Origin of the sequence: Microbispora sp. H11081 (assembly GCF_012999535.1) — a bacterium.
Taxonomy (GTDB): domain Bacteria; phylum Actinomycetota; class Actinomycetes; order Streptosporangiales; family Streptosporangiaceae; genus Microbispora.
In genome coordinates this window covers 146,439-370,065 of record NZ_JABBWV010000003.1, presented here as the reverse complement: position 1 = coordinate 370,065, position 223,627 = coordinate 146,439, and the positions used below count along the sequence as shown (strand labels likewise).

General features: G+C 71.7%; 216 protein-coding genes, 6 tRNA genes, 3 pseudogenes and 1 riboswitch (1 of these 226 running past the window's edge). Of the genes and pseudogenes, 109 read left to right on the top strand and 116 right to left on the bottom strand.

The genetic code is table 11. The annotated features are described in order from the left end of the window. The 3 genes from HHX31_RS11295 to HHX31_RS11285 all read left to right on the top strand — a co-directional run. On the top strand, window positions 1–88 hold the 3' portion of the coding sequence (locus HHX31_RS11295) for a response regulator transcription factor (protein ID WP_311931736.1). 575 nt of this gene lie to the left of the window's left edge; 88 of the gene's 663 nt are visible here — the last part of the coding sequence; the start codon falls outside the window, past its left edge; its stop codon occupies window positions 86–88. A 19-nt stretch (window positions 89–107) separates the two neighbouring features. Then, a complete protein-coding gene (dapD, locus tag HHX31_RS11290) occupies window positions 108–1,076 on the top strand; it encodes a 2,3,4,5-tetrahydropyridine-2,6-dicarboxylate N-succinyltransferase (RefSeq protein ID WP_169947908.1) in 969 nt (322 codons plus the stop codon). A gap of 92 nt (window positions 1,077–1,168) precedes the next feature. After that, window positions 1,169–1,345 (top strand): hypothetical protein, encoded by a 177-nt coding sequence (locus HHX31_RS11285; RefSeq protein WP_169947336.1) that lies wholly within the window; start codon window positions 1,169–1,171, stop codon window positions 1,343–1,345. A gap of 78 nt (window positions 1,346–1,423) precedes the next feature. Here the strand turns inward: HHX31_RS11285 and HHX31_RS11280 are convergent, their stop codons facing one another. Beyond that, window positions 1,424–2,650: a glycoside hydrolase family 6 protein gene (locus HHX31_RS11280; protein WP_396710868.1), complete on the bottom strand. Its 1,227-nt coding sequence runs from the start codon at window positions 2,648–2,650 to the stop codon at window positions 1,424–1,426. A 7-nt stretch (window positions 2,651–2,657) separates the two neighbouring features. On the opposite strand from HHX31_RS11280, the pseudogene HHX31_RS35925 reads away from it, so the two are divergent. Then, window positions 2,658–2,834: pseudogene (locus HHX31_RS35925) on the top strand (hypothetical protein); the annotation flags it as partial. Between the two features lie 65 nt (window positions 2,835–2,899). On the opposite strand, the pseudogene HHX31_RS35920 reads toward HHX31_RS35925, so the two are convergent. After that, window positions 2,900–3,316, bottom strand: a pseudogene (locus HHX31_RS35920) (cellulose binding domain-containing protein); the annotation flags it as partial. Window positions 3,317–3,614: 298 nt separating this feature from the next. On the opposite strand from HHX31_RS35920, the gene HHX31_RS11275 reads away from it, so the two are divergent. Both HHX31_RS11275 and HHX31_RS11270 read left to right on the top strand, forming a co-directional pair. Beyond that, on the top strand, window positions 3,615–4,592 hold the full coding sequence (locus tag HHX31_RS11275; protein ID WP_169947904.1) for a malate dehydrogenase: 978 nt from the start codon (window positions 3,615–3,617) through the stop codon (window positions 4,590–4,592). Window positions 4,593–4,688: 96 nt separating this feature from the next. Further along, on the top strand, window positions 4,689–6,065 hold the full coding sequence (locus HHX31_RS11270) for an NAD(P)/FAD-dependent oxidoreductase (RefSeq protein WP_169948327.1): 1,377 nt from the start codon (window positions 4,689–4,691) through the stop codon (window positions 6,063–6,065). 72 nt (window positions 6,066–6,137) lie between these two features. Here the strand turns inward: HHX31_RS11270 and HHX31_RS35915 are convergent. Further along, window positions 6,138–6,530, bottom strand: a pseudogene (locus HHX31_RS35915) (DUF998 domain-containing protein); the annotation flags it as partial. Between HHX31_RS35915 and HHX31_RS34225 the strand changes: the two are divergent. Further along, window positions 6,463–6,687 carry a hypothetical protein gene (locus HHX31_RS34225; RefSeq protein WP_249345864.1) on the top strand — a complete coding sequence of 75 codons (225 nt, stop codon included), beginning with the start codon at window positions 6,463–6,465 and terminating at the stop codon, window positions 6,685–6,687. The pseudogene HHX31_RS35915 and the gene HHX31_RS34225 overlap by 68 nt on opposite strands. Window positions 6,688–6,695: 8 nt before the next feature. On the opposite strand, the gene HHX31_RS11260 is transcribed toward HHX31_RS34225, so the two are convergent. The 4 genes from HHX31_RS11260 to HHX31_RS11245 form a co-directional block, all read right to left on the bottom strand. Then, window positions 6,696–8,378, bottom strand: coding sequence for an alpha-amylase family protein (locus tag HHX31_RS11260; RefSeq protein ID WP_169947902.1), 1,683 nt, complete (start codon window positions 8,376–8,378; stop codon window positions 6,696–6,698). Window positions 8,379–8,470: 92 nt separating this feature from the next. Next, window positions 8,471–8,674, bottom strand: a complete 204-nt coding sequence (locus HHX31_RS11255) for a cold-shock protein (RefSeq protein ID WP_079315906.1) — start codon at window positions 8,672–8,674, stop codon at window positions 8,471–8,473. A 212-nt stretch (window positions 8,675–8,886) separates the two neighbouring features. Beyond that, window positions 8,887–9,810 carry a phosphotransferase enzyme family protein gene (locus HHX31_RS11250; protein WP_169947898.1) on the bottom strand — a complete coding sequence of 308 codons (924 nt, stop codon included), beginning with the start codon at window positions 9,808–9,810 and terminating at the stop codon, window positions 8,887–8,889. 8 nt (window positions 9,811–9,818) lie between these two features. Continuing rightward, window positions 9,819–11,297 carry an XRE family transcriptional regulator gene (locus HHX31_RS11245; RefSeq protein WP_169947896.1) on the bottom strand — a complete coding sequence of 493 codons (1,479 nt, stop codon included), beginning with the start codon at window positions 11,295–11,297 and terminating at the stop codon, window positions 9,819–9,821. Window positions 11,298–11,538: 241 nt separating this feature from the next. Between HHX31_RS11245 and HHX31_RS11240 the strand changes: the two genes are divergently transcribed. Continuing rightward, complete coding sequence (locus tag HHX31_RS11240; RefSeq protein ID WP_169947894.1) at window positions 11,539–11,826, top strand: hypothetical protein; 288 nt, start codon at window positions 11,539–11,541, stop codon at window positions 11,824–11,826. 22 nt (window positions 11,827–11,848) lie between these two features. On the opposite strand, the gene HHX31_RS11235 is transcribed toward HHX31_RS11240, so the two are convergent. Further along, a complete protein-coding gene (locus HHX31_RS11235) occupies window positions 11,849–12,598 on the bottom strand; it encodes a DUF427 domain-containing protein (RefSeq protein ID WP_169947892.1) in 750 nt (249 codons plus the stop codon). 126 nt (window positions 12,599–12,724) lie between these two features. Here HHX31_RS11235 and cysS point away from each other — a divergent pair, with 126 nt between their 5' ends. After that, the gene (gene cysS / locus HHX31_RS11230; protein ID WP_169947890.1) at window positions 12,725–14,080 is read left to right on the top strand and encodes a cysteine--tRNA ligase; all 1,356 of its coding nucleotides are present in this window, start codon (window positions 12,725–12,727) and stop codon (window positions 14,078–14,080) included. Window positions 14,081–14,360: 280 nt separating this feature from the next. On the opposite strand, the gene HHX31_RS11225 is transcribed toward cysS, so the two are convergent. Next, entirely contained in the window at window positions 14,361–15,494 is a 1,134-nt protein-coding gene (locus tag HHX31_RS11225; RefSeq protein WP_169947888.1) for a glycosyltransferase family 4 protein, read from the bottom strand. Between the two features lie 162 nt (window positions 15,495–15,656). Here HHX31_RS11225 and HHX31_RS11220 point away from each other — a divergent pair, with 162 nt between their 5' ends. The 5 genes from HHX31_RS11220 (at window position 15,657) to HHX31_RS11200 (ending at window position 22,816) form a co-directional block, all read left to right on the top strand. Continuing rightward, on the top strand, window positions 15,657–16,454 hold the full coding sequence (locus HHX31_RS11220) for a PIG-L deacetylase family protein (RefSeq protein WP_169947886.1): 798 nt from the start codon (window positions 15,657–15,659) through the stop codon (window positions 16,452–16,454). Window positions 16,455–16,543: 89 nt separating this feature from the next. Beyond that, a complete protein-coding gene (locus HHX31_RS11215; protein ID WP_169947884.1) occupies window positions 16,544–17,623 on the top strand; it encodes a YbhN family protein in 1,080 nt (359 codons plus the stop codon). 190 nt (window positions 17,624–17,813) lie between these two features. Beyond that, window positions 17,814–21,161: an AfsR/SARP family transcriptional regulator gene (locus tag HHX31_RS11210; RefSeq protein ID WP_169947882.1), complete on the top strand. Its 3,348-nt coding sequence runs from the start codon at window positions 17,814–17,816 to the stop codon at window positions 21,159–21,161. A gap of 172 nt (window positions 21,162–21,333) precedes the next feature. Continuing rightward, complete coding sequence (locus HHX31_RS11205; RefSeq protein WP_169947880.1) at window positions 21,334–21,867, top strand: VTT domain-containing protein; 534 nt, start codon at window positions 21,334–21,336, stop codon at window positions 21,865–21,867. Continuing rightward, window positions 21,860–22,816: a D-alanyl-D-alanine carboxypeptidase family protein gene (locus HHX31_RS11200; RefSeq protein ID WP_169947878.1), complete on the top strand. Its 957-nt coding sequence runs from the start codon at window positions 21,860–21,862 to the stop codon at window positions 22,814–22,816. Before HHX31_RS11205 ends, HHX31_RS11200 begins: the two co-directional genes overlap by 8 nt. Here HHX31_RS11200 and HHX31_RS11195 read toward each other — a convergent pair. Then, window positions 22,803–23,612, bottom strand: a complete 810-nt coding sequence (locus tag HHX31_RS11195) for an RNA methyltransferase (RefSeq protein ID WP_169947876.1) — start codon at window positions 23,610–23,612, stop codon at window positions 22,803–22,805. The two genes, HHX31_RS11200 and HHX31_RS11195, sit on opposite strands and share 14 nt — an antisense overlap. Window positions 23,613–23,741: 129 nt before the next feature. Between HHX31_RS11195 and HHX31_RS11190 the strand changes: the two genes are divergently transcribed. The 3 genes from HHX31_RS11190 (at window position 23,742) to HHX31_RS11180 (ending at window position 28,126) form a co-directional block, all read left to right on the top strand. Then, the gene (locus HHX31_RS11190) at window positions 23,742–25,493 is read left to right on the top strand and encodes a substrate-binding and VWA domain-containing protein (protein WP_311931734.1); all 1,752 of its coding nucleotides are present in this window, start codon (window positions 23,742–23,744) and stop codon (window positions 25,491–25,493) included. 133 nt (window positions 25,494–25,626) lie between these two features. After that, complete coding sequence (locus HHX31_RS11185) at window positions 25,627–27,360, top strand: sigma factor-like helix-turn-helix DNA-binding protein (protein WP_169947872.1); 1,734 nt, start codon at window positions 25,627–25,629, stop codon at window positions 27,358–27,360. A 226-nt stretch (window positions 27,361–27,586) separates the two neighbouring features. Further along, window positions 27,587–28,126 (top strand): hypothetical protein, encoded by a 540-nt coding sequence (locus HHX31_RS11180; protein ID WP_169947870.1) that lies wholly within the window; start codon window positions 27,587–27,589, stop codon window positions 28,124–28,126. Here the strand turns inward: HHX31_RS11180 and HHX31_RS11175 are convergent. Continuing rightward, complete coding sequence (locus HHX31_RS11175; protein WP_169947868.1) at window positions 28,104–29,489, bottom strand: PLP-dependent aminotransferase family protein; 1,386 nt, start codon at window positions 29,487–29,489, stop codon at window positions 28,104–28,106. The genes HHX31_RS11180 and HHX31_RS11175 overlap by 23 nt on opposite strands. Before the next feature lie 68 nt (window positions 29,490–29,557). Here HHX31_RS11175 and HHX31_RS11170 point away from each other — a divergent pair, with 68 nt between their 5' ends. The 11 genes from HHX31_RS11170 (at window position 29,558) to HHX31_RS11120 (ending at window position 41,421) form a co-directional block, all read left to right on the top strand. Next, window positions 29,558–30,193: a pyridoxamine 5'-phosphate oxidase family protein gene (locus HHX31_RS11170; protein WP_169947866.1), complete on the top strand. Its 636-nt coding sequence runs from the start codon at window positions 29,558–29,560 to the stop codon at window positions 30,191–30,193. A gap of 70 nt (window positions 30,194–30,263) precedes the next feature. Then, window positions 30,264–32,513 carry a serine/threonine-protein kinase gene (locus tag HHX31_RS11165; protein ID WP_169947864.1) on the top strand — a complete coding sequence of 750 codons (2,250 nt, stop codon included), beginning with the start codon at window positions 30,264–30,266 and terminating at the stop codon, window positions 32,511–32,513. A 123-nt stretch (window positions 32,514–32,636) separates the two neighbouring features. Further along, window positions 32,637–34,160: a serine/threonine-protein kinase gene (locus tag HHX31_RS11160; protein ID WP_169947862.1), complete on the top strand. Its 1,524-nt coding sequence runs from the start codon at window positions 32,637–32,639 to the stop codon at window positions 34,158–34,160. A gap of 97 nt (window positions 34,161–34,257) precedes the next feature. Next, on the top strand, window positions 34,258–35,616 hold the full coding sequence (locus HHX31_RS11155; protein ID WP_169947860.1) for a hypothetical protein: 1,359 nt from the start codon (window positions 34,258–34,260) through the stop codon (window positions 35,614–35,616). Between the two features lie 19 nt (window positions 35,617–35,635). Further along, window positions 35,636–36,694: a DUF2510 domain-containing protein gene (locus tag HHX31_RS11150; RefSeq protein ID WP_169947858.1), complete on the top strand. Its 1,059-nt coding sequence runs from the start codon at window positions 35,636–35,638 to the stop codon at window positions 36,692–36,694. Between the two features lie 33 nt (window positions 36,695–36,727). Beyond that, entirely contained in the window at window positions 36,728–37,324 is a 597-nt protein-coding gene (gene orn / locus HHX31_RS11145; protein WP_169947856.1) for an oligoribonuclease, read from the top strand. Window positions 37,325–37,411: 87 nt separating this feature from the next. Continuing rightward, a tRNA-His gene (locus tag HHX31_RS11140) sits at window positions 37,412–37,487 on the top strand. A 116-nt stretch (window positions 37,488–37,603) separates the two neighbouring features. Then, window positions 37,604–38,128, top strand: a complete 525-nt coding sequence (locus HHX31_RS11135) for a PadR family transcriptional regulator (protein WP_169947854.1) — start codon at window positions 37,604–37,606, stop codon at window positions 38,126–38,128. Then, window positions 38,125–38,805, top strand: a complete 681-nt coding sequence (locus tag HHX31_RS11130; protein ID WP_169947852.1) for an ABC transporter ATP-binding protein — start codon at window positions 38,125–38,127, stop codon at window positions 38,803–38,805. The genes HHX31_RS11135 and HHX31_RS11130 overlap by 4 nt, the downstream gene beginning before the upstream one ends. Continuing rightward, window positions 38,802–41,033 (top strand): FtsX-like permease family protein, encoded by a 2,232-nt coding sequence (locus HHX31_RS11125; protein WP_169947850.1) that lies wholly within the window; start codon window positions 38,802–38,804, stop codon window positions 41,031–41,033. Before HHX31_RS11130 ends, HHX31_RS11125 begins: the two co-directional genes overlap by 4 nt. A gap of 148 nt (window positions 41,034–41,181) precedes the next feature. Then, a complete protein-coding gene (locus HHX31_RS11120) occupies window positions 41,182–41,421 on the top strand; it encodes a response regulator transcription factor (RefSeq protein ID WP_169947848.1) in 240 nt (79 codons plus the stop codon). Here HHX31_RS11120 and lat read toward each other — a convergent pair. Then, window positions 41,410–42,699, bottom strand: coding sequence for an L-lysine 6-transaminase (gene lat, locus HHX31_RS11115; protein ID WP_169947846.1), 1,290 nt, complete (start codon window positions 42,697–42,699; stop codon window positions 41,410–41,412). The genes HHX31_RS11120 and lat overlap by 12 nt on opposite strands. Window positions 42,700–42,921: 222 nt before the next feature. Here lat and HHX31_RS11110 point away from each other — a divergent pair, with 222 nt between their 5' ends. Beyond that, complete coding sequence (locus tag HHX31_RS11110; protein WP_169947845.1) at window positions 42,922–44,277, top strand: transaminase; 1,356 nt, start codon at window positions 42,922–42,924, stop codon at window positions 44,275–44,277. 32 nt (window positions 44,278–44,309) lie between these two features. On the opposite strand, the gene HHX31_RS11105 is transcribed toward HHX31_RS11110, so the two are convergent. Then, entirely contained in the window at window positions 44,310–45,965 is a 1,656-nt protein-coding gene (locus HHX31_RS11105; protein WP_169947843.1) for a penicillin-binding transpeptidase domain-containing protein, read from the bottom strand. A gap of 32 nt (window positions 45,966–45,997) precedes the next feature. Here HHX31_RS11105 and HHX31_RS11100 point away from each other — a divergent pair, with 32 nt between their 5' ends. Further along, complete coding sequence (locus tag HHX31_RS11100; protein ID WP_311931733.1) at window positions 45,998–46,840, top strand: fused MFS/spermidine synthase; 843 nt, start codon at window positions 45,998–46,000, stop codon at window positions 46,838–46,840. Between the two features lie 96 nt (window positions 46,841–46,936). Here HHX31_RS11100 and HHX31_RS11095 read toward each other — a convergent pair whose 3' ends face one another. Beyond that, window positions 46,937–49,405: a DUF222 domain-containing protein gene (locus HHX31_RS11095; RefSeq protein WP_249345863.1), complete on the bottom strand. Its 2,469-nt coding sequence runs from the start codon at window positions 49,403–49,405 to the stop codon at window positions 46,937–46,939. Between the two features lie 475 nt (window positions 49,406–49,880). Between HHX31_RS11095 and HHX31_RS11090 the strand changes: the two genes are divergently transcribed. Continuing rightward, window positions 49,881–50,303 (top strand): nitroreductase family deazaflavin-dependent oxidoreductase, encoded by a 423-nt coding sequence (locus HHX31_RS11090; protein WP_169947839.1) that lies wholly within the window; start codon window positions 49,881–49,883, stop codon window positions 50,301–50,303. Between the two features lie 245 nt (window positions 50,304–50,548). Here HHX31_RS11090 and HHX31_RS11085 read toward each other — a convergent pair whose 3' ends face one another. Then, on the bottom strand, window positions 50,549–50,824 hold the full coding sequence (locus HHX31_RS11085) for a 4a-hydroxytetrahydrobiopterin dehydratase (RefSeq protein ID WP_169947837.1): 276 nt from the start codon (window positions 50,822–50,824) through the stop codon (window positions 50,549–50,551). A 46-nt stretch (window positions 50,825–50,870) separates the two neighbouring features. Here HHX31_RS11085 and HHX31_RS11080 point away from each other — a divergent pair, with 46 nt between their 5' ends. Continuing rightward, window positions 50,871–51,512, top strand: a complete 642-nt coding sequence (locus HHX31_RS11080) for a class II aldolase/adducin family protein (RefSeq protein WP_311931732.1) — start codon at window positions 50,871–50,873, stop codon at window positions 51,510–51,512. A 26-nt stretch (window positions 51,513–51,538) separates the two neighbouring features. Here HHX31_RS11080 and HHX31_RS11075 read toward each other — a convergent pair whose 3' ends face one another. Continuing rightward, window positions 51,539–53,113 carry a DUF885 domain-containing protein gene (locus tag HHX31_RS11075; RefSeq protein WP_169947835.1) on the bottom strand — a complete coding sequence of 525 codons (1,575 nt, stop codon included), beginning with the start codon at window positions 53,111–53,113 and terminating at the stop codon, window positions 51,539–51,541. Between the two features lie 56 nt (window positions 53,114–53,169). Here HHX31_RS11075 and HHX31_RS11070 point away from each other — a divergent pair, with 56 nt between their 5' ends. Then, window positions 53,170–54,396 (top strand): DUF4032 domain-containing protein, encoded by a 1,227-nt coding sequence (locus HHX31_RS11070; protein ID WP_169947834.1) that lies wholly within the window; start codon window positions 53,170–53,172, stop codon window positions 54,394–54,396. On the opposite strand, the gene HHX31_RS11065 is transcribed toward HHX31_RS11070, so the two are convergent. Further along, window positions 54,371–54,928, bottom strand: coding sequence for a DUF523 domain-containing protein (locus tag HHX31_RS11065; RefSeq protein ID WP_169947832.1), 558 nt, complete (start codon window positions 54,926–54,928; stop codon window positions 54,371–54,373). The genes HHX31_RS11070 and HHX31_RS11065 overlap by 26 nt on opposite strands. 238 nt (window positions 54,929–55,166) lie before the next feature. Between HHX31_RS11065 and HHX31_RS11060 the strand changes: the two genes are divergently transcribed. The 4 genes from HHX31_RS11060 to HHX31_RS11045 are packed head-to-tail and all read left to right on the top strand — an operon-like array spanning window position 55,167 to window position 57,246. Then, the gene (locus HHX31_RS11060; RefSeq protein ID WP_169947830.1) at window positions 55,167–55,538 is read left to right on the top strand and encodes a roadblock/LC7 domain-containing protein; all 372 of its coding nucleotides are present in this window, start codon (window positions 55,167–55,169) and stop codon (window positions 55,536–55,538) included. A 14-nt stretch (window positions 55,539–55,552) separates the two neighbouring features. Then, entirely contained in the window at window positions 55,553–56,416 is an 864-nt protein-coding gene (locus tag HHX31_RS11055) for a helix-turn-helix domain-containing protein (RefSeq protein ID WP_169947829.1), read from the top strand. A gap of 38 nt (window positions 56,417–56,454) precedes the next feature. Further along, a complete protein-coding gene (locus tag HHX31_RS11050; protein ID WP_169947827.1) occupies window positions 56,455–56,835 on the top strand; it encodes a roadblock/LC7 domain-containing protein in 381 nt (126 codons plus the stop codon). Between the two features lie 39 nt (window positions 56,836–56,874). Beyond that, complete coding sequence (locus HHX31_RS11045) at window positions 56,875–57,246, top strand: hypothetical protein (RefSeq protein ID WP_169947825.1); 372 nt, start codon at window positions 56,875–56,877, stop codon at window positions 57,244–57,246. Between the two features lie 10 nt (window positions 57,247–57,256). Here HHX31_RS11045 and HHX31_RS11040 read toward each other — a convergent pair whose 3' ends face one another. Beyond that, window positions 57,257–58,093, bottom strand: coding sequence for an alpha/beta fold hydrolase (locus tag HHX31_RS11040; RefSeq protein WP_169947823.1), 837 nt, complete (start codon window positions 58,091–58,093; stop codon window positions 57,257–57,259). Between the two features lie 79 nt (window positions 58,094–58,172). Between HHX31_RS11040 and HHX31_RS11035 the strand changes: the two genes are divergently transcribed. Continuing rightward, a complete protein-coding gene (locus HHX31_RS11035) occupies window positions 58,173–59,591 on the top strand; it encodes an MFS transporter (protein ID WP_211589559.1) in 1,419 nt (472 codons plus the stop codon). 108 nt (window positions 59,592–59,699) lie between these two features. Continuing rightward, window positions 59,700–60,260, top strand: coding sequence for a Dps family protein (locus HHX31_RS11030; RefSeq protein WP_169948321.1), 561 nt, complete (start codon window positions 59,700–59,702; stop codon window positions 60,258–60,260). A gap of 49 nt (window positions 60,261–60,309) precedes the next feature. On the opposite strand, the gene HHX31_RS11025 is transcribed toward HHX31_RS11030, so the two are convergent. Together HHX31_RS11025 and HHX31_RS11020 are read right to left on the bottom strand one after the other, a co-directional pair. Next, window positions 60,310–62,292 (bottom strand): phosphocholine-specific phospholipase C, encoded by a 1,983-nt coding sequence (locus HHX31_RS11025; protein ID WP_169947820.1) that lies wholly within the window; start codon window positions 62,290–62,292, stop codon window positions 60,310–60,312. A 58-nt stretch (window positions 62,293–62,350) separates the two neighbouring features. Further along, window positions 62,351–63,514 (bottom strand): hypothetical protein, encoded by a 1,164-nt coding sequence (locus HHX31_RS11020; protein WP_169947818.1) that lies wholly within the window; start codon window positions 63,512–63,514, stop codon window positions 62,351–62,353. Window positions 63,515–63,561: 47 nt separating this feature from the next. On the opposite strand from HHX31_RS11020, the gene HHX31_RS11015 reads away from it, so the two are divergent. Together HHX31_RS11015 and HHX31_RS11010 are read left to right on the top strand one after the other, a co-directional pair. Then, complete coding sequence (locus tag HHX31_RS11015; RefSeq protein ID WP_311931731.1) at window positions 63,562–64,644, top strand: winged helix DNA-binding domain-containing protein; 1,083 nt, start codon at window positions 63,562–63,564, stop codon at window positions 64,642–64,644. 10 nt (window positions 64,645–64,654) lie between these two features. Then, complete coding sequence (locus HHX31_RS11010) at window positions 64,655–65,095, top strand: SRPBCC family protein (RefSeq protein WP_169947817.1); 441 nt, start codon at window positions 64,655–64,657, stop codon at window positions 65,093–65,095. 8 nt (window positions 65,096–65,103) lie between these two features. Here the strand turns inward: HHX31_RS11010 and HHX31_RS11005 are convergent, their stop codons facing one another. After that, on the bottom strand, window positions 65,104–65,748 hold the full coding sequence (locus HHX31_RS11005; protein WP_169947815.1) for a TenA family protein: 645 nt from the start codon (window positions 65,746–65,748) through the stop codon (window positions 65,104–65,106). Between the two features lie 277 nt (window positions 65,749–66,025). Between HHX31_RS11005 and HHX31_RS11000 the strand changes: the two genes are divergently transcribed. Continuing rightward, window positions 66,026–67,882, top strand: a complete 1,857-nt coding sequence (locus HHX31_RS11000) for a DUF4157 domain-containing protein (protein WP_169947813.1) — start codon at window positions 66,026–66,028, stop codon at window positions 67,880–67,882. A gap of 11 nt (window positions 67,883–67,893) precedes the next feature. On the opposite strand, the gene HHX31_RS10995 is transcribed toward HHX31_RS11000, so the two are convergent. Together HHX31_RS10995 and adh are read right to left on the bottom strand one after the other, a co-directional pair. Next, a complete protein-coding gene (locus tag HHX31_RS10995) occupies window positions 67,894–68,274 on the bottom strand; it encodes a DUF779 domain-containing protein (protein ID WP_169947811.1) in 381 nt (126 codons plus the stop codon). Continuing rightward, the gene (gene adh / locus HHX31_RS10990) at window positions 68,274–69,797 is read right to left on the bottom strand and encodes an aldehyde dehydrogenase (protein WP_169947810.1); all 1,524 of its coding nucleotides are present in this window, start codon (window positions 69,795–69,797) and stop codon (window positions 68,274–68,276) included. Before adh ends, HHX31_RS10995 begins: the two co-directional genes overlap by 1 nt. 177 nt (window positions 69,798–69,974) lie before the next feature. Between adh and HHX31_RS10985 the strand changes: the two genes are divergently transcribed. Then, window positions 69,975–71,159, top strand: a complete 1,185-nt coding sequence (locus HHX31_RS10985; protein ID WP_311931730.1) for a geranylgeranyl reductase family protein — start codon at window positions 69,975–69,977, stop codon at window positions 71,157–71,159. 6 nt (window positions 71,160–71,165) lie between these two features. Here HHX31_RS10985 and HHX31_RS10980 read toward each other — a convergent pair whose 3' ends face one another. The 4 genes from HHX31_RS10980 to HHX31_RS10965 form a co-directional block, all read right to left on the bottom strand. Further along, the gene (locus HHX31_RS10980) at window positions 71,166–72,428 is read right to left on the bottom strand and encodes a helix-turn-helix domain-containing protein (RefSeq protein WP_169947808.1); all 1,263 of its coding nucleotides are present in this window, start codon (window positions 72,426–72,428) and stop codon (window positions 71,166–71,168) included. Between the two features lie 77 nt (window positions 72,429–72,505). Next, window positions 72,506–73,780, bottom strand: a complete 1,275-nt coding sequence (locus HHX31_RS10975) for a glycosyltransferase (RefSeq protein WP_169947806.1) — start codon at window positions 73,778–73,780, stop codon at window positions 72,506–72,508. Window positions 73,781–73,785: 5 nt separating this feature from the next. Further along, entirely contained in the window at window positions 73,786–75,849 is a 2,064-nt protein-coding gene (locus tag HHX31_RS10970; RefSeq protein WP_169947805.1) for an HAD-IIIC family phosphatase, read from the bottom strand. A gap of 24 nt (window positions 75,850–75,873) precedes the next feature. Further along, window positions 75,874–76,800 carry a TauD/TfdA family dioxygenase gene (locus tag HHX31_RS10965; protein ID WP_169947803.1) on the bottom strand — a complete coding sequence of 309 codons (927 nt, stop codon included), beginning with the start codon at window positions 76,798–76,800 and terminating at the stop codon, window positions 75,874–75,876. Between the two features lie 624 nt (window positions 76,801–77,424). Here HHX31_RS10965 and HHX31_RS10960 point away from each other — a divergent pair. Continuing rightward, on the top strand, window positions 77,425–82,830 hold the full coding sequence (locus tag HHX31_RS10960) for a non-ribosomal peptide synthetase/MFS transporter (protein WP_169947801.1): 5,406 nt from the start codon (window positions 77,425–77,427) through the stop codon (window positions 82,828–82,830). Between the two features lie 63 nt (window positions 82,831–82,893). Next, window positions 82,894–83,199 (top strand): hypothetical protein, encoded by a 306-nt coding sequence (locus tag HHX31_RS10955; protein WP_169947799.1) that lies wholly within the window; start codon window positions 82,894–82,896, stop codon window positions 83,197–83,199. Between the two features lie 4 nt (window positions 83,200–83,203). Here HHX31_RS10955 and HHX31_RS10950 read toward each other — a convergent pair whose 3' ends face one another. From HHX31_RS10950 to HHX31_RS10935, 4 genes are all read right to left on the bottom strand, one after another. Beyond that, entirely contained in the window at window positions 83,204–83,479 is a 276-nt protein-coding gene (locus HHX31_RS10950; protein ID WP_169947798.1) for an iron-sulfur cluster assembly accessory protein, read from the bottom strand. A gap of 67 nt (window positions 83,480–83,546) precedes the next feature. Then, on the bottom strand, window positions 83,547–84,287 hold the full coding sequence (locus HHX31_RS10945; RefSeq protein ID WP_169947796.1) for a class I SAM-dependent methyltransferase: 741 nt from the start codon (window positions 84,285–84,287) through the stop codon (window positions 83,547–83,549). Between the two features lie 33 nt (window positions 84,288–84,320). Next, window positions 84,321–85,292, bottom strand: a complete 972-nt coding sequence (locus HHX31_RS10940) for a DUF2332 domain-containing protein (RefSeq protein WP_169947794.1) — start codon at window positions 85,290–85,292, stop codon at window positions 84,321–84,323. Between the two features lie 79 nt (window positions 85,293–85,371). After that, entirely contained in the window at window positions 85,372–86,250 is an 879-nt protein-coding gene (locus HHX31_RS10935; RefSeq protein ID WP_169947792.1) for a sigma-70 family RNA polymerase sigma factor, read from the bottom strand. Between the two features lie 83 nt (window positions 86,251–86,333). Here HHX31_RS10935 and HHX31_RS10930 point away from each other — a divergent pair, with 83 nt between their 5' ends. Further along, window positions 86,334–86,783: a carboxymuconolactone decarboxylase family protein gene (locus HHX31_RS10930; protein ID WP_169947790.1), complete on the top strand. Its 450-nt coding sequence runs from the start codon at window positions 86,334–86,336 to the stop codon at window positions 86,781–86,783. Window positions 86,784–86,825: 42 nt separating this feature from the next. Here HHX31_RS10930 and HHX31_RS10925 read toward each other — a convergent pair whose 3' ends face one another. Continuing rightward, on the bottom strand, window positions 86,826–87,356 hold the full coding sequence (locus HHX31_RS10925; protein ID WP_169947788.1) for a GNAT family N-acetyltransferase: 531 nt from the start codon (window positions 87,354–87,356) through the stop codon (window positions 86,826–86,828). Between the two features lie 102 nt (window positions 87,357–87,458). On the opposite strand from HHX31_RS10925, the gene HHX31_RS10920 reads away from it, so the two are divergent. From HHX31_RS10920 to HHX31_RS10905, 4 genes are all read left to right on the top strand, one after another. After that, the gene (locus HHX31_RS10920; RefSeq protein WP_211589558.1) at window positions 87,459–88,871 is read left to right on the top strand and encodes a hypothetical protein; all 1,413 of its coding nucleotides are present in this window, start codon (window positions 87,459–87,461) and stop codon (window positions 88,869–88,871) included. Window positions 88,872–88,915: 44 nt separating this feature from the next. Further along, window positions 88,916–88,984, top strand: a tRNA-OTHER gene (locus HHX31_RS10915). An 18-nt stretch (window positions 88,985–89,002) separates the two neighbouring features. After that, window positions 89,003–89,074: transfer RNA gene (locus tag HHX31_RS10910), tRNA-Pro, on the top strand. Between the two features lie 144 nt (window positions 89,075–89,218). Then, window positions 89,219–91,144 carry a Xaa-Pro dipeptidyl-peptidase gene (locus HHX31_RS10905; RefSeq protein WP_311931729.1) on the top strand — a complete coding sequence of 642 codons (1,926 nt, stop codon included), beginning with the start codon at window positions 89,219–89,221 and terminating at the stop codon, window positions 91,142–91,144. A gap of 102 nt (window positions 91,145–91,246) precedes the next feature. Here the strand turns inward: HHX31_RS10905 and HHX31_RS10900 are convergent, their stop codons facing one another. From HHX31_RS10900 to HHX31_RS10890, 3 genes are all read right to left on the bottom strand, one after another. Then, window positions 91,247–91,555, bottom strand: coding sequence for a helix-turn-helix domain-containing protein (locus HHX31_RS10900; protein WP_169947786.1), 309 nt, complete (start codon window positions 91,553–91,555; stop codon window positions 91,247–91,249). After that, complete coding sequence (locus tag HHX31_RS10895; RefSeq protein WP_169947784.1) at window positions 91,555–91,920, bottom strand: type II toxin-antitoxin system RelE/ParE family toxin; 366 nt, start codon at window positions 91,918–91,920, stop codon at window positions 91,555–91,557. The genes HHX31_RS10900 and HHX31_RS10895 overlap by 1 nt, the downstream gene beginning before the upstream one ends. A gap of 107 nt (window positions 91,921–92,027) precedes the next feature. Then, window positions 92,028–92,948 (bottom strand): oxidoreductase, encoded by a 921-nt coding sequence (locus HHX31_RS10890; RefSeq protein ID WP_169947782.1) that lies wholly within the window; start codon window positions 92,946–92,948, stop codon window positions 92,028–92,030. A gap of 101 nt (window positions 92,949–93,049) precedes the next feature. On the opposite strand from HHX31_RS10890, the gene HHX31_RS10885 reads away from it, so the two are divergent. Continuing rightward, the gene (locus tag HHX31_RS10885) at window positions 93,050–93,931 is read left to right on the top strand and encodes a helix-turn-helix transcriptional regulator (RefSeq protein WP_169947780.1); all 882 of its coding nucleotides are present in this window, start codon (window positions 93,050–93,052) and stop codon (window positions 93,929–93,931) included. 15 nt (window positions 93,932–93,946) lie between these two features. Here HHX31_RS10885 and HHX31_RS10880 read toward each other — a convergent pair. Beyond that, window positions 93,947–94,023 (bottom strand) — tRNA-Lys (locus HHX31_RS10880). 86 nt (window positions 94,024–94,109) lie between these two features. On the opposite strand from HHX31_RS10880, the gene HHX31_RS10875 reads away from it, so the two are divergent. After that, the gene (locus HHX31_RS10875) at window positions 94,110–94,958 is read left to right on the top strand and encodes a MoxR family ATPase (RefSeq protein ID WP_169947778.1); all 849 of its coding nucleotides are present in this window, start codon (window positions 94,110–94,112) and stop codon (window positions 94,956–94,958) included. After that, window positions 94,955–96,313, top strand: coding sequence for a VWA domain-containing protein (locus HHX31_RS10870; RefSeq protein ID WP_169947776.1), 1,359 nt, complete (start codon window positions 94,955–94,957; stop codon window positions 96,311–96,313). Before HHX31_RS10875 ends, HHX31_RS10870 begins: the two co-directional genes overlap by 4 nt. Before the next feature lie 53 nt (window positions 96,314–96,366). Here the strand turns inward: HHX31_RS10870 and HHX31_RS34220 are convergent, their stop codons facing one another. Then, complete coding sequence (locus HHX31_RS34220) at window positions 96,367–97,134, bottom strand: NERD domain-containing protein (protein ID WP_169947774.1); 768 nt, start codon at window positions 97,132–97,134, stop codon at window positions 96,367–96,369. 151 nt (window positions 97,135–97,285) lie between these two features. Between HHX31_RS34220 and HHX31_RS10860 the strand changes: the two genes are divergently transcribed. Next, the gene (locus tag HHX31_RS10860) at window positions 97,286–97,891 is read left to right on the top strand and encodes a TetR/AcrR family transcriptional regulator (protein ID WP_211589557.1); all 606 of its coding nucleotides are present in this window, start codon (window positions 97,286–97,288) and stop codon (window positions 97,889–97,891) included. On the opposite strand, the gene HHX31_RS10855 is transcribed toward HHX31_RS10860, so the two are convergent. From HHX31_RS10855 to HHX31_RS10840, 4 genes are read right to left on the bottom strand one after another with little or no spacing between them, the layout of a single operon-like run. Further along, entirely contained in the window at window positions 97,892–99,085 is a 1,194-nt protein-coding gene (locus HHX31_RS10855; protein ID WP_169947770.1) for an acyl-CoA dehydrogenase family protein, read from the bottom strand. Further along, window positions 99,082–100,254 carry an acyl-CoA dehydrogenase family protein gene (locus HHX31_RS10850; RefSeq protein WP_169947768.1) on the bottom strand — a complete coding sequence of 391 codons (1,173 nt, stop codon included), beginning with the start codon at window positions 100,252–100,254 and terminating at the stop codon, window positions 99,082–99,084. Before HHX31_RS10850 ends, HHX31_RS10855 begins: the two co-directional genes overlap by 4 nt. A 6-nt stretch (window positions 100,255–100,260) precedes the next feature. Beyond that, the gene (locus tag HHX31_RS10845) at window positions 100,261–101,466 is read right to left on the bottom strand and encodes an acyl-CoA dehydrogenase family protein (RefSeq protein ID WP_169947766.1); all 1,206 of its coding nucleotides are present in this window, start codon (window positions 101,464–101,466) and stop codon (window positions 100,261–100,263) included. Continuing rightward, window positions 101,467–102,417 carry a phosphotransferase family protein gene (locus HHX31_RS10840; RefSeq protein ID WP_169947765.1) on the bottom strand — a complete coding sequence of 317 codons (951 nt, stop codon included), beginning with the start codon at window positions 102,415–102,417 and terminating at the stop codon, window positions 101,467–101,469. A gap of 116 nt (window positions 102,418–102,533) precedes the next feature. On the opposite strand from HHX31_RS10840, the gene HHX31_RS10835 reads away from it, so the two are divergent. Continuing rightward, the gene (locus HHX31_RS10835) at window positions 102,534–103,112 is read left to right on the top strand and encodes a GNAT family N-acetyltransferase (protein WP_169947763.1); all 579 of its coding nucleotides are present in this window, start codon (window positions 102,534–102,536) and stop codon (window positions 103,110–103,112) included. Between the two features lies 1 nt (window position 103,113). Here HHX31_RS10835 and HHX31_RS10830 read toward each other — a convergent pair whose 3' ends face one another. Continuing rightward, on the bottom strand, window positions 103,114–103,701 hold the full coding sequence (locus HHX31_RS10830) for a TetR family transcriptional regulator C-terminal domain-containing protein (protein ID WP_311931728.1): 588 nt from the start codon (window positions 103,699–103,701) through the stop codon (window positions 103,114–103,116). 68 nt (window positions 103,702–103,769) lie between these two features. On the opposite strand from HHX31_RS10830, the gene HHX31_RS10825 reads away from it, so the two are divergent. Then, on the top strand, window positions 103,770–104,909 hold the full coding sequence (locus HHX31_RS10825; protein ID WP_169947761.1) for an FAD-dependent monooxygenase: 1,140 nt from the start codon (window positions 103,770–103,772) through the stop codon (window positions 104,907–104,909). Window positions 104,910–104,919: 10 nt separating this feature from the next. Here HHX31_RS10825 and HHX31_RS10820 read toward each other — a convergent pair whose 3' ends face one another. Both HHX31_RS10820 and HHX31_RS10815 read right to left on the bottom strand, forming a co-directional pair. Next, window positions 104,920–105,807 (bottom strand): DMT family transporter, encoded by an 888-nt coding sequence (locus HHX31_RS10820; RefSeq protein ID WP_169947759.1) that lies wholly within the window; start codon window positions 105,805–105,807, stop codon window positions 104,920–104,922. A 386-nt stretch (window positions 105,808–106,193) separates the two neighbouring features. Next, window positions 106,194–106,550: a VOC family protein gene (locus tag HHX31_RS10815; protein WP_169947757.1), complete on the bottom strand. Its 357-nt coding sequence runs from the start codon at window positions 106,548–106,550 to the stop codon at window positions 106,194–106,196. A 128-nt stretch (window positions 106,551–106,678) separates the two neighbouring features. Here HHX31_RS10815 and secA2 point away from each other — a divergent pair, with 128 nt between their 5' ends. Beyond that, window positions 106,679–108,949 (top strand): accessory Sec system translocase SecA2, encoded by a 2,271-nt coding sequence (gene secA2 / locus HHX31_RS10810; RefSeq protein WP_169947755.1) that lies wholly within the window; start codon window positions 106,679–106,681, stop codon window positions 108,947–108,949. A gap of 5 nt (window positions 108,950–108,954) precedes the next feature. On the opposite strand, the gene HHX31_RS35600 is transcribed toward secA2, so the two are convergent. From HHX31_RS35600 to HHX31_RS10780, 6 genes are all read right to left on the bottom strand, one after another. Then, window positions 108,955–110,322 (bottom strand): hypothetical protein, encoded by a 1,368-nt coding sequence (locus HHX31_RS35600; protein WP_311931727.1) that lies wholly within the window; start codon window positions 110,320–110,322, stop codon window positions 108,955–108,957. A 283-nt stretch (window positions 110,323–110,605) separates the two neighbouring features. After that, window positions 110,606–111,928 carry a lanthionine synthetase LanC family protein gene (locus HHX31_RS10800; RefSeq protein ID WP_169947753.1) on the bottom strand — a complete coding sequence of 441 codons (1,323 nt, stop codon included), beginning with the start codon at window positions 111,926–111,928 and terminating at the stop codon, window positions 110,606–110,608. 81 nt (window positions 111,929–112,009) lie between these two features. After that, window positions 112,010–113,743: a SulP family inorganic anion transporter gene (locus HHX31_RS10795; protein ID WP_169947751.1), complete on the bottom strand. Its 1,734-nt coding sequence runs from the start codon at window positions 113,741–113,743 to the stop codon at window positions 112,010–112,012. Continuing rightward, window positions 113,740–114,075 carry a helix-turn-helix transcriptional regulator gene (locus HHX31_RS10790; RefSeq protein WP_169947749.1) on the bottom strand — a complete coding sequence of 112 codons (336 nt, stop codon included), beginning with the start codon at window positions 114,073–114,075 and terminating at the stop codon, window positions 113,740–113,742. Before HHX31_RS10790 ends, HHX31_RS10795 begins: the two co-directional genes overlap by 4 nt. A 5-nt stretch (window positions 114,076–114,080) precedes the next feature. Further along, the gene (locus tag HHX31_RS10785; protein ID WP_169947747.1) at window positions 114,081–114,251 is read right to left on the bottom strand and encodes a hypothetical protein; all 171 of its coding nucleotides are present in this window, start codon (window positions 114,249–114,251) and stop codon (window positions 114,081–114,083) included. An 89-nt stretch (window positions 114,252–114,340) separates the two neighbouring features. Then, window positions 114,341–114,748 (bottom strand): VOC family protein, encoded by a 408-nt coding sequence (locus tag HHX31_RS10780; protein WP_169947744.1) that lies wholly within the window; start codon window positions 114,746–114,748, stop codon window positions 114,341–114,343. Between the two features lie 286 nt (window positions 114,749–115,034). Between HHX31_RS10780 and HHX31_RS10775 the strand changes: the two genes are divergently transcribed. Together HHX31_RS10775 and HHX31_RS10770 are read left to right on the top strand one after the other, a co-directional pair. Beyond that, entirely contained in the window at window positions 115,035–115,460 is a 426-nt protein-coding gene (locus HHX31_RS10775; protein ID WP_169947742.1) for a pyridoxamine 5'-phosphate oxidase family protein, read from the top strand. Window positions 115,461–115,467: 7 nt separating this feature from the next. Next, window positions 115,468–116,472, top strand: a complete 1,005-nt coding sequence (locus HHX31_RS10770) for a zinc-binding alcohol dehydrogenase family protein (RefSeq protein ID WP_169947740.1) — start codon at window positions 115,468–115,470, stop codon at window positions 116,470–116,472. Window positions 116,473–116,484: 12 nt separating this feature from the next. Here HHX31_RS10770 and HHX31_RS10765 read toward each other — a convergent pair whose 3' ends face one another. Then, window positions 116,485–117,189, bottom strand: coding sequence for a CBS domain-containing protein (locus HHX31_RS10765; RefSeq protein WP_169947738.1), 705 nt, complete (start codon window positions 117,187–117,189; stop codon window positions 116,485–116,487). 129 nt (window positions 117,190–117,318) lie between these two features. Between HHX31_RS10765 and HHX31_RS35595 the strand changes: the two genes are divergently transcribed. Genes HHX31_RS35595 through HHX31_RS10750 form a run of 3 tightly spaced genes read left to right on the top strand, consistent with a single transcriptional unit; the run spans window position 117,319 to window position 121,302 of the window. Continuing rightward, window positions 117,319–118,977: an FAD-dependent oxidoreductase gene (locus HHX31_RS35595; RefSeq protein ID WP_169947736.1), complete on the top strand. Its 1,659-nt coding sequence runs from the start codon at window positions 117,319–117,321 to the stop codon at window positions 118,975–118,977. Then, window positions 118,974–120,401: an ATP-binding protein gene (locus HHX31_RS10755; protein WP_169947734.1), complete on the top strand. Its 1,428-nt coding sequence runs from the start codon at window positions 118,974–118,976 to the stop codon at window positions 120,399–120,401. The genes HHX31_RS35595 and HHX31_RS10755 overlap by 4 nt, the downstream gene beginning before the upstream one ends. A 37-nt stretch (window positions 120,402–120,438) precedes the next feature. Continuing rightward, entirely contained in the window at window positions 120,439–121,302 is an 864-nt protein-coding gene (locus HHX31_RS10750) for an NAD(+)/NADH kinase (RefSeq protein ID WP_169947732.1), read from the top strand. 18 nt (window positions 121,303–121,320) lie between these two features. Here HHX31_RS10750 and HHX31_RS10745 read toward each other — a convergent pair whose 3' ends face one another. Next, the gene (locus HHX31_RS10745; RefSeq protein WP_169947730.1) at window positions 121,321–121,740 is read right to left on the bottom strand and encodes a MerR family transcriptional regulator; all 420 of its coding nucleotides are present in this window, start codon (window positions 121,738–121,740) and stop codon (window positions 121,321–121,323) included. Between the two features lie 54 nt (window positions 121,741–121,794). On the opposite strand from HHX31_RS10745, the gene HHX31_RS10740 reads away from it, so the two are divergent. Then, on the top strand, window positions 121,795–122,745 hold the full coding sequence (locus tag HHX31_RS10740; RefSeq protein ID WP_169947728.1) for an SDR family NAD(P)-dependent oxidoreductase: 951 nt from the start codon (window positions 121,795–121,797) through the stop codon (window positions 122,743–122,745). Between the two features lie 73 nt (window positions 122,746–122,818). Here HHX31_RS10740 and mgrA read toward each other — a convergent pair whose 3' ends face one another. Both mgrA and HHX31_RS10730 read right to left on the bottom strand, forming a co-directional pair. Beyond that, window positions 122,819–123,814: an L-glyceraldehyde 3-phosphate reductase gene (mgrA, locus tag HHX31_RS10735; protein WP_169947726.1), complete on the bottom strand. Its 996-nt coding sequence runs from the start codon at window positions 123,812–123,814 to the stop codon at window positions 122,819–122,821. A 131-nt stretch (window positions 123,815–123,945) separates the two neighbouring features. Then, window positions 123,946–124,575: an alpha-ketoglutarate-dependent dioxygenase AlkB gene (locus HHX31_RS10730; RefSeq protein ID WP_169947724.1), complete on the bottom strand. Its 630-nt coding sequence runs from the start codon at window positions 124,573–124,575 to the stop codon at window positions 123,946–123,948. 122 nt (window positions 124,576–124,697) lie between these two features. Between HHX31_RS10730 and HHX31_RS10725 the strand changes: the two genes are divergently transcribed. From HHX31_RS10725 to HHX31_RS10715, 3 genes are all read left to right on the top strand, one after another. After that, complete coding sequence (locus HHX31_RS10725; protein WP_169947722.1) at window positions 124,698–125,204, top strand: hypothetical protein; 507 nt, start codon at window positions 124,698–124,700, stop codon at window positions 125,202–125,204. A gap of 358 nt (window positions 125,205–125,562) precedes the next feature. Continuing rightward, window positions 125,563–126,351 carry a type I restriction enzyme HsdR N-terminal domain-containing protein gene (locus HHX31_RS10720; protein ID WP_169947720.1) on the top strand — a complete coding sequence of 263 codons (789 nt, stop codon included), beginning with the start codon at window positions 125,563–125,565 and terminating at the stop codon, window positions 126,349–126,351. 19 nt (window positions 126,352–126,370) lie between these two features. Beyond that, on the top strand, window positions 126,371–126,574 hold the full coding sequence (locus HHX31_RS10715; protein WP_169947718.1) for a hypothetical protein: 204 nt from the start codon (window positions 126,371–126,373) through the stop codon (window positions 126,572–126,574). A gap of 18 nt (window positions 126,575–126,592) precedes the next feature. On the opposite strand, the gene HHX31_RS10710 is transcribed toward HHX31_RS10715, so the two are convergent. Next, window positions 126,593–126,829, bottom strand: a complete 237-nt coding sequence (locus tag HHX31_RS10710) for a hypothetical protein (protein ID WP_249345862.1) — start codon at window positions 126,827–126,829, stop codon at window positions 126,593–126,595. Window positions 126,830–127,001: 172 nt separating this feature from the next. Between HHX31_RS10710 and HHX31_RS10705 the strand changes: the two genes are divergently transcribed. Then, window positions 127,002–128,342, top strand: coding sequence for a helix-turn-helix transcriptional regulator (locus HHX31_RS10705; protein ID WP_169947716.1), 1,341 nt, complete (start codon window positions 127,002–127,004; stop codon window positions 128,340–128,342). On the opposite strand, the gene HHX31_RS10700 is transcribed toward HHX31_RS10705, so the two are convergent. Both HHX31_RS10700 and HHX31_RS10695 read right to left on the bottom strand, forming a co-directional pair. Next, window positions 128,332–129,024 carry a hypothetical protein gene (locus tag HHX31_RS10700; protein ID WP_169947714.1) on the bottom strand — a complete coding sequence of 231 codons (693 nt, stop codon included), beginning with the start codon at window positions 129,022–129,024 and terminating at the stop codon, window positions 128,332–128,334. The two genes, HHX31_RS10705 and HHX31_RS10700, sit on opposite strands and share 11 nt — an antisense overlap. 89 nt (window positions 129,025–129,113) lie before the next feature. Then, entirely contained in the window at window positions 129,114–129,767 is a 654-nt protein-coding gene (locus tag HHX31_RS10695) for an HAD family hydrolase (protein WP_169947712.1), read from the bottom strand. A 152-nt stretch (window positions 129,768–129,919) separates the two neighbouring features. Between HHX31_RS10695 and HHX31_RS10690 the strand changes: the two genes are divergently transcribed. Continuing rightward, window positions 129,920–130,711, top strand: coding sequence for a class II aldolase/adducin family protein (locus tag HHX31_RS10690; RefSeq protein ID WP_169947710.1), 792 nt, complete (start codon window positions 129,920–129,922; stop codon window positions 130,709–130,711). Between the two features lie 41 nt (window positions 130,712–130,752). Here the strand turns inward: HHX31_RS10690 and HHX31_RS10685 are convergent, their stop codons facing one another. Next, window positions 130,753–132,105 (bottom strand): DUF2786 domain-containing protein, encoded by a 1,353-nt coding sequence (locus tag HHX31_RS10685; protein ID WP_169947708.1) that lies wholly within the window; start codon window positions 132,103–132,105, stop codon window positions 130,753–130,755. A gap of 345 nt (window positions 132,106–132,450) precedes the next feature. On the opposite strand from HHX31_RS10685, the gene HHX31_RS10680 reads away from it, so the two are divergent. Further along, entirely contained in the window at window positions 132,451–132,651 is a 201-nt protein-coding gene (locus HHX31_RS10680; protein ID WP_169947706.1) for a hypothetical protein, read from the top strand. A 433-nt stretch (window positions 132,652–133,084) separates the two neighbouring features. Here the strand turns inward: HHX31_RS10680 and HHX31_RS10675 are convergent. Further along, window positions 133,085–133,161 (bottom strand) — tRNA-Lys (locus HHX31_RS10675). Between the two features lie 161 nt (window positions 133,162–133,322). On the opposite strand from HHX31_RS10675, the gene HHX31_RS10670 reads away from it, so the two are divergent. Further along, window positions 133,323–133,685: a PRC-barrel domain-containing protein gene (locus HHX31_RS10670; RefSeq protein ID WP_169947704.1), complete on the top strand. Its 363-nt coding sequence runs from the start codon at window positions 133,323–133,325 to the stop codon at window positions 133,683–133,685. A 77-nt stretch (window positions 133,686–133,762) separates the two neighbouring features. Here HHX31_RS10670 and HHX31_RS10665 read toward each other — a convergent pair whose 3' ends face one another. Then, window positions 133,763–134,359, bottom strand: coding sequence for a nucleotidyltransferase family protein (locus HHX31_RS10665; RefSeq protein WP_169947702.1), 597 nt, complete (start codon window positions 134,357–134,359; stop codon window positions 133,763–133,765). A gap of 55 nt (window positions 134,360–134,414) precedes the next feature. On the opposite strand from HHX31_RS10665, the gene HHX31_RS10660 reads away from it, so the two are divergent. Then, on the top strand, window positions 134,415–134,915 hold the full coding sequence (locus HHX31_RS10660) for a DUF1360 domain-containing protein (RefSeq protein ID WP_169947700.1): 501 nt from the start codon (window positions 134,415–134,417) through the stop codon (window positions 134,913–134,915). Window positions 134,916–135,000: 85 nt separating this feature from the next. Beyond that, the gene (locus HHX31_RS10655; protein WP_169947698.1) at window positions 135,001–135,504 is read left to right on the top strand and encodes a DUF6328 family protein; all 504 of its coding nucleotides are present in this window, start codon (window positions 135,001–135,003) and stop codon (window positions 135,502–135,504) included. A gap of 49 nt (window positions 135,505–135,553) precedes the next feature. Here the strand turns inward: HHX31_RS10655 and HHX31_RS10650 are convergent, their stop codons facing one another. Continuing rightward, window positions 135,554–136,516 carry a TIGR03557 family F420-dependent LLM class oxidoreductase gene (locus tag HHX31_RS10650; protein ID WP_169947696.1) on the bottom strand — a complete coding sequence of 321 codons (963 nt, stop codon included), beginning with the start codon at window positions 136,514–136,516 and terminating at the stop codon, window positions 135,554–135,556. 120 nt (window positions 136,517–136,636) lie between these two features. Between HHX31_RS10650 and HHX31_RS10645 the strand changes: the two genes are divergently transcribed. Then, on the top strand, window positions 136,637–136,786 hold the full coding sequence (locus tag HHX31_RS10645) for a GPGG-motif small membrane protein (RefSeq protein ID WP_169947694.1): 150 nt from the start codon (window positions 136,637–136,639) through the stop codon (window positions 136,784–136,786). 193 nt (window positions 136,787–136,979) lie between these two features. Here HHX31_RS10645 and HHX31_RS10640 read toward each other — a convergent pair whose 3' ends face one another. Together HHX31_RS10640 and HHX31_RS10635 are read right to left on the bottom strand one after the other, a co-directional pair. After that, window positions 136,980–137,708 carry a metallophosphoesterase gene (locus tag HHX31_RS10640; protein WP_311931726.1) on the bottom strand — a complete coding sequence of 243 codons (729 nt, stop codon included), beginning with the start codon at window positions 137,706–137,708 and terminating at the stop codon, window positions 136,980–136,982. Beyond that, on the bottom strand, window positions 137,705–137,950 hold the full coding sequence (locus HHX31_RS10635; RefSeq protein WP_169947692.1) for a BON domain-containing protein: 246 nt from the start codon (window positions 137,948–137,950) through the stop codon (window positions 137,705–137,707). Before HHX31_RS10635 ends, HHX31_RS10640 begins: the two co-directional genes overlap by 4 nt. A gap of 560 nt (window positions 137,951–138,510) precedes the next feature. Between HHX31_RS10635 and HHX31_RS10630 the strand changes: the two genes are divergently transcribed. After that, window positions 138,511–139,719 carry a glycosyltransferase gene (locus HHX31_RS10630; protein WP_169947690.1) on the top strand — a complete coding sequence of 403 codons (1,209 nt, stop codon included), beginning with the start codon at window positions 138,511–138,513 and terminating at the stop codon, window positions 139,717–139,719. A 25-nt stretch (window positions 139,720–139,744) separates the two neighbouring features. After that, complete coding sequence (locus tag HHX31_RS10625; protein ID WP_169947688.1) at window positions 139,745–140,668, top strand: glycosyltransferase family 9 protein; 924 nt, start codon at window positions 139,745–139,747, stop codon at window positions 140,666–140,668. Here HHX31_RS10625 and HHX31_RS10620 read toward each other — a convergent pair. After that, window positions 140,628–141,740: a DNA topoisomerase IB gene (locus tag HHX31_RS10620; RefSeq protein WP_169947687.1), complete on the bottom strand. Its 1,113-nt coding sequence runs from the start codon at window positions 141,738–141,740 to the stop codon at window positions 140,628–140,630. The genes HHX31_RS10625 and HHX31_RS10620 overlap by 41 nt on opposite strands. Continuing rightward, on the bottom strand, window positions 141,737–142,786 hold the full coding sequence (locus HHX31_RS10615; protein ID WP_169947684.1) for a glycosyltransferase family 9 protein: 1,050 nt from the start codon (window positions 142,784–142,786) through the stop codon (window positions 141,737–141,739). Before HHX31_RS10615 ends, HHX31_RS10620 begins: the two co-directional genes overlap by 4 nt. Window positions 142,787–142,972: 186 nt before the next feature. On the opposite strand from HHX31_RS10615, the gene rfaE2 reads away from it, so the two are divergent. The 4 genes from rfaE2 (at window position 142,973) to HHX31_RS10595 (ending at window position 147,580) form a co-directional block, all read left to right on the top strand. Beyond that, entirely contained in the window at window positions 142,973–144,418 is a 1,446-nt protein-coding gene (rfaE2, locus tag HHX31_RS10610; RefSeq protein ID WP_169947682.1) for a D-glycero-beta-D-manno-heptose 1-phosphate adenylyltransferase, read from the top strand. 10 nt (window positions 144,419–144,428) lie between these two features. After that, entirely contained in the window at window positions 144,429–144,677 is a 249-nt protein-coding gene (locus HHX31_RS10605; protein ID WP_169947680.1) for a hypothetical protein, read from the top strand. Window positions 144,678–144,687: 10 nt separating this feature from the next. Beyond that, window positions 144,688–145,680: an SDR family oxidoreductase gene (locus tag HHX31_RS10600; RefSeq protein ID WP_169948308.1), complete on the top strand. Its 993-nt coding sequence runs from the start codon at window positions 144,688–144,690 to the stop codon at window positions 145,678–145,680. 73 nt (window positions 145,681–145,753) lie between these two features. Further along, window positions 145,754–147,580: a transketolase gene (locus HHX31_RS10595; protein WP_169947678.1), complete on the top strand. Its 1,827-nt coding sequence runs from the start codon at window positions 145,754–145,756 to the stop codon at window positions 147,578–147,580. Window positions 147,581–147,709: 129 nt separating this feature from the next. Here HHX31_RS10595 and HHX31_RS10590 read toward each other — a convergent pair whose 3' ends face one another. Together HHX31_RS10590 and HHX31_RS10585 are read right to left on the bottom strand one after the other, a co-directional pair. Continuing rightward, the gene (locus HHX31_RS10590; RefSeq protein ID WP_169947676.1) at window positions 147,710–148,102 is read right to left on the bottom strand and encodes a ChaB family protein; all 393 of its coding nucleotides are present in this window, start codon (window positions 148,100–148,102) and stop codon (window positions 147,710–147,712) included. A 62-nt stretch (window positions 148,103–148,164) separates the two neighbouring features. Beyond that, a complete protein-coding gene (locus HHX31_RS10585; protein ID WP_169947674.1) occupies window positions 148,165–148,428 on the bottom strand; it encodes a DUF6458 family protein in 264 nt (87 codons plus the stop codon). An 85-nt stretch (window positions 148,429–148,513) separates the two neighbouring features. Here HHX31_RS10585 and HHX31_RS10580 point away from each other — a divergent pair, with 85 nt between their 5' ends. Next, window positions 148,514–149,035, top strand: a complete 522-nt coding sequence (locus tag HHX31_RS10580) for a shikimate kinase (RefSeq protein ID WP_211589553.1) — start codon at window positions 148,514–148,516, stop codon at window positions 149,033–149,035. 14 nt (window positions 149,036–149,049) lie between these two features. Here HHX31_RS10580 and HHX31_RS10575 read toward each other — a convergent pair whose 3' ends face one another. Further along, complete coding sequence (locus HHX31_RS10575; protein ID WP_169947672.1) at window positions 149,050–149,520, bottom strand: ATP-binding protein; 471 nt, start codon at window positions 149,518–149,520, stop codon at window positions 149,050–149,052. A gap of 514 nt (window positions 149,521–150,034) precedes the next feature. Further along, the gene (locus HHX31_RS10570; protein WP_169947670.1) at window positions 150,035–150,271 is read right to left on the bottom strand and encodes a hypothetical protein; all 237 of its coding nucleotides are present in this window, start codon (window positions 150,269–150,271) and stop codon (window positions 150,035–150,037) included. 358 nt (window positions 150,272–150,629) lie between these two features. Between HHX31_RS10570 and HHX31_RS10565 the strand changes: the two genes are divergently transcribed. Further along, window positions 150,630–151,805, top strand: a complete 1,176-nt coding sequence (locus HHX31_RS10565) for a cytochrome P450 (RefSeq protein WP_169947668.1) — start codon at window positions 150,630–150,632, stop codon at window positions 151,803–151,805. 18 nt (window positions 151,806–151,823) lie between these two features. Here HHX31_RS10565 and nhaA read toward each other — a convergent pair whose 3' ends face one another. Beyond that, entirely contained in the window at window positions 151,824–153,224 is a 1,401-nt protein-coding gene (gene nhaA / locus HHX31_RS10560; RefSeq protein ID WP_169947666.1) for a Na+/H+ antiporter NhaA, read from the bottom strand. Window positions 153,225–153,420: 196 nt separating this feature from the next. On the opposite strand from nhaA, the gene HHX31_RS10555 reads away from it, so the two are divergent. Next, window positions 153,421–153,909 (top strand): GNAT family N-acetyltransferase, encoded by a 489-nt coding sequence (locus HHX31_RS10555; protein WP_169947664.1) that lies wholly within the window; start codon window positions 153,421–153,423, stop codon window positions 153,907–153,909. 44 nt (window positions 153,910–153,953) lie between these two features. Here HHX31_RS10555 and HHX31_RS10550 read toward each other — a convergent pair. The 6 genes from HHX31_RS10550 to HHX31_RS10525 all read right to left on the bottom strand — a co-directional run bounded on the left by HHX31_RS10550 (window position 153,954) and on the right by HHX31_RS10525 (window position 158,257). Next, window positions 153,954–154,027 (bottom strand) — tRNA-Lys (locus HHX31_RS10550). A 66-nt stretch (window positions 154,028–154,093) separates the two neighbouring features. After that, the gene (locus tag HHX31_RS10545; protein WP_169947662.1) at window positions 154,094–154,693 is read right to left on the bottom strand and encodes a hypothetical protein; all 600 of its coding nucleotides are present in this window, start codon (window positions 154,691–154,693) and stop codon (window positions 154,094–154,096) included. Window positions 154,694–155,764: 1,071 nt separating this feature from the next. Further along, entirely contained in the window at window positions 155,765–156,151 is a 387-nt protein-coding gene (locus HHX31_RS10540) for an OsmC family protein (protein WP_169947660.1), read from the bottom strand. A gap of 4 nt (window positions 156,152–156,155) precedes the next feature. Next, window positions 156,156–157,220 (bottom strand): HAMP domain-containing sensor histidine kinase, encoded by a 1,065-nt coding sequence (locus tag HHX31_RS10535; RefSeq protein ID WP_169947658.1) that lies wholly within the window; start codon window positions 157,218–157,220, stop codon window positions 156,156–156,158. Further along, window positions 157,217–157,921 (bottom strand): response regulator transcription factor, encoded by a 705-nt coding sequence (locus tag HHX31_RS10530; protein WP_169947656.1) that lies wholly within the window; start codon window positions 157,919–157,921, stop codon window positions 157,217–157,219. Before HHX31_RS10530 ends, HHX31_RS10535 begins: the two co-directional genes overlap by 4 nt. 60 nt (window positions 157,922–157,981) lie before the next feature. Continuing rightward, window positions 157,982–158,257, bottom strand: a complete 276-nt coding sequence (locus HHX31_RS10525; RefSeq protein ID WP_169947654.1) for a hypothetical protein — start codon at window positions 158,255–158,257, stop codon at window positions 157,982–157,984. 173 nt (window positions 158,258–158,430) lie between these two features. On the opposite strand from HHX31_RS10525, the gene HHX31_RS10520 reads away from it, so the two are divergent. The 4 genes from HHX31_RS10520 to HHX31_RS10505 all read left to right on the top strand — a co-directional run bounded on the left by HHX31_RS10520 (window position 158,431) and on the right by HHX31_RS10505 (window position 160,956). Further along, on the top strand, window positions 158,431–158,802 hold the full coding sequence (locus HHX31_RS10520) for a phage holin family protein (protein ID WP_169947652.1): 372 nt from the start codon (window positions 158,431–158,433) through the stop codon (window positions 158,800–158,802). Window positions 158,803–158,904: 102 nt separating this feature from the next. After that, a complete protein-coding gene (locus HHX31_RS10515) occupies window positions 158,905–159,819 on the top strand; it encodes an amidohydrolase family protein (RefSeq protein WP_169947650.1) in 915 nt (304 codons plus the stop codon). Beyond that, window positions 159,816–160,352 (top strand): cysteine dioxygenase family protein, encoded by a 537-nt coding sequence (locus HHX31_RS10510; protein ID WP_169947648.1) that lies wholly within the window; start codon window positions 159,816–159,818, stop codon window positions 160,350–160,352. Before HHX31_RS10515 ends, HHX31_RS10510 begins: the two co-directional genes overlap by 4 nt. 49 nt (window positions 160,353–160,401) lie before the next feature. After that, a complete protein-coding gene (locus HHX31_RS10505) occupies window positions 160,402–160,956 on the top strand; it encodes a Uma2 family endonuclease (protein ID WP_169947646.1) in 555 nt (184 codons plus the stop codon). Here HHX31_RS10505 and HHX31_RS10500 read toward each other — a convergent pair whose 3' ends face one another. Then, the gene (locus HHX31_RS10500; protein WP_311931724.1) at window positions 160,957–162,240 is read right to left on the bottom strand and encodes an MFS transporter; all 1,284 of its coding nucleotides are present in this window, start codon (window positions 162,238–162,240) and stop codon (window positions 160,957–160,959) included. An 85-nt stretch (window positions 162,241–162,325) separates the two neighbouring features. Here HHX31_RS10500 and HHX31_RS10495 point away from each other — a divergent pair, with 85 nt between their 5' ends. Both HHX31_RS10495 and HHX31_RS10490 read left to right on the top strand, forming a co-directional pair. Continuing rightward, window positions 162,326–163,102: an IclR family transcriptional regulator gene (locus HHX31_RS10495; protein WP_169947643.1), complete on the top strand. Its 777-nt coding sequence runs from the start codon at window positions 162,326–162,328 to the stop codon at window positions 163,100–163,102. 81 nt (window positions 163,103–163,183) lie between these two features. Continuing rightward, window positions 163,184–164,230 (top strand): LacI family DNA-binding transcriptional regulator, encoded by a 1,047-nt coding sequence (locus HHX31_RS10490; RefSeq protein WP_311931723.1) that lies wholly within the window; start codon window positions 163,184–163,186, stop codon window positions 164,228–164,230. Between the two features lie 20 nt (window positions 164,231–164,250). Here HHX31_RS10490 and HHX31_RS10485 read toward each other — a convergent pair whose 3' ends face one another. Next, window positions 164,251–165,537 carry an ABC transporter substrate-binding protein gene (locus HHX31_RS10485; RefSeq protein WP_169947639.1) on the bottom strand — a complete coding sequence of 429 codons (1,287 nt, stop codon included), beginning with the start codon at window positions 165,535–165,537 and terminating at the stop codon, window positions 164,251–164,253. A gap of 228 nt (window positions 165,538–165,765) precedes the next feature. Between HHX31_RS10485 and HHX31_RS10480 the strand changes: the two genes are divergently transcribed. After that, complete coding sequence (locus tag HHX31_RS10480; protein WP_169947637.1) at window positions 165,766–167,670, top strand: ABC transporter ATP-binding protein; 1,905 nt, start codon at window positions 165,766–165,768, stop codon at window positions 167,668–167,670. 146 nt (window positions 167,671–167,816) lie between these two features. On the opposite strand, the gene HHX31_RS10475 is transcribed toward HHX31_RS10480, so the two are convergent. After that, complete coding sequence (locus tag HHX31_RS10475) at window positions 167,817–168,209, bottom strand: MerR family transcriptional regulator (RefSeq protein WP_311931722.1); 393 nt, start codon at window positions 168,207–168,209, stop codon at window positions 167,817–167,819. A 141-nt stretch (window positions 168,210–168,350) separates the two neighbouring features. Here HHX31_RS10475 and HHX31_RS10470 point away from each other — a divergent pair, with 141 nt between their 5' ends. Then, on the top strand, window positions 168,351–169,262 hold the full coding sequence (locus tag HHX31_RS10470) for an aldo/keto reductase (RefSeq protein ID WP_169947633.1): 912 nt from the start codon (window positions 168,351–168,353) through the stop codon (window positions 169,260–169,262). A 343-nt stretch (window positions 169,263–169,605) separates the two neighbouring features. On the opposite strand, the gene HHX31_RS10465 is transcribed toward HHX31_RS10470, so the two are convergent. Beyond that, entirely contained in the window at window positions 169,606–170,196 is a 591-nt protein-coding gene (locus HHX31_RS10465; protein WP_169947631.1) for a TetR/AcrR family transcriptional regulator, read from the bottom strand. Window positions 170,197–170,317: 121 nt separating this feature from the next. On the opposite strand from HHX31_RS10465, the gene wrbA reads away from it, so the two are divergent. Continuing rightward, complete coding sequence (gene wrbA, locus HHX31_RS10460) at window positions 170,318–170,926, top strand: NAD(P)H:quinone oxidoreductase (protein ID WP_169947629.1); 609 nt, start codon at window positions 170,318–170,320, stop codon at window positions 170,924–170,926. A 146-nt stretch (window positions 170,927–171,072) separates the two neighbouring features. On the opposite strand, the gene HHX31_RS10455 is transcribed toward wrbA, so the two are convergent. Next, the gene (locus HHX31_RS10455) at window positions 171,073–171,717 is read right to left on the bottom strand and encodes a TetR family transcriptional regulator (protein WP_169947627.1); all 645 of its coding nucleotides are present in this window, start codon (window positions 171,715–171,717) and stop codon (window positions 171,073–171,075) included. Between the two features lie 76 nt (window positions 171,718–171,793). On the opposite strand from HHX31_RS10455, the gene HHX31_RS10450 reads away from it, so the two are divergent. Further along, the gene (locus tag HHX31_RS10450; RefSeq protein WP_169948304.1) at window positions 171,794–173,074 is read left to right on the top strand and encodes a GH1 family beta-glucosidase; all 1,281 of its coding nucleotides are present in this window, start codon (window positions 171,794–171,796) and stop codon (window positions 173,072–173,074) included. Here the strand turns inward: HHX31_RS10450 and HHX31_RS10445 are convergent. Then, window positions 173,056–173,952 carry a hypothetical protein gene (locus HHX31_RS10445; RefSeq protein ID WP_169947625.1) on the bottom strand — a complete coding sequence of 299 codons (897 nt, stop codon included), beginning with the start codon at window positions 173,950–173,952 and terminating at the stop codon, window positions 173,056–173,058. The genes HHX31_RS10450 and HHX31_RS10445 overlap by 19 nt on opposite strands. 243 nt (window positions 173,953–174,195) lie before the next feature. On the opposite strand from HHX31_RS10445, the gene HHX31_RS10440 reads away from it, so the two are divergent. Continuing rightward, on the top strand, window positions 174,196–175,632 hold the full coding sequence (locus HHX31_RS10440) for an aldehyde dehydrogenase (RefSeq protein ID WP_169947623.1): 1,437 nt from the start codon (window positions 174,196–174,198) through the stop codon (window positions 175,630–175,632). 175 nt (window positions 175,633–175,807) lie between these two features. Here HHX31_RS10440 and HHX31_RS10435 read toward each other — a convergent pair whose 3' ends face one another. Further along, entirely contained in the window at window positions 175,808–176,563 is a 756-nt protein-coding gene (locus HHX31_RS10435) for an alpha/beta hydrolase (RefSeq protein ID WP_249345861.1), read from the bottom strand. A 323-nt stretch (window positions 176,564–176,886) separates the two neighbouring features. Between HHX31_RS10435 and typA the strand changes: the two genes are divergently transcribed. Beyond that, window positions 176,887–178,740 (top strand): translational GTPase TypA, encoded by a 1,854-nt coding sequence (typA, locus tag HHX31_RS10430; protein ID WP_169947621.1) that lies wholly within the window; start codon window positions 176,887–176,889, stop codon window positions 178,738–178,740. Between the two features lie 82 nt (window positions 178,741–178,822). Here typA and HHX31_RS10425 read toward each other — a convergent pair whose 3' ends face one another. Continuing rightward, window positions 178,823–179,299: a ricin-type beta-trefoil lectin domain protein gene (locus HHX31_RS10425; RefSeq protein ID WP_169947619.1), complete on the bottom strand. Its 477-nt coding sequence runs from the start codon at window positions 179,297–179,299 to the stop codon at window positions 178,823–178,825. A gap of 264 nt (window positions 179,300–179,563) precedes the next feature. Here HHX31_RS10425 and HHX31_RS10420 point away from each other — a divergent pair, with 264 nt between their 5' ends. Then, on the top strand, window positions 179,564–180,214 hold the full coding sequence (locus HHX31_RS10420; protein WP_169947617.1) for a superoxide dismutase family protein: 651 nt from the start codon (window positions 179,564–179,566) through the stop codon (window positions 180,212–180,214). Window positions 180,215–180,332: 118 nt separating this feature from the next. Here the strand turns inward: HHX31_RS10420 and HHX31_RS10415 are convergent, their stop codons facing one another. The 3 genes from HHX31_RS10415 to HHX31_RS10405 all read right to left on the bottom strand — a co-directional run bounded on the left by HHX31_RS10415 (window position 180,333) and on the right by HHX31_RS10405 (window position 182,245). Beyond that, complete coding sequence (locus HHX31_RS10415; protein ID WP_169947615.1) at window positions 180,333–181,148, bottom strand: polysaccharide deacetylase family protein; 816 nt, start codon at window positions 181,146–181,148, stop codon at window positions 180,333–180,335. Between the two features lie 37 nt (window positions 181,149–181,185). Beyond that, window positions 181,186–181,491 carry a hypothetical protein gene (locus HHX31_RS10410; RefSeq protein WP_169947613.1) on the bottom strand — a complete coding sequence of 102 codons (306 nt, stop codon included), beginning with the start codon at window positions 181,489–181,491 and terminating at the stop codon, window positions 181,186–181,188. Between the two features lie 121 nt (window positions 181,492–181,612). Further along, window positions 181,613–182,245 carry a helix-turn-helix domain-containing protein gene (locus tag HHX31_RS10405; protein WP_169947611.1) on the bottom strand — a complete coding sequence of 211 codons (633 nt, stop codon included), beginning with the start codon at window positions 182,243–182,245 and terminating at the stop codon, window positions 181,613–181,615. A 44-nt stretch (window positions 182,246–182,289) separates the two neighbouring features. Between HHX31_RS10405 and HHX31_RS10400 the strand changes: the two genes are divergently transcribed. Then, window positions 182,290–183,147: a DMT family transporter gene (locus HHX31_RS10400; RefSeq protein WP_211589551.1), complete on the top strand. Its 858-nt coding sequence runs from the start codon at window positions 182,290–182,292 to the stop codon at window positions 183,145–183,147. 21 nt (window positions 183,148–183,168) lie between these two features. On the opposite strand, the gene HHX31_RS10395 is transcribed toward HHX31_RS10400, so the two are convergent. Beyond that, complete coding sequence (locus tag HHX31_RS10395; protein ID WP_169947609.1) at window positions 183,169–183,762, bottom strand: sigma-70 family RNA polymerase sigma factor; 594 nt, start codon at window positions 183,760–183,762, stop codon at window positions 183,169–183,171. 335 nt (window positions 183,763–184,097) lie between these two features. Here HHX31_RS10395 and HHX31_RS10390 point away from each other — a divergent pair, with 335 nt between their 5' ends. Continuing rightward, complete coding sequence (locus tag HHX31_RS10390) at window positions 184,098–185,141, top strand: PLP-dependent cysteine synthase family protein (protein WP_249345860.1); 1,044 nt, start codon at window positions 184,098–184,100, stop codon at window positions 185,139–185,141. A gap of 391 nt (window positions 185,142–185,532) precedes the next feature. Here HHX31_RS10390 and ftsY read toward each other — a convergent pair whose 3' ends face one another. The 12 genes from ftsY to HHX31_RS10330 all read right to left on the bottom strand — a co-directional run bounded on the left by ftsY (window position 185,533) and on the right by HHX31_RS10330 (window position 199,363). Further along, complete coding sequence (gene ftsY / locus HHX31_RS10385) at window positions 185,533–186,714, bottom strand: signal recognition particle-docking protein FtsY (protein ID WP_169947605.1); 1,182 nt, start codon at window positions 186,712–186,714, stop codon at window positions 185,533–185,535. Window positions 186,715–186,827: 113 nt separating this feature from the next. Then, complete coding sequence (locus HHX31_RS10380; protein ID WP_169947603.1) at window positions 186,828–190,541, bottom strand: AAA family ATPase; 3,714 nt, start codon at window positions 190,539–190,541, stop codon at window positions 186,828–186,830. Between the two features lie 213 nt (window positions 190,542–190,754). Beyond that, complete coding sequence (locus tag HHX31_RS10375; protein ID WP_076436969.1) at window positions 190,755–190,949, bottom strand: hypothetical protein; 195 nt, start codon at window positions 190,947–190,949, stop codon at window positions 190,755–190,757. 188 nt (window positions 190,950–191,137) lie between these two features. After that, window positions 191,138–191,407 (bottom strand): acylphosphatase, encoded by a 270-nt coding sequence (locus HHX31_RS10370; RefSeq protein WP_169947601.1) that lies wholly within the window; start codon window positions 191,405–191,407, stop codon window positions 191,138–191,140. 76 nt (window positions 191,408–191,483) lie between these two features. Then, a complete protein-coding gene (mutM, locus tag HHX31_RS10365) occupies window positions 191,484–192,356 on the bottom strand; it encodes a bifunctional DNA-formamidopyrimidine glycosylase/DNA-(apurinic or apyrimidinic site) lyase (RefSeq protein WP_169947599.1) in 873 nt (290 codons plus the stop codon). Between the two features lie 16 nt (window positions 192,357–192,372). Next, window positions 192,373–193,122 carry a ribonuclease III gene (gene rnc, locus HHX31_RS10360; RefSeq protein WP_169947597.1) on the bottom strand — a complete coding sequence of 250 codons (750 nt, stop codon included), beginning with the start codon at window positions 193,120–193,122 and terminating at the stop codon, window positions 192,373–192,375. A 245-nt stretch (window positions 193,123–193,367) separates the two neighbouring features. Further along, window positions 193,368–193,547 carry a 50S ribosomal protein L32 gene (rpmF, locus tag HHX31_RS10355; RefSeq protein WP_030506036.1) on the bottom strand — a complete coding sequence of 60 codons (180 nt, stop codon included), beginning with the start codon at window positions 193,545–193,547 and terminating at the stop codon, window positions 193,368–193,370. A gap of 1 nt (window position 193,548) precedes the next feature. Then, window positions 193,549–194,103, bottom strand: coding sequence for a DUF177 domain-containing protein (locus tag HHX31_RS10350; RefSeq protein ID WP_169947595.1), 555 nt, complete (start codon window positions 194,101–194,103; stop codon window positions 193,549–193,551). Between the two features lie 70 nt (window positions 194,104–194,173). Continuing rightward, complete coding sequence (gene coaD / locus HHX31_RS10345) at window positions 194,174–194,650, bottom strand: pantetheine-phosphate adenylyltransferase (RefSeq protein ID WP_139580059.1); 477 nt, start codon at window positions 194,648–194,650, stop codon at window positions 194,174–194,176. Window positions 194,651–194,666: 16 nt separating this feature from the next. After that, window positions 194,667–195,236 carry a 16S rRNA (guanine(966)-N(2))-methyltransferase RsmD gene (rsmD, locus tag HHX31_RS10340; RefSeq protein WP_169947593.1) on the bottom strand — a complete coding sequence of 190 codons (570 nt, stop codon included), beginning with the start codon at window positions 195,234–195,236 and terminating at the stop codon, window positions 194,667–194,669. Between the two features lie 353 nt (window positions 195,237–195,589). Next, window positions 195,590–197,752, bottom strand: coding sequence for an ATP-dependent DNA helicase RecG (recG, locus tag HHX31_RS10335; protein WP_169947591.1), 2,163 nt, complete (start codon window positions 197,750–197,752; stop codon window positions 195,590–195,592). A 36-nt stretch (window positions 197,753–197,788) separates the two neighbouring features. Then, the gene (locus HHX31_RS10330; RefSeq protein WP_169947589.1) at window positions 197,789–199,363 is read right to left on the bottom strand and encodes a DAK2 domain-containing protein; all 1,575 of its coding nucleotides are present in this window, start codon (window positions 199,361–199,363) and stop codon (window positions 197,789–197,791) included. Between the two features lie 206 nt (window positions 199,364–199,569). Here HHX31_RS10330 and rpmB point away from each other — a divergent pair, with 206 nt between their 5' ends. Continuing rightward, a complete protein-coding gene (gene rpmB, locus HHX31_RS10325) occupies window positions 199,570–199,755 on the top strand; it encodes a 50S ribosomal protein L28 (protein WP_079312702.1) in 186 nt (61 codons plus the stop codon). A 132-nt stretch (window positions 199,756–199,887) separates the two neighbouring features. Here the strand turns inward: rpmB and thiD are convergent, their stop codons facing one another. From thiD to HHX31_RS10310, 3 genes are all read right to left on the bottom strand, one after another. Next, window positions 199,888–200,685, bottom strand: a complete 798-nt coding sequence (gene thiD, locus HHX31_RS10320) for a bifunctional hydroxymethylpyrimidine kinase/phosphomethylpyrimidine kinase (RefSeq protein WP_169947587.1) — start codon at window positions 200,683–200,685, stop codon at window positions 199,888–199,890. A gap of 147 nt (window positions 200,686–200,832) precedes the next feature. Continuing rightward, entirely contained in the window at window positions 200,833–201,720 is an 888-nt protein-coding gene (locus HHX31_RS10315) for a hypothetical protein (protein ID WP_169947585.1), read from the bottom strand. A gap of 563 nt (window positions 201,721–202,283) precedes the next feature. After that, window positions 202,284–203,234: a thiamine-phosphate kinase gene (locus tag HHX31_RS10310; protein WP_169948299.1), complete on the bottom strand. Its 951-nt coding sequence runs from the start codon at window positions 203,232–203,234 to the stop codon at window positions 202,284–202,286. Between the two features lie 65 nt (window positions 203,235–203,299). On the opposite strand from HHX31_RS10310, the gene HHX31_RS10305 reads away from it, so the two are divergent. Both HHX31_RS10305 and HHX31_RS10300 read left to right on the top strand, forming a co-directional pair. Next, window positions 203,300–203,533 (top strand): Lrp/AsnC family transcriptional regulator, encoded by a 234-nt coding sequence (locus HHX31_RS10305; protein ID WP_169947584.1) that lies wholly within the window; start codon window positions 203,300–203,302, stop codon window positions 203,531–203,533. A 44-nt stretch (window positions 203,534–203,577) separates the two neighbouring features. Further along, complete coding sequence (locus HHX31_RS10300) at window positions 203,578–204,033, top strand: DUF3515 family protein (protein WP_169947582.1); 456 nt, start codon at window positions 203,578–203,580, stop codon at window positions 204,031–204,033. Here the strand turns inward: HHX31_RS10300 and HHX31_RS10295 are convergent, their stop codons facing one another. From HHX31_RS10295 to HHX31_RS10285, 3 genes are all read right to left on the bottom strand, one after another. Next, on the bottom strand, window positions 204,034–205,149 hold the full coding sequence (locus tag HHX31_RS10295; protein WP_169947580.1) for a D-alanine--D-alanine ligase family protein: 1,116 nt from the start codon (window positions 205,147–205,149) through the stop codon (window positions 204,034–204,036). Between the two features lie 73 nt (window positions 205,150–205,222). After that, window positions 205,223–206,230: an NAD(P)H-dependent glycerol-3-phosphate dehydrogenase gene (locus HHX31_RS10290; protein WP_169947578.1), complete on the bottom strand. Its 1,008-nt coding sequence runs from the start codon at window positions 206,228–206,230 to the stop codon at window positions 205,223–205,225. Window positions 206,231–206,283: 53 nt separating this feature from the next. After that, on the bottom strand, window positions 206,284–207,069 hold the full coding sequence (locus HHX31_RS10285) for a lysophospholipid acyltransferase family protein (protein WP_311931721.1): 786 nt from the start codon (window positions 207,067–207,069) through the stop codon (window positions 206,284–206,286). 77 nt (window positions 207,070–207,146) lie between these two features. Between HHX31_RS10285 and cofC the strand changes: the two genes are divergently transcribed. After that, on the top strand, window positions 207,147–207,788 hold the full coding sequence (gene cofC, locus HHX31_RS10280) for a 2-phospho-L-lactate guanylyltransferase (RefSeq protein ID WP_169947576.1): 642 nt from the start codon (window positions 207,147–207,149) through the stop codon (window positions 207,786–207,788). A 22-nt stretch (window positions 207,789–207,810) separates the two neighbouring features. Here cofC and HHX31_RS10275 read toward each other — a convergent pair whose 3' ends face one another. Beyond that, window positions 207,811–209,274: an MFS transporter gene (locus HHX31_RS10275; RefSeq protein ID WP_169947574.1), complete on the bottom strand. Its 1,464-nt coding sequence runs from the start codon at window positions 209,272–209,274 to the stop codon at window positions 207,811–207,813. Between the two features lie 196 nt (window positions 209,275–209,470). Here HHX31_RS10275 and HHX31_RS10270 point away from each other — a divergent pair, with 196 nt between their 5' ends. The 4 genes from HHX31_RS10270 to HHX31_RS10255 all read left to right on the top strand — a co-directional run bounded on the left by HHX31_RS10270 (window position 209,471) and on the right by HHX31_RS10255 (window position 211,119). Then, window positions 209,471–210,220, top strand: coding sequence for a TetR/AcrR family transcriptional regulator (locus tag HHX31_RS10270; protein WP_169947572.1), 750 nt, complete (start codon window positions 209,471–209,473; stop codon window positions 210,218–210,220). Window positions 210,221–210,229: 9 nt separating this feature from the next. Then, entirely contained in the window at window positions 210,230–210,430 is a 201-nt protein-coding gene (locus HHX31_RS10265; protein ID WP_169947570.1) for a hypothetical protein, read from the top strand. A 73-nt stretch (window positions 210,431–210,503) separates the two neighbouring features. Continuing rightward, window positions 210,504–210,672, top strand: a riboswitch (M-box (ykoK) riboswitch). Between the two features lie 70 nt (window positions 210,673–210,742). After that, entirely contained in the window at window positions 210,743–210,892 is a 150-nt protein-coding gene (locus HHX31_RS10260; protein WP_169947568.1) for a hypothetical protein, read from the top strand. Window positions 210,893–210,936: 44 nt separating this feature from the next. Further along, a complete protein-coding gene (locus HHX31_RS10255) occupies window positions 210,937–211,119 on the top strand; it encodes a hypothetical protein (RefSeq protein WP_169947566.1) in 183 nt (60 codons plus the stop codon). Between the two features lie 10 nt (window positions 211,120–211,129). Here the strand turns inward: HHX31_RS10255 and HHX31_RS10250 are convergent, their stop codons facing one another. The 7 genes from HHX31_RS10250 to leuC all read right to left on the bottom strand — a co-directional run bounded on the left by HHX31_RS10250 (window position 211,130) and on the right by leuC (window position 217,734). After that, window positions 211,130–212,344 (bottom strand): RNA polymerase sigma factor, encoded by a 1,215-nt coding sequence (locus tag HHX31_RS10250; protein WP_169947564.1) that lies wholly within the window; start codon window positions 212,342–212,344, stop codon window positions 211,130–211,132. Then, window positions 212,341–212,712 carry a YciI family protein gene (locus HHX31_RS10245; protein ID WP_169947562.1) on the bottom strand — a complete coding sequence of 124 codons (372 nt, stop codon included), beginning with the start codon at window positions 212,710–212,712 and terminating at the stop codon, window positions 212,341–212,343. Before HHX31_RS10245 ends, HHX31_RS10250 begins: the two co-directional genes overlap by 4 nt. A 142-nt stretch (window positions 212,713–212,854) precedes the next feature. Then, the gene (locus HHX31_RS10240; protein ID WP_311931720.1) at window positions 212,855–214,915 is read right to left on the bottom strand and encodes a SpoIIE family protein phosphatase; all 2,061 of its coding nucleotides are present in this window, start codon (window positions 214,913–214,915) and stop codon (window positions 212,855–212,857) included. A 228-nt stretch (window positions 214,916–215,143) separates the two neighbouring features. Then, window positions 215,144–215,440 (bottom strand): HU family DNA-binding protein, encoded by a 297-nt coding sequence (locus HHX31_RS10235; protein WP_169947558.1) that lies wholly within the window; start codon window positions 215,438–215,440, stop codon window positions 215,144–215,146. Between the two features lie 53 nt (window positions 215,441–215,493). Next, window positions 215,494–215,754, bottom strand: coding sequence for a hypothetical protein (locus HHX31_RS10230; protein ID WP_169947556.1), 261 nt, complete (start codon window positions 215,752–215,754; stop codon window positions 215,494–215,496). Then, a complete protein-coding gene (gene leuD / locus HHX31_RS10225) occupies window positions 215,733–216,320 on the bottom strand; it encodes a 3-isopropylmalate dehydratase small subunit (protein WP_169947554.1) in 588 nt (195 codons plus the stop codon). Before leuD ends, HHX31_RS10230 begins: the two co-directional genes overlap by 22 nt. A 28-nt stretch (window positions 216,321–216,348) precedes the next feature. Then, window positions 216,349–217,734: a 3-isopropylmalate dehydratase large subunit gene (gene leuC / locus HHX31_RS10220; RefSeq protein WP_169947552.1), complete on the bottom strand. Its 1,386-nt coding sequence runs from the start codon at window positions 217,732–217,734 to the stop codon at window positions 216,349–216,351. Window positions 217,735–217,872: 138 nt separating this feature from the next. Between leuC and HHX31_RS10215 the strand changes: the two genes are divergently transcribed. The 4 genes from HHX31_RS10215 (at window position 217,873) to HHX31_RS10200 (ending at window position 221,994) form a co-directional block, all read left to right on the top strand. Next, entirely contained in the window at window positions 217,873–218,589 is a 717-nt protein-coding gene (locus HHX31_RS10215; protein ID WP_079312748.1) for an IclR family transcriptional regulator, read from the top strand. Window positions 218,590–218,626: 37 nt separating this feature from the next. After that, window positions 218,627–220,330: a hypothetical protein gene (locus HHX31_RS10210; RefSeq protein WP_169947550.1), complete on the top strand. Its 1,704-nt coding sequence runs from the start codon at window positions 218,627–218,629 to the stop codon at window positions 220,328–220,330. An 88-nt stretch (window positions 220,331–220,418) separates the two neighbouring features. Beyond that, window positions 220,419–221,138 (top strand): MgtC/SapB family protein, encoded by a 720-nt coding sequence (locus HHX31_RS10205; RefSeq protein ID WP_249345859.1) that lies wholly within the window; start codon window positions 220,419–220,421, stop codon window positions 221,136–221,138. Window positions 221,139–221,244: 106 nt separating this feature from the next. Beyond that, window positions 221,245–221,994 (top strand): AAA family ATPase, encoded by a 750-nt coding sequence (locus HHX31_RS10200; protein WP_169947549.1) that lies wholly within the window; start codon window positions 221,245–221,247, stop codon window positions 221,992–221,994. Window positions 221,995–221,997: 3 nt separating this feature from the next. Here HHX31_RS10200 and HHX31_RS10195 read toward each other — a convergent pair whose 3' ends face one another. Both HHX31_RS10195 and HHX31_RS10190 read right to left on the bottom strand, forming a co-directional pair. After that, window positions 221,998–222,957: an NAD-dependent epimerase/dehydratase family protein gene (locus HHX31_RS10195; RefSeq protein WP_169947547.1), complete on the bottom strand. Its 960-nt coding sequence runs from the start codon at window positions 222,955–222,957 to the stop codon at window positions 221,998–222,000. After that, complete coding sequence (locus HHX31_RS10190) at window positions 222,954–223,391, bottom strand: MerR family transcriptional regulator (protein WP_169947545.1); 438 nt, start codon at window positions 223,389–223,391, stop codon at window positions 222,954–222,956. Before HHX31_RS10190 ends, HHX31_RS10195 begins: the two co-directional genes overlap by 4 nt. Window positions 223,392–223,627 lie beyond the last annotated feature (236 nt).

Below are 223,627 nucleotides of genomic sequence, written 5' to 3'. Positions count from 1 at the left end.
GGCCAAGCTGGGCCTGCGCGACCGCGCCCAGGCCGTCAGGTACGCCTACGAGTCGGGCCTCGTCCGGCCAGGGGAACCCTCATCGTGAGCCGGTAGCGTAGGTGCACATGACAGCTATCGACTCCACCACTTCGGGTGCGTACGGCATCGGCCTCGCCACGATCGCCGCGGACGGCACCGTGCTGGACACCTGGTTCCCCTTCCCGGCGCTGGGCGAGCCCCCGGCCGTGGGCACCGAGCCGATCGCGGGCGAGGACCTCGGCGACGGCATGGCGGACCTGGTCGGCCCCGATGCCGCCCGGGGCGTCGAGGTCGTGGCCGTGCGCACCGGCATCGCCGACCTGTCGGCCCCGCCGGCAGACGCGCACGACGTGTACCTGCGGCTGCACCTGCTGTCCCACCGCCTGGTCCGGCCGCGCTCGATCAACCTCGACGGGATCTTCGGGCTGCTGGCCAACGTCGTGTGGACCAACCACGGCCCGTGCAAGGTGGAGGGCTTCGAGGAGGTGCGGCTGCGCCTGCGCGCCCGGGGCCCGGTGACCGTCTACGGCGTGGACAAGTTCCCCCGCATGGTCGACTACGTGCTGCCCCCCGGGGTGCGGGTCGCCGACGCCGACCGCGTACGGCTCGGCGCCCACCTGGCGAGCGGCACCACCGTCATGCACGAGGGCTTCGTGAACTACAACGCCGGCACGCTCGGCACCTCCATGGTGGAGGGCCGCATCTCCGCCGGAGTGGTCGTCGGCGACGGGTCCGACGTGGGCGGCGGCGCCTCGATCATGGGCACGCTGTCCGGCGGCGGCAAGGAGGTCATCTCGATCGGCGAGCGGTGCCTGCTCGGGGCCAACTCCGGCGTCGGGATCTCGCTGGGCGACGACTGCGTCGTGGAGGCCGGGCTGTACGTCACGGCGGGCACCAAGGTCACGCTTCCGGACGGAGCGGTCGTGAAGGCCAGGGAGCTGTCGGGCAAGTCGGGTGTGCTGCTGCGCCGCAACTCGACGACCGGCGCGGTCGAGGCGGTCTCCCGCGACAGCCGGGGAGTCGAGCTGAACGCGGCGCTGCACGCCAACGACTAGACCTCGACCAGACCCTGAGACGACCCTGACTCTGCCCTGAACTTGGCCTTCTGCCCTGTGAGCGGGGGGAGTGCGGCCCGTACGGTGAAGGCATGGGACGCATTCTCCTCATCGCCGCAGCCGTCATCGTCGGGTTCTTCCTTCTCGGTTCCGTCATCGGGCTCATCTTCGGGGCGCTGAAATGGGTACTGATCATCGGCGCGATCGCGCTGATCGTGTCGGTCGTGCTCAAGCTCACCAGGAGCAGCGGGTCCAGTCACTACACCTGACCGGGCCCGCGACCGTACGGGAAAAAGGGAGGGCCCCGCCGCGGATGCGGCGGGGCCCTCTGTCACTCGCGCCTCGTGTTACGAGAGGGGCGGGTAGGCGTTCTGCATGAGCTGCTGGAACTGGGCCGAGAACCAGTGGCCCGAGACCGGGGCGCCGGAGAGGGCACCGGACATGTTGTTGCCGTTCAGCGAGTTACCGGTGTAGGTCGGGTCACACATCCGGTCGAAGCCCTTGCCCTCGTCGTTCGGGATCTGAGAGCTGGAGCCGTCGGACTCACCCGGAGGCTTGATCCAGACGTAGGCGTCGAGACCGGCGGCGGGGGCCGCCGTCGGACGCTCGCCGAGGCCCGCGCCGGACTGGTTGCACCAGTTGCCGGCGTGGATGCGGCGGTCGATGCGGGACTGGTTGACGAAGGTGTCCACGTTGGTGGACGTGCTCGCCGCGGTCGGCCTGGCCGAGCCGCCCCAGCCGTTGCGGGAGGTGTCGATCAGCATGCCCAGCGTGTTCGGGAAGCCCTTCGCCACCAGGGCGTTGCGCAGGCCGACCGCGAAGGACTGCTCGTCCACGTACCAGTTCCAGTCGACCCACTTGGACTGGCGCACGGACTGACCGTTCACCATGGTGTTGATGGTGAAGTGCGGCTCGATCGTCGCGGAGAAGTTGGCGGTGTTCACGATGAAACCGTCAATGCTGTTCACGCCCGCGGTGGTGCCGGTCGCCATCTGGTGGAAGAGGTTCACCATCGGGCTGAAGTTGTTGTCCCAGCCGAGCCAGGCGTGGTGCGCCGCGTCCACGTAGGTGTAGACGTTCCGGATCGCGTGCAGCTTGTTAAGCGCGTACTGCACACCCTGGACGTAGGCGCCCGAGGACTGGGCCTCCTGGCACGCCGCGAACGCGTTCACGTTGGTGATCAGGTTCGGCAGCGAGTCGGGCTCGATGATCGTCACGATGCGGAGGTTGGAGTACTTCGGGTCCGCCATGATGCCGGCGATGACGTCGATGAACTCGGCCTTGTACCGCGCGAGACCGTTCTGGGCGATCTTCAGCTCACCGTTGGAGGCGAGCGCCGAGCAGTCGCGGTTCGGCAGGTCGTAGACGACGACCTGGATCGTGAGGGGCGCGCTGCCGTTGGCCGCGTCCTGCCTGACCGCCTCGTCCAGGTGGTCACGCAGGCCCATGGCGTTGTTGCCGGCCGAGCCTGAGCTGATCGCCGCGATGCGGTCCAGCCAGACCGCCGTGGACAGGTTGGCGACGCGCGAGCCGCCCGGCTCGTTCGACGCGCTCCGCGACCAGTCCGGGTTCACGTAACCCGTGGCGCCGACGTACGGGTTGTCCACGTGCACGCCGGGCGAGGGGGTCACCGAGGGGGACGGGGACGGCGAAGGCGAGGCCGACGGAGAAGCGGACGGGGACGCCGAGGGGGACGCCGACGGGGAGGCCGACGGGGAGGCCGAGGGCGAGGCCGACGGAGAAGCGGACGGCGAGGCCGAGGGGGACGCCGACGGCGACGGCGAGGGCGACGGCGACTGCGTGGCGCCGTTGCAGGTCACGCCGTTGATCTTGAAGCTGGTCGGCGTGGGGTTGCTGCCGCTCCAGGTCCCGTTGAAGCCGATGCTCGTCGAGGAACCGCTGGGCATGGACTTGTTCCAGTCCATGGCGGTCACGGTCACGTTGCTGCCCGACTGGCTCCAGTTGCCCGACCAGCCCTGGCTGACGTGCTGGCCGCTGTTCGGGAAGCTGAAGGTGAGCGTCCATCCGTTGAGCGCGTCGCCCAGGTTCTGGATGGTCAGGTTGACGGACATGCCGCCCTGCCACTCACTGGCGCTGTAGTTGACGTTGCAGGCGACGGCGGCACTCGCCGATGTGGCGGTGGCGACGGCCGCCGTGGAACCGAGCGCGAGCACGGCCGCCGCGACCAGGCCGCGGCGCACCGTGGAGCTCACGGCTCCCGGTCGGGGGGTGGATCTCATTGGGAAGGTCCTCCTGGCGTGTTTACTGCGCTTGGGAGCGCTCCCACGAACCATAGGCACCACCTCCTGTGCCGTACAGAGACCCCGTCAAGGGCCGATGGTCCCCAGGCTCGCGACCCCATGCGCACTTCGCGTCCGAGCAGGGGTTCCACCACGGTGTTACGTCCGAAGTCACTTGCGTGTTTCGTGAAAGTTTCACCATTTCGCAGGTGAAACGCGTGGCCAGAGGGCCGGTGCGAGGGGAGCAGGCCCGACGGGTAACATCCGGTAGTCACACATATCGCGAATGGGGAACGTCATGACCGTCAAAGTGACCGTCACCGGCGCGGCCGGCCAGATCGGTTACGCGCTGCTCTTCCGCGTCGCATCGGGCCAGCTCCTCGGGGCTGACACTCCGGTGAAGCTCAGCCTTCTGGAGATCCCGCAGGCCCTGAAGGCGGCCGAGGGCACCGCGATGGAGCTCGACGACTGCGCGTTCCCGCTGCTGCGCGGCATCGAGATCTCCGACGACCCGGCCAAGGCCTTCGACGGCGCCAACGTCGCGCTGCTTGTCGGCGCCCGTCCCCGTACGAAGGGCATGGAGCGCGGCGACCTCCTGGAGGCCAACGGCGGCATCTTCGGCCCGCAGGGCAAGGCCATCAACGACCACGCCGCCGACGACGTACGCGTGCTCGTGGTGGGCAACCCCGCCAACACCAACGCGCTCATCGCGCAGTCCGCGGCTCCCGACGTGCCGGCCGAGCGGTTCACCGCGATGACCCGGCTCGACCACAACCGCGCGCTCTCGCAGCTCGCGGCCAAGCTGAACGTGCCGGTCAGCGAGATCAAGAAGATGACGATCTGGGGCAACCACTCCGCCACCCAGTACCCGGACCTCTTCCACGCCGAGGTCGGCGGCAAGATCGCGGCCGAGCAGGTCGAGCAGGAGTGGCTGCGCGACACCTTCATCCCGACCGTCGCCAAGCGCGGCGCCGCCATCATCGAGGCGCGCGGCGCGTCCTCCGCGGCGTCCGCCGCCAACGCGGCGATCGACCACGTGTACGACTGGGTGAACGGCACGCCCGAGGGCGACTGGACCTCGGCCGCCATCCCGTCCGACGGCTCGTACGGAGTGCCGGAGGGCGTCATCTCCTCCTTCCCCGTGGTGTCGAGGAACGGCCGCTGGGAGATCGTCCAGGGCCTGGAGATCGACGCGTTCTCGCGCGAGCGGATCGACGCCTCGGTCGGCGAACTGGTCGAGGAGCGGGACGCCGTGCGGGCGCTCGGCCTGATCTGACACCTGTGACGCGAGGGGCGGGCCGTTCATCGGCCCGCCCCTCGCGTTTTCCCCTCTTTCCCGTGCGCCCCGGCTTCATCTGGGCAGTTGAAGCCCATGGACGGGATGTACGACGTGGTGGTTCTCGGGCTGGGGCCCGGCGGAGAGTGCGTCGCGGGCCGGCTGGCGGAGGCCGGCCTCAGCGTGGCGGGTGTGGAGGCCCGCCTGATCGGTGGCGAATGCGCCTACTGGGGCTGCGTCCCCTCGAAGATGATGGTGCGGGCCGCGGGGCTGCTGGCCGAGGCGCGGCGGGTGGCGGGAATGGCCGGCTCGGTGCGGGTGTCCCCGCGGTGGGACACGGTGATCGACCGGATCGCCGGAGAGGCCACGGACGGCTGGAGCGACGACGCCAGGGCCGAGCACTTCGAGAGCGCCGGCGTCCACCTCGTCCGCGGCCTCGGCCGGATCACCGGGCCGCGTGAGGTGGCCGTGGCCGGCCGGGTGCTGCGGGCCCGGCGCGGGATCGTCCTCGCCACCGGGACCAGCCCCGCCCTCCCCGCGCTCGACGGCCTGGCGGGCACCCCGTACTGGACGAGCAGGAACGCCGTCACGACCCGGCAGGCGCCCGAGTCGCTGATCGTGCTGGGCGGCGGGGCCGTCGGCTGCGAACTCGCCCAGGTGTTCGCCCGGTTCGGCACGCGGGTGTCGGTCGTGGAGGCAGCCGACCGCCTGCTGCCGCGCGAGGAGCCCGAGGCGGGCCGGCTGCTGGCCCGGGTGTTCGCCGGCGAGGGCCTCGTGACCTACACGGGCGTCGCGGCGGCGCGGGTGCGGCACGACGGCGACGGCTTCACCCTTACGCTGGAGGACGGCAGGGCCCTGCGCGCCGCGCGCCTGCTGGTCGCCACCGGCCGCGGCACCGACCTGGCCGCGATCGGCGCGGGGCACGCCGGCCTCGACGAGAGCGCCGGGTTCGTCGCCGTGGACGACCGGATGCGCGCCGCCGACGGCGTGTGGGCGGTGGGCGACGTGACCGGCCGGGGAGCCTACACGCACGTGGCCGTCTACCAGGGCAGGGTCGCGGCCCGCGACATCCTCGGCGAGGGTGGTCCCGCCGCCGATTACCGGGCGGTGCCCAGGGTCACCTTCACCGACCCTGAGGTGGGCTCGGTCGGCCTCACCGAGCCGGAGGCCAGGGACTCCGGGCTCGACGTGCGGGTGGGCTTCGCCCAGGTCGCCGAGTCGGCGCGCGGCTGGATCCACGGGGCGGGGCACGAGGGCTTCGTCAAGCTGGTGGAGGACGCGCGGCGCGGCGTGCTGGTCGGCGCCACGAGTGCCGGGCCCGCCGGCGGGGAGGTGCTCGGCGCGCTGCTGATGGCGGTGCGGAACGAGATCCCCACCACGAGTCTGCGGCACACGATGTACGCCTATCCGACCTTCCACCGCGCCGTCGAGGACGCCCTCGACACGCTCGACGGCCCTGCGCCTGGCCGGTGAGCGCGCGGCCATCGCCGCCATCGCCACCATCGCCGCCACCTCGGAGACGACGGTCAGGCGCTGGGTGAGCCCGGCGGGCACCGTGCCGGGGTCGAGGTGCAGCGTCCGGAAGGCGTACGGCAGCACCACGAGGAGCAGTGAGCCGAGCGCGACGGCGCACAGCACGCCCACCAGGCGCGAGCGGGTGGCCCGGGCGACGAGCAGCCCGGCGATCGGCAGGCCGATGAAGGCGGCGAACGCGGCGTAGCGGTGGACGCCGCCGGAGAACGAGAGCGACATCCCCGGCCGGTCGGTCGGGAACCCGGCCACCAGCAGCAGGCCTGCGCTCCACACCCCCACCAGCAGCGGGGCACGCCGGTCCAGCCGCGCCAGCCCCAGGGCGAGGACGGCCGAGCCCGTGGCGATCGCCGTCAGCGAGACCGGCAGCAGCCAGCCGTGCGGCGCGAACGCGTACTCGCTGATCATCGCCGTGAGCGGGTCGAGCCCGGCCACCAGGTGTAACGCGAGCATCGCGGCGGCGCCGGTCGCCACCAGCAGGTATCCCAAGACCATCCCCATGGCACTTCACTGTGGCCGCGGGGAGGGCGGCGGCCCATCGGAGATCCACCCGAGCCGCCCCTGAGGAAACCCCTAGGAGACGTCGGCGGAATCCGCGGGGGCCGTCTCGGGGGTGGAGGCGCGGAACCAGCGGCAGCCGTACCGGCCGACGGGGAAGCGGGCCTTACCGTCGTCGGAGACCTCGACCGTGCCGTCCACCAGCAGGTCGGTCAGCACCATGGACGAGTCGAGCCCGGCCAGCGTGATCTCCACCTCCGTCTCCGCCGCACCGAGGTTGTGCACGGCCACGACCGTCTCGCCGTCGCAGTCGGCCCGGTGGGCGAGCACGGCCGGCGCGCCGGTGTCGAGCACGGTGTACTCGCCCCACGCGAACTCCGGGCAGTCGCGGTAGTGCCTGATCAGCCGGGTGATCCAGGCCAGCAGCGACTCGGGGTCGCGCTCCTGCGCGCTGACGTTGACCTTCTCGGGACCGTAGTCCCCGGTGGGCATGGGAATGCGCACCTTCGAGGGGTCGGCGTCGCTGAAGCCGCCGTTGCGGTGGGGGGTCCACTGCATCGGCGTGCGGACGGACTGGCGGCCCTCCAGTTCCAGGTTCTCCCCCATGCCGATCTCCTCGCCGTAGAAGAGCACCGGCGTGCCCGGCAGGGAGAACAGCAGGCTGTAGGCCATCTTGATCCGCTCCATGTCGCCGCCCAGCATCGTGGGCAGGCGCCGCCGCAGGCCGCGGCCGTACAGCTGCATGTCCTTGTCCGGGCCGAAGGCGGCGAAGACCTCCTCACGCTCGGATTCGCTCAGCTTGTCGAGCGTGAGCTCGTCGTGGTTGCGCAGGAACGTCGCCCACTGCGAGTCCTTGGGCGGGGACGGCCGCTCCCGCAGGGCGGCGGCCAGCGGGCCCGCGTCCTGGCGGGCCAGCGACAGGTACGTCCGCTGCATGGTGATGAAGTCGAAGCACATGGTGATCTCGTCGCCGAGATCGTCGCCGAAGTACCGCACCAGTTCGTCGTACGGCAGGTTCACCTCGCCGAGGAGGATGGCGCTGCCGTCACGGCGGCTGAGGAAGGCCCGCAGGCAGGCGAAGAACTCGTGCGGATCGGGCAGGTCGTCGCCGCCCGAGATCTGCTCGACGAGGAACGGCACGGCGTCCACCCGGAAGCCCGACAGGCCCAGCTCCATCCAGAATCCGAGGATGCGGGAGATCTCGTCCCGCACCTCCGGGTTGGTGGTGTTCAGGTCGGGCTGGAACCGGTAGAACCGGTGGTAGTAGTACTGCCCGGTCTTCTCGTCGTACTCCCACAGGCTGTTCTCCTTGTCGGGGAACACCACGCCCTCGGGATCGTCGGGCTCCGGCTTGTCCGACCAGATGTACCAGTCCCGGTAGCGGGAGTCCCGGCTGGAGCGCGAGTCCTTGAACCAGGGATGCTCGTCGGAGGTGTGGTTGACCACGAGGTCGGCGATGACCCTGATGCCCCTGTCCGAGGCCACGCGCATGAACTCGACGAACTCGCCGAGCGTGCCAAGGCGCGGATCGACGCTGTAGAAGTCGGTGATGTCGTACCCGTCGTCCTTGTCCGGCGTCGGGAAGAACGGCATGAGCCAGATACACGTCACGCCCATCCGGTCGAGGTGGTCGATGCGCTGGATCGCCCCCCTGAAGTCGCCGATCCCGTCGCCGTTGCCGTCGGCGAAGGTCTCGATGTCGAGGCAGTACACGACCGCGTTCTTCCACCACAGGTCGGAGGTCATGCTGAGTCTCATGACCCTTCCCGCTGCCCGGTAAAAACTGGGCAAAACATCCGGCCCGCGCCGCCGGAGCGGCGCGGGCCGGTGTCGTCACCGACGGTCACGTCCTACAGCGGCGTGACCTGTTCGGCCTGCGGTCCCTTGTTGCCCTGAACGGTCACGTAGCTGACCCGCTGGTTCTGGTCCAGTGTCCGGTAACCGTTCGAATTGATCGCCGAATAATGAACGAACACGTCAGCGGTGCCGTCGTCCGGAGCGATGAAACCGAAGCCCTTTTCGGCGTTGAACCACTTGACAGTGCCTTCAGACAACTGCTTCTCCTTCTTGGAAGCCACACCATGTTCCCAGGTCGAGAGCATGAGGCTGCGTAGCGGAATCGTTACGCGACCGCGTGAGACGCTGATTATGCGCGCACGTCCGCTGCCGGGACGACCCCGGGTGCGCTTTTTACAAACCATGTTTTCAGGAATTGTCTACTGCGACACTCGCAGCCTGTACGGACAGTACCCGCGATTACCCCGGGCTATGCCGGTGCGGCCATGTACCAGCGCGCGTGCCCGTCACCCCGCGTGAGCGAGTCGAGCCGCCTGGGCAACTCCTGCCGGGAGAACGGGTCGCCGGAGGCGTTGCGGATGTGGATGCCCACGGCGTACATGTCCCGCACCTCCATGAGGGTGGTGTAGCCGGGCCACAGCCGCAGATCCAGGCCGTACGCGCGGGCGAACTCGTCCACGTCGGCCGTCGAGAGGCCGAAGCGGCGCTGACCGTGGTAGGTGTGCACCAGGTCCCACTCGCGCGGGCCGACGGCCACGCCGTCCCAGTCGCACAGCACCACGTGCCCGTCCTGGCACCGCAGCAGGTTGTCGATCCAGGCGTCGCCGTGCAGCAGCACCGGTGCGCCGGTGTCGAGGTCGCGCCAGCGCCCGGTGAGCTCCTCGATGCGGTCACTCAGCCACGACCGCTGGCCGGAGGTGAGCACCTCGGCCCGGTGCTCCACCGCGTGCCGCACCTCCGCCAGCGGGTCGGTGAGCGTCCGCAGCGCCACCGGCGGCACCGGCTCCCGGTGCAGGCTGCGCAGCACCCGGCCGAGCTGCCGGGTCGTCGGGCGGCCGCGGGAGGGGACGTACCGCCAGAAGGTGACCGCCCTGCCGGCGTGCACGATCGGCTGGTCGGCGATCTCGTCGGCCGGCCGCACGGTGGGGAAGCCACGGTCGGCGAGCCAGCGGGCGACCGCCACGACCGCCGGCAGGCGGGTCAGCGCGTCCGGCGCGGTCGCGATCCTGACCACCAGCTCCGCGCCGCACGCGTTCGCGCGGAGCTTGAAGACCGCGTTGCTGCGCAGCCGCAGGAGCTGCGCGCCGCGCGCGTCCACCCCGATCGTCGCGCAGACGTCGCGCAGGACCCTGAACGCCTCCTCGGCCAGCGGCGCCGGCTCCATGGTTCTCATCGCGGTTTTCACGCGTTCTCGGCGGCGGATGAGTCGGTCGCGGGGAACAGCCCGCTGAGGGCGAGCGTGGGCACCGACTCCGCCAGCACCCGCCGCAGACGCCGTACGGAGGGCAACGCGGGGTCGGCGTCGGCCAGCAGGGCTCTGGCCCGGGTGACGACGATCGAGGTGCGGTGCTCGGCGGGGACCTGCCGGAGAGCGTCCGAGGCGATCCTGCAGGCCTCCTCGTGGTCGCCGTTCCTGGCCAGGTGGCTCGCCTGGTCGAGCAGGATCAGCGCCGGGTCGATGGTCTGGAAGCCGGGAGGGAACCCGTCGATGGCCTGCACCTGCTGGGCGTCCCCCAGCTCGATCAGCGTGCCTGTGCGGTAGAACTTCATCCGCTTCTCGGTGAAGACGAAGGCCAGGTCGTCCTGGCTCATGCCGCGCATCCTGGCGAAGATCTGCTCCGCCTCCGCGAGCGCGGTCCTGGCGGCCTTGCCGTCCCCCATCCTGGCGAGCGCGCGGGCCTCGGCCGCCGCCGCGAGCGCCGCGGGCGAGCTGGGCGCCGAGCCGGCCAGCATCCGCGCCTCGCGGGCCAGCCGCACGGTCTCGTTCAGGTCCCCGTAGTAGTAGAGGAGCATGGTCTGCTGGGCGCGCACCAGCGCCCGCAGCCGCAGGTCGCCGACGTCGTCGGAGGCGGCCCGCGCCGTGCCGTACCACGCGTGGGCCTGCCGGGTGTCGCCCAGCTTCATCAGCGCGTCGGCGGCGAGCAGCGTGAGCATCGTGGTCGCGGTGAGCAGGCGGCGCTGCGCCGACGACGGCTGGCGGGCGGCGCTCAGCCGGCGCACATCGGAGATCTCCAGCATGACCCGGCAGAGCATCGGCGTCGGCGGGGTCGTCATGTACTCCCTGCGGTAGCGCAGCACCTGCTCGTCGAGCCGGTCGAGCTGGTCCTCGCTCACCGTGCCGGTGGCCAGCGTGCGGTCGAGGTCGTGACGCAGTCCTTCGACCTCGGCGAAGAACCGGCCGTTGGGCGTGCCCATGAGCATCGCCTGGTGGAACAGCGCCCTGCGCTCCGCGTCGTCGGGCACCTGGTCCTCGGTCCTGGCCTGCTCGCCGGCCTGGCCGGGCCCGACCACCACGATCTTCTGGCCGCCCGCGTCCTCGCAGTAGTCGGCGGCCAGGCCGAGCCGTACGGCGTTGGCCCGGTAGAGCCTGGCCAGCAGGTCGATGGTCTGCGGGCGCGGGCGCGCCCGGTTGTTCTCCCAGGCGTTCAGCAGGTCGATGCTCGCCCTCGGATGGCCGAGATCCTGCTGCTCGCACAGGTGCTCCAGCTCCTCGATCGCCTGCCGTGCCGACCACCCCCGGCCGAGCCGGTGGGCCTTCAGCAGGCTGACGCCGCAGCAGCCGTGGATCGCCTGGACGGTCTGCCAGAGCGTCCACTGCCGTGCCTGTGCCTGTTCGCGCCAGCGACGCGCGCAAGCGGGTGAGTGCTCTCCGCGGGCCATGTGCGTGCCCTCCACTGGTGAAGCGGTCCCCGTTTACGGTTGTTTCCCCACGGTAAACGCGCAGGCACACAACCTCCCGCGACTGTTATGGCTTCGTGTTCGGGAACCCGCAGGTGTTCCACGGAATGCGGGCGACTTCCCTGGTTATTGCACGGTTTCGGCGAATCCGCACGATTGCCGCTAGGTCGTGGCGGGTTCACCCTGTCCGGTGTTAGGTCCTGACGTTCCCCGGAGGTTCACGATGACGACGGTAGACCGCAGCGAGGCGATGGACCACCTGGAGCGGCTCGCGGCGCAGCTCGAGGCCCATTCCTTCCAGGTGCGCCTGACGGCGCCGGCAGGCCTCTATCCGCGTCTGCGTGTCATCAACCCCATGGAGCCCGCGATGGCGGAGGACGTGCTGGCGTCCAACGCGAGCGACGGCGAGTGGTGGTACTGGCTGTCGTGGGCGGGCCGGATCGGGCATGCCTCCGATGTTGTCACCGCCGCGGAACGCATCGCCAGCGTCCTCCACGTGATCCGCCGCTGACACCGCGCCCTCCGGCCGCGGCCTACGGTCTCCGGCGGTCCTGGAGGACGCCGTCGACGTACACGTCCACCTTCTCGTCGTAGAAGGCGACCAGTCCGGCGATCTTCTGGGACTCCGGGAGCGGCGTGGGATAGGACCAGACCAGGTCCGCGCCCGACTCGCCCTCGCCGACCGACCAGTACACCGCGCGGCCCTTGTACGGGCAGTGGGTCACCGTCGGCGACGGGCGCAGCAGGTCGAGCCGCACATCGGTCTTGGGCAGGTAGTAGCGCGGCGGCAGGCCGGTCTCGAACAGGATGCGCGGCGCGCGCGAGTCCGCGACGGTGACGCCGTCCACCTCCACCCGGATGTGGCGCGAACTGGCCAGGACGTCCACCCGGGTGTAGGGGTCGCGGGCGTGGACGAAGACCTCCTCGTCCTCCTCGAACCAGTTGTCCATCGCGTCCCAGTCGAAGCGGACGTGACCTCTGATCTCCTCCAGCGGGGCGTCGTCCCCGTACACGTCGTCCCCATACACAAGGGCCGCCCCCGGCCGGCCGGCCACGTCGTGCACCACCGCGTCCCCCCTGCTGGGCGAGTGCCGCGTCTCCCCCGTGTTCCTCAACTCCGCCACGCGGACGTCGTCCGCCGGGAAGTAATACGTCGGGTAGTAGGGGCCCTCCCAGACCAGCAGGGCCCGCGTGGTGTCGGCCACCACGCGGCCCTCCACGAGGACGCGCACGCGCTTGGCCGTCGTCTCCACCCGGACGCGGCCCCGTTTCGTCGGCTCCATGTCTGCGCCAACCAAGGGGCCGATCGTCCTTATTCCCCGTCCTCACAATCGCCATTTCCGGGTGTGCGGACCCGGGTCCACGCGCGCTATCGACAGCGAGCGAACAGGTCGCTTACCCTCGGCTAGGTGGGTCTTCGCCTTTACGATACGCATGGCCGCGCCGTCCGCGATTTCGTCCCCCGAATTCCCGGAATGGTGTCGATTTATCTCTGCGGTCCCACCGTCGTCGTGCCGCCCCATCTGGGACAGCTCAGATCGCAGGTGAATTTCGACATTCTGCATCGCTGGTTGAAAAGCAGCGGATATGAGGTCCTGTTATGCAGGAACGTCACCGACATCGAGGACAAGATAATTCGCAGGTCCGTCGCGGAAGGAGTCCCCTGGTGGCGGATCACCGATCCCGTCCACCGCGCCTTCGTCCGTACGTACACGCTCCTGGGCTGCCTTCCGCCCAGCGTGGAGCCACGGGCGACGGGACACATCCCCGAGATGATCGAGATGGTCGAGCAACTCGTGGCGGCCGGGCACGCCTACGAGTCCGACGGGGACGTGTATTTCTCGGTCGGCTCCTACCCGAACTACGGGTCCCTTTCCCGGCAGCAGGCCGGGCATCTGCGGGCGGCCGAGGAAAACGAGCGGGGAAAACGCGACCCGCGCGATTTCGCGCTGTGGAAGAGCGCGAAACCCGGTGAGCCGGTGTGGCACTCACCCTGGGGCGAGGGGCGCCCAGGGTGGCATCTGGAGTGTTCCGCGATGGCCCGCAGATACCTCGGCGCGGAATTCGACATCCACGGCGGCGGAGTAAATCTCATATTTCCGCACCATGAAAACGAGATGGCCCAGTCGCGGGCCGCCGGGGATCCGTTCGCGCGCTTCTGGCTGCACAACGGGCCTGTCACCCACCGGGGCGAGAAGATACGCAAGCACCCGCGCAACCCACTGGCCGTCCCCGCCCTGCTCGACCGTGTGCGGCCGGTCGAACTCCGCTATTACCTGACGGCGGCCCATTACCGGTCGCCGATGGAATTCAGCCCGGACGCCCTGGACGAGGCGGCGGCGGCCTACCGGCGCGTCGAGAGGTTCGTGCTGCGGGTGGGATCCGACGCCGCCGCGCCTCTGCTCCCGCAGTTCAGCGAGGCGATGGACCACGACCTCAACGTGCCGCAGGCCCTGGCGGCCGTCCACGGCGAGGTGGCCGAGGGCAACACCGCACTGGCGTCAGGAGATCGCGAACTGGCCGCCGCGAAATGTCGGTCGGTCCGGGCCATGCTGAATGTCCTCGGCCTCGATCCGCTCAGCGATACCTGGCATGTGGAAAAGCACCTGCAGGAGGTCGCGGGAGCCGTACTCCGGGTGGTCCGTGATCTCGCCTCCGCCAGCGCCCGGCAGGGAGATCACGAACGCGCGCGGATCATGGAGCAGCACATTGAGACGGCGCTCGCCAAACGCCGCCAAATCGAGCACCCCGCGCTTATCAGATAGATCTTGGTCTGCCCCGCCGGGCGCCACACCGGCCGGCGACGCCTGACACGCGGGTGAGCGAAGAGCGCATGTTACAAGAACAAGAACTGACGTCCGGAGGATAATTCTGGCCAATTCGTGGGAATCATGACGGCACCAGCTGACGGACACCGCCGAAAGGAGGGCCCCGATGAAGAAGGTGCAGATCGTGCCGCGACCGCGGCCGCCGAGAACTCCCGCTCCGGTCGACCTGCGCACCCCCTCGGGAAGGGTCCTCCCCTACTAGGACGGTGGGCCCGGGTCAGTTCCTGGCCAGCTCGTAGCAGCGGGCGAAGCCCTCCAGCACGGCGGGCCAGGAGCACCGGACCGGCTCGGTCTCCCGGTTGTGCTCGGCGATCGACCGGCGCAGCCCGGGATCCCTGGCCAGCCGCGCGACCGAGGCGACGAGGTCGTCGAACGAGCGGCCCAGCAGACCCTCCTTGCCCGGCCTGACGAAGTCGGCCACGCCGCTCTGGGCCCGTGCCACCACCGGCACACCGGCCGCGCGGGCCTCCAGCGCGGCCAGGCCGAACGACTCGCGCGGAGCCGGGGCCACGAACACGTCGGCCTCGGCCAGCAGGTCCTTGATCTGCTCGCGGCTGTACCTGCCCGGCAGCGACACCCAGCTCATCCCGTGCGCCCGCAGGTAGCGCTCCATGCGGCCCCTGGCCGGGCCGTCGCCCACGATCGTCGCGCGCATCGCGATGGCCGGCGGCACCCGGTCGCGCGCCGTCTCCAGCAGCTTGAGCAGGCGCAACGGCTGCTTGCGCGGCGCCAGCCGCCCCACCGCCACCACATGCACCGTCCCGTCCGCCTCGCCGTCCGCAGTGCCGTCCCCAGTGCCGTCCCCCGTGGCCCGTACGGCGCCGGGGCCTGGGCGCCACGAGGTCACGTCGAGGCCGTTGGAGACGACCTGCACCGGCACGCGCGGCCCGGCCACCGCGCGGATCGGGCGGGCGGCCGCCTCGCTCACGGCGGTGAGGACCAGGCCCCAGCGCCGCCATCCGAAGGCCGCCTGCAGCGCCCGGTACACGCCCCGCGTGACCGGATCCCACATGCTGTGCACCGTCGCGACCACCGGAAGCCTGGCCAGGACCGCCGCGCGCACCCCCATCCACGCGAACGGCGAGACCGCCCCCGTGTGGACGTGCACCACGTCGAACCGCCCGCTCGTCATCAGCCGCAGCAGGTGGGCCGTGCCCCTGGGGTGGACGGGCAGGTCGAACGGGAGGCTCGCGACCACGCGGTGCACGCCGGGCAGCCGCTCCCCCGGCGTCGCCGTCGCCACCTCGACCGTGTGGCCCGCCTCACGCTGGGCCCTGACGAGGTCGGCGACCTGCACCTCGATTCCCCCGAGCCGCGGCAGATAACAGTCGCTGACGTGAAGAATCCTCACCGGGTCAGCCTGGCAGAGCGCGCCACGCCCATCAAACCGCTCGTGGGGAGGGCGGCGCGGTTCGGGACCGGCCACGTGGGATCATGTCGGGAACCGGCCGCCACGGCAGCCGCGGCGGCGCAGACGAGTGGAGCACGCGATGACGACGTTCCGTGGGGCGCGATGAGGACAGCGGTGTTCTTCCATGCCCATCCCGACGACGAGGCGCTGCTGACCGCCGGGACCATGGCCATGCTGGCGAACGAGGGCCACCGCGTGGTGCTCGTCGTCGCCACGGCCGGCGAGCGCGGCCTCGCCGAGCTCCCCCACGGCGAGGAACTGGGCAGGGCCCGGATGGAGGAACTGCACCGCTCCGCCGCGGCCCTGGGCTGCGCCCGGGTCGTGCAGCTCGGCTACGGCGACTCCGGCCTGGCCATCGACGGCGGCGTGGCCGACGACCGGCCGGACAACGCGTTCATCGACGCCGACATCGAGGAGGCCGCCCAGCGGCTGGCCGCGGTGCTCAAGGAGGAGACGGCCGACCTCCTCACCATCTACGACCCGGCGGGCGGCTACGGCCACCCCGACCACGTGCAGGTCTACCGGGTGGGCGGCAGGGCCGCCGAGATCGCGGGGACGCCGATCGTGCTGGAGGCGACGGTCGACCGCGACCTGCTGCTCAAGGGCGTACGGCTCGCCTCCCGGTTCTATCCGGCCATCGACGTGCGGAGCTTCGAACGGGCCTACTCCCCCAGGGACGCGATCACCCACCGGGTCAACGTGCGCGCGTACGCCAGGGCCAAGCGGGCGGCGATGGCGGCCCACGCCACCCAGGCCACCGGCGGCGACGGCGACCGCACGCTGGGCGCGATGCTGCGGATCCCCGGCTTCGCCTACCGCTACATCTTCGGCACGGAGTGGTACGTACGCCGCGGGCTGCCCCGCGGCACCCGCCTGCGCCACCCGTTCGACAACCCCTGAGGGCGGGGATCCTCCGGCAGGAGGAGCCGAACCGCCCGGGCGGCCCGGCAGACTGGGATGGACCGACACCGGACTGGGGGCGTACGCGGGTGAACAGGAAGTGGCTGCGGATCGTGCTGTCCGCGGCGTCGCTCGGGCTGGCCGCGACACTGGTGATCTACCTGCCGCAGATCGTGCACGCCCTGACCGGCGCCACCGTGAGCTGGGGGGAGATCGGCAGGCAGTTCGGCGGCCTCGGATGGCACACGATCGCGCTGATGACCGCCCTGTGGCTGGCGAGCCTGTGGGCGTACACGTTCGTGATGACCTCCGCGCTGCCCGGCCTCACGCACACGCAGGCCCTCACGCTCAACGCGGCCGGGAGCGCGGTCAGCAACCTGCTGCCCTTCGGCGGCGCGGCGGGCGTGGCCCTGACGTTCGGCATGACCCGCGGCTGGGGCTTCGCCAACCGGCCGATCGTCGTCTACACGCTGGTCACCGGCATCTGGAACTCGCTGTTCCGCTTCATCCTGCCCGCCGTCGGGATCCTGTGCCTGCTGATCGCCGGCAAGGCCACCAACCCCACGGTCGCCAACGCGGGCTGGGCCGGCGCGGTGTCGATACTCGCCCTGGTGGCCGTGGTGGCCGCCGCACTCTACTGGGACCGCGCCGCCGCCGTGCTCGGCCGCGCGCTGGACGGGCTCGTACGGCTCGCGCCCCGGCGGTTCCGCCCGGCGGAGCACGCCGCGTCGGCGGCGATCGAACGGCTGCGCGGGGACACGGCCGACATCATCCACACCCGGTGGGCGGGCCTGTCGCTGGGGATGGCCGGCTTCCTCGTCCTCCAGTGCCTGATCATGGCCGCCTGCCTGGTGGCCACCGGCTCCTACCCGGGACCGGCGGAGACGGTCGCCGTCTTCGCGCTGAGCCGCGTCCTCACCACCGCCCTCGTCACGCCCAGCGGGGCGGGGATCATGGAGGGCGGCGTCGCCACGCTGCTGATCGGGGCGTTCGGCCAGCCCGCCGACGGGGCCACCGCCGCGGCCGTGCTTTTCGGCTTCTGGACCTACACGATCGAGATCCCGTGGGGCGGGCTCGCGCTCGGCGGATGGGCGCTGCTGCGCAGGAGGGACGGCCGCGCCGCGGGCGCCGGTCCCGCCCCCTCCCCGAGCCGCACGCGCGTCCCCTGACTGTCTGCGGGACCCCCTCGTGATCTCCTAAACTCACGGAGGAAAGGTGAGGGTGTCCGGGTCGGCGGAAGCCTTGTGCCCGCTTCGCGGACGCGCATACGGTGGCGCCTGACATGCGACGGCAACCCGAGACACGACGGCAATCCGCGGCGGCCTGCGGGCACCGCGCACGACAGCGGAGGAGCGCCCGATGAGCCCGGTGACGTTCCGGGTCCTCGGGCCGGTGGGGGCGCACGACACCGACGAGCTCGACCTCGGCGGGCTGCGGCAGCGCGCGGTGCTGGCCCGCCTGCTCGTGGCGCGTGGTCAGGTCGTGCCGGTGGACACCCTGCTGTTCGACCTGTGGGACGACGACGCCGGCAAGGGCGCCCAGTCGGGGTTGCAGGTCTACATCTCACGGTTGCGCCGGGTGCTCGAGCCGAACCGCCCGCGTGGCGGGCCCAACCGGCTGCTCGTGACGGTCGCGTCGGGATACGCCCTGCGCGCCGCCCCGGAACAGGTGGACGCGCTGAGCTTCGAGGCCATGGTCCGCCTGGCCGGGGAGCGGCTGGACGAGAGCCCGCAGGCCGCCAGGGCCCGGCTCGACGCGGCGCTCGCGCTGTGGCACGGCACGCCCTACTCGGACTTCGCCGACCAGCCCTGGGCGGAGGCGGAGGTGGCGCGGCTCAGCGAGCTGCGCCTGGTCGCCAGGGAGCGGCATGCCGACGCCGGGCTGCGGATGGGCCTGCACGCCGAGACCGTGCCCGATCTCGAGGCGCTGACCACGGAGCACGCCCTGCGCGAGGAGGGCTGGCGGCTGCTCGCGCTCGGCCTGTACCGGTGCGGGCGGCAGGGGGACGCGCTCGCCGCGCTGCGCCGGGCCCGCACGATCCTGTCCGACGAGCTGGGCATCGACCCCGGTCCCGCGCTGCGCAAGCTGGAGTCGGACATCCTCGCCCAGGCCCCCGGGCTCGAGCTCGTGCTCCCCGCACCCCGGCGGCCCCCCGAGATCAGCGCGACCTGGCCCCCGAGGCCGGTCGCGACCGGCGACGCGCCCCCGCTGGAGCCCGAGCCGTTCGTCGGCCGCGACGCGGAACTGGCCGCGCTCGCCGCCGCCGTGCCGCGCGCCCAGGCGGGCCGCTTCACCGTCGCCGTGATCAGCGGCGACCCGGGCGCGGGCAAGACGACGCTGGTGCGGCGGCTGTTCGAACGGCTGGAGCGCGAGGGCTGGATCGGGGCGACCGGCGGCTGCCCCGACAGCACGGCGACCCCGCCCGGCTGGGCCTGGGTCGAGGTGCTGCGCGCGCTCGTGGCCCGCAGGGGCGCGGGCGAGTACGCCGCGCTGCTCGCGCCGCTGCTCGACGACACCGCCCCCGACAGCGCCGACGACGAGGCGTCGGGCGGCTTCCGGCTGCACCGGGCCGTCGGCGGCTACCTTTCGGCCGTGGCGCGCGAGGCCCCCCTGCTGATCCTCCTCGAGGACCTGCACTGGGCCGACGACCAGACGCTCGCGCTGCTGCGCGCGCTGCCCAGCCTGCTCGCGGCCAGCCGCGTGCTGGTCGTGGTGACCTGCAGGGACGGCGAGCTGAACGACCAGCAGCAGGACGTGCTCGCCGCACTGGCCAGGCTCCACCCCGTACGCGTCGGGCTCGGCGGCCTCGACGACGCCGCGGTGGCGGAGCTCGTCCGGGCGACCTGCGTGCACGAGGTCGACGACGAGGTCGTCAGCACGATCGTCGAGCGGGCCGGGGGCAACCCGTTCTTCGTCAAGGAGACGGCCCGGCTGTTCGAGGCCGAGGCCGACATCTCCGAGGTGCCCTCCGGCGTGCGCGACGTGCTGCGGCGGCGGATCGCCCGGCTGCCAGAGCGTGCCCAGCAGGTGCTGCTGCAGGCCGCCGTGATCGGCCGCGACGTGGACGTCGACGTGCTGGTCGACGTGTCAGGCGACGAGGACGCCGTGGTCGACGCCGTCGAGGCGGCGCTGCTGGCCGGGCTGGTGACCGAGCCGGGGCCCGGCCTGCTCAGATTCGACCACGATCTGGTGAGGGACACCCTCTACTCCGACGCCTCACGGTTGCGCCGCTCGCGCCTGCACGGGGCGGTCGCCTCGGTGATCGAGCAGCGCAGCCCGAACGACGTGGCCGCGCTCGCCCACCACTACGACGCGGCCGGCACGGTGGAGACCGCGGCGAAAGCCGTGCGCTACACCGGGCTCGCGGCCGAGCAGGCCGAGCGCAGGTTCGCCCACCGGGAGGCCGCGACGCTCTGGCAGCAGGCCATCGCCGCCTTCGACCGCGCCCAGGCGGGCCGTGCCCACGCGGGGCGTGGGCCGGTGCGCGAGCGGCTGGAGCTGCAGCTCAGGCTCATCAGGGCGCTGGCACTGTGCGGGGACATGACCGCGGCCCGCGCCCACCGGGGGGAGGCGATGTCGGTCGCGCTGCCGCTCGGCGACCTGGAGCTGACCGCCCGGGTCGCGGCGGCGCTCGCGGTGCCGCACAAGGGCATCGCCCGCGACTTCACGCGTACGGCCTGGGAGATCGTCGACGTCACGGAGAAGGCGCTGGTCGAGCTGCCGGAGGGCGAGCAGTCCCTGCGGGCCAGCCTGCTGGCCACGCTGGCCCTGGAGCTGGAGGGGTCGGCCACCGAACGCGGCTACCAGGCGTCGCTGGAGGCCGAGGAACTGGCGAGGGCGAGCGGCGACCCCGCCCTGCTGGCGATGGCGCTGAGCGGCCGGCTGCGGCAGTCGTACACGCTGACGCAGGTCGACGAGCGCGAGATCATCGGCCGTGAGCTGCTGCGGGTCGGGACGGAGTCGGGCCAGATCGCCGTGCAGACGCTGGCGCACCTCGTGCTGCTGGAGTGCGCGGCGGCCCGGGGCGACTTCACCGAGGCCGACGAGCATCTCGCCCAGGCGGAAGGGCTCGGCCGCCGCTACGACCTGCCCGCCCCCGCCGCCGTCGGCGCGTGGTACGCCGGGCAGCGGCTGATGATCACCGGTGACTACGCGGCGGCCGAGCGCGCCTACCGGAACGCCGCCCGGCTGACCGCGCGGGCCGGCATGCTCGAAGGCCGCCAGGACCTGCCGTTGATCGCCACGTTCTGCCTCCACCTGGTGGACGGCCGGGCCGCCGAGATGGCCGAGCCGCTGGGCGAGGCGCACCAGCGCGGCGCCAAGTGGACCCTCGACGCCTACGCCGTGGCGCTCGCCTCGGCCGGCCACGTCAGGGACGCCCGGGTGGTGGCCGCGAGCAGGGAACCGGTCCGCACCGACTTCCTCTACGAACTCGCCCTCATCTGGCGGGCACTCGCCGGGATGCTGCTGGACGACGCTGACCGCATGCGGGAGGCGTACGAGAAGCTGGCGCCGTTCCGCGACCGGATCGCCGGGGCCGGCACCGGTGTGGTCGCCCTGTGGCCGGTGGCAAGGACGCTCGGCGACCTCGCCGTACGGCTCGGCCTGCCGGCCCGCGACCACTACGAGAAGGCGCTGGCGGTGGCCGAGCGGGTGGGCGTCCCCCGCTGGGTCGCCGACGCCCGCGAGGCCCTCGCGGGCGTGTGAACGGAGGCAGAGTTCGCGAAGGCCCCTGTCGCGTCGCGAACCCATCACCTCGTCTCCTCTTATGTACGGGTGACGGATTGCCCACTGGTTGACATCGGCTTGCAAACGGCGCACTCCGGGGCGTTAAGGTGAGGCTTGCCTGCTCGATGGCGACGACCGGCGGTGAGAGCGCGTGCGGATCCCAGACCCGGCGGCGGCCTCCGTGTTCGGCCTGCCCCTGTGGCTGGTCGTCACGGTCGGCGCCGTCGCCCTCTTCGGCGCGTTCCAGGTGTACTACTGGGTCGGCCGCAGGCTCGGCGAGGCGCTCTACCGTTCGCGGGTAGGGCGCAGGATCGGCCGTGAGCGGATCGAGCGCGTGGAGAACGTGGTGCGCCGGTGGGGCGCGCTCGCCGTGTACGGCTGCTTCTGGGTGCCGGGCCTCCGGCACACGCTGCCGTGGGTGGCCGGGGCGCTGCGGGTGGACTACCGCTGGTATCTGGTGGCCAGCGCGCTCGGCTGCCTGACCTGGGTGCCGGTCACGTCGTTCGGCCTCTACTCGCTCCTGTGGGCCTGGCTGTCGCTGGCGGCCCGGTCCCCCGCGCTGGCCGCCGCCGCCCTCGTCGCCGTGGTGGCCGCCGCCCTGCTCGTACGGCGCCGCCGCGGGAGGCGCGCGGCCGCGGGCGAGCCCGCCGCGCCCGAAGCCGTGCGATCATGGCGGGATGCGTAACGGGGTACTCATCGCGCTGGTCGCCGCCCTCGTCACGGCAGGGACCGCCGCCGCGCCCGCGCGGGCCGAGACGGCCGGCGCTGCGACCACCGCGACGGCCAGCGCTGCGACCACCGCGACGACCAGCGCGACGACCACCGCCTCCGGCCGGGGGCCGTCCGTCACGGCACGGGAGGCCTTCCTGGTGGACACCACGACGGGAACGGTCCAATTCGCCAAGCGCGAGACGCGCCGGGTCCCGATCGCGAGCCTGACCAAGGTCATGACCGCCTACGTGGTCAGGCGGCAGGCCCGGCTGGACGACGTGGTGACCATCACCGACGCCGATGTGAGGCACGCGGTGTCCGGCGGGGCCACCACGGCGGGGCTGCGGCCGGGCGAGCGGCTCACGGTGCGCGACCTGATCTACGGGCTCATGCTCCCCTCGGGGGCGGACGCCGCCCACGCCCTCGCCCGGCGGTACGGCCCGGGGACGACCAGGTTCGTCGCCAGGATGAACGACGCGGCCCGCCGCCTCGGCCTGCGCGACACCCGCTACGCCAACGCGGACGGCCTGCCGTCGAAGGGCTACTCCACCGCCCGCGACCAGGCGGCTCTGACGCTGGCCGCGCTGCGCGACCCCGTGATCGCGGCCGTCGCGAGGACGCCCACCCGGGTCGTCGGGAAGACGGCCCTCCACCGCAGGCACGTGTGGCGCAACACCAACGACCTGCTGGCCGACGGCGCGGTGGGGCTGAAGACCGGGTTCACCAACCAGGCCGGATACTGCCTGTCGTTCGCCGCCGTCGTGGACGGGCGCACGTACGTGGGGGTCGTGCTCGGCGAGCGCGGTGACAAGGCCAGGTTCGCCACGGCGCGCAGGCTGCTCGACTGGGCCGCCGAGGAAGCCGCCGAGGAAGCGGCGGAGGAAGCCGGCGGGGAACCGGTCGAGGGGGTCACACTCCCCTGAGCAGGCCGTGGCAGGCGATGGCCGCGGCGGCCACCACGTTCAGCGAGTCGACGCCGAGGTCCATCGCCCGCGCGCTCATGGGAATGCAGACGGGCTCGTCGGCCTCGTGCAGCCAGTGGGACGACAGGCCGTCGCCCTCCGAGCCGAGCATCAGCGCGACCCGGCCGGACAGCGGGGCCTTGTCCAGCGGCACGGCCGACTGGTCGGGCGTCAGCGCCAGCAGGCGGAACCCGGCCGTCCTGAGCTCCGCCAGGCCGCCGTGCCATTCGGTCATCCGGGCGTACGGGATCGCGAACACCGCTCCCATCGACACCTTGACGGCCCTGCGGTAGAGGGGGTCGGCGCAGCGCGGCGAGAGCACGATCGCGCCGACGCCGAGCGCCGCCGCGCAGCGGAAGATCGCCCCGACGTTGCCGTGGTCGACCAGGTCCTCCAGGACGAGGATCCGCGGCCCCGCGTTCGCGAGCAGTTCGCCCACCGGCGGAAGCGGGGTGCGCTCCATCGCGGCGAGCGCGCCCCTGTGGACCTGGAAGCCGGTGACCCCCTCCATCACCTCGTCGGAGACGAGGTAGACGGTGGCCTCCCCGACGACGTCGGCGAGCACGTCGAGCCACCTGGCCGTGGTGAGCACCGAGCGCACCGGATGGCCCGCGCCGATCGCCCGCCTGATGACCTTCTCGCCTTCGGCGACGAACAGCCCATGCTCGCTCTCGACGCGCTTGCGCAGATCGACGTCGCGCAGCCGCACGTAGTCCGCCAGGCGCGGATCGGCGGCGTCCTCGACCGGGATGACCACGAGCCAAGGGTACGCGGCCTGCGCGGGACCCTCCCACACCCTCCCGTGCACATAAGGCGCATACTGCGGCTTTTGCCAGTATCGTGCCGTAAACCTGTTTACGGCCAGTTGACACCCGGAGATGGCACCGTGGGACGGCACCGCACAGACGAACTCGACAGCGGCTCAGACCCCCGGTACGAGCCCCCGCCACGGCGGCGTGCGAGCCGGGGGACGGTGTTCGTCCCGCTGGCCGGCGCGGTCGCCCTCGCCGTCCTCCTCGGCGTCGCGGCGTACGTGGTCGTGAACAAGGGACCCGGCTGCGCGGGCGAGACCGTCAAGCTGTCCGTCGTCGCCTCCCCCGACATCCACCCGGCCGTCCAGAAGATCGCCACCAGGTTCGCCAAGTCGGGCAGGGCCGTCGACGGCAAGTGCGTCGCCGTAACCGTCAAGTCCGCCCAGCCCGCCGACGTCGCCAACGCCATGGCGGGCACCGGGCCCACCAGCGGCAAGCTGGACCCCGACCTGTGGATCCCCGACTCCAGCCTGTGGCTGAGCGGCGTCAAGGACGCGCCCAAGCCCGCGGGCAGCGCCGCCAGCACTCCCGTCGTGCTGGCCGCGTCCAAGGCCGGCGCGGACAAGCTCCAGTCGGCCTTCAGCCCGAGCTGGACCGGCCTGATGAGCGCGGCGAACGCCGCCAACCCCGACGGCCTCGCGCGGAAGGTGCGCGTCCTCGCGCTCGACCCCACCCAGAACGCCGCCGGGCTCGGCGCGCTGCTCGCCGGGGCGGCCGTGCTCAAGCAGGCGGGCGGTGGCGAGGAGACGCTCGTCGGCGTGCTGCGCCGGATGTCGGAGTCCACCGTGTCGACCACCGACAGCATGTTCGCCACGCTGACCAAGGCCGCCGCCCGGATCCCGGTGGGCGTGACGTCCGAGCAGTCCGTCTGGTCGTACAACACGACGACGACCCCCTCGAACCCGGCGGTCGCCCTGTATCCCGCCGAGGGCACGATCAGCCTCGACTACCCAATGATCATCACGGCGAAGGACGCCACGACGCGCAAGGCCGCCCAGGCGCTGGCGACCGAGGTGACCTCGCCCCGCGGCAGGAAGACGATCCAGGACTACGGCTTCCGCACGCCCGACGGCGTGGGCGGGGGGCTGCTGAAGGCCGACAACGGCGTCAGCGCCAAGAAGCCGGCGGTGATCCCGCCGCCGGACGCCGCGACCGTCACCCGCCTGTCCCAGGCCTGGCACCAGATCAAGCTGGGCACGAAAATGCTCGCCCTGATCGACGTCTCCGGCACCATGGCGCTGCCCGCCGACAAGACCGGCATCACCCGGATGCGCGCGATCACCGACATCAGCATCGAGGGCCTGAAGCTGTTCCCCGACAAGGCCGAGATCGGCATCTGGGCCTTCTCCGACAACATGAACGGCGAGGGCGTCGACTGGAAGCCCCTCGTGCACATCGGGCCGCTGGCCCAGCAGATCAACGGGGTGACCCGCCGGGAGGTGATCGCCCAGGCGCTGCGGAAGGCGCAGGCGATCCCCACGGGCAACACCGGCCTGAACGACACCCTGTGGGCCGCGTACCAGAAGATGACCAAGGAGTACGAACCCGACAAGGTCCATACGATCCTGCTGTTCACCGACGGGGTCGGCAACGACGACCCGAACGGCGGCATCTCCAACGCCGAGATCCTGCGGAAGCTGAAGGACGCATACGACCCGAAGCGGCCCGTGAGCCTCCTGATCATCTCGTACAACACCCAGAAGGACGAGGACAGGACGCAGATGACCTCCATCGCCAAGGCGACCGGCGGCGCGGCCTACTTCCCGCAGACGGTGCTGGAGATTCGCAACATCTTCCTCAAGGGCATCGCCCGCAGACTGCAGTAGCAGGAGCATCCGTTTTCGCAGGTCATGCCCGTTGGGCATGGCCTCGCGACCCGTAAACGAGCCCGGCCGGGACGGCGTCCCACACGTGTGGGGACCGGCGAGACCAGGTTCCGTCGTACGGGAGGAATGTTCGTTGCCCGAATGGCCCGGCGTCGGGCGAGCCGACGACCACCGACTGCTGGAGGCGCTGCGGCGCGGGGGCGGAGACGCCCAGACCCCGGCCGCGCTGTACGACGCGTACGCCGACCGGCTGAGCGACTACGCGTACACGCTGCTCGGCGACCTCGACGCCGCCGCGCGGGCGGTGCACGACGCGCTCGTCGCCGCGTCCTGCTCCGCCGACCGGTTGAAGGAGCCGGCCCGGCTGCGGGCCTGGCTGTACGCGCTGACCCGGTTCCACAGCACCGCGAGGCGCGGGACCGCGGCCAAGGGCGACGGCCCGGTCGTCACCGTGGAGGAGTCCGCGGATCCCCCGCTCGCCGCGCTGGTGCGGGAGGCACTGGGAGAACTCGGCGACAGCGAGCGTGAGGCGCTCGAACTCGCCCTGCGGCACGGCCTGTCACCGGCCGAGATCGGTTCGGTCCTCGGGCTCGCCTCCCGGCAGGTGACATCCCGGCTCACCCGGGCCCGCGAGCACCTGGAGAACGCCGCCGCGGCCCTCGTGCTGGCCAGGTCCGGCCGGGCCCACTGCCCCCGGCTGTCCGCGATCGTCGACCACGGCGTCGGCGCAAGCTGGCAGGACGGCCCCCTCGCCGCTCCCCTGCGCAAACGCCTGAGCAAACACATCGCGACCTGCGAGATCTGCCGCGAGGGCCGGGGCAGGCACGTGTCGGCAGGGCGGCTGCTCGACATGATCCCCGTCGCCTATCCTCCGCTCTCGCTGCGCCGCCGGGTGGTGGAGTCCGCGCTCCGCGCCGACCCCCGCGCCGACCCCCGCGACGGTGCGACCGCGCTGCTCGACCGGCGCGGCTTCCCCGCGCCCGCGCCCGGACCCACGCCGTCACAGGCGGAGGCACGGGCCGAGACACACACGGGGGCACACACGGGGCCGCACACAGGGCCACACACAGGGCCACACACAGGGCCACACACGGGGACACGGGCCAGGGGACGGCGCGGGCGGCCCCGCTCCCGCCCGCTGCGGGCCGCCCCCGTCATGCTCGCCGCCGTCTGCGTGTTCGGCACGGCGGGCGGGCTCGCGCTGGTCTCCGGGCAGGGGCCCGCCGAGCGTCTCGAGGCGACACGCGTGCCCCCGGCGTCCGCCCCCGCCGAACCCGCTCCCGACGATCCCGCCACCGAGGATCCGGTCGACGAGGACCTGGTGCTCGGCCCGGAGGAGAGCGACCCGCCCGCGGACGAGACACCGGCCCCACAAGACGATCCCCCCCAATCGGCCGCGACCGCCCCACCGCACCCCACCGCACCCTCGGGGCGGTCGCGGCCGACCCCCCCTCGTACGCAGCGCGCCCCCAGGCCGGCCCTGACGGCGCTGTGCCCGGGAGACCTGGGCGAGGCCACGGCCTCGTCGATCACCCTGGCCGCGCGCGGCGCCGTGATCGAGTGGACGGCCACCGCCTCGGGCGGGATCTCGGTCTCCCCGAGACAGGGCAGGCTGCGCGCGGGGGCGAGCGGCCGGGTCACGCTCGCCGTCGCCGATCCGGGGACTCCGGGCACGGGTGTGGTGACATTCCAGTCCTCGGCGGGCCGGCCCTCCTGCCGGGTCAGCTGGACCGGCCAGGAGGGCAACGGCGGGGCCGACCCGCTGCCCGACCCGACCTCACGCCCCACGGCCTCCGCCGAGCCACCGGGCAGATCCGACGGCACCCCGCCACCGGAGGCCGACGCCGTGGCGAGCCCCACTCCCTGACCGCGTCCGTTTGGCCGCATCCGTTTGGCCGCATCCGTCACAACGCCATCACTTGTTACACCATCGAGGGAAATTTGGCGCCCGCCAGTAACAATCCTGAGTAGCGAGGTGTCAGCCGAAGTTTGAAAGGGGAAAAACGACGCGACCGAGGATTTGAGGGGGCACTGTGGCCCAAGCATGGCTGCCCGGCGCAAGCCGACTTCCCTCCCCCGGGGACTCCGGAACGATGCTCGGAGGAGCCCCGAGGACCGTCTGGTTCATCTGGCCCGCGGATCCCCACGGGGTCTCGGCCAGGTCCGTCGCCCAGCGACTGCTCCAGCTCCACCGGCCATCCCACCTGGTGTGGAACCCGGTGACCGGGGAGATCGTCCAGTCGCTGCCACCCACCAGGGCGGCCGGCGGTCTCGCCGCCGACCGCGGCAGGAACGGACGGGTCTGCGTGCAGATCCAAGTCATCGGCTCGGCGAGGGAACCGTTCACCGATACCAAGCTCGACGGCCTGGACGACATCCTGGCCTGGCTCGACTCCTGGGAGGTGCCGCGCCGCTGGCCGGCCGGGCCTCCGCTGCCCTACCCGCACTCCATGGCCGCCGAGCGCAGTAAACGGCTGTGGGCGCGGGGCGGGCACTTCGGCCACTCCCAGGTGCCAGGCAGTCGGGAGGGCGACCCCGGGTCGATCGACATCGCCCGCATCATCGGCGAGGAGGCGCTCAACCTGGAGGTCCCGCTGCCCGGCAGCGCGTTCAGGCTGCTCCAGGAGGTATGAGCTCCCGGATCACCGCGCACCCGCGCCGCACGTCGGCGCGGGAGGCCGAGCCGTAACCCAGCACGAGACCGTGCACCCGAGGCGGCCCGTGGTGGTGGGCCTCGGTCGTGTCCAGGAGCACTCCGCGTTCCCCGGCCTCCCGCACGAGGCCGGGGGCCACGCCGGCGGGCAGGGCGACCATGACGTGGAGCCCGGCCGTGTCGCCCCGCACGTACGGCCCGAGCGCCTCGACGATGGCCGCCCTCCTCCGGGCGTACTCCAGCCGCATCCTGCGCAGGTGCCGGTCGAGGTCGCCGCCTTCCAGCAGGGTCGCCACGGCCCGCTGGACCGGTCCCGACGTGCGGTCGGCGAGCCGGCCCCGGCGTTCCGCGACGGCGTCGAGCAGGACGGCGGGGGCGACCAGCCAGCCGAGCCCGACGTCGGGTCCGAGCGACTTCGACAGCGTGCCGAGCAGCACCACCCGGCCGGGGTCGAGCCCGTAGAGCGCGGGCAGCGGCGCGACGTCGTAGCGGAACTCGGCGTCGTAGTCGTCCTCGACGATGATCGCGCCGGTCCTGCGCGCCCAGGCGAGCAGCTTCTCCCTGCGCGGGATCGGCAGCCTGCCGCCCACCGGGAACTGGTGCGCGGGAGTGGTGTAGAGCACGCGCAGGTCGTCGGGGAGCGCCTCGACGATCACGCCCTGCTCGTCCACCGGGCATGGCACGACCTCGGCGCCCCGGGAGGCGAAGATCCGCGGGGCCGCCCGCCAGCCGGGTTCCTCCACCCCGGCCCTGGTCCCCGGGCCGAGCAGCGTGGCCGCGATCAGGTCCAGGCCGTTGCCGGTGCCCCTGGTGACCATCACGTTGCCCGCGCCCACCGGCACGGCCCTGGCCCTGCGCAGGTGTTCGGCCAGCAGTTCGCGCAGCTCCGGGTGACCGTAGGGGTCGGGGAACGCGTTCAGTGGGAGCTGGCCGGCCGAGCGCCACGCCCGCCGCCAGGCCGCCTTGTCGTACCCGAACACCCATGGCCGCCCCGGCCGGAGATCCACCATCCCCGGGGGCGCCTCCTCCCGGTGGACCGCACGGCGCGCCCGGACGTCCCGCCCCTCGGCCTTCTCGTACGGCAGCGCCTCGTCGGCCACGTACGTGCCGGAGCCGTGCCGCCCGTCCAGCCACCCCTCGGCGTACAACTGCTGGTACGCGTCGGTGACGACGGTCCTGCTGACGCCGAGCAGGGTGGCGAGCCCCCGGGTGGACGGCAGCCGCTCCCCCGCCCTGAGCCCGCCGGTGCGCATGGCCTCCCGCAGCTGGACGGCCACCTGGACGGCGAGCGGCACCCCTGACTCGCGATCCAGCGTCAGGGGCACATCGATGGTCGGGCGCAAAGTGGTCTCTCCATATGGGTGTCGAGTGGACGTGTTCCACCGGTCCACTTCCGCCTACCGTATCGGACATGCTCTCCACAACCGCCCGTACGACCCTTAACCGCTCCAAAGATCGGGCACGCACCGACCGCGCCGAGCTGTACGCGATCCTGGACACCGGCCTGATCTGCCATCTCGGCGTGCTGGCGGGCGGCGCCCCGATGGTCGTCCCCACCGGCTACGGACGGATCGGCGACACGCTCTATCTCCACGGGTCCACCGGCGCGACCTCGCTGCGCGCCGCGCTCGGCACCCCGGTCTGCGTGACCGTCACCCACCTCGACGGGATCGTGCTGGCGCGCTCCGCCTTCCACCATTCGGTGAACTACCGCTCCGCCATGGTCTACGGCCTCGCCCGGCTGGTGGACGACCCAGAGGAACAGCTCGCGGGACTGCGGGCCATCACCGAGCAACTCGCCCCCGGCCAGTGGGACGCCGTACGGCCGCCGGGCCGCAAGGAGACGGCCGCCACCGCCGTCGTCGCCCTGTCGCTTGAGGAGGCGTCGGTCAAGGTGCGGCAGGGGCCGCCGATCGACGACGAGGAGGACTACGACCTGCCGGTCTGGGCGGGCGTGCTGCCGCTCACCGTCGCGTGGGGCGCCCCCGAGCCCGACCCGCGCCTCACCCCGGGCATCCCCGTCCCCGCGCACATTCTCGACCGATAGGCCGCATTTGTAAGCGCGTTGCAAGGGGCCTCGACGACACTGTGGCCGACCGATCGATCTGGGAGGCCCCATGAGTTCCGCCGAGCACTGGAATGTGCCCGGTTACAGGGTGACGCGCGAGCTGGGCGCGGGTGGCGGCGGCCGCGTCGTCCTCGCCGTCCACGAGCAGTCCGGCGCCACGGTCGCGATCAAGTACCTGTCGGAGGACCTGCGCCGTGACGGGGGGTTCGTCGCCCGTTTCCGGCAGGAGGCCCGCCTGCTCGTCGAGCTGGACGACCCGCACGTAGTGCGGCTCTACGAGTACCTGGAGACCGGGCGGGGCGCCGCGATCGTCATGGAACTGGTCGAGGGTCCCACCCTGCGGGCGCTGCTGCGCGAGCAGGGCCCGACCGGTCCCGAGGCCGCGCTCGCCGTCCTCAAGGGCTCCCTTCTCGGCCTGGCCGCCGCACACGCGACCGGCGTCGTCCACCGCGACTACAAGCCGGAGAACGTGCTGGTCGCCGCCGACGGGACGAGCAAGCTCGCCGACTTCGGCATCGCCGTGCGGGCCGGCGGATCCCCCGCCCCCGCCGGCACCCCGCCGTACATGGCCCCGGAGCAGTGGGCGGGCGCGACCGCCTCACCGGCGTCCGACGTGTACGCCGCCACAGCGGTCTTCTTCGAGTGCCTGACCGGGCACCGGCCATACCGGGCGACCGAGCACGTCGTGCTGCGCCACATGCACATGACCGCGCCCGTGCCCCTCGACGAGATCCCCGGGCCGCTGCGGCGACTGGTCGCGCGCGGCATGGCGAAGGACCCCGCGCTGCGGCCGTCAGGCGCCGCCGCGTTCGTCGCCGAACTGGAGGAGGCCGCCGCGGCGGCGTACGGCCCGGCGTGGGAGGAGCGGGGCCGCCGCAGGCTGGCCGCGCTCGCCGCCGCTCTGGCCGCGGCGTTCCCGCTGGACCGGGTGCGTCCCGCCGAGACCGGCTCCTCGCTGTTCACCACGGTGCTGCGGTCGGTGCGGAGCAAGGGCGTCCTGCTCACCGCCGGGGCCGTGCTCCTGGTGGTCGCGGCCGGCGGCGTCGGCGCGTACGCCCTCGGCTCGTCCGGAACCCGCACCGTCGCGTCGCAGGAAACGGCGTCGCAGGGAACAGCGTCACAGGCCGCCCCCGAGGAAAGCCCAGAGAGCCCAGAGGAGAGCCCGGACGAGACCCCCTCGGAATCCCCCTCGGCGGCGCCGTCGGAGGAGGCGGTCACGGAGACGCCCAGTCCCACGACCAGCGCCCCGGCGTCCTCGCCCATGCCCTCTCCTCTGCAGTCTCCTCTGCCCTCTCCCCTGCCATCTCCCAAGGTCTCCCCCAAGGTCTCGCCGAAGCCGTCTCCGTCTCCGTCGCCCTCTCCCCCGCCCTCTCCCCCGCCGCTCAAGGTCTCGGACCTGGGCGTGGGCGGGCTGTCGTACAAGGCCGGGGCCGGCAAGGACGACGCGACCGGCACCGGAACGGTCACCGTCAAGACCAGCGGGCCGGGCAAGGTGACGCTGACCGTGCGCTTCACCGTGAACGGCGCGGTGACCGCCACGCGCACGCTCACCCTCAGCGGCGCGACCTCCTACACCCGCACCGTCTCCGGCGATCTCGGCCGCGCCTGCTCGGGCACCTGGGGCATGAGCGTCGCCACCGGCCCGGCCGCGCCGGGCGGCGCCCAGGCCGCCACGGCGAAGGCCCCGGCCTGCCCGACCTCCGTCACCTCGGTGAAGGCCGGCACACCGGCCGTGTCCTCGACCGGGGTCGCGACGGCCACGGTGACCGTGACCACCGACGGCACCGGCCCTGTCGATCTCACCGGCAAGTTCTCCGCGCCCTCGGCGGGCGGCGGCACGACGACGGTCCGCCTGTCCGGAGCGAGGACCTACACGCGGACGCTGTCGTACACCTTCTCTCGCCGCCCCTGCGGTGAGAGCGTCACGTTCGGCGCCTCGACCGACCCCGCGGCCCCGAGCGGCACGGCGTCGAGTTCGGTCAAGGTGACCTGCCCCGCCTCGGTCAGCCAGGTGCGTGTGCAGAGCCTGTCCATCAGCGGAACGACGGCCACGGCCACCGTCGCCGTCACCACGGGCAACACCTCCGCGGTGCGGCTCGACCTCGCCTGGATGACGGGCGGCTCCAGGGCCGCGACCACGTCCTACAGCCTGTCGGGCAAGACCGCTTACACCGTCACGGCCATGTACACCTACGCCCAATGGCCCTGCGACTCCTACGCGGTCACCGCGTCGACGTCACCGGCTGCGGCGGGCGGCGCTGCCACACTCACCCGGAGTACGGGCCCGTGCATCAGATGACGCGAACGCCCCTGACAATGCCGTCTGACTAAATCGTGACTTTTCATCGTAATCGCGGGGCCGTCACTAAGCTACGGTCTCGTCATTCGGCGGGGGCCCCAGGCGATGAGGAGACACACCGTGATGCACGGCCAGACAGGCGCCTGGCGCGTCCCCGGCTACACGGAGATCCGTGAGCTCGGCACGGGGGGCGCCGGGCGCGTGGTCCTCGCGCGGCACGATGCGGACGACCTCCCGGTGGCGATCAAGTACCTGTCCGACGAGATGATGGCGGACCTCCACTTCGTCGCCAGGTTCCGGCACGAGGCCCGGCTGCTGGCCGCGATGGACCCCCACCCGCACTCCGTGCGCTTCTACGAGTACGTGGAGACCGCGCGCGGCGCGGCCATCGTCATGGAACTCGTCGACGGCGTCTCGCTGCGCGCCATGCTCCGCTCGGAGGGCCCGACCGGCCCCGAGGCCGCGCTCACCGTGCTCAAGGGCTCGCTGCTCGCCCTGGCCGCCGCCCACTCCATCGGCATCGTCCACCGGGACTACAAGCCCGAGAACGTCATGGTCGAGGCCGACGGCATCAGCAAGCTCGTCGACTTCGGCATCGCGGCGCAGGCGGGCGAAGGGGTCAAGGCGGCGGGGACGCCGCCGTACATGGCCCCGGAGCAGTGGGCGGGCGGGAAGGCAGGACCGGCGACCGACGTCTACGCCGCCACTGTTGTCTTCTTCGAGTGCCTCACCGGCGGCCGGCCCTTCCGCGCGCAGAACATGGCCGCGCTGGCCCGCCAGCACCAGGCGACCCCGCCTCCGGTCGAGGAGGTGCCGCCCCCGCTGCGCGACCTCGTGGAGGTCGGCATGGCCAAGCGGCCCGAGGACCGGTTCGCGTCGGCCGAGGAGTTCCTGCGGGCACTCGAGACCGTCGCCGCCGGCGCGTACGGCCCCGCCTGGGAGGAGCGTGGACGGCGGCGGCTCGCCGCGCTCGCCGGGCTGCTCGTGCCGTTCTTCCCGTTGAAGGAGGCAGCCCCGGAGACCGGCACCGCGCTGGCCGAGACGAAGCTCGGCGGCCTGCTGGCCCAGACCCGCATGAAGATCGGCCTGACCCTGGCGGGCATGGTCGTGATCGCCGGTGGGACCGTGGCGCTGGTGCAGACCGTGAGCGGCACCACCCTGCAGGCGGGGACGACGATCGAGACGCCCAGTTCGCCCGCGGTCGACCCCTCGTCCATCGACGTCGAGGCCGAGCCGGAGACGCCCCCGGCGGACGAACCCTCCGACGAGCCCACCGAGAAACCGGACAAGCCCTCCCCGAGCCAGGCGGCGACCGGCAAGCCCAGTCAGGGCGCGGCGCAGCCGCCGGTCGCGCAGCCCACGGCGACCCGGAGGCCGACCTCCAGGGCCACCCCCTCGCCGAAGCCGAAGCCGAATCCCACGCCGACCAAGAAGCCCACGCAGAAGCCGAAGCCCTCGCCCGACCCCGAGCCCTCCGAAGATCCCACGGTCACGGTGGACCCGCCGAAGAACACCACCCCGACCAGGCGGGCCGACCCCACCCCGACGAGCAAGCCGCCCACCCAGCCGACGACCCAGCCCAGCAGCCAGCCCTCCCCGACGCAGGGCGGCACCGACCCGTCTCCGGAGGCAGAGCCACCGCGGTGATGAAGGCTGGTGACGACCGGCCTCGTTCCCGCCACACTGTCCAGGGACGCGTGCGCGGACGACGCGGAGACGCGGATGACACCGAAGGCGGCGGTAGATGCGTGAAGGCGTGACTGTCGCGGGACACCGGCTCACCGGCCGCACCCGGAGCAGCGAGGTCGGCACCTGGGCGGACGCCGTCTCCCCCGACGGGCGGCGGTCCGGCGTGCTGCGATTCGATCCCCGGGCCGTCGCCACGGCCCAGGCGCGTGAACGGCTCGTGGCGGCCGTCGGCGCCGACGTGCGTCTCCAGCGGGGCGGGCCGATCGGCCTGCTGACCGTGATCGACCTCGTGGCCGCGCGCGACGAGGTCTGGCTCATCACGACCAGGGCGGCTCCCTCCGTCGCCGACCTGATGGCCGCCGGCCTGCTGGACGCGGGCGGCGCGGCGACCGTGCTCCTGGAGACCGCGCAGGCGCTGCTCGCCGTACACGCCGCGGGGCTGGCCCATGGCGCGCTGCACCCCGGGACGGTCGTCATCGGGGAGGACGGCTCGGTGCTGCTGGCCGAACGCGGCCTGCTGCGGGCGATCAGGGACGAGCACGCGAGCGCGGAGCAGGACGTCGCGGCCTGGGCCTCGCTCGCCGGCACACTGGCCGCCACCTGCGCCAGGGACCGTGCCGCGGCGGTGCTCGGATGGGCGTCCACCGCCGCTCCCGCCCACGGACTGGCCGCCGTCCGCGACGCCCTGCTCGCCGAGCGTGAGGCGTTCCCCGGCCTGGGCAGGGAAGGACTGGCCCGCGCCGCGGACGGCCTCCACGCGCCCGCGTCTCCCCCGACCCCCTCGTCTCCGCCGACCCCCGTGGTCCCCGTCGCCGCCGGCTCTCCGCAGGGAGAGGCCGTGACCCTGCTCGACCTGCCCGGCTCCGTGGACGACCCCGGCGACGTGATGATGCGATTCGGGCCGGGAGTTCCCACCGAGACCACGGCGGCGCAGATCTGGCGGTCGGGGCAGACCTCCGCCGCCGTCACCGCCACGCATTCCGGTGCGACCCCTCCCCGTCGGCGCCGCAAGCGTACGACGGCCTGGGCGGGCACCCTCCTGCTGGCGATCCTGATCGCCGTGGTGATCCTTTGGCTGCGCCAGTCGTCCACCCCGCCGCTCGCGGTCAGCGAAGTCGACGTCAAGGCGCCCAAGAAGACGGTGCGCTGCGACGGCAGAGCCGACTTCACCGGCGTCGTCACGACCAACGGCGGGGCCGGGACGATCCGCTACCTCTGGATCCGCAGCGACAACCCCGAACCGCTGGAGCAGGAGCAGCGGATCTCCTCGGGAGACACGTCGGTGAACCTTCCCCTGCACTGGAAGGTGACCGGGTCGGGATCCTTCAAGGGCACGGCCACACTGCGGGTCCTGTCCCCCACGACGACCGGGGACCCGATCCAGGACAAGGCAAGTTTCACCTACAAATGCTGATTTCATTAGTGTGGCGGACATGACGACGACCCCCGCCGGCTGGTATCCGGACCCGTACGGCTCCCCCCTCCTTCGATGGTGGGACGGCACCCAGTGGACCGACGCCACCCACGCGCCCGAGCAGGCGGCCGGGGCGCCGCCGCAGCCGCAGTTCCAGACAGCCCAGTCTCAGACGGCCCAGTCCCAGACAGCAGAGTTCCAGACGCCGCAGTTCCAGTCGCCACAGTTCCAAGCCGGCCAGTTCCAGAGCGGCCAGTTCCAGGGCGGGCAGTTCCAGCCGGGGCCGCTTCCCGGGGCGGACTTCGGCGCTCCGCGGCGTCAGGCGCCGGTCTGGCCGTGGATCGTGGGCGGCGTCACCGCGGTGGTCGTGCTCGCGCTCGTCATCGGCGGCGCGGTCGTCCTCCTGCGCGACCGCGCGGGCTCGGGTATCGCCCGGCCCGAGGTCACCGCGACGGCGCCGCAGCTCGACCAGACCGTGCCGCCCCGGCCGGTGCCGGAGTCCGCGCCGCCGCTGCCCCAGCTCCCCCAGCCGTCCGATGGCCGCATCCAGGATTCCGTGACCGGCCTGTCGTACGCGTACCCGGGCGACCAGTGGCAGGTGCCGGAGTCGAAGAACGTCAACGACCCGTCCGACCCGAGGATGCCGCTGTGGACGAGCGGCTGCCACATGACGTCCCAGGCGAACTACGACGGCAGGGGCGGCGACTGGGTGGGCAGCGTCTACACCGCCGAGGTGCCGCAGATCTTCCCCTACAGCGGCCCGGAGAGCTTCGGGGAGCTGTCCCAGACGTTGCTGCTCGCCTACGACCCGCTCTTCTACGGCATCGAGCACGAGCGCAAGATCCTGCGCAGCGAGGCCACGACCGTGAGCGGCAAGCAGGGCTGGGTGATCGAGTTCGAGATGGACTTCACCAAAGTCGCCGAGGCCGGCGGCCTGAAGTGGAAGAAGGAGAAGGGCGCGATCGTCCTCGTGGACCGCGGCCTGAACGCCCGTCCCGCGATGCTGTACGTCTCGGTGCCCGACAACCTGGACCAGACGATCATCAAGCGCGTGACGGACTCGCTCGAATCTCGGTGACGTCCCATCAGGCACGAGCATTACTCTTGAGCCATGACTGACCCGCTGGTCTGGATCGACTGTGAGATGACCGGGCTCGACCTCGGCCAGGACGCGCTGATCGAGGTGGCCTGCGTGGTCACCGACAGCGAGCTGAACCAGCTCGACGAGGGCGTGGACGTCGTCATCAAGCCCCCCGCGGAGACGCTGGAGCAGATGTCCGAGGTCGTGCGGGAGATGCACACGTCCTCGGGTCTGTTGCGGGCCCTCTCGTCGGGGGTGACCCTGGCGGAGGCCGAGGCCGTCGTGCTCGAATACATCCGCTCCCACGTGCCGGAGGCCAAGAAGGCGCCGCTGTGCGGCAACTCCATCGCCACCGACCGCGCCTTCATCGCCCGGGACATGCCGCTGGTGGACGCGTTCCTGCACTACCGGATGGTCGACGTGTCGTCGATCAAGGAACTGGCCCGCCGCTGGTACCCCCGGGTCTACTTCGCCTCCCCCGAGAAGCAGGGCGGCCACCGCGCGCTGGCCGACATCACCGAGAGCATCAGGGAGCTGCGCTACTACCGGGCCGCGGTCTTCGTGCCGCAGCCCGGCCCCGACTCCGCCACCGCGCGGGAGGTCGCGGAGGCCGTCTCCGGCCCCTGACCGCCCGCCCGGACGCGGCGGTATTGGGGCGCGAAGCACTCCGAGATGCCGCTACACTTTCTTCGTACGCCTCGAACGGCGGACATGGTGGGTGTAGCTCAGCTGGCAGAGCGCCAGGTTGTGGTCCTGGATGTCGTGGGTTCAAGTCCCATCACTCACCCCAGACGGCGAACGGCCGGTCCCTACGGACCGGCCGTTCGTTTTGCATGCCCGTCTTCAGGGCCCATTTTTTCAGCCAGTATCCCTCAGGTGTATACCTTCAGCGTATAGTCTCGGATCATGACCGTTCCCCTCGCGTTGCTCGGCCTGCTGGAGCGGGAGCCGAGCCACGGATACGACCTGAAACGCGACTACGACGCCTTCTTCGGCCGGGGCAAGCCGCTGCCCTTCGGGCAGGTGTACTCCACGCTCGGCCGCCTGGCCAGGGATGGCAAGGTCACGGGGCAGAGCGAGCCGGGCGACGGCCCGGAGCGCAAGCGCTACGCCATCACCCCCCTGGGCCGGCAGGAGGTCGCCGCCTGGCTCACCGAGCCGGTCGCGGCCGAGCCGTACCTGCAGACGGTGCTGTTCACCAAGGTCGTGCTGGCGCTGATGCTGGGCCGTGACGCGGCCGGCTACCTGGACGGGCAGCGCGCCACGCACATGCGGCGCATGCGGGAGCTGGCCGAGGTCAAGCGCGGCGGCTCCCTGACCGACGCCCTGCTGGCCGACCACGCCATGTTCCACCTGGAGGCGGACCTGCGGTGGATCGACGTCACCCAGGCCCGGCTGGGAGCGCTGGCCGAGACGGTGCGTGCGTCATGATCCTTGAAGCACGGGAGGTCAGCCGCTCCTACGGCAGCACGCCCGCGTTGCGGGAGGCGAACCTGTCGGTGACCGCGGGCGAGGTGCTGGCCGTGATGGGGCCCAGCGGCTCGGGCAAGTCGACGCTGCTGCACTGCCTGGCCGGCATCTTCACCCCCGACAGCGGCGAGGTCTGGTTCGACGGCAGCCGCCTGGACACCCTGGACGACGCTCGCCGCAGTGAACTGCGGCGCACCGCCTTCGGCTTCGTGTTCCAGTTCGGCCAGCTCGTGCCGGAGCTGACCGCCGCCGACAACGTGATGCTGCCGCTGCTGCTGGGCCGTACCAGGAGAAAGCACGCCGAGCGGCGGGCGGCCGAATGGCTGGAACGGCTGGAGCTGGGTGATCTGGGCGGCCGGCGCACCGGGGAGCTGTCCGGCGGGCAGGCGCAGCGCGTGGCGATCGCCAGGGCGCTGGTCACCCGGCCTCGGGTGGTCTTCGCCGACGAGCCGACGGGCTCTCTCGACTCGCTCACCGGCGAGCACGTGATGGACCTGCTGGTGGGCCTGGCCCGCGAGGAGGGCGCCACCGTGATCGTCGTGACGCACGACGCCCGGGTGGCCGCCTGCGCCGACCGGGAGGTCATGGTGCGTGACGGCCGGGTCTGCGATCCGTACGTCACCGGGACCGTCCGATGATCCGGCTGGGCCTGCGGCTGTCGCTGAGCAGCGGCAGGGAGGCGGCGGCCAGGCTGGCGCTGATCGTCGCCGGGGTGGCGGCCGGTGTCGCGGTGCTGCTGGCCACGCTGTCGCTGTTCAACGCCTTCCAGGCCACGGGTGACCGTCCCTGCTGGGAGTGCGTGAACGGCTCGGCGCCCAGCGGCCGGGCCCTCGACTCGACGGCCGGCGGCGCTCTGTGGAACTACCGCGAGGACTTCTACGGCGGCCGGACGATCAAGAGGCTCGACGCCGCCGCGCTGGGCCCGACGGCGCCGGTCGTCCCCGGCCTGTCCCGCATGCCCGGCCCTGGGCAGTACTACGCCTCGCCCGCGCTGGCCGCCCTGCTCGACTCGGCGCCGCGTGCGGAACTGGCCGCCCGCTTCCCCGGCACGCGCGCCGGTCTGATCGGCGACGCGGCGTTGTCCGGGCCCGACGAGCTGGTCATCGTGGTGGGACGGACACTGGACCAGGTCGCCGCCATGCCCGGCGCCAGGCAGATCGACGTGATCCCCGCGGAGCCCGCGGCCGACGACGACGCGGACGTCTACCGGTTCGGCTTCGCCGTCGCCGCCGTCGGGCTGATCGTCCCGCTGCTGGTGCTGGTGGGCACCGCCACCCGGCTGGCCGCGGCCCGCCGCGAGACCCGCTTCGCCGCGATCCGCCTGGTCGGCGCCACCACCCGGCAGATCAACGTGCTCGCGGCGGTGGACGCCGCGCTGGGCGCGCTGGCCGGCGCGCTGGCCGGTCTCGCGGTCTTCCAGCTCGTACGGCCTGCCGTGGCCGGCGTGCGGGTCACCGGCGCCCGGTTCTTCCCTGAGCTGGTCACCCCGCATCTGTGGCAGTACGCGGCCGTGCTCGGCGGCGTGCCGGTCGCGGCGGCCTGCGCGGCCCTGTGGTCGCTGCGGCGGGTGCGGATCTCGCCGCTCGGCGTGGCGAGGAGGACCACCGCGTCCCCGCCGAGAGCGTGGCGGGTGATCCCGCTGCTGGCGGGGCTGGGGCTGTTCGCGGGCCCGGTCTACCGGAACGGCAAGCCCGACGAGTCGCTCGCCGTCGTCGCGCTCGCGCTGATCATGATCGGGCTGATGCTGGCCGGACCCTGGCTGACCATGGTCGCCGCGCGCCTGACCGCCCGGCTGACGCGGGGCGGGGCGACGCTGCTGGCCGCGCGACGCCTGGCGGCCGACCCGAAGACCGCCTTCAGGTCGGTGAGCGGGCTGGTGCTGGCGGTGTTCATCGGGACGACGATCGCGGCCCTCGTGCCGGCGGTGGTCGCCGGTCAGCAGAAGGTGGCCGGCGGCACGCTCAACGACGTCCTGGGCGCCACGTTCGCCCGGCCGGGCGTCTCCGGCCTGTCCCCGCGGGCCGGAACGGAGTTGCTCGCCCGGCTGCACACCTATCCGGGCGTGCGGACACTTCCGATCTACGCGCGGGCGGACATGGAAGACGTCCCCCCGCGGCCGGACGGCCCGCCACCCGCGCCGTACGTCGTCGAGTGCGCCGGGCTGGCCCTCTTCCCCGTGCTGGGCCGCTGTCCCGCGGACATCGGCGGCAGGGGCGCCCACGCCGTGGCGGGCAACTTCGCCCGCATCGTCGGCGCCGACAACCCCCTCACCGTCGACAGGCTCCTGCCGCTGGCGGGCCCGGCCAGCCCGCCTGTCGCCTCCACCGACGGGCTCGACCTGGCGGCCGTCATGATCAGCACACGTGATCCCGCGGCGCTGGAGCGGCTGCGCACCCTACTGGCCGGCTACACCGCCGAAGCGCCGATGACCTTCGCCGAGGTCGCCCGGGTCAGGGCGGACCTGTACGTCCGGGCGGAGAACATCGCACTGGCCGTGATCGGGCTCACCCTGGTCGCCGGCGCCTGCGGCCTGGTGGTGGCGGCCGGCGGCGGGCTGGTGGAGCGCAGGCAGCCGTTCATCCTGCTGCGGCTGGCGGGCACGCCCACGCGCACCCTGGCCGCGGTGGTGCTGCTGGAGTCGGCGCTGCCGCTCCTCCTGGCCGCCGCGCTCGCGGCCGTCGCCGGTTTCGGCGTGGCCGAGCCGCTCCTCGACGCCCTCGCGATGAAGAGCGCCGCGTCCGCGCTGCCGGGACCCGTCTACTTCGCCTCCCTGGGCGGCGGTCTGGCCGCCTCCCTCCTGGTGATCCTCACGACGCTGCCGCTGCTGCGGCGCATGACCGCGCCCGACAACGCGCGGTTCGAATAGGCGTCCTGAGACCGTCACGGCGTGTGGAGGCGTTGACGCGGGCAAGTAAACACGCTTTGCCCCAAAGGTGGATATTACGGGTTATGCTCTCGCTCACAACCGCCGTGCGGGGGCCTCGGCGATCTCTGACGTCTTCGACGGAGGCCGGATGAGAATCGACGACCGCACCACGCCGGGACACGACCTGGGGCTGAGCAAACGGGAGACCGAGGTCATGGAGCTGATCGCGACAGGTCACTCCAATGGCGAGATCGCCCAGCGGCTGTTCCTCAGCGAGAAGACCGTGAAGAACCACGTGAACCGCATCTACGCCAAGCTCGGGGTGGAGTCGCGGGTCAGGGCGATCTGCCGCTGGCGCGGCGAGTCCGAGCCCTCGTCAAAGGACTGACCTGCCGGACCCTTCGAGAGCCGCGCGGAGTCCGGCGAGCCCGTACTCGAGCTCGTCGGGCTGGACGGACAGCGCCGGGCGCAGCCGCACCGACCGTTCGCCGCAGCGCAGCACCAGGATCGCGTGCTCCTCCCTGAGCCTGGAGACCAGCCCGGCGGGGTCGGGGACGTCGAAGGCGCACATCAGCCCACGTCCGCGGGCGTTGGCGACCAGGCCGTCGGCCTCCAGCCCACGCAGCGCGCCCAGCAGTTTCTCGCCGAGGATGGCCGCCCTGGGGATCAGGCCGTCCCGTTCGATGATTTCCAGGATGCGGCGGGAGCGGACCATGTCGACCAGGCCGCCGCCCCAGGTGGAGTTGATCCTGCCGCTCACCCGGAACACGTTGTCGGGCACGAGATCCACTCTGCGGCCCGCCATGAGGCCACCGACCTGGACCTTCTTCGCGAAGACCACGATGTCCGGAGCCAGCCCCAACTGCTGGTACGCCCAGGGGGTGCCGGTCAGGCCGACGCCGGTCTGCACCTCGTCCACGACGAACAGGGCCTCGTGCTCGTGGCAGAGCGCCTGCATCGCCTGGAGGAACTCGGGGCGCATGTGGTTGTCGCCGCCCTCACCCTGGATCGGCTCCGCGATGAAGCAGGCGATGTCGTGGCGGAACCGCTCGAACGCGTCCCTGGCCTGCGCCAGCGCGCGCTCCTCGGCCCGTTCCACGTCCCCGAAGTGGATGGCGGGGACGTCGACGCGCGGCCAGCAGAACCGGGGGAATCTGTCGGTCTTGACCGGGTCCGTGTTGGTGAGCGAGAGCGTGTAGCCGCCGCGGCCGTGGAAGGCCCGGGTGAGGTGGAGGACGCGGGTGCCGAGGCCGGGATGGCGGCCGTGGGCCTCGTTCCAGCGGCTCTTCCAGTCGAAGGCGCACTTGAGCGCGTTCTCCACGGCCGCCGACCCGCCCTCGACGAAGAACAGGTGCGGCAGTTCGGGATCGCCGAGCACGCGCCGGAACGTCTCCACGAACTCGGCGAGGTGGACGGTGTACATGTCGGAGTTCGCCGGCTTGTTGGCGGCGACCCGGCCGAGCAGCGCCACGAAGTCCGGGTCGTCGGTGAACGGGTTCACCCCCAGCGGCGACGACGCGAAGAACGTGTAGAAGTCCAGATACCTCCGGTCATCACGGGCGTCGACCACCCAGGAGCCGGCGCTCCGGTCCAGGTCGAGCACCAGGCGGTAACCGTCGACGAGCAGGTGCCGCGCGAGGACGTCGTGTACGGCGGTGGGGTCCATTTCACCTCCGTGTCATGCTGGGATACGAGATTATTCCCCCATTCAGGGCTATCTATGTGAACAGTTTTCTCTTAGATAGCACCCACGGAGGACATCTTTCATCCCGCCCACCAGGTGACGAAACTTGGGGTCTTTGTGTACTTTTGCGTGCAGATCCTGCGGTCTAACGCCGAATGAGCGATCTATAAGCGATCTTTGAGTGATCCTTTTAAGGCAGGGAAGATGATCGACCGTACTCGCCTGGCCCGGCTCCTCGACCGCGAGCGCGGCACGTTCCGGGCCCGCAACCCGCGCTCGGCCGCCGCGTACGAGCAGGCGAGAGGCCACCTGTTCGGCGGCGTCCCGATGACATGGATGAACAAGACCGCGGCGGGCTTCCCCCTGTACCTGGCCGAGGCCCGCGGCGCCCGCGTCACCGACCTGGACGGCCACGAGTACGTCGACCTCTGCCTCGGCGACACCGGCGCGATGGCGGGGCACTCGCCCCGGGCCACGGTCGAGGCGGTGGCCGACCGGTTCGGCCGGCGCGGCGGCGCGACGGTCATGATGCCGACCGAGGACGCCGCCTGGGTCGGCGCCGAGCTGGCCCGGCGCTTCGGCCTGCCCTACTGGAGCTTCTCGCTGACGGCCACCGACGCCAACCGGTGGGCGATCCGGCTGGCCAGGGCGATCACCGGCAGGCCCAAGATCCTCGTGAACAGCTACTGCTACCACGGCAGCGTCGACGAGGTCCTGATCGTGGTCGGCCCTGACGGGCGGCAGGAGTCCCGCGAGGGCAACGTCGGCGCGCCGGTCGACCCCACCGTCACCTCACGCGTCGTCGAGTTCAACGACCTGTCCTCGCTGGAGCGCGAACTGGCGTACGGCGACGTCGCGGCGGTCCTCATGGAGCCGGCCCTCACCAACATCGGCATCGTGCTGCCCGAGCCCGGCTACCTGGAGGGCGTACGGGAGCTGACCCGGCGGCACGGCAGCCTGCTGATCAACGACGAGACGCACACCTTCTCGGCGGGACCGGGCGGCTGCACGAAGGCCTGGGACCTGCACCCCGACATCGTCACGATCGGCAAGGCGATCGGCGGCGGCATCCCGAGCGGCGGGTACGGCCTGTCCGCCGAGGTCGCGGCGCGCATCGAGGCGATGGAAGGGCTCGACCTGGTCGACATGGGCGGCGTCGGCGGCACCCTGGCGGGCAACGCCCTCTCGGTCGCCGCGATGCGCGCGACGCTGGAGCACGTGCTCACCGACGACGCGTTCGCCGCCATGACCGAGCTGGCGACGCGCTTCACCAAGGGCGTCCAGGAGGTGATCGACGCCCACGGCCTGCCGTGGTCGGTCACCCAGCTCGGAGCGCGCGCCGAGTATCGCTTCACCAGCCCGGCCCCACGCAACGGCGGCGAGTCGAACGCCGCGGGCGACCCCGACCTGGACGACTACCTGCACGTCTATCTCGCCAACCGGGGCGTGCTGCTCACGCCGTTCCACAACATGGCGCTGATGTCCCCCGCCACCACCGAGGCCGACGTGGACCTCCACCACGAGGTGTTCGCCGCGGCAGTGGCCGACCTGGTCGCCTGAGCCCTGGCCCGTGAACTGGGCTGTGAACTGATCTACAGGGCCTTCAGGAAGCGGGCGGCGATGGGCACGGCGGCACTACGGCCGGTGCCGCCGTGCTCCACGAACACGGCGAAGGCGAGATCACCCCGATAGCCGATGAACCAGGCGTGGTCCTGCCCGCCCTGTCCGTCCTCGGCGGTGCCGGTCTTGCCCGCGACGCCCTGGGGCAGCTCCGAGCCGGCGGCGGTCCCGTCCACCGTGACCGCGCTCATCAGCGAACGCAGCCCTTCCGCCACGTTCGAAGGCAACGGCACGTTCTGCGGCAGCTCCCCCTGCTGCTCCTCGTCCGCCAGCGGGCGGGCCGGCCGCCACTCGCCGCTCTCCACGGCGGCGGCGACCAGCGCCATGCAGAGCGGGGTCGCCTCGACCGTGCCCTGGCCGAAGGAGTCCTCGGCGAGCGCGTCCGGGTTCTCCGGCCGCAGGAGGCTGCCGCACGTGCTCATGCCGCCGCTCTCCCCCGACACTGTGAAGCCGAACGCCTTGGCCTGCTCGACCAGCGTGTCACCGCTCAGCCGCTCGATCGTCAGCCGGGCGAACGTGGTGTTGCACGACAGGGCGAACGCCTGCCGCAGCGTGAGCGTCCCGTGGTTCTCGTTGCGATAGTTGTGGATCGCCCGGTTCATGGGGATCTGGTAGACCGCTGGGCAGTCCACCGTGCTGTCCGAGGACAGCCCGTTGTTCAGCAGCGCCGCCGCCGTGATCGTCTTGAACGTCGAGCCGGGGGGGTACTTGCGCTCGAACGCCCCCCGGCCGCCCAAGCGGTCGGCGACGGCCAGGACCTCACCGGTCGACGACCGTACGGCCACGATGGCGCCGCGCTGCACGCCGTCCAGCGCCTGGGCCGCCGCGGCCTGCACCGTGTAGTCGATCGTCGTCCGTACGCCGACCGGCCGCTTGTCCGGCTTGTAGGAGAGCACGGTCTTCGCCGGCAGGCCCGGATTCTCGACCGCCAGCGCCCACCCCACGGCCACGCCTCCCGTGGGCGCGACTCCCTGGCTCATCAGGTGCTCGATGTACGCCTCGGCGCCCGAGTTCTGCGGGAACTCCCGCCCTCCCCTGGTCACCGGCCGCAGCGGCCCCACCTGCGGCTCGGCCCTGACGAGACTGCCACCCGGCTGGATCTCCGGATGCAGGACGGCGGGGGTCCAGAGCACCTTCCAGGTGAGGTCGCGTACGGCCAGATGCAGGCTGGAGTCGAAGCGCCAGGTGCCGACGTCCTGCTCGTCACGCTCCTGCGTGAACGGGATCTCGGCGGTCTCGTCCCCGGTGCGGACCATGTCGCCGACCGTGATCCGCAGCGAGCGGGACAGCGCGACGTCCTCGAACGCGCGATGCTGGTCGGCGAAGTCGTCGGGAGGCTCGTCGACCAGCTCGCGCATGGCGCTGTAGTCGCCCTTGACCCACGCCTGGAAGTAGGCAGCCGCCGTCTCGCCCGGAGAGCCTTCCGGGGAGCCCTCGGGGGACGGCTCGGGAGACGAGTCGGGGCGAAGCTGGAGCGTCTGCGGGCCAGCGGGCGCGAGCGTCCCGCGCGGCGCGGCGACGAAGTCCGAGGATGGCCCCTGACTGCCGGACACAATGAGTCCGACAACGCCGAAGACGAAGATGGCCGCGGCGACCATGACGAGGGCGAGCAGGGCCCTGTTCCGCATACGGTTCTCATATCACGCGAAAGGAGTCATAGGTGGCAAGGAGCAGAGAACCGTTGCCAGGCCGCTATCCGGTGACCTTCGGCGAGGTGGAGCTCCTGCGCGACCTCGACCGGCCGGACGGGTGGATGCTGATCAGGGACGGCGTCCCCCAGTCGTACGTGGACCTGACCGATCCCACCTATCTGGATTTCTCCTACACCCAGCTCATGGCGAGCGTGATCGACTGCCTGCCCGAAGGCCCGCTCGACGCCGTACACATCGGCGGCGGGGCCTGCACGATCCCCCGTTATGTCTCCGCGCGGCGGCCCGGCTCCCGGCACATCGTGGTGGAGCTGGACGCCGCACTGGTCCAGCTCGTCCGCGACCAGCTCAGCCTCAAGTCGGTGCCCCGGCTGAAAGTCCGGGTGATGGACGGCCGCGCGGCCACGAAGGACCTCGCGGACGACTCGGCCGACCTGTTCGTGCTCGACGCCTTCACGGGCGCGACGATGCCCGTCGAGCTGGCGACCGTCGAGTACATGGCGGAGATCGCGCGCGTGGTGCGCCCCTCCGGCACGGCCCTGATCAACGTGGCGGACGGTAAGGGCCTGCCCTTCGTCAAGCGCGTCGCCTCCACCGTGAGCCGGGTCTTCCCCCACGTCGCGCTGCTGGCCGAGCCCGGCATCCTGCGCGGGCGCAGGTTCGGTAACGTCATTCTGGCTGCCTCTCCCGGCGACCTGCCGGTCGAGGGACTCACCAGGAAGGCGGCCGGCGGCCTCACACAGGCCCGCTGCGTGGCCGACGAGGACCTCACCCGGCTGGTCGCGGGGGCCGCTCCCATCCGCGACGGCGACTCCGTCCTCGCACCCGTCCCGCCGCCCGGCCTGTTCGAGTAGCTCATCCCTCCACGGGCGAGCCGGCCTCCGCGGCGTAGCGGGCGCTGGTGTAGCAGACGACCTGATCGGCTACCGCTGCCCTGGTCATGGTGGGCGTCATTCCCGCGCCCGTCTGGTGCGGCCGTGGTAGGTGAAGGCCCAGCGGTCTTTGCCGATCTTGTGGCGGGTGTAGCGGTGGGGGTGCTGGTAGCGGTCGCGGTTGTGGAACTGGCAGGCCGGGCCGAGGAGTTTGAGGTCGGTGAGGCCGCCGGTGCTCCAGTTGTCGGCGTGGTCGATCTGGCACAGGGTGGCCGGGAGCGGGCAGCCGTCGATCCAGCAGGTGGCGTATCGGGTGAAGATCGCGCGCCGCTGGGCGGGGGTGGCGAGGCGGACTTTGCGGCCCATGTCGAGGACCTGGCCGTCGGCGTTCATGACGATGCGCATGAGGGTGGAGGTGCGGGCCAGCCGGTGCACGCTGGTGACGGGCAGCACCTGCCCGGTGGCCAGCAACAACCCCGGCACCATCCCCAACGCCGCACCCAACGCCGCACCCAGGCCTGCCCCCGGTGGCGCTTCCCATGACGCTCCCGATGCTGCTCCCGGTGTCTGTTCGCCGCGCGGTGCCTGACCGCTGCCCTGCTCACCGCTGCTCTGCTGACTGCTGCTGTGCGCATGCGGGACCTCCCCCGCAGGCCGAGACCCGGCGTGAGTGTGATGGGCATGGCTATCCCCCGGAGGATCGGGCGAGCGCCACTCACCCCACCGCGACTCCCACGATCTCCGCTCCTGCCTACGCCTCGCGCTCTCCTGCGGCTCCTCCTGGATCGGCCAACCCGGCTGCGGCGAGCGCGGCGAGTCCTGCTGTGGCTTGATCTGCTCCCGCTTGCTCTCCTCCCGCTCGGTGCGCTCCTGGTCGCTCTGCTGTGGTTCCTGCCGCGACTCGCTCCGCTGCCCGGTTCTCGCCTGCGCGCGGCCGGTCACATCATCGCCGGGCTGCCCGTCACGGTGACCGGCCGCGCCGCCACCCGCGCCGCCGCTGGCACCGCCGATCGTGCTGGCACCTGTGGTGTCGGCGATGGGCGTGTCGTACTCGGCGGGAGCGCTGGTGTGCTCGCCGCTCCGGCCGACCGGCGCGACCCCGGCGTCCCCGGCGTCCCCGGCGTCCTCGGCGTCTTCGGTGTCGTCCATGTCGTTGGCATCAGCGGCGTGCCGGTCGCTCTCATCCGCACCGGCATCCTGCGCGCCGTCGCCGCTGCCGTCGCTGTCCTGGTTGTCCAGGGTGGCTTCGGGGATCCCGGCATGCACCGGGCCTTCGGGGGTCCCCGGCGCCGGATCGGCGGCCTCCGGGTCAGTGCCTGTCGCCGGGTCGGCCGCATGCTCGGTGGCAGCCTCGCCCCCGGTGGCGGGCTCGGCGTCGGTACCCGACGCGGCCTCGAGGTCAGTGGTGGCCGCGGGGTCGGGGGCAGCTTCCGGCTCAGGGTCGGTGGGGAGGGACTCGGCGTTGACCAGCACGAGAAGCTCGGTGGTGATCTGCTGCTCCAGCAGAGCGATGAACGCGTCCGCCTGACGCTCCGCCAGCGACCGGTCATCGCCCTCCGCCCGTGGCCGGGCGTAGGCGTCCAGCAGCGCCCGCAACCGGGCCGCCGCCTCACGCGGCAGGTAGAACTCTCCTTCCAGGCCGCCGCCCTTGCCCGGGCGCACCCGCAGGGACCGCCGCGCGTAGTCGGCACGCTCGTCGCGGTCTTCGCCGTCGGGGTCCAGCACCGCCCGCAGGTAACGCCCCGCCTTGGCCACCTCCGCCGCGCCCGCCCGCCCCGCCAGCTCCAGCAGGATCGGCTCGGCCAGCCCTGCCTGCTCATCCGAGAGTCCGGCAACGGCGGCGCAGATCGCCTCCACCACCCCCGCCGCCAGCCGTCCGGCGGCGAACATCTCCCGCACGGTGGATAGCCGCGCCAACTCAATCCCCAGGGCGAGAAGGCGGCCCGCACCCCCGACCGTCATCCCCCCAGCCGTCCGCAACCAACTCCGGGTCGAGGCGTGCCCATGCTGTCTGGCCTGCCCCGCCCGATGCACCCGCCCCACCCGCTCAGCCAGCGCGCACGTGATCCGATCCCGGGCGAACAGCAGATCCTCAGCCTCGGCCAGACAGATCTCCACCGCCTCCGGGACTGGAGCCAACGCCAGCGCCTGCGCCGACTCCCGCAACGACCCCACCAGCACCCACGACGACCGAACCCGCCGATCACCCCCACCACCGGCACCCGCCGCAGCAGAACCAGCAGGACCCGTCTCAGGACCACCGGCACCGGCATCAGAATCACCGGCGTCCGCACCGGCAGGACCGGCAGGACCGGCACCGTCCGGTGCGGCAGGACCGGCGGCCCCACCGGCAGAAGCGCCGCCATCAGGAGCCTCGCTGGCGGTGGCCTCGTAGGCAGTGGCACTGGCGTTGTGCACAGGCTTGTCGCGGGCGAGCGAACCGTCCGTGGACCACAAAGGAGAATCAGCGATCAGCCGATCCCACCAGCCGTCATCTTCGCCATTCGAACGGTGGAGGCGCTCAGGATCGAGATCGGACAGATCCATCGCACCTCCCAACGTGATTCGAACTCTTGTATGAATTCTTCCACGTCAGTGCCCCATCGACACCCCTGAGCAGGCGATTTGTTGGAGCGACAGGTGGGCGAAACGAGCAGGTGGTCGAAGTGCTGGAAGGTCTCGGACTTGGAGCCTGGCGTGACCGCCGCATCGGCTTCCAGCGCGGCAGGCGCAGCGCCTCCGGCGTCTCGAGGTTGTCGTACAGAGCCCGCTGGACGCGCTCCAGACGCCGTCGACCGGGACGGCTCGGCGATTCCGCCAGTCGGCCCATTCGGCCACCCGCCGCGGAAAGCCGGCGCAGCTCCTCGTAACGCCGATCCACGCCCGCGCGAGCGGTCCGTCTGGTTAGCCAGTGCGACAGCACGCACGCGCGCCTGCTCCGACCGTGGTCCGTTGGCTATGTTGATCTCTGAACAGTTCCACTGCCGGGCAGGAAACATCGAGGTTCAGGAGCCAGCGTCCCATGTCCGATTGGAATATCAAGATCATTGAAGAGTTCCGGGCGAACGGCGGCAAGGTCGGCGGGGCGTTCGAGGGAACGCCGCTGATCCTGCTGACGACCACGGGCGCCAAGTCAGGCGCCGCCCGTACGAACCCCGTCGCGTGCTTGCGGGACGGGGACAGGTTCCTCGTCTTCGCCTCATACGCGGGCGCGCCGCGCAATCCCGACTGGTACCACAATCTGCTCGCCAACCCCACGGTGACCGTCGAGGCCGGCGACGGAACGACGATCGAGACGTTCACCGCCACGGCCGTGCCGCTGACCGGGGAGGAGCGCGACCGCATGTACGCCCGCCAGGCCGAGCTGGTCCCGATCTTCGCGGAGTATCAGAAGAAGACCTCCCGCGTCATTCCCGTCGTGGCCCTGCATCCGACGACATCATGAGCGCTCCGGCACGCTGGGAGCGCCTGGCGGACGGTGCATCTGACAGACGGAGCATCTGACAGACACTGCCCGTCGCGCCCCTGGATCCAGGTGGACGCGTCGCAAGGCGGAGGAGGCCACCGCCCAGAGCCGTGGGCGACGACACCGACGCGGCGAGGCACCGCCTGGATCCACGCGCGGCAGGGCCAGGAACCGGCAGGGCCAGGTAGCGGCAGGGCCAGGTAGCGGGAGGCCGTGGAAAGGACCTACCGCGACTGCGGGGATCCGGCCTCGTGGTCGGCCACGATCGCGTCGATGCGGGCGGCGAGCTTGTAGTCGAGGTCGGTCAGGCCGCCGGCGTCGTGGGTGGTCAGCGCCAGATGCAGGGTCCGCCATCGGATGTCGATGTCAGGATGGTGGTTCAGCGCCTCGGCCTGCTCGGCGATGTCGTTCACGATCGCGATGGCCGTACGGAAGTCTCGGGCGACCACGGTCCTGCGGATCGTGTCCCCCTCGCGGCGCCACTCGTAAGCCTCGTACATAACGCCAGGACATCACGAAACGCGGCCGATTGTGTAGATTCGCGGCGTGGACGAGCAGGTGGATGAACAGGTTGACGGGCTTCGGCGTGAGCTCTGCGAGTACGGCCGGCGGGCGGCGGCCCTCGGCCTGGTCATCGGCACCTCGGGCAACCTGAGCGCCCGGGCCGCGGACCTGGTCGTCGTCACGCCCTCCGGTGTGGCGCTCGACCAGCTGCGCCCGGAGGACTGCCCGGTGCTCGACCTCGAGGGCCGGGTCGTGGACGGCGAGCGCAAGCCGTCCTCGGAGACGCCGATGCATCTCGCGCTGTACCAGGCGACCGGGGCCCGTGCGGTGGTGCACACCCACTCGGTGTTCGCGACCGTGGTCGCCTCGACCATGACCGAACTGCCGCCCGTCCACTACAACGCCCTGCTGCTCGGAGGCGCCGTCCGGGTCGCCGCGTACGCGACGTACGGCACGCCCGAACTGGCGGACAACGTGATCGCCGCGATCAGGGACCGGCAGGCCGCGCTGATGGCGAGCCATGGCGCGGTGACGATCGGCGGCGGCCTAGAGCAGGCGTTCGAGGCGACGCGCCTGCTGGAGTGGCTGTGCGAGGTCTACGTCCGCGCCCTCGGCGTGGGCCGGCCCTCGGTGCTCACCGAGGACCAGCTCACCGCCGTCATAGAGCGCGCGCTCGCCGGTTGACCCAGCACGGCTTGATCCAGCACGACCTAACCCAGCACGACCTTCCTGGCGAGGCCCAGCGGAAGCCCGCCCGAGCCCGCGATCGTGTCGTGGAAGCTCCGCAGGTCGCCCGTGTAGTCGGCCCTGATCCGCTCGATCTCCAGGGCGCCCGTGAGGTACGAGGGCGCCTGCGTGGGCCAGGCGCAGTAGCGGCTGACCTCGCCGGCGGCCGTGCCGGGCGACAGCGACGCCTTGGTGGTGAGGAACTCCTCCGCCTGCTCGATCGACATGTCGTCGCAGTGCAGCGCCGTGTCGACCACGATCCTGGCGGCCCGCCAGATCCGGCAGTCCAGGTGGGCGAGCTCGGTCTCCGGAGTGTCGAAGTAGCCCTGCTCGTGCATGAGCTTCTCGACGTAGAGCCCCCAGCCCTCCACGAAGTAGGGCGTACGGAAGATCTTGCGGGCGCGGTGCGGGTTGCCGGCCATCCAGGACAGGTGCCAGTGGTGGCCGGGGTAGGCCTCGTGCACGCTGATCGACGGCATCTGGGCGCGCGAGTTGGTGCGCAGCCGCTGCCGCACCTGCTCCTCGGTGAAGCCGTCCGGGGTGTACGGCACGAAGAACACGCCGTCGCGCGAGGACGACAGCGGCGGCGGGGCGAGGTAGCTGGCCACGGCGATGATGGGCCGCTGGAACTCAGGCGACGGCTCGACCCGGCATTCCTCCCCCTCGGGGAAGGTCACCAGCCCGCGCTCGCGGACGAACTCGCGCGCCCGCAGCGTCTCTGCCTCGTACTCGGCGCGCATGGCCTCCAGGATCGGCGGGTGGTCGTCCATGAGCGACTCCATGGCCGCCCGCCAGCCGCCGGAGCCGAGGCGTGCGGCGACCTCGGTCATCCGCGTGTCCAGCTCGGCCCAGGCCTGACGGCCCTTCTCGTGCAGCTCCGCCGCGCCGTAGCCGAGCATCTCCTGCTCGCGCAGCAGCGCGGAGTAGAGCTCCTCGCCCATCCGCCAGGTGCCGCGGGCCTCGAAGCCCTCCAGGAAGCGGACCAGCCCGTCGAACGCGTCGGCGGCCGGCTCGGCGGCCGCGGCGAGCCGTGCCCGCAGGTCCGGGTCGCCGACCAGCGCGGGCAGCGTCCCGGTCAGGAAACCGCGGCCCGTACGGGCCTGGTCGAGGCCGCGCTTGACCAGCAGGTCGGCGGCGAGATCGGGGTCGAGGTTGGCCTGGCAGGCGGCGAGCACGGCGGGCACCTCGGCCAGCCGCGCGATAGCGGCGTCGACCAGCTCGGCCTCCGGCTTGAGGCGCTGCTGGAACGGCGTGAACATCGACGCGAAGATCACCCCGAGGTAGGCGGCGGGCTCGCGCCGCCACTCCGGCCAGCGGGCCAGCGCGATCTGTCCCCGGAGATGGGCGGCGACCAGATCCCTGTCGATCTCGTCCTCCGGGCTCTCGGGCGCCGCCTCCGAGAGCTTGCGCAACCACTCCTCGGCCGCCCGCTCCCGCGCGATGAAGGCGGCCGCGCTGAGATCGCCCAGCGTGCGGTCGTATCCGTCGGCCCCGAGGAGGGCCGCCCTGACCGGGTTCTCGGCCAGGTACCAGTCGATGAACTCGTCCACCAGCGTCATAGCGCCCGACTCTATCCGCGACACTTGTGTGGAAGCCCCCAGAAAAGGAGCGATTGGTGCCCCTGCAGATCACCGGCGCCCCCAGCGACCCCGACCTGATCCGCCTGCCCTGGGACGTCCCCCTGGAGGAGTGGCCCGTCCATCATCTGGTGACGCTGCCCCGCGGCATCTCCCGGCACGTGGTGCGCTTCGCCCGGCTCAGCGGCCGGGTGTACGCGATCAAGGAGATCAGCACCCGGTACGCCAAGCGGGAGTATCAGCTTCTGTGGGACCTGGCGCGGCACGACGCGCCCGCCGTCGAGCCGGTCGCCGTCGTCACCGGTCGGACCGCGCCGGACGGCTCCGAGCTGGACTCCGCCCTGATCACGCGGCACCTGCAGTTCTCGCTGCCGTACCGCGCGGTGCTGTCGGGCTCGGTGCGGCCCGACACGCTGATCCGCCTGCTCGACGCGCTCGCGGTCCTGCTCGTACGGCTCCACCTGACCGGCTTCTATTGGGGCGACTGCTCGCTGTCCAACACGCTGTTCCGACGGGACGCCGGGGCCTTCGCCGCCTATCTGGTGGACGCGGAGACCGGCGAGCTCCACCCGGCGATCAGCGAGGGGCAGCGGGCCCACGACATCGACGTGGCGCACGTCAACATCTACGGGGAGATGCTCGACCTGGAGGCGGGCGGGCTGCTCCACTCGAGCATCGACCCGCTGGCCTTCGCCGAGCAGCTCGTCGAGCGCTACCACCGGCTGTGGCACGAGCTGACCGAGGACGAGATCATCGAGGAGGTCGACTGGCACCGCGTGGACCAGCGCGTGCGGCGGCTCAACTCCCTCGGCTTCGACGTCGCGGAGATGATGGTGCGCCGCAAGGCAGGCACCTCCCGGCTGATCGTCCGGCCCAAGGTCGTGGACGCCGGGCACCACCAGCGCCGCCTGCTGCGCCTGACCGGCCTCGACGTGGAGGAGAACCAGGCGAGGCGGCTGCTCAACGACCTCGACTCGTTCCGGGTGTCCACGGGCCTGCGGCACGAGGACGAGGCGATCGTGGCCCACCGCTGGCTGGCCGAGGTGTTCCAGCCGGTGGTGCACGCGACCCCGGTCGACCTGCGGCGCAAGCTGGAGCCCGCCCAGCTCTTCCACGAGGTGCTCGACCACCGCTGGTACATGTCCGAGGCCGCGGGCAAGGACGTCGGGCTGGAGGCGGCGGTGCGGTCCTACGTGGAGAACGTCCTGGTGCACAAGCCCGACGAGAAGGCCGTCATCGTCACCTCGGATCCCCTGTCTCCGTAAAAGCCGTCTCCGTAGAAGCCGTCTCCGTAGAAGCCGTCTCCGTGACCAGATCCGCGAGGTAGGCCGCGGCCTCCGGGATCCGGTCCTCGCCGAAGACGCGCACGCCGTTCAGCTCCAGCAGCGCGGTCGTCACGCCCTGCCCCGGGGTGGTCCTCCCCCGGTGGCCGCCGTCGTAGATCCGCAGCGAGCCGCACGACGGGCTGCCCTCCTTGAGGATCGCGACCCGTACGCCGAGGGACCTGGCGGCGGCGAGGGCCTGCCGCGCTCCGGACAGGAACGCGGCGGTCACGTCGCCGCCCTCCGGCGTCAGGATCCTGGCCTCTCCGGCGAGGACGGCCGCCCCGCCCGCGCCGCCCTCGATCTCGGCGGGCGGCCGGGGGACGGGCAGCCCGCCCTCGACCTCCGGGCAGAACGGCACCAGCCGCCCCTCGGCGCGCCAGCGGGCCAGCACGTCGTCATCGCTGGTCTTCGCCCCGCCGTCGTACCGCACCCTGCGGCCGAGCAGGCAGGCGCTGACCAGAACACGTTCCACGCCTCCATTGTGACCGCAGTGCCGAGGTGAAGGAGCCCGTGGACGTGCCCTGGGCGTGCCCGTGGACTCCCCGACAACATGAAGAGATTTCACGAAAATCGGGATTTCCATTCCGAGAGGAAAGATTCTTATTCTTCCGTACTAATCCGTATATCCGAGCCCCGCTCGAATCGGGAGGGCCGTTCACCTGCTCCTCTAGTGTGGGCCGCGCTGCACCGGCGAGGCGAGGAGTTACGGGTTGATCGGGATAGAGGACTGTCTCTCCGAGGCCATGTCGATCCCGGGCGCGCTCGGCGCCATTCTCGTGGACCACACCAGTGGCATGGCCGTCGCGGGAAAGGGAATCGCCGATCCCGGACGGGCGGCCGCGGGACTCAGCGAGGCGTACCGCGCCACGCTCGACGGGATCGCGATGGCCTCCCAGGAGACGGGCTTCCGGATCGAGGACGTGATCGTCACCACGGGCTCGGCGTACCACCTGGTGCGGCCCATGGAGATGATGTTCGACGGCCCGCTGCTGCTGTGCGTGCGGCTGGACGTGGAACGCTCGAACCTCGCGCTGGCCCGGCGGCGGCTGCGCACGATCACCGACGAGCTGGTCGCCTCCTGATGGGAGCCTGACCCGTGGCGGCCCCGACTCTCGACGCCGTGCTCACCGGCCTCGCCAAGGACGAGGCCACCGGCTCACTGCGGGTGGGCAAGGAAGGCACGGTCTACTACGACCACGGCCGGGTGTCGTACGTGGAGTGCGCCACCACCCCCGGCGTGGAGGACCTGCTCGGCGCGTCTGGCCGGATCAGCGCGAACGGGGTCCGGCGCGCGCGGCAGCAGGCCGGTCCCGGCGGCGACGGCGGGGCGCTGCTCGTGGAAAAAGGGGTGCTCAGCCGTGGTGAGCTGGAGTTCTGCGCGCTGTCCGCCACGCTCGACGCGGCCTTCTTCCTGCTGACGCCCAAGACGGTGAGGACCAGGTTCAAGGACGGCGACGCCCACTGGCTCGGCGTCCACTGGTTCTTCGACGTGCCGGGGCTGCTGCGCGAGTGCGCCAGGCGGCGGGCCAGGCTGGAGCGGGCCTGGCCGTCGGCCGAGCTGGACGCGTGCCCTGTGACGCCCCTGCGGCGGATCCCGGGCTCGCACGCGCTGCTCAGCCGGTTGCAGTGGGAGCTGCTGCTCGCCGCGGACTCGACCGCCACGCCGGTCGAGCTGGCCCGCCGTCTCGGGCGTCCGGCCTACTCCACGCTGCTGGCCGTACGGGAGCTCGCGGCGGCCGGACTGGTGGAGAAGGCCGGCCACGCGGCGCTGCCCAAGCGCACGCCCAAGCCGCCCCCTGCCTCGCCCCCGGCCCCACTGGCCGCCCCGGTCCCGCTGGCCGCCCCGGTCCCGTCCCCGGGAGGGCCCGGGCGCTCCGCCTCGGGACTGCCATGGGTCAACGGCGACGCGACCGACGTGAACCTGCTGCTCAGACTGCGTGACGCGCTGGAGGCGCTGTAGTGATCGGGTGGCTCAAGCGGGCCGGAAAGGGTGTCTCGGTGGATCTGCGCCACGACATACACAAGGAACTGGTCGTCCTGCGCGAACGGGCGCCCGAGATCACCGGAGCGCTCACCTGCACGGTCGACGGCATGCTCGTGACCACGGACATGGCCACAAACCTGGCCGCGGGCACCGAGCAGACCGCGGCGCTCACGTCGGCGCTGCTGTCGCTCAGCCGGAAGATGACCGATCTCGCCGGCATCGGGCGGCTGGAGGAGACGCTCGTCTCCGGCGCCCGGGGGCACACCGCGTGCTACGCCGCGGGCCCCACGCTCGTCCTCACCGTTCTCGCGGGCCAGGGAGCCAATCTCGGCCTGCTCCGGATCGAGGGACGCAGGGCGGCGAACAAGATCGCCGCCATCGTCGAACGCGGATGACAACCCAGAAGGATGACAACTCAGAACAGGAGTAGGGACATGGCGAACATGGACGTCTCTCTGAAGGAGATGCTCACCATCGACGGCGCGATCGGCGCGGCGGTGGCCGACTACGGGAGCGGGATGGCGCTGGGCACGCTCGGCGGGTCCAAGGACCTCGACCTCCAGGTGGCCGCCGCGGCCAACACCGAGGTGGTCAAGGCCAAGCTCCGCGCGATGGACGCGCTCAAGCTCAGCGACGGGATCGAGGACATCCTGATCACGCTGGGCTCGCAGTATCACATCATCCGTCCGCTGACCGGCCGCGGCGGCAAGGGCCTGTTCCTCTACCTCGCCCTCGACCGCAACAGGGCCAACCTCGCGATGGCGCGGCACCAGCTCCGCGCGATCGAGGACAAGCTCGAGATCTGAGTCCCGCCCGTCAGCCCCGCCCGGTCAACTCGGTGATCGCCTCCGCGATGACCGGCCAGAGCGGGCGGGGCAGGTCGTGGCCCATCCCCGGGAACGTCAGCAGCTTCGCGCCGGGGATGGCGTCCGCAGTCGCGGTCCCGCCTTCGAGGGTGATCAGCGGGTCGTCCTCACCATGGATCACCAGCGCGGGCACCGAGAGCCCGCGCAGCCCCTCCGTACGGTCGCCGGATTTCCGGATCGCGGTGAACTGCCGGTTGGTGCCCGCGGGGTCGAACGCCCGGTCGTATGCCTCCCCCGCCACCCGCATGACGCGCTCGACGTCCATCTCGTAGCCGGGAGAGCCGATGACCCGCGCGGTCTCGACGGCACGGGCGACCGCCTCGTCGCGGTCGTTCGGGACGGGCGCCACCAGCGCGTTCATGGCCGCCTCCGTCGCGCGTCCCACGCGCGGCCCGGGCGTGGACATGATCGATGTCAGCGTGCGCACCCGGGCGGGGTGGCGGATGGCGAGGGTTTGGGCGATCATGCCGCCCATCGACGCGCCGACCACGTGGGCGCTCTCCCAGCCCAGCACGTCCATGAGGCCGGCCGTGTCGTCCGCCATGTCGTCCAGCGTGTACGACGGGGCGGGCGCGAGGCCGTCCGCGGGGGTGAAGTGGGTGGACAGGCCCGCGTCCCGGTTGTCGAACCGGACGACCGTGTGGCCGGCCTCCACCAGCAGTTCGATCAGCTCCTCCGGCCAGCTGATCATCTGTGCCCCGAGCCCCATGACGAGGACGACCGGGCGCCCTCCCGGCTCACCGAACACCTCGTAGCAGATTTCGATACCGTTCGCCGTCGCACGCATGGGAGCAGAGTAATTCGGTTTGCCCCCTCGCAAGCCTCTCCTGACCGGATATGTACGGTTGTGTGATGTGGTGCCGCAAATGACTCGCCGACGGCGGATCCTCGTCCTGCTCATCTGCTGCATGAGCCTGCTGATCGTGTCGCTGGACAACACGATCGTCAACGTCGCCCTGCCGTCGCTCGGGCACGACCTGCGCGCACCGGTCTCCGGTTTGCAGTGGACGGTGGACGCCTACACGCTGACGCTCGCGAGCCTGCTGATGCTGTCGGGGTCGACGGCCGACCGGGTGGGCCGGCGCCGCACGTTCCAGACCGGCCTGGTCGTCTTCACGTCCGCGTCGCTGCTGTGCAGCCTCGCCCCCAGCCTGGGCTGGCTGGTGGTCGCCCGGATCGTCCAGGCCGTGGGCGGCTCCATGCTCAACCCGGTCGCCATGTCGATCATCACGAACACCTTCACCGACCGCAGGGAGCGGGCGCAGGCCATCGGCGTGTGGGCCGGCGTGATCGGGGTCAGCATGGCGCTGGGACCCGTCGTCGGCGGCCTGCTCACCGACGTGGTGGGCTGGCGCTCCATCTTCTGGATCAACGTGCCCATCGGCCTGCTCGCGCTGTTCCTCACCTGGCGGTACGTCCCCGAGTCGAAGGCTCCGTCGGCCCGGCGGATCGACCCCGTCGGGCAGGTGCTGGTCATCGTCATGCTCGGTACGCTCACGTACGGGATCATCGAGGGTCCCGGCGCGGGCGCCGCCGTGAGCGCGACCTGCTTCGGCGTCGCGGCGGCGGCCCTCGCCGCCCTGGTCGTCGCGGAACTGCGCAGGCCGGAACCGCTGATCGACATGCGCTTCTTCCGCAGCGCGCCGTTCTCCGGCGCGGCCGTCATGGGGGTCGCCGGGTTCGCCGGCCTGGGGGCGTTCCTGTTCCTCAACACGCTCTACCTGCAGAGCCATCGCGGGCTGTCCGCCCTGACCGCCGGGCTGTGCACGCTGCCGGTCGCGGTGACCACGACCATCGTGGGGCCCCTGTCGGGGCGGCTCGTCGGCGCCCGCGGCCCCCGGGTGCCGCTCGTCGCCGCGGGTGTGTGCCTGACGGCCGCCGGGGCGCTGCTGTCCCAGGTGACGCTCAGCACGCCGCTCCCCCTGCTGCTCGGGATCTACCTGGTCTTCGGCCTGGGGTTCGGCCTGCTCAACCCCCCGATCACCAACACCGCCGTCTCCGGGATGCCGGTCGCGCAGGCGGGGGTGGCCGCGGCGGTCGCCTCGACCAGCAGGCAGGTCGGCCAGTCCCTCGGCGTGGCCATCGCCGGGTCGGTGGTCTCCTCCGCCGGCGCGAACAGCGCCTTCGTCCCCGCCGCGCACGCGGCCTTCCGCGTCAACGCCCTGTACGGAGTGATCGTGTTCTCGGTCGCCCTCGCGACGACCGGCCATTGGGCCAGGCGTACGGCGGAGCGCACCGCCGCCCGGCTGTCGGAGCGTCCGCGGGTCGGCTTGTCGCAGGGATAAATGCTCACACAAAGGTGTTTAAGGGTCATATCCGGCGAAAGACTACATATCGGACATAAAACCGACCGAGTGAGGAGAGACACCTTGAGCGTCAACCCTTCCTCCAGGATGCGCGAGAGCAGCCAGCCCTGGCTCCACCAGAGGGGCACCGAGATACAGGCCTTCGGCACGGTGCGCGACTTCCCGGTCGGGCTGCCGAGGGAGACCCGCGAATACTCCTGTCAGCGGCTCAACCAGATCCTGGCCGACACGCAGATCCTCTACAGCCTGTACAAGAAGCACCACTGGCTGATGCGCGGGCCGACCTTCTACCAGCTGCACCTGCTTCTCGACAAGCACGCGGGCGAGCAACTGCCGATCATCGACACCATCGCGGAGCGCATCCAGACGCTCGGCGGCGTCGCGGTCGGCGATCCGCGCCAGGTGGCGGAGATGACCGTGATCCCACGGCCGCCGGACGGGGTGGAGGAGGTGCCCGCCATGCTCTCCCGGCTCCTGGAGGCGCACGAGATGATCCTGGTCGCGGCGCACGACGCCGCCTCACGGGCGGCCGACATGGGCGACGACGGCACAAACGACCTGCTCGTCTCCGAGGTCATCCGCACGGGTGAGCTGCAGGCGTGGTTCCTCGCCGAACACCTCGTGGACACGCCGATCGTCCGCGCCTGACAGTGACCATGTGAATAGACCATCTGAATGAGGACCTCCCGCCCGGGCGTCACCCCGTGACGCTCGGGCGGCCGTTCTCGATGTGTCCCATCAGCCGCCGGGCGAACCCGTCGTGCCCTGTCACGCCGACCGTGAGGTCGTACCACCCGGTCGGCGCGGGCCACTCGACGCGCGCGACGTCCCCCGGCGCGATCGGCACCGTGCGCGCCGCTCCGCCGTACGCCCCCGGGGCGAACGCCGCCTCCACGGGGGACGCGGTCAGGTTCTGCACCACGACCGTCACGGCGCGGGCGGCGGCGTCGATCGCGCCGGTCACCTCGACCGGATCGGTCGCCCCGCCGCGGAACTCCCTGCGGAACCCGTTCGGCCCCACGACCAGCAGGTCGTACGCCGGGCAGGGGAAGTAGACCACCTCCTCCGCCGTGCCGAGCACGTCGAAGTGCATGGGCTTGGCCAGCTCGCCCAGGTGGCCGTACAGGATGAAGTGGGCGGAGGCCGTGCCCGAGTTGCGCATCGTGATCTCCACGGACCGCCCGCGCACGACGGCCTCGGCGTCCGGCTGGTACGGCAGGGCGCGGGCGGGCTTGACCCCCGGCTCCTGGACCGGCATCCGCTGCTCGTCGGGGGTCCGGGGATACCACCGGTCCCCCGCCGGAGCCGGGCGCGGCGCGGCGACGGCCTCCACGGGAGCCGCGGCCACCGGCGTGGCGAAGCCGAAGGCCGAGGTGAGGTCGCCCGCGACCCGCCGCCGCCACTCCCCGATGGGCGCCGTGATCCCGAACCTGCGCTCCAGGAACCGCACGGTCGAGGTGTGGTCGAAGGTCTCGGAGCAGACGTACCCGCCCACGGTCCACGGCGACACGACGATCATGGGAACGCGGATGCCGAGGCCCATCGGCCGCCCGCCGACGAACTCCTCCGGGGTGCCGTCGGGCGGGACCGGCGGCGGCACGTGGTCGAAGAAGCCGTCGTTCTCGTCATAGGTCACGAACAGGGCGGTCCGCGCCCAGACCTCGGGATGCGATCCCAGCGCGTCCAGCAGCCGGTGGAGGACCCGGCCGCCCTCCACGGCCGACGACCCCTCGGGGTGCTCGGAGTCGGCCAGGGACGGCACGACGTACGACACCTCGGGCAGGCGTCCGGCGGCCACGTCGGCGGCGAACCAGTCTCCGAGGCCGCCCGCCGGGGCGCGGCGCAGCGCCCTGTCGTAGAGGTCGCGGTCGGCGGGCTCCAGGGCGGCCACCCGCTCGGCCAGTTCGGCGAGCAACGGCGCCGGGTCCTCCGCCGCCCGGACCTTCTCGTAGAAGGAGCGCATGCTCCCCAGCCCGATCCGGTCCATCACGGCCACGAACGGCCGGAAGAACTCGAGGTTGTTGCACTCGTAGTTGTCCCACTCCTGGTAGACCTGCCAGGTGTGCCCGGCCCGCGTCAGCAGTTCCGGCACGGTGACCCAGTCGTAGCCCGGATGCCCCTCCGCCCCCTCGGACGCGACGTTGTCCAGCGCGCGCTGCCGGGTGCCCGGCTCATACCCGGTGTAACCGGTCATGTGGTAGTTGCGGTTGGGCGTGGTCGAGGTCAGCAGCGAGCAGTGGTAGGCGTCGCAGATCGTGAACGTGTCCGCCAGTTCGTAGTGGAACGGCAGGTCGGCCCGGTCGTAGTAGGCCATGGAGCCGGGCCCCTTGTTGGGCGCCCAGGCGTCGTTCCAGCCCATGGCCCAGGCGTTCTGGGTGCCGAGCCAGGTGTGGTCGTGCGTGTCGAGCAGCATCGGGTCCGCCCCCGCCCGCTCGGCCGCCTCCCGTACGGAGAAGGGCAGCACGCCGTCCTGCTCGAAGATCGGCCGCCAGGCCCGGGTGGACACCGCGTTGCGGTCCCCGAACCCCCGCACCCCACGCATCCGGCCGAAGTAGTGGTCGAACGAGCGGTTCTCCAGCATCACGAAGACGACGTGCTCGACGTCGGCCAGGCTCCCCGGCGGAACCGGACGGGACAGCGCCCGGAGCAGGGAAGACGGCAGTGAGGATCCGGCCGGCATGGGCGTCCCTTCGACAGGTTTTCCGGCGAAACGCCCACAACTTAACAGCGGCGGGTCATCACACGAGTAAGCGCCCGCGCGTGCCGGCGGGTGGCGGCAGATGGACGCGGGCCAGTTCGCGCAGCGCGCGGGCGGCCCCAGCGGCGCGGGCCAGGGCGAGGGACCGCCGGGCGAGGTCGGCCGCCCTTTCCCGCTCGTGCGCCTCCGCGTACGCGTGCGCCTGGCGGGCCAGCACGTACGCCGCGAGGTAGGCGGGCGCGGCCGGCGCGGGCTCCCCCTCCAGCAGTTCGATCGCGCCGCCCGGCCTGCCGAGATCGACCAGGCAGCCCGCGCACAGCTCCGCCCGCGTCTCGCCCGGCTCCCCCAGGCACTCCTCGAGAGGCTCCTCCAGGCACTCCTCCAGGCAGCGGTGGCACAGCTCCGCCTCACCCGTCCGCGCGTGCGCGCGTGCCTCCTGCCGCCGGGACAGCGTCGCCACCTCGGCCGGGAGACCCGTACGCGCACGGGCGGCCACGGCCGCCTCGACGATCTCGCCCGGCTCGGCGGCGTCGATCAGCTCCGCCCGCTGGACCAGCGCCAGGACCTCGGTGAGGATGTCGCCGGTCTCGCGCGCCTCGCGGATCGCGCGGTCCGACCAGGCCCGCGCGCCGGGCGCGTCGCCCGCCTCGTGCTCCATGCGGCTGATCAGCTCCGCCTCCCGCGTCGCGAGCGTCTGCAGCGCCCGCCGTACGGGCGGCGCGGCGTCCCCGCGGAACGACTCGACGCCCGCGAAGACCGGCCCCAGCGCGGCGGCGAGATCGGCGGGCCTGCCGTCCGGCGCGGCGCAGGCGCCGGTCAGCGTCTCGAAGTAGCGGACCGTGCCGGTGTCGGCGCGGGACGGCCGCTCGACGGCCCGCCCGACGCGTTCCTCCTCCTCTTCGGGGAAGAGCCCGGGCACCAGCGGAATGCCGGTTACGTGATGCCAGAGGGTCGTGCCCGCGGACGCGCCGACGAACAGGCCCGCCTCGTCCACGCCGAACACCCGGCACAGCAGCTCCGCGTGGCGGGCGTCGGGCCGCCGCTCCCCCTCCTCCCAGGCGCGGACCGCGTCCGCGGGCGGCCGGGCTTCGGGCTCCCCTGCGGCTTCGGTCAGCCGTCGTCCCAGATCGCGGCGGCTCCACAGCCGCCCGCGGCGCAGCGCGCGCAGCCGTGCGGACCACAGCGGGACGTCAATAGTGATCATCAGCGGCACCCCCCGGTTCTGTCGGTGCCGGGCGTTAGGTTTGCGGCGTGCTGACCCGCCGCGAGCTCAATCGCGCCCTGCTCGACCGCCAGATGCTGCTGCGCCGCCACGACGGCAAGGCCCTCGCCGCGATCGAGCACCTGGTGGGCATGCAGTCGCAGGCTCCACTCTCAGCCTACGTCGGCCTGTGGAACCGCCTGCTGGGCTTCCGGCACGAGGACCTGGCCGATCTGCTCACCGGCCGCGCCGCCGTGCGGATCGCGTTGATGCGCGGCACCATCCACCTCGTCAGCGCCGAGGACTGCCTGGCCCTGCGCCCGGTCGTCCAGCCCCTCCACGACCGGTTGCTGCGCACCGCGTACGGCGGGCGGCTCGACGGGGTGGACCTCGGCGAGGTGGCGAGCGCCGCCCGCGCCCTGATGGCGGAGCGGCCGCGGAGCTTCGCCGAGCTGGACGAGCTGCTCGGCGAGCGGTGGCCGGGCCGCCCCGCGCTCGCCCAGGCCGTCCGCGCGGTCGTGCCGCTGGTGCAGGTCCCGCCGCGCGGGGTGTGGGGCGCGTCGGGCCAGGCCCGGCACGTCTCCGCCGAGTCGTGGCTGGGCCGCCCGCTCGGGGACGGCTCGGCCGCCGGCGACATGGTGCTGCGTTACCTGCGCGCCTTCGGGCCCGCGTCAGTGAAGGACATGCGGACCTGGTCGGGCCTGACCGGGCTGCGCTCCGTGGTCAAAGGGCTCGACCTGGTCACGTACCGGGACGAGAACGGTGTGGAGCTCTTCGACCTGCCCGGGGCGCCGCTGCCCGGCGCCGACACCGAGGCGCCGGTGCGGTTCCTGGGGGAGTTCGACAATCTGCTGCTCTCGCACGCCGACCGGACGCGGGTGATGGCCGAGGAGCACCGCTCGCGGGTCTTCACGGTCAACGGGATCATCCGCGCGACCATCCTGGTCGACGGCTTCGTCGCCGGACTGTGGCGGATGAAGCGAGGGCGTGCCGGGGAGACCGCGGTCCTGGAGATCGAGCCGTTCGGGCCGCTGGGCGCCGCCGCCCGCGACGCGCTGACCGCCGAGGGTGAGCGCCTGCTGGAGTTCATGGCGGGCGACGCCCCCGCGCGCGACATCGTCTTCCTGGGGTAGAACCCACGGAGTGGAGACCCTCTCGGTGGCGGTGGACGCGCAGGCGAGCCCGGATCGGGTGTTCGCCGTGCTGACCGACTGGCCCAGGCACCACGAGTGGATGGTGCTGACCCGGGCGTGGGTAGTCGCCGGAGACGGCCGCAGCAGGGGCAGCCGGCTCGCGGCGGCCACCGGGATCGGCCCGCTGTCGTTCGTGGACACGATGGACGTCATCGGGTGGCGGCCCCCGCACGAGGTGGAGGTCCGCCACACGGGCCGGATCGTGCGCGGCGTCGGACGGTTCCATGTGCTGCCCCGTCCCGGCGGCGGAAGCAGGATCGTCTGGGAGGAGGAGCTCGACGTGCCCTTCGGCCTGGTGGGGCGGCTCGCCTGGCGGGTCGCCGGGCCGGTGAGCGCGGTCTTCCTGCGCCTGTCCCTACGCCGCCTCGCCGCGCTCGCCCTGCGTCCCTGACGATCTCCCTAACCGAGCGCCATGTCGAAGAACCGGCGCTCCAGGGCCGTCGCCCGGCGGAAGACGTCGAGCACCCGGGCCCGCCCGTCCTCGCCGAGGCCGGGACCGAGCCGGTCGAGTTCGCCGCGCAGGAAGCCCACCCACGCCTCGAACTCCGGCCCGCTGTGCAACTCGACCCACTCCCGGTGGACGAAGTCCTCGGGCGGTTCCGTGGTCCTGGAGGCCCAGCCCAGATAGGTCCACTCCGCCACGCACAGCACCGCCACGATCAGCGGGTAGTCCTGCCCGCGGCGCACCTCGTCCATCAGAGCCCGGAACTCGGTCGTCACCGGCTCCAGGGCGGCCGGGTTCCGATCACCTCCGAGCGTGGCGAGCGCGCGGTGGAAGTAGCCCCGCTCGGTGTCGGCGACCGTCAGCCCGAGGAAGCGGCCCACGGCGACCCGCGACTCGAAGCCGTCGGCCGTGGCGACCGCCGCGCCGAGCAACGCCGTGAAGGAGTCCACGAACTGGAAGTCCTGCTCCAGGTAGTGGCGCATGTCGGCGGTGCCGCGGCCGATCGCCTCGGCGAAGGGGTGGGTGACCACCGCCGTCCAGTCCGGTTCGCTCTCCGAGCGCAGCCACTCGCTGAACGGCGTACTCGTTTCCTCGCTCATCCGGCAACCCTTCCCCGACGTCCCGGCGTGGACGGTCACGATGATCTCAAATGCCTCCGGCCGCCTGCACCTGCCCCCCAGGGCTTACCGGCACAGCCTTAAATCCATTCTTCCGAGGAAAACGGGACGGTTTGCGTGGAAAAGTGCGTCGAAAATATGACGATTACACGAAATCCACCAACTGGCCCGGAACTGCGGGTTCGTAACGGCGGGCTAGGTGGCCGCGATGCTCGGTAGGCCGCCCGGAACACCACCGTCCCCACATTCTGGAGCACGTATGCCCGCTACCCGCGATTCGTCCCGACCGCTTTCCCGCGCCGTTCTGGAAGAGGGAATACGCGCCGCCCACGGCCGTGGCAGGCTTGTGCCCGGCTGGCTGCGACGCCTGTTCTCGGCGTACTTCGAGGTCGACTTCTCGGCGGCCCGCTACCACGCCGGTCCCCTCGCCGACCTGCTCGCGGTCGCGACGGGGGCGCGGGCCTTCACCGCCGGGGGCGAGATGTTCTTCCGGTCCGGCGCCTTCGACCCCACCACTCCCGGCGGGCTCAGGCTGCTGTGCCACGAGGCGACGCACGTCGCCCAGCAGACCGCCGGCGTACGCGCCCACCGGACGGCGCGCGGGCTCGTCATCGGCCGCCCCGACGACCCGGACGAGGCGATGGCGGACATCTGCGCGGCGGAACTGCTGGCCCTCGTCAGGGGTGAGCGGCCCGGCCTCGGCACCGGCCGCGCGCTCCTGGCGCGGCGGGCCGGCGGGCGGCTACGCGGCGGCGGCGTCCTCGCCCTGCAGCGGGCGATCGGGCTGGAGATCGAGGTGCCCATCCCCATCGACAAGCTCACCCCCGCCGAGGTGGCGCAGATCAAGGCCGAGGTCGCCAAGGAGTACGTCGCGGGGATGGCGAAGAAGCAGGGGCACCGCATCACCGCGGTCGGCATGCGGGACACGAACGGCACGGTCACCTACGGCACCATCCGCAATCCCGCGAACGGCTTCCGGGTCGACGCCGACCACGACGACCGCGTGCTTCCACCGGAGCCGCTGGGGAAGGGGTGGCCGATCCGCCAGGGCAGCAGAGACTCGATCATCGAGATCGTCATGGACCCCCCGGCGGTCGGCCAGGCCCAGCTCACCACCGCCATGACCAACATCAGCGGCTTCGTCAGCACCATCGACGTGCAGACCAACGGGCTCACCACCCGCTGGGCCGGCGCGTTCCCCGCGCTCGGCGGCGCGATGCCCCTCCCGGTCAACGTGGGGCCCTTCGACTACACCGACACCGGCGCCTACCCGGCGATCCGCCTGCCGGAGCACAACCTCCAGGGCAGCGTCCAGGTCAACATCGGCATCGACCTGCGCGAATACCACAGCCTGCTGAAGTGGTACGCCGGTTCGCGGTACGCCGCCCCGTCCCGGGTGACGAACCCGGCCGAGCAGAGCATCTACCGCGACATCAGGACCCACATCCACGAGGCAGTCGACATCGGGCGAACCCTGGCGGGTCAGGCGTACAGCGCCGCCACCACGGCGCAACGCCAGCAGGCCGGCAACTTCCGCGGGCTGCGCGGCTGGCTCACCCACCTGGCGCTCTACCTGCGCCGGGGCACGCTGACGCTGGGGCAGATCGGAGGCTCCGCCAAGAACATCGCGCCCGTTCTGGTCAAGAGCCCGAACAGCGTCCTCACCACCTACGGGATGACCGCCGCCGAGCAGGCGTACTTCACGGCCAACCAGGCCGCCCTGATGAACTCGCTCCTCACCGCCACGGGAAGAGCCGCCGACATCGGCACGCCACTCGCGGCGCTCGACGTCTTCGCGGCGGCCCCCGGCGACACCGACGCCGCCACGTTGTCGGACATGACGGCCGGCCCCGCCGGGGTCGCCCTCACGGGCAAGCCTCTCCCCAACCCCACCGGAGTCGGCGGCAGGCGCATGGGCAACGCCGTCGTCCAGGTGCTGCCCGCCGTCCCGGCCGGCAACGTGGGCGGCGGCGCGAACACGCGCGGCGGGCTGGTCGCCGAGTTCCGTACCCTGCCGGGCTTCTACGACGGCCCCGCCGAGTGGCAGACGCTCGCGCAGGCGTTCTTCGACGCGGCGGAGACCCGCAACTCCCGCGACGGGATCTCCCCCGGCTGACCACGGCCGCGTCACGCGTCGAGGACGGCGCGTTCCTCGTCGGTGAGCAGGCGGGAGCGGATGAGGAAGCGCACGCCCTCGGGCGCCTCCAGGGAGAAGCCGCTCCCCCTGCCGGGGACGACGTCCACGGTGAGATGGGTGTGCCGCCAGCGCTCGAACTGGCTCGCCGACATCCAGAACGTCACCGGCTCGTCCAGGCCGTCCACGGTCAGCGAGGCGAGCAGCACGTCCGACGAGCCGGTGCGGAACTCGCCCTCCGGGTAGCACATCGGGGCGCTGCCGTCGCAGCAGCCGCCGGACTGGTGGAACATCAGCGGGCCGTGGTCCGCCCGCAGCCGCCGGATCAGGTCGGCGGCCGCGGGGGTGAGGTCCACGCGGGACGGCTCGGGCATCAGAAGAAGCCGAGCTTCGAGGCCGAGTAGCTGACCAGCAGGTTCTTGGTCTGCTGGTAGTGGTCGAGCATCATCTTGTGCGTCTCCCTGCCGATGCCCGACTGCTTGTAGCCGCCGAACGCGGCGTGGGCGGGATAGGCGTGGTAGCAGTTCGTCCAGACCCGCCCGGCCTGGATGGCGCGGCCCGCCCGGTACGCCTTGTTGACGTCCCTGGTCCACACGCCCGCCCCCAGGCCGTACAACGTGTCGTTCGCGATCTTGATGGCCTCGTCGAAGTCGGTGAACGAGGTCACGGAGACGACCGGCCCGAAGATCTCCTCCTGGAACACCCGCATGTGGTTGGCCCCCTCGAAGATCGTCGGCTCGACGTAGTAGCCGCCGGACAGCTCCCCGCCGAGATCCGCGCGGTGCCCGCCGGTGAGCACCTTGGCGCCCTCCTGCCTGCCGATGTCGAGGTACGACAGGATCTTCTCCAACTGGTCGTTGGAGGCCTGGGCGCCGACCATCGTGGCCTGGTCCAGCGGATGGCCGCGGACGATCTTCTCCGTGCGCTCGACCGCGGCGTCCAGGAACCGCCGGTAGTGGCCCTGCTGGATGAGCGCCCGGGAGGGGCAGGTGCACACCTCCCCCTGGTTGAGCGCGAACATCGTGAAGCCCTCAAGCGCCTTGTCGAAGAACTCGTCGTCGGCGGAGGACACGTCGTCGAAGAAGACGTTGGGGCTCTTGCCGCCCAGTTCCAGCGTGACCGGCTTGATGTTCTCGCTGGCGTACTGCATGATCAGCCGCCCGGTGGTGGTCTCCCCGGTGAAGGCCACCTTCGCGACCCGCGCGCTGGAGGCCAGCGGCTTGCCCGCCTCGACCCCGAACCCGTTGACGATGTTGAGGACGCCCGGCGGGAGGAGATCGGCCACCAGGCTCATCCAGTAGTGGATCGACGCCGGGGTCTGCTCGGCCGGCTTCAGGACCACGGCGTTGCCCGCGGCCAGCGCCGGCGCGAGCTTCCACGCGGCCATCAGTATCGGGAAGTTCCACGGGATGATCTGGGCGACGACGCCGAGCGGCTCCTGGAAGTGGTAGGCGACGGTGTCCGCGTCGATCTCCGACAGGCTGCCCTCCTGGGCCCTGATCGCCCCCGCGAAGTAACGGAAGTGGTCGATCGCCAGCGGGATGTCGGCCGCCAGCGTCTCCCTGATCGGCTTGCCGTTCTCCCACGTCTCCGCGACCGCGAGCCGCTCCAGGTTCTGCTCCATGCGGTCGGCGATCCGGTTGAGCACGTTCGCCCGCTCGGCCGCGGACGTACGGCCCCAGGCGGGTGCGGCGCCGTGGGCGGCGTCCAGGGCGCGCTCGACGTCCTCGGCGGTGCCACGCGCGATCTCCGTGAACGCCTGGCCGGTGACCGGGGTCGGGTTCTCGAAGTACCGCCCCCGCTGCGGCGGGACGTACTCGCCGCCGATCCAGTGGTCGTAACGCTGCTCGTACGCCATGAGGGCGTCCGGCTGTCCCGGCGCGGTGTAACGGGTCATGATGGGGACCTCCCGGACAGGGTGTGGGTCTGTCGCCCCGGACGTTAGTTGCGGGCACGTTGCCGAGACGTTGCGTCCGTGTTCCACGCGCAGTGTTCCGCCACTCCGGGGCCCACTACCGCCCCCTTCCCCGTGTGCGGCCCCGGACTCCGGCGCGGCGGTGGCAGGCTGGACGGTGTGGAGCGTGTGTACGGCGTGGACGGTGTGGACGGCGTCTGGGATCTGGTGGTGGTCGGCGCGGGGCCGGCGGGATCGGCCGCCGCGCTGCGGGCCAGGCAACTCGATCCCGGCTGCCGGGTGCTGCTGGTCGACCAGGCGGCCTTCCCGCGTGACAAGGCCTGCGGCGACGGCATCGCGGCGCACGCGCGGCAGGAACTCGCCCTGCTCGGGCTGCCCGATCTGCTCGACGACCACCGGCCGACGCCGCGGCTGGCGGTGACGGCCCCCGGCGGTGCCCGCGTCTCCGCCGCCGTCGCGCGGCCCAACCACGTCGTCCCCCGCCGGGTCTTCGACGCCCGCCTGGTCGAGGCGGCGCGGGCACGCGGTGTGGAGGTGCGCCGCCACCGGGTGCGCACGCTGACCGCTCACGGCGGGCACATCCGGCTCGACGGCGCGATCTCCGCCCGCGTCGTCGTCGCCGCCGACGGCGCCAACTCGGCCGTACGGCGGCTGATCGGCCTCCCGCCGAGCCCCGACCGGCACACCGCCATCGCGGTGCGCGGGTACGCCGACGTGCCGCCCGACGACGACGTGCAGGTCATCGTCATGCAGCGCGAAGCGTGGCCGGCCTACGCCTGGTCGTTTCCCGTGGGCGACGGCACGGCCAACATCGGCTACGGCCTGCTGCTGCCCCGCCTGCGCGAGGCCGGGCTGCCGGGCCGCGAAGTGCTGCACGGGCGGCTGGCGCGGCTGCTTCCCGCGCTGCTGGAGCACCCGCCCGGGGAGGTGCGCGACCTGCGCGCCCACCACCTGCCGCTGTCGACCGGGCGACCGGTGCCGGGGGCGGGCCGTGTGCTTCTCGCGGGCGACGCGGCGAGCCTGATCAACCCGCTGACCGGCGAGGGCATCTACTACGCGCTGCTGTCGGGGCGGCTGGCCGCCGAGGCCGCGCTCGGTTCGCCGGGCGACCCGCTCCGCGCCTACCGGCGCGGGCTGCGCCGGGCGCTCGGGCGGCACCTGCGCACCACCGACGCGCTCGCCCTGGCCGCCCGCTCCCACGGCTTCATCGACGCGGCCATCGCCGTCGCGGCCCGCCGCACCGAGGTGTTCGACCTGCTCGTGGACGTCGGGCTCGGCGCGGGCACCGTGCCGCCCCGCCTGGCGGCGGCGGTCGCCCTGCGCTGGCTGCGCGACATCACCTGAGCGACGTCACCCGAACGGCAGCCCGTACTCCGCGTCGAGATCGCGTACGCGCCGGGCGGCCCGCGCCCTCGCCGGGGAATCGGAGGGCAGCGCGGCCAGCAGCGCCTGCCACGCGAAGAGATCGTCCCTCCCCCACGGCGCGCGCGTCCACCGTTCGAGCAGCGCGGGGTCGCGCCGGGTCACCAGCAGTTCGCGTACGCCGTCGTCCAGCAGGCGGCGCTGCCAGACCACGCCGGGCGCGTCCGAGCCGGGCAGCAGCGGCCCCCGGTAGGCGCGCAGCGCGGCCTCCGCGTCCGCGGCGGCCAGGTGCCCGGCGAGCTCCTGGAAGTCCGCCCGCACCGGCACCCGCAACCGGTAAGGACGGGAGTCGAGCAGCGGCCCGAGCCGGTGGCGCAGCCGGGACAGCTCCGCGCGCAGCGTGACGGGGTTCAGCGCGCGGCCGCCGTACAGCTCCGCGCTGAGCTGGTCGCTGCTCAGCCCTTCGGGATGGCAGGCCAGCAGGACGACGATCTCGCTGTGCCGCGGGCCGAGCCTGATGCGGCGTGGGCCCTCGGCGAGGACGGCGTCGTCCCGGCCGAGCGCCGCGAGCGTCACCGCCCGCGCGAGATCCGGCGCGGGGAGGGTGGCCAGATGCGCCTCCGCCGCACGGGCCGCCGCCTGCACGAGGGCGAGGCTGTACGGGCTCGTCAGGTTGTCGCCACCGGTGACGTCGACCGCGCCGAGCAGCCGGCCGGTGTGCGGGTCGTGGATCGGCGCGGCGGCGCAGGTCCACGGCTGCGCGGACACGGCGAAGTGCTCGGCCGCGAAGATCTGCACCGGATGACGGACCGTGAGCGCGACGCCGGGGGCGTTGGTGCCGGCGTGGGCCTCGTCCCAGCGGGCTCCGGCGACGAAGTTCATCCGTTCGGCCCGCGCCCGCGCCCCGCGATGGCCCTCTACCCACAGCAGCCGCCCGGCCGCGTCGCACACCGCGAGCAGGTGCCGCCCGTCGTCGGCGATGCCGCCCAGCAGGTCGCGGAACAGCGGCAGCACCCGGGCCAGCGGGTGCGCGTCGCGGTAGTCCTCCAGTTCGGCGTCGGTGAGTTCGAGCGGCGCCAGCGCGTCCGGGCTCACCGCACGGGCCGAGCGCCGCCACGACTCCGCCACCACGGCGCGTACGGGCCCGTCGACCGCGCCTGCCGACAGGAAGCGTTCGTGGGCCCGGCGCAGCTCACCGGCGCGCTCGGCCGCGTCGGCCCCGGATTCAAGAGCGAGCCAAGGATTGGTCACGGCGCCCTCACTCTCCGCGTCTCAGGCGCCATCGTCGCCCAGCCCGGGGCCGCCGGGCAACACCCGTGCGGCCCGCGCTAGCCGCTCCGCCGGGCTCGGGCCATGAGCGCCAGCCGTTCCCGCTGCTCCGGCGTGAGCCGCGCCAGCCGCTCCCGCGGGTCCGGCCGCTTCATGATCGCGTCAGTGCCGAGCAGCGCCTCGGCGTGATCCGCCGCGATGCGCACGCCGTCCTGAGACGCGGCGTCCGCCGCCAGCGGCGCGATCCGCTCCCGGTATCCGTCGTCGTCCAGCGCCCGCGCGAGCAGCCGGGCCGTGCGCTCCTCGCTCCACCGGGACACCGGAAGCCATTCCGCGACGCCCGCGCGGTCGAGCCGCTCGGCGTTGTCCGGCCGGTCCACGCCGTGCGCGAGCAGCACCTGCGGGACGGACGACGACAGCGCCCGGGCGAGGGTGCCGATCCCGCCGTGATGGACGACGGCGGCGACCCGGGGCATGAACGAGGCGAACGGCGCCGAGCGCATCCACTCGACCCCGGCGGGCAGCGACTCCGGCTGGAACGCCGGGTGCCGGTTCACCAGCAGGGCCTTCCGCCCGATCCGCCGGCATGCCTGCGCCGCGACGTCGTAGAACCGGTCGTGCAGCACCTGGCCGCTGCCGCCGGTGATCAGCACGGGCGGCTCGGCCCAGTCGGGGACCGGCCCCTCCGCCGTGTCGCCGAGCACGAACCCGCAGCGTACGACGTCCCGCGGCGCCGGCTGGCCCGCGGCGTCGAACCATTCCGGCCACAGCGCGAGCTGTGTCCTGGCGGTCGTCAGGTACGCCTCCCAGTCGCGGACCGGACGCAGGCCGAACGACTGGAAGACCTCGTCGTACCCCTCGCCGAGCACGCGCCTGAAGAGGTTCGCGAGCACCGGCAGCGAGACGTACTGGTGCGGCGTGACGGACACCAGCGCGACCGGGACCCCGCGGAGCTCGGCGGCCATCAGCGCGGCGATGCCCGAGGTGTGCCGGGCGACCACCACGGTGTCGCCCGGCCGGTAGTGCGCCTCGATCATGCGGACCTCGTCGGCGAGCAGCTCGAACAGGCCGTTGCGCCGGTAGAGCGCGAGCACGCCCTCCGGTTCCTTCAGCGGGTCGAGCATGTAACGCCGGGCGTCGTCCAGGTGCCGGTCGTAGCCCTCCGCCGTGTCGATGGGCAGGTGCCGCAGTCCCGCGGCGGCGATCCGGTCGGCGAACCACGAGTGCGTGATGACGGTGACGTCGTGGCCGCGATCGGCCAGCTCCCGCCCGATCCGTACGAACGGGAGCACGTCGCCGTTGGTGCCGTGGGTGATCAGCAGCATCGTCGCCATGCGGGTCAGCCGTTCTCCGCGTCGAGCAGGGCGTCGATCTCCTCGTCCGACAGGCCCGCGAGCTCGTCGAGCAGCCCGGCCAGCTCCTCGTCGCCGGCGTCGGCGAGCTGCCGCTCCTCGATCACCTTGGCGACCTCGGCCACGGTGAACGAGGTGGTGTAGAGCGTGTCGAAGGGCAGTTCGACGCCGAACTCGGCGCGGACCCTCGCCATGAACTGCACCAGCCGCAGCGAGTGGCCGCCCAGCTCGAAGAAACCGTCGTCCACCGAGGCGGGGGCCGTGTCGAGCAGCTCGGCCCACAACCGCATGACGGTCGCCTCGACGGGGCTCGCCCCGGCCACCTCGGCCACGGGGCGGGCCGCCCGCATGGCGTCCAGGATCGCGTCGGCGCCGGTCAGCCGGGTCGCGATCCGTTCGACGGCCGCCCAGCCGGCGGGAACGGCCGGCCCGGCGGTGCGTACGGGCCCCGCTGCCCTCTCCTCAGCAGGGCCCGGCTTGTGGACGACGGCCGCGGCGTCGCCGGCGTCGAGCACGTGCCAGGCCATCTCGCCACCGTCCGGCTCCACCGTCACCGGCAGGGCGGCGAGGAAGTCCCTGGCCGGCCGGTTGCGCTCGGTCGCCCGGTGGGCCAGGGCCACCCGGGCCAGCCCGCGCTCCCGCGCGAGCGCCCCCAGGTGCGCGAGCATGCGGTGCTCCACCCCGCGCCCGAGCGCCCGGCAGCTCAGCAGGAACGCGCAGGCGCGCAGCGTGTCGCCCTCCGTCCGGACGTCGGTGAGGCCGACGACGCCGTAGTCGCCGAAGCGGTCCCGCACCTCCACGACGAACCTCTCGTCGCCGTCGAGCCGGCGCGTCCCCGAGAGGTTGAACTGGTTGGTCCGCTCGGCGAGCTGGACCGCCCGGTCCTCGTGCTCGGGACCGGCCGGGGTGATCGCCACCCGCAGGTCGAGCGTGGCGAAGAAGTCGTCGAGGGACATCTCGTCCCTGGCCTGCTCGCGGCGCCGTTCCTCCTGGTAGCGCCGGCCGCGTTCGCGGTCGGCCGTGGTCACCGACGTCACGTCCAGCGGCCAGCAGTGCCGCAGGAAGGCCGCGGCCCCGGAGGCGTCGGCCGGGAGCTGGAGCGTCAGCACCTCCGGGCAGCCCGCCCGGACCTCGGCGCACTCGACCGGGCTGTCGTCGAGGAACAGGAAGGAGTCGAGCCCGAGACGGAGCTCGGCGGCGAGCGAGCGCAGCGCGTCCGGCTTGGCCTCCCACCCGACGCGCATCGCGGTGACGTCGCCCAGGCCGACCGGCAGCTCCGGATGCCTGGCGAACACCTCGCGGACGTCCCTCTCCTCGTTCTTGCTGCACAGGCACAGCAGCCTGCCCGCGGCGACCTGACGGGCCAGCTCCCGCCAGATCTCCATCCGCTCGGGGCCGATGACCACGCCGTCGGGGCCGTCCTCGCCGACCACGCCGTCCCAGAGGGTGCCGTCGCAGTCCGCGACGACGACCTTGGGACGCGGGGTGGTCACGGCGTGCAGGCGGCGGCTGACCGCGGCGGCCAGGGCGGCGAAGTAGCGGTCGGTGTAGGGCACGTTGCCGGTCCGGTCGGCGAAGGCGTCGTGGACGGCCTCCGGCTCCGGCTCGTACGGCTCGGCGGAGGTGAGCACGGAGACGGCCCTGTCGTCCTCGAACGCCCGGGTCAGCCCGGCCGCGAGGCGCGCGTGGGCCTCGGGCGAGCCGTGCGCAGGCGAGGGAGGGCAGACGACGAGCACGTGGGGCGCGCCGGAGGCGCGCACCGAGGCCCGCAGCGCTGCGGCGAGGTCGACGACCACGGCGTCCAGCTCGTCCTGCCCGTCCTGCGCGTCCCCGTCCAGGTCCCCGTCCAGGTCCTCGGCGCGGACGAGGACGACCACGGCGCCGGCCCTGCCGAGCACGCTGCCCGGGTCGAGGAGCGACGGGAAGACCTGGTCGTACGGAGCGAAGGCGACATCGCCCTCGACGTCCAGCTCGGCGAGCCAGAACCGCAGGGCGTCCCCGAGCGGCTCGGCCGTGAAGGTCGCGGCGACCCCCAGCCCGATCTTGTCCACTACGTTTCCCTCCCGAGAGCGTGATCAGTCGGACATGGCGACGAGGATGCGGCGCGAGCCGGTGAACGGCCTGCGGCCGTGCCCGACCAGCACGTTGTCGATCAGCAGCAGGTCGCCCTCCCGCCAGTCGACGTCCACCGCGTTGTCCAGGCCGCGGTCGCGGGCCTGGATGACGTAGTCGCCGGGGATGGGGGCGCCGTCGGGGAACGTGACCGACTGCGGCAGCTCCTCCGGCGGCATCAGCTCGGCGAGCATGGCGGCGGTCTCATCGCCCAGCGAGGCGGGATGCCACTGGTCGGCCTGGTTGAACCACACCTCGGCGCCGGTCACCGGGTGCCGGGTGGTGGCGGGCCTGACCTGCGCGACCCGGACGCCGCCGTCGGGACGCCACTGCCAGTCCGCCCCGATGCCGTCGAGGAACTCGGCCACCTGGTCGCGGTCCTCGGTCTCGAACGTCTCCTGCCAGCTCTTGCCGAGGCCGCGGCCGGCGTGCAGGTTCTGGGTGTAGCGCACCCCCTTGGCGAACGCCTCCCTGACCTCGTCGTCGAGCGACTCCAGCCAGCGCACGCCGTCCACGACGGGAGTCGCCCCGCCGCTCGCCGCCGCCTTCTCGCAGTAGAACAGCAGCCGGGAGGGCCAGGCCGCGGAGTACGACAACTCGTTGTGCATCGAGATCGTGTACTCGGGCGGGTACTCGGTCGAGGTGTAGACGTTGCCGCCCACCTTGGTGCGGGGCGAGTTGCCGTGGACGTACGCCAGCCGGTTGGGCAGCAGCATGTCCATGACGGCGTCGAGGGTGTCAGGAGTGACGCCGAACCCCCGGAAGACGAGCGCCTTCTCCCGGACCAGCAGGTCGCCGACGTTCGTCTCGCGCAGCCGTTCCACCAGTCCCTCCGGCGTGGGGGCGGTGCCGTCGGGGGTTATTTCCAGGGGCTTCCAGAAGTCGTCCATGCGTCCTCCTTCTGCACGGGATCCGGCCGCGGCCGAGCGCGGGGGAAATCGAATTAACAGGGCAGGCGGGCCCTCGAATGGACGGCTCCTCCTGCGGCAAAAAGATTCCGGCGGCCAACATAGAACAGGGCCGGGTTACTTGCAAGAAACATGTTTCATTCGGTTTGCCTGACTAACAGAGTCAACTCGTCCGACACGCTCTCGTGTGCATCGGCAATGCCGCCGGGAACGCGTGTTCGGCCGCCCACAATCAATTACGGAAGGTCGGTTTCCCCTTACACTCCGCGCTTGTCCGCAGGTCGAACACAGGCTTGCGTGACCAGACTCACATACCGTATCGTGAAATAATCACTTTCGTGGGAGCGCTCCCACGCGTCTCGACCCGAAACGCGCCGAGATCGCGGGCGAGGCCTCGCGAATCGACGATAAAGCGTTTTCGAGTTCAACCACTTTTCTGCGTGGTCAGCTGATCCTGCGCATTTCCGCGCGCAGAGAGGAGAACGCTCGGTGACGATATCGCCGACGACTGACAACGAGCTTCTAATAGCGTCCCTTCCCCCACGCAGACAGGAGGCGCTGCGCCGGCTGCTCGCCGCCAGAGCCGCCAGGGCCGCCGCCGCGAGCGTGATCGCCCCCCGTGGAGAGGGACCCGCCCCCTGCTCCTACGAGCAGACCCAGATGTGGCTCGGCGCCCGCTTCGCGGAGGGCGCCCCGGCGCCGAACGCCACCATCGGCCTGCGGCTGACCGGCCCGCTCGACATCCGCGCCCTCACCGTCGCCCTGGACAGCCTCGTCGAACGCCACGAGATCCTGCGCACGGTCTACGAGGGCGACGGGCACGAGCCCCGGCAGATCGTCCTCGACCCGGGACCCGCGCCGCTCGACGTCGTCGACCTGCGGGACCTGCCGGAGGCCGACCGGGAGGGCCGCGCCAGGGAGATCACGGCCAGGGCCGCCGTCGAACGCTTCGACCTGGAGACCGGACCGGTCCACCGCACGACGCTCGTCCGGCTGGCCGACGAGGACCACGTGCTGATGTTCGTCTGCCACCACATCGCGTGCGACGGGTGGTCGGTCGGCATCATCGTGGACGAGCTGACCGCCGTCTACGCGGCCGTCCACGAGGGCCGCCCCGCCGGGGTCGCCCCGCCCCCGCTGCAGTACGCCGACTACGCGGCCTGGTCGCGGCGTGAGCTGAGCGGCGAACAGCGCGAGCGGCGCCTGGCCTACTGGCGCGACCGGCTGGACGGCGCGAGCGCGGTGGAGCTTCCCATCGCGCGGGAGGGCCAGACCGTCGCCGAGGGCAACCGCAGCGACTGTCACCTGTTCACGCTGCCGGAGGAGGTCCTTCGGGCGCTGCGGGAGGCCGGCGGCCCCGGAACCACCCCGTTCGTGGCCCTGCTCACGGTCTTCTCGATGCTGCTGGCGCGCTACACGGGACAGCACGACCTGACGATCGCCACGGTGGACGGCGGCCGGCGCCGGGTGGAGCTGGAGCCGGTGCTTGGCTGCTTCGTCAACGCCCTGCCGCTGCGCGCCGACCTGGCGGGCGACCCGTCGTTCCGGCAGGCCGCCGCGGGAGTGCGGCGCGGGCTCGGCGAGGCGCTCGCCAACCACCTGCCGTTCTCCGAGCTGGCCGGAGGGCTCAGCGACCGGGACGCCCGCAACTTCTCGCCGTCGCCGGTCGGCTTCTCGCTGCGCGTCTTCCGCGACCAGCGGGGGCGCTGGCCCGAGCTGGAGGCGTCGGTCTGGGAGCACGAGGTCGACGACTTCACCTACGACCTCGCCCTGCTCGTGCACCTGAACGGCGCCGGCGACCCCGAGCTCTACCTGACCTACCAGAAGGACCGCTTCGACGCGGACTCCATCACCCGGATGGCCGGGCACTACCGGGCGCTGGCCGAGCGGATCGCCGCCGCGCCGGACACCCCGCTGGCCGCGCTCGACCTGCTCACCGACGCCGAGCGCGACCTGATCCTCGGGACGTGGAACGATTCGGCCCGGCCGTACCCCGACGTGGCCCTGCCCGAGCTGCTTGAGCGGCACGCGGATTCCGACGCGGTCGCCGTCTCGTTCGAGGGCCGCACGACCACCTACGCCGAGCTGCACGCCCGCGCCAACCAGGTCGCCCACCTGCTGCGCGAGCGCGGGATCGGCCCCGAGGACACGGTGGGCGTGCTGCTCGACCGGAGCCCGGAGCTGATCGCCTGCCTGCTGGGCGTGTGGAAGGCGGGCGCGGCCTACCTGCCGATGGACCCCAAGTTTCCCGCGCAGCGCGTCTCGGACATGCTGTCGATCGCCGCGACCCCGCTGGTCCTGACCTCAGCGGGTTACGCGCACCTGTTCGACGGCGTCGACGCGCTGGACGGGGTCGTGGACGGGGTCGTGGACGTGGACGGCGGCGTGCTCGACGACCGGCCGCGCGAGCCGGTGGGCGTGCCGTACGACATCGACCGGCTGGCCTATGTGATCTTCACGTCGGGGTCCACGGGCAAGCCAAAGGGCGTGCAGGTCACCCACCGCGGCCTGGTGAACCACGTGTGGTGGGCCGTGAAGGACCTGGCGTCCCAGGGAGACGGCGGCGCGCCGCTGTTCGGCTCGGTGGCGTTCGACCTCGTGGTGCCCAACCTGTGGGCGCCGCTCGTCACCGGCCAGCGGGTCACCGTGCTGCCGCAGGACTTCGACATGGGCGAGTTGGGCGCGCTGCTGATCGCGGGCGGGCCGTACAGCTTCATCAAGTGCACCCCCGGCCACCTGGAGGTGCTCGGTCACCAGATCGACGCCGGACAGGCCGCCGCGCTCGCGGGGACGATCGTCGTGGCGGGCGAGGCGCTGCCCGGCTCGATGGCCAACCGGTGGCTGGAGATGCTGGGCCCCGGCCGGCTGGTCAACGAGTACGGCCCCACCGAGGCGTCGGTCGGCACCTGTATCTACCCCGTGCGGGACGCCCAGCTCGTGGAGGTCGTCCCGATCGGCCGTCCGTTGCCCAACATGCGCATGTACGTCCTGGACGCCGCCCGCAAGCTCCAGCCGGTCGGTGTGCCGGGCGAGCTGTACGTCGGCGGTGTGGGCGTCACCCGCGGCTACATGAACAGGCCCGACCTCACCGAGGAGCGGTTCCTGCCGGATCCTTTCGATCCCGGGGGCCGGATGTACCGCACCGGCGACCGGGTGGCCTGGACCCGCGACGGCGACGTGGCCTTCCTCGGCCGGTTCGACGACCAGGTGAAGATCCGCGGCTACCGCATCGAGCTGGACGAGGTCAGGGCGGCCGTACTCGACCACCCCGGCGTACGGGACGCGGTCGTCACCGTGCACGCGTTCACGCCCGAGGACAAGCGGCTCGTCGCCTACTACGTGCCCACGGCGGCCGAACCGGCCGATCTGGCGGAGCACTGCGCGGAGCGGCTGCCCGACTACATGGTCCCATCGGTGTTCGTGCCGCTGGAGACCATCCCGCTCAACGCCAACGGCAAGGTGGACCGCAAGGCGCTGCCCGACCCGGTCGTCCGGGTGGGCGACGACCTGGCCGAGCCGGAGACGGAGACCGAGATCGCGGTGGCCGAGGTCTGGCGTGAGGTCCTCGGCATCGACGCCATCTCGATCGACAGCGACTTCAACGCGCTCGGCGGCCACTCGCTGCTGCTCATCCGCATGGTCGCCAAGCTCCGGCAGGTGCTGCCCGCCGACGGCTACCAGGTGACCGTCCTCGACGCGATCGCCAACCGCACGGTGCGGGAGCTGGCCACGCTGATCGACGCCGCGAGCTCGGGGCAGGACGGCGCCGCCGACGACGGCCCACGCGGCCTGCTCGTCGAGCTCACCCGTCCGGTCAAGTCCCCCGTGCTGTCGCTCGTCTGCATCCCGTACGGCGGGGCGAGCGCCATGGTCTACCAGCCGCTGGCCGACGCGCTGCCGGACGGCCACACGCTGTTCTCCGTCGCCCTGCCCGGCCACGAACTGGGCGTCGAGGAGAGCACGATCCCGTTCCACGAGGCCGCCCAGCGGGTCTGCGACGAGGTTCTCGAACGGGTGCGCGGCCCTGTCGCGTTGTACGGCCACTGCGTCGGCAGCGCGCTGACCGCCGAGATCGCGCGGCGGCTGGAGGCGGCCGGGCGGCGCGTCGAGGCCGTCTACACGGGCGGCAGCTTCCCGTTCGCCACGCCGAGCAAGGGCCTCAACGGCCTGCTCGGCCGGATCTTCCGCAGCAAGGCGCTGGACAACGCCAACGCGCACGCCAACTGGCTCCGCGCGATGGGCGCCGACCTCCAGGACCTCGATCCCGAGCAGGTCGACCACATCATCCGCACCATGCGGGTGGACGCGCGGGCCGGCGAGGACTACTTCAGCGAGCTCGTGGAGCAGCAGAGCCCGCGGCTGCGCGCCCCGGTGATCTCGATCGTCGGCGACCGTGACGCCCTGACCGACTTCTACCAGGAGCGCTACCGCGACTGGCACTGCGTCTCCGAGACGACCGCGCTGGTCGTCATGGCCGAGGCCGGCCACTATTTCCTCCGCTACCGCACGGAGGAGCTGGCCGCGATCGTCACGACCTCCCACACCCTCGTGGACCGTCCGGAGGAGTGGCACGTCCCGGAACCCGGCGACACGGCCACCTGGTGGCGGCAGGCCGTGTCCGCCGACCGGCGCGCCGACGTGGCCGGCCCCCAGCCCAGCCTCGGGCGCTTCTTCACGGTCGCGACCGGCCAGATCGTCTCCATGATCGGCGCCGTGATGACCGAGTTCGCCGTGCCGATCTGGGCGTACCTGCAGAGCGGTTCGCTGGTGCAGTTCGGCCTGTTCGCCATCGTCGCCCTGGTGCCCGGGCTCGTGCTCGCGCCGCTGATCGGCGCGCTCGTCGACCGGTACGACCGCAAACGGGCGATGCTCGCCGCCGACGGCATGTCCCTGGCCGTGCAGGCCGCGCTGCTCGCACTGATGGTGGGCGACGTGCTGTCCATGCCCCTGCTGTACGGCCTGCTGGTGCTGCTGTCGATATCGGTGACCCTGCAACGGGTGGCCTGGCAGTCGGCGGGACCACAGCTCGCGCCCAAGCACTATCTGCACCACGTCGGCGGTGTCGTCCAGCTCGGCAACGCCGTGGCCCAGCTCATGGTCCCGCTGTTCTCCGTCGCCGTGCTGGCGCTGATCGGCATCGAGGGCATCCTGACCGCCAACGTGGTCTTCTACGCGATCGCGTTCGGCGTGACCCTGCTGGTCCGCTTCCCCGCCACGATGGCCTGGCGGCGCCGCGAGACGGTCTCCGCGGAGATCCGCAACGGCTTCCGCTACCTGCTGCGGCGGCGGGGCCTGCGGGCCATGGCCTTCACGATGTTCATCGTGAACTTCTTCCTGTTCACCGGGTTCATCATGATCCCGCCGCTGGTGCTGTCGGTCGGCGAGCTGGCCGACACCGGCCGGGTGGCGCTGCTCGCCGGGATCGGGGCGGTCTGCGGCGGCCTGATCATCGCCCTGTGGGGCGGCCCGCGCCACCGCCGGATGTTCGGCATGCTGTCGGCCGCCGGCGTGCTCGGCGTCTTCTGCGCAATCGCCGGCATGCGTCCGTCGCTCGTCCTGATCGCGGTCGGCGCCTTCGGCATGTCGCTGATGATGACGATCAGCGACGGCATCTGGCTGACGATCATCCATTCGAAGGTGCCCCAGCGCTACCACGCCCGGGTCATCTCGATCAACCGGATGCTGGCGCTGTCGACCCAGCCGGTCGGGCTGGCCGTACAGGCCTGGCTGGTGGGGCTGGTCCTCGAACCGCTGATGCGGCCCGGCGGCGCGCTGGCGGACACGGTCGGAAAGGTCATCGGCACGGGGGAAGGCCGCGGCATCGGCCTGCTGTACATCGTGTGCGGCCTGGCCATCGCGCTGACGATCACGCTGGCCCTGCGGCACCCGGCCCTGGCGAGGTTCGACCAGGAGACCCCGGACGCCGAGCCGGACGACCTGGTCGGCCTGGAGGCGCTGCGCAGCCGCCAGGAGGCGAGCGTTCCGGCCCAGCGCGTCCCGTCCGAGCTGTGACCCAGCTGTGACCTAGCTGTGACCAGGTGAATGGCACGCGGGCCGCCGGGTACGGCGGCCCGTATGGACGAGAAGAAGATGAACCCGAAGCAGCTGGCCGAGGAGCTGGCGACCAACGCGCAGGACGACCCGCGGTTCAAGAACCGCACGCCCGGCATCCGCGCCACCCGGCAGGGATCGGTGGAGCAGGCGGACCTCGACGCCGCGGGCATCGTCGGCGGCAAGGGAGTCTCGGGCGGCGGGGCGTCCGGAGGAGGAACGGCCGGGCAGCCGCCCACCGGACGGCTCGACGACGACCAGCTCGCCGACACGGTGGCGGGCACCGGCCTCCCGCCCGACGACGAAGAGGAGGACGAAGGCGACCAGTGATCGCCTAGGTGAGGCGGAAGGTCGGACGGCCGCCGGGACCGGCCTCGGCGTCCAGGGTCTTGCCGCCGACGGCCTGCGCGACCTCCGGCTCGACGAAGACGCGCACGTCCGCTCTCTCGATCACCTCGTCGCCCGTGAAGGGCGCGCTGACCAGCGACAACTCCAGCGAGGCGGGCTCGCCCGGCTTGGCCGCGATGCGCAGGCCCGCCTCCTCGGGGAGATACTCCCCCACCATCAGATCCCGGATCGCCCGAACGGCGTGGTCGGTGACTGTCAGCACGACACGGCCTCCTCGATGGCCCTCCCAGGATGTCCTTACCCCTCCCGCGCACGGATGCCACGCCCTCTCACAGGTCGGCGACGAGCAGCCGGTATCCGGCGTCAAACTCCTCCAGCCCGAGCAGGTCGCGGTGGCGCTCGTGCCAGCGGCCCGACTCCAGGTCGGCGGCGAGCCGGTCCAGGGCCGGCCACACGACCCCCTGGTCGAGCTGGGTCAGCACCGACATGCCCGACCTGACCAGGGGATCGAGGTAGCCCTCCGGCCTGCGCCAGTAGGCGGCGCCGAACCCGTCCGTGCAGTCGTGCGGAATGGGCACGGCCTCGACCCGCGCGCCGCCGAGCAGCCAGGCGAGATCGGCGATCGAGGCGGCGCGGGCGTCGTCCAGCGCCGCGCCCTCGGGCAGGTACTCCCTGAGGAACCAGTAGTCACGGCTGATCTCCTGATCCCAGGTGAGGATCACCACGCGGCGCCGCGCGATCCTGCGCATCTCGGCGATCCCGGCCGCGAGGTCCGCCCAGTGGTGCACGGTCAGGAGGGCCATGGCGGCGTCGGCCACGCCGCTCGCGAGGGGCAGGGCCTCGGCCCTGGCCCGGACGACGGGGGCCGACCCCGGCGGCCGCTGGGCGATCATCACCGTGCTGGGCTCGACCGCGAGGAGGGTCGCCCGGGGTTCGTACGACCCCGTGCCCGCCCCCACGTTGACGACCGTCGCGGCGTCCCCGAGCGCGGCGGTGATCCGGGCCGCGAGCCTCGGGTCGGGTCTGCGTACGGCGGCGTAGGTCATGCCGATCTCGTCGTAAACCGTCATGATCCCGAGTATCCGCCAGCCCGGCGGGCCTCCTCAGGCGAGCCAGTCGAGCCACTCGCCGTGCGGCCCCGCCATCGCGAGAGGCTCCCCGTCGAGCGCGGGCAGGAACGCCAGCCGTCCGTCCGGCAGGCCGGACGTCAGCTTCGCGGCCAACTCGGGCAGCCGGGGCGAGCCCTCGTTGGAGATCCATCGCACCGGCAGGCCCCCTGCCCGCAGACCCCGTACGAGGGCCACGAAGCGGTCCCGCGCCTCGGCGTCCAGGTAGGGCATGACCGCACTGTGGAAGACGACGACCGTCGCCCCGGCGGGCGCGGCGGCGACGAGACCGGGCAGGGCCGCCATGGCGTCCCCGCGCACCAGGCGCGGCGGGTCCCGCCTCGCCATCCGCACCGCCCCGCGCAGCCGCGCCACCCGGTCCTCCTGCCCCGGCCAGACCAGGCACTCCAGCCAGCGCACCGCCTCGTCGTCGCGTACGTCGACGGGGTCGAGATCCAGCCCGGCCCGCCACACCACCTCGGGCAGGCGCTCGGGCACCGGCACCCTGCCGTTCGTCCGGCAGGTGAGCAGCACCGGGCTTTCCGCCGGCCCGATCTCGGGGCCGTCGTCGTACCGGTAGCGGTAGCGGTCGGGGTAGAGGCACAGCCCCGCCGACGCGCCCACCTCCACCAGGGCCAGCGGCTGCGGCAGCGCCGCCAGCACCGGCAGCAGGCTCGCGCACCTGCCCACCTCGTTGGTCTGCGTCCTCCGGGCGAGCACCGTCTCCCGCACCTCACCCCAGTGGCGTACGGTCCACTCTCGGAAGGCGCCGAACTCGTCGTACGGCCCGCCGAGGTGGCGCACCGCCGCGAGCAGCAGGTTCGGCTGCCGCTTCGGCCCCGGCAGGCCGTCGATCAGTTCGATCAGCCCGCTGTCGGCGGCGATCCCGAGGGCGAGCGCCTCGTAGACCGGGCTGTGCCCCCTGACCTCGCGCTCCGCGAAGTACCTGTACCACTCCGCCGTCTCCATGCCCGCCTCCCCAGGAACGCCTCAGAGCTCCATCGAATCAGGCCGCACCACGCGCAGTCCTCCGGCACCTGATGGCGTCTCACTCCGGATCCGGCATGTCCAGCGACGCGAGCCTGGCAGGGTCGGTCACGACCGTGATGCCGGTGATCCGGCCATCGGCGACGGTGAACGAGACGACCGAGAGCGGAGAGCCGTCCTCCCGCCAGGACACGATTCCGGGAAGGCCGTCGACGAGCACCATGCGCCTGCGCGCGGCTCCGCCGCCGGACAGTCGCGCGCCGGCGGCGACCGCGGTGGCGCCGAGGGTGACGACCACACCATCGGGAGTCTCCGCGGTGAGCCTCACCTCGGGGTCGAGCACGCGCAGCAACCCCTCGAAGTCGCCATGGCGAGCAGCCGCCAGGAACGCTCGGACCACCTCGCGCTGCTCCTGTCCCACGGCGGTCTGCCGCTCGGTCGCCCGCACTTTCCCGCGGGCGCGGCTGGCGAGCATCTTGGCGGCGGCGGTGGACTTGCCGAGGATCTGGCCGATCTCGTCGAACGGCACCGCGAACAGATCGTGCAGCACGAAAGCCAGCCGCTCGTCCGGCCTGAGCGACTCGAGGACGACGAGAAGCGCGAGCCCGACCGAGTCGGCGAGCGTCACGTCGTCCTCCGGCGCGGGGCCGTCGTCGCCCTTCACCAGGAGTTCGGGCAGCCAGGTGTCGTAGGACGCCTCGGCGCGCGTCTGACGCGATCGCAGGACGTCGAGGCTGATGCGGCCGACCACCGTGGTCAGCCAGCCGGCGAGGTTGTGGATCGTCGCCGTGTGTTGCCGGGAGAGCCGCAGCCATGCCTCCTGGACCACGTCCTCGGCGTCGGCGTGCGATCCGAGCATCCGGTAGGCGACGGCGTGCAGCCGGTCGCGCTCGGCCTCGAACGCGTCGGCCACCCGGTCCGCGGGGCTGTTGTGGGACATGTCGTTACCTTCCTCGGCTCTGCTCCGTCATGTGTGATGACGGGCCCGGACGGTCACAGGTAACCGATGAAGGAGCAGCAACGATGGAAGCACGCATGAAGAGCACGGTGAGCCCCGACGTCTTCACCGCGATCCAGCACCTGAACAAGGCGATCCAGGCCGGTGGCGTCGACCCGCTCGTGCTCGAACTGGTCCACCTGCGCGCCAGCCAGATCAACGGCTGCGCCCCGTGCGTGTTCGCCGGCGTCGCGTCGGCGAAGAAGCACGGAGAGACCGACGAGCGGCTGCACAACGTGGTCGCGTGGCGCGAGACGCCGTTCTTCACCGACAGGGAGCGGGCGGCGCTCGCGCTGGCCGAGGCCGCCACCCGGATCCAGGACGGCGCCCCGGGCGTCACCGACGAGATCTGGGACGCCGCCGCCGCCCACTTCGACGACAAGCAGCTTTCCGCCATCATCCTGAACGTCGCGCTGACCGGCTTCTTCAACCGCATCAACCACACCATCCGGGAGCAGGCCGGCAAGACCTGGTAAGCGGGGACGGGCGTACGCCGAGGGCCCGGCCTTGGGCCCCGGCTACCCGGCCGTGGAGTGAAGGCCGGCGACGCGGACCGGCCGTTCCCAGGCCCACAGGCGTTCGCCGTCCTCGACGTGGCCGGTGGGCAGCAGGCCGATCCGGCCGGCCACCGTCATGGATGCCTGATGATCGGGATGGATGTGGGCCTCGATGCGGGTGACTCCCCTGCCGCGGAGCCATCCGGCCAGCGCGCCTGCGGCCCGCGTCGCGTACCCCCGGCCCTGCCAGGCGGTCCCCACGACCCACGCCACCTCGGCCCGCCGCCCCTCGTCCACCACGGTCGCCTGGACGTAGCCGACCGCCCTGCCGTCGCCGGTGCGGCGGACGATCCAGTTGAGCCATTCCTGCCGCCCGTCCGGGGAGCGGCGGGCTTCGAACGCGGCATACCTGGCACGGAGTTCCGGCAGGGTGGGCGCGGCTCCGCCGATGAAGGCGTACAGCTCCTCCCCCGCCAGCACCTCCGCCATCTCGTCCGCGTCCTGCGCGGTCAGCGGCCGGAGTGTGAGCCGCGCCGCCGAGATCGTCTCCATACGCCGCAGTCTCCTCCGTCCCGGCCCGTGCCCCCAACGCCTTTTCGGGGCTGCCGGATAACCGATCGATTCCGGGCAGGCAGGGCGGACATCATGGCGGGCATGACGCACCGCGAGGGTTCCGAGCGCTCCCCCCGGAAGGCGCTGGCCGAGCTGCACGGCTCGCTGGACCGCCGCTACCGACCGGAGGACGTCGCCGAGCTGGTCCTCCAGGCGCTCTCGGAACGGCTGACGGGCCGCGAGCGCAACGTGATCGCCCGTGCCGCGCGGCACTCCTCGCGCGGCTCCGCGTGGTTCACCTCCATGTCGGACGACTACGCGCGCCCCGTCGGCGGAGCGCGCCAGGTGGCGGTGGCCGCCCGCCTGTTCGACGGACCGGCGGAGGTGGACCCCGACGACCCCGAGTCCCTGCGGGCGTACGCGGGCGCGGCCGGGCGCTCGATCGGATGGACGCCCGACCGGAGCGACTTCCTGGCCGACCGGCTCAACCGCGAGGCACGGGAGGCCGCCGGGATGGACCTGTCGAAGCGGCAGTACAACCGCCGGTTCCGGATGCTGCGCCGCATCGCCGAGAAGGCGGGCACACTCGAAATCGAGCAGGACAAGCGACGGCTGCTGCTGATCGGTGCCACCGGCTTCGCCGCGGATATCCCGCTCGACAGGTTCCTCAAGGACCCGGACGCCGCCTGCTTCGTGGCGTACTACACCGCGCGCCGCAAGTTGCGCCGCGAGTTCAGCCTTTTCGGCCGGGACAACCCCTTCGACGAGATCGCGCAGGTGCTGCTCCGCCGGTGCGGAGACGACACGGACTGGTGGATGATCGCGCAGGCCCGGCCCACGCCCGACGTGCTGGACCGTCTCACCGACGAGGAGCGGGGACGGCTGCTCGGTCAGTGGTCCGCGGTCATGCGGCACAGCGGCGGGCTCCTGGGCCGGCGCTGGCGGTCGACCACGGATCGGGCGACGATGGTCGTCCGGCCCGGTGACGACTCCAGCACCTGGAACGCTCTGGCAGGGGCCTACAACGCCGCCCGCGCCGGGTGGCTCGCGTGCCTCGCTTCGCTGGATGCCCTGGAGTTGCTCGACGCGTCCTGCCCCGGGAAGGCCATGCGGCTGATGGCCGCGGATCTCGCGGCCTGGCATCGCTCGACCGGCGGCGACGTCGATCCCGGCACCCGTGTCTGGGCCGCGCTGCCGCCACCCTGGGAGGTGCTGGACGGCACGGCGCACTCCACCCGTGCGGATGTCGAGGCGGCCTGCCGTACGGCAGGGCTCGACCCGGAGAAGTCGGGCTGGACGGCGCCCGCGCCCAAGCGCCGTGTCGCGGTGTTCCGGCCCACCCCCGAACTGGTGCACGGGGTCGCTGTCGCCGATCCTGTGTGGGCGGCCCTGCTGCGCCGCGCCGGGGTGTTCAGCGGCAGGCCCGTCAGGCCCGCCCTGGCGCCGGACGCCCTGCACGGACTCCAGGCCGGCGTCGTGACCGGTGACCTGCCCCCGGCCCTGGACGCGGATTAATCCGTGGCGCGGCCGGGGAACGGTCGAGCAGACTGGCCCCCGGCCCCGCCGTAGTTCAGCGGTAGAACGCCCGGCTCTCCGGGTGGACGCCGGTTCGAGCCCGGCCGGCGGTGCCCATGCGATGGAGCGGCCTCGCCGTAGCTCAGTGGTAGAGCGCCCGGCTCGGGCCCGGGTGGTCGCCGGTTCGAGCCCGGCCGGCGAGGACCTCCTAACCTTCTTGACCCCCAGAGGTCACTCTTGTCACACAAAAGGACCAAGGTCATGTCGATCACATAAAGGGATCTTGTCGACATCTAGGCACGCATGGAGATTTACGGAGACTTCCGCACCACTTCTGGAGGATCTCCGTGCTCGTACGAGCAACCCTCGCCGCCATCGCCTTGACCGCGATCGGCGTCGTACCGGCCCATGCGGCCGACGGCCCCGCCATCACCATCGACCAGGGCCGCAGCCAGCCGGTCTTCTCCTACGCCGACGCCATTCGCGAGCACGTCTACGTCGAGTCGAGTGTCGACAGCGACTCCGACGGCCGCCTCGACCGGGTCAGGGTCGACATCATCAGGCCCAGGGAGTCGGGACCGGGGCTCAAGGTGCCTTCGATCATCGACGAGAGCCCCTACTACGACAACTCCGGGCGCGGCAACGAGTCCGAGCGCAAGACGTACGACGCGGCGGGCGAGCCCCTCAAGTTCCCGCTGTACTACGACAACTACTTCGTGCCGCGCGGGTACGCCGTCCTCAACGTCGACATGGTCGGCACCACGAAGTCCGACGGCTGCCCCGACGTGGGCGGCAAGGCCGACGTGCTGGGCGGCAAGGCGGTCATCGACTGGCTGAACGGCCGCGCCCCCGCCTACCGCGAAGACGGCTCCCCTGCGGTCGCCGACTGGAGCACCGGCAAGGCCGGCATGATCGGCAAGTCGTACGACGGCACGCTGGCCAACGGGGTCGCGGCGACCGGGGTCGAGGGCCTGGAGACGATCGTCCCGATCTCCGCCATCAGCTCCTGGTACAAGTACCAGCGCTCCAACGGCGTGATCTACAACTACAACTACATGTCGTACCTGTCCCGGGTCATCGACACCGACCCGGCCGCCAAGTGCGCGGCGAAGCGGGCACAGCTGGACGTCGACGCCGACGACACCACGGGGAACTACAACGGCTTCTGGGCCGAGCGCGACTACATCGCCGGGTCGCTCGGCGACACCTCGAAGGTGCGCGCCAGCGTCTTCGTCGTGCACACGGTCAACGACCTGAACGTCAAGCCCGACAACTTCTCGGAGTGGTGGCAGGGGCTCGCCGACCGGAACGTGCCGCGCAAGATCTGGGTCGGCCAGTACCAGCACGTGGACCCCTTCGACTTCGAGGGGCGCCGTGACCTGTGGGTCGACACGCTGCACCGCTGGTTCGACCGCTGGCTGCTCGGCGTGGACAACGGGATCATGCGGGAGCCGCGCGCCGACGTGCAGGTCGGCCCGGCCCAGTGGGTCACCCAGAGCGACTGGCCCACGCCGGCCGCCTCGACCCACTTCTTCCGCCCGTCCGCCGACGGTTCGCTGAACCTCAAGCCCGGCAAGAACGGCGAGACCGCGAGCTTCACCGACATCCGTCAGTCGGAGGACGCGATGGTCGCCGACGTCGGCACGGCCAAGCCGGGACGCATCGCCTTCACCACCGGTGAGCTGCCGCGCGACCTGCGCATGTCGGGCACGCCCGAGGTGGACCTGCGAGTGTCACTCGACAAGCCGACCTCGAACCTGACCGCGCTTCTCGTCGACTTCGGCGAGGACACCCGGGTCGACTGGCGCCGTGGGCAGGGCATCACCACCCTCACCGAGGAAGACTGCCACGGCGACAGCACCGCCGCCGACGACGGCTGCTACCGGAAGGTCGTCACCAACCTGGCGACGCGTCCGCTGGAGATCGTGGCCCGCGGCTGGGTCGACGCGCAGAACCACGCCTCGCTCTCCGAGTCGTCGCCGCTGACCCCCGGCACGTACGCGCAGATCAAGTGGAAGACGCTGCCGCAGGAGTACGTCTTCAAGAAGGGCCACAGGATCGGGCTGGTGATCGCCGGCACCGACTCGAACTACAGCGGCGAGCGGGCCACCGGCACGACCGTCACCGTCGACCTGCACAAGAGCCGGGTGGAGATCCCGCTCGTGCTCGGCGTCGGCCACGCGCTGAACGGCGGCGACATTCCCAAGGACAAGGGCGCCTGGCACGGCCCCCAGCAGATCGACCTGCCGGTGCCGGACAACAAGCTCTACTGATCCTCTGACCGTACTGTGACGCCAGCGCCGGGACCCTCGTCCCGGCGCCGGCTCCGCTTGCGCGACGACCTCGGCAGGGAGGTCGCGACCACACTGCCGAGACTAGGCGGCGTGCGCCTCGAACCACAGGGACCCCACGTCATGGCCGGGGGTCAGGCGGACGTCGGCGTCGAGAGCGGCGGCCAGAAGCCTGAGCAGCGGCACCGTGGGTGCCGTACCGCCCTCCTCGATGCACTCGATGTCGTCCTCGGTCATTCCGGCGCGTTCGGCCAGTTGCGCCACGCTCAGGCCAAGGGCGGTGCGCCTGTCGTACAAGGCCTTGCCGAAGGCCAGCGCCTCGCGGATGGCGATGCGCTCCGGATCCTCGGCTGGCGCCTCCGGTCGCACCCAGCGGGTGTGGTACCCGACCATCACACCTGCCTCTCATAGGTGTCCGACACCGGTCCCTGGTGATCGCGTTCGCAGACCTTCTGCGCCCGGACCGCCCGATCGATCTGCCGCTGATCGTGCTGCCTCGCCTTATGAAAGACGGTGAGCAACACGATGGTCCTTCGCGAAGTACACCAGTACGTTACCCGGGCTGCAACGTCCCGAAGGCGAACCCGCAGTTCCCAGACAGGGCCCTCCAGGTGATCCGACCAAGGCCCGCCGAGCTCCTTGCCCTTCTCCGCTAACAGACCGGCTACCTCGTCGACTCGCTTGAAATCGCTGTCACTGAGGTTGTCGAGCCACTTCCGGACTTCTGGTTCGATCTCGAAGCCATACAGCTCACGCACCCCTGAAGACCTCCTCTTCAGCCGGTGCCGAGCCTAGCCAGGACGCTTACCTGAATTTGGAAGGTTCCATTTCTTCGACCTCGCCAACCGCCAGAACCACGACGACCTCACAGGTAGGCGACGCCGGTCAGGGCCTCGGCGGCGGTCCACAGGCGGCGCCCGACGGCCGGGTCGGCCGCCTCCGCGCTGGGGCGGACCTCCACGACCCGGCCGCGCATCTCGAAGAGGCCGGACGGTCCGAAGAACTGACCGCCGCGCACACCGGGCGCGGTCGCAGCGAAAAGCTGGGGCAGCGCCCCCCGTTCGGCCGGCTGCGTCGCCAGCAGCCCCATTCTGCTGAAGATCCGCCCCAACCGGGGGCGGTGCTCCCAGGCCCGGGGGGTGAGGTTGCTCCTGGACATTCCGGGGTGGGCGACGACACTGACGACCGGTGAGCCCGCGGCGCGCAGGCGGCGGTCGAGTTCGAGGCCGAAGACGGTGGTGGCGAGCTTGGACCGGCCGTACGCGCGGCTCGCTCTGAAGTCGCGCCGCGACATCAGGTCGTCGAAGTCGAGGTGGGCGTTCTTGTGGGTGATCGAGCTGAGGCTGACCACCCGTGCCGCCTCCGCCCGGCCGAGACTGCCGAGCAGCAGGCCGGTGAGGGCGAAGTGGCCGAGCATGTTGGTGCCCAACTGAAGCTCGAACCCGTCGGCCGTCGTGCGGGCGGGGCCGAGGATGACCACGCCCGCGTTGTTGACCAGCAGATCGATCGCCGGGAAGCCGTCAGCCAGATGCTTGGCGAACTCGCGCACCGACGCGAGCGAGGCCAGGTCGAGCTTGCGCACCTCGATCCGGGCGCGTGGCGCCGAGCGCCGGATCGCCCCGGCCTCCCGCTCGGCGGCGACGGTGTCGCGTACGGCCATGACGACGTGCGCCCCGCGCCGGGCGAGTTCTGTCGCGGTGACCAGGCCGAGCCCGGAGTTCGCGCCGGTGACGACGGCGACCCGGCCGTGCTGGTCGGGGATGTGGCTGGCGTTCCATTCGGTCATGGCGACGACGCTAGGGCGGGGGCGCCGGGATTCGGTCGTACGCGTGTGCCTGGGAACCCCAGACCTACCTTCGGCGCGGACCGCACCGGCAGACTGTCGTCATGACTGCCGACCACCCGTACGCCCGTGAGCTCGGCGATTTCCTGCGTGCCCGGCGCGGCCGGCTGCGCCCGCAGGACGTCGGCCTGGAGCCGGGGCCCCGCCGCAAGGTGACCGGCCTGCGGCGCGAGGAGGTCGCGCTGCTGGCCGGGCTGAGCACCGACTACTACCAGCGCATGGAGCAGGGCCGTGAGGTGCGGCCCTCCGACCAGGTGCTCGACGCCATCGCCTCCGCGCTCGACCTCGACGACGAGGCTCGGCGGCATCTGTTCACCCTCGCCCGGGCGGCACGGCGGCCGGCGGCCGTGCGCACCCGCCGCGCCCCGGAACGTGTGCCGGACAGCACGAGGCGCCTGCTGCACGTCATGGGAGCTCCCGCCGTGGTGCTCGGCCGGCACCTCGACGTGCTCGCGTGGAACCCGCTCGCCGAGGCGCTGCTCGGCGATCCGGCCACGTTGCCGCCCGCGCGGCGGAACATGCTCATGGCCGTGTTCGAGGATCCCGCGACCCGGGCGCACTGCCCCGACTGGGAGACGACCGCCCTGGAGTACATCGGCATGCTGCGGTCCGCTATCGCGACGGACCCTGACCACCCGCGCGCCACGACGATCATCGGTGAGCTGAGCATCCGCAGCGCGGACTTCCGCCGGCTCTGGGCCCGGCACGAGGTGCGTGAGACGGTCCACGGGACGAAGCTCTTCCGGCATCCGCAGGTCGGCGAGATCACCCTCACCTGGGACGTCTATCCCCTGCCCGGCAACCCCGGGCCGGTCCTGCTCGTCTACACCGCCGAGCCCGGCAGCGCGGACGACGAACGCGTCCGGCTGCTCGCGTCCCTGCACGCCGGCCAGGACCGGGAAACGCGGAAAGCCCAGGCCGGATGACCTGGGCTTCCGATGTGGTGCGCCGCCAGGGACTCGAACCCCGGACCCGCTGATTAAGAGTCAGCTGCTCTAACCAACTGAGCTAGCGGCGCAGAACTCTTAGAGGTTATCGCACACCTCAGAGCGGTCAAAATCACGCTAGAGTAGAACAAAGTTCGGTTATTTGGTTGGAGCGCACATGTGGTTCGCCTCGCCCGACGTCGTCCGCGAGCGGCTGGAAGCCGCCGGCTATCTCGCCGACGACGGCACCGCGATGTCGGTGTTCCTCGCTGGAGCGCTGGGCAAGCCGCTGCTGGCGGAGGGCCCGGCGGGGGTGGGCAAGACCCAGCTCGCCAAGGCCGTCGCCGAGGCCACCGGCGCCCGGCTCATCCGCCTGCAGTGCTACGAGGGCCTGGACGAGGCACGCGCGCTGTACGAGTGGAACTACAAGAAGCAGTTGCTGCGCATCCAGGCCGACGACGGCGCGTGGGACGACATCTTCTCCGAGGAGTTCCTGCTGGAGCGCCCCCTCCTGAAGGCGATCAGGAGCGAGGAGCCCACCGTGCTGCTCATCGACGAGACCGACAAGGCCGACGTCGAAGTCGAAGGACTGCTGCTCGAACTGCTGTCCGACTACCAGGTCACGATCCCCGAGCTGGGCACGATCACCGCCGCGCGCCGGCCGTACGTCGTGCTGACCTCGAACGCGACCCGCGAGCTGTCGGAGGCGCTCAAACGGCGCTGCCTCTATCTGCACATCGGCTATCCCACCCCGGAGCGGGAGCGCGACATCCTGCTCGCGCGGATCCCCGGGCTGCCCGCGAGCATCGCCGATCAGCTCGCCCGTACGGTGGCCACGCTGCGCGCGCTGGAGCTGAAGAAGTCGCCGTCGATCGCCGAGACCGTCGACTGGGCGCACACCCTGCTCGCGCTGGGCCGCACCGAGCTGGACGAGGCGCTGATCGGCGAGACGCTGGGCGTGGTGCTCAAGCACAACTCCGACCAGGTGCGGGCCGCCAAGGAGCTCGGCCTGCCGTCCCGGTCATGACGACTCCGGGGTCCCTCGTGGACCGGCACGTGCGGTTCGTCCACGCGCTGCGGGCGGCGGGGCTGCCGGTCTCGCCCGCCGAAGGGCTGGACGCGGCCCGCGCGCTCATGGTCGTCGACCTGTCCGACCGGGAGACGCTGCGCGAGGCGTACGCCGCGACGCTGGTGAAGCGGCCCGCCCACCGGCCGGGCTTCGACACGCTCTTCGACCTGTGGTTCCCGCCGGTGATCAGCGGCGGTGCTGAAGCCACCGCCGTCGGGGAGAACGCCGAGCTGCCCGAGCTGCGGGAGCGGCTGGCGGAGCTGCTCATGGGCGACCCGGCCGATCCGGCGTTCCGGGAGTTCGCCAGGGCCATGGTCGGACGGTTCGGGCAGGTCCAGGCGGCCCCCGGCAGGCAGTCGTGGTTCTCCTTCCCCGTGCTGCGCGCGCTGTCGCCGGAGACGCTGGTGGCCCGGATGCTCACCGTCATGCTCGACGAGCGCGGCGGCCTGCCGGAGAAGGTCGCCAGGCGGCACATCTCGCGGACCACCGAGGCGTTCACCGAGGCCGTCGCCGCCGACGTACGCCGCAGGATCGCCGAGGAGTCGGGGGTCGAGAAGATCGCCAGGTCAGTGGTCAGGCCGCCGATCGACCAGGTCGACTTCCTGCGCGCCACCAAGGAGGAGCTGGCGAGGCTCAGGCGGGAGGTCTATCCGCTGGCCCGCCGCCTGGCCACCCGGCTGACGATCCGGCACAAGCACGGACGGCGCGGGCGGCTCGACTTCCGCCGTACGGTCCGGGCGTCGCTGCCGACGGGCGGGGTGCCGCTCACCACCCACATGCGCCCGCCCCGCCCGCACCGGCCCGAGCTGGTGGTGCTGTGCGACGCCAGCGACTCGGTCTCCACGTTCTCGCACTTCACGCTGTTGCTGACGTTCGCGCTGCGGGAGCAGTTCACCAAGGTGCGGGCGTTCGCGTTCGTGGACGAGGTGGACGAGATCACCCGCCTGTTCGCCCCCGGCGCGGACGTGCTGGACGCCATCGGCCGCCTCACCAAGGAGACGGACATCGTCAGGTTCGGCCGCACCAGTTACGGCCGCGTCTTCGAGCGCTTCGCAGAACGGTTCCCCGACGCGGTCGGACCACGGACGTCGCTGCTGATCCTGGGCGACGCCCGGTCCAACTACCAGGCTCCCGCGCTGGGCGCGCTGAAACGGCTGGCCGGGCAGGCGAGGCACGCCTACTGGCTCAACCCCGAGCCCATGGCCCACTGGGACACCGGGGACTCGCTCGCCACGTCGTACGGCTCGGTCGTCCCCATGCGCGAGTGCCGCAACGTCGCCCAGCTCGCCGCGTTCGTCGAGACGCTGGCCTGAGTCGATTCCCTTCGCCTGAATCGACCCGCCGCGACCGACGCCGCCGGAGGCGCTCAGCGCATGCGGCGCAGGATGCGGGCCGCCGTGCGGGACAGCAGCTCGACCTGCTCCTCGGTGAAGTCCGCGGAACCGTGGGAACGGATCCAGCCGGCGATCCTGAGCGGGTAGGCGACGGTCAGCCCTTCGCCGTGCAGCACGCCGCCCCTGGCCTTGATCTTCCCGCCGTGCACGGCGAGCACCGGGGCGATCGAGACCTCGATGCCGGTCTCCTTGGTCAGCAGCGCGGCCATCGACCCCGCGGCGGAGATGAGGCCCTTGGCGACCGAGGTGCCGAACTTCTCGTCGAAGAACAACCGCTCGCCGTACCGCGCGATCAGCGTGTCGGGCGACCACGCCTCGTTGTCCACGATCCAGATGCCGCCCGGCCCGATGACGAGGTGGTCGATCGACACCTCGCCCGGCACGGCCCGGCCGTCCATCACCTGGTAGCCGTGCCGGCGCAGCCCGAGCCGCAGCAGCCGCCCAGTGCGCACCTCGCCACGGCGCTTGCCCCGCCACACCGCCGTACGCTCGTGCAGGCGCCAGGCGACGAACAGATCGACGCCTCCCGCGATTAGGCCGAGCCCGAGGCCGGCGGCGATCAGGTTCAGCCCGAGCTTCGGGCCCACCAGGGTGCCGACGACGAATCCCGCGGCGGCGATGACCGCCCGTATCCGGATCCGGTTCTTGCGCCCGGCATACCAGAACGTCTCGTACAGGTTCTGCGGCGACGCGCCGGTGAACCTTTCGTCCCTAGGGACGTAAATGGACCCATTGGGCACGCGGACCCCCCACACTAGGCATGCGGTTTTCTCCGGGATACCCGACCGGGAATCCCAACCCTCCTAAGGTGAGGGAAGTAGCGCAGATACGCCAGTGCCGACACTTGACCGACCAGTCGGTATGCTTTTCCGGGACACGAAGGAGGTCGGCATGGCCCGCCGCGTAACGGGGGATCGCGCGCACCTGGAGGAGCCGGTACGGCAGCGCCTGCTCGCCGAGGCCACCCGGCTGTTCGCCGGACGAGGGTTCGAGAGCACGTCGGTGCAGGAGATCGTCGCGGCGGCCGGCGTCACCAAGGGCGCCATGTACCACTACTTCGATTCCAAGGACGACCTGCTCCGCGAGATCTACGCGCGGGTGCTGCGCCTGCAGATGGAGCGCCTCAACCGGTTCGCCGAAGCCGAGGGCCCGGTGGCCGAGCGGCTGCACGCGGCGGCCAGGGACGTGGTGGTGACCACCGTCGACAACCTGGACGACTCCAAGATCTTCTTCAGGTCCATGCACCAGCTCGCGCCGGAGGCGTACAAGAGCGTCAGGGCCGAGCGGCGCCGCTACCACGAGCGGTTCCGCGACCTCGTCATGGAGGGCCAGCGTGACGGCGTCTTCCGCGACGACGTCCCCGCCGAGATGGTGGTGGACTTCTTCTTCGGCTCGGTCCACCACCTCGGCACCTGGTATCACCCCGACGGCCCGCTGTCCGGCCAGGAAGTCGGCCGCCACTTCGCCGACCTCCTGCTCAACTCGCTGCGCCCGTAGTCACGCGGGGGCGGGAAGGCCGGCCGGGCCCGCCAGCGCCTCGCGGTGGTCGCCCGGCGTGCCCAGCGCGATCTGGTCGGCCTTGGCCCGCTTGAGATAGAGGTGAGCGGGGTGCTCCCAGGTCATCCCGATGCCGCCGTGGAGCTGCACGCACTCCTCTGCCGCGCGCACCGCCACCGCCCCGCAGTGGGCCTGCGCCACCGCCACTGCCACCGCCACGGCCACCGCCTCGTCGCCCAGCGGCCCCGCGGTGGACGCCTCGGCCAGCCGGGCGGCGGCGTTGCGGGCCGCGGCCCTCGCCCCGGCGACCTCCAGCCACAGGTCGGCCAGCCGGTGCTTGACCGCCTGGAACGACCCCACTGGCCGGGCGAACTGCCTGCGCTCCTTCACGTACGCGACCGTCGTGGTGAGACACCATTCGGCCACGCCGAGCTGTTCCGAGGCGAGCAGCCCGGCGCCGCGCGTCAGCGCCTCCCGCACCCAGGGCGCCCGCGTGCTGTCCGTAGGGCCGTCGGTCGTGGCGACGACGCGGGCGGGCGCGGAGCCGAACGACACGGTCGCGATCGGCCTGGTCAGGTCGAGGGAGGTGACCGGCGTGACCCGCACCGCCTCCCGGCCGGCCGGGGACGTCTCCACCGCGCACAGGCCGGTGCCCTGCCTCCCGGACCCCGGGAGCCGTACCGGCACGAGCAGGACGTCGGCGGCCTCCGCGCCGATCACCCCGGTGACGGTGCCGGTCACCGTGCCGTCCTCGCCGAGGGTCGCCGCCGGGCTCGGGAGCGCGTACGGCGAGGCGGCGAACGACACCGCGAGCGCGGCCGTCGCCTCCCCCGCGGCCAGCCGTGTCAGCAGCTCCTCCGCGACGTCTCCCCCGGCCGTCAGCAGGGCCTGGGTGGCGAGGACCGCGCTGCTCAGGTACGGCACGGGGGCTACGGCCCGGCCCAGCTCCTCCAGCACGACGGCGGCCTCGCGGGCCGACGCCCCGCCCTCGTGGGAGGCGGCGCCGCCGAGCTCCTCGGGGATCAGCAGCCCCGCCGCGCCGACGTCGCGGGCCAGCGCCTTCCACAGGTCCGCGTCGTACGGCGCGCCGGACTCGACGGAGCCGAGGACGGCGGCCGGGGAGCACTTGGCGGCGAGCAGGTCGCGCACGGCGGCCCGCAGCTCCTCCTCCACCTCGGTGTACAGCAGCGTCATCGGGGGAGGTCCTTCCAGGCGACGTCCTTGTCGGCGCGCGGCTCGGCGGGCAGGCCGAGGACGCGTTCGGCGATGATGTTGCGCAGGATCTCGGAGGTGCCGCCCTCGATCGAGTTGCCCTTGGCGCGCAGGTAGCGGTAGCCCGCCTCCCTGCCGACGAAGTCGACCTTGTCGGGGCGGCGGAAGGTCCAGTCGTCGTAGGCGAGGCCGTCCTCGCGGAGCAGTTCGACCTCCAGGCCCGACAGCTCCTGGTGCAGCCGGGCGAAGGCCAGCTTCATGCCCGACCCCTCCGGCCCCGGATGCCCGGCGGCGAGCTGCTCGCGCAGCCGTACGGCGGTCAGCCGCATGACCTCCGAGTCGACCCACAGCCTGAGCAGCCGCTGGTGCAGGTCGTGGGTGCGCAGCTCGGGCCGGGAACGCCAGGTCTCGGCGACGACGCCCATCATCGTGCGCCGGCTCGGCGTGCCGCCGATGGCGACGCGTTCGTTCATGAGCGTGGTCTGCGCGACCCGCCAGCCGTCGCCCACCTCGCCGAGCCGCAGCGCGTCGGGCAGCCGCACCCCGGTGAGGAAGACCTCGTTGAACTCGGCCTCGCCGGTGATCTGGCGCAGCGGGCGCACCTCGACACCGGGGGCGTGCATGTCGCACACGAAGTAGGTCAGCCCGCGGTGCTTGGGCACGTCCGGGTCGGTGCGGGCCACGAGGATGGCCCAGCGCGCGGTGTGCGCGCTCGACGTCCACACCTTCTGGCCGTCCACCACCCACTCGTCGCCCTCCCGTACGGCGCGGGTGGCGAGCGTGGCGAGGTCGGAACCGGCGCCGGGCTCGCTGAACAGCTGGCACCAGACCTCCTCGCCCGTCCACAGCGGCCGCAGGAAGCGCCTTTTCTGCTCCTCGGTGCCGAAGGCGAGGATCGTGGGGGCGGCCATGCCGAGGCCGATGCCGATCCGGCCCGGCTGGTTGTCCGGCGTGCCCTTCAGCTCCCGGTCGGCCACGGCCTGCAGGTCGCGGGACGCGCCGAGCCCGCCGAGGCCCTCCGGGAAGTGCACCCACGCCAGCCCGGCGTCGAACCGGGCGCGCAGGAACTCCAGGCGGTCCATGGCCGCCGGGTCGTGCTCCGCGAGGAAGGCTCTGGCGTGCTCGGCGACCGCCGCCTCATCCCATGTCACGAAATATCACCCCTGGTACTTCTTGAGCTCGCGGTAGGCCAGCGACCGCTTGTGCACCTCGTCGGGGCCGTCGGCGAAGCGCAGCGACCGCGCCCCCGCCCACAACGCCGCCAGCGGGAAGTCCTGGCTGAGACCGCCCGCGCCATGCGCCTGGATGGCCTTGTCCAGGATCCACTCCACGGTCGCCGGGCCAGCGATCTTGATGGCCTGGATCTCGGTGTGCGCGCCCTTGTTGCCGACCGTGTCCATCAGCCAGGCCGTCTTCAGCACCAGCAGGCGCAACTGCTCGATGCGCACCCGCGACTCGGCGATCCAGTCCTGGATCACCCCCTGCCGGGCCAGCGGCCTGCCGAACGCCTCCCGTTCCAGCACCCGGCGGCACATCAACTCCACGGCCCGCTCGGCCATGCCGACGAGCCGCATGCAGTGGTGGATGCGCCCTGGCCCGAGCCGCGCCTGGGCGATGGCGAAGCCGCCGCCCTCCTCGCCGATCAGGTTGTCCACCGGCACCCGTACGTCCTCGAACACCACCTCGGCGTGGCCGCCGTGGTCGGCGTCGTCGTAGCCGAAGACCGTCATGCCGCGCCGTACGGTGAGGCCCGGGGCGTCCCGTGGGACCAGCACCATGCTCTGCTGCCGGTGCTTGGGCGCCTCGGGGTCGGTCTTACCCATCACGATGAAGACCTTGCAGTTGGGGTTCATCGCTCCGGTGATGTACCACTTGCGGCCGTTGATGACGTAGTCGCCGCCGTCCCTCCTGATGGAGGTCGCGATGTTGGCCGCGTCGGAGGAGGCCACCTCGGGCTCGGTCATCGCGAAGGCCGACCTGATCTCACCGGCCAGCAGGGGCTCCAGGTACTCCTTGCGCTGCCACTCGCTGCCGAACTCCGCGAGCACCTCCATGTTGCCGGTGTCCGGGGCGGCGCAGTTGGTGGCGGGCGGCGCGATGGCGGGCGACCTGCCCATGATCTCGGCGAGCGGCGCGTACCCCAGGTTGGTCAGCCCCGCGCCGCGTTCGCCCGGCAGGAAGAGGTTCCACAGGCCGCGCGAGCGGGCCTCGGCCTTGAGGTCCTCCAGCAGGGGCGGCGGGCTCCACCCACTGCCTGCCGCCTGTTCGTGGAAGGCGTGCTCCGCGGGATAGACGCACTCGTCCATGAAGGCGAGCAGCCGTTCCCGATAACGCTCGGTGGCCGCGTCGAACCCGAAGTCCATTCAGACCTCCATCAGCCCGCGGGCGACGATCGGGGCGACCTGGTCGCCGATGTCGGCGAAGCCCTCCCCGACCGTGAGCCCCTTGGTGTATCGGAAATGGATGCCCTCGGCGATCACCGCGAGCTTGAAGCAGGCGAGGCCGACGTACCAGCCGAGCCGGGACAGGTCGCGGCCGGACGCCTCGCCGTAGTGGGCGGCCAGCTCGGAGCTGGGCGGCGTCTCCCCCGCCGCGCCCCGGTCGAGCGTGGCGAACTCGCCGTACAGGAGGAACAGCGCCAGGTCGGTGAGCGGGTCGCCGAGCGTGGACATCTCCCAGTCGAGCACGGCGCGCACCTCGCCGCCGGCGATCAGCGTGTTGCCGAGCTTGAAGTCGCCGTGGACGATCGCCGGCGCGCCGGAGACGGGCACGTCCCTGGCCAGCCGCTCGTAGAGGTCGTCGATGCCGGGGACCTCGCGCCCGCGCGAGGCGTCGAGCTGCCGCTTCCACCGGGCGACCTGCCGCTCCAGGAAGCCCTCCGGCCTGCCGAAGTCGCCGAGGCCCACGCTCTCCGGGGCGATCGAGTGGAGCGCGGCCAGCACGTCGACCAGCCGGTGGGCGAGGGCGGGGGTGAGCGGCGGCTGTCCGCCCTCGACGTACTCCATGACGTAGAAGGGCGCGCCGACGACGTCGGCGTCCAGGCAGAGGTGATGGGTGCGCGGGACCGGCACACCGGTGTCCTGGAGCGCGCTCATGACCCGGTATTCGCGGCCCATGTCGTGCGCCGTCGCGAGGACGTGCCCGAGGGGCGGCCTGCGCACGACGTACGTGCTCTCACCGTCGCCGACGACGTACGTCAGGTTGGACTTGCCCCCGACGATCAGCTCGGCCGTGAGAGGCCCTCGGGTCAGGCCCGCACGCTGGAGGTGCCCGGCGAGGCGAACGAGGTCGAGGCCGGGCGGGTCAGGGTTCACGGGAAAAGCATACCGACCAGCCGGTATGTGTGTCGACAGAGCCGCGAAGTGGTCGCCCGACATCGGGCCCGAGTGGCCCTCCGCCAGGAGGACGCGCCGCCGATACCGTCGGGCGCATGACCGCGAAGATGCCCGCGCCGGCCGTGCTCGACGGCCGCGTCGTACGCCTGGAGCCACTCTCCCCCGGCCACGTGCCCGACCTGTTCGCCGCCGCGCGGGGCGAGGAGGTCTGGCGTCACCGGCCGGAACCGGTGCCGGAGACCGAGGACGACATGCGCCGGATCGTGGGCGGGCTGCTCGGCGACCCCCGCACCACGCAGTTCGCCGTGGTCCACAGGGAGACGGGCCGGGCGATCGGCTCCACCGGCTACTGGGAGGTCGGCGGCTTCGCCGGGAGCGTGGAGATCGGTTCCACCTGGTACGGCCGGGCCTACTGGCGCACCGCCGTCAACACCGAGTGCAAGATCCTGATGCTCGACCACGCGTTCGCTCTCGGGTTCGTCCGCGTGGTGCTGAAGACGGACATCCGCAACCTGCGGTCCCAGGCCGCCATCGAGCGCATCGGCGGCGTGCGGGAGGGCGTGCTCAGGCGGCAGTACCGCCGCCCCGACGGCACCTGGCGTGACAGCCCCTACTACTCGATCCTGGACGACGAGTGGCCGGCCCACCGCGCCCGTCTGACGGCCGCCCGGTAGGTCACACGCTCGTGACGACGCGGAGCAGGTCCCGGAAGGCGGCCTTCAGATCCTCGACGGGCGGCACGCCCCCCGCGCCGACGACCGCGTCGAACAGCAGCCCCTCGACGTAGGCGACCAGCCGGCGGCCGCGCCGTACGGGGTCGGGCGAGCCGGCGGCGGCCAGCATCGCCGCGGCCTGCTCACGGAACCGGCGCCCCATCCCGTCGTACGTCTTGCGCAGTTCGGGACGCCGGGTCGCCTCCAGCGCCAGTTCGTAGCGCGCGATCGTGGTCTCCCGGTGCTCGGTGACCGCCGCGTGCACCGCCCTCGCCAGGAGATCCGCCATCTCGTCCGCGTCCGGGGACACGACTGGGGGCACGGCCGCGCTTTGGGTGGCCGCGGCGGCGAAGACGGCCTCCTCGCGCTCGGCGAGCCGGGCCAGCGTGAGCTCCAGCAGCGCCGCCCGCGTGCGCGCGTGGTTCGAGGTGGACCCCGGCGGCAGCCCGGCGACCTCGTCGACCGCCCGGTGGGTGAGACCGCGCATCCCCCGCTCGGCCAGGATCGCGATGGCCGCGTCCGCCACGAGGACCGTCCGCTGACTGCTCACCCTCACATCGTAGGGGGGGACTACAGCCGTAGTATGCTTACTACAGATGTAGTGAGGAGGAGGCGGGCATGGCGCACGCAGTGGTGATCGGGGCGGGCATCGGCGGGCTGACGGCGACCCTCGCCCTCGCACGCAAAGGCTGGTCGGTGACCGTCCTGGAACAGGCGGCGTCGCTCGAACCGGTGGGCGCCGGGCTGGCCGTCGCGCCCAACGCGCTCAGGGCGCTCGACGTGATCGGCGCCGGCGACGAGGTCAGGAGGCTCTCCGCGATCCAGGGCCGCAGCGGCATCCGGGTGCCGGACGGCCGGTGGCTGTCCCGCACCACCGCCGAGGACGCCGCCGCGCGGTACGGCGACCCGATCGTGCTGCTCGCGCGGTCGTCGCTGGTCGGCATCCTCGCCGAGCGCCTGCCGCAGGGCGCCCTGCGGTTGAACACCCGGGTCGAGTCCGTCGACCCCGCGACCGGCCGCGTCACCGTGCGGGGGACGGCGGAGACGATCGAGGCCGACCTGGTCGTGGCGGCGGACGGGATCAGGTCACGGACCCGGTCGGCCCTGTTCCCCGGGCATCCCGCACCGGTCTACGCGGGCGTGACGAGCTGGCGGATGATCGTGCCGCTGGCCGGAGAGACCGGCGCGTCGGAGACCTGGGGGGCGGGGCTCGTCTTCGGGGTCATGCCGCTCGTGGGCGGCCAGGTGTACTGCTACGCCACCGCGCCGGTCCCGGCGGGCCTGCGCGCGGCAGACGAGAGGGACGAGCTGCTCCGGCTGTTCGGCCGCTGGCACGACCCGATCCCCGCACTGCTGGCCGCCGCGGACCCGGAGGCCGTGCTCCGCCACGACATCCACTGCCTGGACGCCCCGCCGCCCGCCTTCCACGCGGGGCGGGTCGCGCTGCTGGGCGACGCGGCGCACCCCATGACGCCCAACCTCGGACAGGGCGCCTGCCAGGCCATGGAGGACGCCGTGGTGCTCGCCGAACGCGTCTCACCTCACGACGACCCGGCCGCGGGGCTGGCCGTCTACAGCAGGGAACGGCTGGCGCGGACGACGCCGATCGTGCGAAGGTCACGGGCGATCGGCCGGCTCACCCGGTGGCGCAACCCGCTGGCGGTCACGCTGCGCGACGGCGCCATGCGTGCGGTGGGCCGCTTCGGGCCGAACGTCGCGATGCGGCAGTTCGACCCGGTCTTCGACTGGCGGCCCTGAAAGCGGGAGCTCACGCCGCCTCGGGCGTACTCACCGCTTCGCCGATCCTGTCCGGCCCGGCCGGAGCGGGCACGCGCTTCGAATGGTCGGGCGCGAGACGGCCGAGGGTGATCGTCCCGGCGATCAGCAGGGCGGCGGCGAGCAGCGCGGGGATCACCTTGTCCACTCCCGTGGGCAGCGACTCGCCCAGCAGCAGCGCCCCAGCCGTGACCGAGGTGATCGGGTCGACGACCTGGACCCCGGCGTAGGCGATGCCGAAGTAGCCCACGGCGTACGACTTCTGCAGCAGCACCACGGCGCAGACCAGCAGCACCGGGATGGCCAGGGTGAACCAGTGCAGCAGGCGGCCGAGGTCGCCTTCGAGCCCGCCGCCGACGACCCGGACGAACGTGGAGACGGTCGCGGTGACCGCGCCGGCGCCGACCGCCATCAGCAGCGCCTTCGCCGGGCCCCTGAGCCGGCGCGCCAGGATGAACGTGACGGCGACCACCAGGCCGACGCACGCGATCAGCCCGATGGCGTCCCCGTCCGACAGGACCGGGGTGACGTTGTGCGCCGGGACCAGCAGCATCAGGCCGAGCAGTCCCACCGCCACCGCGATCGACCCGGCGATCTCGGCCCGGCGCGGGCGTCTGCCGTGCAGTGTGGCGGCGAGCGGCACCGCGAAGACGAGCGTCGCCACGCTCACCGGCTGGACGACGACGAGCGGCGCCATGCTGAGGGCGACCGCGTGCAACGACGCCCCGGTGAAACCGATCACCCCGCCGATCCACCAGCGGGGCCTTCTGACGAGGGCGAGGGTCGCTCCCTCGCTCACCGCCTCGAACTGCTGCAGCGCCGCGCCCAGGGCGTACCCGAGCGCGCCGACGAGGGCGATAGCCAGTCCCACCCAGGTCATGGGCGCCCGCCGGTGTGTCGAGAATTCACCACGCAAGCTTAGGGACATACCACCACCCCCGTCCCCCCACCACCCCGCCGTGATCTTGCAAAAGGTTGCACACACCCACGCCGAGCTGGCCCTTCACCTTCCGTGATCATGCAAAAGGTTGCACCCAGCCCAGCTGAGCTGGGCGCCTACCTTTCGTGATCTTGCAGAAGTGCGCCCACTTCCCCGCCCACCTGCAGGTACGCGGTTGGTGATCACGCAATTACATGATCACGAAGTGCGAATTCCCAGGTCAGAGCGCGACGGCAGCTATCAGTGCTAGATCACGAACGATATCGGCGCAGGTCAAGAGACTCGTTGCGACAAACTACAAGATCACGGCCGGTGTGGGTGGGGGGTTAGGGGGTTTCGGGGCAGACGCAGAAGAGGTGGCCTTCGGGGTCGGCGAGGACCACCCAGTCGCCCGGCTGGAACTCCGGCTTGGTCGCGCCGAGGGCGATGTACTCCTCCACCGCCTTGGCCACGTCTGGCACCCGGAAGTCGAGGTGGAACTGCTTGTCCCCGCCCGGCCAGGAGGGGGCCTTCCGCTCGGGCACACGCTGGAAGTAGATGCTCATGGCGCCGTCGCCGATCCCGGCGTACTCCTCCTCGGCGTACTGCACCGGAAATCCGGTGATCTGGGAGTAGAACTCGGCGAGCCTCTTCGGCTCGGCGCAGTCGATGTTCACGGCGAGGAACTTCGCGATCGTTGTCATGGCCGTCATCCTGCCGCCCATACCTGTCAGAGAGTGTCAGGTATCCCCACCACCGAAATCCTCACCGATAGTGGGACCATGAACCGGGCATGTGGAACCAGTCCGGCAGGTGAGACGTTGGAGCGGTTGTGGCGCGGGTAGGTGCATGGTTCAGGCGGATCCTGGACAAGCCGGGAAGTGTCGACCTGACCCCCTTCCAGCGGATCGTCGGCGAGGCGGGCGACCTGGAGGACGAGGTGACCCGGCGGGCCGACCTCCGTCCCGCGGTGGTCGATCCCGCCTGGGTCGGCAGCGCCGACTTCTGCGCGGTGATGCGGGAGGCGGCCCGCCGGGCGCTCGGCCAGCGGCCGTACGACGTGCAACTCGTGGGCATGCTCGCCATGCTGGACGGCAATGTCGTGCAAATGGCCACCGGCGAGGGCAAAACGCTCGTCGGCGCCATGGCCGCGGCCGGGTACGCGCTGCGCGGCGGCCGGGTCCACGCGGTCTCGGTGAACGACTACCTGGCCCGCCGCGACGCCGAGTGGATGGGACCGCTGTACGCGACGCTCGGCCTCACGGCCGGGTGGATCGCCGAGACCTCGGCGCCCGAGGAGCGCAGGGCGGCGTACGCGTGCGACGTCACGTACGGGGCGGTCAGCGAGCTGGGGTTCGACGTGCTGCGCGACCGCCTGCGCACGGACCCCGCCGATCTGGTCGTGCCCGCCCCGGAGATCGCGCTCGTGGACGAGGCCGACTCGGTGCTCGTGGACGAGGCCCGCGTGCCGCTGGTGCTGGCCGGCACGGCCGACCCCGGCACGGCGCTGCCGGAGATGGCGGCCCTCGTACGGCGGCTGTCGCGCGGCTACCACTACACGATCGACGAGGAGGGGCGCAGCGTCTTCCTCACCCCCAAGGGCACCGACACGGTCGAGAAGGCCCTCGGCATCGACCTCTACGAGCACCCCGGCGTGGTGACCCAGGTCAACCTGGCCCTGCACGCTCACGCGCTGCTGACCAGGGACGTCGACTACATCGTCAGGGACGGCCGGGTCCATCTGGTCGACTCCTCACGCGGCCGAGTCGCGGTGCTGCAGCGCTGGCCGGACGGGCTCCAGGCGGCCGTGGAGGCCAAGGAGCACCTGCCCGCGTCGGAGACGGGCGAGATCCTCGACTCGCTCACCGTGCAGAGCCTGATCCGCCGCTACCCGCGGGTGTGCGGCATGACGGGGACCGCGATCGCGGTGGCCGACCAGCTGAAGGAGTTCTACGACCTGCGGATCGCGGTCGTCCCGCCCGACAAGCCGTGCGTACGGGTGGACGAGCCCGACCGGATCTTCGCCACGCTGGAGGACAAGGAACGCGCGCTGCTGGAGGAGATCGAGAGCCGGCACGCCACCGGGCGGCCGATCCTCGTCGGCACGCTCGATGTCGCCGAGTCCGAGCGCCTGGCCGAGGCCCTGGACGCCAGAGGGCTGAGCGCTGCGGTGCTCAACGCGAAGAACGACGCCGAGGAGGCGCAGATCATCGCGAAGGCCGGCAGGCGCGGCGCGATCACCGTCTCCACCCAGATGGCCGGGCGCGGCACCGACATCCGGCTCGGCGCCGGCGACCCCGGCGAGGAGCAGGAGGTCGCCGCGCTCGGAGGGCTGTACGTCATCGGCACCGGCAGGCACGAGAGCAGCAGGCTGGACGACCAGCTCCGCGGCCGGGCGGGACGGCAGGGCGACCCCGGCGGCTCGGTCTTCTTCGTCAGCGGAGAGGACACGCTCCTCACCGCGTACGCGCCGGAGCAGTCGCTGCCCCCAGCCGGCCGCGACGGCGTCGTCACAGCCGCCTACGCCGACGCCGCCGGGCTGGTGGCCCACGCGCAGCGCGTGGCCGAGGGCGTCAACCTGGAGATCCACCGCAACACCTGGCGCTACACGCGGGAGCAGGAGCGCCAGCGGACGGAGGTGCTGGACCAGCGCGACCGGGTCCTGCACGGCGATCTCGGGGCCCGGGCCCTGGAGCAGGCATGCCCGGCCCGCTTCCGCGAGCTGTGCGAGGAGGCGGGCCGGGAGGCGGTCGAGCACGCCGCCCGGCAGATCGTGCTCTACCACCTCGACCGCTGCTGGACCGAGCACCTCGGCTTCCTCGCCGACCTGCGCGAGGGCATCCACCTGCGGGCCCTCGGCCGGTTGAACCCGCTGGACGAGTTCAACCGCGAGGCCGTGCCTGCCTACCGGGCCATGCTCGACGAGGTCGAGCGGCGTTCCAAGGAGACCTTCGAGAAGGCCGACGTCACCCGGGACCTCGCGGAGCAGGGCCTCAAGCGGCCCACGGCCACCTGGACCTACCTCGTGCAGGACAACCCGTTCGGCTCGGAGTGGGACCGCGTGCTCAAACGTGTGGCCGGCACCCTCAAGCGCAAACGGTAGCAGCCCTACCGGCGGCGACGGGTGTGACGCCCGGCATAGTGCGCGTGGGCGGGGCGACTCAGCGCGGCCTTGGCGCCGACGGCGACGAGCGCGCAGACGACGATCGCGACCGAGAACGCGGGAACGGCCGCGTCCTCTGCCTGTACGTCCGCGGCCGACGCCTTGGTGTATGCCGGGGCGGCCGTCACCTCGCCGGTCTTCGCGGTGTGGGCCACCTTCACGATCTTCGACGCGGCCGTCTCGGGGGCCGCGGGGACGTGAGCCGCGGGCGCGGGAGCCGCGTCCTCCTGCCCGGTCGTGGCCGGGGCCATCTGAGCCCGTACGGCAGGCTGCGCGTGGGAAGCGGGTGAAACGGGCGTAGCGGGCAAGGCGGGGGCCGCGGAGGTGGTGCTCTCCTTCACGCCGGGCGCGGACGCGGGAGCGGCGTCCTCGGGCGCGGACGCTGGAGCGGCGTCCTCGGGCGCGGACGCTGGAGCGGCGTCCTCGGGCGCGGACGCTGGAGCGGCGTCCTCGGGCGCGGCGGGCGGGGCGGCAGCGGGCGCGGCGTCCTCGGGCGCGGACGCTGGAGCGGCGTCCTCGGGCGCGGCGGGCGGGGCGGCAGCGGGCGCGGCGTCCTCGGGCGCGGCAGGCGGGACGGCAGCGGGCGCGGCGTCCTCGGGCGCGGCAGGCGGGACGGCAGCCGGAGCCACAGGCGCCGGGGCGGGAGCCGCGGTGGGGCACGGCGGCGGGGGCTCAGGGCGGTCCTTGACGCGGTACGCGCCCGTCGAGAACGGCTTGGGGGCGCCGGTCTTGCCGAGGCCCTCGCCCCACTCGGTGATCACGTACTGCACCGGGATGTGGCCGAGACCGCCCGCGTCCTCGACGGTGAGGGAGCGGCTGTTCCAGGTGCCGCCGGTGAGCTCGGCGAACGTCTTGCCGTCGAGGTCGAGCATGATCCCGTTGCTCGACGGCACGCCAGGGCCGCGGTCGCCGACGAAGAACTCGGCCTTCTTCCCCTTGTAGACCACGTAGCCCTTGGTGCCCATCGGCCAGCTCGGGCTGGCGGCCAGGCCCTTCTGCATCGGCTTGCCCGACGCGGGGGCCCCGGTGTCGCCGTTGATGCCCGACCCGTCGTCCCAGAAGTACGACGCGGTGGTCTTGCCCGCGTGCAGAACGATCTCGCCGCCGGCCGTCGGGCAGCCGACCGCCGGGATGGCGGGCGGCGCCTGCGGCGCGGGCGCGCCCACGGGGCCGAGTTCGTCGCCCGGGATCGGCCCGAGCGCGTCGCCCGGGATGGTCGCGATGTCGGCCCTGCTGTGCCGTGGCCCCGCCAGGGCGGGGGCGTCCTGCCGGTGGGGGGACGAGGCGGCCGCGTGGTGGGCCTCCGCCTTCACCTGGCTCGTCCGGTGCTGAAGGGCAGCGTTCTGGGGGTCCGCGTAGCTGGAAATGGGGGATCTCCTGACTGGTCACGGTGGGGTAACCGGACACTAAGCCAAGAACAGCCCAAATCTCGACATCTCGGGACGAAATTTTACTTTCTGGACGAACAGCCCATCAGGTGGCAAAGTCAGAGGAACATCTCCCCCTGCCGGGGGCCTGGAGGAAGGAAGGCATGCCACGAACCCGCCACTCCGCCACACTGGGCGCACATGCCGGGAAGAGCGGAAATTTCAGCCGTTATGCCTGCTCGCCGCGCAGGACAGCGGCGGGGATCGGGATGGCGGGGAACGGGTTGTCCGGGAGGAGGATCAGCCGGCGCGGCGCGGCGCGCTCCGCGGCCTCCAGATGCAGCAGGGCCGTCCCGATGCCCGCGGCTCCCACCATGTATCCGGTGTCCGCCGTGACCTCTCCCGGCCGCAGCCGCCGGTACGCCTGATACCAGCGCATGCCCTCGTCGTCGCCCGCGGTCGCGCGCCCGATCAGGTCGATCGCGAGCGTGCGCGCGAAGTCGAGGTACGCCCCACGCCCCGTGGCCGCGTAGAGGCCCACGAAGCAGTCGATCAGCCCGGCGGCGCCGCAGCACAGGCAGGCCACGTCCCAGTGGCCGGGCGGGCGGGACGCGGGCACCCCGCTCTGCACGATCCCGTGCGCGAGCCGTTCCACCCAGTCGAGATCGCCCGGGTCGCCGGTGACCCGGTGCAGTTCGTAGAACATCCTGGCCACCCCGGCCGACCCCGAGCAGAAGCCCAGGTAGTGGAGCCTGCGCCCCTGCGGGAGGTGGTGCGGCACGAATGCGCACCTGTCGGTGACCACGCTGACCGTCCGCACGAAGTCGGCGCCCCTGCGGGCCGCGGCGAGGAACCGCTCGTCGCGCGTCACGCCGTACAGGCGGGCGAGCAGGAAGGCCGTGCCCGCCGTGCCGGACAGGAACCCGGGCGTGACGGCGTCGACGGGCAGGTCGGGGCTGGCCTCTCCCCCGAACCGATGTCCGGGGACGGCGAGGCCCGCGATGCGCCTTCCCGCGTCGACCGCCACCTCCTCGTACGCGGGGACGCCGAGGATTCCCGCCGCGTGCAGCAGGGCGAGCACGATCCCTCCGTCGCCGCGCTGCGCCGGGTCACCGGTCCAGCCGACGCCGTCCCCGAGCGGGCGGGCGTCGCGGACGAGGCGGTCGGCGGCGGCGCGGGCCGCCCAGGAGACCTCCTCGTCGCCGGTGGCCCATCCGGTCTCCGCCAGCACGAAGACCACGCCCGCGAGCCCGTGGTAGAAGGTCGGGTCGCGCCGCTCCGGCCAGGTGACGGCCAGCCTGCGGGCGCCCGCGAGCGCGTCCCGCAGGTACGCCTCGTGGCCGGTGGCGGCGGCGAGTTCGAGGAAGAACAGCACGACGCCGGCCGCGCCCGCGTAGAGGGACGAGGCGTCACCGGCCCCCGACGCCCGTCCCCGGGGATCGGGATTGGCCCGCCACAGCCGTCCGAGGTCGTCGTCGACGCCTGCCGAACGCACCCAGCGCGCGGCCGTGACGGCGGCGGTGACAGGGCTCTCACGGGGCCAGGCGCTCATCACCCCAGTCTCCCACAAAGCTAGTAGGAAATTAAGGCTACTGCTCTTACAGACGGCAGCCTACGGGCACCCGGGCCCCGATCACACCGTCTGCGCGGGAACCTCGGGGTGACGGCCCGCGCGAGCCGGGGGCCGCGGCGGCTCGGACGGGAGTCCGAGCAGTGTCCGTGCGTGGGCGATCGCGGCCGGCGTGTCGGGGAAGACGAGCCCGTCGCGGCGCAGATGGTCGGCCACCCCGAGCCCGTCCAGCACCTCGTCGTGGCCCGGCCGGATGCCCGAGAGCAGCACGGTGATCCCCCTGTCCTCGAGCCGTGTGATCACGTCGCCGAGCACGCCCGCGCCGGTGGCGTCGATCGTGGACACGCGCGACATGCGCAGGATGACCACCCGCACGTCGGCGACCTCCGACAACTCCAGCAGGAAGCGGTGGGCCGCGCCGAAGAACAGCGGCCCGTCGAACCGGTAGGCCACGATGTGCTCGGCCAGCAGGCGCCGTTCCTCGTCGCGGTGGTCGCCGGTCTCCAGCGGGACCTGCTCGACCTGGACGCTGCGCGCGACGGCCCGCAGCGCGAGCACGATCGCGACGCCGACACCCACCGCGACGGCGGTGACGAGGTCGAACACGACGGTCACGACGAAGGTGAGGATCATGACCGCGGCGTCGCCCCTGGTGGACCTGGCGATCGCGCGCAGCGACCCGACCTCGACCATGCGGACCGTGGTGGCCAGCAGCACTCCCGCGAGCGCGGCGAGCGGGATGCGCCCCACCAGGCCGCTCATGCTGAACACGATGGCGGCCAGCACGACCGCGTGCGTGAGCGCGGCCAGGCGCGAGCGCGCTCCCGAGCGCACGTTGACCGCCGTACGGGCGATCGCGGCGGTGGCGGGGATGCCGCCGAAGATCGGAGAGGCGATGTTGGCGAGGCCCTGCCCGAACAGCTCGCGGTCGGGGTCGTGGCGCTCTCCCACGCTCATGCCGTCGGCGACGGACGCGCACAGCAGGCTCTCCAGCGCCCCGAGGGCGGCCACCGCGAGCGCCGCGGGAAGCAGCGACGAGAGGGCGCCGAGATCGAGGAAGGGGTCGAGGAAACCGGCCGACGGCGCGGGCAGCCCGGCGGGCAGCGCCCCGATGCGGGCGACGTCCAGCCCGGCGACCTCGGCGACGACCGTGGCCGCCACGACCGTGAGGAAGGAGAACGGCACCGCCGAGCGCCACCGCGCCCCGAGCAGCATGATCCCCGCGACCGCGAGCGCCATCACGATCGGCACCGGGCTCGCGCCCCGCGCGAAGTTCAGGACCGCGTCGCCCGCCGCCTGCCACACCCGTTCGCCTTCGCCCGGCACGCCGAGCGCCGCCGGCACCTGCTGCAGCGCGATCACGACGGCGATTCCCGCGGTGAAGCCCTCGATGACGGGGATGGGCATGAAGCGGGCGTACCTGCCGACCCGAGCCAGCGCGAGCAGGACGAGCACGATGCCGGCGAGCAGGCCGACCGCGAGCACGCCGCCGGGGCCGTGCGTGTGCACGATCGGCACGAGGACGACGGTCATCGCCCCCGTGGGGCCCGAGACCTGGAGGTTGCTGCCGCCGAAGACGGCGGCTATCGCGCCCGCGACGACGGCGGTCGCCAGACCCGCCTGGGCGCCGAGGCCGGATCCGACCCCGAACGCCAGCGCGAGCGGCAGGGCCACCACCGCGACCGTGAGACCGGCGAGCAGGTCACGGCCGGGGCTGCGGCGGGCCGCCCGCCAGTCGGCGGGCGAAGGTAACAGCGCCGCGATCCGCCCGTACAGCAGCCTGGCCGCGCCGCTCATTTCGCCGCCTCCGCCCGGAGCTCGGCCAGCAGCTCGTCCTGGCCAGTGATCATGTCGGTGAGGATCCGCCTGGCGACCGCGAGCAGGTCCACCACGTCGGGGGTGGCCAGCGAGTAGACGACCGTGCCGCCATCCCTGACCGCGCTCACCAGGCCGGTACGGCGGAGCACGGCGAGCTGCTGTGACATGTTCGACGGCTCCACCTCGATCTCGGCGAGCAGTTCGCGGACCGGGCGGGGGCCGTCCCGCAGGAGTTCGAGCACGCGGATGCGCACCGGGTGGCCCAGGGTGCGGAAGAAGTCGGCCTTGGCCTGATGGAGGGGAACGGACATCGGGGTCACTCGGCCTCCTCCGGCGTTATGTCGTGGTCGGCGGCGAGCCGCTCCAGGTTCTCCAGCCGGCCCGAGGCGATCTGGATTCCGTGCTCGTCGCCGCTCTCCCGAGCCCGCCGCAGGTCCTCGCGGACCTCCGTGAGCCGGGCGCGCAGCTCCGACGTGAACTCCTGCATATGGTCCTCCCGTCCGTCGGAGGAAGGATATTCATAAATTGAAGAATTTCTAAATTCAGCAGATCGACACCTCGGAAGGAGGATGGCGCTCAGGCGGGGCGCGGCGTGAACGAACGCTGGTCGCGCCGCAGTGGATGCCCCGCGGGCACCTCGACCAGCACGATCGGCAGGCCGTCCGGGTCCTCGATCCACATCTCCAGCAGCCCCCACGGTTCGAGCTGGGGCGGCCGGGACACCGGCACCCCGGCCTCCACCAGCCGGTCGTACTCCTTCTGCACGTCGCGCACCTGCAGCCATAGCGCCGTGCCCGGCCGCGCGGCGCCCGAGCCGCGCGGGGACACCTCGAGGAGCCCTCCCCCCAGGAAGAACACCACCCCGGGATCCTCCGGCGCCCCGAACTCCCGGCTGACGGCCAGGCCCAGGACATCCCGGTAGAAGCGGCGGCTCTCGGCCCGGTCGGCCGGTCGCAGGATCACGCGGCTGCTCAGCACTTCCATCGAAGTCGCGCGGAAGGGACCGTCCGTTCCGGCCGGTTCCGCGCTTCCCCCCCTCGGACTCGTCGGTACGTTGCGTAGCGTATCGACACGATCACGCAGAGAGGCGGGACCGGCCGCGTGAACTTCGTGCCCGTTCTGGGCATGCGGTCAGGGATGGATTGGACAAGCGGCAGGGGCGTGGAAGGGCCCGACGGCCCCTCCGGTAGTGACGGACCGCCGTGCCGCCGGGGGGACGGGAGCGGCAGACTGGTCGCCGACGCCATTGAGGATCACTGTGGAGGTCCGTATGACTGAAGACACCGTACCCGCGGGCATGCCGCGCCTGGACAAGCTCGACCGCGACGAGTGCCTGCGGCTGATCTCCCCGGGCGGCGTGGGCAGGATCGCGTTCAACAACCCCAGCGGGCCGGTGATCCTGCCGGTCAACTACACCGTCGAGCAGGGCGCCGTGCTGTTCCGCACCGCTCTCGGCGGCCCGATGGACGCCGACCTGCGCACCGGGGTCGAGGGCGCCGACTTCATGGTGGCCTTCGAGGTGGACGAGATCGACGAGAGCACGAGGGAGGGCTGGAGCGTCCTCGTCCGCGGCGGGGCCCACCACGTGACCGGCGACGTGAACACGAAGGTCGAGAGCTGGGCGGGCGGTGAGCGCGAGCTGTACATCCGGATCGCGCCCGTCGAGATCAGCGGCCGGCGCATCCGGCACGGGTAGCCGCGCCGTGGACGCCTGGGTCGTGGCCCGGCCGGGGCCGGTGGCGACGCGGCCGCTGGAGCGGGCCGTGCTGCCGGACCCCGTGCCGGGCCCCGGGGAGCTGCTGGTCAGGGTCGAGGCGTGCGCGGTCTGCCGCACCGACCTGCACCTCGCCGAGGGCGATCTTCCGCCGCGACGTCCCCGTACGGTCCCCGGGCACGAGGTCGTGGGACGGGTGGCGGGGCTCGGCCCCGGCGCCGAGGGGCCGCCCGTGGGGTCCCGCGTGGGGGTGGCCTGGCTGCGCTCGACCTGCGGCGTGTGCCGCTACTGCCTGCGCGGCGCGGAGAACCTGTGCCCGGCGTCCACCTACACCGGATGGGACGCAGACGGCGGCTACGCGGAACTGCTGACCGCCCCCGCGGCGTACGTCTACCCGCTGCCGGAGGACACCCCCGCGGAGACCTTGGCGCCGCTGCTGTGCGCGGGGATCATCGGATACCGCGCGCTCGCCCGCGCCGACCTGCCGCGCGGCGGGCGGCTGGGTGTGTACGGGTTCGGCGCCTCGGCCCATCTGACCGCCCAGATCGCGATCGCCGAGGGTGCGACGGTGCACGTGATGACGAGGTCGGCGGCGGCCAGGGAGCTCGCGCTCCGGCTGGGCGCGGCCTCCGCGGCGGGCAGCGCCGACCCGCCGCCCGAGCCCCTGGACTCGGCCATCCTCTTCGCCCCGGCCGGCGATCTCGTCCCGGTCGCGCTGGCCGCGCTCGACCGGGGCGGCACGCTCGCGGTGGCCGGGATCCACCTCACCGACATCCCGGTGCTGAACTACCAGCGCCACCTGTTCCAGGAGCGGACGTTGCGCAGCGTCACGGCCAACACCCGCGCCGACGGACGGGAGTTCCTGCGGCTGGCGGCCCGTCATCATCCCCGGGTCACCACGACGCCCTACTCCTTCGACGCGGCGGACACGGCCCTGGCCGACCTGGCCGCCGACCGGGTCGAGGGGGCGGCCGTCCTGCTCATGGACGGGTGACCGGCCGGGCCGTCACGCCCGCCGCTCCTCGCCGCCTTCCACGGGACCGGTCCCCCACGGCCCGCCCGCGGAGACCGCCCGGCTCACGTCGTCGATCTCGTACGTCATGCGGGACTCGACGTCCACCACGCCGTCCACCTGCCAGACCTCCTCGATCATGGCGCGGAGCTCGGATCGCCGTTCCACCCCGCCGTCGAGGTGGACGATCCCGTCCTCGACCCGTACGGCGCAGTGCCCGGAGTGACGGGCCACGGCCTGCAGGACGTCGTCGCGGATGTCCTCCGCCGGGCGGCAGAATGCCCTGATCAGATCCGACTGTTTGACCAGCCCGACGATGCGGCCGCTCGGCCCGTCGACCACCGGCAGTTCCTTGATCCTGTTGCTGTGCATCAGCGAGGCGGCCCGGCGCAGCGGGGTGTCCTCGGTGACGGTGATCGCGGGGCTCGTCATGATCTGGGACACGATGCGGCCTCTCGCCTTCCTGTGCTCCCTGCGGCTGGACGGCCCCTCGAGGAACAGGTCGCCGGGCCGCCGGTCCAGGTCCTTGAGCAGCAGGTCGTCGTCGCTGACCACGCCGATCACGCGCCGGTCCCCGTCCACGACGGGCACGGCGCCGACGTGGAAGCGGCACATGGCGCTGACCACGTCGCCGAACGAGGCCGTGGGCTCGACCGCCACCACGAACCTGTTCATGACGTCCCGGACGGTCATCGGCATTGCGTCCCCCCTCGTCTCCCCCAGCCTTTGCCACCACCGGCGGCGGGACGACCGGCGAACGTCCTCCGGCGGTGGGACCTATGTCCCAGAAGTGCCGGTTGACCAGGACTCGCAAGTAACGTGTGAAGGGTGCAGAATGCCGCGATCCTCACCGTCGACGACGACCCTTCCGTCTCCCGGGCGGTGGCTCGTGACGTGCGCCGCCGGTACGGCGACCGCTACCGCGTGATCCGGGCCGAGTCCGGCCCCAGCGCGCTCGACGCGCTGCGCGAGATCAAGCTGCGCGGCGAGCAGGTCGCCGTCATCCTGGCCGACTACCGGATGCCCCAGATGAACGGCATCGAGTTCCTCGAAGCGGCCATGGACGTCTTCCCGCTGGCGCGCAGAGTGCTGCTGACCGCCTACGCGGACACGGACGCGGCCATCAACGCGATCAACATCGTCGACCTCGACCACTACCTGCTCAAACCGTGGAACCCGCCGGAGGAGAAGCTCTATCCGGTGCTGGACACACTGCTGGAGTCCTGGCTCGCCACTCCCGCCGTGACCATGCCGGAGACCAAGATCGTGGGTCACCGCTGGTCGGCGCAGTCGTTCGCGGTACGCGACTTCCTGGCCCGCAACCTCGTGCCGTACCGCTGGCTGCGGGTCGACGAGGCCGAGGGCGCGCGCCTGCTGGCCGCCGCGGGGATGTCCGAGACGGACGTGCCCGTGGTGATCACCACGGACGGCAAGGCCCTGGCGCGGCCCACCGAGGCCGATCTCGCCGCGCACGTCGGCATGGCCACCGTCCCCGCCTCAGAGCTCTACGACCTCGCCGTGATCGGCGCGGGCCCCGCGGGCCTCGGGGCCGCCGTGTACGGCGCGTCCGAAGGGCTGCGCACCCTGCTCGTGGAGCAGCGGGCCACCGGCGGTCAGGCCGGGCAGAGCAGCCGCATCGAGAACTACCTGGGCTTCCCCGACGGGGTCTCCGGCGCCCAGCTCACCGACCGCGCCCGCAGGCAGGCGCTGAAGTTCGAGGCGGAACTACTCACCACCAGGGAGGTCGTCGGGCTCGAGCGCAGCGGCTCGGCCACCCTGCTGCGCTTCGGCGACGGCGCCGCCGTGACGGCCCACACGGTCGTGCTGGCGACCGGCGTGTCGTACCGGCTGCTGGACGCGCCCGGCCTGGCCGACCTGACCGGCCGGGGCGTCTTCTACGGCGCCGCCGCCAGCGAGGCGCCGAGTTGCTCGGGGGAAGAGGTCTACGTCGTCGGCGGGGCGAACTCCGCCGGACAGGCGGCGGTCTACTTCTCCCGGTTCGCCCGCAAGGTGAACATCCTCATCCGGGGCGACGACCTCACCCGGTCGATGTCGCGCTATCTGATCGACCAGATCGCGGCCATCCCCACGATCGAGGTCCATCCGCACACCCACGTGGCCGGCGGCGAGGGCCGCGACCACCTGGAACGCCTGATCCTGCGCGACGGGCGGACCGGCCGGACGACGACCGTGCCCGCCTCGTGGCTTTTCGTCTTCATCGGGGCGGAACCGCGTACGGACTGGCTCGGCGACGAGGTGGTCCGCGACGACGGCGGCTACGTGCTGACCGGCTCAGACCTCCTCGCGGACGGCCGCCGCCCGCGCGGGTGGGCGCCGTCCAGGGACCCCTACCACCTGGAGTCGAGCATGCCGGGAGTCTTCGCGGCCGGCGACGTGCGGGCCGGGTCGGTCAAGCGGGTCGCCTCGGCCGTGGGCGAGGGCGCGATGGCGGTCTCGCTCGTGCACCGTTACCTGGAGGACAGATGACCGGCCAGCCGAGCGAGCCGACCCTGTCACCGGACGAGCTGCGCACGCTGTTCCTGTTCGAGTCGCTGGACGACGCCCAGCTCACGGTGTTGTCCGAGGCGGGCCGGGTCGAGCGGCGGCTCGCCGGGACCCACGTCTACGAGGAGGGCGAGCCGGCCACCTGCTTCTTCGTGCTGCTGAGCGGCACCGTCGCGATGAGCAGGCGGGTGCAGGGCGACGACGTCCAGGTGAGCCGCACCTCCCAGCGCGGGGTGTACGGCGGCGCCACGCAGGCGTACATCACCGGCGAGTTCTCCCAGCTCTACCTGAACACGCTGACCGCGGTCACCGAGGCCGAGTTCTTCGTGGTGCCCGCCGAGGTGATCGGGGCGTGCGTGCGCGAGTGGTTCCCGATGGCGATGCACCTCCTTGAGGGGCTGTTCCTCGGCATGCGCGCCACCCAGACGATCGTCGGCGAGCGGGAGCGGCTGCTCGCGCTCGGCGCGCTCTCGGCCGGCCTGACCCACGAGCTGAACAACCCGGCGGCCGCCGCCGTACGGGCGACGGCGGCGCTGCGCGAACGGGTGGCGGGCATGCGGCACAAGCTCGCCATGATCGCCGACGGCCGGCTGGACGGGACCCGGCTGCACGACCTGGTGGAGCTCCAGGAGGACGCGGTCAAGCGGGCGGCCTCGGCGCCCGACCTGTCGCCGCTGGCGCGCTCCGACGCCGAGGACGCGGTCGCCGACTGGCTGGACGAGCACGACGTCGCCGGCGGCTGGGACCTGGCGGCGGCGCTGGTGGCCGGGGGGATCGACGCGGGCTGGCTCGACCAGATCGCCGCGGCGGTGGGCGAGGACAACCTCGACTCGGCGATCCGGTGGCTCACCTACACCGTGGACACCGAACTGCTGATGGGCGAGATCGACGACACCGTCAACCGGATCTCCGGCCTGGTCTCCGCCGCCAAGCAGTACTCCCAACTCGACCGCGCCCCGTACCAGACCGTCGACGTGCACGACCTGCTCGACGCCACGCTGACCATGCTGCACGGCAAGATCCCCGCGGGCGTGCGCACCGTCAAGAAGTACGACCGGTCGCTGCCGCCCATCCCCGCGTACGCCGCCGAGCTGAACCAGGTGTGGACCAACCTCATCGACAACGCGATCGCCGCGATGGACGGCACGGGCACGCTGACCATCCGCACCCGGCGGAAGGACGGCCACCTGATCGTCGAGGTCGGCGACACAGGCACCGGCATCCCGCCCGAGGTCAGGCCCCGCATCTTCGAACCGTTCTTCACCACCAAGCCCGTCGGTGAGGGCACCGGCCTCGGCCTGGACATCTCCTATCGGATCGTCGTGAACAAGCACCACGGGGACATCCGGGTCGCGTCGCGTCCCGGAGACACGTGGTTCCGGGTCTACCTGCCCGTCACCGCCTGAACCGGCGCGCCCGCGGCGTGGCCGTACAGTTGGGGGCATGGGCATGGTCAGCACCGTGGGTCTCGTCCTGCACCCCCGGCGCGACTCCAAGGTGGCGATCGACACGATCGTCGAGTGGGCGCGCAAGCGGGACGTCACGGTGCTCGGACTGCCCGACGAGGTCGGGCGCATCGACTGCAGCGCCGTCCCGGTGGACGCCCAGGCCCTCGTACGGCGGTCCGACCTCCTCGTCAGCCTCGGCGGCGACGGCACGATGCTGCGCACGATGCGCCTGATCGCCGGGCGGCCGACCCCCGTCCTCGGGGTGAACCTCGGACGGCTCGGCTTCCTCGCGGAGATCGACGTGGACGAACTGGCGCCCGCGCTGTCGGCGATCGACGAGCACAGGTACACGGTCGAGCCGCGCATGGCGGTCAGGGCGACCGGCCACGACGGCCTCGCGGTGACGGCGTTCAACGACATCGCCCTCGTGCGCATCCCCGGCGACGGGCTCGCGGCCGTCTCCGTCTCCGTCTACGGCGAGCCGTTCGTCCGCTACGCGGCGGACGCCCTGATCGTCTCCACCGCCACCGGGTCCACCGCGTACAACTTCTCGGCCGGCGGCCCGATCGTCTCCCCGACCGTCGAGGGCTTCCTCGTCGTCCCCGCCGCCGCCCACTCGGCGTTCAGCCGGGCGCTGGTCCTGTCGGCGGACGAGGAGGTGACGCTCGACGTGCTGCCCACCAGCGGCCAGCTCGCGCTGGAGGTCGACGGCACGATCGGCGGCCACCTGTCCCCCGGCGACCGCCTCACCGTGACCGCGCTGCGCGCCGCCGCCCACGTCGTACGGCTCGGCACGACCACCTTCTACGAGCGGGCCCGCCGCAAGCTGCGCGTGAACGGCAGCGCCGAGGTCGACTGAACCGCCCGCCACGGCCGGTCAGGGGGACGGCGCGGGTGCCCAGACCCCCGCCACGGTCCCGTCGCGCAGGTGCCCGCGATAGGTGACCACCTTGGCGTGGATGACGGCGAGGCTGGCGTTCAGCTCGGCGATCCGCGCCTCCACCGCGCGCTCGTGCTCCTCCAGCAGGGCGAGACGCTCGGGCTCGTTGCCCGGCCCCGACCTTACGAGCTCGGCGAACCTGCGCAGGTCGGCGATCGGCATTCCGGAGTCGCGCAGCCGGTTGCACAGGATCAGCCACTCCACGTCCGACAAGGCGTACAGCCTGCGCCCTCCCGCGGATCGGGGGATCGGACGCAGGAAGAGCCCCTCGCGTTCGAAGAAGCGCAACGCGTGCACGCTCAGCCCGGTCGCCTCGGAGACCTGGCCGATGGACAGGGCGTCCGTATGCCTGATCATCCGGCGAGCGTACAGCTTGACCTAGAGCACGCTCTAGTTCCTAACGTCCTCCTCATGACGGCACAGCACAGGATCGGCAGTGGTTTCGGCGCCCGCACCACCGCGAGCGAGGTGCTCGCGGGCATCGACCTGTCCGGACGGACGGCACTGGTCACCGGGGGATACTCAGGGCTCGGCCTGGAGACGACGCGGGCGCTGAGCGCGGCGGGGGCCCAGGTGATCGTCCCGGCGCGCAGACCGGCGGCGGCGAAGGAGGCGCTGCGCGACATCCCGCGCGCGGAGACCGGCGAACTCGACCTGGCGGACCTGGACAGCGTCCGCGTGTTCGCCGAGTCACTCGTGGAGACCGGCAGGACCATCGACATCCTCGTCGCCAACGCGGGAATCATGGCCTGCCCGGAGACCCGCGTCGGCCCCGGCTGGGAGGCCCAGTTCGCGGTCAACCACCTGGGGCACTTCGCCCTCGTCAACCGCCTCAGACCGGCCCTGGCCCCCGGTGGGGCGCGGGTGGTGTCGGTGTCCTCCGGGGCGCACTTCGGGTCCGGGATCCGCTGGCACGACCTCCACTTCCGGGAGGGGTACGACAAGTGGGCGGCCTACGGGCAGTCGAAGACGGCCAACGTCCTGTTCGCCGTACGGCTCGACGCGCTCGGGGCCGCCGCGGGCGTGCGGGCCTTCGCCCTGCACCCCGGCAGCATCCTCACTCCCCTCCAGCGGCACATCCCCCGTGAGGACCAGATCGCCATGGGCTGGATCTCTCCCGACGGCACGCCGGCGGAGGGCTTCAAGACACCGGAGCAGGGCGCGGCCACGACCGTCTGGGCGGCGACCTCTCCCCAGCTCGACGGTCGCGGCGGGGTCTACTGCGAGGACTGCGACATCGCCGAACTCGCCACCGATGACACGACCAGCGGACGGGTCGCGCCATGGGCGGTGGACCCCGGGGAGGCGTCCCGGCTCTGGGACCTGTCCGCCGAGCTCACCGGCGTCGACGCGTTCTCCTGACGCGTTCTCCTCACGGGGGCTCCTGACGGGGGCTCCGCCCCCCTCCGCGGGCCCGCGGAGGGGGGCGGGAGTTCTAGAGCAGGTTCTCGATCTCGGCCAGTTCCTCCGGCGTGAGCGGGGGCGCCTCCAGGGCCGCGATGTTCTGTTCGAGCTGCTCGACCGAGCTGGCCCCGACCAGCACGGACGTGATCCGCTCGTCGCGCAGGATCCACGACAGGGCGAGCTGGGCGAGCGTCTGGCCGCGCTCGCGGGCGATCTTGTCGAGGCCGCGCAGGGTCTCCAGCAGGCCCGGCGTGAGCCGGTCACGCGTGAGGAAGTGGCCGACCGCCATCCGCGAGCCGGCCGGCACCTCGCCGTCGAGGTAGCGCCCGGTGAGCAGGCCCTGCTCCAGCGGCGAGTAGGCGATGCACCCCGCTCCGGCCCGCTCCAGCGTGTCGAGCAGCCCGTCCTCCACCCAGCGGTCGAGCATCGAGTAGCGCGGCTGATGGATCAGGAGCGGGGTGCCCAGGTCGCGCAGCACGGCGACGGCCCGCTCGGTCTGCTCGGCCGAGTAGTTCGAGATGCCCGCGTAGAGCGCCTTGCCGGAGCGCACCGCCGTGTCGAGCGCGCCCATCGTCTCCTCGACCGGGGTGTCCGGGTCGGGCCGGTGGGAGTAGAAGACGTCGACGTAGTCGAGACCCATCCGGCTCAGCGAACGGTCGAGGCTCGCCAGCAGATACTTGCGCGACCCCCACTCGCCGTACGGACCGGGCCACATGTCGTAGCCCGCCTTGGTCGAAACGAACAGCTCGTCGCGGTAAGGCAGGAAGTCCGCACGCAGGTGGCGGCCGAAGTTCTCCTCCGCGGAGCCGTACGGCGGGCCGTAGTTGTTGGCCAGGTCGAAGTGGGTGACGCCGAGGTCGAAGGCCCGGCGCAGGACGGCACGCTGCACGTCGAAGGGGTGACCGTCGCCGAAGTTGTGCCACAGGCCGAGGGAGATCTCGGGCAGCAGCACCCCGCTCCTTCCGCTGCGCCGGTACCGCATGTCGTCGTACCGGGTGGGAGCGGGGGCGTAAGGTTTCGGGATCATCCGCGACCTTTCCTGGTGTCCTCGTGTGTTCGTGACTTAGGGTGACCGGCCCCGTCATGTGCCCGGGCCCCGGTCAGGAGTACCAGGAAACCGCACCCGTCAACGGCGGGGCGGGCCGGGGTCGGGGGCCGTCAGCGCACGCCTCTCGGGCGGAACTGGACGCTGATGCGGGCGCCGGTCACCTTGGCGGACTTGGGGATCGCGTGCTCCCAGGTGCGCTGGCAGCTCCCGCCCATGACGATGAGGTCGCCGTGCCCCAGCTCGTGCCGCAGCGCCGGGCCTCCCCCGCCGCGCGGGCGCAGCAGCAGCGCGCGTGGCGTGCCGACCGACACGATCGCGACCATGGTGTCCTGCGTGCCGCCGCGTCCGATCGTGTCGCCGTGCCAGGCGACGCTGTCCCGGCCGTCCCGGTAGAGGCACATGCCGGCCGTACGGAACCGCTCGCCGAGCTCTTCCTCGTAGTGGGCGTCGAGCAGGTCCCTCGCCTCGGTCAGTACGGGATCGGGCAGCTCTTCGCCCTCGTCGTAGAACTTCAGCAGCCGCGGCACGTCCACGACCCGGTCGTACATGTGCCTGCGCTCGGCGTGCCAGGGCACCGCGTCGAGGAGGCGTTCGAACAGCGCGTCCGCCCCCTCGATCCAGTGCGGCCGGACGTCGATCCAGGCGCCCCGGTCGAGCGGGGTGCGCCGCACCGACGAACCGAGCGGGCCGATGCGCACATCCTCACCCCAGTCCAGGAGCGAAGCCTGAAAAGCCCTCATGCCCTCAGCATATTCAAACACGCATTCGATCAGTCGGGCCGGGGTGCCGACCAGTCGCATGACATCCGGCAACGCGCTGCATGCCGTGCGGGATCCCCCGAAGTAGGCATATGCTCCCGGTCGTGCGTCGACTCACAGTGCGTCGGATCGCGGTGACGGCAATGGCCGCACTGACGGCAGCCGACTGCACACCTGAGCCGGAGCAACCGAAACCGCCTCCCTCCGTCGCGTTCACGCTGGAGATGGCGGAGTCAGTCCTCGTGGAAGTGGTCGCCGGAGTCGGCAAGAGCGGCGTCGCCGATTTCTGCGCCAAGTTCGCGAGTAGCACAGGGACATGCGAGGCACTTCTGAAGGATGCCTTGGGGCGGTGCCTGCTGCCTGGAGACAAGCCCGTCGTGACGCGCTCGGTGCATCTGCCGGCCACGGACAAGTACGAAGAGACGTGGCAGTTGGTGGTTCAGGGCAGAACGCTCGATGGACAGAAGTACGTCTCGGATTTTCCGATCGTCCTGTCGACGGGTGCGCCCAAGGCTGTACTCGGAATCTACTGGACAGGTCAGGGTTACGGCCGGAACATGGACAACCCCCCGAAGTACACGATCCCCCCGCAAAACGCCTGCCCTCGATAACCGCCGCCTCGACGCCTCTAGAGCGGGCCGGAAGGTGGGCGATGCGCTACCGGCGAGTGCTTACCTTGGCCCGAGGCGGCGGGCCAGGCGAGCGCAGCCGGTATGCGCCGGGTACCAGACGGCGCCGGCACTGTCCCGGCGCGGACGCCTCTCCGATCTCTCTCCTGTGTTCTGCGCGCGTACGGCTCGCCCTTCTCAAACACGCACCCATATCACGACAAATCACCATTTGGCATAAATATTTGTTGCCGAACGGATATCCGCGGCGGTAACCCATCCGCAGGTGAAAACGCGTCCAACACCGTTACGTCGAAAACCAAGAAACGAGCCGAGCCGCCACAAGGAGAAGGTGCAGCCGATGACCGATCAGAAGTCCGAGGCCCTCGTCATGTCCGATGCGACTCAAGACTCCATCCGGCACGAGGACGACATTCGCGGTCCCAGGAAGGTGCCCGCCACCCCTCGGACCATGCCGAAATGGGAATCCGAGGCGCGCAACCGCATCCGCAGTGCGATACGCCGGTACGGCAAGCCACTCAACGATCTCATCGCCCGCGACGCCAACGAGGGCGACACTCGCCTGCTCGTCACCGACTTCCTCTGCGAAGGGCTGGGGTACGACAAATACGATGATCTGACGACCGAATATCAGGTAAAAGGCGAATTCGCCGACTACGGAATACGCGTGGACAAACAGCTCGCCGCGTTCATCGAGGTCAAGCGGTGCACGCAGAAACTGGGCGTCAAACACCTGCGGCAGGTCCAGATGTACGCGGTGAACGAGGGCGTCGAATGGATGGTGCTCACGAACGGGCAGGTGTGGCAGGTCTACCACCTCACCGGCGGCCTCCCGGTCGTCGTCGACCTGGCCCTGGAGGTCGACCTCCTCGACGAGGGAGGGCCGGGCGGGAAGGCCGACGCGCTCTTCTACCTCAGCAAGGAGGCGTTCAAGCGCCGTCTGATCGACGACCTGTGGAAGGCCCGCGCGGCGACGGCTCCGCGATCCCTCGTCCGGGTTCTGCTCACCCCCGTGATCCTCGATGCCGTACGGAAGGAACTTCGGCGGCAGACGGGACACAATGCGGAGGAGAAGGAGATCGAGCGCGTCCTCCAGGCGGAGGTCCTCAGGCCCGATCTCCTCGCCTGAACAGCGGGAGGCGGGCCGGATGGATCTGTTGGAGATCAAGTTCTGGGAGGCGGGCGACTACCGGCCGGGCACGAAGGGGCACGAAGGCCGGTGCAGTTGGGGTGGTTCGGCATGCCCGTCCCCCGCCGAGTTCACCGTCACCGATCGCGCAGGCGCCAACAACGGCGCCTGCGCGGTCCACGTCGTCGCCTACATCAGGGACCGCCTCCGGCACGGCCGTTGACCACGCCGGCCGCCCCCGTCACCCGGCGGTCGCGCGGTCGGCGGCGACCGCGGCGGTCAGCTCGGCCTGGGCCGCCAGCACCGCTGCGAGGGCCTCGGGATCGTCGGCGTCGAGCGTCATCGCGCATCCCCTGCGGATCGCGTCGAGGTCCACCGGCCCGCGCCTGGTCGCCCACCAGCGGCCGACGTCCGACCGCCAGATGATCCACCCGGCGTGGTCTCGTGCGATGTCCTCCAGCGTGGTCATGTCACCCATCTCCAAAGGCTGCTCGCGGAAGTGGGCCAAGCTAAACGCTTTTGCAGCGGTTGGAGTATCAGCCAGGGGACGTCCAATCACAGCCAGTAGCCACGCGAACACAGAATCTCCCGTAGTGTCGGCGTGTCACGCTGACACAGTGTGCTTGCGGTCGTGCGAGGAGGGGTGCGACATGCCGGCCAACCACCGCCATCCGCAGAACCGCCGGCTCGCGTGGGAACGCCTGCAGCGCGGGTGGTCCTACGAGGAGCTGTGCGAACGCATCCGCACGTCCATGCGGTCGTGCGGCGAGAAGGACACCGGCCTGACTGCCAACACGGTCAGGCGCTGGGAGACCGGCGAGCGGTGGCCGGATCCGCGCTACCGCAAGCACCTGGTGACGATCTTCGACAAACCCGCGAGCGAGCTGGGACTGCTCACCCCCGACGAGATGGCCATGCGGCCGGTCACGGAGGTGGTGGACGAGATACGGAGGCTGCTGAGCATGATCGCCGCAGACGGCATCGACCGCTCCACGTTCCTGCGGGGGCTTATCGGCGCGGGCGTGCTCGCTCCCCTCCTCGGGGAGGGCGGCGAGCGTCTACCCGCGGCGGCCGAACGCGGGCGCGGGGTCGACGCCGAGTCGGCCGAGGCGTTCGCCCGGGTCGTGGACAAGCAGGCGGCCCTCTACTGGACCTCGCCGCCGGACGACATCTTCCAGGCGTCGATCGCGCACACCCGGCTCGGCATGAGCCTGCTGCGGGCGGCGCCGGAGGGCGCGGTGCGGCACACGCTGGCCGAGGCGGCCGCGCGCTCGGCCCTGCTGTCGGGCAGGGTCGCCTTCTTCGACCTGAACGACGGCCCCACCGCCGCGCGGCTGTTCCGGATGGCCCTGTCGGCCACCCGCGAGTGCGGGGACCATCCGCTCGCCGCCGCCGTACTCGCCCACGCGGCGTTCGTGCCCGGCTTCGAGGGCCACCGTACGGACGCCTTCGGCCTGCTCGACGCGGCGTTCGCGCACGCATGGCACGGCGTCGGCCCGCTGACCAGGGCATGGCTCCACTGTGTCGCGTCGGAGATCTCGGCCCGCTGCGGCGAGCCGAAGGAGTGCATGCGTCACATCGACCGCGCCGACCACATGGTCGACGCGGGCGGCGACGACCCGCCCTGGCTAGACTTCTTCGGGCGGGCCAGGCTCGACGGCTTCGCCGGCTACAGCGCGCTGACGGCGGGCAACCACGAGGAGGCGGCCCGCCGGCTGCGCAAGGCGCTCGACGACCTCGGCCCGAACGGCGGCAAGCAGCGCTCGGTGCTGCTCGCCGACCTCGCCGCCGCCCACGCCCGCACCGACGGCGACCAGGCCGCCGAGCATCTCCGGCAGGCGGTCGACGCGCTCGACGACCAGTGGTACGCGGTCGGGCACGACCGCGTCAGCGGCGTGCTGAAAGTGCTGCCGCCCGCGGCGGCCACGCGGGCGCTGGACGAACGACTGGCCGACCTCGGCCGCGCCAGGCACCCCGAGCTCACGATGTGACGGCGGCCCCCGCCCCCCAGGCCGCGCGCAGCGCCTCGATCTCCGCCGGAGAGCTCTCGCGGGCGAGGTACGGAATGTCCAGCAGGTGTCGCGTCGCGGCCGTGGACAGGCGTTCGCGTACGACGGCGGAGTCGTCGAGCACTTGGCCGTACAGCGACGCCCCGTCCATGCAGAAGACGTCGACGAGCGCGATCCTGCCGTCCACCGCCCGGCGGACGTTGCCGTGGTTCAGGTCGATCCCGTCCCACCAGGGCGTGCGGGCCCGCCACTCCTCGTCCACCGTGAGCGCGGTGCGCCGTACGGTGTCGAACGCCTCGTCCCCCTCCCCCTCGCGCCATCGGCGGGCCACCTCCGCCGCCTCCTCCGGAGCGGCCGGGGCCAGGAACTCCAGCACCGTGAGCGAGCCGCCGCCGTCGAGGGCCTCGGCGAGCGCCACGTGCGGCAGGTACGGATTGCCGGGGCAGCGGCGGCACAGTTCGAGGAAGGCCGGATAGGCCGGGTCGAACGGGCAGATCCGCGCGGCCAGCAGGCCACGGGGCGAGCGCAGGCCGACGGCCCAGTCGCCCACGCCGCAGGGCGTCCAGCCGAGCCTGGCGAGATCGGCGAGCGCGTCCCGGTGGTTCACCCCACTCCAGTCCCGGCCGAGCAGCGGCGTGATGTCGTCATCATGATCGAGCTTCACCCGGGCGACTCTAGAAGCTCACCGCCCGGCCCGTCTTCTCCATTAGTCCCGGTTCGCGCGGAGCGTCTCCTGGTGGCGCCCCGGCATGGTCAATCGCCGTTGTGCTTGCGGACGAGCGCGGGGATCTCGGCCAGCGAGTCCACATGGAACAGGCAGGCCCGCGCCGCCGCCTCGTCGTGGAGGATGTGGCCCCACGGGCCCCGCCGTACGAGCGCGGTGCGCAGCCCGGACCTCTGCGCGGGCCGGATGTCGTTGTCGAGGCGGTCGCCCACGTAGAGGACGGAGCTCGCCGGGCAGCCGGCCTCCGCCACCAGCCGGGCGAAGAAGGACGTGTCCGGCTTCTCCACGCCCCAGCCGTCGGAGGTGCCGATCACGTCCACCGGCAGGTCCAGGGCGCGCAGGATGGCCTCGGCGCGGGCGGTCTGGTTGCCCGCGAGGCCGACGCGCAGCCCCAGCTCCCGCAGCTCGGCCAGGCAGGGCCGGGCGTCGGGGTAGAGGTCCTCTTCTCCGAACGTCTCCGCCTGTCCTTCCCTGGCCCGGCGTTCCCGCTCGGCGTGGAGGTCGAAACCGGGGCGGAAGTGCTGGAAGGTGTCCCGATAGTCGCCGCCGCGCGCGATCACGGCGCCGAAAACGGCGGAGAAGGTGTGCCGGGGGACGCCCAGCCAGTCCGCCCAGGTGCCGTACTCGCGGGTCTCGTCCACCAGGGTCTCTCCGACGTCGAAGAAGACGGCCTCCAGCCGCATCGGTACCTCCCGTCGCTCACGCTGCATGCACCTTACGCGGATCCGGTCCGTCCCCACCGCCCTATCGGGCAGGGCCGAAGCCGCCAGTGGACAGGGGGCGCGGGCGGAGGACAGGCTTGTGGGGTACGCGTAACGAGCCCTGGGGAGTCGCGATGAGCCTGTCAGACCTGCGGCCCGTGCCCGCCGACCAGCTCGCCTTCCGGCTGCCGCCGGCCTTCGCCACCGTGGAGGAGGAGCGGCGCCACCGCAAGGAGCGGCTCGCGGCGGCGCTGCGCCTGTTCGGGAGGTTCGGCTTCGAGGAGGGCGTGGCCGGCCACATCACGGCCCGGGACCCGGAGCACACCGACCACTTCTGGGTGAACCCGTTCGGCATGTCGTTCAAGCAGATCAAGGTCAGCGACCTGATCCTGGTCAACCACGAGGGCCAAGTGGTGGAGGGTCGCCACCACGTCAATCAGGCGGCGTTCGCCATCCACTCGATGGTCCACCAGGCCAGGCCCGACGTGGTCGCCGCCGCCCACTCCCACTCGGTGTACGGCAAGGCGTTGTCGGCGCTGGGGACGCTGCTCGAACCGCTGACCCAGGACGCGTGCGCGTTCTACGAGGACCACTCCCTGTTCGACGACTACACCGGAGTGGTCGTGGAGACCGAGGAGGGCCGCCGCATCGCGGGGGCGCTGGGCTCGCACAAGGCGGTCATCCTGCGCAACCACGGGCTGTTGACCGTCGGCGACAGCGTGGAGGCGGCGGCCTGGTGGTTCATCACGATGGAGCGCAGTTGCCAGGCGCAGCTCGCGGCCAAGGCCGCCGGGCCGACGGTGCCCATCTCGCACGAGAACGCCAAGCTCACGCACGGCCAGATCGGCAACGACCTCGTCGGCTGGATCAACTTCCAGCCCCTGCTGGACCAGATCCTCGCCTCCGACCCCGATCTCCTGAACTGACCGCGTCTGCGGCCGTCGTGTAGCGCCTGGGCCCGGCGTCGTCAGCGGTCGAGCCGGGATCCTGCTCCTCCCTGGGCGATCTTGGGGCGTACGTCCAGGACGGCATGGTCGGCGGCGGCCCGGCCGGAGATCCAGCCCTCCCGGTTGCTGATCGCTCCCGCGCCGACCATGGTCAGGGTCGGGAAGAGCTCCTCGACCCTCGCCTCGACCGCGGCCTCCCTGGCCGCCAGCACCGGCAGCAGATCGCGCCCGGTCTCGGCGGCGGCCTCGCGCACCGCCTGTCCCGCCGCCTCCGCCAGCCGCTCGCCGATGCGCTGCGCGTACGCCGCGAGGAACGACTGCCGGAACGACCGCGTGCGGGAACGGCCGAATGCGTCACGGCGGGCCCCCGCGAGCCTCATCGCCGTCGTGGCCTGCACCAGCAGGGAGGTGAACAGCACCTCCACCGCGGCCAGGTCGGCGGGGAACCCGAGCACGGTGGCGAACCCGAAGTGCCGGCTCCACACCGAGCGGCAGCGGTTGGCCGAGGCGACCACGTCAAGCAGCATCGCCTTCGGGCCCTCGTAGGGCGCGTCGACGCCCAGCCTGCGTCCCTCAGGCCGCCCGGCCTCGCCCTCGCCGGCCGTTCCGGCGGCCAGCAGCGCGGCGTCGATGCTGTGCCGGGCCATCAGCGACTGGGCCGCGGCGGTGAACGTCTCGGCCTCCGCCTCGAACTCGGTCGACTCGGCTTTGGCCAGCAGCGCTCGCACCCGGGCGAGCATCCGTTCGTCCACGGCGCGGCCCCGGGATCCGGCCGCGCGGCGGGCCGTCCCGGGCACCGGGCACAGCCGTTCCAGCCGCGGCAGCGTGGCCAGCAGACGGATCACCCGCAACGCGCGGGCGACCATCCCGATCCGGTCGCCGTCCTCGCGGAGGTACTCCTCCTCGCGGCTCCACCACACCGTCGCGCCGATCGCCGCGAGCTGGTCCAGCCAGCGGTCATCGACCGTCGCCGCCGCGTAGGCCCGCATCTCCGCCGCGACAGCGTCGGTCACGAGGCGGACGTGCCCCGCCTCCAGCCGCCGGCCCGCCAGGCGGACGACGTCGGCGGGCTGCCAGCCTCGCTGCCACGCGAGTGCCACGTTCCGGTTCAGGGCGTCCAGCAGGGCCCGGTCCACGAGGTCGCGCAGCCCCTGGCCCTGGGCGAGGACCCGCACGCATCGCCGGAACTCGGTCTCGTCACCTCGGCGCCCCGCCTCCAGCGCCGCCTGCAGCAACTCGGCCACCAGGTCCTCGGCCGCACGGCCCGGAGACCGCGACGACCAGGGAAAACTCCAGTCCGCGTCGCCCGGCGGCCCGAGGCCCCGCCGCGTGTCCTCCCGGTCTCCGGCTCCTCGCCGGTTCGCCCCCGCCATCCGCTCGCCCTCCCCTGGTCGGCGTCCCTCCGGGGGCTCTCGTCGGCCGCCCGGTCAGGTCGTGCGAGCGATTCTGTCAGGCCCCGCCACCGGCATCGGGACGTTATCCACAGGCACACTCAGGCGGCGGTGACAGTTCGCCGGGCCAAGGGGCTACGGGACGCTGACGTGCGGGGGCATGCCGCCCGCCGGAGACAGGCCGTAACGTGCCACTGCTGTGCGCGTGATATTCCCCTCCGGGCATTTACACGGAGGAATCGGGCAGATTAAATCTTTATTTCCAGAGACTTGGTGATCTGTGTCACTTTGGTGTGGTACCTGAATCGTGCGAGGAAGTGGTGCCCGATGGTGTTCTCGCTGCTGAAGCGGATGGCCGTCGCTCTCGGCCAGGGGTTCGTACGGCTCGGACGCTACTGGGCCGCCCAGTTCGGCATCGCGGGCATGCCGGGCTGGGACCCCAACACGACCCACCGCACGCATGAGCAGGAGGAGACCGAGCACTGGGACTGGTCGATCCCCTATCACTGGTACGAGACCTCCCGCTGACGTCACCCCTACTCCACGACGCCCGACGCCCCGGACCAGCCCACCCTCCCCGTGATCTTGTAGTTAGTCGCACGTAGGCCCGTGACCTGCGAGGAGACCCTCCGTGATCTTGCACGCAATGGACCCGCAGTCACGTGAGCAGCACGAACGCCATTTGTGATCTTGCACTTCGACGGGAAGTGCAAGATCACGAACCATGTTTTCCCTGGCACGGCCGCCCTGGCCTCAATCGCTGCAAGATCACGAAGGGCGGAACCGCAGCTCACTCGCCGTTGGTGCGACAAACTACAAGATCACGACGGGAGAGGTGAGGTGGGCTGATTGCCGCGGCGTCTCTGCGTGGACGCGGGCCTCACCCTTCGCGTCCTCCAGGTACGGCTTCTCCAGCCAATGCCGAAGGCCCAGGTCCGCCGGGCAGACCTGGGCCTTCACGTGGTGCGCCGCCAGGGACTCGAACCCCGGACCCGCTGATTAAGAGTCAGCTGCTCTAACCAACTGAGCTAGCGGCGCCCGCGACACAAGAGTAGCGGCATCCGGAAGTGCTCCGCGCCATGGCGCGGCCGGTCCCACCCGACCGGCGGGTGGTCAGACGATGCCCTGCCCTTACGTGTCCGGGATGTTCCCCTGTTTCCCTTCGGGTACGGAGAGTGACGACGAAGGGAGTGAGCACCATGACACCTGATCTCTGGTCGTACTCCGAAACCGTGAGCGGCACCGGACAGCAGATGGACATCGCCGGTTACGACGTCCAGGCCGTGGACGGGAAGATCGGCTCCGTTGACGAGGCCACCTACGAGGCGGGCCAGAGCTACATCGTCGTGGACACGGGACCATGGATCTTCGGGAAGAAGGTCTTGCTGCCCGCGAGTGTGGTGACGAGGATCGACTTCCAGGATCGCAAGATCTTCGTCAGCCGCACCAAACAGGAGATCAAGAACGCGCCTGAGTTCCACGAGGAGGCGATGGGCGAGCCGGGCTACCGGGATCGCGTCGGGGAGTACTACGGGCGTTTCCCCCGCACTTCGTCCATGTGATGGCGGAAGGGGCCGCGCGGCCGGTGGCCGCGTGGCCCCTTCCTTCCCGCGTAGGGGACTTGCGTCCTGACCCTTCTTCACGGCCAGGTGCTGTCGTCACCAGGTGTCGTAGGGGCGATGATGTTCAGCCGTTCCAGGAGTGTGACGAACGTCGAGGCGTACGGCGACGGCGCGACGACCGAGGCGACCCTGTCCCAGTCGACCTGCTCCCGCATGGCGCGGACCATGGGCAGCAGGGAGCCGTAGTCGCAGGCGTGCTCTGACAGCGGCAGTATCCAGGAGATCACCAGGTCGGTGGCTTCGAGGACGGGCAGGCTCAGCGCGGCGGTGTTGATTGGCTCGGCGCGGGCGATCATCGCCTCCGTCACGGGCCTGTCGGCCAGCGAGAAGATCAGGTCGACGAGCACGCCCTCCTCGTCGAACGCCTTGACCAGCCAGTCCTCCGGTGGTTTCGCGGTCCGGAAACCCAGGCCCTCCAGGGTTTTCAGCGCGAGCGGGACGTCGTCCTCGACGAGGGCGAAGTCGACGTCGTGCAGTGATGGCGCGGCGCCCCTCGCGTAGCCGGCGCAGCCTCCGGCCAGGGCGAAGCGCACCCCGGCTTCCTTGAGACCGGCCCCGGCGCGCTTGAGCGTTTCAAGAATCGCGTCGGTGACTTCGTGACTGTGACTACCCACTCACGTCGCTTGCCCAGCCATGTTCGGCGCAAACTATCCCGGGTAGAGCGCGCTCATGACCGAGACCCTCCAGGAGATCAAACGCGAGTACGAGGGTGACGAGAGCCGTCCGCTCGCCTCGTACACACGGGTTCTCGCGGTGTACGGCGGGGCCGTTGGGGCGCTGCTGGCCGCGGCGAAGCTGACGGGCCGCACGGGCCCCGAGAAGATCAAGGTGATGGACCTCGCGCTCATGGGGCTGTTTACGCACCGGCTCTCGCGCACTCTCGCGAAGGACGCGGTCACCAGCCCCATCCGCGCCCCCTTCACGCGGTACGAAGGCGTTTCCGGCCCCGCGGAGCTCAAGGAGGAGGTCCGCGGCCACGGGGTGCGGCATGCCATGGGCGAGCTGCTGACCTGCCCGTTCTGCCTGTCCCAGTGGATCGCCACGGGATACGCGGCGGGCACCGTGTTCTTCCCCAGGGCGACCCGGCTGGCCGGGGCCACCATGGCGGCCGTGGCGATCTCCGACTGGCTCCAGCTCGCGTACGCGCGCCTGATGAAGGCCGCACGATGAGCGAGCGCACGAGTGGGCGCCCCGCAACGGCGCTGTTAGGTGCGCGTCCCGCCGACTCCGGGCCGCCGCCGGGCGAGGAGGAAGCGTGAGCGAGGTGCTGGAGCCGCTGGAGAACACCGACGAGCATCCGAAGGAGCGCGTCGACCGCGAGCTCGGCGAGCTGCTGCAGGGCCTGAGGGTGGCGGCGACGGGCGTGCAGGTGCTGTTCGCGTTCCTGCTGACGCTTCCCTTCTCCGCCGGCTTCGGGAAGATCGACGCCACCGGGGACTGGCTGTTCTACTCCGCGGTCGTGACCGCGGCGGTCGCGTCGATCTGCCTGATCGCCCCGGCGACTCAGCACAGGATCCTGTTCCGGTCCGGTCTCAAGGAGCTGCTGCTGCGCCGGGCCAACCGGCTTGGCGTGGTCGGCGGACTGGCCCTGGCGGTGTCCATGTCCTGCTCCACCGCCCTGGTCGTCGACGCGCTGGCCGGTGTCTGGCAGACGGCGCTGATCTGGGCGTTCGTGGCGCTGTTGTCCGGCTGGCTCTGGTTCGTCCAGCCGCTCCTGTCGCTGCGCCGGGTCAGGAACAACAGCGACGACGACGGCTGAAAACCCCTGGCGGAGGGCGCGGCTCACATGGTCGCGCCCTCCGTCGCGGTCAGGCCGTCTCCCGCAGGCGCGGCAGGATCCGCGTCGCGTAGAACTCGAAGAAGCCGTCCTGGTCCGGGCCGATCTGGTTGACGTAGACCTCGTCGAAACCGGCGTCCACGTACGCGCGGATCGCGCCGAGGTGCGCCTCGGGCGAGGGCCCGCAGGGCGTCGACCCGGTGGCGGCCTCCTCCGTGACGAGCTGGGAGAGCTGCTCGAAGTGCCGGGGCAGCGGCAGGAGCTGCGCGGCCTCGCCGGGGATCCCCTGGTTGGGCCACAGCCGGTGGACGGTCCTGCGCGCCTCGGCCTCGTCCTCCGACCAGCACACCTTCAGCCCGGCCGCGCACGGCTTGCCCTCGCCGCCCGCCTTGTGGAACGCCTCCACCATGTCGGCGGCGGGCGCGGTGTGGATGTACCCGTCGCCGATCCGGCCCGCGAGCTCGACGGACTTGGGCCCGAAGCCGGAGATGTAGATCGGCGGAGGTTCGGCGGGCAGTGAGTACAGCCGCGCGGTGTCCACCTCGTAGAACTCGCCCTGGTACGTCACCAGCTCGCCGGTCCACAGCTCCCTGATGACGTCGACGGCCTCCTCCAGCATGCGTCTGCGCTCTTCGGCCGGGGGCCACTGGTCGCCCAGGATGTGCTCGTTCAACGCCTCTCCGGTGCCGATCCCGAGCCTGAACCTGCCGTCCAGCAGGATCTGGGCGGTCGCCGCGGCCTGGGCGATGATCGCGGGGTGGATCCGGATGAGGGGGCAGGTGACGGCGGTGGTCACCGGCAGCGACGTGGCCTGTGAGACGGCCCCGATGACGGACCACACGAACGAGCTCTCGCCCTGCTCGTCCAGCCACGGGTGATAGTGGTCCGAGATCCACAACGCTTCGAAGCCGGCCTCCTCGGCGAGTTTCGCCTGGCGGACCAGCTCCTTCGGATCATGTTCCTCACTGGATAGGAAATAACCGAAAGTGGTCATACATCCCCACATGCCCGGTTATTGTCAAGCAAACGTAACGATGGGGACTTCTGGCGCAAAATCGAGGGGCGCCAGCCCTGAATGATGTTACGAGACCCTTTGTACGGGCAGTGGAGGGCCATGGCTACTCTGCTTTGGATCATCGCCGTGGTACTGGTCATCGCCGGGATCTACGTGATCCTGGCCCGTCGGGACATCCTCTGGGGGATCGTCCTCATCGTCATCGGATTCCTCGTCGGCCCCGGTGGCGTCAGCATCTTCAATCCCTAGGTCGTGTCTGACAGATCACGGCCCTGCCACGCGTGGCCCGGCGGCGCCCCGGTCCACGCGGGCGAAGGGCGGCATTTGTCAGACACGCCCTGGCGTACTACACCTCGACAACGCGTACATCTCGTCAACTCTGTTCGTGGACACGGAGACGGCGGCCGGCCACATGGCCGGCCGCCGTCTCACGGCCAGACGCTCAGCAGTCGTCCCCGTTCAGGCAGTAGACGGTGTACGCGTGCTTGATGACCGGGAGTGCGACGTTGCGTACCCGGATTCCACCGGGAGTCACGCCCTTTTCCGTGCCCGCGTGCGCGTGGCCGTGGATGAAGAGGTCCGCCCCCTCCGCGTCGGCCGCCTCCGCGAGCATGTAGCTGCCGAGGAACGGATAGATCTCCGGCGGCTCGCCCATGAGCGTGTCCTTGACCGGTGAGTAATGGCTCAGCACGATCTTGTGGTCGGCGTCCAGGTCCTTGAGCGCCCGCCGCCACCGCTCGGCGATCTCCTTGGTGTGCCGGACGAACGCCTTGGTCTCCGGCTCGCCGAACTCGCTCGCGCACTTCCCGGCGAAGCCGCCCCCGAAGCCCTTGCCCCCGGCGATCCCGAGCCGTACGCCGTCGACGGAGACGACCGCGCCCTCGTCGTCGAGGACGACGATGCCGGCGTCACGGAGGAGGTCGATGATCTCCTGGTCGTGGTCGGAGTGGTAGTCGTGGTTGCCGAGCACCGCGACGACGGGGATGGGCAGGCCGCTCAGCTCCTCGGCGACCACCCGGCCCTCAGAGATCGTGCCGTGCCTGGTCAGGTCGCCTCCCACCAGCAGCACGTCCGCCCGGCGCTCGATGCCCTCGATCTTCTTGCGATAGTGACCGCGCAGGTCCTCGCCCAGATGGATGTCGGCGACGGCGGCGATCCGCAACTCCCTCACAGATGCTCCTCCTCTCCCGCCTCCCGCACCTCCACCAGGGTGGTCTCGTTGTGCACTCTCAGGCCCGGAGCCGCCTCCCGGGCGACGTTCTCGATCTGGCGCCGCCGCTCGTCACAGGAGACCTGCCCGCGCAGGTAGACCTCTTCTCCTCGCACATCCACCCGAATGCCCAGCTCGGTGGTCCGTTCGTCCTCCGCGAGAGCCCGCTGCACGCGGGCCGCGACATAGTGCGGCGTCTCCATCTCTTCCCCTCGTGTCCCCCTCGGTTCCGTCATGGCTAGCGCTGCCCGGCCCTACCCGGGCGAAACCAGTGGTTTGACGGGCGCGAGGATGGATATGGGTATTGATATTCCCGGTGCCTAAGACGCAGGTACCTCCTTGGCGTGAGCATGCCGTGACGGAGGAGCGTCTTGGGAATCTGCGACCGGCCTTCACCCCGCCCCGCACGGAGCGACACCCCCGGCGGCGCCACCGCTGAACCCCTCTCTCCGGCGGGAGCCCACTCTTCCGGCCCCCGTGTCGCATCCCTCTCCGTTCACCGCCGCATCGCCCGCGGACCGCGCGCCACCGCCCTCCCGGGCCGCGCGACCACCCGCCGCCATACGCCCGCCACGGCCCGCCATGCGTACGCCGCCGTCGTCGCGGGCCGTTCCGCCCCAGGAAGCCGCCGCCGCGTCCGCGCCGGCGGCTTCCGCGTACGGCGACCGGCCGCCGCCCTCGGCCCGGTCGCCGGACCTGCTCACCTGGACTCCCTGACCCCCGAGCCGGGTACCCGCCACTGCCGCTCATGGAGGAACCCCCAGTGAAGATCGCCATGGTCTCGGAGCACGCCAGCCCGCTCGCCACCCTCGGCGGTGTCGACGCAGGCGGCCAGAACGTGCACGTCGCCGCCCTCGCCGCGGAGCTCGCGAGGGCCGGGCACGAGGTCACCGTCTACACCCGCAAGGACCGCGCCGACCTGCCGGAAACCGTGTCCTTCGGCCCCGGCGTGGACGTCGTCCACGTGCCCGCGGGCCCCGCCTCCGAGATCCCCAAGGACGAGATCCTTCCCTGGATCCCCCGGTTCGGTGAGTGGCTGCACGACAGGTGGCTGTTCGACCGGCCCGACATCGTGCACAGCCACTTCTGGATGAGCGGCCTGGCCGCGCTCGACGCCGCGGAGAGGCTGCGGATCCCGGTCGTGCACACCTTCCACGCGCTCGGCAGCGTCAAGCGGCGGCACCAGGGCCCGGCCGACACCAGCCCGCGCCGGCGGCTCGATGCCGAGGCCTCCATCGGACGGCGCGCCGACCACGTCATCGCGACCTGCACCGACGAGGTCGACGAGCTGATCCGCATGCGGGTGCCGCGGCGCGCGACCCGGGTGGTCCCCTGTGGCGTGGACGTCACGGCCTTCCACCCCCACGTCGCGCCGCTGGAGCGGCCGGACCGGCCTCGTCTGCTGTCGGTCGGCAGGCTCGTGCCGCGCAAGGGCCTGGAGACGACCATCATGGCGCTGCAGTACCTGCGGGACGCCGAGCTCGTCGTGGCGGGCGGTCCCCCCGCGACCGAGCTGCACCACGACCCCGAGGTCACCCGGCTGCGCTGGCTCGCCGCCCAGGCCGGCGTCGGCGACCGGGTCCGCTTCCTCGGCAGGGTCGGGCGCGACACGCTGCCCGGGCTGATGCGCTCGGCCACCGCCGTCGTCTCCGTGCCGTGGTACGAGCCGTTCGGCATGGTGGCGCTGGAGGCGATGGCCTGCGGCGTGCCCGTCGTCGCCTCCGCCGTCGGCGGGCAGAAGGAGACCGTCGTCAACAACGTGACGGGCCTCCTCGTGCCGCCCCGCAAGCCCGCTGTGCTGGCCAAGGCGCTGCGCAAGCTGCTCGACGACCGGGTGCGGCGCACCGCGTACGGCATCGCGGGGGCCGACCGGGCCCGCGCACGCTACGGCTGGAGCCGCATCGCCGCCGAGACCCTGGCCACGTACGACCGGGTGCTGTCCACCCGCCAGCTCGAAAGGAGCGCCTCGTGATCCTGGCGACCCCCGGAGTGAACCCATGACGTCGACGGCCCTCGTGCTGCGCTCCGACGGCATCGGGGGCCTGCTCACCGTGGTGCCCGCGCTGCGCGCGCTGCGCAGGCACGGGCTGCGCGTCGTGCTCGCCTGCCCGCCGGAGCTGAGCGAGCTCGCCGCCCTCACCGGCGCGGTGGACCGGATCCTGCCCGCTCACGGGCTCGCGCCGCTGTCGTGGCCCGGGCCCGGCGAGGAGGACGCCGCCCATCCGCCGCTCCTGCCCGAGCTCGCCGTCAACCTGCACGGCCAGGGGCCGCGCAGCCACCGCGTCCTGCTGGATCTGCGGCACCAGGGCGACGGGATCAGACGCCTGTGGGCGTACGCGAACCCGGACGTCCCATGGATCAGGGGGCCGTGGTGGGACCCGGGCGAGCACGAGGTGCTGCGGTGGTGCCGGCTGCTCCAGTGGCACGGCGTGCCGGCCGACCCGGACGACATGGCGCTGCCCACTCCGCTGACCGCGAGCCCCGCGCCGGGGGCCATAGTGATCCACCCGGGCACGGGCGGCGCCTCGTTGCGCTGGCCGGCCGACCGGTTCGCCGAGGTGGCCCGGGTGCTGACCGACGAGGGCCTGCCCGTCGTGATCACCGGCAGCAGGCGGGAACGCCCGATGGCCCTGCTCGTGGCCACCCGGGCCGTGCTGCCGCCGCAGATCGTGCTCGCGGGCCGCACCTCGCTGCGTGAGCTGTGCGCGCTGGTCGCCGGGGCCCGGCTGGTCATCAGCGGCGACGTCGCGATGACCAGGCTCGCCGGGGCCTACCGGACGCCCTCGGTGCTGGTGTCCACGGCCGGCGGCCGCCACCCGATCCTGCACGAGGCGGACGCTTCCGACCACCTGGGCGCCGTGGTTCCGGCCGCCCAGGTGGTCAGCGCCGCCGTGCGGATGCTCGGCGCAGTAGCTCGATGACGGCCTCCTCGACCGGCCCGTGGGTGGCGAGCCCGCCCTCTCCGGTCTCCTCGCCCAGCCGTTCGAGGGGGATCGTCCGCCCCTGCTCGTACAACTCGACGATGCGGGGGTCCACGTAGGAGGCGCGGCACACCGCGGGCGTGTTGCCGAGGTACTCCGACACCTCCTTCATGACCCTGGAGACCGCCCGCTTTCGCCCCGCGCCGCCGCGTACGGGGCGGGAGACGGCGAGCCCGACCGCGGCCAGGACCGTGGCGTGCCAGGTGCGGAAGTCCTTGGCGGAGACGTCGGTGCCGAACGCCTCCTTCAGGTAGGCGTTGATGTCGGCGCTGCGCACGTCCACCCAGCCCTCCTCCGAGCGGTAGCGCAGCAACTCGCCCCTGCGTCCCTTCGACAGCGCCGTCAGCACCTCGCACACGTCGGCGTCGGCCAGCACCTGCTCCCGCTCCTTGCGGCCCTTGGCCAGGTAGCGGCACACGACCTCGCCGTCGCCGCACTTCACGTGCGACGTCTTCAGCGTGGCGAGGCCGTAGGAGTCGGTGTACTCCTCGCCTCCCACCCGGAAGAAGCCGATGTCGAGCATGCGCGCGGCGGTGGCCAGCACACGCTCGCGGCTCAGTTCGCCGCCGCGCAGGTCGCGGGCGACCCGCTCGCGGAACCCGGGGAGCCGCCGCGCGATCTCCAGCACGTGGTCGAACTTGGCCTCGTCCTGCTGCCTGCGCCATTCGTCGTGGTAGCGGTACTGCCGCCGGCCTGCGGTGTCGGTGCCCACGGCCTGGAGGTGACCGTTCGGGTCGGCGCAGATCCACACGCCGGTCCACGCCGGGGGGATCGCGAGCGACCTGATCCGGCGCAGCGCGGCCCGGTCCTTCACGGGCCGGCCGGAGGCCCAGGTGTAGGTGAACCCGCGCCCGCGCCGACGGCGCCGGATGCCCGGCTCGCCCGGGTCGCTCGGCCGCAGTTCGACGGGCGGCGTCTCGAAGACCTTCGCCTTGTCCGCCGCGGCCTTGTCCGCCGCTGTCTTGTCGGCCGCTGTCCTCCGCGTGCCGCGCCGCTCCGCCACGGAGCTCATCGCAGCAGGTCCCACGCCTGTTCGAGCACGTCGTCCACGCTCACGTCGCCCACCCACGAGACGTCGCGGTGGCCGCACTCCCGCATGCCCTCCGTGCCGGCGGGCAGCCCGCAGACCGGGCAGCCCGACGTCCAGGAGATCAGCGGCCGCTGGTGGCCCCTGCTCAGCGGACCCCAGTTGATCATGTTTCCGCACCAGTAGACGCCGACGGTGGGGGTGCCGGTCGCCGCCGCCAGGTGACGCGGCCCGGTGTCGTTGGAGACGAGCAGGTCGCACGCGGCGTACAACGCGGTGAGCCCGCCGAGCGACAACTCTCCGACGACGGCCCTCGCCGGGGTCTGCATCTGCGCGACGACCTTCTCCACGACCTCCCGCTCCTCCTCGACGCCGGTCACCACCACCGGTCGTCCGAGCCGGTCGGCGACCTCCGCGAAGCGCTCCGGAGGCCATCTCCTGCGCCGGTCCCCCGCGCCCGGGTGGATCGCGACCAGGCCCCTCGGCACCTTGCCGAGCGTGCGGTTCAGCTCGGCCCAGTCCTCCCTGACGACGGCGACCCTCGGCTCGATCTCGCTGGTCGCGGCGCCGAGCAGCCCGGCCACCTCCAGGTAGCGCAGCGTCTCGTGCTGGTAGTGGACGTACGGCACCCAGCGGTCGAGCGGCGGGGCGTCGGGGGCGCGCAGGCCGGCCGTCACCCGCGCCCCCAGCCTTCTGATGAACGGGTTGGAGTTGCGCCCGCCCCCGTGCATCTGGACGGCCAGGTCGAACCTGCGCTCACGCAGGTCCTCGTACAGCTCCTCGGGGGCGGCGGTGCCGTCCGGCGGTGAGGAGACGCCGGAGATGGGCGGCAGCGCCACCACCTCGTCCACCGGGCCCGGACGGCCCCGCAGGAACCGCGCGTGCCACTCACGGCCGAGCAGGGTGATCTTCGCGGCGGGGTACGCCCGTCTGAGCGCCCCGATGGCGGGCAGGGCCAGCAGCAGGTCGCCGAGCGCGTTGGCCCTCAGCACGGCGATCCGCTCGACTCCCTCGACGAGCAGCGCGCTCATGCCACCCGCCTCGTCCCCTCGTGCATCGGACACCCCCATTCGCCCGGACCGCCGGCGGACCCCGGCGGTGCGCTCGTGCGGAGCGACGTCTGATCCCGGCTACCCGGACGCGACCGCTCCAAACCGGCCTGCCGGGTCCGCCGTGCCTGTTGTTTCCCCTGCGTCCGCCGGGGTAGCCGCCGAGGTATGACGGAAGAGACGCTCAACCGTTTCGGTGAAGTCACGGCCGTCGTCGTCGGGGACGTGATGCTCGACTCGTGGCTGCGGGGCCACACCAGGCGCATGGCCCAGGAGGCCCCGGTGCCGGTGGTGACCGTCGAGCAGATCGAGGACCAGCCGGGCGGCGCCGCCAACACGGCCGTGAACCTGGCCGCCCTCGGCGCACGCGTCCACATGGTGGGGGTCACCGGCGCCGACCCCGCGGGGGCGACGCTCAACGCGACCCTGGGACGGCTCGACATCGAGGGCCTGGTCATCGTGCGCAGCTGGCGGACCCCGGTCAAGCGCCGGGTGCTGACCGACGGCCAGATCGTGGCGCGCTACGACGAGGAGGACGAGGCGCCGCTGCCCGAGGCGGCCGAGCGCGAACTCGTCGAGCAGATCGTCCGCCTCGCGGCGGACGCGGACGTCATCGTCGCCTGCGACTACGGCGGCGGCGTCTGCACACCGGCCATCCGCCGGGTGCTGTGCGACCTCAGCGTCGACCGTGCCCGGGGTTCGCGCGGCGCGCCGCTCCTCGTGGTGGACGCCCACGACGTCGCGGCCTGGCGGGAGTGCCGGCCCACGGCCGTGCTGCCCAACTACGGCGAGGTACGGCGGCTGCTCGGCGAGGCGGACGAGCACGACAGGGTCGCGTTCCTGTCCGCGCGCTCGGACGACCTCGTCGAGTCCACCGGCGCCGATCTCGTCGTCACCACGCTCGACGGCGAGGGCACCCTGCTGCACCGGCGGGGCAGGCCGCCGCACCGCACGTACGCGGTCCCCGCGCCCGACACGATGAGCATCGGCGCGGGCGACACCTTCACCGCGGCGTTCGCGCTCGCCCTGGCCGCCGGGGCGGAGCCCGAGCGCGCCGCCGACATCGGCCAGGCCGCGGCGAGCGTGGTGGTCCGCCGCCAGGGGACTGCCGCCTGCTCCCACGAGGACCTGCTGCGGGCGCTGGGGCCCGACACCGCGCTGTCGCCGGAGCGGCTCGCCGCGTGCCTGGAGCGCGACCGGGCGGAGGGCAAGCGGATCGTCTTCACCAACGGCTGCTTCGACGTGCTGCACCGCGGCCACGTCGCCTGCCTGGAGGAGGCCGCCCGGCTCGGCGGCGTGCTGGTCGTCGCGGTCAACGGCGACGACAGCGTGGCCAGGCTCAAGGGGCCGCAGCGCCCGATCAACCGCTGCGAGGACCGGGTCGCGGTGCTCGCGGCGCTGGGCTGCGTGGACTACATCACCGTCTTCGACGAGGACAGCCCGGCCGAGCTGCTGCGGCTCGTCCGGCCGGACGTGTACGTCAAGGGCGGCGACTACCACCCCGACCTGCTGCCGGAGGCGGATCTGGTCAGGGAACTGGGCGGGGAGGTGCGGGTGCTCGGATACGTCCCCGACCGCTCCACCACGGCGATAGTGAATCGGATTCGAGGGTAGGGGAGGCCCCATGACCGAAGAACAACGCTCGCCGACGGGCAAGCCGATGGTCGAGGCGACCCCGATGGACGTCATCCACATCCGCATCGGATCGTTCGCCCTGGTGTTCTGCTTCGCCGTCCTGGTGCTCTCCCTCGTCGGCCGCATCTGGGTGCTGACCGGGATCATCGTGCTGATCATGGCCGCCATCGGGCTCTACATGCTGGGCGCCGTACGGAGACAGAAGAGGCTGGGCGGCGGGCCGCGATCGAGAGGATGACGAGGTGAGCCTGAAGGACAAGGTCGTCGTCGTGACCGGCGCGAGCGGCGGGGTGGGCCGCGCCGTGGTCCGGCTGCTCGGGGCGGAGGGCGCGAAGGTCGCCCTCGTCGCCCGGGGCGAGGCGGGCCTCGCCGGCGCCGCCGTGGACGTCGGGGCCGAGGGCGGCACGGGGAAGACGTTCGCCGCTGACGTCTCCGACTACGACCAGGTCCGCCGGGCCGCCCAGCGGGCGGAGGCCGAGCTCGGCCCGATCGACGTGTGGATCAACATCGCGTTCACGACGGTGTTCGCGCCGTTCCTTGAGATCACCCCGGAGGAGTACGAGCGCGAGACGAAGGTGACCTACCTCGGCTACGTGTGGGGCACCCGGGTGGCCCTGGAGATGATGAGGCCCCGCGACAAGGGCGCCATCGTCCAGGCGGGGTCGGCCCTCGCCTACCGGTCGATCCCGCTGCAGTCGGCGTACTGCGGCGCCAAGCACGCGATCGCCGGGTTCACCGAGTCGGTGCGGACCGAACTGCTCGCCGAGGACTCCGGCGTGAAGATCACGATCGTGCAGTTACCGGCGCTGAACACCCCGCAGTTCGACTGGGGGCTCAACCGGATGCGCCGGCACGCGCAGCCGGTCCCGCCGATCTACGAGCCGGAGGTGGCCGCCCGCGCGCTCGTCTACGCCGCCGAGCACCCGGAGCGCAAGGAGTACTGGGTCGGCGGGATGACCGCGGCCACGATCTTGGGCCAGCGGACGGTGCCCGCGCTGCTCGACCGCTATCTCGCGCGGACCGGGGTACGGTCGCAGCTCACCCGCGACATGGCGCCGACCGGGGTGTCCAACCTGTGGAAGCCCGCGGACGAGGACAAGGACTACGGCGCGCACGGCGCCTTCGACCGCCGGTCGCACGGCCGCAGCCTGCAGTTGTGGATGTCGCAGCACCGCCGTCTGGTCACCGCCGCCGGCATCGGGCTCGCCGCCGTCGCCGGTCTCGGCCTGCGCCGCCGCTGACGGGATCACCGATATATCGCGGTACGCCCCTTTTACTGCGATATGAAGTGACTTACCGGGGTAGTCGAGGGCGATGGACGAGCTTGACTACAGGTTCCTCTGCGAACTCGCCGCCCAGCTCAGGGTGGACTCGGTGCGGGCCGCCGCGGCCGCCGGATCGGGACATCCCACGTCCTCGATGTCGGCGGCCGAGCTGATGGCCGTGCTGCTCGCGCGTCATCTCCGCGTGGACGTCGGCGACCCCGCCAACCCGGCCAACGACCATCTGATCTTCTCCAAGGGCCATGCCTCCCCCCTGCTGTACGCGATGCTCAAGGCGGCGGGGATCGTCACCGACGAGGAGTTGCTCACCTTCCGCAGGCGCGGCAGCCGTCTGGAGGGCCATCCCACCCCTGAGGTGCCGTTCGTAGACGTCGCCACGGGCTCGCTGGGCTTCGGTCTGCCGGTCGGGGTGGGGCTCGCGCTGACCGCGCGCAGGCTCGACCGCCTGCCGTACCACGTCTGGGTGCTGTGCGGCGACAGCGAACTCGCCGAGGGGTCGATGTGGGAGGCGTTCGAGCACGCCGGGCACGAAGGGCTGAACAACCTCACGGCGATCATCGACGTGAACCGGCTCGGCCAGCACGGCCCCACCCGGCACGGCTGGGACCTCGGCGCGTACGCGGCCAGGCTCGGCGCCTTCGGCTGGCACACCATCGAGATCGACGGCCACGACCCCGGCCAGATCGACTACGCGCTCGCCGACGCAAGGACCACCCGGCGCCGCCCGACGGCGATCATCGCAAGGACGTGCAAGGGCCGCGGCGTGTCCGCCGTGGAGAACCGCGAAGGCAAGCACGGCAAGCCGCTCGACGACGCCGAGCAGGCGCTCGTCGAGATGGGCGGGCCCCGCGCCGTCACCGTCCAGGTCAGCCCGCCCGACGCCCCCGCCGTGCCGTACCGGTACGCGAACGGCGGGCTCGACCTGCCGAAGTACGCGCTGGGCGACCGGGTGGCCACCCGGTCCGCCTTCGGCGAGGCGCTGGCCGCGCTCGGCACGGCCCGCGGCGACGTCGTCGCGCTCGACGGCGAGGTGGCCGACTCGACGAAGCTGGAGGCGTTCGCCAAGGCGCATCCGGAGCGGTTCTTCGAGTGCTACATCGCCGAGCAGCAGATGGTCGCCGCCGCCGTCGGCATGGGCGCCCGCGGCTGGATCCCCTACGCCGCGACGTTCGCCGCCTTCTTCACCAGGGCGTACGACTTCGTCAGGATGGCGGCGGTGAGCCGGGCCGGGATCTGCCTGGTGGGGTCGCACGGCGGGGTGTCGATCGGCGAGGACGGGCCCTCGCAGATGGGCCTGGAGGACCTCGCGGCGTTCCGCGCCGTGCACGGCAGCACGGTGCTCTACCCCTGCGACGCCAACCAGACGGCCCGGCTGGTCACCGACATGGCGGACATGGAGGGCGTCCGCTACATGCGGACGACGCGGGGCGAGACGCCGGTGATCTACGGTCCCGACGAGGAGTTCCCCGTGGGCGGCTGCAAGATCCTGCGCACCGGCGGCCAGGCGACCGTCGTGGCGGCGGGCGTGACCGTGCACGAGGCCCTGGCGGCGGCCGACCTACTCGCCGGGGACGGCGTCTCCGTCACCGTGATCGACGCCTACTCGATCAAGCCGCTCGACTCCCCGGAACTGGTCGAGATGGCCGAGACGACCGGCAAGGTGGTCACGGTCGAGGACCACTGGCCGGAGGGCGGCCTGGGCGACGCCGTGCTCTCCGCGCTGGCCGGCTCGGCGGTGCGGGTGCGCAAGCTGGGCGTGTCGGGAATGCCCGGCAGCGCGACCGCGCAGGAGCAGTTGGAGGACGCGGGCATCGACAGGAACGCGATCCGCGAGGCCGTCCTGTCCCTGCTCCGCTGAATGGCTCCGCTGAACGGATTTCGCCGGACCGATTCCGCCGGACGGGATTCGTCCGGCGGAGTCCGCCGGGGACGGACAGAGCCGCCGGCCGCCCGATGCGGGCGGCCGGCGGCCGGCGGGTGAGGTGGCTCAGCGAGCCTTGGCGGTGGCCTTGCGGTTGGCCTTCTTGATGGCGTCCACGAGCTCGTCCTTGGTCATCTTGGACCGGCCGGGGATGCCGAGGCGGCTCGCGACCTCGTAGAGATGGTGCTTGGAGGCGTTCGCGTCGACGCCCTCGGCCGTCTTGCCCTGCTTGGGCGTGCTCTTCCTCGCCTGCTCGTCCGACGGCCCGCGCCCCTCCTTCTTCTCCCAGTGGTCGCCCACCTTCTCGTACGAGTGCTTGAGCGCGGCAAACGCCGTGCGGTGGGCCCGCTCACCCTCGCCGTACGTCTCGACGGCGGAGTCGTGGGCCTTGATCCAGGTCTCCTGGGCCTCCTTGGGCGAGCGCTCCAGGGTCGAGGGCAGTTCCTTGCGTCCTGGCATGGTCGGTGCCTCCCTTCGGACCGTCGGAAGTCGGCGCGGGGGTCAGCGGGGGTCAGCGGGGGTCAGATGGGGTCGCTGTAGCGCTGCTCCTCGTACACCTGCTGGCGGTGCGTCGCGGCCGGCGTGCCCATGGGGGCGGCGGTGGTGACGGTGGTCCTGCGGCGGGCCGTCGTCAGGCGCCAGATGCCGAAGAGCAGTCCGGCCAGACCGCCCACCATGAGGATCACGCCGATCACCTGGATGTCGAGACCCACGATGGTGAAGTCGACCGCCCAGGTGAGGATGGCCCCCAGCATGATGAGGATGATGCTTCCGGCGATGGTCATGGCTTCCTCCTTCGCCTTGTGCACTATCCCTCACACGGATTCCAAACGTCGCATGCCGGTGTCCGCATAGGGCACGATGCGAATCATGACCGATATCCCCATTGTGGTGATGGGCCTCATGGGCGCGGGGAAGAGCACCGTCGCCCGGCTCCTCGCCGACGCGCTCGGCCGTCCCATGCGCGACAGCGACGCCGATCTCCAGGCGAGGTACGGCACGACCGCCGCGGCGATGGCCGACGAGGTCGGCGCCGACGAACTGCACGCGCGCGAGGCGCTGGTGCTGCGGGACGCGCTGGCGGACCGGCCCGCCCCGGTAATCGCGGCCGCCGCCAGCACGGTCGAGGACCCGGAGACGCTCCGCGCGCTGGCTCCCGCCTTCGTGGTGTTCCTCGACGGCCCGCCCGAGGTGCTCGCCGAGCGGATGAAGTCGAGTGCGCACCGCCCGCACTTCAAGCCCGACCTGGTGCGAATGCTGACCGAGATGCGCGACCTGCGACTGCCGGGGTTCCGTGAGGTGGCGGACATCACCGTGGACCCCTCCACGCGAGGGCCCGAGGAGATCGCGGACGTCGTGCTCGCCCGCCTCGACGGCGCGAAGGCCTCCTGAGACGACGGGACGGATCAGCCGACCGCGATGCGGGACTGGTGCGGGACGACGGGCAGCAGAGACGGGCTGCCCGCTCCGGCGAGGAACCACACGGTCTTGCCGCCCCGGCCGCCCGCGCTCGCCACCCCCCAGTCGTCGGCGAGTTCGTCCACGATGAGCAGGCCGCGTCCGCCGATGGAGTCGATGTCCGCCTCACGCTGGTGCGGCACGCCCTCCCCCTGGTCGAACACCTCGCCGTACACCCAGGTGCCGTTGCTGCCCAGCCGGAGGGTGAAGACGTTGCCGCCGTGCCGTACGACGTTGGACGCGAGTTCGCTCACGATCAGCGAGCAGTCGTCGACCAGTTCGTCGAGGCCCCATCGGCACAGCTCGCGACGTACGAGAGCGCGCGCCTCCGCCACGCTCGCGCCGACGGCGGGCAGGAGGCATTCGGCGGTCCAGACGGGGGCCGGGTCAACCGGCGCCGTACCGAAAGGGAGAGTCACGCGCGCCTCCTTAGGCTCATGGGAGCGCTCCCACAGCTCAAAATACGGCACGCGACGTAGTCGTGTGAATTCGAAGAAACAAGATTGTTTCCGGTCGATGCCCGATCCGAGACCGAAGACGGCGCAGAAGACCCCGCGACGCCACTGCTCGCACTCGCGTGTGCGCACGTCAGCGGTGACCCGCCCGGCGCGAGCGGCCGCTCCCCCGCGCTCCGGGACGTCCAGGTCCGGGCGTCGCGGCCATGAAATTAGCTGAAATTCAGCCCGCCACCGCCTGCCGATGCGGCTGGACCGAATCGCGTACTCCGTACCGCGGACGCACACGGCGGCCCTCCGCGCATCTTCTCGTGTGCTTTCGCCCTTTTCTCACCCCGCCCGCGACGGCGGCGGGCGCGCGGCTCGCAGCAGAGCCCACCGCTGGGCCGTCCGGCGGACGGCCCGCCGACCCCTGCCGGGCGTCCGCCGGGCGCGCCTCGCGGGTGTGGGCCCGGCGGATCCGGCCAGGCGCCGGACGTCACGAAGAGAGCGGCTGGCCCCTCAGCCCCTCCTGCGCGGTGAGCAGCGCGCGCAACTCCTCCGCGCTCTCCCCGCACGCGGTCATGATCAGGCCCCGGTCCATGTCGATCCTGGACAACGACCTGATCAGCCGGGTCGCGTACCAGCGGCCGGCGTCGCTCCGCCAGATCGACCAGCGACCGGCGTACTCGCTGCTCAGTTGTCTCCAGACAGCGTCCTCGGCTGAGAACCGCACCCGCCACCACCTCCAGGCTCTGTGCCGGGCGACAACGATGTGCTCATCCGGACACGATTGGTAGTGAAATGCGGTCTCCCCCTTCACCCGGCGACGCCACCCCGGCCCCGGCGAAGATCTCCCGCTGGATGCGGTGACTTCACCACGACTTGAGTTCCGTTCCTCCCGTACCACCCGTGTCATGCCGGGGCACGGAACGACGGTGGTGTTCGCGGGCGGGCACAGCCGCCGCGTCTCGGTCCCGGCGTGCGGCAAACGTCTCGTCTGCGGTCACACCGGACATGGTCTTACTCACTTGCCGGACATCGAGTCAGGAGAGAGATTCGGAAGGGTCCACACAGCGAAGGGAAGGTCACCCATGCCCGGACTCCCACGTCTGCCTTTCGACCGGCCGGACATCCTGGAGCCCTCTCCGCGCCTGGGCGAGCTGCGGAGCAGAGCGCCGATCGCCAGGGTCACGACCGCGACGGGCGACGAGGCGTGGCTGGTCACGGGATACGAGGAGATACGGCAGGTGTTCGGCGACACAAGGTTCGGCCGCTCCCACCCCGACCCCCCGAGCGCGGCCCGACTGTCCGACAACGCCGTGATGGGCGGCCCGACCGGCCAGTACGCCACGGAGCTGTCCGTCCACACCGAGATGCGGCGTCTGCTCTCCCCCGCCTTCTCGGCCCGGCGCATGCGGAGCCTGGCGGACCGGGTCGAAGCGCTGACCGCGCGCCTGCTCGACCGGCTCGCCGAGCAGGGCCCGCCCGCCGACCTGCACGCCGGCCTGTCGCTCCCGCTGCCGATCCAGGTGATCTGCGAGCTCCTCGGCGTGCCGTACGAGGACAGGGACAGGTTCCGGGCCATGGCCGAGGGGATGACCGACCTCCGCGACCCCGAGCGGTCCGCCACCGCCCAGATGGAGATGAACACCTACACCTACGAGATCGTGAAGGCGAAGCGGGAGGACCCCGGCGAGGACGTCTACTCCGACCTGGCGAACGCCACCCTGCAGGAGGACGACGTCGCCAGGATCGCGGGCGGCCTGCTGTTCGCGGGCCACGAGACCACCGTGAACCAGATCGACCACGGCGTGCTGTTGTTCCTGCGCGATCCCGTCCAGCGCGACGCGCTGCGGAGCGACCCCTCACTCGTGGACGGCGCGGTCGAGGAGATCATGCGGGTCGCCTCGCCGAGCGAGCACGGGCTGGTGCGTTACGCGCACGAGGACGTCGAGATCGCCGGCGTGCTGATCAGGGCGGGCGAGCTGCTCATTCTGTCCACCCCGGCGGCCAACAGGGACGAGCGCGTCTACCCCGACCCCGACAGCTTCGACGTCAGGCGGCGCCATCCGCAGCCGCACGTCGGGTTCGGCCACGGGCCCCACCACTGTCTCGGGGCGTCCCTGGCAAGGATCGAGCTGCGCGCGGTCTTCGGCTCTCTGTTCACGCGCTTCCCCGCCCTCGCGCTCGCCGTACCGTACGAGCAGCTCAGGGCGCGCCCCGACAGCCTGGCCGGAGGGTTCGACACGCTGCCCGTCACGTGGTGAGGGACCACGGGCGCGATGTCACCCGCCGTGGGAGGAGCGGTCGCCGGTGGGCACGGCCCCGTCTTGGCCAAAACCGTCTTGGCCGGGCCCGTCCAGGCCGGGACCATCCTGGCCAGGAGCGTCCAGGCCGGGAGCGTCCAGGCCGGGACCTTCTTCGCCGGGACCGTCCGCCTCCGCGTCGGCTAGCCGCCGGTACGCGCGGTCGCGCAGCCGCAGCACCACCGTCGCCAGCAGCGCCGCGACCAGTGAGCCGGTCAGCACCGCCAGCTTGACCTGCGCGTCGCGCGGCGTCCCCGCCCCGAACGCCAGCTCACCGATGAGCAGGGACACCGTGAACCCGATGCCGGAGAGGATCGCCAGCCCGCCGACGTCCACCCACGTCAGACCTTCGTCGATATCGGCGCGGGTGAAACGCGCGGTGAGCCAGGTGGCCGCCATGATTCCCAGCGGCTTGCCCATGACGAGCCCGGCGATGACGCCCATCGGCACCGGTTCTGTGAGCATCTTCGTCAGCCCGCCCAGCCCGCCGAGCGGCACGCCGGCGGACAGGAGCGCGAACAGCGGCACGGCCACCCCGGCCGAGATCGGGCGGAACCGGTGCTCGAAGTGCTCGGCGAGCCCCGGCCCGGCCTGCGGGCCGCCCGCCTTCTCACTCCGCAGGACGGGCACGGCGAAACCGAGCAGCACGCCGGCCACCGTGGCGTGCACCCCGGAGGCGTGGACCAGCCCCCAGGTCAGGCCGGCCAGCGGGAGCAGCAGCCACCACGAGCGCACCCGCCGCTGCACCAGCAGGGTGAAGACGCCGAGCGGCGCCAGCGCCGCCAGCAGCGGCAGCACCGACAGGTGCGACGTGTAGAAGACCGCGATGATCATGATTGCCAGCAGGTCGTCCACGACCGCCAGGGTGAGCAGGAAGGTGCGCAGCGCGGCGGGCAGGCTGCGCCCCACCACGGCGAGCACCGCCAGCGCGAACGCGATGTCGGTGGCCGTCGGGGTCGCCCATCCCCGCATCTCGCCGTCCGGGAGCGTGTTGACCAGCAGGTAGAGCAGTGCCGGGACGATCACGCCGCCGACGGCCGCCGCGACGGGGACGACGGCCCGCCGGGGGTCGCGCAGGTCTCCAGCCACGAACTCGCGCTTCAGTTCAAGGCCGGCGACGAAGAAGAAGATCGCCAGCAGGCCGTCCGAGGCCCACTGGGCGAGACTGAGGTCCAGGTGCCACCCCGCAGGGCCGACCGTCACGGACCGCAGCCCCTCGTACGCGTCGGACCAGGGCGAGTTGGCCCAGACGAGGGCCGCGACGGCGGCGATCAGGAGCAGCCCGCCGCCGATCGTCTCCTTGCGGAGGATGTCGGCGATGCGGCGGGTCTCGGCCCGGGATCCGGGTCCGAGGAGGTAGAGACGGCGGGGTGAGGCCATGGGCGCTCCGATTCCTGGTTCGGCGAGGACGATCGCCGACCAGACTTCCCGGCACTCCGCGTCCATCTTACGGCCCGGCCGTCCGCGCCCTTCCGCCGGTGCCGTCGCGAGGCCTTCGGCCGGTGCCGTCGCGAGGCCGGGAGCGGGCGTCCTAGAGTGCCTGACAGTCCCGCCGAGCCGATGGATGAGCGAACAGATGAGAATCGTCGAAGACGACCTGTCCGGCCCGCAGATCGCCGAGTTCCTCCGGGAGCACGTCCGCGAGATGCGGTCGATCACCCCTTTGGAGAGCAAGCACGCCCTCGACCTCGACGGCCTGCGCGGGCCCGAGATCAGGTTCTGGTCGGTGATGGACGGCGCCGCCGTCGTGGGCTGTGGTGCGATCAAGAGGCTGGACGCCGAGCACGCCGAACTGAAGTCGATGCGGACCGCCCCGGCGCGCAAACGCGGCGGGGTCGCCTCCCTGCTGCTGCGGCACATCCTCACCGAGGCGGAGCGGATGGGCTTCGCCCGCCTGAGTCTGGAGACCGGCTCCGCCGAATTCTTCCTGCCCGCCAGAAGGCTGTACGAGAAGTTCGGGTTCGACTACTGCGAGCCCTTCGCCGATTACCGGCCCGACCCCAACAGCGTGTTCATGACCAGGCTCGTGCGTGGGTGGAGCGCCACGGAGACGACCGGCCGATAACGCGAAGGCCCAGACCGGTCGTCCCGGTCTGGGCCTTCTTCGTGTGCGCCGCCAGGGACTCGAACCCCGGACCCGCTGATTAAGAGTCAGCTGCTCTAACCAACTGAGCTAGCGGCGCCTGCGATGTCGCAACATTAGCAGTCCCGCGGATGTCGCGCACATCGCCACGTGATCGTTTCCCGGCTCAGCTCCGCCAGGCGCCGCTGGAGAACGGCATCGGCTCGCCGCGCAGGCCAGGCCCGGGGCCCCACTTGGTCACGACGTACTGGATCGGGATGTGGCCGAGCTCGCCGCTGACGGTCAGCGTGTTCTCGTTCCACTCCGTGCCGGTCAGCTCGGCGAAGGTCTTGCCGTCGATGTCCAGCATGATTCCGCTGTCCGACGGGACGCCCGGGCCCCGGTCGCCGATGAAGAACTTGGCCTTCCTGCCGTTGTAGAAGACGTAGCCCTCGGTGCCGAGCGGCCAGCTCGGGCTGGCGAACATGCCCTTCTGCATCGGCTTGCCGCTGGCCGGCAGGCCCGTGTCGCCCTGGCGGCCCGAGGAGTCGTCCCAGAAGTACGAGCCGGTGGTGCTGCCCTGGAGCAGGACCTCCTCGTGCATGGGGAGGGCGAAGGCGAGATCGCGCGCCGGAGCGGCGGCGGAGACGTTGGCGGCCTCTGCGACCGGCTGCTCGACGGGCGCGGGGGCGGCGGCCACGAGGGACGCGGTGACGACCGCCGCACCGGCGAGCGTCGCCACTGCGGTGAGGCGTCGGTTGCCACGCAGGTCAAACAGAGTCTTCATCAGGGCTGGGGATCTTTCGTGAGACGACAGTGGATGGCCATGCGTCATCTAGGGATCTGCGTGCGGCAGACCGCGAAGACTGGCCACGTGTCCGGGGACCGAGAGGTCGTTCCACCCGGAGGCGTGTGCGCGGAAGCTATGGCGATCGGCCGGAAGGCCGTCGTGAGTCAGACGTGTGATCCGATTCGCCTTGGCTCGGAGGTCGGTGTGGGGTCACCCACGGCGATCTCCTCTCCAAGTCCTTGCCAGCCACCGGTCGGCGGCAAATTGGACACTACAGGACGAGTCAGGACACAGCAAAGCTAACGTCGCATAACGCCTATAAGATCTACCGAAGTCCCCGTTTCCCCCAAGACAGACTGTTGCGGACCCCCATGCCCGCGTCGACGCCGACGGCCCGCGACCGGCCACCTGACCCGCCTACGGCAAAGCCGTGGGGCAGTAGGACAAGAAACGACAAAGGAAACCACCGGGAATGGCGTCGGACGGCAGTCCGCCGTAAAAGCGCCGCCGACCCATGAGGCGAAAACGCGGGATCGACGAACGTAAAGGGTTCATCCCGTCACGTGGACGGCCTTTGCCCATGCCGGGCGACCGGAGGCCGGGAATCAGGCATCAGGCATCAGGCATCAGGTGGAGGCCGGCGGCCGGGTGAATGGGCACGCCGGAGACCGTTCGGCCAACGAGGCGGCGCGGCGCGCAGGGACGTCCCCAGCGGCAGGAAGACCGGCGGACGAGGCGTCCAGCGCCCCATGGACGGGCCGGACGGGCAGGACAGACGGGGAGGGGACGGGGCGGCGACGAGCGGATGACCCCGGAAATGCCGGAGCCGGGCAGTCCCCCAACTGCCCGGCTCCGGATCAAAGCGGTTCCGCCAGGAATGCCCTCCCCAAAGGCACCGGCGGGTCCCCCGCTTTCCCGAACGCGGTTCCCCCATCCGCGTTCTTTATCAAGAAAGTCTGTCGGCCTCTCCCGAGGACCTGCTTCAACAGTACAAGGGGCCCTGTCATGAAGTCGTCATCGGCAGGTTGATTTCCGGCCTACATCCGGGCGGGCACTCGCCCACCCGTGCTACCTCCCGAGGTCCAGCCGGACCTCGGTGCCCTTGCGCAGCGACCGGCTCACCGTGCAGTGCCGCTCGTCGACCCGCTCCGCCACGGCCTCGAAGACCTCGCGGGAGTCCTCCGAGGGCGTCTCCACGTCGTACGTCACGGTGATCGAGCGCAGGAGCGTGGGGCTCTCCTTCTCCGCGGAGACCTCGACGGCCAGCCGGACGAGCCGGTGGCCCCGCTGGGCGGTGAGCGGCTCGACCGTCATGACATTGCAGCCGCCGACGGCGGCCAGGAGCAGCTCGACCGGGCTGAACAGGCCGTCACCCGTGCCCATCTCGATCTCGGCGCCGCGCTCGTTGCGGGCGACGAACCCGTCCTCGGTCCGCTCGACGCGTACAGAGCCCATGACCTCACCCTACTGGCAGGGCCAGGCGGACGAGCGTGCCGCCGCCGGGGGCGGCGCTGGCCGACACGCTGCCGCCGTGGCTGTCCACCACCTGGCCCACGATGGCCAGGCCGAGCCCGGAACCCGGCAGGGCCCGCGCCGAGGGCGCGCGGTAGAAGCGGTCGAACACGTGCGGCAGGTCGGCGGGGGCGATGCCGGGGCCGTGGTCGCGCACCGACAGCACACCGCCCCGCAGGGACACCTCGACCAGGCCGCCGGCCGGGCTGTACTTGGCCGCGTTGTCGAGCAGGTTGGCGACGGCGCGGGCGAGCCGGTCGGGCACGCCCCGCACCACCATCGGCTCCACCGAGACGGAGTACGCCGTCGACGGCCAGTGCCGTGCCGCCCGCGCGACCTCACGCTCCACGAGCTCGTCGAGGCGCACGCTCTCCACCAGCACGGCGGGCTCCTCGTCGCGGGCCAGCTCGACCACGTCGGAGACGAGGGCCGTCAGCTCCTCGAGGCCGCTCGTCACGGCCCGGCTCACCTCGTCGTGCACCTCCTGCGGCAGGTCTCCCCGCATCAGCAGCTCGACGTTGGTCCGCAGCGCGGTGAGCGGGGTGCGCAGCTCGTGGGAGGCGTCGGCGACGAGGCGCTTCTGCGACGTGGCGGAGCGTTCGAGCGCGTCGAGCATCGCGTTGAAGCTGCGCGCCAGGCTGCTCAGCTCGTCGTCTCCGGACACGTCGATCCGGGTGGTCAGGTCACGGGTGGTGGCCACGCGTCCCGCGGCGTCCTTGAGCGCGCTGACGGGCCGCAGCGCCGCCCGGGCGGCCAGCCAGCCGAGCCCGCCGGACAGGACCAGGCCGCCGAGCGCCACGACCACGAAGGGCCAGCCCAGGTCGTCCACGTCCGCGAGGGCCGCAAGCACGCCGTTGGGCGGCCGGTCTCCATAGATCTCGTACGTCCCGTAGCGGTCCATCGCCCATTCCACCCTGCGGCAGGTGATGACGTACGCCGCGACGATCACGACGATCACGCTCACCGCGCCGGCCAGCGCGGAGGCCATGGCGAGCCGCCAGCGAAGCTTCACCGTTCCTCCCCTGCGGCCGAAGGAGCCGCGGGCTCCCTGAGCGCGTACCCGAGTCCGTGGACGGTGTGGATGAGCCGCGGCTCGCCCCCCGCCTCGGTCTTCTTGCGCAGATAACCGATGTAGACCTCCAGCGGGTTGGACCCGGGCCGGAAGCCGTAGCCCCAGATGCGTTCGAGGATGACCTGCCTGGTCAGCACCTGCCCGCCGTTGCGGATCAGCAGGTCGAGCAGGGCGTATTCGGTCCTCGTGAGGTCGATGAGCCGGCGGCCGCGCCTGGCCTGCCTGCTGTCGGGCAGCAGGACCAGGTCGGCGAAGCCCGCCTCGGGGGGCGGCGCGGCGCGGCGGAGCAGGGCGCGCACCCGGGCGAACAGCTCCTCGAGCGCGAACGGCTTCACCAGGTAGTCGTCGGCTCCCGCGTCGAGGCCCGCCACCCTGTCGCCGATGCCGTCCAGGGCCGTCAGCATGAGCACCGGCAGCCGGTTGCCGTCGCCGCGCAGTGCACGGCAGACCTCGATCCCGTCCATGCCCGGCATGAGCACGTCGAGCACCACGAGGTCGGGCGAGACGCCGTCGATGGCGTCGAGGGCGTCCATGCCGTCGCCCGCGGTCGCCACGCCGTATCCCTCGACGCGCAGCGCCCGTGCGATCGCGTCGCGGACCTCGGGTTCGTCGTCGACGACGAGCACCTGTGTCTTGACCACGCCGCCATTGTGACGTGCGGAGATGAGAGCTAGCTGAACGCCCCCGGGGACGGGACGCGCTCAGGCGTCGGGATGTTTGGACAGATAGTCGACGTAGACCGGCCGGAGCGCGTCGCCGAGCTCACCCTCCCCCGCCCCGATCGCGTCGCTGAGCAGCGCCGAGACCCTGCTGAGGTCGTTCGCGGTCTCGCCGGTGTTGCCGCTGGCCGCCTCCGCCGCGGGGATGACCTTCAGCAGCTCCCACAGGAACCCCAGGTCGCCGTGCCGTACGGCGTAGCGCACGGCGCGGTCGTGCAGCTCCTTCGCGGGGAGCGACTCGAGCTCTTCTCCGTCCATTCGATCTCACCCCCAACTTGGGGGCTTCCCCCAGGTTTGCCGCTTATACCCCCGACAGGGAAGAAAGACCTCCGGAAGGGGACTGGCTTTTTGCCGCCCCACCCGGCCGCCCGGTCGATGCCGCGGCCGTGCGCGCCGCGCACTCTTTGCCGTGACGTGGAAGGATCGTTGAGGTGAAGGTCATACTCAAGATCATCGTGGTGGCCGCGGCCCTGTGGGCGTCCACCAAGCTGGTGGACGGCATCACCGTCAGCGCCGGCACCACGGCCAGGCAGATCGGCACCCTCCTCGCGGTCGCACTGATCTTCGGCCTCGTCAACGCCGTCATCAAGCCGGTCATCAAGACGATCGGCTGCGCGTTCTACGTGCTCACGCTCGGGCTCTTCGCCCTGATCGTGAACGCCGCGCTGCTGCTGTTCACCAGCTGGGTGGCCGAGCAGCTCGATCTCCCCTTCCACGTCGACGGGTTCTGGGCCGCGTTCTGGGGCGCCATCATCGTCGGCGTGATCAGCTGGCTCCTCAACATGGTCCTCGGCGACGACTGACCCGGCTCCGGGGCGGGTCGCGATCCGCCCCGGTGTCACACCCCTGCCCTAACCATGTATTCTGAGTAGGGATATAGGACTTCTCAGGGAAGGGGCGGGCCGATGAGCGTTGACGTGCACCAGCACCTGTGGACGCCGTCCTTCGTCGACGCGCTGCGCCGCCGCTCCCGCCCGCCCTACCTGGACGGATGGACGCTCGTCCTCGACGGCGAGCCCCCGTACGAGGCGGATCCCGCCGACCACGACGTGGAGATCCGGCGCGAGCGCAACGCCCACCTCGACCTCGCGCTCGTCTCCCTGTCGAGCCCCCTCGGGATCGAGCACCTGCCGCCGGAGGAGGCGTGGCCGCTCATCGACGCCTACCACGCCGACGCCCGCGCCCTGCCCGAGCCGTTCGGCGCCTGGGCCGCCGTCCCGGTGACCGACCCCGACCCCGTACGGCTCGCGCACGTGCTCGACCACGACCCCGGCGGGCGCCTGGCCGGACTGCAGCTACCGGCGACGGCGCTCGGCGACGCCACGGGGCTGGCCCTGGCCGCCCCGCTGCTCGACGTGCTGGAGGAGCGCGGCCTGCCGCTGTTCGTCCACCCCGGCCCCGCCGCCGCCGCGCCGGGCCCCGCGTGGTGGGCGGCCGTCGTGCCGTACGTCCAGCAGATGCACGCCGCCTGGTACGCCTTCGAGGCGTTCGGCCGGCCCCGGCACCCGCGGCTGAAGGTCTGCTTCGCCCTGCTGGCCGGGCTGGCCCCGTTACACCGGGAGCGCCAGCTCAGCCGGGGCGGCACCGGGCGCGGCCTGGTGGACTCCGGCCTGTTCCTCGAAACGTCGTCGTACGGCCCCCGGGCCGCCGACGCGGTGATCCGCGAACTCGGGATCGACGTCCTCGTCGCCGGTAGCGACCAGCCGTACGCGGAGTCGGTCTGGCCCGACGCTGCGGATCCCGCCCAACGAGCCGTCGATCACGCCGTCCGTGTGGCCAATCCCGGCCGCCTGCTGTCCCGAAAGGAGTCGCCGTCATGAGCACGCCAACGATCCAGGAAGGCGCGCTCTGCGTCTCCGACGGACTGCCCGCGCGCACGCTCGACCGCCGCGAACTGCTCGCCCTCGTGGAGGACCTGGCCGCGCGGCCCGAGCTGTGGCGTCACCACCTCGGCTTCGAGGGCGCGGCGGACGGGGGACGCCACTACGTCTCCCTGCACAGGGACTCGTACGTGGACGTGTGGCTGCTGTGCTGGCGGCCGGGGGACGACACCGGCTGGCACGACCACGACGTCTCCTCGGGCGCGGTCCGCGTCGTGGCCGGTGAGCTGAAGGAGTGCAACCCGCGCATCGGCGGCACCCACCTGGAGACGCGGGTCGTGGAGGGCGACGCGTTCTCCTTCGGGCCCGACCACATCCACCGGCTGACCGGCGAGGCGCCCGGCTCGGTCTCGATCCACGCGTACTCGCCACCCCTGTGGCGGATGGGGCAGTACTCCATCACCGAGGACGGGACCATGCGCCGCCTTTCGGTCGGCTACGCGGACGAATTGCGGCCACTCGACCCGGCCTAGGCGATGTGAGTGGTTCGGCCATCACAGAGCGTGACGCTAGGCTGCCGCCATGACCAGCACGCTCGATGACTGGCTGCGGCCTCGTCAGGGAGACGGAGCCGGGGGCGTCTCCGACCGGCTCTCCCTGCTCCGTCCCACCTCCGGCCTCGTCCCCACGGGCCCCCAGACACGGTTCCGCGAACGCGTGGCCTACGGCCTGCGCACCGCGCTGAACGCGCAGGCGCCGGGCGACCTGGTGGCGGTCAGCCGGATGGACGTCCTGCTGGAGCGTGAGCGGCGGGCCCGACCCGACGTGTCACTGGTGGACGACCTCGCCGCCTCCGACGACCGGAGGACCTGCTACCTCGCCGAGGAGGTGCGGCTGGTCATCGAGATCACCGGCCCCGACTCGGCCGTCCCGGACGACGACCTGCGGCCGGGGCGCTACGCGGGGGCCGGCATCCCGCACTACTGGCGGGTCGAGAGCACCGACTGGCGGCCGTTCGTCTGCTGCTTCGAACTCGACTCCGCCGGCGGATACCGGGTGACCGGCGTCCACCACACCAGGCTCGCGGTCGGCGCGCCGTTCCCCGTCGAGATCGACCTGGAGCGGCTGCCGCGCTGACTACGCACGCGCCGGGCGGGCGGCGAGCATCCCCGACACCAGTTGGAGCGCGCACGCGCCGAGCCCGGCGAGCAGGGGCACGGTCCAGCCGCCGGACAACTCGTGGAGCAGGCCGAACGCCAACGGTCCGACCGCCGCGAGCAGGTAACCGCTCGACTGGGCGACCGCCGACAGCGCGGTCACCGAGGCGGGATCGGGCGCCCGCAGCGTGATGATCAGCAGGGCGAGCGCGATCGACGCCCCCTGGCCGAGCCCGAGGACGATCATCCACAGCCACGGCACGGTGGCCGGCGCCAGCAGCACCCCCAGGTAGCCGCCGACGGTCAGCAGCGCGGCCACGGCGACGTGCGGCGACTGGGAGCGGGCCCGGCCCGCGTGCAGGGGCACGACCAGCGCCGCGGCGATCTGCACGAGGTTCGTCAGGCCCAGCAGGTATCCCGCCTCGTCGGCGGGCAGGCCCGCGGCCTGGAACACGGTCGGCAGCCAGGCCAGCATGACGTAGAAGGTCAGCGACTGCAGGCCCATGAACGCCATCACCGGCCACGTCGCCGGCGCGCGGAGCAGGGCCGCGTACGGCCGGTGCCTCGGCGCGCCGGGCCGCTGTGTCGCCCGGGTCGCGGGCGCGGAGGTCGTGGATGTCGCGGGGGTCGTGGGCGCGGGCGTCGTGGAGGTCTCGGGCGTCGTGGGCGCGGAGGCTGCCCTCATCGGTAATGACGGCCCCCTGGTGAGAGCCGTCCACCACAGGGCCGCCGCCAGCAGCGCGAGCAGGGCCGCAGACCCCGCCGCCAGCCGCCAGCCCGCCTGCCCCGCCAGCGGGACCATCGCCGCCGAGGCCGCCGCGGCCCCGCTCACCATGATCGAGACGTACAGGCCGGTGAACAGCCCGACCCTGTCCGGGAAGTGCTGCTTGACGAGGCCCGGCATGACGACGTTCATCACGGCGATGGCCGTGCCCGCCAGGGCCGCGCCGCAGTACAGCGCGGGCACGCCGTCCGCGCTGCGCAGTACGACGCCGGCCGCCAGCACGAGCAGACCGGCCAGCAGGGTGCGGTCCAGCCCGATCCGCGTGGCCAGCACGGGGGCGACCGGGGCGAGCAGGCCGAGGCACGCCACCATCACCGTGGTGATCGCGCCGCCTCCGGCCGGGCTGAGGCCGAGGTCCCGCATGATGGCCGGGAGGAGCGGCGACACACCCGCGAGGGCGGGCCTCAGGTTGAACGCCGCCAGGACGAACCCGGCGATGAGCAGCGCATTCCCCCGATGAACCTCGATCCCCCTCGTCACCCGCCAAACCCTACCGTCGTGGTCTTCGAAGCCCGTCCTTTCTCCCGAGCCCCTGGCGCTAGGGTTCGGTCGGGAGGTGGCGGCCATGGCGGAGGAGCACGTCCAGTCGCTGGCCCGGGGCCTGGCGGTGATCCGCGCGTTCGACGCGACGAGCCCGGAGCTGACGCTCAGCGAGGTGGCCCGCAGGACCGGTCTCACCCGCGCCGCCGCGCGCAGGTTCCTGCTGACGCTCGCCGGCCTGGGCTACGTGCGGACCGACGGGCGGCTCTTCGCCCTGTCGCCCCGGATCCTGGAACTGGGCTACGCCTACCTGTCGAGCCTGTCCCTGCCCGAGGTCGCGCTGCCGCACCTGGAGCGGCTCGCCGCCGAGGTGCGCGAGTCGGCGTCGGTCTCGGTGCTGGACGACACCGACATCGTCTACGTGGCCCGGGTCCCCACGGCCCGGATCATGCGCGTGACGATCGCGATCGGCACCCGCTTCCCCGCCTACTGCACCTCGATGGGCCGGGTGCTGCTCGCGGGGCTGTCCCCCGAGGAACTCGACGCCTACCTCGCCCGCGCCGACCTGCGGCGGCTGACCTCCCACACCACCACCTCGCCCGCGGCCCTGCGCACCGCGCTCGACGGCGTACGGGCCCAGGGCTGGGCCATGGTGGACCAGGAACTGGAGGAGGGGCTGCGCTCGATCGCAGCGCCGATCAGGGACCGCGACGGCCGGGTGGCGGCGGCGGTCAACGTCTCCTCGCACGCCAGCCGCACCACGCCGGAGTCCGCGCGCCGCGACCTGCTGCCCCCGCTGCTCGCCACCGCCGCCAGGATCGAGGCCGACCTGCGCGCCGGCGGCCACGCGACCCTTCCCTGACGCACTCCCCACGCCGGACAGAATCGATCATCTCCCGATGACAACGTTGTCCAGCGGGGTGGGATGGGAGATGATCTCCGCGTGGCAGAGACCAGGCGCGGCCGTCCGACCATGAACGACGTGGCCGCCGCGGCCGGTGTCGCGCTCAAGACCGTCTCCCGTGTCGTCAACGACGAACCCGGCGTCAACGCCACGACCGCCGGTCGTGTGCGGGCGGCCATCGAGCGGCTCGGCTACCGCCGCAACGACAGCGCGCGCATCCTGCGGCGGGGCCGTACGGCGAGCATCGGCCTGGTCATCGAGGACGTCGCCGACGCCTTCTACTCCAGCCTCAGCCAGGCGGTGGAGGACGCCGCGCTGCGCCACGGCTATCTGCTGTTCAGCGGCTCGTCGCGGGAGGACTCGGCCCGTGAGCGCGACCTCGTCCTCGCCTTCTGCTCCCGCCGCGTCGACGGGCTGATCATCGTGCCCGCCGGGAGCGACCACGCCTATCTCACGCCCGAGTCGGAGGCCGGGCTCAAGGTCGTCTTCGCCGACCGGCCGCCCGGCGCGGGGTTCGAGGCGGACACGGTCCTCTGCGACAACGTCGGCGGGGCCCGGGCGGGCACGGCCCACCTGATCGCGCACGGGCACCGCCGCATCGCCTTTCTCGGCGGCTCCCCCGGGATCTTCACCGCCGCCCAGCGGCTGCGCGGTTACCGGCAGGCGCTGGCCGCGGCCGGCCTGCCGTACGACGAGGGCCTGGTGGCCATGGGCCCTCCTGACCCGGCGCGGACGCGGGCCGACCTCACCCGGCTGCTCGCGGCGTTCGACCCGCCGACCGCACTGCTGGCCGGGAACGGCCGCACCACCGTGGACACCCTGCGGGCGCTGGCGTCGCTCTCCGGCACCGCCGACGCGGGGCTCGCCCTGGTGGGGTTCGACGACTTCACTCTGGCCGACCTGCTGGGGATCACCGTGGTCGCGCAGGATCCCGTCCGGCTCGGCCGCACGGCCGCCGACCTGCTGCTGATGCGCCTGTCCGGGGACGAGAGGCCGGTCAACAGGATCGAACTGGGCACGCGGCTGATCCCGCGCGGCTCGGGCGAACGCCCTCCACTGCCCCGCCTCGGCCGTACGGCGGGCTGACCCGCCCCGGCCCGATCAGGTCACTGGCCGCTGTCGTCAGCCGCCGCGACCAGCGCCCGCTGGAACTTGGCAACGTCCTTGTCCCGCTGGAACAGCCCGACCGCCTCGGTGATCGCGGCCCGCCACTCGTCGTCGGCGACCACGCCGTGCTGGATCGAGCCGGCCAGTTTGCTGCCTGACCACTGCTCCAGGCTCCAGGACAGGTAGTCCTCGTAGAGGGACCGGTCGGCGTCCTTGCGGGCGGGGATCGAGCCCTTGAGCGGGTTGAACGCGTCCTGGCCCTCCTCGCTGGCGGCCATCTTCAGCCACGCGATGGCGCCGTCGCGGTTGGGCGTGCCCTTCGGCAGCGTGAAGCTGTCCGACAGCCACATGAACGTGCCGTCCGTGCCGGGCGACGCGGCCCAGTCGAAGTCCTTGTGCGACTCCTTGCCCAGACCGCCGGGCGGAGCGTTGTGCAGGTAGCTGTAGGCCCAGTCGCCCATGATGTTGAAGGCCGCCTTGCCGTCGGCGACCTGCTTGGCCGCCGGCTGCCAGTCGGCCTGCGGGGTGCCGGCGTACGACAGGATGGTCTTGAAGTTCTCCAGCGCCTTGGTCACGGTCGCGTTCGACCAGTCGGCGCCGGTCGTCCACAGGGCGTTGTAGGCGTCGGTGCCGAGCGAGCCGAGGAGCACGGACTCGAACAGGTGCACCAGGGTCCACTCCGAGCCGATCGACAGCGGGATCTTCCCGCTCTTCTTGACCTTCGCGAGGTCGGTGACGAACTCCTCGACGGTCTTCGGCGCGCCGTCGACGCCGGCCCTCCTGAGGACCGAGGGGTTGAACCACAGGACGTTCGACCGGTGGATGTTCACCGGTACGGAGTACACCTGGCCCTCCACCGTGATCTGGTCGATGAGCTGCTGCGGGAAGACCTCCTTCAGCTTCAGCTCGTCGTACAGGAAGTTCACCGGCTCCAGCTTGCCGCTCTTGATGTAGCCCTGGAGTTCGGCGCCGGCGTGGCCCTGGAAGGTGTCCGGGGGCTGGTTGGCCTGCAGCTTGCTGGACAGCAGCGCGCGGGCCGCGTCGCCGGAACCGCCGGCCACCGCGGCGTCGAAGAACTCGAACTCCGGGTTCTGCTTGGCGAAGATCTTCCGCATCGCCTTGAGGCCGTCGGCCTCACCAGGGCCCGTCCACCACGAGAAGACCTCGACCTTCTTGTGGGCTTTCAGACCGCCTCCGGCCTCCTGCCCGTCACCGCCGCCGCAGGCGGACAGAGCGAGCAGGCCCGCGACGGAGACCGCGACGGCCGTCGTCCACCGTCGTCTCATCGCCAATTCCCTTCGGGCTGGTCCGGAGGATTTCGGGCCCCCGAAGACACATCTGGCTGACAACGTTGTCAGCAGGGCAATCCTGCCCGCTTCCCGGGGCACGTCGTCAAGTTCGTCCCGATAACGTCTCCGCATACGGATCTCGACGGCCTGTTAGGGACATGCGGCAAAGGGAGAGCCGCGACTGGAGCCCGCGAAATTGTCAGGGCGGGCGCACACACTGCTGGCATGACGGTCACACAGCAGGGGGGACACGGCCATCTGTCCGAGGACGACCTGCCGGACCTGGAGGAGATCGAGTCACCTCAGTGGGCCCGGCACTACGGCACGATGGCGACGCTCAGCTTCCTGACCGTGGCGCGGCGGTTGCCCGGCCTGATCCGCCAGGCCCTCCGCATGGCGTGGGAGGCGAGCCCTCGCGACACCGCGGCCACGATCACACTGAACATGCTCGGCGGCGTCTTCACCGCCTTCGGCCTGCTGGCCACCACCGGGGTGCTGACCGCGCTGCTCCAGGCCGGCCCGACTCCCGACCGGGTCCGCGACGCGCTGCCGAGCCTGCTGCTCGTGGGCCTGGCCGCCGTCGTGCGCACGACGGTGCAGGCGGGCGCGGGCTGGGCGGAGTCGCGGCTGTCGCCCCAGGTCAGCCGGATCACGGAAGAACGTCTCTATACGCTGACCAGCCAGGTCGAGCTCGTCTGCTTCGACGATCCGGAGTTCCACGACGCGCTGCAGCGGGCCCGCATGCGCGGCATGCGGGTGGCCGACCTGATCGTGAGCACCGCCATCGACATCGTGTCCGCCCTGGTCGGGATCGTGGCCGCGGCGGGCGTGCTCGGCGTGCTGCACCCCGTGCTGCTGCCGCTGCTCCTGCTGGCGGTGCTGCCCGACGCCTGGGCTGCGGTCCGGTCGGCCAGGCTGCGCTACACGACCGATCTGCGGCTGATCCCGGCGCGCCGCCGCAAGTGGATCATCGAGGAACTGCTCGCCGACAAGGACACCGCGGCCGAGGTGCGCACGTTCACCATGCGCGGCTTCCTGCTGCGGATGTTCGACAGGGTCGCCAGGGGCGAGCAGCAGGTCATGCTCGGCCTCGCGCGTCAGCAGACGTTCGCGAGGGTCCTGGGCGAGGCGCTCGGCGGCGTCGGGCAGGGCGTCGTCTACGTAACGCTCGGGGTGCTGCTGGTGATCGGCGCGGTGCCGCTCGCGGTGGCCGGCACCGCGGTGCTCGCCATCCGGTCCGCCCAGACGGCGCTGGCGAACCTCATGTTCTCGACGAACCGCCTCTACGAGGAGGGCCTCTACTTCACCGACTTCCTGGACTTCGCCGCGCACGCGGAGAGCAGGAAGTCGGCGCCCCGCGAGCGGAAGGCCCCCGAGGGCTTCGAGCGCATCATGGTCGAGGACGTCACGTTCACCTATCCCGCCACGGAGGCCCCGGCCCTTCGCGGGGTGTCGGCCCGCATCGAGCGCGGAGAGGTCGTGGCCCTCGTCGGGGAGAACGGCTCGGGCAAGACCACCCTCGCCAAGATCCTCGCCGGCCTCTACGAGCCGGACGGCGGCCGGGTCCTGTGGGACGACGTCGACGTCACCGAGGTCGACCCCGACAGCCTGCGCGGCAGGATCGCGGTCATCGCGCAGGACCACACCCGGTGGCCGCTGACCGCCCGCCACAACATCACGATGGGCATGGAAAGGGGCGAGGGCGAGGTGGCCCGCGCCGCCGAGGTGGCGGGCGCCGACCAGGTCATCGCCGAACTCCGCCACGGCTACCGCACGCTGCTCGACCGCCGGTTCAAGAACGGGCACGAACTGTCGGGCGGGCAGTGGCAGCGGATCGCGGTGGCCCGCGGCTTCTACCGGGACGCGCCCCTGCTGATCTGCGACGAGCCCACCGCTGCCCTCGACGCCCGGGCGGAGCACGCCCTGTTCGAGCGGATCCGGCAGCATGCGGACGGCCGGACCGTGCTGCTCATCACGCACCGCCTCGCCAGCGTCCGCTACGCCGACCGCATCTACGTGCTCGACCACGGCAAGGTCCGTGAGCACGGCACCCACGAGGAGCTGATCGCCCTCGACGGCCTCTACGCCGAGCTCTACAACCTCCAAGCCCAGGCCTACCGCCCAACCTAACCCCCCTGCGCCCACCCCCCGTGATCTTGCAGTTTGTCGCACGCGTACGCCCTGACCTGGCCCGACAGCTTCCGTGATCATGCACGAAAGGCGGCTACGGCCCGCCGGCCTCGGCGTACGCGATGCCTGATCTTGCAGACGACCTGTCAGGAGGCCTGCTCGGGGAGCATGTCGCGCATGGTCCGCACGTCCTTGTAGTACTGGATCTTCCGCTGGATCGCGCCCTGCTTCTGACACAGGTCGGCGATCTGGGCCTCGACCTTCCTGTCGTGCTCCTCCAGCAGCGCGATCCGGTCCCCGATGGTGTGCTCACCCTGCCGTACGAGCTGGGCGAAGCGCAGCATCTCCGAGATCGGCATACCGGTGTCCCGCAGGCAGCGGACCATGCCGAGCCAGCTCACGTCCTCTTCTGTGAACCGCCGTTGGCCCGCAGCGTTGCGGCCGACCGGTTCCAGCAGCCCGATCCGTTCGTAGTACCGAAGCGTGTCGAGGCTGAACCCGGTCTCCTCGACAACCTGTCCAGGTGTGTACACCGCCACACCATTGATCCTGACACATCGGATGTCGAACGTACGTGTGCTTCTCACGGCCCGCATCCGGTAATCGGGCCGCAACCCCGCCGCCACATGACCCGAAAGTCGCTTGCGCTGGAGTGCACTCCAGGCGGCATGGTGATCGACATGAGAATCGCTCTGGGAACGATCCCCTTCGGGACCACTGTGGACGAGGCGACCTCGTTCGCCATCCTCGACCGCTTCGTCGAAGGCGGCGGAACGATGCTCGACACGGCCAACAACTATCCGTTCTGGCTCGACGGCGCGACCGGCGACGAGAGCGAGGCCACCATCGGCCGGTGGCTCGCCTCCCGGCGCATCCGGGACAGGGTGGTGCTCAGCACCAAGTGCGGCGCCCGCCCGGCCGAGACCGGCGCCCGTACGCTCGACGCCGCCGAGGGCCTGTCCGCCGACGTGATCCGGGCCGCGATCGAGGGCAGCCTGCGCCGCCTCGGCACCGATCACGTCGACGTCTACTGGGCGCACATCGACGACAGGTCGACGCCGCTGGAGGAGACGGTCGCCACCTTCGACGAACTGGTGCTCGCGGGTAAGGCCAAGGAGATCGGCGCGAGCAACCACGCGGTGTGGCGGCTGGAGCGGGCCCGCTCGCTCGCGGCGGCCCGTGGCGGCGCCCGATACCGTCACGTGCAGCTCCGCTACTCCTACCTCCACCCCCGGCCCGGCGTACGGCTGCCCGAGGGCGGCCACACCCTGGCCACCGAGGAACAGCTCGACTACGTACGCTCCGAGGGCGACCTGACCCTGTGGGCCTACACTTCGCTGCTCGCGGGCGCGTACGCCGGCAAGCCGCTGCCCGAGCACTACGAACACCCGGGCACCACGAGGCGGCTGGCGGCCCTGGACGAGGTGGCCGGCGAGCTCGGCGCGACGCGCAACCAGGTCGTGCTCGCCTGGCTGCGGGCGCAGGACGTCATCCCGATCGTGGGTGTCAGCTCGGTCGCCCAGCTCGAAGAGCTGCTCGTCGACGTCAAGCTCGGCGACGAGCAGATCGCCCGTCTCGACGCACCCGCCTGACAGGCGCGCCTGCGGCGGGGGCTGTCGCGCTGACCATGCCCCGGATGAAGGTCGCGGTGCTGCGTCACGCCCTTTCGAGGGCAGCGGGGCGCAGCCCGCGGCCACGGGCGCGCTGCTCGCGGCGGGAACGGTCTAGCTGGCCTTCACCGATAGGGCGTCATCGCCGCCGTCTTCGCGGCCGACGAGCACGCTGCGCCACTCGTGCCCTGGCGACGTACGTGCCGCCAGGGCTGCGCCGTCTCGTCGCCGCCGCCTTCGTCGTGCTCGGGCCGGCGATGTACGGCACGGGCGTCTGGGTCGTCAGGCCACGGTCACGTCACGCCGGTGAGGCGAGCGGCCGTCGCTAGAGCCCGAGCAGGGAGTCGATGCCGGCCTTGATCCGGTCCTCCGGCACACCGCGTTCGACGGTGAGGTGCTCGAGCAGGCTCGGCACGAACGGCGCGAGCAGCAGATGGGCCAGGACCGCGGGGTCCGATTCCGGTCTCATCTCGCGCAGCAGCATGGACACGTGTGCGTGCATGGTGCGGTAGGCGCCGCTCTGATAGCGGGCCCCCGGTGAGGCGCTCTCCGCCGCCGCCATGATCTCGCCCTGCTCGATGACCCGGTCGGCGAGCGTGTGGAGGAAGGCACGCAGCCGCTCGGCGGGCGGCGCTCCGGGGCCGAGGGGCGGCGGACCGGTCATGAAGGCCTGCTGGAAGCGCTGCTCGCCGTCGTCGAGCACCGCAAGCAGGAGGCGGCTCACGTCACCGAACCGGCGGTAGACGGTGCCGACGCCCATGCCCGCGGCGTGCGCCACGGCGTTCATGGTGACGGCTTCCGGCCCCTGCTCCGCGATCAGGCGAGCGGTCACGTCGAGGATCTTCCGCCGGTTCCGAGCGGCGTCCGCGCGTTCCAGCAGTGGCTGGCCGGTGACGGGAAGCTCGGTGCGGGGCATGGCCCCGAGGCTACCGGACTCGAGATCTACTCTCCGGCTTGCAAAGCGGATTGTTATCCGATTAACTGCCTTCGAACCGGATAACTATCCGATTGATCGTCGCTTCGGAGGGCATGTCATCATGAGCGTCAAGATCGCGGTCATCTACTACTCGGCCACCGGCAACGTCCACCAGCTCGCCAAGGCGGTCGCCGAGGGCGCGGAGAAGACCGGTGCCGACGTCCGGCTGCGCCGGGTGCCCGAGCTGGCACCGGACTCCGCCATCGACGCCAACCCGGCCTGGCGCGAGCACGTCGAGGCCACCAAGGACGTGGAGGTCGCCACACTGGACGACCTGGCGTGGGCGGACGCCTACGCCTTCGGCTCGCCGACCCGTTACGGCAACATCGCCTCACAGCTCAAGCAGTTCATCGACACCACGGGCGGCATCTGGCAGCAGGGCGTCATGGCCGACAAGCCCGCCACCGGGTTCGCCAGCGCCCACAACGCCAACGGCGGCAACGAGTCGACGATCCTCGCCCTCTACAACACCTTCCACCACTGGGGTTCGATCATCGTCGCGCCCGGTTACACCGACCCTGTGGTGTACCCCGCGGGCGGCAACCCGTACGGCACCGCCCACCGGGGCGGCGCGGGCGCTCCCTCAGAGGAGACCCTCGTAGCGGCCCGCTACCAGGGCGAACGCCTGGCGACCATCACGGCCCGGCTCCTCGCCGGCCGGGCCGCCTGAACGGCGCCACACCCGCTCATTCGAACTCTTGGAACGGCCTGAGCGAGGCAGCAGGAGTCGAATACGATAAGTGATGCGTGACCCACTCGGGGTCACGAAGTGAAGCCGGGTTGACCTCCGCAGGTGGTGGCCCGGCTTTCGCGTGCCTAGGCCAGGTGGTCCGAGAGGTAGCGGCGGACGAGGCGTTTGCATTCGGCGATGAGGTCGGGGTCGCCCTCGGGGTGCGCGCGGAAGGCCAGTTTGAGCACGGCGTCGGCGGCCTCCACGGCGACCACGAAGGCGCGCGACAGGTCGTGGCCCGGCGCCACCCCCAGCCACTCCACCACGAGGGAACGCAGCCGGTCGGCCACGACGACGTTGTTCTCCAGGGCCTCGTCGAGCATCCGCTGGGTGCCGGGCAGGGCAGGGCCGCCGGGGGCGGCGAGCACCTCGCCGAAGTCCACCACTCCGAAGCCGGGCGTGGTCCGCTTCATCCGTACGAACTCGTCGACGACCAGGTCCACGGCGTCGGTCCAGTCGGACGGCGGCGCGTCGGCCAGGCGGGTCGCGATCAGGTCCAGGTACGCCTCCAGGTTCCGCAGCGCGAGCGCGCGGACGAGGCCCTGCTTGTCGGTGAAGAACTGGTAGAAGGTGCCGATCGGCACCTCGGCCCGGCGGGCGACCTCCTTGGTGGTCAGGGCCGCGTACCCCACCTCGTCGAGCAGCCGGGCGCACTCGTCCAGCATCCGCCCGACCCGCTCCTGACTGCGGCGTTGCGCGGGCCGGCGGCGCAGCACTCCCCCTGTGGTCATTCCGCCATTCTCTCCCGCTTCGGCACCATCCGAGCTAACATGAGATGTACTCATGTTAGCTCGGAGAGGCGGCACCATGTTCCTCTGGGGTACGGCCACCGCGTCCTACCAGATCGAGGGAGCGGTCACGGAGGACGGCAGAGGCCCCTCCATCTGGGACACCTTCTCCCACACCCCCGGCAGGGTCCGCGACGGGCACACGGGCGACGTGGCCTGCGACCACTATCACCGGTACGCCGAGGACGTGGCGCTGATGGCCGGCCTCGGCGTCAACGCCTACCGCTTCTCCATCGCCTGGCCGCGCGTGATGCCCGACGGCGGCGGCGCGGTCAACCAGGCGGGGCTCGACTTCTACGACCGTCTCGTGGACGCGCTGTGCGAGAACGGCATCACCCCCGTCCCGACGCTCTTCCACTGGGACCTGCCGCAGGCGCTGGAGGACGAGGGCGGCTGGCTCAGCCGCGACACCTCCCGCCGTTTCGCCGACTACGCCGCCGTCGTGGCCGAGCGACTGGCCGGCCGCGTACGCACGTGGATCACGCTCAACGAGCCGTTCGTCCACATGGTGGAGGGGTACGGCCTGGGCGTCCACGCCCCGGGCAGGGCGCTCATGTTCGACGCGCTGCCGGTGGCCCACCACCAGTTGCTCGGGCACGGCCTGGCCACGCAGGCGCTACGGGCGGCCGGGGCGGAGCAGGTGCTCGTCACCAACAACTGCACCCCGGTCAGGCCCGCCTCCGACTCCCCTGAGGACCTCGCCGCCGCCGAGACGTACGACATCCTGCACAACCGGCTGTTCAACGACCCGGTCCTCACCGGCGCCTACCCCGATCTGTCGGCGTTCGGCGTCGAACTTCCGGTGCGGCCCGGCGATCTGGAGACCATCGCCCAGCCTCTCGACGGGCTGGGGATCAACTACTACAACCCCACCCGGATCGGCGGCCCCGCCGGGGACGGTCTGCCGTTCCGGTTCGAGGAGATCTCCGGGGTCCCCACCACGGCCTTCGGCTGGCCCGTCGTCCCCGACGGCCTGCGCGCACTGCTCGACGGCCTCAGGGCCCGGTACGGCGACGCGCTGCCGCCCGTCTACATCACCGAGAACGGCTGCTCGTACGACGGCCTCGACGACCAGGAGCGGATCGCCTACCTCGACGGCCACATCCGGGCGATGCGGCAGGCGGACGTGGACCTGCGGGGCTACTTCGTCTGGTCGCTGCTGGACAACTTCGAGTGGGCCGAGGGCTACCACCAGCGGTTCGGCCTGGTCCACGTCGACTTCGAGACCCAGGAGCGCACGCCGAAGGCGTCCTACCACTGGCTGCGGAAGTTCCTGGAGGATCAGAGCACCGACACGTGAACGTGGTCGTAGTGGTTGGCGGTGACGCCGCCGCGGTCGGACATCATCCGCCATCCGGCGCCGGTGCGCATGTCGTAGAAGCGCTGCTGCCAGATGATGTACATGATCCCGTACTGGCTCGCGTTCTCGATGCACCACTGGGCCAGGGCGTCGCCGCGCTCCTTGGCGACCGCGTCCGGCATGCGCCCGCCGCCGCTCATCATGAAGTCGCAGGCCCGGCCCTTGCCGTGCTCCCCGGGATCGCCCGGGCGCAGGCAGCCGACGCCGAACGGCATCGGGAACTGCGTCATGATCGCATTACGCGTCGAGACCATGCGCTGGGTCAGTCCGCTGCCGGCGTCGGGCGCCTGGAAGCCGTACTTCGCCATCAGCCGCTCGACCTCGCCGCGCCTCGCCTTGAGCTGCTTGATGTGCGTCTGCAGCTTCCCGATCTCCGCGGCGGCCACGCGGGCCGACTTCTTCTGGTTGGCGACGAGGTCCTTCAAGCTGTTGAGCCGCTCGGTCCTGGCGTTGCCCAGATAAGCCTGCATCGCCAGCGAACTCGGGTCGGCCGACATGGAGAACAGTTGCGAGGCGTCCGCGCCGCCGGTCATGTACGAGGACTGGGCGAACCCCACGACCTGCCGCTGGGCGAGGCTCAGGTCGGCCTGCAGCCTCTTCACCCGGGTGGAGGCCTTCTGCGCGGCCCTCTTGGCGTCCTCCAGGCTGAGGATCTCGCCGCGGTACTCCTTCTGGAGCGCGGCGGCCTCCTGCGTGAGCTTGCGGAGCTTGGCCTGCAGGTCCGGCTCGGCCTCGGCCGTGAACGCACCCGACAAGGACGGTGCGACAAGCAGAGCGGTGGTGACCACCGCCAGCCTGGCCCAGCGTCCCGACCGCACGTGACCTCCACTTGTATTCGGTCCGAAACTATAGAAGACGATCTTTACGGTCTGCTACCGGATCAGGGGAAGCTCTTGGGTTCAAAGCGGACAGCGACCGGACACCCTCCCGTCCTGACTGGTCACCGCCGACGCCTTCACCTGCGTGGATCCCGTGCCGCGGGGCCGCTATTGCCAAGGCAGAGCAGAACATGATTCGGTCTGTCTGAGTGCGCGACGGCGCGCCCGATCAGGAGGCAGGCAATGCTGCAGCACGAGACGCTGTTCATCGGGGGCGACTGGGTGGCCCCCGCGGGCACGGGCACCATCGAGGTGGTCTCCCCCCACAGTGAGGAGGTCGTCGGCCGCGTGCCGGACGGCACCGCCGCCGACATGGACCGGGCCGTCGCGGCCGCCAGGGACGCCTTCGACAACGGACCCTGGCCGCGGATGACGATCGCCGAGCGCGCGGCGGTCGTGGGACGGCTCGCCGAGATCTACGAGGCCTGCCAGGCCGAGATGGCCGAGATCATCACGACCGAGATGGGCTCACCGATCACGTTCTCCCAGCTCGCCCAGGCTCCGCAGCCGCTGGGGATGCTCAAGTACTACGCCGGGCTCGGCGCGACGTTCCCCGTGGAGGAGGAGCGGCCGGGCCTCTTCGGCCCGATGGTCGTCCGCCGCGAGCCGGTCGGCGTCGTGGCGGCCGTCGTCCCCTGGAACGTCCCCCAGTTCGTCACCATGACCAAGCTCGCCCCCGCCCTCGTCGCGGGCTGCACCGTGGTGGTCAAACCGGCTCCCGAGACGCCGCTCGACTCCTACCTGCTCGCGGAGATGATCAGAGAGGCGGGCGTCCCCGCCGGGGTCGTCAACATCGTCGCGGCCGGCCGCGAGGCGGGCGAGCACCTGGTCTCCCATCCCGGCGTCGACAAGGTGGCCTTCACCGGCTCGACCGCCGCCGGACGCAGGATCGCGGCGATCTGCGGCGAACAGCTCAAGCGCTGCACGCTGGAGCTCGGCGGCAAGTCGGCGGCGATCATCCTGGACGACTGCCACCTGCCCTCTGCCATGGGCTTCCTGTCGATGGCCTCGCTGATGAACAACGGCCAGGCGTGCGTGGCGCAGACGCGCATCCTCGCCTCGCGCAGCCGGTACGACGAGGTCGTCCAGGCCGTGGCCGAGATGGTGACGAGCCAGCGGGTGGGCGACCCCGCGGACCCCGCCACCGGCATCGGGCCGCTGGTGGCCAGGCGGCAGCAGGAACGGGTCGAGGGCTACATCAGGTCGGGCATCGAGGAGGGCGCCAAGCCGGTCGTCGGCGGCCTCGACCGGCCGTACGACCGGGGCTGGTACGTCGCCCCCACCGTCTTCGCCGGGGCCACCAACAACATGCGCATCGCCCGTGAGGAGATCTTCGGCCCGGTGCTGACCGTGATCCCCTACGAGGACGAGGAGGACGCGGTGCGGATCGCCAACGACAGCGACTACGGCCTGTCGGGCTCGGTCTGGACCGCCGACACCGACCACGGAGTGGACATCGCCCGCCGGGTGCGCACCGGCACGTACGGCGTCAACGTCATGCACACGCTCGACCCGAACACGCCGTTCGGCGGATTCAAGGCCAGCGGCCTGGGCCGGGAGCTCGGCCCCGAAGGCCTGTCGGCCTACCTGGAGACGAAGTCGATCGCCCGGCTGGGCTGAACGCGTCCCGCCGGCCCGGTACGGCGTGCGTGCCGTACCGGGCCGGGGAAACCGCCCAGCACGCCCCCGCGACGCTGGACCACCGCGCCGGTCCCCCCTTTACGGACTCACCGCATGGACGCCCGGAACCCGCGCGCAGGAGGCACCGCCTCCTGATATTTCTCATAGACGGCCGTTATGGCGATTTGGTTCGAGAGATCCACTGACCGATTTTGCGGACCAGGTCGGGGGTGGCAGCCGCCTCCGCGTGGCCGTACCCCCGCTCGATCCACAGCTCCTTCGGCTCGCCCGCGCACTCGTACAACTGGTGGGCGTGCTCGACGGGGAAGAACGGGTCGTGGTCGCCGTGCACGATCAGCAGCGGCGTGGGCGCGACCAGCGCCGCGGCCTCGTACGGCGGGAGCGGGACGGGGTCCCACGTGCCGCGCGCGATCCTGGTGCGTTTGACCAGCCGGGCCGCCAGCCGCCCGTGCCAGCGCTCGATCGCCCAGTGGACCTGCCGCATGGGCTTGGTGCCGCGGTAGTACCAGCGAGCCGGGCCGCTCACCGACGCCACCGCGTCCACGCCCCCGTGCAGCGCGGCGTGCCGTACGGCCACGGCGGCGCCCATCGAGAAGCCGACGGTGACGACGCGCCGATAGCCGATCGAGCGGGCGTGCTTGACCGCCGCGTCTACGTCGAGGACCTCCAGGTCGCCCACGGTGGACCGGCCGCCGGACCGGCCGTGCCCCCGGAAGTCGAACGACACCACACCGCCGAACCGCGACAGGACGTGCACGATGCGCCGGGTGTCCGGCCCCCGCCATGTCCCGGTGAAGCCGTGCGCGACCACGATGCCGAGATCGAGTGAGCCGTTGGGCGTGTGCGCCGCGTCGATGCGGACACCATCCGCCGTGCGCAGCATCGCCCCGAAAGCAGCAGCGAGAGTCATGCCCTCGACCTTATTTCCCGCCATTCCTCCTCCCGTCCGACGGGGATCGTCCGTCGACGGCAGCAGTTCCCGGGTGGCCGCGGCCCTGAACTCCCCGCCGCCGGACGACGTCGAACGACCCGGTCCGCTCTCGGTCGCGTGGGCCGTGGGGACGGGAGGAATGCGAGTCGCCGTACGCGTGTTCTCATCGAGGGTTCCGCAGGCGCGCGTGGCGGCGATCGGCATCAACTAAAATGGGTTGGCCGTGCCTTGCGGCGGATGTGCGTCTCGCTTCAGTCCCGGGACGCGGACGACACCCCGACGAATCAGAGCGAGACTTCACTATGCCTATGAACACCCGCGACGACCTGCGGAATATCGCGATCATCGCGCATGTCGACCACGGCAAGACCACGCTGGTCGACGCCATGCTATGGCAGTCCGGCGCGTTCCGGGCCAACCAGGACGTGGACGAGCGGGTCATGGACTCCAACGACCTGGAACGCGAGAAGGGGATCACCATCCTCGCGAAGAACACGGCGGTCAAGCACGGCGGGATGACCCTCAACATCATCGACACGCCCGGCCACGCCGACTTCGGCGGCGAGGTCGAGCGCGGCCTGTCGATGGTGGACGGCGTCGTGCTGCTGGTCGACGCGTCCGAGGGCCCGCTGCCGCAGACCCGCTTCGTGCTGCGCAAGGCGCTGTCGGCGAAGATGCCGGTGATCCTGTGCATCAACAAGGTGGACCGGCCGGACGCCCGCATCGCCGAGGTCGTCGACGAGGTGTACGAGCTGTTCATCGACCTCGACGCGACCGAGGAGCAGATCGACTTCCCCATCGTGTACGCCTCGGCCAAGGCCGGCCGGGCCTCGCTGGCGCGTCCCGCCGACGGCGGCATGCCGGACTCCACCGACCTGGAGCCGCTCTTCGACACGATCAAGAGCACGATCCCCGCGCCGGTCTACGACCCGTCCGCGCCGCTCCAGGCCCACGTCACCAACCTCGACGCGTCCAGTTACCTCGGCCGTATCGCGCTGTGCCGCGTCCACCAGGGCACGATCCGCAAGGGCCAGCAGGTCGCGTGGTGCCGCACCGACGGCAGCGTCCAGCGCGTCAAGATCTCCGAGCTGCTGATGACCGAGGCGCTGGAGCGCAAGCCCGCCGAGGAGGCCGGGCCCGGCGACATCATCGCGATCGCCGGCATCCCCGACATCATGATCGGTGAGACGCTGGCCGACCCCGAGGACCCGCGCCCGCTGCCGCTGATCACGGTCGACGAGCCAGCGATCTCCATGACGATCGGGACCAACACCAGCCCGCTGGTCGGCAAGGTCAAGGGCGCCAAGGTCACCGCCCGTCTCGTCAAGGACCGCCTCGACAAGGAACTCGTCGGCAACGTCTCGCTGCGCGTGCTGCCCACCGAGACCCCGGACGCCTGGGAGGTGCAGGGCCGCGGCGAGCTGGCCCTGGCCATCCTCGTCGAGCAGATGCGCCGCGAGGGCTACGAGCTGACCGTCGGCAAGCCGCAGGTCGTGACCAAGGTCGTCGACGGCAAGGTGCACGAGCCCGTCGAGCGCCTCACGGTCGACTGCCCGGAGGAGTACCTCGGCGCCGTCACCCAGCTCCTCGCCGTACGCAAGGGCCGCATGGAGCACATGACCAACCACGGCACCGGCTGGATCCGCATGGAGTTCCTGGTGCCGGCGCGCGGCCTGATCGGCTTCCGCACCGAGTTCCTGACCGAGACCCGCGGCACCGGCCTCGTGCACCACGTGTTCGAGACGTACGAGCCGTGGTTCGGCGAGCTGCGCACCCGCAACAACGGCTCGCTGGTCGCCGACCGCGCGGGCCAGGTCACCGCGTTCGCCATGCTCAACCTGCAGGAGCGCGGCACGCTGTTCGTCTCCCCCGGCACCGAGGTGTACGAGGGCATGATCATCGGGGAGAACTCCCGCTCCGACGACATGGACGTGAACATCACCAAGGAGAAGAAGCTCACCAACATGCGCTCCTCCACCAGCGAGGAGACCGAGAAGGTGATCCCGCCGCGCGTCCTGTCGCTGGAGCAGGCTCTGGAGTTCATCCGCGAGGACGAGTGCGTCGAGATCACCCCGGAGACGGTGCGCATCCGCAAGGTCGTCCTCGACGGGTCCAGCCGGGGCCGCGCCGCCGCCCGCGCCAAGCGCGGCAGCTGAGGCCTGTCACCGTGATCGGGCCCCGGCCGCACCTGCGCGGCCGGGGCCCGATCACGTTCAGACGAGTCTCAGGCGCGGCACGCTAGAAGCCGGGCCGCCAGTCCTGGTAGTTGCTGCCGCACTTGCTCATGTACACGTCACCGGCCTTGTTGCTGTCGAGGCACTGGCCCGTCACGTAGGAGCTGTAGCGGTACACCACCGAGCTGGATCGGGCCTCCAGCCACTTCACGGTCGTGTTGTCCACGCACTTGGTGGTGTAGATCGCGCCCGGCCGGTTGGTGGCCAGGCACATCCCGGTGGCGACGTTCCTGACCGTGCCGAGACGGATGTCCAGGAGGGGCTTCCCCTGCTCCCGCACCCACTGCTGGTGCTTGTTACCGGACTGGCAGGGGAGGGTGTACACCTTGCCCGCCGCGTTGCTGTCCAGGCACCTGCCCGTGGCCCAGCTGCGCAGGATGGTGGTTGCGGTCTCCGCCTGAGCCGGGGTGGCCAGGAACAACGACGAGGCGGCTGCCAGACCCAATCCCAGGGACGACGCCAGAAGTCGCGTTCTTCGCACGCGATTACCTCTCTCGGGAAGGAACGCGGTCACCGCCGACAGTGACCGCTCGTAGATCGTTTGACGCACGTCTTCGCGATCTGGTTCGTACGCGGACCAAATGCCGCCGATTCCTTCCCCGCATCGAGCCCTCTGCCGGTTCCCGGCGGCGGGAACCGGCAAGAGCGGGTAAACGGCGGGCACAGATGACGTCGTTCGCGCCCCTCGTCATCCCCGGCCGTGCTCTGCTGGCGCAGGCAGTGCAGCGTCTGAAGAGGAGCGATCATGTCCCGCACAACCCGTCTCACCGTGGCCGCCGGGCTCGCCCTGGGACTGGCCGCCGCGGCCGCCCCGGCCGTACCGGTGCTGTCCGCCACCACCCAGGCCGCAGCCACGCAGGCGGGACAGGCCGCGCAGACGCGGCCCGGCCAGCCGATCACGGCGGTCATCAGGAACGCCGGTGGGCGCGTCCTCGGCACCGTGCACGTCGAGCGGTACGACGCGAAGAAGTCGCGGGTGAGCGTGGGCGTGCGGGGGCTCACCCCGGGGTTCCACGGCTTCCACGTGCACGGCACCGGCGTGTGCGATCCCCGCTCCGTCGACCGCGAGACGGGCAGCCCCTTCTCCAGCGCCGGGAGCCACCTCGGCCCCGGAACGCACGGCCAGGGGGCCGGGGACATGCCGCCGCTGCTGGCGGCCGCGGACGGCACCGCCTCCGCGTCCTTCGTGACCGACAGGTTCACCGTGGAGCAACTGGGCGACGCCAACGGCAGCGCGTTCGTGGTGCACGCCGGGCCGGACAACCTCGCGCACATCCCCGACCGCTACTTCCACCGCCCCGACGACACCGGCGCCGTGGGCCCGGACGCGACCACGCGCAAGACCGGTGACGCCGGCGCCCGCGTCGGCTGCGGCGTCGTCAAGGGCCGCGTCTGACCGGGTGAGGGTTAGGTCCGGAGAGATGACGTCGCGGCGAGCCGGCCGGCGAGCCGAGCGGCTCGCCGGGAAGCCCGTTCGCCCTCGCACGCCCCGCCGGGACCATGATTACGGCCGTCTACCGGTTGGTGTACTTCTTCCCTGGCGTGGTGGCGCCGAGCAACTCCGAGACGGTCACGTACGTGAAGCCCTTGCGGTCGAGCTCGTCCAGCAGGTGAGGCAGCGCCTGCACGGTGGTGGCATGGATGTCGTGCATGAGCACGATGTCGCCCGGCTTCGCCGCCGCGCTGCGCTGGGCGATCACAGCGGGGTTGCGGTTGAGCCAGTCGAGGGTGTCGACCGCCCACATGATCTGCGAGAGGCCTGCCTGCCTGGTCCCTGCGTCGACCGCCGGGTTCGTCGCGCCGTACGGCGGGCGCATGAGCCGCATCCGCACACCGGTCACCTTCCGCACAACCTCCTGGGTCCGGTCGAGCTGGCGGTGCAGGCCGTCTGCCGACAGCCCCGGCAGCGAGGCGTGGTCCCAGGAGTGGTTGCCGATCTCGTGACCCTCGGAGGCCATCCGCCGTACGAAGTCCCGGGTCTCGTCGGTGACCATCTGCCCGAGCAGGAAGAAGGTGGCCCTGGCATGGTGGGCGGCGAGCAGGTCGAGGACGTGCCCGGTGTACTCCGCCGGTCCGTCGTCGAACGTCAGCGCCACGCACTTGTGCCGCCGGCAGTCCACGGTCCGGGGAGGCGGGATCGCGGGCAGGCGCGGCGGCGCTCCCCGCTGCGACCCCGCGAGCCGGAAGCGCAGCAGGTCGGGGTCGAAACGCCCCGGCGTGCCGAAACGCGGATGCGGCGCCGCCGGACGTTCCCCCACGGACGTCACAGTCCTCGCGTGGGCACATCCGCCGAGCAGCAGCAACGACAGCAGCACGGATCCGATCCGCATACGACGACCCCCCGGAGCAGGCGGGGGGCCACGAACGCTACGGATAGCCTCCGGCCGGTCCCCCCCGCAGAACCTTTTCCAGCTCCTCCCACCAGGGCGGCACGTCCGCCTTCAGCTCGGCGTACCTGCGGGCCACCCTTGAGGCGCATCCTGCGGGGTCCGTACCCAGGTGCCGACATTTCACGGCACCTTCGCGCCAACGGTAAAAGCCGTCACGGAAGGTCACGACCAGGCCTATCCAGACGGAGAGAGTAGCCTCGTCACCGATCTCGTAGGCGTCGGCCACCCCGAGCGCGGCGAGTTCCGCGCCAAGTTTTTCCACCGCGACTCGCGATTCACTCACCGGCCACCGCCCCCTGCACAGCAGACACGCACAAAAAGGGATGTACCCAACCTTGGAGCGGCGCTTGCGGATTCATTCAGTAATCATCTGCTACTGAGCGTCACCACGCAGCCCTTACTGGTCAGTCATCTGCGGGTTCTGCGACATCCGCCGGTTCCCGGACGTCTGCCGGCAGCGTGACATCGGGTGGTTCCGGAGGCTCGGTGACCACCATCACGAAGCGCAGCGGCTCGTCGTGCTCGTTGGCGTACCGGTGCGGCCGGTCGGCGCTGAACACGACCGCGTCACCGCACCCCACCACGTGGCTCCCGCCGTACACGGTCAGCGTGAGCCGCCCCTCCAGGACGGTGAGCATCTCGCGGGTGCCGCCGGGGTGCGCGTCACCGTCGTGATGCTCGCCCGGCCCGAGCCGCCAGTCCCACAACTCCAGGATCGCGGGCGCGTCGGTCCCCACGAGCAGCCGGGCCGACCCGCCCCCGGGGTGCCGGAACGTGAGCACCTCGGACTCGTGCACGACCCGGACGACCGGGGTGTCGGCGACCTCCACGAGCCGCGCCAGCGTGACGCCCAGCGCGTCGGCGACCCGCGTGAGCGTGTTGACGCTCGGGTTCGTGCGGCCCTGCTCGATCTGGATCAGCATGCCGCGGCTGACGTTCGACCGCGCCGCGAGCTCGTCGAGAGTCATCCCCCGGTGGGCCCGCTGGCCCCGTACGTTGGCGGCGATGGCCGCGGTGATCGTCGCAGGATCAGCCATGGGTTCATGATACTGATCTCCTTGTACAATCCATTGCACTATTCATGCGGTCTCTTGGGGGATGTGTGACGGCGGCGGCGCTCGCGACGGCATGCGCGGTGATCTTCGGCACAGCCGACTTCTTCGGCGGGCTCGCCACCAGGCGATCGAAGGTGCTGGCCGTCGTCGCGCTCTCCCAGCTCGGCGGCCTGCTGCTGGTCGCCGCCCTGCTCCCGATCCTGCCCGGCCACGCGAGCACGGCCGCGCTGGCCTGGGGCATGGCTTCCGGGGTCGCGGGGGCCTTCGGCATCGTGCTGTTCTACCGCGGCCTGGCCACCGGCATGATGTCGGTGATCGCCCCGACCACGGCGACGACCGCGATGGCCGTCCCCGTGGTCTTCGGCCTGCTCAGCGGCGACCGGCCGTCCGTCCTCGCGCTGGTTGGCGTGGCGCTCGGCCTGCTCGCCGTACTGCTGGTCAGCCGCGAGCCGAACGGCGGCGCGAGCGGCCCCAAGGCAGGGCCGATCATCGCCGCCCTGGCGTCCGGGGCGGGCTTCGGCGGGTTCTTCGTACTGCTCAAGCTGGCCCCGGCCGACTCGGGCACCTGGCCCCTGCTCGGGGCGCGGATCGCGTCGATCACCCTGGTCGTCCTGCTGGCCCTCGTCACGCGCAGGAGCCTGCGCCCGGCCCCCGGCACCCTGAGGGTGACGGTCGCGGCCGGGCTGCTCGACATGATCGCCAATGTGCTTTATCTCTTCGCGGCGCAGCGGGGGATGCTCACCCTGGTCGCCGTCCTGGTGTCGCTCTACCCGGCGAGCACGCTGCTGCTCGCGCGGCACGTCCTCGGCGAACGGCTGAGCCCCGTGCAGATCACCGGCGTGGGGTTCGCGCTCGGCGCGATCGCCCTGATCGCCGCCGCGTGAGCGCCGCCTGAACCGCTCGCGTCAGGCCGCGCAGGCCTGCTCGGGGACGCGTACGACGCCCTCCTCGCGGGCGTAGCCTTCCAGCATGCCGCGGAGCTGCCGGCGGCCCCGGTGTAACCGGGACATGACGGTGCCGATCGGCGTGCCCATCCGGTCGGCGATCTCCTTGTACGCGAAGCCCTCCACGTCGGCGAGGTAGACGGCGACCCGGAAGTCCTCCGGCAGGGAGCGCAGGGCGTTCATCACGACGCTGTCCGGGATCTGGTCGAGGGCCTCGGACTCGGCCGAGCGCAGCCCGGTCGACATGTGCGACTCGGCCGCGGCGAGCTGCCAGTCCTCGATCTCCTCTGCGGCCGACAGCTTGGGCGAGCGCTGCTTCTTCCGGTAGTCGTTGATGAAGTTGTTGGTGAGGATGCGGTGCAGCCACGCCTTGAGGTTCGTGCCCTCGCGGAACTGGTGGTAGGACGTGAAGGCCTTGGCCACGGTCTCCTGGACCAGGTCCTCGGCGTCGGCGGGGTTGCGCGTCAGACGCATGGCGGACGCGTAGAGCTGGTTCGTCACAGGCACGACTTCGCGCTCGAACCATGTCTGCCGCTGCTCGTCGGTTGAGATCATCTCTTCCCCCTACGGAACTTCTCCCCCGTTACCCGTCCGGCCCGAACACATGCGAGGTCACTCGTCCATCGTTGTGCAAGGACATCGTGCCGATTGGGGCCTAAGCACGCTGTTAAGTCGTCCGGCCTGGTCAGCGCCATCGCTTCAGAACCAGGCCCGCGCGGCCAAAGTCACGCGCAAGCCGAACAAGTCTCATTAGAGTAACACTGGGACCTCGATCGAAAGTAAAATGTGGCGCTTCTCACTGTCTGTCGGTCTAGTGGGGCCCTTGGTGTTCATGCCGGACGACATGCCAGAGTTACGGCATGAATCACCTGGATCGGCATGATCCGGTCATGAGGGCCTGGGTGGCCGACGCCATCCAGGCCGTCGAGGCCGACGCCAACCGAAGCTGCGACACTCATCTGCATGCCTTCCCGCTCCCCTCGCACTGGGGTGTCGACCTCTATCTGAAAGACGAGTCGGTGCACCCCACCGGTTCACTGAAGCACCGGCTCGCCCGCTCCCTCTTCCTGTACGGCCTGGCCAACGGCTGGATCGGACCCACCACCACGATCATCGAGGCGTCCAGCGGATCCACCGCCGTGAGCGAGGCGTACTTCGCCCGCCTGCTCGGCCTGCCGTTCATCGCGGTCATGCCGGCGGGCACGTCACCGGAGAAGCGGGAGATCATCGAGTTCTACGGCGGCAAGTGCCACCTGGTGGACGACCCGAAGGCGATCTACGAAGAGTCACACCGGCTCGCCGCCGAGACCGGCGGGCACTACATGGACCAGTTCACCTACGCGGAACGGGCGACGGACTGGCGGGGCAACAACAACATCGCCGAGAGCATCTTCCAGCAGATGGCCCTCGAACGGCACCCGGAGCCCACGTGGATCGTGGTCGGCGCGGGCACCGGCGGCACCTCAGCGACGATCGGCCGCTACATCCGCTACCGTCGGCACCAGACCAGGCTGTGCGTGGCCGATCCCGAGGGCTCCGCGTTCTACCCGTCCTGGGTCTCCGGTGAGGAGCACGACGGAGCCGGGTCGCGGATCGAGGGCATCGGCAGGCCGCGGGTCGAGCCGTCGTTCCTGCCGACGGTCATCGACCGGATGGTGCGGGTCCCGGACGCCCTGTCGATCGCGGCGACGCACTGGGTCAGGGAGGTCACCCGCCGGGAGGTCGGCGGCTCCACCGGCACCAACATCGCGGCGGCGGTGCAGATCATCGGGGAGATGCGGGAGCGAGGCGAGCGCGGCAGCGTGGTCACGCTGATCTGCGACGGCGCGGAACGCTACCGCGACACCTACGGAGACCCCCAGTGGCTGTCCGAACAGGGCATCGACATCACCCCCCACCTCCACGACCTCCACACCTTCCTCCACTCGCCGTGATCTTGCAGTTTGTCGCAGGGATGCCGCGCGACCTGCACTTCCACGGACCGTGATCTTGCAGTTTGTCGCAGAGACACTCGCCGACCTGGACCGCTACCGAAATTGATCATGCAATGAAGGCGCTTTCCAGCCCGTGACCTGTACGGACATGGCTCGTGATCATGCACCTGCCGACCGGCACCCATTCGACACCAGTCGCATTACCGCAAGATCGCGAACTCCGTCCACCCAGGCCATGACGGCCGAGGGCGTCACCCGTGCAAGATCACGGTAGGAGAACCCGCAGGTCAGAGCAGGCCCGTGCGACAAAGTGCAAGATCACGCCGGTCGTACGGGCTGCTCATGGCCCATCTATGCAACAAAATGCAAGATCACGGTGGAGTTGGGGGGGTTAGTCGCCGAGGAGGGCGTCGACGAAGACCTCGGGGTCGAACGGCGCGAGGTCGTCCGGCCCTTCACCGAGGCCCACCAGCTTCACGGGCACGCCCAGCTCGCGCTGGACCGAGATCACGATGCCGCCCTTGGCCGTGCCGTCCAGCTTGGTCAGCGCGATGCCCGTGATGTTGACCACCTCGGCGAAGACCTGCGCCTGACGCATGCCGTTCTGCCCCGTGGTCGCGTCGAGGACGAGGAGCACCTCGTCCACGGCCGCCTTCTTCTCGATGACCCGCTTCACCTTGCCGAGCTCATCCATGAGACCGGTCTTCGTGTGGAGACGGCCCGCCGTGTCGATGATCACGGTGTCGGCCTTCTCCTCGATGCCCTTGGCGACGGCGTCGAACGCCACGGACGCCGGATCGCCGCCCTCCGGGCCGCGCACCACGCCCGCACCGACCCGGTCGCCCCACGTCTGCAACTGGTCCGTGGCCGCCGCGCGGAAGGTGTCGGCGGCGCCCAGGACGACCTTCCCGCCGTCCCCGACCAGGACGCGGGCGAGCTTGCCCGAGGTCGTGGTCTTGCCGGTGCCGTTGACGCCCACGACGAGCACGACCGCAGGCCGCTCGCCGTGCGGTTTGGTGTGCAGCGTCCGGTCGAGGTCGGGAGCGATCTGCGTGAGCAGTTCCTCCCTGAGCAGCCTGCGCACCTCGTCCGGGGTGCGGGTGCCCAGCACCTTCACCTTCGTCCGCAGTTCCTCCACCATCGCCCTCGTCGGGGCGACGCCGACGTCGGCGGTGATCAGGGTCTCCTCGATTTCGTCCCAGACGTCGTCGTCGAGGCGGTCACGGGACAGCAGTTCGAGCAGGCCGCGACCGAGGACGTTCTGCGAACGGGCGAGCCTGCTGCGCAGCCGCACCATGCGGCCGGCCGAGGGCGGCGGGACCTCGATCTCGGGAGCCTTGATGAGCTCCTCGATCGGAGGGGCGGGCGGCGGCAGTGTGGTCGTCGTGCCGCCGTCTTCCTCACCGAGCCCCGTCTTCGCCGGTTCCTCGGTCACGGGAGCCCTGGGCTCGGGCGGGGCCGGCGGCGCGGGCGGCAGGTCCTTCGCCTTCGGCCGGAACAACAGCCAGAGGCCGCCCACCGCCAGGATGGCGACGAGGGCCACGATCACGATGATGCCGATGTAACCGTCCACACCATGCAGTTTCCCAGATCACCCGCATTACTCCTGCCAGGGCATGGCTCGATGGAGCGCGCGCCCCCGGTCAGGCCAGGGCGGAGACAAGCGCCCCCAGAGAAACCGGGAGCCTAGACCTTCTCGCGGAGCCGCTGGCTGACGACCTGGGTGACGCCGTCGCCGCGCATCGACACGCCGTACAACGCATCGGCGATCTCCATCGTGCGCTTCTGGTGGGTGATCACGATGAGCTGTGAGGCTTGTCGCAGTTCCTCGAACAGCGTGAGCAGCCGCTGGGTGTTGGTGTCGTCGAGAGCCGCCTCCACCTCGTCCATGACGTAGAAGGGCGACGGGCGCGCCTTGAAGATCGAGATGAGGAACGCGACCGCCGTCAGCGACCGCTCGCCGCCGGACAGCAGCGACAGGCGCTTGACCTTCTTGCCGGGCGGCCTGGCCTCGACCTCGACGCCGGTCGTCAGCATGTCCTCCGGGTCGGTCAGCAGCAGGCGGCCCTCCCCGCCGGGGAAGACCCGCTGGAAGATCCCCTCGAACTCGCGCGCCACGTCCTCGTACGCCGCCGCGAAGACCTGCTCGACCCGGTCGTCGACCTCCTTGACCACGAGCAGCAGATCGCGCCGGGTCTTCTTGAGGTCTTCGAGCTGGGAGGTGAGGAAGGCGTGCCGCTCCTCCAGCGCGGCGAACTCCTCCAGCGCCAGCGGGTTGACCTTGCCGAGCTGGGTCATCTGCCGTTCGGCCGCCCTGGCCCGCTTCTCCTGCTCCGCACGGACGTACGGCACCGGCGGGTCGCCAGGCACCGGCACGCCCGGCCCGTACTCGGCGATGAGCGGTTCGAACTCGATGCCGTACTCGTCCAGGGCCCGCTGCTCCATCTGCTCCAGTCGCAGCCGGCGTTCCGTCCTGGCCATCTCGCTGCCGTGAACCCGGTTGACCAGGGCGTCCAGCTCGGAGCCGAGCTCCCGTACGCGCAGGCGCACCTGCTTGAGCTCGGCGTCGATCTGCCCACGCGCCCGCTCGGCCTCGTCGCGCTCCTCGGCGGCCCGCGAAAGCGAGCCCTCCAGCGCGCCCAGGGCGGCGCGCGCTCCTTCGGCCACCGCGGCGGCGATCTCCGCCTGCCTGCGGCGGCGCTCCCGGTCGGCCGCGGCCCTGGCGCGGTCCTGCCGCTCACGCTGCGCCGCGCGCAGCAGGGCGTCGGCGCGGCCCGCGATTCCCCGCTCCCGCTCCTCCGCCGTACGCACGGTCAGCCGGGCCTCCATCTCGGCCTGCCGGGTGACGCCGCAGGCGGCGGCGAGCTCGTCCCGGAGGTCCGTGGTCGGCTCCGCCTCCAGCTCGGCGGCGTACTCGGCCTCGGCGAGCTGCTCCTCCAGCTCCACGACCGCGGCCTGCGCCTGGTCACGCGACTCCTGGGCGTCGAGCACGGACCGGCCGAGCCTGGCCGCCTCGTCCTGCGCGGCCTTGACGGCGGCCTCCAGCCGGGCGAGCTGCTTGGCCGCCGCCGCGGCCCGCTGGTCGGCCTCCCGCTGCCTGCCGCGCAGGCGGTCGAGCCCGGCCTGGGCCGCGTTCAGCCCGTTCTGCGCGGCGTTGACGCCGCCCTGGGCGACGCTGACGCCGCTCTGCGCCTCGGTGACCCGCGCCTGCGCCTCCTCCAGCGCGAGCTGGCACTCCCGCTCGGCGGCCACCGCCTCGGCCAGCGCCTCCGCGTGCTGTTCCGCCCCCGCCCTGGCGGTGGCGAGATCGGCCGCGGCCTCGTCCAGGGCCGTACGCATCCGCAGCAGCGAGACGCCCCCGCCGGAGCCGCCGTGCGCCGCGTGGGCGCCGAGCAGATCGCCGGCCGTGGTGACGGCCCGCAGCTCCGGGTGGGCGTCCACGACCTTGCGCGCGGTGAGCAGGTCGGGCACCACGACGACACCGGACAGCAGCGCCTCCACGGCGGGGCGCAGGTCGTCGGGCACGGTCACCAGGTCGGCGGCCCATTCCGCGCCCGCGACGGGCGCCTCCGGCCTCCCGCCGTCGCCGATCCTGTCGCCGGCGATCAGCAGGGCGGCGCGGCCCGCGTCGGCCTCGCGCAGGTGCTCGACGGCGGCGACGGCGGCCGTGAGCGAAGCGACGGCCACGCCGTCGACCGCCAGGACGGCCGCGACGGCCGCCTCCGCCCCGGGGCGTACGGCCAGCAGCGTGGCGATCGGGCCGAGCATCCCGGGAAGACCGGCGCCGAGCAGCGCGGCGGCTCCGTCCGCTCCCCCGGCGAGGCTCATCTCCAGGGCCTCGCACCGCGCCTGGAGCGCGGCGACAGCGCGCTGCGACTCGGCGTCGGCGGCGCGGGCCGTGCCCACGGCGGCCTTGGCGGCGGCCAGCGCGTCCCTGGGCGCGGCCAGCTCGGCCCGCGCGCGCTCCACGACGGCCTCGGCCTGCTCGGCCACGGCCCTGGCCTCCTCCACCGCCGCGCGGGCGAGGTCGACGCCCTCCTGCGCCGCCTCCAGTTCGGCCGCGAGCCCGGGGTCCGCCGGCGACTCGTCCAGCTCCTGCGCTTCGAGCTCGTCCCTGGCCTGCTCCGCGCGCCTGGTGGCGTCCTCCACGGCCTTGGTGAGCCTGCCGATCTCGTCCCCGGCTGCCCTGGCCCTGCTCCTGGCCGACTCGACCTGACCGCGCAGCCTGGCGAGGGCCTCGCGGCGGTCGGCCGCGGCACGGGCGGCGGCGGCCAGGCGCCGCTCCTCGGCGGCCAGCTTCTCCTCGGCCTCTGCGCGGATCTCGACGGCGGCCGCGAGCCGCTCGCGCGCCTCGTCCAGCTCCTCCGCCAGCACCCGCTCCTGCTCACGCACCTCGGCGGCCTCGCGTTCGAGGTCCTCCGGGTCGCGCCCGCGCCGCTCGACGGACGCGGCGTCGGCGGCGTGCCGCCGCCGTTCCGCCGCGAGGCTCTCCACGCCTCGCAGCCGCTCCCGCAGGGCCGAAAGACGGTAGAAGGTCTCCTGGGCGGCCTTGAGGCGCGGCTGGGCCTCGTTCTCCGCCGCCTCCAGCTCCCCCTCCCGCCGCTGGCCTTCGGCCAGCTCGGCCTCCACCTGGGCGCGCCGCGCCTGTACGGCCGCCTCGTCGGCCTCCTCCCGCTGCAGGGTGTCGCGGAGGGTGATCACGTCGTCGGCGAGCAGGCGCAGCCGCGCGTCGCGCAGGTCGGCCTGGATGACGGCCGCCTTGCGGGCGATCTCGGCCTGGCGGCCCAGCGGTTTGAGCTGGCGGCGCAGCTCCGCCACGAGGTCCTGGACGCGCGTCAGGTTGGCCTGCATCGCGTCGAGCTTGCGGAGCGCCTTCTCCTTGCGCTTGCGGTGTTTGAGTACGCCCGCGGCCTCCTCGATGAAGGCCCTGCGCTCCTCGGGCCCCGCGTGCAGCACCTGGTCGAGCTGGCCCTGGCCGACGATGACGTGCATCTCCCTGCCGATGCCCGAGTCGGAGAGCAGCTCCTGGATGTCGAGCAGGCGGCAGGTGTCGCCGTTGATGGCGTACTCGCTCTGGCCCGACCGGAACATCAGCCGGCTGATCGTGACCTCGGTGTAGTCGATCGGGAGCGCGCCGTCGCTGTTGTCGATCGTCAGGGTGACCTCGGCCCGGCCGAGCGGCGGGCGGCTGGAGGTGCCCGCGAAGATGACGTCCTCCATCTTGCCGCCGCGCAGCGACTTGGCGCTGTGCTCGCCCATCACCCAGGCGAGTGCGTCGACGACGTTCGACTTGCCCGAGCCGTTGGGGCCCACGACGGCGGTGATGCCCGGCTCGAAGCGGAGGGTCGTGGCGGAGGCGAAGGATTTGAAGCCGCGTAAGGTGAGCGTCTTCAGGTACACGTCCGCCCCCCTCGGTGCCGCCCGGCGTTCGGGGGGAAAGACTACAGCTCTCGGCGGCCGGGCACCCGGCATAACTGCCCGCTAAGCGGGCGGGGTGGTTCGCCGGTCTCACGATCGGCCGGCGGCCGGACCATCACAGGGGAACGACGGCGGAAATGGCAAGGGACGCCTTTGCGGGGCGTCCCTACAATCCTTTTCCCGTTCCTGCCGGACTCAGGTGAGAGCCGGCTCGCGATCCTGCAGCCGGACCAGGGCCTCATCACGAGTTTGCGCCGCAAGCGCGTCGTTCTGGGCCTGGAGCCGGGTGAGTTCTGCCTCGAGGTCGCGGACGCGCTGCTGGAGGCGGCGCATTTCCGAGATCATTCGAGGGTCAGGACCGCCGACGTGGCCGAGTAGAGCCTTCGCCATAGTAAAGGGTCCTCCACGCTGAGTGACCAGACTGGTTCGCGCACTTCGAGCCGCGGGAGGGGTGCGCGTGGTTCCTCTTAAGAGTCGCACCGGCAATGGAGACGGTCAAGTCGAACGCCCCGCGATGACCCGCCGGTGGACACTCTCGCCGGATAAATATACCGGATTTGAGGGGTTTGAGGGAAGCCCTACCTCTCGACAAACCCGGCAATACTTCGTTTCGCTTCGCTCCAGCGCTCGACCACCCCCTCGACTCGGCCGGGCGTGTCACCGGTGCGTAACAACGCCAGCAGCCGCTCGCACGACTCCTTGGGGCCCTCGGCGACGACCTCGACCCTTCCGTCGGCCAGGTTCGAGGCCCACCCGACGAGTCCGAGCTCCAGCGCGCGGGCCCGGGTCCACCACCGGAAGCCCACGCCCTGCACCCGTCCCCTGACCCATGCCGTCAACCGAACCACGCCTACAAGTATCCAGATCGGCTCCGGCCGCCTCGGGCGGGGGTCCTCGCTGCCGCGTCCCGCCCGTACGGGACGGCTAGGGGCGGGCGTTCCCCGGGCGGGGCTGGCACTTCGGGCAACTGTAGGAGGACCGGTTCATGAACGCCTCCCGCCGGATCGGCGTCCCGCAGCGGCGGCAGGGCTCGTCCCGCCTGCCGTACACCGCGAGTGAACGGTCGAAGTAGCCGCTTTCCCCGTTGACGTTGACGTACAGGCTGTCGAATGAGGTGCCGCCCTGCCCGAGCGCCTCGGTCATCACCGCGCGGACCGCCGCGAGCAGCTCGGCGATCTTCGGCCGGGTCAGCGTCTCCGTCGGCCTCGCCCAGTGCAGGCGGGCCCGCCACAGCGCCTCGTCCGCGTAGATGTTGCCGACCCCGCTGATCAGCGACTGGTCGAGCAGCGCCCGCTTGATCCCCGTACGGCGCAGCCGCAGCCGTACGGCGAACTCCGCGTCGTCGAAGGCGTCCTCCAGCGGGTCGGCGGCGATGTGCGCGATCGGCTCGGGCACCGACCGGCCCTTCCCGGCGGTCATGGGCGCCACCAGGAGGTGGCCGAAGGTCCGCTGGTCGACGAACCGTAACTCCAGGCCGCCGTCGGTGAAGCCCAGGCGCACCCGCAGGTGCTTCTCGACCGGCGACATCGGGTCGACGACGAGAAGCTGGCCGCTCATGCCCAGATGGGCGATCAGGGCCTCCCCAGCCTCCCGCCCGCCGTCCAGCAGGGGCAGCCACAGGTATTTGCCGCGCCGCTCCGCCGACGCCAGGGTGCGGTCCTTGAGCTGGGCGGACAGGTCGCCCACGTTGCGGCGGACCGCCCGGGGGTGCAGGACCTCGGCCGCGGCCACGGTCCGGCCGGCCACCCAGTTCTGGAGCCCCGCGCGGACGACCTCGACCTCGGGCAGTTCGGGCACGAGCCGCCTCCCGGTCTCAGGCGCGTACGGGGCCGGCGCCCTCGCGGGCGTCGCGCAGCGCGCGGATCGCGGTCCAGGCCGCCTCGGCCGCCTGCTGCTCGGCCTCCTTCTTGCTGCGCCCCGAGCCCTTGCCGTACTCCTTGCCGCCCACGCGCACCACGGCGGAGAACGACTTGGCGTGGTCAGGGCCGCTCTCGTCCACGTGATACTCGGGCACGCCGAGCATCTCGGCGGCGGTGAGCTCCTGCAGGGACGTCTTCCAGTCGAGCCCGGCGCCGAGCGACGCCGACCGCGTGATGAGGGGGTCGAACAGCAGGTGGACGACGCGGAACGCCTCGTCGAGGCCCTTGTCGACGTACACGGTGCCGATCAGGGCCTCGAGCGTGTCGGCCAGGATCGACGACTTGTCCCGCCCGCCCGTGCCCTCTTCACCGCGGCCGAGCCGCAGGTATTTGCCGAGGTCGAGCGTCCTGGCGACGTCCGCGAGCGCCCGCATGTTGACCACTGCGGCGCGCAGCTTGGCGAGCTGGCCCTCCGGCAGGTCCGGATGGTTGCGGAACAACGTGTCCGTCACCACGAGACCCAGCACCGAGTCGCCCAGGAACTCCAGGCGCTCGTTCGTCGGCAGCCCGCCGTTCTCGTACGCGTATGAGCGGTGCGTCAGCGCCCGCTCCAGGATGCCGGTGCTGAGCGTGACGTCCAGCACCTGGTAGAGCTCGTCCCTGGCGACCTCGACCGGGACGGGCCTGACAGACGGCGCGGCCATGAAATCCTCCCAACTCCTCTGTGCGAGCAGGGGCGCACGGGAGGCAGGTGGATCGGCCGAAGGCCCGAAGGCGTGGTGGACGCCGGTCCGCCGGGAGCCGATGGCCCCGGCGTCCACCACGACCGCGGGCGTGCATGTTGGTGCGTACCGTCCAACCGCCACCGCACGTTCCTGTGAAGCACCGTAACGCCGACCGGCTCGCCTTGACGATCCGGCCGGCGTCCCGATGTCCGCCTAACGCGCGATCAGGCCGACGGCTCGACGACCTGACGGCGGTTGTAGGTGCCGCAGGTCGGGCACGCCACGTGCGGGCGCTTGGGCGAGCGGCACTGCGGGCAGCTCACGAGTGCGACCGCCGCCGCCTTCCACTGGGACCTGCGGGCGCGGGTGTTGCTCCGCGACATCTTCCGCTTGGGGACGGCCACGTCAACCCTCCTGATCGTCTTCCTGTTCCACAACCAAACCCTGCAGCGCCGCCCAGCGGGCGTCGACCACGTCGTGCCGGTGGTCCGGGCCGGCGTCCGCCAGCCTGATCCCGCACTCCGCACAGAGACCGGGGCAGTCCTCACCGCACACCGGGCTCAGCGGCAGTGCGAGCACCACCGCGTCACGGAAAACCGGCTCGAGATCGAGCAGTTCGCCGTCGAGGAGCAGATCGTCCTCTCCGGCGTCCTCCGCCGAGTAGAAGTAGAGCTCCTGGAAGTCGACCTCGATCTCCGAGGTCAACGGGTCCAGGCAGCGCGAGCACTCCCCCGTCAGGGGAGCCCGCGCCGTGCCCGTCACGAGCACGCCCTCCATCACCGCTTCGAGCCGGATGTCCAGCTCGACGTCGGCGTCCTTGGGAACGCCGATCATTCCGACCGCGAGGTCCGCCGGTGCCGGGAGGGCCGGGCTGAGCGTGCGCATCGATCCCGGTCGACGCCCCAGGTCGTGGGTGGAGATCACCCATGGGGCTCGGGGATCGAGGGTGTGCAGACTCATCCTGCTCTCATTAGGCATGGCGAATCACCGCCGTCGTGCAAGGCCGAAAGGCAAGAATACCAGCCCTCGTTCAGCCTCTGAGCCGCTCCACGAGCAGCTGGTGGACGAGGTCCGGGACCAGGCCCGAGACGTCGCCGCCGTAGCGCGCGATCTCCTTGAGCCTGCTCGACGACAGGAACGAGTATTCCGGGTTGGTCGACATGAACAGCGTCTCGACGCCCGACATCCGGTAGTTGAGCTGCGCCATCTGCAGCTCGTAGTCGAAGTCGCTGACCGCGCGCAGGCCCTTCACGATGGCCGGGATGCCCTGCTGCCTGCAGAAGTCGACCAGCAGGCCGTGGAACTTCTCCACCCGGATGTTGCCGTACTCCTTCGTGACCGCCTGGAGCATCTCGATGCGCTCGTCGACGGTGAAGAGGCTGTGCTTCTCGATGTTGATGAGCACCGCCACGACCACCTCGTCATACAGCCGTGATGTCCGGCCGATGATGTCCAGATGTCCGTTGGTCACTGGATCGAACGATCCCGGGCAGACGACGCGACGCAAGGCGCACCCCCATGATTTACGGGTTCCTGGCCGGGCGACCGTACCAAACGGCCGCTTCGCCGTACCGACGGACCCTGTCTTCCGTGAAGCCCTCCGGCCACACCAGGTCCTTACCCCTCGACTCCCGCTCCACGGCGACGAGCGCGCCCTCCGCCAGCCAGCCGTTGTCGCGCAGCGCCGTCAGCAGCCGCGAGACCGCCTCGTCTGAGACGGCGTAGGGCGGATCGGCGAAGACGAAGTCGTACGGCTCCTCGCACGGCCGGCCCACCACCCGCTCGGCCTTCTCCGCCCGCAGGGACGCCCCCGGCAGCCCGAGCGACGCGATGTTCTCCCTGATCGTGCGGGCGGCCCTGGCATCCGACTCGACCAGAAGCGCGTGGCCGGCCCCTCTGCTCAGCGCCTCAAGCCCGACGGCGCCAGACCCGGCGTACAGGTCGAGGACCCTGAGCCCGTCGAGCGGGCCGAGTGTGGAGCCCACGGTGGCGAACAGCCCCTCACGGGTGCGGTCGCTCGTCGGCCTGGTCGATCTCCCCGGCGGCACGGCGAGCCTGCGTCCCCCCGCCGTCCCTGCGATCACCCGCGTCACCTCATCATTGTCCCGCCCCCGGCACCCCGCCCCGCACGGCGCGCGAAAGGGACGAAAAGATCGACCAGGTCAAGAGTGGGCAAGCAGCGTCGACGAATGGGTAAGAGCCGTATCCGGCCCCCCGTCACATGAGCATCATGAGTTCTGCGGCCTTCACGGTGACCCAGTGAAGGTCGGCCGGCGTGGTCGTGAGCCCTTCCGCACGCCGGCGCCCTCGGCACCTGACCCGAGGGGTGGGCCCGGCCAGGGACGGCATTCGGGGGGAGGCCGTCCCAAGGCTGGGCCCAGGGTCCTTAACGGGCGTCGTGTTCACACGGCGCCCGTTTCAATTTCCCCGGAACACACGCCGGCGGTCACGCTTTCTCGAGGAACTCGGCGCGCTCGTCGGCGACCAGGGTGTCGATCTCCGCCCGCAGCGCCGCGTGGGCCGACAACCCCGGATCGGCGGCCAGCAGGGAGACCGCCTCGGACCGGGCCGTCTCGATCACGTCCTCGTCGCGCAGCAACTGCAGCAGCTTGAGCGACGACCTGCGCCCCGACTGGGCCGCGCCGAGCACGTCGCCCTCCCTGCGCTGCTCCAGGTCGACACGGGACAGCTCGAAGCCGTCGAGGGTCGCCGCCACCGCGTCGAGCCTGCGGCGCGCCTGGGTGCCCTCCTGCGCCTCGCTCACGAGCAGGCACAGTCCCGGCAGGCCGCCCCGGCCGACCCGGCCGCGCAACTGGTGGAGCTGGGAGACGCCGAAGCGGTCGGCGTCCATGATGACCATCACCGACGCGTTGCGGACGTCGACGCCGACCTCGATGACCGTGGTCGCGACCATGACGTCGATCTCGCCCCGGGCGAAGGCGCGCATCACCGCGTCCTTGTCCTCCGGGGGGAGCTTGCCGTGCAGCACCTCCACCCGCAGGCCGGCCAGCGGCCCCTCCGCGAGCGTCCGCGCGACGTCGAGCACCGCCAGGGGCGGCCTGCGCTCGTCGTCGTCCTTCGCCAGGTCGCCCTCGTCGCCCTCCTGGTCGCCGATGCGTGGGCACACCACGTACGCCTGACGGCCCAGGCCGACCTCCTCACGGACCCGCTGCCAGGCGCGGTCGAGGAAGTGGGGCTTCTCCGCGGCGGGCACGACGTGAGTGGTGATCGGGGCCCGGCCGGAGGGGAGCTGGGACAGCGTGGACACCTCCAGGTCGCCGAACACCGTCATCGCCACCGTGCGCGGGATCGGCGTCGCCGTCATGACCAGCACGTGCGGACGGCCGCCGCCGCCCTTCTCGCGCAGTGCGTCGCGCTGCTCGACGCCGAACCTGTGCTGCTCGTCGACGACCACCAGCCCGAGATCGGCGAACTGGACGTGCTCCTGCAGCACGGCGTGGGTGCCGATCACGATCCCGGCCGCGCCGGAGGCCGCGTCGAGCAGCGCGGCCCGCCGCGCGGCGGCCCCCATCGACCCGGTGAGCAGCGCGACCGCCGTCCCGCCGAACATGCCGCCGGTCGCGAGATCGCCCAGCATGCTCACGATCGACCGGTGGTGCTGCTGGGCGAGCACCTCGGTGGGCGCGAGCAGCACGGCCTGCCCGCCGGAGTCCACCACCTGGAGCATCGCGCGCAGCGCGACCACCGTCTTGCCCGCGCCGACCTCGCCCTGCAGGAGCCGGTGCATGGGATGCTCGCGGGCGAGGTCCGCGGCGATCTCCTCGCCGACCTGCCGCTGTCCCTCGGTGAGCTGGAACGGCAGCCGCCCGTCGAACTCGCGCAGCAGCCCGTCGCCGCGCCCGGGACGGGCCCTGGCGAGCAAGGCGGAGGCCGCCATGCGCCGCCGCACCAGGACGGCCTGCAGGACGAACGCCTCGTCGAACTTCAGCCGGTCGTGCGACCGGGCGACGTCCGCCTGGCTGCGGGGCCGGTGGACGCGCCGCAGCGCCTCCTCGATCGGCAGCAGCCCCAGCCGCTCCCGTATCTCGGCGGGCACCGGATCGTCCAGGCTGAGCACGTCGAGCACCGTGCGCACGGCCCTGCGGATCTTCCAGCTCGGCAGGCCCTGGCCCGAGGGATAGATGGGCACGAGCGCGGAGGCGAACTCCTCGGCCGTCTCCTCCGTCTCGTCGAACGACTCGTACTCGGGATGGGTGAGGGACACGCGCCTGGTCCTCCCCCCGGCGAAGACGCCGACCTTGCCGGAGAACATCGCCTCGGTGCCGGGCGTGAGCCGCTGCTCGGCGACGTAGGCGCCCTTGCCGAAGAAGGCCAGGTGCAGCCTCTCCTTGCCGTCGGTCACCTCGATGTCGAGCCAGGTGCCCTGCCGGTTCTTCATCGGCCTGCGCACCACCGACGACACCTTCGCCACCACGGTCACGTGCTCGTCGTGCTCCAGCGACGCGATGGGCGTCAGCTCGCCGCGCTGCGCGTACCGCCGCGGGTAGTGGCGCAGCAGTTCACCGACCGTGCTGATGCCCAGCGCGCTCTCCAGCGGGGCGGCCGACCTGCCGACCACCTTCTTGAGCGGCTCGTCGAAGCTCGTCACGTCACCAATTTCTACCCGCAGGAGCCGACAATCCGGCTACTCGACGCCGATCAGGAGGGGATATCCGCCCTGCCCGCCCTCGTACACGACGATCTCCAGGTCCGGGCGGACCCGCTCCAGGTGGTCGCGTACGGCGTGGAGGAGGGCCTCGGGCGCGCCCGCGCCGGTGACGAGCGTGACCATCTCGCTACCGCCCGAGACCAGGCGCCGGGCGACCTCGACCGCGGTCTCCGCCAGGTCAGCGCCGATCAGCGCGACCTCGCCGTCCACCACCCCGAGCACGTCGCCGATCCGGCACAGTCCTGCGCTGGTCATCGCCGCGCGGTCGGCGACCCACACGTGACCATGGCGGGTGTGCCCGGCGGCGTCGGTCATCGCCACGATGTCGTCGTCGAAGCGGCGCAGCGGGTCGTGCACGGCCAGGGCGGCCAGTCCCTGCACGGAGGCCCGGGTGGGCAGGACGCTCACCGTCACGCCCTCCTCCCTGGCGATCTCCGCGGCGGCGACGGCCACGTCGTATACGGCGGCGTCGTTGGGCAGCACCGCGACCTCGTTCCCCGCCTCGCGGACGGCCCGCAGCAGGGCCGCCGCCGTCGGGACCGAGCCCGGCTCGCGCCGTACTACCGCCGCGCCCGCCTCCTTGAACAACGCCGCGAGGCCGTCACCGGCGGCGACCGCCACCACGCCTCTGACCTGGCCGGGCTTGTGCGGCCGCCCTCCGAGGTGGGTCACCCTGATCCGGTGCGGGCGCCCGGCTCGCAGCCCGGCCTCGATCGCCGCGCCCGCGTCGTCCACGTGGACGTGGACGTTCCACAGGCCCTCACCACCGACGATCACCAGGCTGTCCCCGAGCGCGTCGAGCTCGCCTCTCAGCCGGTCCGCCTCGCCCGCTCCCGCGTCCAGGAGATACATGACCTCGTACGCGGGGCCGCCCGCGTCCCGCCGTCCGAGCTCGTCCGGGGTGATCCGCGACGCGGGGGCGGGCACCTCGTGCCGCTCGCTGTACGCCTCGGTCACCACCTCGGCCAGGCTCTCCAGGATGATCACCAGGCCCGCCGCGCCCGCGTCCACCACGCCGCTGCGGGACAGCGCGTCCAGTTGCTCCGTCGTACGGCGCAGGGCCCGCCGCGCCTCGTCCGCCGCGCGGCCCGCCACCTCGGCCAGGTCGCCGTGCGTGTCGCGCACGGCGTGCGCCGCGGCTGACAGCACGCTGAGCACCGTGCCCTCCACGGGCCTGGCCACCGCCGCCCTGGCCATCTCGGCCGCCCTCGTCAGGCCGTCGCGGAGGTCGGCGCCCTCTCCCGGCGAACGCCCGAGCACCTCGCCCATGCCGCGCAGCGCCTGGCTGACGATCACACCGGAGTTGCCCCGCGCCCCGAGCAGGGCACCGTGCGTCAGCGCCTCCCAGGTGGCGCCGGCGTCCGCGTCGCCGGGCAGCCCGTCGACCGCCTCGGCCGCCGACAGCATCGTCAGGTGCAGGTTCGTCCCCGTGTCCCCGTCAGGCACGGGGAACACGTTGAGCGCGTCGATCTCCGCCCTGGCCCGGCCGAGAGCGGCCGCGCAGTGGCGGGACCAGCGGCGCACCGCGGGGGGATCGAGCTCCTTGAGCATCCGGCCGCCCTTCCTTCCGCGCGATCCAACCCCTCGATGCGCTACCGTTGGCGGGTACGAGACTATCCCCGTTCGCCGGAGTCCCGTTTGGCGTGCATCGGCGAACATCGGATATCCTCGTGTGGCCAGCCGGTTGTCCCGGCATTGCTCGGACGAGCCGCTGCACCGGCGCCGGGCCGATCGACTGATTCAAAGGAGCGATAACCGTGGCTTCCGTCTGCGACGTCTGCGCCAAGAAGCCGATTTTCGGCAACAACATCTCCCACTCGCACCGCCGCACCCGCCGCCGCTGGAACCCCAACATCCAGACCGTGCGCGCGGTGGTCAACGGGACGCCGAAGCGGATGAACGTCTGCACCTCCTGCATCAAGGCGGGCAAGGTCTCGCGCTGACCGTCTGACTCTGCCGAGAGCCCGTCACCGATCGCGGTGACGGGCTCTCGGCATGCCGGAAGGCACTCGCGCGGCCGGGCGGACCGGCGACCGCGCCACGCCGAAGGACGTGGTCGCCCGCCCCGGGCCCGCTCAGACGCCGGTCCGCATCCGCCAGCCGTGGTCCACGGGCCCGATGCCCGCGCCCAGCGGGAAGCCGTGCGCGATGGCGCCCGTGACGTACTCCTTGGCCTGCCGTACGGCGCCGGGCACGTCCGCGCCGAGGGCGAGGTACGACGCGATGGCGGAGGCGAGCGTGCAGCCGGTGCCGTGGGTGTGCCGGTTGTCGTGCCGCACGGCGGTGAAGCGGTGCTCCCCCGACCCGTCGGTGAGCAGGTCCACCGGCTCCCCGGGGAGGTGGCCGCCCTTGATCAGCGCCCACTTGGGGCCCAGAGCCAGCACGGCCTCGGCGGCGCGGGGGAGGTCGCCGGCGTCCTCGACCTTGACGCCCGTGAGCTGCTCGACCTCCCACAGGTTGGGGGTGACCACGGTCGCGGCCGGCAGCAGCACGCTCTTGACGGTCTCCACGGCCTCCGGCGCGAGCAGGCTGTCGCCGTGCTTGGACACGCCGACCGGGTCCACGACGACGGGCGCGGTCACGCCCGCGAGCGCCTCCGCGACGGTCTCCACCAGCACGGACGACGCCAGCATGCCCGTCTTGATCGCCTGGGCGCCGATGTCGCCGAGAACCGAGTCGAGCTGTGCCCGCACCGCCTCGGGAGGCAGTTCCCAGTAGCCCTGCACCCCCAGGGAGTTCTGCGCCGTCACGGCCGCGATGACGCTCATGCCGTGCACGCCGAGGGCCAGCATGGTCTTCAGGTCGGCCTGGATGCCGGCGCCTCCGCCGGAGTCCGAGCCCGCGATGGTCAGGACACGTGGTGGGGTGGTCATGGGCCAATCCAACCAAAACACCCGTTCCTCCCCCGATTCCCCCCGGCGCAGGGCGCCGGACGGACTGCGGTTCGTCCCGGTCGCGGTCACACCGCCCCGGCGCGGCCGGGGTCAGCGGCGGGGTCAGCGGCGGGGTCAGCGGCGGGATCAGCCGTGGCGGCCGGAGCGACCGGGACCGGTCACCTCGCATCGGCCCTCGAAGAGCACGCAGCCGCCGGGCGCGGCGGACGCGCCGTCGGCGCTGATGGTCAAGGTCAGCGCGCCGCCCTCGTCCAGCGCGGTCCGCGAACTCAGCGTCAGGGCGTCTCCCCGCTGGGTCCAGTCCGCTCCGTCGACCGCCGTCACCAGCCCGCCGACGGACAGGCGGATGGTCCAGGCCGGCAGGGCGGGCCCCTCGTTGCGTACGACGAGCCGTGCCGTGTATCCGCTCTCGTGGCGGCCTGTCACCGTGAAGCGCACCCCGACCGCCGCGTCGCCATGGAGGGCGGACCCGGTGCCGTCCGCGCCCGGCTTCCCTCCGAGATCCCCGCCGTCCGGCACGGGCTCGTCACCGGGCACGGTGTCCGCCACGCCGCCGTCGACGTCCGTCACGGCGGCGGGAGCGTCGTCCACGCGCGGAGACTCCTGGGACGACGCGCGCGGAGCGGCGGTGGACGGAGTGCGCGTACGGGCGGACGCCTGGTCGCGATCCGGGCCTCCGGAGGCCGCCGTGGAGACCGGCGTCGCCTGCGGATCCTGCGCGGTGTCGGTCTTCGCGGTGTCCTTCTTCGCGGTGTCCTTCGGACCGGGCTCGTCCTGGCCGTACTGGTCCGGGTCGTTCTGGTTCGGATCGCCGCTCGGATCACCTGGCGCGGGCGTCTCGCCGAGGGCATGGCCCGAGCCGGACGCTCCGTACGGCCCGCCGGGGGCGTCGCAGCTCTCGGAGACCGGGCAGGCCGTCGTCGGCTGCTCCAGGGCCAGGGTGGTCCGCCCCGCGATCAGCCGTGCGCCACCGGTCGTGACGCCCACGGCGAGCAGCACGGACAGCCCGGACACGAGCGCCAGCCTCCGCATCCGTCTCGGCCGCTTCGCGCGGCCGTTGCCGCCACGCCCGGGAAGGCCATGGTCCCCCCCTCCCCCGGAGCCCCCAGCGTTGCCAGGAGCCGCGAGGCTCCCGGACTCCAGACTCCCGGACTCCAGACTCCCGGACTCCAGCCGCTCGGACTCCAGCCGCTCGGGCGACAGGGCGGCGAACATCCGGGTCGTCGCCTCGGAGGGCGGAGCAGGCCAGGGCGCAGACGTGTCCGAAGGCGGAGCGGGCCACCGCGCAGACGTGTCCTCGGGCGGCACAGGCCACGGCGGGGCCGTGTCGGCGGGCGGAGCGGGCCACGGCGCGGTCCCTGGCAGCGGTCCGGGGTGCCCGGTCCCGGAAGGCGCCGGAGGGCGGAAGACGAGGCGGTCCGGGACGGCGACCCTGTCCGGAGGTCCATCCTGGGCCGGGCAGGGCTGCTCCTCTCGCGCCTTGCGTCCTGCGGTGTGACGGCCCATGACGGTCCTTCCTGTTGCCTGACCGCCATACTTAATAACAGATCTAATACACCTATGTCACAAATTTCACATCATCCACGGAAGTGATCCCAGCCCCCTTGTGTCCTGCTTTGTCCATCCACGCGCACTCCGCGGCCCTCGGTGACCACCCCCACACACGTCCACTCGGAGGGCAGCGACACCTCCGGGGAGAAGGTCGCGGCGAGCGCGTGGTCGTCGCCGCCGGTCAGCACCCACTCCAGCGGGTCCGCGCCCAGACGGCGCGCCGCCGCGGACAACTCCTCCGGCACGGGCAGGGCGGCGGCGTCCAGCGCTACGGCCACGCCGCTCGCGTCCGCGACATGCCCGAGGTCCTGCAGCAGGCCGTCGCTGACGTCGAGCATCGCCGTGGCGCCGAGGAGCGCCGCCTGCGGGCCGCAGGCGTACGGCGGCAGGGGGCGGCGGTGCGCCTCCAGCAGAGCCACGAGATCCGGGGGGCCGTCGGTCACGCCCGCCCCGAGCAGAGCCAGCCCCGCCGCGGCGTATCCGAGGCGGCCCGCCACCGCGACCACGTCACCGGGCCGTGCGCCCGACCGGACGACCGGCGGCCTGCCGGCCAGGTCGCCGAGCGCGGTCACACCGAGCACGACGGTCTCCGACCTGGCGATGTCGCCTCCCGCCACGGTCGCCCCGACCAGGTCGCACTCGTCGCGGAAGCCGTCGGTCAGCGCGTCCAGCCATTCGGCGGGGACGTCCGCGGGCAACCCCAGACCGACCACGAGGGCGGTGGGATCGGCCCCCATGGCAACGATGTCGGAAAGATTCTGCGCCGCCGCCTTACGGCCGATGTCGTACCCGCTCGACCAGTCGCGGCGGAAGTGCCGGCCTTCGATCAGCAGATCCGTGCTCACGACGACCCGCCCGTCTGGGGCCCTGAGCACCGCGGCGTCGTCGCCGGGGCCCAGCAAGACGGCCGCGGTCCGCGGAAGGCGTCCTGATATCCGGTGAATTACTCCGAATTCGCCGAGATCTCCGACTGTGATAGCACACCCCTAGTGCATTCGAGGTACGGTTACGCTCCGGCACTGATCTCTACCCGGAGGGCGCCATGGTGCAGGCCTACATCCTTATCCAGACCGAGGTCGGCAGGGCCGCCAACGTGGCCGAGGAGATCTCCTCCATCCCCGGGGTCACCCAGGCAGAGGATGTCACGGGCCCGTACGACGTGATCGTCCGGGCCCAGGCCAACAACGTGGACGAGCTCGGCAAGCTCGTCGTGGCCCAGATCCAGGGCGTCCAGGGCATCACCCGTACACTGACGTGTCCGATCGTCCACATCTGAGTGGAACACGAGCACATCTGAGCGGGACGCGAGCCGGGAAGACGATGCGAAAGGCCAAGGGCACCACAGGCACGACGCGGGGAGCCGCGATCGTGGCGGCGCTCGTCCTGCTCGCGGGTTGCTCGTCCACGGTCCACGTCGAGCCGCCCACACCGACCGGCGAGGCCGCCGCGGCCTGCCGCGCGCTCGGAGCGGCGCTGCCGAAGACGCTCGACGGCCTCGACAGGACCGCCTCGGAACCCCCCTCGCCGTACGTCGCGGTCTGGGGTGACGGCCAGATCGCCCTGCGCTGCGGCGTGCCCCGGCCGGCCTCGATGGAGGCTACGGCGGAGGTCTCCGACATCAACGGCGTCGGCTGGTTCCAGGACCCGCGCCGGCCCGCGCTGTTCACGTCCACCAACCGCGTCGCGTACGTCGAGGTCACCATCGGCAAGGACCACCAGCCCGGGGCCGTGCTCGTCGACCTCGCCGGGCCGGTCAAGTCGAGCGTCCCCGAGTAGCTACCGCAGGCCGGCGGACCGGTGCAGCGCGAGCTGGAGCAGCCGGTCGACCAGGCCCGCGTACGGCAGGCCGCTGGCGGCCCACAACTGCGGCGCGACCGACGTCGACGTGAAACCGGGCATGGTGTTGATCTCGTTGACGATCAGCTCACCGGACGGCGTGTAGAAGAAGTCGACCCGCGACAGGCCCTCGCAGCCGAGCGCCTCGAACGCGCGCACGGCCATGGACCGCAGCGTCTCGGCCACCTCGGCGGGGATGTCGGCCGGCGCCTGGAGCGTCATCTGGCCGGGGTGATACTTGGCCTCGAAGTCGTAGAAGTCCTGGCCGCCCGCCACGAGCACCTCACCGGGGACGCTCGCCCCCGGGGCGGCGTCGCCCGGCGACTCCAGCACCGCGCACTCGACCTCGCGGCCGACGATGGCGGCCTCGACCAGCACCTTCGGGTCGTGCTCGCGGGCGAGTTCGATGGCCGCCTCCAGCGACTCGGGATCGTGCGCCTTGGAGATGCCATGCGAAGAACCGGCCCGGGACGGCTTGACGAACACCGGCCAGCCCAGTTCCTCGATCTCCTTGAGCACCCGGCCGCGGTCGAGCCGCCAGTCACGGTCGCGCACGACCACGTACGGGCCCACCGGCAGCCCGGCCGCCTGCAGCACGACCTTCATGTAGACCTTGTCCATGCCGACCGCGCTGGCCAGGACGCCGGAGCCCACATAGCGGACGCCGGCCATCTCCAGCAGCCCCTGGATGGTGCCGTCCTCGCCGTACGGGCCGTGCAGCAGCGGGAACACGACGTCGACCCGCCCGAGCGCCTGCGGGATCTCCCCCGGCTCCAGGGCGATGAGGGTGCCGGAGTCCCCCGGCAGGGCGAGCGCGGTGCCCGAGTCGTCCACGACGGGCAGGCGGCCGGACTCGATCGCGTAGGACTGGGTGCCCGACGCCAGCACCCAGCGCCCGTCCTGGGCGATGCCGATGGGGATGACCTCATACTTCGACCGGTCGATGACGTCGAGCACACTGCCCGCGCTCATCACGGACACCGCATGCTCGGAGTTGCGTCCGCCAAAGACGACTGCCACGCGTACGCGTGACGGGGACTCGCGATCCTCATTCATGATGCCCGAATCTACCGTGTTCGAGGTGCAAAACGGCTTGTCAGCCGCGCGTCGCGAGGGTCCGAATCCCTGATCAGACGCCGTACCGCTCCGGTTTGGGGGTGCGGGACATCAGCAGCACGGCGGCCTCACCGGGGGTCATGCCGTCGTGGACGACGCCGACGACCACCTCGGTGATCGGCATCTCCACGTCGTGCTTCCTGGCCAGTTCGAGCACCGACTCGGACGACTTGACCCCCTCGGCCGTCTGCTTCGTGGCCGCGACGACCTCGGCCAGCGTCATGCCGCGGCCCAGGTTCTCGCCGAAGGTGCGGTTGCGCGACAGCGGCGAGGTGCAGGTGGCGACGAGGTCGCCCATGCCGGCGAGGCCGGCGAAGGTGTGCTGGTCCGCGCCGAGCGCCGCGCCCAGCCTGCCGATCTCGGCCAGCCCGCGTGTCATGAGCGTCGCCCGCACGTTGTCGCCCAGGCCCATGCCGGCCGCGACGCCGACGGCCAGCGCGATGACGTTCTTGACCGCGCCGCCGAGTTCGACGCCCACGACGTCAGGGTTCGTGTAGGTCCGGAACCAGGGCAGGTGGCACGCCTCCTGGAGCCGGGCGGCCACCCCCTCGTCGCGGCAGGCGACGACGGCCGCGGCGGGCTGCCGCTGGGCCAGTTCCGGGACGAGGTTGGGCCCGGAGACCACGGCCACCCGCTGCTCCGGCACCTCGGCCACCTCGCAGATGACCTCGCTCATCCGCTTGCAGGTGCCGAGCTCGACCCCCTTCATGAGGCTGACCAGCACAGCCTCGGACGGGATGTGGGGCTTCCACCCGCGGAGGTTGCCGCGCAGCGTCTGGGACGGCACCGCGAGGACCACGAAGTCCGCGCCGTCCATGGCCTCTGCGGGGTCGGTCGTCGCGCGGATCGTGTCGGGCAGCCGGAGACCGGGCAGATACTCGGGGTTCTCCCGGGTCTCGTTGATCGCGTCGACGATCTCCGCTCGCCTGCCCCACAGGGTCGCGGGGGTGCCGGCCTCGGCGAGGATCATCGCGAACGTGGTGCCCCACGAGCCCGTTCCGAAAACAGCCGCCCTGCTCACTGGCCGCACCACTCCTCTTGCTCCGCGCGCTCCTCCCTCACCGTACGCCCCGCTCAGCGGTTAGCCGCGTTCTTAGGGTCATAAGGGGTGTCTGGCGCCTTCTCATCCCGAATCTCGGCGAGCAGGGCGGTGATGGCGGCCGTGATGTCCGCGGTCGCCTCGCGCAGGACCGAGCCGCGCATGGGCAGGCCCGCGTACTTGGACAGGTCGACCGGCGGCCCGGCGATCACGTGGAAGGTCTTGCGGGGCAGCAGCCGCGGCTTCTTCGCCCCGTACGGCAGCAGCTCCTGGGCGCCCCAGTGGGCGATCGGGACGACCGGCACGCCGGTCGCGAGGGCCAGCCGGGCGACGCCGGTCTTGCCGGCCATCGGCCACAGGTCGGGATCGCGGGTGATGGTGCCCTCGGGATAGAACATGATGCAGGCGCCGTTCCGCAGCCGCTGCTCGGCGGTCTTGAGCGACTGGGTGGCCTCGGTGCTGTTGCGCTCGACCGGGATGGCCTGGAGCTGGGTGACGGCGTGGCCCAGCACGGGCACCCGGAAGATCCCCGCCTTGGCCAGGATCGTCGGCCATCGCCCGTTGTTGTACAGGTAGTGCGCGAGCAGCACCGGATCCGACCATGACAGGTGGTTGGCCGCGATGATCAGGCCGCCGGTGCGGGGGATGTTCTGCCCGCCGCGCCACCTCCGCTTCACGAACAGCCGCGAGAGCGGCTTGACGACGACGACCGCGAGCGCCTCCCAGAAGCGCGGCGGCCGGCCGGCACGGCGGCTCACCACGGCGGGGGTGGGCACTGCGGGGGTCTTGGGGGCTGGCGAGGGCTCGCTGGGGTGGCTCACAGGGTCTCCAAATCACCGGGATCCGGCACAAGTCTCCCGGTTGGCCATTGGCGATGTCGAGGCGGGATGCTACAGGTATGCACCTCGCGCGATGGTCAATAGTCGTCCCGGTGAAAACCTTGATCCGGGCCAAGACGCGGCTCGCCGCCGCGGCCGGGCCGCACCGGACCGACCTCGCGGTCGCGGTGGCCTCCGACACCGTGGCGGCGGCGCTGCGGTGCCCGCTGGTGGCGCGCGTGGTGGTCGTGACGGCCGACCCGCTGCCCGCTCGGCGGCTGGCCGCGCTCGGCGCCCACGTGGTCTCCGACCCGGACCGGGGGCTCAACACCGCCCTGCGGGCGGGCGCGGCGGAGGCCGTACGGCTCGCGCCGGACGACGCCGTCGGCGCCCTGCAGGCCGACCTGCCCGCTTTGCGGCCCGCGGAGCTGACGACGGTGCTCACGGCCGCGCTGGAGTTCGACCAGTCCTTCGTCCCCGACGCGGCCGAGGTGGGCACGACGTTCTACGGCGTACGGCCCGGCGTGCCCTTCCTGCCGGGGTTCGGCGGCGAGTCGAGGGTCAGGCACCTGTCCGAAGGGGCCAAGGAGCTGTCCCTGTCCGGCATCGACTCCGTGCGCAGGGACGTGGACACGGTGGAGGACCTGCGCGCCGCCCTGGCCCTGGGCGTCGGGCCCGCCACCGCGGAGGTCGCGGCCCGGTTGTCCCTGACATCCGGCTGAGCCTCCGAGGCGGCCGCCGCGGTCAGTGCGCCGCCTCGGCGTTCTCGCGAGCGTGCCTGGGCAGGAGGAATGCCACCGCGAACGTCACCACGAGCATCCCCGCGACCACCCAGAGGGTCACCTTCATCGCGTGGTCGAAGCCGCCGATGCCCGGCGTGTCGCCGAGCAGGTCGAAGAAGACCGTGCCGATCAGGGCGTAGCCGAACGCGCTGCCCAGTTGCTGCACGGCCGTCAGGCTGCCGGAGGCGGAACCCGTCTCGTGCTGCTCCACTCCGGCCAGCACGATGTCGAAGAACGGCGACATCAGCAGGCCCATGCCGACCCCCGCCACCACGAGGGCCGGGGCGAGCTGCCACGGGTTGGGGTGCGTGCCCGCGATGTTCAGCGTGAGCACGACGCCGATCACGCCCAGCACCATGACAAGGGTGCCGCCCTGGAGGAGCCTGCGCCCGAACCGCTGCAGCGGCTGCGCGAGACCGAATCCGACGATCATGCCGGCCGACCACGGGGCCATCGCCAGGCCTGCCTTGAGCGCCGAGTAGCCGAGCCCCATCTGCGTGTAGAGGTTGAAGACCAGCATGAACCCGGCCATGCCGGAGAAGAACACGATGCCGGTGAACAGGCCGCCGGTGAACGCGCGCTTGCGGAACAGGCTCGGCACGATCAGCGGGTCGCCTCCGGAACGGCTGCGGCGCGACTGGACCAGGCCGAAGACGGCGAAGACGACGACCGCGGCGACGAGCATGACGAACGCCCAGAGCGGCCAGTCGTACTCGCGGCCCTGGACGAGCGGGTAGATCACCAGGAAGCCGCCCAGGGACGCGAGCGCCATCCCGCCCAGGTCGAGGCGCAGCGGGTGCGGCGACCTCGACTCGGGCAGGTAGCGCATCCCGGCGGCCAGAGCGGCGAGGCCCAGCGGCAGGTTGAGCAGGAAGATCATCCGCCAGCCGGTGCCCCAGAAGTCGGCCTCGACCAGCCAGCCCGCGAGGATCGGGCCGCCGACCGCGGACAGGCCCATGACCGGCCCGAACATGCCGAACGCCTTGCCCGCCTCCGCGGGCGGGAACATCTCCTTGATCATCCCGAGCCCCTGCGGCAGCATGACCGAGCCGAACAGGCCCTGGATCACCCGCGCGCCGATGAGCATCTCGGGCGACTGGGCGACGGCGCACAGCAGCGATCCGGCGGTGAAGCCGGCCGCGCCGATCAGGAACATCCGCTTGCGGCCGAAGATGTCCCCCAGCCTTCCTCCGGTGATCAGGCCGACGGCCATGGCCAGGGTGTAGGCGGCGCCCATCCACTGGATGGTCCCCTCCGAGCCGCCGAGATCGGCGCGCATGCTCGGCGCCGCGATGTTGGTGACCGTCGCGTCGACGAGGTCCATGACCTCCGCGGCGAGGATCACGAAGAGCGCCGCCCAGCGCCAGCGGTACGGCGCTCCGGCCGTCGGTGCCGCCGACGCCGGCGCGGTGATGGATTCCGACATCACTCCTCCTGGAGAACTGAACGCTGTTCACTGTAACTGAGCATCGTTCTATCACCGATCACTGTTCAGCTACAAGTGCGATGTTCACCACGCTATATCGCGTCTTTGACATCGACAAGATATATCGCGTTTAGAGCGCTGTTCTGGAGCGCGGAGCGGTGTTCACTACCATGAGCGGAACACCGGGAGGTCCTTCATGACGCAGCCGGACATGCCCACACCGCCGTGGGAGCGTCCGCCGAGAAGACGTACGCCGGCCAGAGTGCCCCTCACCCGCGAGCGGATCGTCGACGCCGCCTACACGGTCCTCGACCGCGAGGGCTACGACCGGCTGAGCATGCGGCAGGTCGCCGCCGAGCTCGGCGTCGCCGTATCGGCGCTGTACGTCCACGTACGCGACAAGGACGAGCTGCTGCGGCTGATGTACAACCGCGTCTTCGAGGGCTACGACCTGCCCGAGCCCGACCCCGCCCGATGGCGGGAGCAGGTCATGGACTTCGCCCGCCAGGGCCGCCGGAGGCTGCTCGGCCACCGGGACCTGGCGAAGATCTCCCTGGGCAACGTGCCCTTCGCACCGGAACTGCTCCCCCACGTGGAGAAACTGCTGGGCCTCTTCGCGGCGGCCGGTCTGCCGAGGAGGGTCCAGGCCATCGCGGGCGACCTGCTCTCGACGTACATCGACGGGTTCGTGCTTGAGGAGAGCCTCTGGCGGGACCGCTACCCGGAGACCGGCGGCAACGCCCCGGAGCAGATGCGCGAGGAGGTCAACGACTACTTCGCCTCGCTGCCGCCCGACCGGTTCCCGAACCTGGTGGCGCTCGCCGACCTGATGATGGACGAGTCGAACGACTACCGGTTCGAGCTCGGCGTGGAGATCATCCTGCGCGGCCTCGCCTCCTACGTCGGCGAGCAGGACCCCGACGAGGAGAGCCGGTCGCGGCGATAGTCTGGCCGCGTGCAGGCGACGGTGCAGAGCTTCGACCCCGCGACCCGCTCGGGCTGGGTCTTCCTCGACGACGGCACCAGGATCCCCTTCGACGGCGCGGCCTTCGACGCCGGACCGCTGCGGCACCTGCGTCCCGGCCAGCGGGTCGCCCTCGTCATGGCGGACGGCCACGTCACCTACGTGACGCTCTCCACGTTCCCGACGCCCTGACCCGCCGGACGGCAGGCCCTCTGACCAGGGCGGGGTTTGACCCGATCATGCCGCCGGGGTTCTACTGGAGGAGCAGGCACCTCGTTCGGTGAGGCGTCCGCGCGGACACAGGCCACTGACCCTCCTCGTCGAGAGACGCCCCGGGTCAGGACAGGTCTCCCCGGCTTAAGGGGTGACCCCAGGTGGCTTCCTTTGAGGGATCACGCCGCGCGGTGCCGAAGCTCTTACGTGAGGGGTGCGAATCGACAGGCGCCACCGGCGCGGTCCGCCGTGCCATGAGTGTCGCCGTACGACCTCGAGGAGGTGGTCGGGATGACTTCCGGCAGTAGTCCGACACCATCCCATCCCGTCACCTTCCTCGGCACCTTCCTCGGCACCTTCCGCAGCGCCTTCCGCGCCATGCCGCGGGGCTCCGGGGCCGCAGGCGCGGTCGCCGCCCGCTGCCGCTGCCGGGCCGGGTGACGGGTTCCCTCCGTGCCGTCCGGCACGAGACAGGAGGTCCCGTCATGACGATCACGATTTCCGTGCCGTTCACGCTGCCGCGCACCCTGGCCAGGACGGCCCGCGTCCTGGTCCCCGTCCTGACGCCGCTCGCCCTCGCGCTGGTGGGTTCCGCCGACGCGGGGACAGGCCTGCGGCTGGGGCTGGAGATCGCGCTGCTGCTCCTCAGGCACCTGCTGGGGGTCTGAAGGCCCGGGGCTACGCCCTCACCCGGCCGGCCCGGGACTCCAGGTAGCGCCGCTCGGCCATGCTGGCGGTGGACCTCGCGGCCCGCCGGTAGTGCTCGTACGCCCCGGCCCTGTCGCCGGTCTTCTCCAGCAGATGCGCGCGCACGGACAGCAACCGGTGATGCCCGGCCAACCGCTCGTCACCGTCCAACGTGGACAACAAGGCCAGCCCGGCCTCCGGGCCCTCGATCTCGGCGAGCGCGATCGCCCGGTTGAGGGTGACCATCGGGTTGGGCGCGATCCGCTCCAGGATCAGATAGAGGGCGTGCACCTGCGGCCAATCGGTCTCCTCGGCCGTGGCCGCGTCGGCATGCGTGGCGGCGATGGCGGCCTGGAGCTGGTACGGCCCCAGCGCCGGGCCGCCCAGCGCCGCCTTGATCAGCTCGACGCCCTCGTCCACCAGCCCGCGGTCCCACTTCGTGCGGTCCTGCTCGTCGAGCGGCACCAGATCGCCGGCCGGATCCGTACGTGCCTCTCTGCGGGCGTGGGTCAGCAACATCAGCGCGAGCAGCCCGGTGACCTCGCCGTCGCCGGGCAGCTGGGCCTGCACCATCCGGGCCAGCCGGATCGCTTCGTTCGCGAGGTCGGCGCGGTGCAGATCGCTGCCCGAGGAGGCGGTGTAGCCCTCGTTGAAGATCAGGTAGAGCACGTGCAGGACGACCCGGAGCCGCTCCTGGAGCTCCGCGCCGTCCGGCAGGCCGAACGAGCTCCCGGCGGCTTTGACGCGCTGCTTGGCCCGGCTGATCCTGGCCGCCATCGTGGCCTCCGGCACCAGGAACGCGCGGGCGATCTCGGCGGTGGTCAGGCCGCCGACCGCCCGCAGCGTCAGGGCGACCTGGGAGGCCGCGGTCAGCGTGGGATGGCAGCACAGAAAGAGCAGGACGAGCGTGTCGTCGGTGTCCGGCACGTCCTCCGGCATCACCTCGACGGCGGCCGTCACCGACTCCCGCTCACGGCGCGCTTGGTCGCTGCGCATCTGGTCGATGAGCCGCCGGGACGCCACGGTCGACAGCCAGCCACGCGGGTTGTCCGGCACTCCCTCGACCGGCCACTGCACGGCGGCGGCGAGAACGGCCTCCTGCACGGCGTCCTCGCACCCCTCGAACCGGCCGTGCCGGCGTACCAGCGCGCCGAGGACCTGCGGCGTGAGCTCACGCAGCAGGCCCTCGACGACCGGTGCTGTCATGCCTCCAATTGTCCGTCGGCGAACATGACCTGCCGCACCTCGACGCCGAGACCCTCGATCGCGGTGTCCGGGATTCGCGCCGCCAGTTCGATCGCCCGCTCCCTGCTCTCGCAGTCGATCAGGTAGAAGCCACCCAGATACTCCTTGGCCTCCAGGAAGGGACCGTCGGTCACCACCGGCTGGCCGTTGCGCACGGACACCACCGCGGCCTGCGACGGGTCGACCAGCGCCTGTGTGCTGATCAGCTCTCCGGACCGCTTCAGCGCCTCGATGAACCTGCCGTGTCCATCGCCGAGCGCCGCCCTCTCCTCGTCGGTCAGCGCGTCCAGCACGGCCGGGTTGATGTGCAGGCTGATCAGGAACTTCATCGCGTTCTCCTCGTGGTTCGCGAGCCTCCATGGGGCCCTCCCACCGGTTGGTCGGAGCCGCCGCCGCCGTCTTGACACCTGTCCGCGTCGAAAACTCCCGGCCGCTCCCGCGAGACGTCGGGTGGCCGCCCGCGGTCCCCGGCTACGAGGCCGATGACGAGGCGGCTCCCTCATAGCGCCCGGCCGGTGGCACTCGCAGCGCGATCATGGCGACGTCGTCCTCGCCCGTCACCGGCATCCCGGTGAGCAGTTCGTCGCAGAACCGGCCCAGGGGCTCGCGGGCGAGCGGCTCGGCACACCGCCGCAGCCGTTCGAGCCCGTCACCGAGGTCCTCTCCCCGCCGCTCGACGAGGCCGTCGGTGTAGAGCAGCAGTGTGCTGTCCGGCGGCAACGGCTCGACGGCGCTGATCCACGGGTGCTCGTAGGAGAGGCCGAGAAGGGGGTTGCCCGCGTTCTGGAGGAAGCGGCCCTCCCCCTCGCCGGTCACCAGCAACGGCGGCGGATGCCCGGCCACCGAGTACGCCAGCCGCCACAGGCCCTCGTAATCCCTTTCCAGGCGGGCCAGCACGCAGGTGGCGGTGCTCTCGCCGTTCAGGGTCTCCAGGGCGCTGTTCAGCCGCCTCAGGACGTCACCGGGGGACTCGTCGCGGTCGACGGCGAGCGCCCGCAGCATGTTGCGCATCTGGCTCATGCACACGGCGGCGGCCAGGTCGTGCCCGGCCACGTCGCCGATCACCAGCTTGACGACGCCACGGGACAGCACGAACGCGTCGTACCAGTCTCCGCCGATCTCGGCGGCGGTGGGGCTCGCCTCGTAGCGCGCGGCGAGCTCCAGGCCGGGGACGTGGGGCGGCTCGGCCAGCAGGCTGTGCTGCAGGGCCAGCGCCACCCGCTGGGTGCGCCGGAAGCGCAGGGCGTTGCCGATGGCGTCGTGCGTGTGGTCGAGGATCTGCCCCATCAGATCGATGTCGGCCGGACTGATCGGCGGCCGGTCCCCGCAGACGCAGGCCGTGACCACGGCCGCGACCTCGCCTTCGACGACGATCGGGAGGATGACCACGTTGTGAGCCCCGATCTCGGCGACCCACGTCCTGACCGCCTCGGGGTGGCGGAACGAAGGACGTCCGCGGGGGAAGGATATCTGGGCGGGGCGGCGCAGCCCCACCGCCTGCCGCAGCACCTCGGCGGAGTGGTGCTCCTTCAGCAGCGGCAGCCTCGGCAATCCCTCGCGTACGGCGGAACAGAGGCGCTCGGCGAGGACGGTGCGCGCGTGCGGAAGGCCGCCGTTCGGCTCGGGAAGCAGGTGGACATCGCAGGTGTCGGCGAGTTCGGGCACGACCACCTCGGCGAGCGCCTGGCACATCTCCTCCAGGTTGGTGATGTCGCTCGCCGCGGCCGCGGCGTGGTCCAGCAGCCGGCGGCGGCGCTCCTCCTGCCACTCCCGCTCGACGTCGGTGGAGGTGCCCACCCACTCCACCACCTCGCCGTTCTGGCGCACCGGCACGGACCGGAAACGGATGTGCCGGTAGACGCCGTCGCGGGTGCGGACGCGGTAGGTCACCTCGTTCAGCGAGATCTCCTGTTCGCCGGCCTTGTCCCACCACTCCTCGGCCTGCACGCGGTCCTCGGGGTGCAGGGCCCGCATCCAGCCGCGGCCGAGACTCTCGTGCGGCTTCTGTCCCGTCAGCCGCTGCCAGCCCTGGCTCTCTCTGGAGTCGCCGTGCGGGCCGGTCACCCACACGGTGTGCGTGCCCGCCCACATGATGCTCTGGTAACGGCGCCGGAGGCGGGCAAGCTCCTTCTCCATGACGGATGCCCGCCAAGTGGCGGCGACCTCCGACGTGGCCTCCTGGACCACCGCCAGCAGCCCGCTCTCGCCGCCCTGGAGGGCGATCCCGGAAAGGCTCATCCGGAAGAGGCGCTCGTGTGGTCCGCCGCTACGGCCGGCGCCCGCGGAGACGTCGTCGAGGCGTACGGCCTCCCCCGTTCTCCTCACCTCGTCGAGCACGGCGAGGGTGTCCTGCCCGAGGAGGTCGCGGAGTCCCTGCCGTACGGAGGCCCCGATCGGCAGATCCCCGAACATCGACCGGAAGGCGTCGTTGGCGTAGAGCAGCCGATGCGCCTCCCCACCGGTCACCAGGACCGCGACCGGCGCCCGGTCGAACGCGGCCACCGGCACCCGGCCGGGCTCGCGTACCCGCACTTGCGTCCCAGGCTCTCGACCGCCACGCACAGCTTCTTCCCCCGGTCTGACACGCGGTCGATGGGTCCCCCGCATTCACGCCCTGCGACTCGCCTACCTGAGATTACCCATGTTTACCCAGGTCAGGGAGGGGAGATTACCGTCCTCGCGCGATGTGGAACCGGGCCGTGAAACGACGAACGGCGCCCGGGGGCTCCGAGCGCCGTCCACTGGTACCGGTGGGGCCGGCTACTTCTTCTTGGCAGCCTTGCCACCAGCGTTGACCTGCTCCTTGAAATCCGCGCCCGGGCGGAACCTGGGCACCCAGCTCTCCTCCACCTTGATCGGGTCTCCGGTGGAAGGGTTGCGGGCCGTACGGGCCGGCTTGTGCACCATCTCGAAGGCACCGAAGCCGGTGATCGAGACCTTGTCACCGCTCGCGACGGCACCCTGGATGGCGTCGAGGACGGCGTTGACGGCTTCTGTCGCCGTCTTCTTGTCACCGACGCGATCTGTGATCGCGTCGACGAGTTCTTTCTTGTTCATTTCGGTTTCCTCCCCCTTACGCGCTTGAAATTAGGGGACGAGGTCGCGGGACTTCAATCACCGTGGGGCATGTTTCGCCTACTCGGCGTGTCGGATGTGCCGTCCAGATAGGCGATGAAGGCGTCCAGCCGGGCGGCCGCATGGGCTATGTCCCGCTTTGCCACGTCACAGATAGCAAGCAGCCGTCGCGCCAGGCGGGCCTGCTCCTCCTGTGGTAAGGCTAACGCTCTGACGCGGCGATGCGCATCACGCAGTCGCCGCGCCAGCAGCTCATCTCCGGTCTGAGACTCGTTCAGACGGTCGTCGGCAGCCATGGCTGCCGTCCATTCTCGTACTCCTCGATGGCGTCCGCGTGACGCAGGGTCAGCCCGATGTCGTCCAGGCCCTCCAGCAGCCGCCAGCGGGTGTAGTCGTCGATCTCGAACGGGACGACCAGATCGCCCGCGCGCACCTGGCGCTCGGCCAGGTCGACGGTGATCTCGCTCGCCGGGTCCGCCTCCGCCGCGTCCTGCAGGCGCTTGACGACGTCCTCGGGCAGGACGACCGGCAGCAGGCCCATCTTCGTGGAGTTGTTGCGGAAGATGTCGCCGAAGCGCGAGGCGATGACGACGCGGAAGCCGTACTGCTGCAGCGCCCAGACGGCGTGCTCACGCGAGGAGCCGGTGCCGAAGTCAGGCCCGGACACCAGGATCGTGGCGCCCTCGTACGCGGGGTCGTTGAGCACGAACGACGGGTCCTCGCGCCAGGCGGCGAACAGGCCCTTCTCGAAGCCCGTACGGCTGACCTGCTTGAGCCAGACCGCCGGGATGATCTGGTCGGTGTCCACGTTGCTGCGGCGCAGCGGCACGGCGCGGCCGGTGTGGGTGGTGAACGCTTCCATGGTGGTCTCTTCCTGGGACGTGGGCGGACTAGAGGTCGGCGGGGGCGGTCAGCCGGCCGGTCACCGCCGTGGCGGCCGCCACCTGCGGCGACACGAGGTGGGTGCGCCCGCCCTTGCCCTGGCGGCCCTCGAAGTTGCGGTTGGAGGTCGAGGCGCTGCGCTCGCCCGGCTTCAGCGTGTCGGGGTTCATGCCCAGGCACATCGAGCAGCCGGCCTCGCGCCACTCGGCCCCGGCCGCCTTGAAGACCTCGTGCAGGCCCTCCTCCTCGGCCGCCTTCTTGACCCCCATGGAGCCCGGGACGATCAGCGTGCGGGTGACGACCTTGCGGCCCCGCAGGATCTCGGCCGCGGCGCGCAGGTCCTCGATGCGGCCGTTGGTGCAGGAGCCGACGAAGACGGTGTCCACCTGGATGTCGTTCAGCGGCGTGCCCGCGGCGAGGCCCATGTACTCGAGCGCGCGCTCGGCGGCGGCCCGCTCGACCGGGTCGGCGAACTGCTCGGGCGACGGCACGGCGGAACCGAGCGGCGCGCCCTGGCCCGGGTTGGTGCCCCAGGTGACGAACGGCGTGAGGGCCGAGGCGTCGATCTCCACGACCTTGTCGAACTCGGCGTCGTCGTCGGTGCGCAGGGTCTTCCAGTACTCCACCGCACGGTCCCACGCCTCACCGGTGGGCGCGTGGGGACGGCCGCGCAGGTACTCGAACGTGGTCTCGTCGGGGGCGATCATGCCCGCCCGCGCGCCGGCCTCGATCGACATGTTGCAGACGGTCATGCGGCCCTCCATGGAGAGCTTGCGCACCGCCTCGCCCCGGTACTCGACGATGTAGCCCTGGCCGCCACCGGTGCCGATCTTCGCGATGATCGCCAGGATCAGGTCCTTGGCGGTCACGCCGACCGGCAACTCGCCCTTGACCTCGATGGCCATCGTCTTGGGCCGGTAGGCGGGCAGCGTCTGGGTGGCCAGCACGTGCTCGACCTCGGAGGTCCCGATGCCGAACGCGATGGCGCCGAACGCCCCGTGCGTCGAGGTGTGCGAGTCGCCGCAGACGATCGTCATGCCCGGCTGGGTGAGCCCGAACTGCGGGCCGATGATGTGCACCACGCCCTGACCGGCGTCGCCCATCGGGTGCAGGCGGATGCCGAACTCCGCGGCGTTCTTGCGCAGCGTCTCGACCTGCGTACGGGACACCGGGTCGGAGATCGGCCCGAGCACGGTCGGGACGTTGTGGTCCTCGGTGGCGATCGTGAGGTCGGGGCGGCGCACGGTGCGGTCCGCCATGCGCAGGCCGTCGAACGCCTGCGGGCTGGTCACCTCGTGGATGAGGTGCAGGTCGATGTAGAGCAGGTCGGGTTCGCCGTCGGCACGGCGTACCACGTGCTGCTCCCAGACTTTCTCAGCCAGTGTGCGACCCATGGTTGTGACGCCTCCTTGCGCTCATACCCCCGGTCGTGTCTCTCATCATGAGACTGATATATCGGGATATGGACACTGTATCCGGTGTATGCCAACATTGTGTTTGCATCTCGTATGCCGAGACGGCAGTATCGGGGTATGGACAACTCTAGCGGGGTCGGAGTACTCGACAAGGCGGTTCTCGTACTCAACGCCCTGGAGGCGGGCCCCGCTTCCCTGGCACAGCTCGTCCAGGCGACCGGCCTGGCCAGGCCGACAGCCCACCGGCTGGCCGTCGCGCTGGAGCACCACCGCATCGTCTCCCGCGACACGCAGGGCCGGTTCATCCTCGGGCCCCGTTTATCGGAACTGTCCACGGCGGCGGGCGAGGACCGGCTGCTGGCCGTCGCCGGGCCGGTGCTCACCCAACTTCGCGACCTGACCGGAGAGAGCGCTCAACTTTACCGGCGCCAGGGTGATGAGCGGGTCTGCGTGGCCGCCGCCGAGCGCGCCAGCGGGCTGCGCGACACCGTGCCCGTCGGCTCCGCGCTGCCCATGACCGCGGGGTCCGCCGCGCAGATACTGCTCGCCTGGGAGGAGCCCGACCGGCTGCACCGCGGCCTGCGCGGCGCCAAGTTCACCGCCGCCACGCTCGCGAGCGTACGCAGGAGGGGCTGGGCCCACAGCGTGGGCGAGCGCGAGCAGGGCGTGGCGAGCGTCTCCGCCCCCATCCGCGGCGCCGGCGGCAAGGTGATAGCCGCGGTCTCCGTGTCGGGCCCCATAGAGCGGCTCACCCGTACGCCCGGCCGGATGCACGCCGCCCCCGTCGTCGCCGCCGCGGAGCGGATAACCGAAGCCATGCGCCGCGCGAACTGATTGGAGAGCGGTGTCCCGAAAGCCCTAGGCTGGCGGGGTGACAGACCGCATCGAGGCAGCCGCCGCTGAACTGCGTCCCCTGCTCCAAGAATTCATCCTCTGGGCGCCGGCAAACGCACCAGGCAGCGACCCCGATCTCGTGGGCCCCGCCGCCCTGTGGCACCGCCTGATCGCAAGCGCCGACGTCGGGCTGTGGAAACACGGCGACCTGCGCACTCTCCTGCTGGAGCGCATACCGCAGGTGGTCGAGGACCCCGAGGCCGCGGCCGACGGCATGATCCCCGCGGTCCGGGCGTACCTGACGTTCCTGTCGACCACCGGGCGGCTCTCGCCCGGCTCGGCCTCGCTGGAGACCCTCCTCGCCGAGCTCGACGAGGTCGAGGACGACTTCGTCGACGCCATGGAGGACACCATCGCCGAGCGCGACTGGGACGAGGAGGAGGACGAGCTCGACGGGGAGGAGATCGACGAGGGCCTCGGCGACTTCGAGCCGTTCGCCGACGAGATCGGCGCGCTGCCCACGGTCCGGCTGCGGCCCGACGTCGAGCTAGCCGAGGCGGCACGCGGGGTGACGCTCATCGCGCAGGCCCGCGACCTGGCGCTGTGGGTCGGCACCGGCCGCAAGGTGGGCGAGGAGACCCTGCTCACCGACTCCGAGGTGGACGACGCGGTGCGCGCGGTCGGCCTGCCCGACGCGGGCAACATCTGGAACCTGTGGAACCTCGCGATCGACCTCGAGTTCCTCGCCCCCGACGGCGACGACACGGTCAGCGTGGACTCCGACACGGCCGCCTGGCCCTTCGAGGACGACGACGACGTCCTCGACGCCTGGATGCTCGGTCTCCACTCGCTCGACTACGGCGACCCCGAGCTGGACGAAGACGACCTCACGCTGGCCCTGTCCGGCCTGACCCGCGCGCTGCTGATCCGCGTGCTGCTCGCCGGAGGAACGCGGCAGGTGTCCTCGCTGCGCGACGAGCTGGCCGAGGCCGCGGCGGAGTACGACGACCTCGGGGCCGACGCCTGGGCCGCGGCCGGTGACCCGCTCGCCTCCGTGCTCGCCTGGCTCACCGGCTACGGCATGGTCACCGTCGAGGGCGACACGGTCACCCTGACGCCGCTCGGCACGGAGGGCCTCGTCCACCTGCTGGACGACGAGGACATCGACATCGACGCCCGGCCCGCGATCGACGCCATGACCGCGCTCGACCTGCTGTCGTTCAGCGCCGACATGTCCGAGGAGGAGGCCGACGAGGAGTTCGCCGCCTGGCTCGCGCTGCGCGACCCGGCGCGGGCCGCCGCCGAACTGCTCGAAGCCGCCGCCGAGGAGGAGTCGGACGCCCTCGTCCGGGTGCAGGCCGCCAGCCTGGTGGGCTCGCTGGGCGAGGCCGCCATCCCGGCCTGGCAGGAGGCGCTGAAGGAGCCCTCGCTCCGGCCGTACGCCGCGACGCACCTGACCCAGATGGACGTCGAGGACGCTCCGGAGCCGACCCAGGCGGACACCCACTGGCTGATCCTCGACATGTGGACGATCTCCGCGGGTCTCGGCCGGCCGGAGTTCGTGTCGAGCCTGCACGACATCGGCCCCGCGCAGACGCTCATCGGGCTGCTGGACGTGATCTGGAAGGTCCACCACCCTCACCTCGAGGAGTTGCTGGGCCTCATCGACGAGACCCACCCGGACAAGCAGGTGGGGAAGGCCGCCAAGCGGGCGCTGTTCAAGGCGCGGTCGGGGCGGTAGCCGTCCGATCGAGGCCGGGACGGCGGCGTCCGCCCCGGCCTCACCGCCTTTTTTCGACGGCTGCGTCGCGCGGATTTAGTCTGGTGTGATGCCGATCTCACTCATGGTGAGTCCCGTGGCGTGGTGGCAGCCGGCCGTGGACCTCGTCATCGCGCTCGTGCTCTCGGCGGCCATCGGCCTGGAGCGGGAGATCCGGCAGAAGAGCGCCGGGTTGCGCACCCACACGCTCGTGGGGTTCGGCGCCGCGCTGTTCATGCTCGTGTCCAAATACGGCTTCTCCGACGTGCTCGGCGACGGCGTGGTGCTCGATCCGTCGCGGGTGGCCGCCCAGATCGTCTCCGGCATCGGCTTCATCGGCGGCGGGCTGATCTTCGTACGCCGCGACGCGGTCAAGGGGCTGACCACCGCCGCCGCCGTGTGGCTCACCGCCGGAGTCGGCATGGCCGCGGGCGCCGGCCTGTGGCTGCTCGCCGTCCTCGCCACGGTGGGGAACTTCGTCGTGATGCTCGGGCTCACCCCGCTGGCCGCCCGGCTCCCCCGTTCCCGGCACGCGCAGTCGCGGCTGCGCCTGTCGTACGCGGACGGCCGGGGCGTGCTGCGGCGGGCCCTGGCCGAGTGCACGGGCCGCCGTTTCGTGGTCGACGAACTGTCGCTGGAGCAGCCCACCCGCGGGCAGGACACCGGCACGGTCATGGTCACCCTGCTGCTCCACGGCCCCGGCTCGATCGGCGACCTCACGAGCAGGCTGGCCGAGATCGACGGCGTGCTCGCCATCTCCTGCGACGACGCGAACAGCCAGCACTTCTAGAGAGGCCCTTCATGACCAGCCACGGGCGACGCGCGTTCTCGTGCCTCCCCGGCCATGCGAACCGGGTGGGCGGCCGCCTCAAGCCGCGGCTCCCGGGGGGCCGGCCGTGTTGATCACCCGCCTGGCCGTGCCGCCGCCTCATCCGGCCGGGTGGCCGTTCACCATCCCCGCCGTCCAGCACCTGGCGGCAGGGCTCGACCTCACCGCCCGCGTGACGTTCCTCGTCGGCGAGAACGGCTCCGGGAAGTCCACGCTCGTCGAGGCCGTCAGCGACGTGTGCGGCATCAACTCCGGAGGAGGCAAAGCGGGCACCCGGTACGCCTCCACAGGGCAGGCGACGCCGCTCGGCGGTGCCCTGCGCGCCGAGTTCACCACCGCGGGGCTGCGCCTCGTCCGCGGCCCCCGCACCAAGCGGCGGGCGTTCTTCTTCCGCGCGGAGACGCTGTTCGATCTCGGACAGAACGTGTCCGGCCTGCCCGGGTTCTGGGAGGAGGACCTGACCGAGCAGTCGCACGGCGAGGGGTTCTTCACCGTGCTGGACCGCATGGTCGCCGGGCCTGGTCTCTACCTGATGGACGAGCCGGAGGCCGCGCTGTCGTTCGCCTCCTGCCTGCGCCTGATGGCCCTGATGGACCGCGTCGCCCGCGAGGGCGGACAGGTCATCTGCGCCACCCATTCGCCGATCCTGGCCGCGCTTCCCGGCGCGCAGATCCTGGAACTGGACGACGACGGAATCCATCCCGTCGCGTGGAAGGAACTCCACCTGGTGGATCACTGGCGGCGGTTCCTGGAGGCGCCGGACGCCTACCTGCGGCACGTGCTCGACGGCAGGACGAGCCGCCGGGAGCCGTCGTAGGCGTCAGAGGCTCTCCGCCGTGTCCACGATCGTGGTCTCGGCGGGGCGCGGATGCCATCCGAGCTCGTCGCGGGCCCGGTCGTTGTGGATGATCGGTCGTGGCGGCTCGTCCCCCGGCGCCTCCCGCGTGGGCACCCGCGCGGCGAGCGGGCCGAGCCGCCTGCGCAGGATCCCGGCCACCTCCAGGAAGCTCAGCGCCGGGCCGTCCGCCACGGCCAGGAAGCGCTTGCCCGCCGCCTCGGGCGCGGCCATGGCGCGGATGTGCAGGTCGGCCACGTCCCGTACGTCGACGACGCCGAAACGCTGACGGGGCGCGACGCTCATCGTCCCGTCGAGCATCGCCTTGATCAGCTGAGTCGAAGAGCGCGCCTCGGCCGTCAGGGCCGGCCCGAAGATGGCCGTCGGATTGACCACGACGAGCTCGGTGCCGCCGCCCTCGCGCTCCATCAGGTCCCACGCGGCCCGCTCGGCGATCGCCTTGGAGCGCGGATAGGGCGCCAGCCCTGGCGTGTCCGGTTCGGTCCAGTCGGCCTCGGTGAACTCGGCGCCGGGCTTGGGCGTGTATCCGACCGCGGCGAAGGACGACGTGAGCACCACGCGCCTGGCCCCCGCGTCGCGTGCCGCCCGCAGCACCCGCAGCGTGCCCTCTCGGGCGGGGACGATCAGCTCGTCGGGGTCGTCGGGCTGGACGACCGGGATGGGCGAGGCGACGTGGTGGACCTCCTCGCACCCGGCTACCGCGGCGGCCCAGCCGCCGTCCGCCGACAGGTCGGCGGCGACGAACTCCAGACGGGCGTCGTCGGCGCCGCCCCGGCGCACCGCCGCGCGCAGGGCCGCACGCAGGGCCGCCTCGCGGGCCGTCGAGCGCACTGTGGCGCGCACCGAGCGCCCGGCCCGCAGCAGCGCGGCGATCAGGTGCGTCCCCACGTAGCCGGACCCACCGGTGACCAGGACCGGGCTCATCCCAGCATCCTCAAGCGATCGACCACGTCCACGAGACGCCGGGTGACCTCGGCCTCGGCGGCGGTGTCGCCGCGGTCCCGGGCGTCCCAAAGCGCCGCCTTCTCGCGCAGGTAGGCGAGCCGCGCCCGCTGTGCGGCGATCTCGGCCTCGACGCGCTCCGCGTGGTGCAGCAGCAGATCGCGCTGCTCGGCCGCCGCCTCCCGCCCTCGTGCGCGGTTGGCCAGATAGGCGCGCATGTCCTCAATGCCTACGCCGGCCGAGCGCAGGCAGGCCAGCGCCTCGATCACGTGAAGGTCCTCGTCGCGGTAACGGCGATGCCCGCTCCGCTCGTCCCGGTCGATCGGGCCGACCAGCCCGACGTCCTCGTAGTAGCGCAGCGTCGGCTCGCTCAGCCCGGTACGTCGCGAAACGTCCTGAATGGTGATGGTTGCCATGGGGACAGCAGACCAGACCTCAAGCGCTTGAAGTCAAACACGGACCACTAGCCCCGACCGGATTCGCGCCCGCGCAGCGGGCCATGAACAGGGCGCGGCGTCCCGTAACGGCGAAACCCCCGGCACGGGGAGTGCCGAGGGTCTCGATGATGTAGCCCCGACCGGATTCGCGCCCGCGCAGCGGGCCATGAACAGGGCGCGGCGTCCCGTAACGGCGAAACCCCCGGCACGGGGAG

Bases quoted from the DNA above. Each gene is read 5' to 3' on its own strand.
- HHX31_RS10685 (WP_169947708.1), bottom strand. From the start codon at position 132,105: ATGGCGGGGGCGAACCGGCGAGGAGCCGGAGACCGGGAGGACACGCGG.
- HHX31_RS10375 (WP_076436969.1), bottom strand. From the start codon at position 190,949: ATGGCGAAGGCTCTACTCGGCCACGTCGGCGGTCCTGACCCTCGAATG.
- orn (WP_169947856.1), top strand. From the start codon at position 36,728: ATGACTGACCCGCTGGTCTGGATCGACTGTGAGATGACCGGGCTCGAC.
- HHX31_RS10765 (WP_169947738.1), bottom strand. From the start codon at position 117,189: ATGCCGATGACCGTCCGGGACGTCATGAACAGGTTCGTGGTGGCGGTC.
- dapD (WP_169947908.1), top strand. From the start codon at position 108: ATGACAGCTATCGACTCCACCACTTCGGGTGCGTACGGCATCGGCCTC.
- adh (WP_169947810.1), bottom strand. From the start codon at position 69,797: ATGACCCGTTACACCGCGCCGGGACAGCCGGACGCCCTCATGGCGTAC.
- HHX31_RS11135 (WP_169947854.1), top strand. From the start codon at position 37,604: ATGACCGTTCCCCTCGCGTTGCTCGGCCTGCTGGAGCGGGAGCCGAGC.
- HHX31_RS10515 (WP_169947650.1), top strand. From the start codon at position 158,905: ATGAGCGTTGACGTGCACCAGCACCTGTGGACGCCGTCCTTCGTCGAC.
- HHX31_RS10650 (WP_169947696.1), bottom strand. From the start codon at position 136,516: ATGACCACTTTCGGTTATTTCCTATCCAGTGAGGAACATGATCCGAAG.
- HHX31_RS10795 (WP_169947751.1), bottom strand. From the start codon at position 113,743: ATGAGCGGCGCGGCCAGGCTGCTGTACGGGCGGATCGCGGCGCTGTTA.
- HHX31_RS10870 (WP_169947776.1), top strand. From the start codon at position 94,955: ATGACGACTCCGGGGTCCCTCGTGGACCGGCACGTGCGGTTCGTCCAC.
- HHX31_RS10625 (WP_169947688.1), top strand. From the start codon at position 139,745: ATGACGTCGACGGCCCTCGTGCTGCGCTCCGACGGCATCGGGGGCCTG.
- thiD (WP_169947587.1), bottom strand. From the start codon at position 200,685: ATGACCACCCCACCACGTGTCCTGACCATCGCGGGCTCGGACTCCGGC.
- HHX31_RS10750 (WP_169947732.1), top strand. From the start codon at position 120,439: ATGGGCATGGTCAGCACCGTGGGTCTCGTCCTGCACCCCCGGCGCGAC.
- HHX31_RS11170 (WP_169947866.1), top strand. From the start codon at position 29,558: ATGCTCTCCACAACCGCCCGTACGACCCTTAACCGCTCCAAAGATCGG.
- HHX31_RS10995 (WP_169947811.1), bottom strand. From the start codon at position 68,274: ATGCCCGAGCCGTCCCGCGTGGACCTCACCCCCGCGGCCGCCGACCTG.
- HHX31_RS10925 (WP_169947788.1), bottom strand. From the start codon at position 87,356: ATGGAGACGATCTCGGCGGCGCGGCTCACACTCCGGCCGCTGACCGCG.
- HHX31_RS10860 (WP_211589557.1), top strand. From the start codon at position 97,286: ATGGCCCGCCGCGTAACGGGGGATCGCGCGCACCTGGAGGAGCCGGTA.
- HHX31_RS10920 (WP_211589558.1), top strand. From the start codon at position 87,459: ATGACGCACCGCGAGGGTTCCGAGCGCTCCCCCCGGAAGGCGCTGGCC.
- HHX31_RS10255 (WP_169947566.1), top strand. From the start codon at position 210,937: ATGACGATCACGATTTCCGTGCCGTTCACGCTGCCGCGCACCCTGGCC.
- HHX31_RS11285 (WP_169947336.1), top strand. From the start codon at position 1,169: ATGGGACGCATTCTCCTCATCGCCGCAGCCGTCATCGTCGGGTTCTTC.
- HHX31_RS10435 (WP_249345861.1), bottom strand. From the start codon at position 176,563: ATGACTCTCGCTGCTGCTTTCGGGGCGATGCTGCGCACGGCGGATGGT.
- HHX31_RS10755 (WP_169947734.1), top strand. From the start codon at position 118,974: ATGACCGGCCAGCCGAGCGAGCCGACCCTGTCACCGGACGAGCTGCGC.
- HHX31_RS11075 (WP_169947835.1), bottom strand. From the start codon at position 53,113: ATGACGCTGGTGGACGAGTTCATCGACTGGTACCTGGCCGAGAACCCG.
- HHX31_RS10250 (WP_169947564.1), bottom strand. From the start codon at position 212,344: ATGACAGCACCGGTCGTCGAGGGCCTGCTGCGTGAGCTCACGCCGCAG.
- HHX31_RS10400 (WP_211589551.1), top strand. From the start codon at position 182,290: ATGCGGTCTCTTGGGGGATGTGTGACGGCGGCGGCGCTCGCGACGGCA.
- HHX31_RS11240 (WP_169947894.1), top strand. From the start codon at position 11,539: ATGACGACGGTAGACCGCAGCGAGGCGATGGACCACCTGGAGCGGCTC.
- HHX31_RS11095 (WP_249345863.1), bottom strand. From the start codon at position 49,405: ATGGATCTGTCCGATCTCGATCCTGAGCGCCTCCACCGTTCGAATGGC.
- HHX31_RS10935 (WP_169947792.1), bottom strand. From the start codon at position 86,250: ATGTCCCACAACAGCCCCGCGGACCGGGTGGCCGACGCGTTCGAGGCC.
- HHX31_RS10330 (WP_169947589.1), bottom strand. From the start codon at position 199,363: ATGCTCAAGGAGCTCGATCCCCCCGCGGTGCGCCGCTGGTCCCGCCAC.
- wrbA (WP_169947629.1), top strand. From the start codon at position 170,318: ATGAGCGTCAAGATCGCGGTCATCTACTACTCGGCCACCGGCAACGTC.
- HHX31_RS10955 (WP_169947799.1), top strand. From the start codon at position 82,894: ATGGACGAGAAGAAGATGAACCCGAAGCAGCTGGCCGAGGAGCTGGCG.
- leuC (WP_169947552.1), bottom strand. From the start codon at position 217,734: ATGGGTCGCACACTGGCTGAGAAAGTCTGGGAGCAGCACGTGGTACGC.
- cofC (WP_169947576.1), top strand. From the start codon at position 207,147: ATGCACCTCGCGCGATGGTCAATAGTCGTCCCGGTGAAAACCTTGATC.
- HHX31_RS10260 (WP_169947568.1), top strand. From the start codon at position 210,743: ATGACTTCCGGCAGTAGTCCGACACCATCCCATCCCGTCACCTTCCTC.
- HHX31_RS10525 (WP_169947654.1), bottom strand. From the start codon at position 158,257: ATGGACGGAGAAGAGCTCGAGTCGCTCCCCGCGAAGGAGCTGCACGAC.
- HHX31_RS10580 (WP_211589553.1), top strand. From the start codon at position 148,514: ATGACCGATATCCCCATTGTGGTGATGGGCCTCATGGGCGCGGGGAAG.
- HHX31_RS10785 (WP_169947747.1), bottom strand. From the start codon at position 114,251: ATGCAGGAGTTCACGTCGGAGCTGCGCGCCCGGCTCACGGAGGTCCGC.
- lat (WP_169947846.1), bottom strand. From the start codon at position 42,699: ATGGACCCCACCGCCGTACACGACGTCCTCGCGCGGCACCTGCTCGTC.
- HHX31_RS10455 (WP_169947627.1), bottom strand. From the start codon at position 171,717: ATGACCACAGGGGGAGTGCTGCGCCGCCGGCCCGCGCAACGCCGCAGT.
- HHX31_RS11020 (WP_169947818.1), bottom strand. From the start codon at position 63,514: ATGATCACTATTGACGTCCCGCTGTGGTCCGCACGGCTGCGCGCGCTG.
- HHX31_RS11260 (WP_169947902.1), bottom strand. From the start codon at position 8,378: ATGAGACTCAGCATGACCTCCGACCTGTGGTGGAAGAACGCGGTCGTG.
- HHX31_RS10945 (WP_169947796.1), bottom strand. From the start codon at position 84,287: ATGACGGTTTACGACGAGATCGGCATGACCTACGCCGCCGTACGCAGA.
- HHX31_RS11200 (WP_169947878.1), top strand. From the start codon at position 21,860: ATGCGTAACGGGGTACTCATCGCGCTGGTCGCCGCCCTCGTCACGGCA.
- HHX31_RS10245 (WP_169947562.1), bottom strand. From the start codon at position 212,712: ATGAAGTTCCTGATCAGCCTGCACATCAACCCGGCCGTGCTGGACGCG.
- HHX31_RS10845 (WP_169947766.1), bottom strand. From the start codon at position 101,466: ATGGACTTCGGGTTCGACGCGGCCACCGAGCGTTATCGGGAACGGCTG.
- HHX31_RS10820 (WP_169947759.1), bottom strand. From the start codon at position 105,807: ATGACCTGGGTGGGACTGGCTATCGCCCTCGTCGGCGCGCTCGGGTAC.
- HHX31_RS11220 (WP_169947886.1), top strand. From the start codon at position 15,657: ATGAGGACAGCGGTGTTCTTCCATGCCCATCCCGACGACGAGGCGCTG.
- HHX31_RS10940 (WP_169947794.1), bottom strand. From the start codon at position 85,292: ATGGAGACGGCGGAGTGGTACAGGTACTTCGCGGAGCGCGAGGTCAGG.
- HHX31_RS10690 (WP_169947710.1), top strand. From the start codon at position 129,920: ATGAGCCTGTCAGACCTGCGGCCCGTGCCCGCCGACCAGCTCGCCTTC.
- HHX31_RS11180 (WP_169947870.1), top strand. From the start codon at position 27,587: ATGCTCGGAGGAGCCCCGAGGACCGTCTGGTTCATCTGGCCCGCGGAT.
- HHX31_RS10230 (WP_169947556.1), bottom strand. From the start codon at position 215,754: ATGGCTGCCGACGACCGTCTGAACGAGTCTCAGACCGGAGATGAGCTG.
- HHX31_RS10645 (WP_169947694.1), top strand. From the start codon at position 136,637: ATGGCTACTCTGCTTTGGATCATCGCCGTGGTACTGGTCATCGCCGGG.
- mgrA (WP_169947726.1), bottom strand. From the start codon at position 123,814: ATGATCCCGAAACCTTACGCCCCCGCTCCCACCCGGTACGACGACATG.
- HHX31_RS10595 (WP_169947678.1), top strand. From the start codon at position 145,754: ATGGACGAGCTTGACTACAGGTTCCTCTGCGAACTCGCCGCCCAGCTC.
- HHX31_RS10800 (WP_169947753.1), bottom strand. From the start codon at position 111,928: ATGAGCGCCTGGCCCCGTGAGAGCCCTGTCACCGCCGCCGTCACGGCC.
- HHX31_RS11245 (WP_169947896.1), bottom strand. From the start codon at position 11,297: ATGGCCCGCGGAGAGCACTCACCCGCTTGCGCGCGTCGCTGGCGCGAA.
- HHX31_RS11130 (WP_169947852.1), top strand. From the start codon at position 38,125: ATGATCCTTGAAGCACGGGAGGTCAGCCGCTCCTACGGCAGCACGCCC.
- HHX31_RS10715 (WP_169947718.1), top strand. From the start codon at position 126,371: ATGGATCTGTTGGAGATCAAGTTCTGGGAGGCGGGCGACTACCGGCCG.
- HHX31_RS10480 (WP_169947637.1), top strand. From the start codon at position 165,766: ATGACGGTCACACAGCAGGGGGGACACGGCCATCTGTCCGAGGACGAC.
- HHX31_RS10855 (WP_169947770.1), bottom strand. From the start codon at position 99,085: ATGACGCTGCTGTACACCGAGGTGGAGGAGGAGCTGCGGGCCGCCGTG.
- HHX31_RS10505 (WP_169947646.1), top strand. From the start codon at position 160,402: ATGACCAGCACGCTCGATGACTGGCTGCGGCCTCGTCAGGGAGACGGA.
- HHX31_RS10680 (WP_169947706.1), top strand. From the start codon at position 132,451: ATGGTGTTCTCGCTGCTGAAGCGGATGGCCGTCGCTCTCGGCCAGGGG.
- HHX31_RS10415 (WP_169947615.1), bottom strand. From the start codon at position 181,148: ATGCGGATCGGATCCGTGCTGCTGTCGTTGCTGCTGCTCGGCGGATGT.
- HHX31_RS11040 (WP_169947823.1), bottom strand. From the start codon at position 58,093: ATGCGTGCGACGGCGAACGGTATCGAAATCTGCTACGAGGTGTTCGGT.
- HHX31_RS11000 (WP_169947813.1), top strand. From the start codon at position 66,026: ATGCCCGCTACCCGCGATTCGTCCCGACCGCTTTCCCGCGCCGTTCTG.
- HHX31_RS11125 (WP_169947850.1), top strand. From the start codon at position 38,802: ATGATCCGGCTGGGCCTGCGGCTGTCGCTGAGCAGCGGCAGGGAGGCG.
- HHX31_RS11275 (WP_169947904.1), top strand. From the start codon at position 3,615: ATGACCGTCAAAGTGACCGTCACCGGCGCGGCCGGCCAGATCGGTTAC.
- HHX31_RS11235 (WP_169947892.1), bottom strand. From the start codon at position 12,598: ATGGAGCCGACGAAACGGGGCCGCGTCCGGGTGGAGACGACGGCCAAG.
- HHX31_RS10660 (WP_169947700.1), top strand. From the start codon at position 134,415: ATGACCGAGACCCTCCAGGAGATCAAACGCGAGTACGAGGGTGACGAG.
- HHX31_RS10875 (WP_169947778.1), top strand. From the start codon at position 94,110: ATGTGGTTCGCCTCGCCCGACGTCGTCCGCGAGCGGCTGGAAGCCGCC.
- HHX31_RS10835 (WP_169947763.1), top strand. From the start codon at position 102,534: ATGACCGCGAAGATGCCCGCGCCGGCCGTGCTCGACGGCCGCGTCGTA.
- typA (WP_169947621.1), top strand. From the start codon at position 176,887: ATGCCTATGAACACCCGCGACGACCTGCGGAATATCGCGATCATCGCG.
- HHX31_RS10730 (WP_169947724.1), bottom strand. From the start codon at position 124,575: ATGAGGGCTTTTCAGGCTTCGCTCCTGGACTGGGGTGAGGATGTGCGC.
- HHX31_RS10390 (WP_249345860.1), top strand. From the start codon at position 184,098: ATGAGGGCCTGGGTGGCCGACGCCATCCAGGCCGTCGAGGCCGACGCC.
- HHX31_RS10540 (WP_169947660.1), bottom strand. From the start codon at position 156,151: ATGGGCTCTGTACGCGTCGAGCGGACCGAGGACGGGTTCGTCGCCCGC.
- HHX31_RS11045 (WP_169947825.1), top strand. From the start codon at position 56,875: ATGGCGAACATGGACGTCTCTCTGAAGGAGATGCTCACCATCGACGGC.
- HHX31_RS10590 (WP_169947676.1), bottom strand. From the start codon at position 148,102: ATGCCAGGACGCAAGGAACTGCCCTCGACCCTGGAGCGCTCGCCCAAG.
- HHX31_RS10705 (WP_169947716.1), top strand. From the start codon at position 127,002: ATGCCGGCCAACCACCGCCATCCGCAGAACCGCCGGCTCGCGTGGGAA.
- HHX31_RS11150 (WP_169947858.1), top strand. From the start codon at position 35,636: ATGACGACGACCCCCGCCGGCTGGTATCCGGACCCGTACGGCTCCCCC.
- HHX31_RS11110 (WP_169947845.1), top strand. From the start codon at position 42,922: ATGATCGACCGTACTCGCCTGGCCCGGCTCCTCGACCGCGAGCGCGGC.
- HHX31_RS10305 (WP_169947584.1), top strand. From the start codon at position 203,300: ATGGTGCAGGCCTACATCCTTATCCAGACCGAGGTCGGCAGGGCCGCC.
- HHX31_RS10825 (WP_169947761.1), top strand. From the start codon at position 103,770: ATGGCGCACGCAGTGGTGATCGGGGCGGGCATCGGCGGGCTGACGGCG.
- HHX31_RS10450 (WP_169948304.1), top strand. From the start codon at position 171,794: ATGTTCCTCTGGGGTACGGCCACCGCGTCCTACCAGATCGAGGGAGCG.
- rnc (WP_169947597.1), bottom strand. From the start codon at position 193,122: ATGGCCGCGCCGTCTGTCAGGCCCGTCCCGGTCGAGGTCGCCAGGGAC.
- HHX31_RS10740 (WP_169947728.1), top strand. From the start codon at position 121,795: ATGACGGCACAGCACAGGATCGGCAGTGGTTTCGGCGCCCGCACCACC.
- HHX31_RS10605 (WP_169947680.1), top strand. From the start codon at position 144,429: ATGACCGAAGAACAACGCTCGCCGACGGGCAAGCCGATGGTCGAGGCG.
- HHX31_RS10205 (WP_249345859.1), top strand. From the start codon at position 220,419: ATGCCGATCTCACTCATGGTGAGTCCCGTGGCGTGGTGGCAGCCGGCC.
- HHX31_RS10670 (WP_169947704.1), top strand. From the start codon at position 133,323: ATGACACCTGATCTCTGGTCGTACTCCGAAACCGTGAGCGGCACCGGA.
- nhaA (WP_169947666.1), bottom strand. From the start codon at position 153,224: ATGGCCTCACCCCGCCGTCTCTACCTCCTCGGACCCGGATCCCGGGCC.
- HHX31_RS10510 (WP_169947648.1), top strand. From the start codon at position 159,816: ATGAGCACGCCAACGATCCAGGAAGGCGCGCTCTGCGTCTCCGACGGA.
- HHX31_RS10900 (WP_169947786.1), bottom strand. From the start codon at position 91,555: ATGGTCGGGTACCACACCCGCTGGGTGCGACCGGAGGCGCCAGCCGAG.
- HHX31_RS10635 (WP_169947692.1), bottom strand. From the start codon at position 137,950: ATGGAGACGCCGCACTATGTCGCGGCCCGCGTGCAGCGGGCTCTCGCG.
- HHX31_RS10195 (WP_169947547.1), bottom strand. From the start codon at position 222,957: ATGAGCCCGGTCCTGGTCACCGGTGGGTCCGGCTACGTGGGGACGCAC.
- HHX31_RS10235 (WP_169947558.1), bottom strand. From the start codon at position 215,440: ATGAACAAGAAAGAACTCGTCGACGCGATCACAGATCGCGTCGGTGAC.
- HHX31_RS10405 (WP_169947611.1), bottom strand. From the start codon at position 182,245: ATGGCTGATCCTGCGACGATCACCGCGGCCATCGCCGCCAACGTACGG.
- HHX31_RS10565 (WP_169947668.1), top strand. From the start codon at position 150,630: ATGCCCGGACTCCCACGTCTGCCTTTCGACCGGCCGGACATCCTGGAG.
- leuD (WP_169947554.1), bottom strand. From the start codon at position 216,320: ATGGAAGCGTTCACCACCCACACCGGCCGCGCCGTGCCGCTGCGCCGC.
- HHX31_RS10815 (WP_169947757.1), bottom strand. From the start codon at position 106,550: ATGACAACGATCGCGAAGTTCCTCGCCGTGAACATCGACTGCGCCGAG.
- HHX31_RS11035 (WP_211589559.1), top strand. From the start codon at position 58,173: ATGACTCGCCGACGGCGGATCCTCGTCCTGCTCATCTGCTGCATGAGC.
- HHX31_RS10780 (WP_169947744.1), bottom strand. From the start codon at position 114,748: ATGGAAGTGCTGAGCAGCCGCGTGATCCTGCGACCGGCCGACCGGGCC.
- HHX31_RS10885 (WP_169947780.1), top strand. From the start codon at position 93,050: ATGACTGCCGACCACCCGTACGCCCGTGAGCTCGGCGATTTCCTGCGT.
- HHX31_RS11105 (WP_169947843.1), bottom strand. From the start codon at position 45,965: ATGCGGAACAGGGCCCTGCTCGCCCTCGTCATGGTCGCCGCGGCCATC.
- HHX31_RS11025 (WP_169947820.1), bottom strand. From the start codon at position 62,292: ATGCCGGCCGGATCCTCACTGCCGTCTTCCCTGCTCCGGGCGCTGTCC.
- HHX31_RS10890 (WP_169947782.1), bottom strand. From the start codon at position 92,948: ATGACCGAATGGAACGCCAGCCACATCCCCGACCAGCACGGCCGGGTC.
- HHX31_RS11210 (WP_169947882.1), top strand. From the start codon at position 17,814: ATGAGCCCGGTGACGTTCCGGGTCCTCGGGCCGGTGGGGGCGCACGAC.
- HHX31_RS10790 (WP_169947749.1), bottom strand. From the start codon at position 114,075: ATGTCCGTTCCCCTCCATCAGGCCAAGGCCGACTTCTTCCGCACCCTG.
- rfaE2 (WP_169947682.1), top strand. From the start codon at position 142,973: ATGACGGAAGAGACGCTCAACCGTTTCGGTGAAGTCACGGCCGTCGTC.
- HHX31_RS10270 (WP_169947572.1), top strand. From the start codon at position 209,471: ATGACGCAGCCGGACATGCCCACACCGCCGTGGGAGCGTCCGCCGAGA.
- HHX31_RS10710 (WP_249345862.1), bottom strand. From the start codon at position 126,829: ATGGGTGACATGACCACGCTGGAGGACATCGCACGAGACCACGCCGGG.
- HHX31_RS10745 (WP_169947730.1), bottom strand. From the start codon at position 121,740: ATGATCAGGCATACGGACGCCCTGTCCATCGGCCAGGTCTCCGAGGCG.
- HHX31_RS10295 (WP_169947580.1), bottom strand. From the start codon at position 205,149: ATGAATGAGGATCGCGAGTCCCCGTCACGCGTACGCGTGGCAGTCGTC.
- HHX31_RS10485 (WP_169947639.1), bottom strand. From the start codon at position 165,537: ATGAGACGACGGTGGACGACGGCCGTCGCGGTCTCCGTCGCGGGCCTG.
- HHX31_RS10545 (WP_169947662.1), bottom strand. From the start codon at position 154,693: ATGAAGACTCTGTTTGACCTGCGTGGCAACCGACGCCTCACCGCAGTG.
- HHX31_RS10275 (WP_169947574.1), bottom strand. From the start codon at position 209,274: ATGTCGGAATCCATCACCGCGCCGGCGTCGGCGGCACCGACGGCCGGA.
- HHX31_RS10695 (WP_169947712.1), bottom strand. From the start codon at position 129,767: ATGCGGCTGGAGGCCGTCTTCTTCGACGTCGGAGAGACCCTGGTGGAC.
- HHX31_RS10620 (WP_169947687.1), bottom strand. From the start codon at position 141,740: ATGAGCTCCGTGGCGGAGCGGCGCGGCACGCGGAGGACAGCGGCCGAC.
- HHX31_RS11160 (WP_169947862.1), top strand. From the start codon at position 32,637: ATGCACGGCCAGACAGGCGCCTGGCGCGTCCCCGGCTACACGGAGATC.
- HHX31_RS11270 (WP_169948327.1), top strand. From the start codon at position 4,689: ATGGACGGGATGTACGACGTGGTGGTTCTCGGGCTGGGGCCCGGCGGA.
- HHX31_RS11030 (WP_169948321.1), top strand. From the start codon at position 59,700: ATGCGCGAGAGCAGCCAGCCCTGGCTCCACCAGAGGGGCACCGAGATA.
- HHX31_RS11155 (WP_169947860.1), top strand. From the start codon at position 34,258: ATGCGTGAAGGCGTGACTGTCGCGGGACACCGGCTCACCGGCCGCACC.
- HHX31_RS10190 (WP_169947545.1), bottom strand. From the start codon at position 223,391: ATGGCAACCATCACCATTCAGGACGTTTCGCGACGTACCGGGCTGAGC.
- HHX31_RS10440 (WP_169947623.1), top strand. From the start codon at position 174,196: ATGCTGCAGCACGAGACGCTGTTCATCGGGGGCGACTGGGTGGCCCCC.
- HHX31_RS10300 (WP_169947582.1), top strand. From the start codon at position 203,578: ATGCGAAAGGCCAAGGGCACCACAGGCACGACGCGGGGAGCCGCGATC.
- HHX31_RS11090 (WP_169947839.1), top strand. From the start codon at position 49,881: ATGTCCGATTGGAATATCAAGATCATTGAAGAGTTCCGGGCGAACGGC.
- HHX31_RS10395 (WP_169947609.1), bottom strand. From the start codon at position 183,762: ATGATCTCAACCGACGAGCAGCGGCAGACATGGTTCGAGCGCGAAGTC.
- HHX31_RS10775 (WP_169947742.1), top strand. From the start codon at position 115,035: ATGACTGAAGACACCGTACCCGCGGGCATGCCGCGCCTGGACAAGCTC.
- HHX31_RS11085 (WP_169947837.1), bottom strand. From the start codon at position 50,824: ATGTACGAGGCTTACGAGTGGCGCCGCGAGGGGGACACGATCCGCAGG.
- HHX31_RS10420 (WP_169947617.1), top strand. From the start codon at position 179,564: ATGTCCCGCACAACCCGTCTCACCGTGGCCGCCGGGCTCGCCCTGGGA.
- HHX31_RS11165 (WP_169947864.1), top strand. From the start codon at position 30,264: ATGAGTTCCGCCGAGCACTGGAATGTGCCCGGTTACAGGGTGACGCGC.
- HHX31_RS10585 (WP_169947674.1), bottom strand. From the start codon at position 148,428: ATGACCATCGCCGGAAGCATCATCCTCATCATGCTGGGGGCCATCCTC.
- HHX31_RS10720 (WP_169947720.1), top strand. From the start codon at position 125,563: ATGACCGATCAGAAGTCCGAGGCCCTCGTCATGTCCGATGCGACTCAA.
- HHX31_RS11250 (WP_169947898.1), bottom strand. From the start codon at position 9,810: ATGAGAACCATGGAGCCGGCGCCGCTGGCCGAGGAGGCGTTCAGGGTC.
- HHX31_RS10350 (WP_169947595.1), bottom strand. From the start codon at position 194,103: ATGAGTCTGCACACCCTCGATCCCCGAGCCCCATGGGTGATCTCCACC.
- HHX31_RS11005 (WP_169947815.1), bottom strand. From the start codon at position 65,748: ATGAGCGAGGAAACGAGTACGCCGTTCAGCGAGTGGCTGCGCTCGGAG.
- HHX31_RS10495 (WP_169947643.1), top strand. From the start codon at position 162,326: ATGGCGGAGGAGCACGTCCAGTCGCTGGCCCGGGGCCTGGCGGTGATC.
- HHX31_RS10465 (WP_169947631.1), bottom strand. From the start codon at position 170,196: ATGCCCCGCACCGAGCTTCCCGTCACCGGCCAGCCACTGCTGGAACGC.
- HHX31_RS10470 (WP_169947633.1), top strand. From the start codon at position 168,351: ATGAGAATCGCTCTGGGAACGATCCCCTTCGGGACCACTGTGGACGAG.
- HHX31_RS10965 (WP_169947803.1), bottom strand. From the start codon at position 76,800: ATGGACGACTTCTGGAAGCCCCTGGAAATAACCCCCGACGGCACCGCC.
- HHX31_RS10555 (WP_169947664.1), top strand. From the start codon at position 153,421: ATGAGAATCGTCGAAGACGACCTGTCCGGCCCGCAGATCGCCGAGTTC.
- HHX31_RS11120 (WP_169947848.1), top strand. From the start codon at position 41,182: ATGAGAATCGACGACCGCACCACGCCGGGACACGACCTGGGGCTGAGC.
- HHX31_RS10615 (WP_169947684.1), bottom strand. From the start codon at position 142,786: ATGAGCGCGCTGCTCGTCGAGGGAGTCGAGCGGATCGCCGTGCTGAGG.
- HHX31_RS10930 (WP_169947790.1), top strand. From the start codon at position 86,334: ATGGAAGCACGCATGAAGAGCACGGTGAGCCCCGACGTCTTCACCGCG.
- HHX31_RS10215 (WP_079312748.1), top strand. From the start codon at position 217,873: ATGGACAACTCTAGCGGGGTCGGAGTACTCGACAAGGCGGTTCTCGTA.
- HHX31_RS10975 (WP_169947806.1), bottom strand. From the start codon at position 73,780: ATGGCGACGATGCTGCTGATCACCCACGGCACCAACGGCGACGTGCTC.